The sequence below is a fragment of the Massilia scottii genome (genome assembly GCF_030846495.1).
In the GTDB taxonomy this organism is placed as follows: Bacteria; Pseudomonadota; Gammaproteobacteria; order Burkholderiales; family Burkholderiaceae_D; genus Telluria_A; species Telluria_A violaceinigra.
Window position 1 is genome coordinate 115042 of record NZ_JAVCWM010000003.1, and the last position, 228482, is coordinate 343523.

Consider the following 228482-nt stretch of genomic DNA (forward strand, 5'->3'; position numbering starts at 1 on the left):
AAGATGAACATCCGCACCGTCAGCTTGGACGGCGAGGTCGGCAGCACCGCCACCACCTTGCCCGCCATTCCCACCATCTTCCTGCCGCAGCAGGCGAACTTGCTCAGCAACGGCAGCGGCACGCTGTATGTCATCCACGCCAGCGCGATCAGCCGCCTTGGCGCCGATGGCACGCTGACGCCGTTCGCGGGCCGGGACGACCTGTCCGCCAGATCGGTCGACGGGGTCGGCGCCGCAGCCCGCCTGCGCATGCCGGCATTCCTGGCGGCCGACCCGGCCGGCAACCTGTACGCCGTGGAACGCCCTGGCATCGGTGTCGCGGACTTTCCGTACACGCAGGCCGGGGTCGCACTGCGCAAGATCGCGCCGGACGGCACGGTGACCAGTACCTTTCATCCCGGCGGCCTGGCCACCGGCATGGCGGCCGACAAGTCAGGCAATGTATTTGTTTCCACCGACCACTTCGGTGATGGCGGCCTGACCGGTGTTGCCGGCGGCCGCGTCATTCTCAAACTGGCGGCGGATGGCCGGTGGAGCGTGTTCGCCGGCCGCGATGGCGGCCCCGACAGCAAGATCGACGGCAGCGGCGCCCAGGCCAGCTTCGGCCGCCCGCGCATCCTCGGCTTCGACAACAGCGGCAACCTGTACGTGGAGGACGGCGCGGTGTACCGCCGCATCACGCCCGACGCGCTCGTCACCACGGTGAACGGCGTGCCGGGCATCGTGGGAGAGGTGTACGACGACGCCGGTAACTCCTACGACGTCGACACCGCGCACAGCACGATCGTGAAATACACCCCGGACGATATAGCGAGCATCGTCGCCGGCAAGCGCGACCACCCCGTGACCGTGCTCGGCGCCCTGCCCGGCAAGGTGGAACACCCGAGGAGCCTGGTGCGGATCGGCATCAACAGCTTCGCATTTATCTCCGGCAACGCCATCCTCAGGCTGGCGCTGCCCTGATCGAGCCCTGCGGCGCGCCCGCGCGCCCCGTGTGAAGACCGGCCCGGCGCCGGTCTTTTTGCTTGTGACTAGGGTAAAATGACGCCACAACCGGCACTCGCCGGCATCGCCCTATATATTAGTCAGGTCTGCCATGCTAGATAACTTAACCCAACGCCTTGCCAAGGTCGTCAAGACCATGCGCGGTGAGGCGCGTCTGACCGAATCGAATACCGCCGAGATGCTGCGCGAAGTGCGCCTGGCCCTGCTCGAAGCCGACGTGGCCCTGCCCGCCGTGCGCGAGTTCATCAGCCGCGTCAAGGAAAAAGCCCTCGGCGAAGAAGTCATGGCCTCGCTCAGCCCGGGCCAGGCCCTGGTCGGCGTGGTCCAGCGCGAGCTCGGCGCGCTGATGGGCGCGGACCTCGGTCCCGAAGCGTCGCAGCTGAGCTTTGCGCAGCAGCCGCCGGCGATCATCCTGATGGCCGGCCTGCAGGGTGTGGGCAAGACCACCACCGTCGGCAAGCTCGCCAAGTACCTCAAGGAAGAGAAAAAGAAGAAGGTCCTGACCGTCTCGGCCGACGTGTACCGTCCGGCCGCGATCGCCCAGCTCGAATCGGTGACCAGGCAGGTCGGCGCCGACTTCTTCCCGTCCGCCGCCACCGACAAGCCGGTCGACATCGCCCTGGCCGCGCTGGACTGGGCGCGCAAGCACTACCACGACGTCCTGATCATCGATACCGCCGGCCGCCTGGGTATCGACGAAGCGATGATGCAGGAAATCTCCGCCGTGCACGCGGCGGTCAACCCGATCGAAACGCTGTTCGTGGTCGACGCCATGCTGGGTCAGGATGCGATCAACACGGCCAAGGCCTTCAACGACGCGCTGCCGCTGACCGGCATCGTGCTCACCAAGCTCGACGGCGACTCGCGCGGCGGTGCGGCGCTGTCGGTGCGTCACATTACCGGCAAGCCGATCAAGTTTGCCGGCGTATCCGAAAAACTCGACGGCCTGGAAGCGTTCGACGCCCAGCGCATGGCCAACCGTATTCTGGGCATGGGCGACATCCTGGCGCTGGTGGAAGAAGCGCGCAAGGGCGTCGACAGCAAGGCCGCGGCCGACCTGGCCAACAAGATCAAGGTCGGCGGACGCTTCGACATGAACGACTTCAAGTCGCAGCTGGGGCAGATGAAGAAGATGGGCGGCATGTCGAGCCTGATCGACAAGCTGCCGGCGCAGTTCCAGCAGGCGGCGGGCGGCGCCAACATGGACCAGGCCGACAAGCAGGTGCGGCGCATGGTCGGCATCATCGATTCGATGACGCCGCAGGAACGCGCCAAGCCGGAACTGATCAAGGCCACGCGCAAGCGCCGCATCGCCGCCGGTGCCGGCGTGCAGGTGCAGGAAGTGAACCGCATGCTGGCCCAGTACGACCAGATGCAGGCCATGATGAAGAAATTCAAAGGCGGCGGCATGATGAAAATGATGCGCTCGATGAAGGGCATGATGCCGGGCGGGATGCGCTAGAAACCGCAGTCGGTACAGCTTAAGCCGTCGTTCCCGCCACAGGCAGAAACGACTCCCCGCGCCAAGGCGGCTCTCGGCGAGAACGACGGCAACATCAAAAACCGCCTTCCGGGCCTTAGTTCTGGCTTTTCCCTATGAAAACGCCGAAAAATTCTTGAAAAACACTTGCGTCATCGGTAAATCCCCACCAATATAAGCCGTGCGATGAATTGCGCAATTTCCCATGTGTTCGTTAAGGAGGCTTGAAGATGGCAACAGCCAAAAAAACCCCAGCAGCAGCGCCAGCAAAAAAGGCCGCCGCAGCTAAGCCAGCCGCAGCGGCAAAGCCGGCAGCAGCGAAGAAAGCCGCTCCAGCAAAAGCTGCGGCAGCACCAAAAGCAGCAGCCGCAAAAAAACCTGCAGCAGCCCCACGCAAGCCGAACGCCGCCTTCATGAAGGCGATGACTCCGTCCGCCGTCCTGGCAGCCGTGGTTGGCGCGACTCCGCTGCCACGCACCGAAGTCACCAAAAAAGTCTGGGATTACATCAAGAAGCTCGATCTGCAAGACGCGGCCAACCGCCGCATGATCAATGCCGACGACAAGCTCAAAGCAGTCTTCGGCGGCAAAGAACAGGTATCGATGTTTGAAATGACCAAACTCATTTCCGACCATCTGAAATAAAAAACAGATTGCTCGTCCAAGCCTGATTACAAAAAGCCCCGGTTTCACAACCGGGGCTTTTTGTTTTTCCAGCCAGTGCAATGAAGCGGGCGCCGGACGCAATGTCCGGCGCCCGTCACGCTATGCCAGACGCGGGGTCAGATCCTGCAAGGCGCTACCTGCCTGCAAGTTCTGGACCGCCGCACCGAACGGCGCCGCCGCCAGCAAGGCGTCCGCTGGCGCCAGCGACAAGGCCGACAGATTGCCATTCCTGGCGTACTGGTAAGCCAGGTCGCCGCCGATGGCGGCCGTATCGCTGCCGCCCAGGTGGAAGCCCAGCAGCGAGGACGACAAGCCCCAGCTGGTCAAGGCCGGATTGGCGGTGCGCGCCTGGTCGAAGGCCGTTGCCAGCCCATCGAAATTGAAGCGCTCGACCTTCTTGTTGTTGATCGCACTGGCCGATGCCGCGTTGTAGTCGCTGCCGCCTTCGATCACCACTTGCAGGTTGGCCACGCTGCGGTTGTTGGCGCTGAGGTACCAATCCTTGAAGGTCAGCTGCTCGCTGGCCCCGGTGACCAGCACCAGATCGTTGCCGGCCTTCTTGAACAGCAAGTCCGCATACGTGACGCCCTTGCCCAGCGACACCGTGTTGTCCTTGCCGATGCTGGCCGCGACCGTATCCTGGCCATCGCCGCGGTTAAACGCAATGATGTCGGCCCCGGTGGACGTAACAATGCTGTCGTTGCCCGTGCCGCCGATGAACAGCTCGTTGCCGCTGCCGCCGGTCAGGGTATCGATGCCCGCGCCGCCATCGAAGACATTTTTCCCGGCCGTGTCGTTCAAGGTATCGGCGCCGGCCCCGCCCTGCAGGATATCGTTGCCATCGGCGCCAGCGAGCACATTGTTGGCGCCATTTCCGATGAGCAGGTTATCGAGCGGGTTGCCGCTGCCATTGATGAGCAGGGTGCCCGTCAGGGTCAGCGCTTCGACGTTGGCGCCGAGCGTATGGGTCACGCCGGAGAGCACCTGGTCGATGCCTTCGGCCGCGTTCTCGGCCACCGTGTCGGCACTGTTGTCGAGTACGTATACATCATTGCCCTGGCCGCCGGTCAGCTTGTCCGCACCCGCGCCGCCGTCGAGCAGGTCGTTGCCGGCCGCGCCATTGAGGGTGTCGTTGCCGCCCATGCCACTCAAGGTATCGTTACCGGCGCCGCCGTTGAGGAGGTCCGCATTGGCCGTGCCGTTCAACACCAGGTTGGCCACGCCGACCACCACGTCGAAGACATCCGAGACAGCCAGATTGCCGCTGTCGGTGGCCGTCACGCGCACGCTGGTGGTGCCGGTCGCCGTCGGCGTGCCGCCGAAGGCGCGCGTGGCCGGATTGAACGTCAGCCAGGCCGGCAAGGGCGCGCCATCGGCCAGCGTGGCCTTGTAGCTGAGCTTGTCGCCGGTGTCCGGATCGGTGAAGGCCGCCGCCGCCACCGTGTAGGCGAACGGGGTACCCGGCGCCGCTTTCTGGTCGGGCAGCGCCGTGGCCAGCACCGGCGCGCGGTTGGCCGCGCCGACCACCAGGTTGACGCCTTGGCCGGCGCCGTTGCCGCCGCTGTCGGTGCCCCACAGCTGGAACTGGAGCGTGCCGATATTGCCGGCCGCCGGCGTGCCGGACAGCACCCGGGTGACCGGGTCGAACGTCAGCCAGGCCGGCAGCGCCGCGCCGCCCGCCATCTTGACGCTGTAGGTGACCGTATCCCACACATCCGGGTCGGTCACGGTATCGACCGGTACCGTGTAGCTGAACAGGGTGTTGGCCTTGGCCTGCAGGGTCGGCAGATAGCTTTTGACCGTCGGCGGGCTGTTGTGGTTGGCGCGGTCGATCACCGTCTGCAATGTGGCCTGGTCCCACACCGCGCCGCTGGCGAACTCGATCCTGTCGATCTTGCCGTCCGTTGCCACTCCTTCTTCCGTCTGGCCGCCGGCGAAATAGTCCTTGAAGGCGATCTGGTCGGTCCCACCCCTGAGCATCAGGAACACGTCGGTGCCCTGCTGCATTGCCGAGACATCGCTCTCGAGGATGCCGGCGCCGAAGCGCAGGATATCGATGGCGCCGGCGATATCGGTATTGTCGATGGTGTCCTTGCCGTCGCCCTTCTCGAAGACATACACATCGTCGCCGGCGCCGCCCTCGATGTAATCGCTACCCTTGCCGCCGGTGAGCACGTTGTTGCCGGCGTTGCCCCACAGGCCGTTGGCGAGCGCATTGCCGGTGGCGTCAAGTGCTTCGTCGCCGTTCAGTGCCAGGCGCTCGAGATTGTCGCCCAGGGTCCAGCTGATATTGGCGCGCACCATCTCGTTGCCCTCGTTGGCCGCTTCCTCGATGCGGTCGCCCGCGTCGTCGATTTCGTAGTAATCGTCGCCGGCGCCGCCGATCATCAAGTCCAGCCCTTCGCGCCCGAACATGGCATCCTCGCCCAGGCCGCCGATCAGGGTATCGTTGCCTTCCAGTCCCAGCAGGTTGTTGTCGGCGTCGTTGCCGGTGATGAGGTTATCGAGTTCATTGCCGTTGCCGCGCACGGCCTCGCCCACCAGCGTGAGGTTCTCGACGCTGTCGGCCAGGATATAGGTCGTGTCGTAGCTGCGGATGATGGTGTCGCTGCCCTCGCCGGCCATTTCGCTGACCTCGTCGCTCTCGCTGTCGGTGAGGTAGATATCGTCGCCGCGCCCGCCGCTCAAGGTATCGGCGCCGGCGCCGCCGTCGAGCCGGTTATTGCCCTCGTTGCCGCTCAGTGCATTGTTGGCATCGTTGCCGGTGCCGTCGACATCGGCGCTGCCGGTCAGGATCAGGCCTTCGAGTTCGCTGGCCAGGGTGTACGTCAGGCCTGTTTCAACGGTATCGAAGCCAGCCTCGCCCGCCTCGACGATCTGGTCGGCCAGGGTATCGACCACGTAATAGTCGTTGCCCTCTCCACCATCGAGCGTGTCGGCGCCGGCGCCGCCATCAAGGGTGTCGGAACCGGCACCGCCATCGAGCGTATCGGCGCCGGCGCCGCCGTCAAGACGGTTGTCGTAGTTGTTGCCGGTGAGCCGGTTGGCGAGCGCATTGCCGCTGCCATCGAAGGCACCGGTGTTTTCCAGCACCAGCGTTTCGATGTTGTCCGACAGCGCATACGTGGCGCTGGCCCTGACCGTGTCGTGGCCCTCGTCCGCGCCTTCGACCACCTGGTCGCTACTGGCGTCGACAATGAAGACATCGTTGCCCAAACCGCCAAGCAGGGTATCGTTGCCGGCCCCGCCGTCGAGCCAGTCGTCGCCGGCGCCGCCACCCAAGCCGTTGGCCGAGGCATTGCCGATCAGGCGGTTGGCCAGCGCGTTGCCGAAGCCGTTGGCGGCCTCGGCAAGCGGGTCGAGCTCGAGGTTCTCGACGTTCGCCGACAAGGTCGTGCTGGCCATGGCGTGCACCGTGTCCACCCCTTCACCGGCCAGTTCGACCACCACATCGGCCACGCTTTGCACCAGGTACAGATCGTCGCCGGCGCCGCCGCTGGCGCTGTCGTCGCCCAGGCCGCCGTCGAGCGTGTCGTTGCCGGCGTCGCCGCGCAGCTGGTCGTCGCCCTCTTTGCCCAGCAGCAGATCGTGGCCGGCGCCGCCGTCCAGCGTATCGGCACCGTCGCCGCCATCGATGCGGTCGTCGCCACCGGCGCCATTGATGCTGTCGGCCTTGGTGTAGCCGGCAATGACGTCATTGCCCTCGGTCGGCAGCAAGGCTTGTTCGAGTATCGCGGCCAAGTCCCACAAGGTGCCGTCGTGGAAGGCAATCTGCTCGACCCGCTGCCCCGTGCTGGCCTCGTTCTTGAAAAATCCCGGCACGCGCAGGCTGTCGGCGCTGCCTTTCAACTGCAGCTGCAAGTCGTCGTTGTCGCGGGCGATGCGCACGCCGGCGGGGGTAACCCCGGCGCCAAGGCGGATCGTATCGGTCTTGCCGGGCGTGCCATCGTACCCCTGGATCACGTCCTGGCCGCCGCCGGCCCCGAACAGGAACACGTCGTCGCCCGCGCCGCCGGTCAGAATGTCGTTGCCGGCGCCGCCGTCGAGGGTGTCGTCGCCATCGCTGCCGTACAGCTGATCGTCGCCGCTGCCGCCGTCGAGCGCATCGGCGCCGCCATAGCCGCTCAGCGTATCGTTGCCGCCCTCGCCAGCGAGGCGGTCGGCCGTCTCGTAGCCCGCCAGGTTATCGCTGCCGGCGCCACCGAGCAGCACGCGGCGCTTGACCTCGGCCACGTCCCACACCTCGCCTGCGGCAAATTCGATCCGCTCGACCTGGTAGCGCCGGTCGGAGAAAAAGTCCTCGATCGTCACCGTGTCGGCGCCGCCGGCGACGCTGAGCACCAGCGCGCTGCCGACCCGCTGCGCAGTGGTATTGGCCACCGTCACGTTGGCGCCGAAACGCAGCACATCGACCTCGCCCTCCTTGCCTTCGAACTCGCGCAGCACATCCTTGCCGTCGCTGCCTGCGAACTGGTACAGATCGGCGCCGCCGGCACCGTCGAGAAGGTCGTCGCCGGCGCCGCCGGCCAAGACATCGTCGTCGGCCCCGCCCTTCAGGGTGTCGTTGCCGGCGCCGCCGTTGAGGCTGTCGCGGCCTGCGCCACCGAGCAAGGTATCGTTGCCCCCGGCGCCAGCAATACTGTCGTCGCCGGCAAAACCGGCCAGCAGATCGGCTTGTTCGGTCGGCGCCAGGACCAGCTGCCTGATCCGGGCCAGGTCCCACACCACCCCGTCGCTAAATTCGATCCGTTCGAGCTGGGTCACCAACGGTGTGTCGTAGGTAAAGAAGCCGTTGACCGTGACGCTGTCGCCGCTGCCGAAATCGAGCACCAGATTGTCGTCGACGTGGCGCGCGAGCGTCGTGGAGGCGCTGATGCCGCTGCCCAGGCGCAGCACATCGACCATGCCTTCGCCATACCAGCCATTGTTATCGGTGATGGTATCGCGCCCATCGCCGCGCTTGAAGAGATACACGTCGCTGCCAATACTGCCGTCGAGCACATCGTCACCGCGGCCGCCTTCGAGGGTATCGTCGCCGCCGTAACCGAAGATGGTGTCGTTGCCGGCCAGGCCGGCGATGGCGTCGTTGACCCCGTAGCCATAGATGGCATCGGCCTGTTCGGTGGCGATGCCGACCAGGGTCTTGACCTTGGCCACCGACCACACGGTCTGATCGGCGAAAACGATCTGGTCGACCTCGTTGCCGCCCGCGCCATCGCTGTAGAAGTAATCCTTGATCATCACCTTGTCGGCGCCGCCGAAGGACAGCACCAGGCTGGCGCCATCGCGCCGCGCCGTGGTGCCCGCCGGGGTCAGGCCGGCGCCCAGGCGCAGCGTGACCAGCTTGCCTGGGTCGCGTTCGTAGGTGTGGATCGCATCGCTGCCGTCGCCGCGGTTGAACAGGAACACATCGTTGCCGCCGCCGCCTTCGAGCATGTCGTCGCCCGTCCCGCCGTGCAAGGTATCGTTGCCGCCGCGGCCATCAAGCGTATCGTTGCCGGCCAGCCCGCTCAGGACGTCGTTGCTGGCGGCATAGCCATACAAGGCCTCGTCGCCTGCGGTAGCCACCTGCACCATGGCCTTGATCTTGTCGATCTCCCACAGCGTGCCATCGCGGAACTCGATGCGCTCGATTTGCAGGTAGCCCAGGGCATCGTTATGGAAGTACTGGCGCACGGTGACCGACTCGCCCTCGCCGAAGCGCAGCACCAGATCGCTGCCGACCCGGCGCGCCTGGGTGGCGCCCGGCGTAAAACCGGCACCGAGGCGCAGCGTGTCGATGGTCTGCTCGCCAGCGTCATGGTCATGAATGATGTCATGGCCGTCGCCTTTTTCGTACAGATACACATCGGCGCCTGCGCCGCCTTCGAGCAGATCGTCGCCGGCGCCGCCGTGCAGCACGTCCTTGCCACCGAGGCCGATCAAGGTATCGTTGCCGGCGCCGCCATCGATCCAGTCGGCGCGCAGGGCTTCACCCTGCAGCACATTATCGCCGCGGTTGCCCAGAATCATGCCACCGTCGAGCGCATGGCCCACCGGGGCCGGATACGGCAGTTGCGCGCCGATCGTGCGCAGGCGGTCGAGTTCGAGCGGCACGCCATCGGCTTTCAGGCGCGCCAGCAGGCGCGCCATCGCCACGGTGTCGTCGTAGCTGGTGCTTTGCCCCAGTTTCGTTGCCAGGCTGTTGTTGATGCGCGCCGGATCGAAGGCGTCGAAACGGTCCTGGTCGACCGAGTAGAACACGCCGTCGAGCCAGCCTTTGTCGAAGGCCTGGGTGGACAGGCTGAGCGCCGCGCGGTCGGCGATAAAGCCGAAGCGTTCGGCGATATACCTTTCGTCGAAGGTGGTGCGGGACATCGAATAGAAGCCATTGTTTTCGATGAGTTTCTTGCTGATATCGACGCCCGCCAGCGATTCGAGCATCCACACCTTGTCCATCGTGCTCAGTTCGCCGCTGCGCACGCGCCCTTGCCTGACATAGGCCGCGTCCAGGCCGGTCCACTTGGCCATGAACTGGTCGATCTCGTCGCTGACGGCGCTCTTGCCGCGCCCGATCAGCCCGCTGACATAGGCGCGCAACTCCAGGTTGTCCTGGATTGCGTACGACAGGTCGCGCACGGTGCCGAAACCGCGCAGGCGCGGCAACATCGCGACGTCGCTGTCGAGTTCGAGCTGCTCGTCCAGATGGCGGGCCGGATTCGAATCGGTCAGCGCAAAGTTGACGGCCAACTCGATATCGGCCACCAGCCGGGTCTGGCCATCCTGCACGAATTGGCCCAGGGCGATGATGCGGTTGTCGTTGCTGGCGATGCTCACCTTGGCCGACTCCGTGCCGATCGCTGTGATGCCCAGCTGGTCGAGCGTTTTCAGCTCTGCCGCTTGCGAAATGCCATCCTGGTTGGCGTCCTGCCAGACCAGCAGCTCCCTGAACTTGGCATCGCGGCGGTCGATCACGCCATCGAGGTTGCCGTCGAAACGCCGCTTCAGGCTGCTGAAGCCATCTTCCTCGGCATTGCCGAACAGCTCGGACAGATTGTCGACGAAGCGATTCTTGTTCTCGTCGGACACCAGAATGCCGTCGGCGGGATTGATCCAGCCGGTGCGTTCGGCGATGGCATCGCCGTTGAAGTCGAAGTACACGCTCGACTGGTCGGAGCCGACCGAATTGATGAGGCCATCGTGGTTCAGGTCCAGCACCAGCGGATCGATGCGGGCGCGGGTGCGGTTCGGATCGAACGGCGGCTTGGTCGGCACTTCCTTGTCGGTTTCCGACAGATGGATGTCGAGCTGGCCGTTGCTCCAGTTCTCGATGGTCAGCAAGCCATCGGGGCCGTTGACCAGCAGGGTCGAGCCCGAGACCGTGTACGAAATTTTCTTGTCCCAGGAATAGTAGACGGTCTCGCCCTTCTTGCGCCAGGCGCCATCGATATAGCGTTGCAGGTAGCGCACCGTACCCTGGCCATCGCTGTCCTTGATGGTGTCGCCCCCGGCCGCCTTGTAGAAGTCGAAGCCCTCGCCGCCTTCGAGCCGGTCGGCATCCTTGCCGCCGGCCAGATAGTCCTGGCCCGCCTCGCCGATCAAATGATCCTGGCCATCGCCCCCGATAAGGGTGTCGTGGCCCTCGCCGCCGGTGAGTACGTCGTTGCCCTGGTCGCCATAGATGCGGTCATTTCCGCCGTCGCCAAACAGCTTGTCGGTGCCGTAGCCGCCGAAGATGCTGTCGTTTCCTTTGCCGCCATGCGCCTCATCGTTGCCGTCCATGCCGTAGAGGTGATCGGCCTGCTCGCCGCCGGTTAACTCGTCGGCGCTGTTGCCTCCGAAAGCGACGCGCGCCACCGCGGACGTCATGGGGTTGATGCTGTCGACACGCAGTTTCAGATCGAGAGCGGTATCGGTGTAGAGGATGCTGTTGGGGGCGCCCGCGTCCAGGAATTTGCGCGACCCGATGACTTTCAAGAGCGCGGCACGGTCATCCAGCCACAATTGAGGATACGCGAGGTTACCGTTGTCGGCCGCATCGGTGACCGTTGCGTCCTTGGTCCAGCGCTGATGAATGAGCGGGTGGGCCGACGTGAGCTTGTTTTCGCCGTCGGCACCGACAACCTTGAAAATACTCAGGCTCTCCAGCGCCATGAGCGCGCCAAAAGAGGCACGCGCGGATGACTTCAAGCCGGGAATATTGTCGACCATTTCAATACCGATGGCGTTTTCGTCGATGGCGTTGAACAGGGCCACGCTATTGAGCACAAAAGCGTCGTTATCTTCCGTCTCGGTAATCTGGTTTCCGAGAAAGGTTCGGCGCAACATATCCAGGGAAATGAATTTTCCCTGCTTTTCGATTTCGATGATGTACGGCGCGACTGCGGTTCCCCCGGCCACGGCGGTGATGAACGGCGAGAGCGTTTCGCTACTGATGGAGATCGCCAACTGGGCCATCAGGTCCGGCACGTCATCGCTGATTCCGGCAGCAAGCTTCAGATACGACAGGGCGCCCGCAACGAGACCGGCTTTTAATGCGGCGTCGTACGCGTCCACTGCAAAAAGGAGATTTTTCAGGTCGTCCAGTCGATTGAATTGGGCTGTCGCATCGGGAGCATCTCCCGCCGTGAGCAAGCGCCACGTCTCAAACGGTTTGGCGCCGCCCAGCAGGTTAAATCCGATCGCGCCCGCCCAGCCGGCGTTGGCGATGAACGCGCTATCGTTCGGCAGATTTCCATATAGCTGGACGCCGATGGCCGACGCATCGGCCCGGGCGAGTTCCGAAATCGACGGTATGGACCAGTTTTTTTCCGCGTTGGTATTGGCAGTGAGATTGATCCAGAAATTCACCGCGACCGCATTGGACGCGCGCTGCATTTCCGCCTCGGTGAATTTACGCCCGAGTCGTGCCTCACCCTGGCGCGAAGTGTAGGTGCGGATGAATGCGGCGTGCATGCCGGTATTCCCGTTCGCCCCGACCGCGACGTCCAGCCACAGCTTGAGCGATTTGATGTGTGTTGTGTCGGCGCTGACCGGGTCATTGTGATGCGTTTTCAGAATATCGGAGATGGTCTGATAGAGCACAACGAAATTGCCCGGGTCCGTGACCGTCTTTGGACAGAGAGCACGTGCTGCTTCAATTTTTGCTCGTTCTGCAGCGCTGAAATAAAAAGTCATATTATTTGAGTATGTAAGAAGTTATTTTGGAATTGAATTCTTTAATTATTTGCTCGCCATGCACGAAAAAATTCGGGTCGTTTATCCGAATGTGCCCGGAAAACCGGTCTGAAACTGAAAAATAAGAGTGGCAAACGTAGGTTGGAAGGGGCGGCGGATTTTGCAGGGACACACCGGTTCTGCCCTTCTTCAATCCCGCGCTGTCGCAGGTGAAAATGATCGGCTTCCCCAGCCCGTCCTGAAGGTGACGGAATTCGAATGCCGGCCACCAGCTGCCTACCTCGCTGATGTCAGGCGGAATGAATCGCTCGGCGGGGATCGCTCCGACGGGCAAGACATTGATTGAGGGATGGTCGGCCAATTGCACCACCCCTTTTCTCTTCCACGCTTCGGGGACCACCGGCAGAAAAGGGCGCTCCGCAAAATTACCGAAGAATTCGAGCATCCTGAATTTGCTGTTCTTCCTGTCCGGGCCAAGTAATTTCGCCTGTGCGTCGCTGATACCTTCGTAAAACCCGGCGCCGTCCCACCAAAGCCTGAGGTGAATCTGCCTGGCCCGGCACCGGACGTCAGGATCCGATGGTGTGCCGATATATTTCGGCAACCGCAATGTATTTCCCGACACGGTTTTGAACTGGATAAATCCGGTGGAATGTACCACTTCAGACCCTGCCGGGGATGGCGCTGCGTAGCACTTCAGTTGAGGGTTTTCCGCCGCAAAACCTGGTGTGTTCAATCCCGGAAGCGCGAACATTATCAGAAGAGTTTTTCGCCAGTGGCGCCCAAGCGGATTTAAAAATGATTTCATTTGAACCGGCAATGATGAGAGAACGGGAGGGTAGCGATACGCGCCGGGTCGCCTCCGCCGGCGGCCGGCGTTCGTCGTACGGATAGCGCTGCCAGGATAGGGAGGTGCCGGTTCTGCCAGGAGGATCGTGCGCGGCGCCGCGTCATCGCCCCGACGATGAGAACATTGGCCTCAGGGTCCTCTGGCGGGACAACACCAGAGGTGTGCGCAGCATGGGCGAAGCAAGCCAGCGCCCATGACGCTGCCGGCTGATGTCGTGCAAATTTGGAAGAAAAGAACTGTCGATGAAGTGCGCGAATGTGTTGCAACAGCGCGAAAAGCGATGGCCTGGCGATTGCTGGATGATTCATGAATGCCGGGGCCTCGGTCGGTTATAAATATCAACTGATATTCGACCGTAAATATAGTGCAAAAGTTAAATTGCCGCCAGTACATTATTGCAATTTACCAATTTTTTCGAACCCCCACAATTCCGAACTGCTCCAAACGCATCAGCCCCGCTGTGGCCAACGGGGCTGTACTGCAAAATCGCACTACCGCAAACATGAAACTCAGAAACCGAAGGCTGCTTTCATCAGATGGAACACCTTGGTATTTTCCATCGTCCCCTTGAACACGCCCGCCCCCGCGCCGGTGGCGAACAGCTTCACGTCGCCCCCGCCATGGGTCTCGCCGGTCAGGCGCACGCCGGTTTCCTGATGGTAGCCGTCGGCCAGCGCTTGCGCGCTGTCGACGTCGGCCCGCTGATGGGAACGGTTCGGGCCATTGCCGAACACCAGCGCCGTGTAGGTCTTGCCATCGGCATCGCGCGCCGCTGCGCCATCGCCCACATTGCGCACGATATCGAGGATCGGGTTACCGCGCCTGGCGTAGCCGTTCATCACGATCGTGTGGTCGTGGTCCGCGGTGACCACCAGCAGCGTATTGCGCAGGCCCGGATCGAGCGCCTCCATCTTGTCGAGCGCGGTCTTGATGGCGTCGTCGAAGTCGATCGTCTCGGCCAGCGCATTCTTCACGTTGGTGTCGTGCAGCGCGTGATCGATCTTGCCGCCTTCGACCATCAGGAAAAACCCCTTGGGGTTGGCGGCAAGCAGGTCGATCGCCTTGGACGTCATCTGCGCCAGCGCCGGCTGGCCGGCGCGCCGGGCCAGGGCGTAATCGAGGTGGCTTACATCGCTGTAGATGCCGACGAATTTCCTCCCCTTTGGCGCGGCCTGCATCTGGCTTGCATTGGCCGCCACCGTATAGCCGCGCGCCGCGAATTCGGCCATCATGTCGCGCCCGTCGGCGCGGCCCGCCGGATTGCGCGCCGCGTCGAACGGCGTGAAGTGATTGCGTCCGCCGCCCATCAGCACATCGACGCCATCCTTCAACGCCGGGTTGTAGCCGGCGCCGCCCGGCACCACCTGCGCCGCGATCTGATAGGCCATGTCGCGGTCGCACACATGCGAAAAGGTCGATGCCGGCGTGGCGTGGGTCAGCTCCGTGGTCGTGATCGCGCCCACCGACTTGCCGCCGGCCTTGGCCAATTCGAGGATGGTGGCGGCCGCGCGCCCGTTGCCAGGCGGGCAGGCATCGATGCTGGCATTGCCGTTGGCGTCCTTCCTGGGGCCGAACGGCTTGGCGTCGGCCATCGAGATCACATCGTTGTTGATCTTGATGCCGGTCATGTACGCCCCCATCGACGGTGCGCTGTCGGTGGTCTGGGCATCGTTCGAGTACGTCTTGATGCGCGCCGAGCGCTCCATCCGCTCGAAATGCAGCAAGCCCTCTTCCTTGTAGCGGTGGATGCGCGCGGCGGTGATGGTGGTCGGGCCCATGCCGTCGCCGAGGAAGAAGATGATATTTTTCGCGGCCGGCGCGGCATCGGGCGATGCCGCGGCAGCGACGGAAGGCGCCAGCGCGCACGAAGCGGCCAGCAGAAGCACGGGAAAGCGGGATGGCGTCATGGTAGGTCTCATAAATGGGGCGCGGCTTACCAGCCGGCGGCCGCCTTGATCAGTTCAAACACGCGGGTGTTATCGATGGTGCCGCCGAAGCGCCCGGCACCGGCGCCGATGGCGCCCAGGTACACGTCGGTGCCGCTGTGGGTCTCGTAACCGGGCTCGGTGCGCACCACCGCCTCCTGGCGGTAATCGTCGGCGCTCACCTGGGCGCTGGTCAGGTGCGGGACCGCGCCGCGGCTGCCCTGCACCCGTTTTTCGCCGCTGCCGAAACCGATGATGGTAAACGGCGCGCCATCGGCATCGAGCTTGACCTCGTTGTTATCGACGCGGCGCATCAGTCCCAGCACGCCCGGCTCGGACGGCGTGGTCTTGCCGGTGCGGCGCGCGTAGCCGTTCAGGAGCAGCGAATGATCGTGGTCGGCGGTGGCCACGATCAGCGTGTTTTTCAGGTCCGGATCGATGGTGCGCATCTGCGCGATGGCCGCCTTGAGGGTATTGTCGAAAACGACCGTCTCCTGCAGGGCGCGACGCGCGTTCGAATTATGCAGGGCCAGGTCGATCATGCCGCCCTCGACGACCAGGAAGAAGCCTTTCGGATTATTCGCCAGGATGCCGATGGCCTTGCCGGCCATCTCGGGCAGGCCTGGTTCCCTGGCCGCATCGCGCATCGAATCGAAGCTCATGTCGTGCGGGGCGAACAGGCCGACCAGCGGCGCGCTGGAAGTGGTGTCGACCGCCTTGAGCTGGGCGCTGTCGCCGACCGAGCGAACACCCTGCGCGGCCAGTTCGGCCAGCAGATCGCGCCCGTCGCTGCGCTTGCCGCCCTTGGCCGTGGTGGTGAAATGGGCGCTGCCGCCGCCGAGCAGTACATCGAGCCCGCGCGCGCCGAGGGCCGCGTTGTAGCCGGCGCCGCCGGGAACGAGGGCGGCGGCGATATCGTTCTCCATGCCGCGATGGCACACGTGCGAGAAGACCGCGCCCGGCGTGGCATCGGTGACGCGGGTGGTGGTGACGACGCCGACCGACATGCCGCGCTGTTTGGCCAGTTCGGCCAGGGTGGCGACGGGGCGGCCGCTGTTGCAGCGGCCGGCCAGCTTGTTGCCGGCGGCGTCAGTGGCGGGAGCGGCGGCAAGCGTATCGGTGCTCATCGACAGCACATTGTTATTGACCTTCACGCCGGTCATATAGGCCGACATGGACGCGGCACTGTCGGTGACCTGGGCGTCGTTGGAAAAGGTCTTGATGAACGCCGATTCGGGCAGGGTGTCGAGGGTCAGGTCGCCCTCTTCGCCAACGGCATAAATACGGGCGGCGGTCAGGGTATTGATGCCCATGCCATCGCCGAGCAAGAAGATGATGTTTTTGGCTGGCGCGTGGGTGGTGGCCTGGGACGGCGGCTGGACGCTGGCGCATCCCGACAAGACCGCCAGCGCGGACGCTGCGGCAAGAAGAGTCAATCGCATGTGCACTTTCGTGAGCTCTGAGAAAAAAAGCAGTCTACACCGCCAGCAGTTGGCGTGGTGCCGGACTTCAGCAGCTATTCACCTGCACAATTCGATAGTTGCCTAAGCAAATAGTTTCCTAACCGGGGTCAGACCTCTGATTCGAAATAGTTCCGGAGCTTCAATAGTTTCCTAACCGGGGTCAGACCTCCGATTCGAAATATTTCCCGTGCGACGGCTGCTGCGATTCAAGATAGGCAGTCCTTTACGAATTGCGGACAGGCATACCGGGGCTCGCAGCGATACGCCAGCCGCCGGTGTGCAATGAATTTCGAATCAGAGGTCTGACCCCGGTTGTGGGGGTCTGCCGCATTTTTAGATAGGAAATTTCCACTTTTCCCAGGCGGCGAGCACCGCGTTGGGGTAGGCGGGCTTGCCGCGGCTGCCGTTGTAGCGGCCCAGCGCCAGATACAGATTGCCATTTTCGATGTCGATGTACATGCGCAAGATCGAGCAGCCGTAGCGCAGGTTCGTTTGCATGTGGAACAGCTTGCTGCGGTCGCTGTCGCCGATCGCATTGGTCCAGAATGGCATCACCTGCATGTACCCGCGCGCGCCCACCATCGACACGGCGTACTTGCGGTACGCCGATTCGACTTGGATCAGCCCCAGCACCAAGCCCGTATCGAGCCCGGCACGGTTCGATTCGTACCAGACCGATTGCAGGAATTCGAGCCGCACCTGGTCGTCCGGCAGCTTGCGCTTGAGCCGGTCCGACATCGCCGCGAGCCATTGCTGGTAACGCGCCCGCCCCGCCTCGTCGCGAAACACCGGCTGCGGCGGACGCGTGTCCTTGATCGCGTTCGACAGCGCCAGCCGCACCGAGTCGGCCATCGCTTCCTCTTTCTGGTTGCCCGCCCACGCAGCCCAGGAACACAGCAGCCCGGCCGCCAGCACCATCTGTGCCAGCGTATTCACCATGACCGAAGCGCTCACTGGCTCAATTTGCCTTTGATGAATTCGACCATGCCGGCCACCGGCACGGCGGTCGCCTCGGCATCGCGCCGTCCCTGGTATTCGAGGTTGCCTTCCTTCAGGCCACGCTCGCCGATCACCACGCGGTGCGGCACGCCGATCAGTTCCCAGTCGGCGAACATGGCGCCCGGACGCAGCCCGCGGTCGTCGACGATCACGTCCACGCCCGCCGCCTGCAGCGCCGCATACAGGCTCTCGACTTCGGCCTTGACCATTTCGCTGCGGTCCATCCCCATCGGGCACAGAACCACTTCGAACGGCGCGATCGCGGCCGGCCAGATGATGCCCTTGTCGTCGAAATTCTGCTCGATCGCCGCGCCCAGGATGCGCGTCACGCCAATCCCGTAGCAGCCCATCTGCAGCGGCGCAGGTTTGCCGTTTTCGTCCAGAAAAGTAGCTTTCATGCTCTCGGAGTAGCTGGTCCCGAGCTGGAACACGTGGCCGACTTCGATGCCGCGCTCGATCGCCAGCACGCCCTTGCCGTCCGGCGAAGCGTCGCCTTCGACGACGTTGCGCAGGTCGGCGACAAGCGCTTCCGGCAGGTCGCGCACCCAGTTGGCGCCCGTGTAGTGGAAGCCTTCTTCGTTGGCGCCGCAGACGAAATCGGCCATGTTGGCGACCGTGCGGTCGGCCACGATGGTGACCGGCTGCCTGGTGCCGATCGGGCCCAGGTAGCCGGGAATGCTGCCGTAGCAGGCCAGGATTTCGGCTTCGGTGGCGAAGCGGTGCGCGGCCAGGCCAGCAACCTTGCCGACCTTGATTTCGTTCAGTTCATGGTCGCCGCGCAGCAGCAGCATCCAGTTTTCCAGCACCAGCTTGCCGGCGACTTCCTTTTCCACCGTCAGGGCGATGGTCTTGACGGTCTGCGACAGCGGCAGCTTGAGCAGCTCGGCCACGGTTTCGCATTTGGTGGCGCCTGGCGTGGCGGTCCTGGTCAGGGGCGCACTGGCGGCGGCGCGTGCGGCGGCCAGCGGCAGCGCTTCGGCCGCTTCCATGTTGGCCGCGTAGTCGGACGTCGGGCAGTAGACGATGGCGTCTTCGCCGGTGCTGGCGATGACGTGGAATTCGTGCGAGCCGGAGCCGCCGATGGCGCCGTTGTCGGCCGCCACCGCGCGGAATTTCAAGCCGAAGCGGTTGAAAATCGCCGTGTAGGCGTCGTACATGATCTTGTACGAGACCTTCATGCTCGCTTCGTCGCGGTCGAACGAGTAGGCGTCCTTCATCGTGAATTCACGCCCGCGCATGAGGCCAAAACGCGGACGGCGCTCGTCGCGGAACTTGGTCTGGATGTGATAAAAATTGAGCGGCAGCTGGCGGTAGGACTTGATTTCGGAGCGCACCACGTCGGTGATGACTTCTTCCGAGGTCGGCTGGATCGCGTACTCGCGGCCGTGACGGTCTTTCACGCGCATCAGTTCCGGCCCCATCTTTTCCCAGCGGCCGGTTTCCTGCCACAGCTCGGCTGGCTGCACGAGCGGCATCAGCATTTCGATGCCGCCCGCCTTGTTCATTTCTTCACGGATAATCGCTTCGACCTTGCGGATCACGCGCAAGCCGGTCGGCATGTAAGTGTAGATGCCGGAGCCGAGGCGCTTGATCATTCCTGCGCGCATCATCAGCTGGTGACTGACGATTTCAGCGTCGGACGGTGCTTCTTTTAAAGTTGAAATAAAAAAACGGGAGGCACGCATATCGGTGAATTCTTTTTAAAAAGAGAGGGTTATAATCAACCTAATTTTAAAGGATTAGCTGGCTGATGCGTCCAATCTTTATACAAATGGGCCCGTTTGACGCGGTTCCCGCCGTTTTCGTACCCCGAAAGCCTGGCGGGGGCCAGAATTTGTGGGTAAATATGTAAGAAGGCGCGCGCTGGCAGAAAGTTTCGAGGTGCACTATGCTCGACCGTGAAGGGTTCCGGCCCAACGTCGGCATCATCCTGCTGAACGCCCATAACGAGGTGTGGTGGGGCAAGCGGGTGCGCGAGCACTCGTGGCAGTTCCCGCAAGGGGGCATTAAATACGGTGAGACACCGGAACAGGCAATGTATCGCGAACTGGAGGAAGAAATTGGGTTGCGCCAGGAGCATGTGAAGATTGTGGGACGCACCCGCGACTGGCTGCGCTATGAAGTGCCCGACCATTTTATCAAGCGCGAGATTCGCGGCCACTACCGGGGGCAAAAGCAGATCTGGTTCCTGTTGCGCATGTGTGCGCGCGATAACGACGTCAACCTGCGCCTGACCGACCATCCGGAGTTCGACGCCTGGCGCTGGCACGATTACTGGGTGCCGCTCGATGTGGTCATCGAGTTCAAGCGCGATGTCTACCAGCGCGCCCTGCAGGAGTTATCGCGTTTCCTGACCTGGCCGGCCAACGGCGGCCATACGCACGAACGGCGCCACACGGCCCGTTACCTGCGCCAGCCGCACGCGCCGCGCCAGCCGGCACCGGAACAGCCCTGCGCTCCGGAACCGCAGCTGGTATTGGTGCCGAGCAAGGAATAGCAGAAGGACCCGACACACCCGACGGCGCTTCACGGCGCCGTTTTTTCGCCCTCGAAGTTGCACATCAGGCAAGTTGACGCGTTAGTATCCCAGCCCTGCCCGTCGCCGGCGCCCTGGCCGTCCGGGACGGCGGCGCGGCGATGGCGGTACAATGCGGCCTACCTCATTTGACTGCCCCGCCAACCATGTTCACCCCTTCTTCCGACGATGTGCGCCGTTTTTTCTGCGAAGCCTACCGCAAGCAGCGCAGCGGCGAGATTCTCAGCCCGATGGACGCCATCGCCGCCGACTGGATCGTCCAGCACCCCGAATACGCCGATGTGCTGTCCGACGCCGAGGCGGCCCTGGCGCGCGACTACTCGGTCGAGGGCGGCCAGGCCAATCCCTTCCTGCACCTGTCGATGCACCTGTCGATCGCCGAGCAGGTGTCGATCGACCAGCCGCCAGGCATCCGCGCCGCCTGCAATGCGCTGACCCTGCGCCTCGGCGCGCACGACGCCCATCACGAAATCATGGAGTGCCTGGGCCAGATGATCTGGACCTCGCAGCGCAACGGCGTGCCGCCCGACAGCGTCGCCTACGTCGAGTGCGTCCGCGCGCGCTGCGCGTGATTCAGCCCAAAACCGTCATTCCCGCGCCAAGGCGGCACTCGGCGGGAATGACGGTTTCACGGTTACTTCGCTGAGCGAATAACGCGGCCCGACTGATCCTATTTATAGTCGGCCGCCAGCGCCTCCCTCGCCGTCTGCTGTCCGCGCACCCACACCGTCACCACGCTGTCATACGCGCTCACGTCGTCCAGCGGCGAGGTTTTCATCAGCAGCAGGTTGGCCGCCTTGCCCACTTCAATCGACCCAAGTTCGGCATCGAGCCTGAAGGTGCGCGCATTGTTGATGGTGGCCGCCTTGAAGATCTGCACCAGCGACATGCCGGCCGCGTGCAGCTGCTGCATCTCGCGGTAGCCGTTCAGGCCGGGCAGGTTGCCGTACGTCGGCGACGATGGCGTGTCCGAGCCGAACACGAAATTGGCGTCGCGGCTGGCCAGGTAGGCCACCACGGCGCGCTGGCGCCGCAGCGGTCCTTCCATGCCCTGCATGACGGCCGCGTCATCCTCCCCATCGGTCACTTCGGGCTTGAACCACTGCCCTTCAGGCGTGGAAAACCAGGCCAGCAGCGAAGCCGGGACCACCTTGCGCAGCGCCGGATCGTTCAGGTAGCCCGGCTCCACATAGGCGCGCAGTCCGTACAGCACCTGCATGGTCGGCTGAAAACCGGTGCGCTGGTCGGCGATCCTGTCGAGCAGCGCCTTGATGTCGTTCGGCAGGCCGGCCTGGCCGTTCAGCGCACCCCAGTGCCACATGCCGTGCGCCAGCACGTCGGCACGGCCGGCCACCGCGAACGACTGCGCCTCGAACGAATTGGCATGCGTGACCAGCACCTTGCCCGCCTGCGTCACGGCGGCGCGCACTTCGGCAAATTTGGCGCCGCTCATCACCGGCAGGTTGCGATCCTTGCCGAAACCGCGCTCGAAGTGGGTCTTCACGCAGATGCCGCCGGCCTTGTCCACGCGCGCCACGCCCGCCGCCACGGTGTGGGCCGATGGCGCGAATTGGGCCGGCACCGCGGTCGGCATGGCCGGATCGAACAGATAGTTACCGAAGCTCCGGAAGCGCGTTTCGGGGGTAAAGAACGACATCGGATAGCCGTTGGCCAGCACCAGCGCTTCGCCGCAGTGGAATACGTCCGGATGCAGCGGCTCCTTGCGGAAGCGGTCGATCACGCCGTAATCCGACACCGCCAGGTCGATCACGGTGGTAAAGCCGTGATACAGGAAGGAACGCGGCATCTGGCGGAAGTAGTTTTGCGCCAGGCTGTCGCCGGACGCGCCCTGCTCCATGCTCATTCCCGGCACGACGTGCAGGTGCACATGGGAGTCGATCAGGCCCGGCGTGAGGTAGTAACCCTTGCCGTCGACGACCTTGGCGCCGCCCGGCGCGGCCGTCGATGGCCCGCGGTCAACCCGGGCGATGCGCCCGCCGTCGATCAGCACACTGCCCGTTTCGATGCGGTCGAGCTTTTCGGGAGAGACCAGTTTGACGTTGGAAATCCAGATCCGGTCGGCGCCGAGGGCCGGGCTGCACAACATCAGGGTGGCCAGGCAGGCCGACAACAGGGTACGTTTCATGAAAACTCCGAGGCTGTGAGTGAAGGGGCGAATGGACCCATTTTCACGATTTAGCCCGGGGGAGTCGTCCCAGATGATGATTCGGCACCTGTTTCCAGGCCCGCGCCAGCCGCGCCGCGACGAAATTCGGACGGGGTCAGGCCGGTCTGCTTCTTGAACGCGCGGTTCAGGGTGGTCTTGCTGTTAAAGCCACACGCGAGCGCCAGGTCGAGGATGCTGACGCTGGCCTGGTCGGGCGCATGCAGCGCCAGTTTGAGCGCGTCGACCCGGTAGCGGTTCAGGTATTCCTGCAGGTTGACGCCGCAGGCATCGTTAATCAGCTGTGACAGTTCGTGCGGCGTCATGGCCAGCAGCGCGGCCAGTTCGTCCAGGGTCAGCTCGCCATTGCGGTAAACCTGGTCGACTTCCATGCACCGTTTCAGTGCGTCGAGAAAGCTGGCGCGGTCCGGCTCCGACAGGCGCTTGTTGGCATAGCGCGGCGCCGGCTCAGGCAAGGTGGCGGGCGCCGGTAAGTGCGCGCGGTAGCCGAGCGGCAGGCGGATCGCCAGGAACGCGGTCGCATACACAAAACAGGCCAGCGCGATGGCGCCCAGCGCATCCGACGACAGCGGCAGCGCCATGTCGAGAAATTCAATGCCGAAGGCGGCCACGCTGCCGGCCGCGCCAAGCACCCAGATCTTGGTCAGGCGTGCCAGGCCGGCCGCCAGCGGGCCGTTTGCCGCGCCGCGCATCAGGCGGTAGCAGGCCACGACATACCAGATGAACAGCAGCGTTTTCACGAGCACGGACAGGCCGACATACCACGGCAGCACCGGGCGGCTCTGCATCCACGCCAGCTTGGCCGCCGCGCTTTGCAGGTAAAACGGCAGCATGGCGGCCGTCGCCAGCAAAAATGGTGCCCCATGGAGCCAGTCGCGCGCGCGCAGGCGCTGCCCGGTCAGGGCGCTGCGCAGATATAAATACAGCAGCGGCCCGCTCAGCAAGCCGATGGTGGCAATCGCCAGGGCGCTGTGCGGATACGTTGTATACAGGCGGTTGATGCCCAGCCAAGCATGGCCGATGACGGCCACGCTCCCCAGCAGCAGGGCGGCGAGCAGCCGGTTGGCCCCGCGCAGCTCGGCCTGGCGCGCCGCCAGCAGGGCAATCGCCAAAAACACGCCCTGCCCCATGGCCAGCAGCAGGAGTATGGAGAGCGCGCTCTGCGTCATGGACTCAGGCCAGTTTGTCGTCGGCGATGCGGTAGCGCGGATCCTCGGCCAGGTTCACCTCGATCATGTCGCGCGCGTTTTCCAGCAGTTCGCGGCAGTCGGGGCTCAGGTGGCGCAGGTGCAGGTGCTTGCCGGCCTCGCGGTAGCGCAGCGCCAGTGCGTCGATGGCCTGGATCGCCGAATGGTCGACCACGCGCGCGCGCTCAAAGTCGATCACCACGTCCTGCGGATCGTCCTTTGGCGCGAACAGCTGGTTAAATTGCGCAACCGAGGCAAAAAACAGGGTGCCTTCCAGTGCGTACACGCGCGCGCCCTGCGGGTTGACATGGATGCTGACGCGGATCCGCTTGGCGTGCTCCCACGCGAACGCCAGCGCCGAGACGATCACGCCGGCGACAACCGCAATGGCCAGGTCGAAGATCAAGGTGAGCACCGCCACCAGCAGGCCGACCGCGATATCGGCGCGCGGCACCTTGCCGAACAGGCGGAAACTGCCCCAGGCGAAGGTCTTCTGGCACACCACGAACATGACCCCGATCAGGGCGGCCAGCGGAATGCGCTCGATCCATTCGGACGCGAACAGGATGAACGAGAGCAGGAACACGGCGGTGGCGATGCCCGACAGGCGCCCGGTGGCACCGCTATTCACATTGATCATGCTCTGGCCGATCATGGCGCAGCCTCCCATGCCGCCAAACAGGCCCGTGACCACATTGGCCACGCCCTGGGCCATGCTTTCGCGATTGGGCTGGCCGCGCGTGTCGGTGATGTCGTCAATCAGCGTGAGCGTGAGCAGCGATTCGATCAATCCGACGGCGGCGAGCACCAGCGCATACGGGAAGATGATGCGCAGGGTCGCCCAATCAAGAGGCACATCGGGCAGGTGAAAGGCCGGCAGGCCGCCCTTGATCGAGGCCAGGTCGCCCACCGTCCTGGTATCGATGCCGAAGGCCGCCACCAGCACCGACACCAGCAAAATGCCGGCCAGGGTCGAGGGAATGGCGCGCGTCACGCGCGGCAGCAGGTAGATCACGGCCATGGTCAGCGCCGCCAGGGCGAGCATTGTATACAGTGGGGCACCCACCATCCAGTGCTGCACGCCGTCGGGCCCCGTCAGCCTGAAGTGGCCGAACTGCGCCATGAAGATCACCATCGCCAGGCCGTTGACGAAACCGAGCATCACCGGATACGGCACCATGCGGATGAATTTACCCAGCCGGGCGGCGGCGAACAGCAGCTGCAGCACCCCCATCAGCACCACCGTGGCGAACAGGTATTCGACGCCATGCGAGACCACCAGCGCCACCATCACCACGGCCAGCGCGCCGGTCGCGCCCGAAATCATGCCCGGGCGCCCGCCGATGGCCGACGTGATCAGCGACACCATGAAGGCGGCGTACAAACCGGTCAGCGGCGACACATGCGCCACCAGCGCGAACGCGATCGCCTCCGGCACCATGGCCAGGGCCACGGTCAGGCCGCTGAGCAGGTTGGTCTTGAGGTACTGGGGCGATAAAGTCGGCAAGGGGGCTCCGTGAACGAAAAAACAGGGGGACAAAAACAAGGCGCCTTCCACCTTCCCGGCGAGGAGAAGATGGAAGGCGCCTTATGACAGCGTCCGTATTGCCTGGAGCGGTTTAGCGCTTCAGCACCAGGTCCGAAGGAAGGCTGTGCAGGTAAGCGGCGATGTCGGCCATGTCCTGGTTGGACAGGTCCTTGACGAAGGCGCCCATGATCGGATTGTTACGGCCGTTCGGACCATCGCCACGCTTGTAGGCAACCAGCGCGTGCTTGAGGTAGTCGGCGTGCTGGCCAGCCAGGCGTGGGTAGCTCGGGTCGGTCGGCTTGTTGAAGTCGGCGCCATGGCAGGTTGCGCAAGTGCGCTTCTTGACCAGGGCTTCGCCGTTGGCGATGTTGCCGCCGGCGGTGGCGCTCAGGGAAACAGCGCCGCAGAACAGGGCGATAATCAGTTTTTTCATGGCTCTGTCCTTATTTTTTCTGCTGCGAATAGTAGGCAGCGGCGTCGGCGATGTCCTGGTCGGACATGCTGCCGGCGATACCACGCATCGACGGGTGCTTGCGCTCGCCCTTCTTGTAAGCGATCAGCGCGTTTTCGATGTACTTGGCCGACTGGCCGCCAATCATCGGCACCGAATAGACTTCAGGGAAAGTCGCTTTGTAACCGGGGATGCCGTGGCAGCCGATACATTGTTCAACTTTTGCAGCCTTGGCGTTTCCAACGATGTCCGCTGCGGCGGACACGTTCGCGACGCAGGCGAGCACGAGGAGTGCGATGAATTTTTTCATGGTGGCGAGGGTAAGTGATAATCGGGTATCGCACGTGCAAAATTATTATGTTTTGCACTATCAACCTGAGATTTTAACCGAAGTGAAGTGCCCCGTCCACTTTCACTGTGTTGCAGTGCCACCCTTCCGGTTCTGGCTTATACTCGAAATAATTCCACTTTTGACCATACACGCACATGCACGCATCGCATTCGCAGGCGCACCGCTTCCAGGGTTCGGACAGTTACGTCGCCACCGCCGACCTGAAACTGGCGGTCAACGCCGCCCTCACCTTGCAGCGTCCCCTGCTGATCAAGGGCGAGCCGGGTACCGGCAAAACCATGCTGGCCGAAGAAGTCGCCGCCGCGCTGAACATGCCGCTGATGCAGTGGCATATCAAGTCCACCACCAAGGCGCAGCAAGGCCTGTACGAGTACGACGCGGTGTCGCGCTTGCGCGACTCCCAGCTCGGCGACGAGCGTGTGCGCGACATCCACAACTACATCGTCAAGGGCGTGCTGTGGCAAGCCTTTACCGCGCCCGAGCCGGTGGTGCTGCTGATCGACGAAATCGACAAGGCCGACATCGAGTTCCCCAACGACCTGCTGCGCGAACTTGACCGCATGGAATTCTACGTCTACGAGACGCGCGAAATGGTCGTGGCCAGGCACCGCCCCCTGGTCATCATCACCTCGAACAATGAAAAGGAGCTGCCGGACGCGTTTTTGCGGCGCTGCTTCTTCCATTACATCAAATTCCCCGACAAGGACACGATGGAGCAGATCGTCAAGGTGCACTACCCGACCTTGAAACAGGACCTGCTGGCGCAGGCGCTGCAAAGCTTCTATGAAGTGCGCGACGTGCCGGGCCTGAAGAAAAAGCCCTCGACCTCCGAATTTCTCGACTGGCTCAAGCTGCTGCTGGCCGAAGACATCCCGGCCGAAGCGCTGCGCAGCCAGGACGCCAAGGCCATCGTGCCGCCGCTGCACGGCGCCCTGCTCAAGAACGAGCAGGACGTGCACCTGTTCGAGCGCCTGGTGTATATGTCGCGGACCAACCGCTGATGATCCAGGTCGACGCCCTCACCCTCGAATTCAACGGTGTGCGCCTCGAGCCGCTGTCGCTCGCGCACGCCGACGGCCTGCGTGCGGCCGCCAGCGACGGCGAACTGTGGAACATCCGCGTCACTTCGGTGCCGGAACCGCAGGACGTGGAGCAGTACATCCGCCATGCGCTCGACATGTCCGACCGGCTGGCGTTCGCCGTGATCGACGCCTCCAGCGGCGCCGTGATGGGCACCACCAGCTACCACGACATCGTGCCCAAGATCGACCGCGTGGAAATCGGCTGGACCTGGTACGCCAAAAGCCGCCAGCGCAGCCACGTCAACACCAGCTGCAAATTGCTGCTGCTCTCGCACGCCTTCGATACGCTGGGCTGCGCGGTGGTGGGCCTGCGCACCGATAACTTCAATCACGCCTCGCAGGCCGCCATCGAGCGCCTCGGCGCCAGGAAGGATGGCGTGATCCGCCACAGCGCCCCGCGGCGCGACGGCACCGTGCGCGACACGGTCATGTACAGCATCCTGCGCGGCGAATGGCCCGAAATCAAATCGCAGCTGCACTACCAGCTGCAGCGGGCGGGGGCGAGGGGGGAGAGCATAAGGTGCTGATCGACTTCTTCTTTTCGCTCAAGGACGCCAAGATCCCGGTCACGATCAAGGAATTCCTCACGCTGCTCGAAGCGATGGAGAGCAACGTCGTCGGCGCCTCGATGGACGACTTCTATTATGTATCGCGCCTCACGCTGGTCAAGGACGAAGCGCACTACGACAAGTTCGACCGCGCCTTTGCCCAGTACTTCAAGGGCATCAACGCCGCTTTCGAGACGAATGCCGCCATTCCGCTCGACTGGCTGGTCAAGCGCATGGAGCGCGAACTGTCGGACGAACAGAAACGCCAGCTCGAAAAATTCGGCTACGACAAGCTGATGGACCGCCTGAACGAACTGCTCAAGGAACAGAAGGAGCGCCACGAAGGCGGCAGCAAGTGGATCGGCACCGGCGGCACCTCGCCGTTCGGGAACGGCGGCACCAATCCGGAGGGCGTGCGCATCGGCGGCACGGGCGGCAAGCGCACCGCGGTCAAGGTGTGGGAGCAGCGCGCCTACCGCGACTATGACGCCGAACGCGAACTGGGCACGCGCAACATCAAGGTCGCGCTGCGGCGCCTGCGCAAGTTCGCGCGCGAAGGCGCCGAAGACGAACTGGCGCTCGACGCCACCATCCACGCCACCGCCAACAACGCCGGCTACCTCGATATCAGGATGCGGCCGGAGCGCCGCAACAAGGTCAAGGTGCTGATGCTGCTCGATGTGGGCGGCTCGATGGACGATCATATCGAACGCACCGAAGAGCTGTTCTCGGCGGCGAAGACCGAATTCAAGAACATGGAATTCTTCTACTTCCATAACTGCGTCTACGACTACCTGTGGAAGAACAACCGGCGCCGCAACGCCGAGCGCTTTCCGACCTGGGACATCCTGCGCAAGTACCCGGCCGACACCAAGCTCATTTTCGTCGGCGACGCCACCATGAGCCCCTATGAAGTGCTGAATCCGGGCGGCTCGGTCGAATACAACAACGAAGAAGCCGGCGCCGCCTGGCTGGCGCGCTTTTGCAATGCGTTCCCCAAATTCGCCTGGCTCAATCCGGAGCCGGAAGGCGTGTGGCAGTACCGCCAGTCGATCTCCGTGATCCGCCAGATTGTGAGCCACCGCATGTTCCCGCTGACGATCGAAGGCCTCGAGCGCGCCATGCGCACCCTGAGTAAATAAGGCGCGCGCCAGTCTTTGCGGCGCTACCCAAGTCGCATGATTGTGATTTGGCTAACATTTTTCGTTATACGGAATCGTGCGCGCGGCACGGTCTTGTAGAATCTTGGCGCACCCATCGACCCGATGGAACGAAAGGAATACATGCCCGATCTGCTGACGATTCTCACCAATCTCGCCTGGCCCGTTGCGATCTGTCTCGCATGGCTGGCCGGCGAATTCGGCAAGCGCTGGACCGGCCTGCCGCGCATCAGTTTCTACGGCATCGTCGGCTTCGCCCTGGCCAGCACCCAGATCGGCGTGCTGCCGCCGTCGGGCGCCGGCCCTGTGCTGGTGATGGCCGATATCGCCTTCGGCCTGATTCTGTTCGAACTGGGCTACCGCATCAACCTGCGCTGGCTGCGCACCAATCCCTGGTTCGGCATGGCCGCGCTGGTCGAAGCGCTGGGCACCTTTGTCGCCGTCTACTTCGTCGCCATGTGGTTCGGCGTCACCACCATGACCGCGCTGATGCTCGCCTCGCTGGCCATGTCCACCTCGCCCGCCACGGTGGTGCGCATCATCAATGAACAGCGCAGCTCCGGCCAGGTTACCGAACGGGTACTGCACCTGTCCGCGATCAACTGCGTGCTGTCGGTGTTTACGTTTAACGTCATCGTCGGCTTCTGGATCTTTCACAGTTCGTCCGACATCGGCGACGCCACGATCAACAGCCTGGTCGCGCTGCTGATGTCGGGCGTGGTCGGCGCCGTGTTCGGCGTGGCGGTGCCGGCGCTGCTGCGCCACCTGGGCAACCTGGCGCAGGACGCCACGGTCGGTTTTGCGCTGGCCGTCATCCTGCTCGTCTCGATCACCTACACCACGCACCTCTCGCCAGTGGTGGCCACGCTCGCCTTCGGCCTGACGGCGCGGCACCGGCGCGTGGCCTTCAGCCAGGCGCAGCGCAACTTCGGCGCGCTCGGCGAGCTGCTCACCGTGCTGCTGTTCGTGTATGCCGCATCGACCCTGGAATGGCGCGAAGTGATCGCCGGCGGCACGCTGGCCGTGACGGTGGTGATCGTACGCCTGGCCACCAAGACGCTGGGCGTGACGATATTCTCGCAGCTGTCCGGCATCTCCTGGCGCAAGGGCGCGCTGACGGGCCTCGCGCTCGCGCCCGTATCGGTGTTCGTGATTTTGCTGCTTGAGCATGCGCGCTTGCGCGGGATCGACATACAGGAACTGCGCTCGATGGCCGCGGTGACCATGCTGCTCGAAGTATTTGGCCCCATCATCATCCAGCGCGCCCTGATCTGGGCCCGCGAAACCACGGAGGCCTGAGATGGCGCTTGAACCGTTTGCCACTTCCAAGGCACTGACCTTTGGCGTCGAACTGGAGCTGCAATTAGTCAGCCTGTCGGACTTCGACCTGACCGCCGCCAGCCCCGACCTGCTGCACCTGCTGGCGCAAAAGCCGTTCCCGGGCAATGTCACGCCCGAAATCGCAGAGAGCATGATCGAGATTAATTCGAGCGTGCATTCGAGCCACCTGCCGCTGCTGGCCGAACTGCTGGAGATCCGCGACATCCTGGTGGCGGCGGGCGACCGCCTCAATATCGGTTTGTGCGGGGGCGGCACGCATCCGTTCCAGCACTGGTCGGAGCAGAAAATCTACGCCAAGCAGCGCTTCCAGGAACTGTCGTCGCTGTACGGCTACCTGGCCAAGCAGTTCACGGTGTTCGGCCAGCACGTGCACATCGGCTGCGCCTCGGGCGACGATGCGATGTTCTTGCTGCACTCGCTGAACCGGTACATTCCGCACTTTATTGCGCTGTCGGCGTCGTCGCCGTTCGTGCAGGGGCACGACAGCCTGTTCGATTCGGCGCGTCTCAATTCCGTGTTTGCGTTTCCGATGAGCGGACGCGCGCCGTTCACATTGAGCTGGGACGAATTTGCGAATGTGTATTTCGCGAAGATGGAAGGCACCGGCATCATCAAGAGCATGAAGGATTTTTACTGGGACGTGCGGCCCAAGCCGGAGTACGGGACCATCGAGCTGCGCGTGTGCGACACGCCGCTGACGGTGGAACGGGCGGCGGCGCTGGCCGGGTATCTGCAGGCCTTGTGCCGGCATCTGCTGGAGCGGCGCGAGGAGCCGCCGGTGGAGGATGACTACCTGGTGTACAACTTCAACCGCTTCCAGGCGTGCCGTTTCGGGCTCGATGGGGCGATTACGCACCCCAAGACCTACGAAACCATGTCGCTGCGCGAGGATATCCTGACGACGCTACGCAAGATGGAGCCGCATGGCGAGGCGCTCGGGAGCCTGGGCGCGCTGCGGCATTTGTCGACGGCGGCGCAGGAGGCCAGCGACGCGACGTATTTACGCCGGCAGTATGAGGAACAGGGGAGCGCGGAGGGGATGGTGAATGCGGCGATCCGGCGGTTCAGGGGGAAGCGCTAACTGTCGTCGTTCCCGCGCCAAGGCGCGGGGGCGACGATAGGGACCGGCCCGCAGTCAGAGCCGCGTCTCGCGCGCCGCCCGCAAGAATTCATCGAGAATCGGCGTGCAATCCAAAAGATCCACCCCGCCGGCCCGGTGAAACTCCGGGTGCCACTGCAATCCCATGACAAAATTGGCGCGCTGATAGCGAATCGCTTCGATGATGCCATCCGGGTCCGACATCGCCTCGACCAGGACATCGCGCCCCAGGTCCTTGACCGCCTGGTGGTGAATCGAATTGACCACCGGCCGGCGCACATCCGGGAACATGCGCCCGAGCGAGGACCCGGACGGGAAAATCACCTTGTGCCGGTGCGCGTCGTAATCGCTGTGCACGTGCGCGTGCGCCGCCGGCACATTGGTCGCCACGTCCTGGTACAAGGTGCCCCCGAACGCCACGTTGATCAACTGGCAGCCGCGGCAAATGCCCAGCACCGGCTTGCCGGCGTCGACGAATTCATGCAGCAGTTCGAGCTCGTACACGTCGCGCGCGCGGTCGCCGCTCCACTCGGGCCGGGTCGGCGTTTCCGAATACGTCTGCGGCGACACGTCGGCCCCGCCCTGCAGCACCAGCCCGTCCAGATGGCGCGCATAGTGGCGCAAGGTGATGTTACTCGGATGAAGAAGCCCGTTGGTATTGACCGTCGGGATCATAAACACCAGCACATCGCGCGACATGACCCACTGCGCGATCGACTCCTCCAGATACTGCAGGTTCTTGCTGCGCAGTCCCGTCGACCCGGGCTCCGGATGAAAAATCCGCGCCGATACGCCAATGCGCAGGGTGCGGCGCATGAAATCGCGCCCGATCCGTTCGCGCAGGTTGCGCCAGCGCGAGGCCAGCACGCGGCGCGCCAGCGCCAGCGGCGTGTCGCTGTCTTTCTGGTAGCGCGGCAGCGCATCGGCGCGGCGGTCGGGGACGCGCGGGGCATGAGCGCCGCCATCCTTCTCCTGGTCGGACTCCGGAACAGGAACAGGATCGGGAACAGCAATGGGTGGCAAGAGCTTGTCGGTATCGGGCATGCCTTAAATATAGCGCTCCCATGCAAGCGCACGATTCAAAGTTGTAACAAAATTGTGACCGCCGCGTCATCAGGGCGGCAGCGACAGCAGCTTTTTGAGTGCCGCCACCAGGTGGCGGTCGGCCATCGGCTTGTCGAGCAGCCCGCGTACGCCGGCCGTGCGCGCACGCGCCGTGTCGTAGCCGGAGGCCTGGTTCACCAGCAGCACCACGGCGATGCGATCGGCACGTTCCTGCTGTTTGATCTCGCTGCACAGCGCATACGGATCGATGCCGGGGGTCGAGGTATTGATCATCACCACCGATACCGGCGTCTCCGCGCACAGGCGCACGGCCGCCGCCGCGCTCTCGGTCCACTCCACCGACACCTGGTGCGCCGACAGCAGCCGCGCCACATGGTCGCGCAGCGCCCCGCGCTTGTCGACGATCAGCACCGCGCCGTTGGGCGCGTGGCGCCGCATCTTCACGAACTCGGCCGGATCGGTGGTGTCGAGATCGAGGCGAATGCGGCGCCGCCGCTCGTGCACGGGCGGCGCCTCGGGCGCCAGCATGCCGGTGAGCGCGTCGACGCGTTTGCGCGCCATGTCGGTGAGCAGCTTGAACATCTGGAACATGTCGAGCGGACGTGCCAGCTGTGCGCAGGGAAACTCCATCCCGGCCGAGCCGATCACCAGGGCGGGACGGGTCAGGTCCGGCTGCCACGCCAGCAAGGCGGCCAGCGCGCTTAGATCGTCGCCATTGGCAATAACCAGGTCCGGTTCTTGCAAACTATCGCCCAGCAAGCAAGAATACGACGGCCCGTCGCGCGGGGGATGCGCCAGCGCTGTTCCCAGCTCGGCTCCCTCGCCGGAAGGAAAGCCCAACAGGCGAACACTGAGTAACTGCCTCTTTGATTGCATTTTTTCTAACTTATGGAATGTTTTTATACACACTTCTTGGTGTGCGTACAAATCTAACCACAATCGCCCGGGCTGGCAAGCACATTCATCCAAGTCAATTTATCTCCTTTTCCGTCCGACAAGATAGAATGCGCAGGCATCCGCATAAAGAACTTAGACATGGCCACCAAAAAACCTGCATCCGACTACAGCGAATCCTCCATCCGGGTCCTCAAGGGACTCGAACCCGTCAAACAGCGTCCGGGCATGTACACCCGCACGGAAAATCCGCTGCACATCATCCAGGAAGTGATCGACAACGCCTCCGATGAAGCGCTGGGCGGGCATTGCAGGAACATCGGCGTGACGGTCAATGTGGACGGCTCGATCACGGTCGAAGACGACGGCCGCGGCATTCCGGTCGGCCTGCATCCCGAAGAAAACGTGCCGACGGTGGAAATCGTCTTTACGCGCCTGCACGCGGGCGGCAAGTTCGACAAGGGGTCGGGCGGCGCCTATGCCTTCTCGGGCGGCCTGCACGGGGTCGGCGTATCGGTCACCAATGCGCTCTCCTCGCGCCTGGAAATCACGGTCTGGCGCAAGGAAGACAACGGCAACGGCCTGCACAAGATGACGTTTGCCGACGGCGAAGTGATCGAGCCGCTGGCGTCGATCCCGGCCCCGCGCGACGGCAAGAAGAGCGGCACCCGCGTGACCGCCTGGCCGAACCCCAAGTATTTCGACTCGCCCGCGATCTCGCAGGTCGAGCTGCAACGCCTGCTGCGCTCCAAGGCCGTGCTGCTGCCCGGCGTGACGGTCACCCTCACCCTCGCCAAAACCGGCGACGTGACGACCTGGAAGTACGACGAAGGCCTGCGCGGCTACCTCAATGAAATGCTGGCGCAAGGCACCAGCGGCGAGACCCTGATTCCCGTCTTCGAAGGCGCCCAGTACTCGAACGGCGAAACCGACGGCTTTGCCGAAGGCGAAGGCGCGGCCTGGGTGGTGGCATGGACCGAAGAAGGCGCGGTCGTGCGCGAATCGTACGTCAACCTGATTCCCACCTCGAACGGCGGCACCCACGAATCGGGCCTGCGCGACGGCCTGTATGGCGCGGTCAAAAGCTTCGTCGAAATGCACTCGCTGCTGCCGAAAGGCGTGAAGCTGCTGCCGGAAGACGTGTTCGCGCGCGTGTCCTTCGTGCTGTCGGCCAAAGTGCTCGACCCGCAGTTCCAGGGCCAGATCAAGGAACGCCTCAACTCGCGCGATGCGGTGCGGCTGGTATCGACCTTCGCCAAGCCGCCGCTCGAACTGTGGCTCAACCAGCACGTCGAATACGGCCGCAAGCTGGCCGAACTGGTGATCCGCCAGGCCCAGTCGCGCCTGCGTTCGCTGCAAAAAGTCGAAAAGAAAAAATCGTCCGGCGTGGCAGTGCTGCCAGGCAAGCTGACCGATTGCGAATCGAGCGACATCGCCCGCAACGAACTGTTCCTGGTCGAGGGCGACTCGGCGGGCGGCTCGGCCAAGATGGGGCGCGACAAGGAATTCCAGGCCATCCTGCCGCTGCGCGGCAAGGTGCTCAACTCCTGGGAAACCGACCGCGACCGCCTGTTCGCCAACAATGAAATCCACGACATCGCGGTGGCGATCGGGGTCGACCCGCACAGCGTCGGCGACACGCCCGACCTGTCGGGCCTGCGCTACGGCAAGATCTGCATCCTCTCGGATGCGGACGTGGACGGCTCGCACATCCAGGTACTGCTGCTCACTTTGTTCTTCAAGCACTTCCCGGCCCTGTTCGCGCCCGGCCACATTTGCGTGGCGCGCCCGCCGCTGTACCGGGTCGACGCCCCGGCGCGCGGCAAGAAGCCGATCCAGAAGCTGTACGCGCTCGACGATGGCGAACTGGTGGCGATCCAGGACAAGCTGCTCAAGGAAGGCTTGAAGGAAGGCAGCTGGAGCATTTCGCGCTTCAAGGGCCTCGGCGAGATGAACGCGGAACAACTGTGGGAAACCACGATGAACCCGGACACGCGGCGTTTGCTGCCGGTATCGCTGGGCGACTTCAGCCACGTCGACGCGTCGGCGCGCTTCAACATGCTGATGGGCAAAGGCGAAGCCGCCGCCCGCCGCGCCTGGATCGAAGAGCACGGCAACGAAACCGAAGCCGACATCTGATTCAATTTTTTGCGTGTTGAACAACAGTTAGCGGACACTGAACCATGATTATCGGAATCGACCTCGGCACCACCAACAGTCTCGCGGCGGTGTGGCGCGACGGCAAGGCGCATCTCATCCCGAACGCACTGGGCAGCTTTCTCACGCCGTCCTGCGTCGGCATGGATGATGACGGCACCGTGCTGACCGGCGAAGCGGCGCGCGCGCGCCTGCAGACCCATCCCCACATGACGGCGGCCATGTTCAAGCGCTACATGGGCAGCGAGCGCGAAACCCAGCTCGGGGCGCGCAAGTTCCGCCCCGAGGAGCTGTCGTCGATGGTGCTGCGCGCGCTCAAGGAAGACGCCGAAGTCTGGCTCGGCGAAAAGGTCGAGGAAGCCATCATCACCGTGCCGGCCTACTTCAGCGACGCCCAGCGCAAGGCGACCCGGGTGGCCGGCCAGCTGGCCGGGCTGCGCGTCGAGCGCCTGCTCAACGAACCGACCGCCGCGGCGCTGGCCTACGGCATCCAGGACACCAGGCGCGAAACCAAATTCCTCGTCTTCGACCTGGGCGGCGGCACCTTCGACGTCTCCATCCTCGAACTGTTCGAGGGCGTGATGGAGGTGCGCGCGACCGCCGGCGACAACTTCCTCGGCGGCGAAGATTTTGTGACCGTACTGGTGGACGCCTTCCTCTCGCGCAGCGGCATGGCCAAGGCCCTGGACGGCACCGAGCTGACCGGCACCCAGCGCCAGCGCCTGCGCGCGGAAGCCGAACGCGCCAAGCGCGCCCTGTCCGACAGCCTGAGCACGCGCATGGCCTACCAGTTGGGCGGCCAGGAATACAGCTGGGAGCTGACCGAGGACTTGTTCGTGCTGCTGTGCGACCACCTGATCGCCCGCCTGCGCACCCCGGTCGAACGCGCGCTGCGCGACGCCACCATCAAGGCATCCGAACTCGATACGGTGGTGCTGGCCGGCGGCGCCACCCGCATGCCGCTGGTGCGCAAGCTGGCCGCGCGCATGTTCGGGCGCTTCCCGTCGATCAGCCTCGATCCCGATCAGGCGATCGCCCTCGGCGCCGCGGTGCAGGCGGGCCTGATGGCGCGCGACGCCGCTCTCTCTGAAGTGGTGATGACCGACGTGGCGCCCTACTCGCTCGGCATTTCGGTGGCGCGCGAAGTCGGCCCGAACAAATACGAAGGCGGCCACTACCTGCCGATCATCGAGCGCAATTCGACGGTGCCGGTCTCGCGCGTGGAAAATATCACCACCATCAACGACTACCAGAAGGAACTGGTGGTGCACGTGTACCAGGGCGAGTCGCGCCGGGTGTCGGACAACGTCTTCCTCGGCAAGCTCAATTTCCCGATCGAGTCGAAACGGGCCGGCGAAATAAGCGCCGACGTGCGCTTCACCTACGATATCAGCGGCGTGCTCGAAGCGGAGATCACGGTGCTGCCGACCCAGGAAAAGCATACCCTGGTCATCACCGAGAACGCCGGCGTGATGACCCAGGCCGAAGTGGCAAAGCGCCTGGCCGAACTGAGCGAACTGAAAATCCACCCGCGCGACAAGATCGAAAACCGCACCCTGGTGGCGCAGGCCGACCGCCTCTACGAACAGTTGCTGGGCCACGAGCGCGAATACCTGGCGCAGCATATCGCGGCCTTCACGGCGGTACTGAACTCGCAGCAGCCATCGGCCATGCGGCGCGCGCACGAGACGCTGACGCAGGTCATGCGTGAGCTGGGCGGGAGTTCCTTCCTATGAATGTCTGGAGCGTGCTGGGAATGAAGGCCAGCCGCGACGAGCGCGCCATCAAGCGCGCCTACGCGGCCAAGCTGAAGGTGACCCGTCCGGAAGACGATCCGGCCGCCTTCCAGATCCTCAACGACGCCTACCAGGCCGCGCTGCAGCTGGCGCGCCAGGCGCATGACATGGACTGGCCGGACCAGGAACCGGCACCGCGCGAGCCGGAGCCGGAGCCGGAGTATGAGCCGCAGGTCTATATGGCGGCCTACGAATTCGACCCGGATGCGGCGCCGGCGCGCGAGGAAGCGCCGCAGGACGTCCCCGTCTACACCGCCTTTTATGAATTCGATCCGTCGCTGCCGCAGCCCGAACCCGAGCAATATCGCCTGCCGCCGCCCTTGCCAGTGCCCATTCCCGGGACCGGAACCGGGGCCGGACCCGAGTCGCCCGTGATGGAAGCGCGCCGCATCTGGGCCGCATTCCTGACGCGCGCGCACCGCAACACGCGCGAGCGGCTCGAACAGCTGTTCGCCGGCGAGGAGCTGCTCAATATCGAGGTGCGCGACTGCTTCGAGGAATGCGCGGTCCAGTACTGCGCCGGCGAAGGCTGCGAGGACGACTTCCGCGAAGCGATGGCCGTGCACTTCGGCTGGGCCGACGATGCCAGCTTCATGGGCCGCCAGATGCCCGACGAAACAGGCATGATGCTGGCACGCCTGCGCGCCCAGCGCTCGTACGCGCACTTTTGCCAGCTGGCCCTGCAGGACGAGGTGGTACGGGCGCTGCTCGACGGCGACCCGCGCGGCGTCATCGGCAGGTATCCCGATGCCGCGTTCACGGAGCGCATGCGCGAACTGCTTGAACATGTCCACTGCTACCATGGCGAGATGCTCGACCTCAGGCTCGATGCCGATATCGTCGAACGGTGGGAAGCCATCGTCCACGGCAGGGGATGGTCGCGCTGAGCGCCGCCCTTGCAGCGCGCCGGATCGACCATCGCGCCCCAAACAAACACACTCAATTTTCATAAGCACCTACGTACATGTCCTCACAATCGAATCTGTTTGATCCACCTCCACCGCCGCCACCGGAAGACACTGAAACGCTGACGCTGTCGACCTTCGCCGAGCGCGCCTATCTCGATTACGCCGTGTCGGTCGTCAAGGGCCGCGCCCTGCCCGACGTGTGCGATGGCCAGAAGCCGGTGCAGCGCCGCATTTTGTACCGCATGAATGAACTGGGACTGAGCGCGACCGCCAAGCCAAGCAAGTCGGCCGCCGTGGTCGGCGACGTCATGGGAAAACTGCACCCGCACGGCGACCAGTCGATCTACGACGCGCTGGTGCGCATGGCGCAGGACTTCTCGCTGCGCTATCCGCTGATCGACGGCCAGGGCAACTTCGGCTCGCGCGACGGCGACGGCGCTGCGGCGATGCGCTACACGGAAGCGCGCCTGACGCCCATCGGCAAGCTGCTGCTCGAAGAAATCGACGAAGGCACGGTCGATTTCCAGCCCAACTACGATGGCGAACACGCCGAACCGAAAGCCCTGCCGGCGCGCCTGCCGATGGTGCTGTTAAATGGCGCCTCCGGCATCGCGGTCGGCCTGGCCACCGAAATCGCCTCGCACAACCTGTCCGAAGTGGCGCGCGCCACCGTGGCCATGATCCGCAATCCCAAGATCACCCACGCCGAACTGATGACGCTCATTCCGGGTCCGGATTTCCCGGGCGGCGGCCAGATCATCACGCCGCCGGCGCAGATTTCCGACATGTACGCCAGCGGACGCGGATCGATGAAGGTGCGCGCGCGCTGGAAGATCGAGGAACTGGCGCGCGGCCAGTGGCAGGCGGTGGTGTCGGAACTGCCGCCGGGCGTGTCGTCGCAGAAGGTGCTCGAAGAGATCGAGGAGCTGACCAATCCCAAGATCAAGCTGGGAAAAAAGGCGCTCTCGCCCGAGCAGCTGGCCCTCAAGCAGACCATTCTGGGCTCGCTCGATACGATTCGCGACGAATCGGGCCGCATCGCCCCGGTACGCCTGGTATTCGAGCCGAAATCGAAGAACCAGGACCAGACCGAATTCATGCTGATGCTGCTGGCGCATACCTCGCTCGAGTCGTCCAGTTCGATCAACCTGGTGATGATCGGCGGCGACGGCAGGCCGCGCCAGAAGGGGCTGACCGAAATCCTGCAGGAATGGATCGATTTCCGCTTCGTGACGGTGCGCCGCCGTACCGATTACAGGCTGGGCAAGGTCAACGACCGCATTCACATTCTCGAAGGACGGGAAGCGGTCCTGCTCAATATCGACAAGGTGATCCAGATCATCCGCAATTCGGACGAGCCGAAGGCCGCGCTGATCGCCGAATTCCGCCTCTCCGACATCCAGGCCGAGGACATCCTGGAACTGCGCCTGCGCCAGCTGGCGCGCCTGGAGACGATCAAGATCCAGCAGGCGTTGGCCGAACTGCGCAAGGAAGAAGGCAGCCTGCGCGACATCCTCGACAATCCGTCGACGATGAAGCGCCTGATCATCCGCGAGATCGAAGGGGACGCCAAGCAGTTCGGCGACGCGCGCCGCACGCTGATCGAAGAAGCGCAACGCGCCACCGCCGAGCAAAAGATCGTCGACGAGCCGGTCACGGTGATCGTGTCCGAAAAAGGCTGGGTGCGCGCGCGTACCGGCGTGGGCCACGACGTGGCGCAGTTCACCTTCAAGGCGGGCGACTCGCTGTATGCGGCGTTCGAGTGCCGCACCACCGACACCCTGCTCGGCTTCGGCGACAACGGCAAGGTGTATTCGGTGCCGGTGGCGGCCCTGCCGGGCGCGCGCGGAGATGGCGTGCCGATTACCACGCTGGTCGACCTGTCGGGCGGCGCGCGCATCCTGCACTATTTCGCGGGCAGTGGACAGACCGTGCTCTTGATGGCGTCGAACGCAGGATACGGTTTTGCGGCCAAGGCGGGCGACATGGTCAGCCGCCTCAAGGGCGGCAAGTCCTTCATCACGCTTGACGACGGCGCGCGGCCGCTGCCGCCGCGCGTGATCGCGGCCAATGCCAGCGCGGTGGCCTGCCTGACCGAAAAGGGCAAGCTGCTGGTGTTCGGCATGGATGAACTCAAGACGCTGACCAACGGCGGACGTGGCGTGACCCTGATCGAGCTGGAAGAGAAGGAAAAGCTGCTGGCGGTGCAGCCGATTTCGCAAAAAGGCGTCACCGTGCACGGGACCTGGGCGGGCGAGAAGCCGCGCGCGGTCGATTTGTCGGCGTCGGGCCTGGCGGTCCACTTCGGCAAGCGCGCACGCAAGGGCAAGGCGCTGGTGGCCAGGATCAAGGTGATTACGCTCACGCCGATCGGCTGAGCCATCGGCGTTACCGCGGGGGACCAGGCGTTCCTGCGGTAACGACGATTGGCCGTCGGACGAACAAAAACGGGGTAAGTGTTGCTTAACCGGGGTCTGACCCCGATTGAGCAACACTTACCCCGTTTTCACATCCATCACCCTGCAGGCAGGGCGAATAGATTAGTGCTTGGCAGCAGCTTTTTTCACGTCCGAAGCAGCTTCAACTTTAGCTTCGTGGGTTTTAGCGGCAGCGGTCGCTTTGTCGGCGCCAGCTTCTACAGCAGCTTTTTCAGCTTTTTCGTCGGCCTTGATCATTTTTTTCTCGGCTTTCAGATTGGCTTTACCGACTTTTTTCTCGGCCTTGGCTTCGGCTTTCATTTTGTCTTCCGGATCAGCCTTGGCAACGTCGGTGCTCGCTTCAGCGTGCTCTTTCACTGCTTTCGAATGCGCTTTGGTTTTTTTCTCGGTAGCGTCGGCAGCTGCCTTGGTGGCTTTTTCGTCGGCTTTGGCGACTGCTTTGGCTTCCTTGGCTTCGGCTTTGGCGATGTCCTTGTTGGCGCTGGCTTCAGCTTTGACAACCGCTGGGGTAGCAGCTGGCGTTTGTGCGTAAACCGAAGTAGCGAACAGGCCGGCGATCAGGGTAACGAGTAATTTGTTCATGGTGTGTGCCTTTAGAAGAATGGTTGGGGTTTCTTATCCGTGGACGTTTTGGACCGGAGTCCGTTCGCCATCTATCGTTCTCAACTTTATATTTCGTCAAGGAACGGTATCCAGAATATGTCTTACGGGACACGTGGTCTGTTCGTTAGCGCACGCAGTCTGAAGCTAACCAAAAGCAACTTACAAATAGGCGGTCTGAATACCAAATCGTCCGGATCGCCCGCCGTTGCAGGCGCTACGCCTATTTCCCCGCCCTCTTCTTCGCATACAAATCGATGATGGTGCTGATGCCGTCGTTACAGACGTTACAGAATCTTTCACTTCGATCGAACATCAAACACTGCATTTCCGACCGGTAATAGCCGCTCGCCTCGTAATTGGCCCCCTCGAAGGCGCCCACGTCGTGCCGGTGCGCGGCCTTGGCGAACAGGGTATTGGTGTGCGTCAAGTCTTCGCGGAACAGCGCGCTCATCTCGGATTCGGGCCGGTTGGCGGCGCGCAGGGCGGCGCGCCGCTTCTGGTAGGCGCGCGCATAGTCCTCGTACTGGGCCTTGGGCCAGGCAGTCGGCAGCGGCGTGCCGGCCTTGACGTGGCGCTGCCATTTCAGCTTGGCCGGGTCGCGCAGCGCGGTCACATTCGGCTCCCACGGTTCCATCCGCCCCGCGCTCGACTGGTACGCCACGGGCGAGGTGTAGTACTCGTCGGCCAGGCCGGCAAAGTGGTGGCCGAATTCGTGCACGAACAGGTAATTGGCCCAGTCGTTGCCGGCCGCCGCGGTGCTGAACTGGCCGAAGATGCCCCCGCCGCCGTAGGTGTCGTTATTGACCAGGATTTCGATGAACTCGTACGGCGCATGCTGGGCGATGTCGCGCAGCGCGCGGTTATCCAGCGTGAGCACATAACGCTCGCTGCCGAAAATATCGTAGCGCGTGCCCAGCGCCGATGCGTGGTGCACGCCGGTCGACGGGCGCGACACCCCGCTCTCACCGGTCGGCACCGCGATGGCCCATACATTGAAGTCGCCCGCGCGCTCCTTGAATGGCGAGACGGTGAACAGGTGATCGGCCAGGCGGCGCGCGTCGGCCTCGAATTTTTTCATCTCGCCGGCGGTGTAGCCGTCGCCCATGACCAGCAGGTCGACCTTGGCCGGCGACGCTCCGCTGACGCGGATCGGGATCGGCTTGGCCGGCGCCGGCGCCTGTTTGCGCACCACGTCCGGCGCGTCCGGGTCGACCTCGACGCTCCATGCGACCGAAAACTGGTTGCGCTCGTCGCGCTTGAGCACCCGCACCCGCACCGGTTTGCCGAAGGCGGGAAAGCGCACCGATTCCTGGAAGCCGCGGCTGATGCGGTTGGCTTCCTCGGTGGTGCGCCATTCGCCGAAAATGGTCGAGAAGCCGCGCGAATAGAGCAGGTCGCCGGTCTTGGCGTCGACCACTTCGACCATGTTCTGGCCGCGGTTGGTGGTATCGACGTTTTGCGACAGGTCCCCGGGCCACGGCAGCGGTTCGATCACCACCCGTTCCAGCGCATACTGGTCCGACAGGGCATTGCCGCTGTGCTGATAGTCGACGCGGACGGTGGCGGGCGGCTGGGCGTGGGCCTGGGCGGCGGCGGCCAGCGCCAGCAGGCCGGCAACGCGGCGCATGAAACGGACGGGGGACAGCGGCATGGCGGTTTCCTTGCAAGCGTGGATCGTGCTGCATTGTAAACCCGCACTGTTGGGCGTTAAAGAGCTTAATCGGCATAGCGTTTCTGGCGCTCGCGGCGCCGTGGTAGCATGTCGCTTCCTTTGGAATCCCAGCGACGATGTACACAACGATTGAAAGCCAGGCTGAATCACTGATCCGCGACACCGGCGCGCGCCTCACCAAGCCGCGCTCGCGCGTGCTGGCGTATCTGCTGGCGCAGAACAAGCCCCTGACCCACCACGAGATCCAGGAAGGCCTGGCCGGCGCGGCGCTCGATTCCGTGACCTTGTACCGGGTGCTCGAATGGTTGACCGAGCACGAACTGGTGCACCGCATCGCCGGCGCCGACCAGGTCTGGCGCTTCAACGCGGGCGCGGGCCAGCACGGACACCAGCACGCGCACTTCCAGTGCACCCGCTGCGAAATGGTGACCTGCTTCACCGACATCGCCCTGCCCGCCCAGATCACCCTTCCGGACGGCTTCACCAGCGCCCAGGTCGACTTCCTGATCAAGGGCATTTGCCAGGTCTGTAACGCCAAAAAGTAAGGACCGGTGCCGGATCGGCCACGCGGTTAACGCAACCCTATTGCATTAATGAGGCATTCGACCTATTATAGCAACTCAGTTGCATTAAACCCTCCGCCTTGTCCGGCCTTCCCACGCCTGAAGAAATCCCACGCATGCACATCAAAACCGCCACCGCCGCCCTCCTCGCCAGTCTTTCGCCGCTGGCCGCCATCGCCGCGCCGGCGCCCACCGACACGGTGGTCATTGGCGGCCAGCGCGAACACTATCGCAGCCTGTCGGCGACCGGTGCGACCAAGACCGATGCGCAGCTCAAGGACCTGCCGCAAAGCGTGCGCGTGCTCACCAGCGAAGTGCTGCGCGACGCCGGCGTGAGCACGCTGGCCGGTGCGCTCGACCTGGCCAGCGGCATTGCGCGCCAGAGTGACCTGGGCGGTCTGTGGGACAGCTACGCCATGCGCGGCTTCACGGGCGACCCCAATTTCGGCTCCGACTTCCTGGTCAACGGCTTCAGTTCGAGCCGTGGCTACAACGGCCTGCGCGACACCGCCAGCACGCAGTCGATCGAAGTGCTCAAAGGCCCGTCCGCCGCCCTGTACGGGCGCGGCGAGCCGGGAGGCACGGTCAACATCGTCACCAAAAAGCCGCGTTTCGTCCAGGAGCGCAGCATCAGCGCGGCGCTCGGCAGCTTCCACACCTACCGCACCGCGCTCGACGTCACCGGCCCCGTGAGCGACACGCTGGCCTACCGCGTCAACGCCGCCTGGCAGCAAGGCGAGAGTTTCCGCGACACCGCCCGGCGCGACACGCTGCTGCTGTCGCCATCGTTCGTCTGGCTCGCGGGCGAGCACACCACGCTCTCCTACGAGATCGAAGCGACCCGGCAAAAAGCTCCGTTCGACCGCGGCGTGCCGGCGGTGAACGGCAAGCTCGGTGCGGTTCCCGTATCGCGCTTTCTGGGCGAGCCTGGCGATGGCCAGGTCACCGTCAAGTCGCTGGGGCACCAGCTGTTCGTGCAGCACGTCCTGAACGACGACTGGTCGCTGCAATCGGGCCTGTCGTACCGCGACAGCGAACTGGCCGGTTTTTCGACGGAGGCCAACAACCTGCTGGCCGACGGGCGCACCCTGCGCCGCCAGCGCCGTCACCGCGATTTTTCGGCCACCGACACCTCCGGCCGGGTCGAACTGCTCGGAAAACTGAGCACCGGCGGCTTGCGCCACAGTGTGCTGTTCGGCGTCGACGCCTACCGCTTCGACGACCGCCGCGTGCAGCTGCGCCGCAATCCGTCAGCCGCCAATCCATACGCGATCGATATCTTCCAGCCGGTCTACGGCGGCGTGGCCGATCCGCTGACGCTGTCGATCGACACGCTGGAACGCCAGCGCGCGCACGGCTTCTACGCGCAGGACCAGATTGACCTGGGCAGCCAGTGGAAAGCCCTGCTGGGCATTCGCTACGACAGCGCCGATCAAACCGTCACCAACAACCGCCTCAAGACGAGCAGCGCGCAAAGCCTGCACGCCAGCAGTCCGCGCGCGGGCCTGGTGTACCAGCCGGCCAAAACGCTGTCTCTGTATGCGACCGCGGCGCGCGCCTATCGCCCGAACAGCGGCATCAGCATCGACAACCGCTCTTTTGAAGCGGAAAAGAGCCTGTCGTATGAAGTGGGCGCGAAATTCGACGCCCTGGACGGAAAACTGAGCAGCACCGTGGCGCTGTACAAGATCGACAAGAAGAACGTCCTCACAACCAACCCCGCCAATGCCGACTTTGCGATCCCCGCAGGGGAAGTCGGCAGCCGCGGCCTGGAACTGGACGTGGCCGGCGCCGTGGCGCGCAACCTGCAGCTCTCGGCCGCCTACGCCTACACCGACGCCACCGTCACCAAGGGCGACAAGACCATCCGCGCCGGCAGCCGCTTTCCGAATGTGGCACGGCACAGCGCCAACCTGCTGCTGGTGTCGAGCTTCAAACTGGGCGAGGCCAAGGCCAGCCTGGGGGGCGGCGCCAGCTACGTGGGCAAGCGCATGGGCGACGTGGCCGCGTCGAGCAGCTTCGAGCTGCCCGCCTACAGCACCGTCAAGCTGGTGGCGGCCTATGCGCCGCACCGCAAGCTGCGCATCGCGCTCAATATCGACAACCTGTTCAACAAGACCTGGTATGCCAGTTCGTACAGCCAGATGTGGGTAGCGCCGGGCACCGAACGCGCCGCCACGCTGACGGCCAGCTACAGCTTCTGAGGCCCAGCATGACCACCATGACCGCCAGCGCAGCCGCGCCGTCCAGGCGGATCGCCGCCATCGATGCGATGCGCGGTTTGATCATCCTGATCATGACGCTCGACCACGCGCGCGAAACCTTCTTTTTGCACCGCCAGGTCAGCGACCCGATGGATTTGGCGGCCACCGAGCCGTCGCTGTTTTTCAGCCGCCTGGCGGCGCATTTCTGCGCGCCGATGTTCGTGTTCCTCACCGGCCTGTCGGCCTGGCTGTACGCCAATCCGCCCTCCGGACCGCGCAGCCCGCGCGGCTTCTTGCTCAAGCGCGGCCTGTTCCTGATCGTGCTGGAACTGGTGTTCGTCAGTTTTGCGTGGTCGGGCCGCTTTCCCCCGCCAGTGCTGTACTTGCAGGTGATCTGGGTGATCGGCCTGTCGATGATCGCGCTGGCCCTGCTGCACAAGCTGCCGCTGCGCTGGCTGGCACTGCTCGGCGCCGTCATCGTGGCCGGCCACAATGCCTTGTCCTTCCCCGGACTGGAACCGGGCAGCCTGGCGCACGCCGCATGGACGGTGCTCGAGCAGCGCGGCTTCCTGGTGACCGAGGGCGCCACCCGCGTCAAGATCAGCTATCCGCTGCTGGCGTGGATCGGCGTGATCTTGCTCGGCTACGCGGCCGGTCCGCTGTTTTCAATGCAGGTGCAGCCGCCGGCGCGGCGCCGCATCCTGCTGCTTGCGGGAGCGGCCTGCCTGCTGCTGCTTGCGCTGCTGCGCGGCTTTAACATCTACAGCGAGGCGCTGCCGTGGACCGTGCAGGCAGACCTGCTGCACACAAGCATGTCGTTCCTGAACCTGACCAAGTATCCGCCTTCGTTCAACTTCCTGTTGATGACGCTCGGCGTGGGGATGCTGGCACTGGCATGGATGGAAGTGGCCAATGAGCGCGTGGCGGCCTTCTGCGCCACCTTCGGCGCAGCGCCGCTGTTCTATTACCTGGCGCACCTGTACCTGCTGCTCGCGCTGCGCGGCCTGATGGCAGCCTTGTCGAACGGCGAGGCGCACCAGGCGGGCGGGATCGGGGAAGTATGGCTTTGGTCGGTGGCCGTGATCGCGGCGCTGTACTACCCGTGCCGCTGGTTCGGGCACTACAAGCGCACCAGCGGCCGGGCGTGGGTGCGCTACCTGTAGCGCCTTACTTGTACTGGTACAGCGGCTGGCGAATCAGGATCGGCAGCACGTCGAGGCGGATGTTGAAGACCGAATAGGTATCCGAAATGGCCGACATGTAGCCGATGCTGTCCTTGGTGCGGCTGAAGCGGAACTCGAAGCCCAGTTCCGGCTGCAGGTCGCGCGGGCTGCCGAGGGTCAGGCCGATGGCGTCGGTCTGGTCGCTGTCGATCAGGCGGTGCATCAGGTCCACCACCGTCGTGTTACCGAGAATATCGGCAAAGAACAGCGGGCCGCGATAGTAAGGCCTGGCCGAATCGAGCTTGTTGGCCAGCTTCTCGCGCGAGGGCGTAAATACTCCGCTCAACAGGTTGAAGCGGTCGCCGTTATCGAGGTAACTCAGTTTGGCGTTACTCACGTTGAAGTCGCCCGGCGTGAAGGTGGCGCCGTTCAAATCGATCAGCAGCGCGCCCTTGTAGCCGAGGACTTCGACATCGCGGTTGCCGTGAATGATCATCGAGGTATTCTCGTCGATCCCCAGCCCCATCTTGTAGCCCTTGGCCAGCATGGCCGGCAGCATGCGCCCGAAGCGGCCGCGCACCAGCAAGTGCTGGTCCACGAAAACGTCCTTGCCGATGAAGCCCAGGCCCGGCGACAGTTCCATGCCGTCGGCCACGCCGCGCTTGAGGGTCGAGAGCACCGAACTGGCATCGTAGAACATGGTCTCGCTCATGATCGCCGCGCCCGCGCTGGTGCCGGCGATGACGCCGCCGTTGCGGTACATGGCCCACAGCGCGTCGAGCATGCGGGTGCTGCTGCCATCCTTCTTGCGCAGCGCTTCGGTGATGCGGGCCTGGTTGCCGCCGACGAAATAGGCGCCATCCGCATGGCGCACCGCAGCGGCCAGCACCGGGTCGTTGGCCGCGACCCGGTAGTCGACGCCTTCGAGCTTGACGGCGACCGGGACGAAAAAGGCGTCGGCGCCGTAGGAATTGAGTACTTCGACGTTGTTCTTGCCGGCGACATCCGGGCTGGCCGAGGCCGAGCCGAAGACGGCGATGCGCGCACCCGGACCGCCCGCCAGTTCGACGATGCGTTTCCAGACCGCCGCGTTCTCGCCGCGCAGCGCGCCGCCGATGATCACGAGCGAGCCTTTCGGTCCGCCCGGCGGCACGCCGGGCGCCGGCGCGGCCACTGTCGCTGCCTGCACCTGGCCTGCCGCCAGCAGAATGAGGAACAGCATCTGGATATAACGGCGGGCCAGGGTCGACATCGGTATTTCTTCCTTTATTTGAATGAGTAGTTCACGCTCGCGAAAGCACTTCGGCCGCGCGGATCGGTGTAGGTTGGATCATACCCCGCGAGAAAGAAATACGCTTGATTCGAGAACGGCGGTGCACTGTCGAGCAGGTTGAGCACACCGGCGCGCAGCTTGAGCTGTTTGCTCATGTTCCAGCTGGCCGTCATGTCCCACAAGGAGTACGCCTTCACCCGGCGCGACGGCAGCAGGGTATTGGTCGACGGATCGTAGGTCGTATTCTGGTCGGTGTACGACGACGAGTACTGATTGGCCAGGGTGACCCCGACCGGCCCGCGGTCGAATCCGAAGCTGATCCTGTGGCGCCACTTCTGAATCACCTGGTCGTTCAGGAACAGGCCCAGATTGCTGCGGTCCGGCTCCAGCGGGCCAAACTGGCGGTCGTATTTCAGCACCAGGGTACCGCTCATATTGATGCTCAAGCGCCCCATCTCCGCCGCCGCACTGCGGTAGTCGACGCCAAGGTCGATGCCCGAGGTCCGCAGGCGGCCCTGGTTTTCCTTCTGCAGCAGTATATTACTGATGTAGCCGTCGCTGTCGCGCTGAATGTATTTGCCGTTGTACTTGTCCGGATTGTCGACGATGATTTGCTCGCCCAGGGTGCTGATCACATCGTTTTTCCCGATACTCCAGTAGTCGAGCGTCACATTGAGCTGTTTGCCGATATCGAAGGCGCCGCCGAGCGAGAACTGCTTCGACGTTTCGGGCTGCAGCGCAGGGTTCGAGCGGCGCTCCACCGACCATTGATCGGTGCAGTTATTGAGCGTGTCGAGTCCCGTCCTGACGCACTGCTGGTCGGTCAGGAAGCTCGCCGCGCTGCCGAAGGTGGTCGGGCGTTTCAGGTCCGCCAGCGACGGCGCGCGAAAGCCCGTGCCGGCCGAGGCCCGCAGCAGCACGCTCGCCAGCGGCTGCCAGCGCACGCCGATCTTCGGATTCGTGGTCGAACCGACTTCGCTGTAGTCGTCGTGGCGCAGGGCCAGCTGCAGTTCGAGCTGTTTGGTGAAAGGCGCGTTCATTTCGGCGAAGACCGAATACACCTTGCGGCTGTCGCTGGTGGCGGTCAGCGCGGCCGACCCGGTGCCGCGGTCGCCCGCGATGTTATTCGACAGCAGCAGGGCCGACGGGGTGAAACCGGTCGTCTCGCGGCGCGCCTCGGCGCCCACGGCCAGCGCCAGGTCGCCGCCACCGAGCGTCATCAGACTGCGCGACATCTTGCCGTCGACCGCAGTCGAGACGCCCTTCGACTTGCGCGCTTCATCATTGACCATGATGCTGTCGATCAGTTCACGCCCGGCCTGGCCCGATGGTCCGAAAGGGTTGATCGTGCCGGCCCTGACGCCCGCCTCGAAACGGTCGAACAAGACGTAGCCGTCGACGTATTTGTCGACCGCGCGGTTCTCGGCGCGGCTCAGGCCAGCATCGTAATCCCAGGCCCCAACGGTCCCGCTGGCGCCAACCACGATGCGCTGGGCGCTGCTGGTGACTTCATTGGTGCGGTTGCCGGCCTCCGTCATGCGGTAGCGGATGCCGCTGAAGGTCGCCGGCAGGCCGGCCCCGGCCAGGGCGCTGGCGTATGGCGCCGGCAGCAGGCCGACCGGCAGATTGCGGATGCGCTGCGGATTCGGACTGAGGACATAGCGGCTCTCGGCCCTGGACTGCACCAGTTCCGCGAACACCTGGTGGCCATCGGCGACCTGGAAGCTGGCGCGCCCGATGAAGCCGATCTTGCTCGCCTCCGGATACAGCTCGGTGTCCTGCATGTAGTCGTAGCTGCAGGCCAGCGGGCCACCCGGGCCCTGGGGCGCGTACACGGTGGCCGGGCCGTTGCAGGTCGGCGAACCCGGATTGATGCGGGTCGCGCTGCTCCCGGCCGGCAGCAAGCCCTTGGCGATCAGCGCATTGCGCTGGGCGGCGGAGATATCGATATTGGCCGGATAGGTATTACTGGACATCAGCGCCGGCAGGCTTCCCGCCAGTGGGCGCTCCTGGATGAAGTCGCGCTGGGTGGAGCGCAGCGGCTTGAGCTTTTGCACATCGAGGACGCCGAACACGTTGTAGCGGTCTTTTTCCAGGCTGCCGATGCCGCCGCTCAGGCTCGCGGTGCGCTTGCCGGCGCCGCCCTCCTGGGTGGCCGCGATCGAGGAATTGAGATCGATACCCTGATAGTCCTTGCGGGTGATGAAGTTGATGACGCCGCCGATGGCATCGGTGCCGTAGATGGCCGAGGCGCCGTCTTTCAGGATCTCGACCCGCTGGATCGCCCCGGCCGGGATATTGTTCAGGTCCACCCCGGCGTTGTCGCCCGGCGAAGCGAAGTTGGCGAGGCGCCGGCCATTGAGCAGCACCAGCGTCGACGACACGCCGATCCCGCGCAGATTGGCGCCGTTGAAGCCGCGCTGGCCCGAGGTGCCGTCGGTGATGCTGGCGCCGTCGGACAAGGGCGCCGTGTTGGCGCTGATATTCTTGAGCAGCTCGGCGGCGGTGGTTACGCCACTCTTGTCGATGTCTTCGCGCCGGATCAGCTGTACCGGCAGCGCCGTCTCGTTAGCGAGGCGCTTGATGGAAGAACCCGTGATCTCGACCCGCTGCAGCTTGGCCGGATCGGCGTCCTGGGCCCAGGCGGCGTGACCGATCATGCCGAATGCTGCCGTCAACGCCACGCCAAGTGCGCTGCGGCGCGGCTGCTTTTTGCCTTGCTGTCTCATATTCCCTGCTCCTGTTGGTTATAGCTTGTTTTTATGGGTGGTACGCTGCCTGGTCTTGCCGGCAGCCGGCGTGCCGCCGTCCAGCCAGGCCGAAATGGCGTCGGTCAGGCGCGCGGCCTTGGCGACGTTGTCCTTGTTCGATACCATCAGCGAGGCCACCAGCGCTTCGATGACGGCCAGCGCCGCGCTGGAACTGCTCGGCAGGATCGGATGGGTGGCCTGTGCGTACAGCACATGGCTGGCCAGTTCCGCCAGCGCGGAGGCCGGCGAATCGGTGATCGACACGATGCAGGCGCCGCGCTCGCGCGCGAAACTGGCCAGGCGGATCGCGTCGATCGAATAGCGCGGGAAGGAGATCACCACCACCACGTCCTTGTCGGTCACGTGCGCCAGGTTGCCGGCGGCGACCTCGGTGCCGCCATGGGTCACCACGTCGATCACGTGCGGACAAAACGGCTGCAGGTGCAGCGACAGCATGGCCGCCAGATGGGCGGACAGGCCGAAACCCATGACGTAGACGGCGCGCGCGGCGGTCAGGCGCTTGACGATCTTTGCCAGCTCGCCCGTATCGAGCGCCTGGCTGCTGGCCAGGACGTTGGCGGCGGCGTGTTCCAGGCTGTCGATGGCCGGGGCGGCGGCCCCGCTGGCGCGCACCATATTGCTACGCAGTTTGTCGACCGGCTGCAGCACCGATTGCAGGGTCGCGGCCACTTCGGCGCGCATGGCGGCATAATTCTTGAAGCCGATGTCGCGCACGAAGCGGCTGATGGTGGCGGTCGACACATCGCAGCTGTCGGCCAGTTCCTCGATGCCGATGGCGGTCACCCGCACATGGTTGCGCAGCAGGTAGTCGGCGATGGCGCGGTGCGAAGCGGAGCCCTCGGCCAGCACCTTGAGCAGCGCCTGGCCCAGCGACGATTGTGCAAAGACGATGGCTGGCGACGCGAAATCGCGGCTGCTGTCGGGAGAAGATTTTTTCATGGAGGACCTGGAAATGATATGTAAGGCGAGTATGTAAATTTTTTTACGTTTTTTAGCAAGCTGCAAATTTTCGTTCTGAATGGACTCTAACCAGATCGCATTCAAAACTCAACAAATTTCTGAAAATTTATTTACACCGATTTACCGCATGAAAAAAATAATACATAATCAATGTGTGCCACACTGCTGTTTTCTGTAACCTCACTGCCGCCGCGGCACCCCGACCATGCAAGCAAAAACCCATCGCATTTCCCTTGAGGACAGCAGCATGTCCTCGCAATTGGCCAGTTTCCATTTCGGTGCGCCCGGCGCCGGAAAGAAGGTGTATATCCAGGCCGCCCTGCACGCCGATGAAGTGCCCGGCATGCTGGTGTCCCAGTTCCTGCGCACCGAGCTGCTGGCGCTGGAGGCGGCCGGCAAGATCCGGGGCGAGATCGTCCTGGTCCCGGCGGCCAATCCGATCGGGCTGGCCCAGGCCATCCACGGCGCGCCCTTCGGCCGCTTCGACCTGTCGACCGGCACCAATTTCAACCGCGCCTACAAGCATGTGGCCGAGGACCTGAAAACCTCGCTCGAGGGCCTGCTGGGCCCCGACGCCGATGCCAACGTGGCCCTGATCCGCGCCCATGCGCGCGATTCGGTCGGCGCCTGGCAGCCGAAAACCGACGCCGACGCGCTCAAGAAGATCCTGCTGGGGATGGCCATCGATGCCGACATCGTGCTCGATCTGCACTGCGATAACGAGGCGGTGCTGCATATATATGCAGGCACGCCGCTGGCCGAGGCGGTGGCGCCGCTGGCGGCGCTGATGCAGGCGCACTGCGTGCTGCTGGCGCTCGAAGCGGGCGAGGAGCCGTTCGACGAGGCTTGCAGCCGCCTGTGGTGGGACCTGGCGGCGCACTTCGGACCATGCTTTCCGATTCCCGCGGCCTGCCTGTCGACCACCGTGGAGCTGCGCGGCGAGATGGAAGTGAGCTACGAACTGGCCGAGCGCGACGCGCGCGCCCTGCTGCAGTTCCTGGCGCATGCCGGCGTGCTGGCCGTGGCGCCGCCCGAGCTGCCCGAACCCCTGTGCGCACCGACTCCGCTCGAAGGGGTGGAGCCGATCGCCGCGCCGCATGCCGGCGTGGTGGTGTTCCTCAAGCAGCTGGGCGATAAGGTCCTGGCCGGCGACGCCATCGCCGACCTGGTCGAACCGGTGAGCGGACGCACCACCACCCTGCGCTGCAGCGTCGATGGTGTGTTCTTTGCCCGCACCGCGCACCGCCATCTGCTGCGCGGCATGGCGGTCGGTAAAATCGCAGGACCTGTGGCTTTCCGCGCCGGAAAGCTGCTGAGCCAATGAAACTGCGCATCCCCAATACCTTCGTCCTGCTGTTCCTGATCCTGGCGATGATCGCCGTGGCCACCTGGCTGGTGCCGGGCGGCCAGTACGAGACCGTTCTGGTCGATGGCAAGCCGCGCATCGATCCCGGTTCATTCCACTACGTGCAGAGTAATCCGCAGGGCTTCGTGGCGCTGATGATGGCGCCGATCAAAGGCTTCAAGGAAGCGGCCCAGATCATCGGCTTCGTGCTGATCGTCGGCGGCGCCTTCGCGGTGCTGCAAAAGACCGAGGCGCTCGATGCGATGATCCGCAGCGTGGCGCGCGCGCATACGCATTCGGCCTTCGTGCGGGCGATGCTCATTCCGGTGTTCGTGACCATCTTCTCGCTGGGCGGGGCCACGTTCGGCATGAGCGAGGAGTCGATTCCGTTCGTGCTCATTTTCGTGCCGCTGGCGCTCGCCCTGGGCTACGACTCGATCATCGGCGTGTCGATTCCCTTCCTCAGCGCCCAGGTGGGCTTCGCGGCCGCCTTCCTCAATCCCTTCAATGTGGGTGTGGCGCAGAATATCGCCGGGATCGAGATGTTTTCGGGCGTGGGCTACCGCCTGATCGTCTGGTTCGTGGCGACCGCGATCACCATCGCATTCCTGATGTGGTACGCGGCGCGCATCAAGCAGGACCCGACCCGCAGCCCGACCTACGCGCTCGATATCGACAAGCGCAAGGAAAGCAGCGACGCCCTCAGTAACCTCACCGGCATGACGCGCACCCACGGCACGGTGCTGCTGCTGTTCGTCGGCTTCATGGCCGCCATGGTGGTCGGCGTGATTCGCTACGGCTGGTACATCAACGAGATCGCCGCGCTGTTCCTGGTGATGGCGATCGTGGTCGGCGTCATCGGGCGGCTCGACAGCGACGCCTTCGTGGCCGCTTTTCTGCACGGTGCGCGCGACCTGGTCGGCACCGCGCTGGTCATCGCCCTCGCGCGCGGCACCATGATCCTGGCGCAGGATGCCAAGATCATCGACACTATGCTGCATTCGCTGGTGCCGCTGGTGCAATCGTCCAATCCGGTGTTCGCCGCGCAGAAGATGTTCATTATCCAGACGGTGATTAACTTCTTTATTCACTCGGGGACGGGACAGGCCGCGCTGACCATGCCGATCATGGCGCCGCTGGCGGACCTGGTGGGCATCACGCGCCAGACCGCGGTGCTGGCGTTCCAGCTCGGGGAACTGACCTTGCCGATGATTCCGACGTCGGGCGTGACGGTGGGGGTGCTGGCACTGGCGCGCATTCCGTGGCTGACCTGGGCCAAGTGGATGGTGCCGCTGCAGCTGGGGTATTTCGTGATGGCGCTGCTGTTGCTGATTCCGCCGTGTTTGATGAACTGGAGTTGACTCCCGTCGTTCCGGCCACCACATTCAAAACCGTCGTTTCTGCCATTGGCAGAAACGACTTCCCGCGCCAAGGCGGCACTCGGCGGGAACGACGGGCGCGTTTAACTGACGTAGATATTCGGAAAATACCGCTCCATCAGCGACTCCGGCCGCTGCGGGGGCGTAAATCCGAACTGCGCGTACAGCGCATGCGCGTCGCCCGTGGCCAGCATCAGCCTGCGCAGCCCCTTCAGACTCGGATGCGCCAGCACCGTCTTCATCAGCTCCTTGCTGTAGCCGCGCCCCCGGTACTCGGGAATCACAAACACATCCACCAAGTTACCAAAAGTCGCAAAATCGGTGATCACCCGCGCAAACGCCACCTGGCGCCCGTCCACGTACCCCCCGAAACACAGGGAGTTTTCGATCGCGCGCTCCACTACCGGTCGCGAAATGCCGATGGCCCACGTCGACTGCTCGCTGAGGAAGCGATAAATCAACGGAACGTCGAGCTGCGAGCGGTCGGTACTGATCTGTAAATTGGACATGGCTGGACGCATCCCTTTAAAAGAAACAATTCTACCTTCGTTCGCCGCGAGCGCAAGGGCCGCGCGTGAATTCGGAACACCTGTGCAACCCCCAACAGGAATTGCCCGCAGCCCGCTTTCCTTGTTTATAATCAGGTAACGCAAAGGAACTCTTCACATGACCGCACAACTTTCAAAGAAGGGCGAAGCCTGGTCGGCGCGCTTTTCCGAACCTGTCTCCGACCTCGTCAAACGCTACACCGCTTCCGTCTTTTTCGATAAACGCCTGGCCCTGTTCGACATCGCCGGTTCGCTCGCGCACGCCGAAATGCTGGCCGCCCAAAACATCATCAGCGCCGGCGACCGCGCCGACATCGAGCGCGGCATGGCCCAGATCAAGGGCGAAATCGAAGCCGGCAGCTTCGAATGGCTGCTCGACCTGGAAGACGTCCACCTGAATATCGAAAAGCGCCTGACCGAGCTGGTTGGCGACGCCGGCAAGCGCCTGCACACCGGGCGCTCGCGCAACGACCAGGTGGCGACCGACATCCGCCTGTACGTACGCGCCGCCATCGACGACATCGTGGTGCTGCTTAACGCCCTGCGCCTGGCGCTGACGGACCTGGCCGAACAGAATGCCGACACCATCATGCCCGGTTTCACCCACATGCAGGTGGCCCAGCCGATCACCTTCGGCCACCACATGCTGGCCTACGTCGAAATGTTCGGCCGCGATGTCGAACGCATGCAGGACACCCGCAAGCGCGTCAACCGCCTGCCGCTGGGCGCCGCCGCGCTGGCCGGCACCACCTTCCCGATCGACCGCGAACGGGTGGCGCGCACGCTCGGCTTCGACGACGTGTGCCACAACTCGCTCGACGCCGTCTCGGACCGCGATTTCGCGATCGAGTTCTGCGCCGCCGGCGCCCTGATCATGACGCACATCTCGCGCATGTCCGAAGAACTGGTGATCTGGATGAGTCCACGGATCGGCTTCATCGACATCGCCGACCGCTTCTGCACCGGGTCGTCGATCATGCCGCAAAAGAAAAACCCGGACGTGCCGGAACTGGCGCGCGGTAAAACCGGCCGTGTGTACGGCCACCTGACCGGTCTCCTGACCCTGATGAAGGGCCAGCCGCTGGCCTACAACAAGGACAACCAGGAAGATAAAGAGCCGCTGTTCGACACCGTCGACACGCTGGTCGACACCCTGCGCATTTTTGCCGACATGGCCGGCGGGATCACGGTCAAGCCGGACGCGATGCGCGCCGCCGCCCTGCAGGGCTACGCCACCGCGACCGACCTGGCCGACTACCTGGTCAAGAAAGGCCTGCCGTTCCGCGATGCCCACGAAGCCGTGGCGCGCGCCGTGCGTGCCTGCGACGACCTCAAATGCGATTTGTCCGACATGTCGCTCGATAAGCTGCGCGAGTTTTCGCCGCTGATCGGCGACGACGTGTTCGCGGTGCTGACGCTGGAAGGCTCGGTGGCGGCGCGCGACCATGTGGGCGGCACGGCGCCGCGCCAGGTGCGCGCGGCGATTGCCCGTGTGCGCGCCCAGCTGGCCGGGTAGACGCAGTACCATCAGTGACCTGCGTTCCGGGTGGGACGCGAGCGAGCATCCCACCCTGGTCGACTGGCGCACGAGACGCCGGCGACTGTGCTTGTTTTTGAACATATTGTTTGAAACTACTGGAGATACCAGCACCATGCTCATGTCACTTTTCATCCCGCTGTCGCGCGCGATCGATGCTCTCAACGAGAAGATCGCCAGCGTCGTCAGCTGGGCCCTGCTGGCCGCGGTCGTCATTTGCGCCGGCAATGCCCTGATCCGCTATACCTTCCATACCAGTTCCAATGCCTGGCTCGAAATCCAGTGGTACCTGTACGGCGCCATGTTCATGTTCGCTTCCGCCTACACGCTCAAGCGCGACGAGCATGTGCGCATCGACGTCATTGTCGGCCGCTTCTCGAAGCGCACCCAGGTCTGGATCGACCTGTTCGGCTTTTTGCTGTTCCTGCTGCCCGTGTCGCTGCTGATTCTCTGGTACGGCATTCCCTTTGCGCGCATTTCCATTGAAAGCGGCGAAATGTCGAGCAATGCCGGTGGCCTGATCGTGTGGCCCGCCAAGCTGATGGTGCCGGTCGCCTTTGCGCTGATCATCCTGCAGGGCGTCTCCGAAATCATCAAGCGCGTCGCCTTCCTGGCCGGACGCATCGACGCCAGCTCGTTCAGCAAGCAGGTCACCACGCCGCAGGACGAGATCGAGGCGATCAAAGCCGCCAACAAGATCAGTTAGCGCAGTCAAGCAAACAGCCACTTCGGTCAGGGACACATGGAACAATTCATCATCGCCAATATAGCGCCCATCATGTTTGGGGCGCTGGTCATCTTCTTGCTATCCGGTTTTCCGGTCGCATTCTCACTGGCCGCCAACGGCCTGTTTTTCGGCCTGGTCGGCATTGAACTGGGTTTGCTCAAACCCGAACTGCTGCAGGCCCTGCCCAACCGGATCTTCGGCATCATGGGCAGCGAAAACCTGCTGGCGATCCCCTTCTTTACCTTCATGGGCCTGATCCTGGAAAGGTCGGGGATGGCGGAGGACCTGCTCGACACCATCGGCCAGCTATTCGGTCCGGTGCGCGGCGGCGTGGCGTACGCGGTCATTTTCGTCGGTGCGCTGCTCGCTGCAACGACCGGCGTGGTGGCCGCGTCGGTGATCTCGATGGGGCTCATTTCGCTGCCGGTGATGCTGCGCTACGGGTACGACAAGCGCATCGCGTCCGGGGTGATCGCGGCATCGGGCACGCTGGCCCAGATCATCCCGCCCTCGCTGGTGCTGATCGTGATGGCCGACCAGCTGGGCCAATCGGTCGGCGACATGTACAAGGCCGCTTTCATTCCGGGCCTGCTGCTCACCGCCATGTACACGGGCTATGTGCTGGCCCTGTCGATCTTCAAGCCCCATCATGTGCCGGCGCTGCCGCTCGAAGCGCGCAACCTGAGTGAGCCGAACGGCGACAGCGGCGTGCGCTCGCTGCTGGTCATGGTCGCCGGCACCGTGGCGATCGCGTTCGCCGCGGCCGCCGTCCTGGCTGCGAGCCAGCCGCAACTGGCCCGGGACGAAGCGGGGATTTACTCCACCGCCGTCGGTATCATGGCCGCTTTTACGCTCGCGCTGGCTAACCGCCGCCTGAAACTCGGCCTGCTCTCGCGCATGGCCGAACGCGTGGTGTTCGTGCTGGTGCCGCCATTGGCGCTGATCTTCCTGGTGCTGGGGACGATTTTCGTCGGCATCGCCACGCCGACCGAAGGCGGCGGCATGGGCGCGATGGGCGCCATCCTGCTGGCCTTGCTCAACGGCCGCCTGTCCTGGGGCCTGCTCAAGCAAGCCATGAATTCGACCACGCGCCTGTCATGCTTCGTCATGTTCATCCTGATCGGATCGACCGTGTTTGCACTGGTGTTCCGCGGCGTGAACGGCGACCTGTGGGTCGAACACCTGTTGACCAGCCTTCCGGGCGGCGTGAACGGCTTTCTGCTGGTCGTCAATATCATGTTCTTCGTGCTTGCCTTCTTCCTCGATTTCTTCGAGCTGGCCTTCATCCTGGTGCCGCTGGTCGGGCCGGTAGCCCACAAGCTGGGCATCGACCTGGTCTGGTTCGGCGTGCTGCTGGGCGTAAACATGCAGACCTCCTTCATGCATCCGCCGTTCGGCTTTGCGCTGTTCTATCTGCGCTCGGTGGCGCCGAAAGAGGTCAAGACGTCCGATATTTACTGGGGCGCCATTCCGTTCGTGGTGATCCAGGTGATCATGGTCACCCTGATCATCGCCTTCCCGCACCTGGTCTCGGTCGAGAAAAAGGTCGACATGGAAGAGCAGCTTGAATTGAAACTCGATGCCCCGGCCGGCGAAGCGGAATCACTGACGCTGCCCGCCGCCGACGCCGACCAGAAGGATGAAGACAGCACCCCGGAGCTGAACTTCTCGACCGATACCGAAACCGACCCGAAAAAGAAATGAGCGCAATGAACATTGGTGGCAAAAGCATGGACGAGGCGCTGGCCGCCCTGTCCGACATGAGCGGCGGCCTTGAGCCGATCGGCAAGGAAGAACACGAGCAGCGCATCGGCAAGGCCCAGGCCTTCATGCGCGCGCAGGGCATCAGCGCGGTGTTCCTGAACGCGGGCACCAACATGCGCTACTTCACGGGCACCAAGTGGTACGCCAGCGAACGCATGGTCGGCGCCATCCTGCCCGCCACAGGCAGCCTCGAATACATTGCGCCGGTGTTCGAGGAAGGCTCGCTGACCGACTTCATGCTGGTCAAGGGCAAGGTCAATTGCTGGGAGGAGCACGAGAGCCCCTACCAGCTGTTCGTCGACGTGTTGGGCCGCATGGGCATCGCGCCCGATGCGGCCGCGCCGCCGCGCATCGGCATCTGCGAGAGCGCCGCTTTCTTCATCGCCGACGGCATTGCCCCGCTGGCGGCGGGCTACGCGCTGGAAAACGCGAAAACGGTCACGGCGTTCTGCCGCGCGCGCAAGTCGCCAGCCGAAATCGCCCTGATGCAGCGCGTGAAGGACATGACGCTCGAAGTGCACAAGGCCGCCGCCAGCATCCTGCACGAGGGGATCACCACCGTGGAAGTGAGCGACTTTATCGCGCGCGCGCACCGCAAGGTGGGTGCGCCGGGATCGTACTTTTGCATCGTGCTGTTCGGCGAGGCGACCGCCTATCCGCACGGCGTCAGTTATGCGCAGACCCTGAAGCCGGGCGAGGTGGTGCTGATCGATACCGGCTGCCAGCTGCATGGCTATATCTCGGACATCACGCGCACCTACGTCTTTGGCCAGATCAGCGAGCGCCAGCGCTTTGTGTGGAATGCGGAGAAGGCGGCGCAGCTGGCCGCGTTCGCGGCCGCGCAACTGGGCGTGCCATGCCGCGAGGTCGATGCGGCGGCGCGCGCCTCGCTCGAAGCGAACGGCTTCGGTCCCGGCTACAAGCTGCCCGGCCTGCCGCACCGCACCGGCCACGGCATCGGCATGGATATCCACGAATGGCCTTACCTGGTCGGCAGCGACAGCACGCCGCTCGACGTCGGCATGTGCTTCTCGAATGAGCCGATGATCTGCATTCCGGGCGAATTCGGCGTGCGCCATGAAGACCACTTCTATATGACCGAGACGGGACCGAAGTGGTTTACGGAACCGGCGCACACGATCGACGATCCGTTCGGCATGGGCCGCTGAAGTCGCCCTGCCGGCGCGCCGGACGCCACGATGGCGGTCCGGCGCCACATGAAATAGTGCATTGCGGACAATACAATATCCTTTGCCGGCTGTTCAGACTTCATCGCTTTCGACCCGCCCTGCATGAAACAGTGTTGCAAAGAAGTATAAAAACGCTGGGTTGTTACAAAATAAACAAACCTCCACGTTTATTTGTTTCCGCTAATCATCTACTATCTCTGGTTGTGGACACACCGGGATAATTTCATGCAAGAGCAACAAGTACTCGACGCAGACGTCGCGACCGACGCTGCCGTCGATCTGGACGAAAACATGTCAACCATCCAGCTTGATGTTGCTGGCGATGAAGGAAGATCGGGCGTCTCCGTGGCCACGGCCAGCACCGCGCTGTTGTCGAGCGCGGTCCTGGCGGCCTGCGGCGGTGGCGGCAGCTCGCCCGCGCCGGCTGCGCCGCCGATGATCCTGCCCGGATCGACCATGCCGGCGCCGAACGTGCCGATCCCGGCGCCGACGCCCGTTCCGACCCCGGTAGTGCCAACGCCGGCCGGTCCTGCGCCAACTGTTCCGACGCCGACTGTCCCGACACCGGCTGTTCCGACGCCGGGACCGGCCGTTCCGACGCCGACACCGACTGCGCCGACACCAACGCCGGCCGTTCCGACACCGACCCCGACCGTCCCGACGCCGACCGCGCCAGGCCCGACCGCTCCGACACCCACGCCAACCCCGACGCCGGCTCCCACCCCGACGCCAACGGCGAACCCACCCCCCACCCCAACGCCGACCCCGACGCCGACGCCGACGCCGACGCCAACCCCTACCCCCACGCCGGTGGAAAAAATTGGCGCCGCCGAAGCCTCGCGCTTCCTGGCACAGGCGTCGATGGGCGCCACGCGCGAACAGATCGCCCGGGTGCAGCAACTGGGCTACGCCGGCTGGATCAACGAACAGATGGCCATGCCGCGGTCCCAGTCGCGCTGGGATTACCTGGTCGCCAAGAAATTGAACGGCGTCGAATCCAAGAACTCCGAAGCCGGCCACGATGCCGCTTTCTGGCGCAAGATGGTGGTCTCGCCCGATACCCTGCGCCAGCGCGTCACCCTGGCACTGTCCGAAATCCTGGTCGCGTCCCTGAGCGGTTTCAACGCAAGCTGGAGTAATTTTTCCAGCGCCGCCCACATGGACTTGCTGGAAACGCATGCCTTCGGCAACTACCGTACCCTGCTGCAGCAAGTATCGCTGAGCGCACCGATGGGCGAATATCTGACCTATCGCGGCAACCTCAAGTTCAACCCGGCCACCGGCGCCCTGCCCGATGAAAACTATGCGCGCGAAGTCATGCAGCTGTTTACCATCGGCCTGGTGCAGCTGAACAACGACGGCACGCCCAAGCTCAACGGCGGCGTGCAGCAGGAAACCTATACCCTGGAAGACATCACCGGCCTGGCCCGCGTGTTCACCGGCTGGAACTACGACATGGCCGGCGCCGACAACAATTCGCCGGAATACAAGCGCCGCCCGATGATCGTGGCGGCCAACCGCCATGAAACGGGCGCCAAGAACTTCCTGGGAAGCAGCATTGCCGCCGGCACCGACGGCCTGACCAGCCTCACCCGTGCGCTCGACACCATCTTCGCCCATCCGAACGTGGGCCCGTTCATCAGCCGCCAGTTGATCCAGCGCCTGGTGTGCAGCAATCCTTCGCCCGCCTACGTGGCCAGGGTCAGCGCCATGTTCAATAGCGACAATAACGGCGTCAAGGGCAACCTGGCCAAGGTCGTGTCCGCCATTCTGCTCGATACCGAAGCGCGCAGCGCCAGCCGGGTGAGCGATCCCACCTTCGGCAAGCTGCGCGAACCGATGCTGCGCTTTACGGCATGGGCACGCGCGTTCAAGGCCAACTCGGCGACGGACGCCTGGGCGATCGGCAACACATCCGACCCCGGCACGCGCCTGGGACAAAGCCCCGGCCGCTCGGGCACGGTGTTCAATTTCTTCCGTCCCGGCTACGTGCCGCCCAACAGTGCCATCGCCAATGCGCGCATGGTCGCGCCGGAGTTTCAGATCACCAATGAATCGACCGTGGTCGGCTATATCAACTATATGCAGACCGTGGTCAGCAAAGGCGTGGGCGACGTCAAGGCCGACTACAGCGCCCTGCTGCCGATGGCCGACGTGGCCGATACCCTCGTGGACGAGCTGAACGTGGTGCTGGTGGCGGGACAACTGGCGCCGGCGACGACCAACCTGATCAGGGGCGGGATCGATTCCATGCCCAAAGGAACCAACGCCGCCCGCCTGAACCGCATCTACGCCGCCCTGGTGCTGGTGCTCGCATCCCCCGAATTCATCGTCCAGAAATAGGAGCAGCCATGCAAAATAAAAATGGAACCAACGCATCGCGCCGCGCCTTTCTACAACGCGCTTCCGCGCTGTCGGTCGCCGGCGTTGCCGCGCCGTGGGCAATCAACGTCGCCGCCATGGCCGAGGCCAGTGCGGCCACGGCCACCGACTACAAGGCGCTGGTCTGCGTGTTTCTGTACGGCGGCAACGACTATGCCAACACCGTCACGCCCTACGATCCCGACAGCCACGCGAAATACCAGTCGTTCCGCCCCAGCTTCGCGCACAGCCGCGCCGCGCTGGCCGCGACCGCGCTGAACCCGACCGTGGTGCCGGTGGACTCGGCCGGCTTCCAGCACCAGTACGCCCTGGCGCCCACGCTGGCGCCACTGATGCCGCTGTTTAACGACGGGAAACTGGCGGTGATGCTGAACGTGGGCAATCTGGTACAGCCCACCACCAAGCTCCAGTTCACCAACAAGTCCGGCCGCCTGCCGCCGAAACTGTTTTCGCACAACGACCAGCAATCGGTGTTCCAGTCGTCGTCGCCGGAAGGCGCCACCTCCGGCTGGGGCGGTCGCATCGGTGACCTGTTCCAGGCGAGCAATACACACTCGACCTTTACCTGTATCAACGTTTCGAACAATGCGGTGTTCTTGTCGGGTAATACGGCGGTGCAATACCAGGTGTCGCCTAATGGCTCGGTGCCGCTGGCGGGACTCAAGAATGCGTTGTTCGGCTCGCCAAGTTCCTCGGCGGCGCTGCGCACCTTGATGACGCAGCAGCGCAGCCACATGCTGGAAAACGAATACAACCGCATCGGCAAGCGTTCGATCGAAGCCAACGAAGTGCTGACCGGGGCCCTGAGCTCGACGCCGGCGCCGAAAACGGCGTTCCCGGCCGCGAACAACCTGGGCGACCAGCTCAAACTGGTCGCGCGCATGATCGCCGCCGGCCCGACCCTGGGCGCGAAGCGGCAGGTGTTTTTCGTTTCCATGGGCGGCTTCGACACGCACGACGGCATGCTGACCAATCACCCGGCGCTGATGACCAGACTGGGCGACGCGATGGCGGCGTTTTACGCGGCGACGGTGGAATTGGGCGTGGCCGACAAGGTGACCACGTTCACCGCGTCCGACTTCGGACGCACGATGGCGGGCAATGCGGACGGCTCCGATCATGGCTGGGGCAGCATGCACTTCGTGATGGGTGGCGCGGTCAAGGGCAAGCGCTTTTACGGCACCGCGCCGGTGGTGGCCAATGGCGGACCGGATGATGTCGGCCAGGGGCGATTGCTGCCGACCACGTCGGTCGACCAGTTCGCCGCCACGATGGGCGCGTGGCTGGGGGTGTCGAACAGCGAATTGCTGGCGCTGTTGCCGAATCTGGGGAACTACAACGCCAGTACGCGCAATCTCGGGTTCGTGTAAGGCCACAAACCGCAAGTCCGTCGTTCCCGCGCAGGCGGGAAGTCGTTTCTGGCAATGCCAGGAACGACAGCTAGAGCCAATCACCCCTTCTTCATCACCAGCGTCAGAATGTCATAACTGGCCACCAGTTCATCGTTCTGATTGGTGACCTGCACATCCCACGCCACCACGCCCTGCCCCACGCCCTTGTCGTCGGTGCGGTTGCGGTCCACCTTGCGCTTGCACGTCAGGCGCGCGCGAATCGTGTCGCCGATGGCCACCGGCGTGATGAACCGCAGATTATCCAGCCCGTAGTTGGCCAGCACCGGCCCCGGTGCCGGCGACACAAACAGCCCCGCCGCCGCCGACAGCACAAAGTAGCCGTGCGCGATGCGCTTGCCGAACTGCGAATCCTTGGCCGCGATCTCGTCGAAGTGCATGTAAAAATAGTCGCCCGAAATCCCGCCGAAGTTGACGATATCGGCCTCGCTCACCGTGCGCCGGTGCGTGAGCAGCGAGTCGCCCATCTGCAGTTCCTCGAAATACTTGCGGAACGGGTGCAGGGCTTCCTCGCGCACGGCCGCGCCGCGCACATACTCGCCCGTGATCGCCGCCAGCATGGTCGGCGACCCCTGCACCGCGGCGCGCTGCAGGAAGTGGCGCACCGCGCGGATGCCGCCCAGCTCCTCGCCGCCGCCGGCGCGTCCCGGGCCGCCGTGCTTCAACTGCGGCAGGGGCGAACCGTGACCGGTCGAATCGACAGCCGCTTCACGCTCCAGCACCAGCACGCGGCCGTGCGTGGCCGCCGCCGCCGGCACCGCGCGCGCCGCAATGGCCGTGTCCTTGGTCACCAAGGTGCTGACCAGGCTTCCCTTGCCGCGCGCGGCCAGCACCAGGGCTTCATCCAGGTCCGAATAGGTCATCATCGTGCTGACCGGGCCGAAGGCTTCGATATCGTGCACGGCGTCGTTGCTCATGCCGTCGCGGCACAGCAGCAAGGTCGGCGAGAAGAAGGCGCCGTTCGCCGCGCCCTCGCCCACCGGATTGAAACCATCCCTGGCGCCGAACAGGATCTCGTTGCCGCGCGCGAGCATCGCGACCCGCTCGCTGACGTCGCGGTGCTGGTCCATCGAGGCCAGTGCGCCCATGCGCACCTCTTTCACCGACGGGTCGCCCACGACGATCTTCGCCAGGCGCTCGCGCAGGCGTTCGCCGACCGCTTCCACATGCTGCCTGGGCACGATGATGCGGCGGATCGCGGTGCACTTCTGGCCGGCCTTGCCGGTCATTTCGCGCGCGACTTCCTTGACGAACAGGTCGAACTCCACATCGTCGGGCGTCACGTCCGGCCCCAGGATGGCGCAATTGAGCGAATCGGCCTCGGCGGTGAATGGTACCGAGTGGGCGATCAGGTTCTTGTTCACGCGCAGCTTGGCGGCGGTGTCGGCCGAACCGGTGAAGGTCACCACATCGGCGCCAGTCAGGCGGTCGAGCAGGTCGCCGGTGCTGCCGATGACCAGTTGCAGCGCGCCTTTCGGCAGCAGGCCGGAATCGTCCATCATGCGCACCACCGCTTCGGTCAGGTAGCTCGTAGCGGTGGCCGGCTTGCCGATGCACGGCATCGCCGCCAGGAAGCTCGGTGCGAATTTTTCGAGCAGGCCCCAGATCGGGAAGTTGAAGGCATTGATGTGCACCGCCAGACCGCCGCGCGGCACCAGGATGTGGGTGCCGGCGAAGCCGCCGTTCTTGCCGAGGGCGAGCGCCGGACCTTCGTGCAGCACATTGCTCGACGGCAGCTCACGGCTGCCCATGCTGGCGTAGGCGAACAGGGTGCCGATGCCGCCTTCAATATCGACCCAGCTGTCCGGGCGGGTGGCGCCGGTCAGGTGCGAGATGGCGTACAACTCTTCCTTGCGCTCCATCAGATACAGCGCCAGCGATTTAAGGCAGGCGGCGCGCTTCTGGAAGTCGAGCGACATCAGGGCCGGCACGCCGGTCCTGCGCGCGTAGGTCACTGCCTCGTCGAAGTCGATTTTTTCGGCGTGGGTGTGGTAAATCAGGCTGTTATTCAGCGCGCTGTGCAGCGGCACCGATGCTTCGGCGCCAAGCCAGCGGCCGCCGATCAGGCTTTGCAGGGTAGATATGGTTTGCATTGTGTCTTCTCCAAATTCTCTGTTTTATTCTTTAGGGGCGTGCATGTCAGGACCCAGGTCGATGCGCGCGCGGTCCGGTTCGACTTCGCTCAAAGCCTCGACTTCGCGCATCGTCTCCATCGAGCGGACCGCCAGGTCGTGGTACTGCTTCGTGCCGAAGCTTTTCCAGCTGATGTCCTTGTCCGTCAGTTCGCGCATGATACGCGCCGGCGCGCCCATCACCATGCTGCGCGGCGGAATCACCATGCCGGCCTTCACAAAACTCATCGCGGCGACGACCGATTCCTCGCCCACCACGGCGCGGTCCATCACGACCGCATTCATGCCGACCATGGCGTTGCGCTTGATGCGGCAGCCGTGCAGCACGGCGCCGTGGCCGATGTGGCCATCGATTTCGACTACCGTGTCTTCGCCGGGAAAGCCGTGCATCACGCAGGTATCCTGCAGGTTCGCGCCTTCTTCCAGAATCAGCCGGCCAAAGTCGCCACGCATCGATGCCAGCGGCCCGACGTAGCAGCGCGGGCCGACGATCACGTCGCCGATCAGCACCGCGCTCGGATGCACGTAGGCGCTGGGATGGACCACCGGCGTGACGCCATTGATTGCGTAGACCTTGACCATGGCGCGCACCTTATACTTTTTCGATGACGAGAGCAATGCCCTGCCCGACGCCGATGCACATCGTGCACAGCGCATAGCGCCCGCCCGTGCGGTGCAGCTGGTTCACGGCGGCCAGCACCAGGCGCGCGCCCGAGGCGCCCAGCGGGTGGCCGATGGCGATCGCGCCGCCGTTCGGGTTCACATGCGCGGCGTCGTCGGCCAGGCCCAGGTCGCGCGTGACCGCCAGGCCCTGCGCCGCGAAGGCTTCATTGAGTTCGATCACGTCCATCTGGCCGATGGACAGGCCGGTCATCGCCAGCACCTTTTTGGTGGCCGGCGAGGGCCCGAAGCCCATGATGCGCGGCGCCAGGCCGGCCATGGCCATGCCGACGATACGCGCACGCGGGCTCAAGCCGAAGCGTTCGGCGGCGCTGCCGGAGGCGATCAGGATGGCGCAGGCGCCATCGTTGATGCCCGATGCGTTACCGGCGGTGACGGTGCCGTCCGGCGTAACAACGCCTTTCAGCTTGGCCAGCATCTCGATGCCGGTATCGGGACGCGGATGCTCGTCGGTGTCGAACACGCGCGCGTCGCCCTTTTTCTGGGGGATCGTGACGGGAACGATTTCATCCTTGAAGACGCCGGCGGCGTGGGCGGCGGCCCAGCGCTGCTGGCTGCGCAGGGCAAACGCATCCTGGTCGGCGCGGCTGATGTTAAATTCCTTCGCCACGTTTTCGGCCGTTTCGGGCATCGAATCGATGCCGTATTTTGCTTTCATGAGCGGGTTGATGAAGCGCCAGCCCATGGTCGTGTCTTCGATCCTGGCCGCGCGCGAAAACGCGCTGTCGGCCTTGCCCATGACGAAAGGCGCGCGCGTCATGCTTTCAACGCCGCCGGCAATGATCAGGTTCGCTTCGCCGGCCTTGATGGCGCGCGCCGCAATGCCCACGGCGTCCAGGCTGGAGCCGCACAGGCGGTTGATGGTGCTGGCCGGGACTTCCGGCGGCAGCCCGGCCAGCAAAGCGGCCATGCGGGCCACGTTGCGGTTGTCTTCGCCGGCCTGGTTGGCGCAGCCGAAATACAAGTCGTCCACGGCCGTCCAGTCCACGCCGGGGTTGCGCGCGATCAGGGCGGCAATCGGCAGCGCGGCCAGGTCGTCGGCGCGCACGCCGGACAAGGAACCGCCGTAGCGGCCGAACGGGGTACGGATGGCGTCGCAGATAAAGGCGTCGGTCAGTTTGCTCACAGGTGCTCCTTGATTCAGTTCGATTTCGGGCGCTGGTCGATCACGCGCCGGGCCTTGCCGGTCAGGGTGCGCTCGATGCCGTTGGCCGGCAGCAGGTTCACCCGCGTGGTCACGCCCACATAGGTCTTGATGCGGTGTTCAAGCTCGCGCGCCAGGGCCGCGATGGCGTCCTGCGACTGCGCGGGGTTGTGTGCCCCATCGCGCAGTTCCGCCACCACCTCGAGCTTGTCCAGATGGCCGTCGCGCGAGACCACCAGCTGGTAGTGGGGCGCCAACAGCGGCATCTGGAGGATCAATTCTTCGATCTGGCTGGGAAATACATTCACCCCGCGGATGATCAGCATGTCGTCCGAGCGGCCGCCGATTTTGCCCATGCGGCGCATCGCGCGCGAGGTCGGCGGCAGCAGGCGCGTGAGGTCGCGCGTGCGGTAGCGGATGATCGGCAGCGCTTCCTTGGTGAGCGAGGTGAACACCAGTTCGCCCTCGGCGCCGTCGGGCAGCACTTCGCCGGTATCCGGATCGATCACCTCGGGGTAGAAATGGTCTTCCCAGATCACCGGACCGTCCTTGCTCTCGATGCACTCGCTGGCCACGCCCGGCCCCATCACTTCGGACAGGCCATAGATATCGACCGCGTCGATGCCGGCGCGCCGTTCGATTTCGCCGCGCATGGCGTCGGTCCACGGCTCGGCGCCGAAAATGCCGACCTTCAGCGACGACGCCGCCGGATCGAGCCCCTGGCGCGTGAATTCCTCGATGATGTTCAACATGTACGACGGCGTGACCATGATGATGTCGGGCTTGAAGTCGCAGATCAGCTGCACCTGCTTTTCGGTCTGCCCGCCCGACATCGGGATCACGGTGCAGCCCAGCCGCTCGGCGCCGTAATGCGCACCCAGCCCGCCGGTGAACAGGCCATAGCCGTACGAGACATGCACCATGTCGCCGGCGCGCCCGCCGGCCGCGCGGATCGAGCGCGCCACCACGTTGGCCCAGGTGTCGATGTCCTTCTGCGTGTAACCCACCACGGTCGCCTTGCCGGTGGTGCCGGACGAGGCGTGAATGCGCACCACCTTCTCGCGCGGGACCGCGAACAGGCCGAAGGGATAATTATCGCGCAGGGTCTTCTTGTCGGTGAAGGGGAACCTGGCCAGGTCCGCCAGGGTGCGCAGGTCGTCCGGATGCACGCCGGCGGCGTCGAACGCGGCGCGGTAGTGCGGCACGTTGTCGTAGGCGTGCCTGAGCGACCATTTCATGCGTTCGAGCTGCACGGCTTGCAGTTCGTCGCGGCTGGCGCGTTCGATCGGCTCCAGGTCGCCGGGAGCGGGCGTGCGTTGGACCATGCTGTTCTCCTTATTGAGGAAGTTCGGCCACGTTGCCGGCCACGCGGTGCGATTTGCCGCGGAACAGGGCGACCGTGCGGCCGTCCTGGTTGGTGACCTTGATGTCATACACGCCGGTTTTACCGGCCAGCGCCTGCTCGATCGCTTCCGCCGTCAGCAAGTCGCCTTCGCGGCCCGGGGCCAGGTAATCGATGGTGCAGCCCGCGCCCACGGTGTTCAGGTTGTGCGAATTGGAGGCGAAGGCAAAGGCGCTGTCGGCCAGCATGAAGATGTAGCCGCCGTGGCAGCTCTGGTGCCCATTGAGCATGTCGAAGCGCACCGGCATCGTCATGCGCGCGTAGCCGGGACGGATTTCAGCGAGCAGCATGCCGAGCGCCTGGCTGGCGGGATCGCGCCCGAACATGGTTTTGCCGGCCAGTTCGGCCAGCGCCTGAGGATCAATGTGCATGGGTCAGAAGCCGCTTCCATTGGCGAGTTTGCGGCGCAGCAGCGGCGAGACGCGGTAGCGGTCTTCGCCATACGCGGCCGCCAGGTTGGCCAGCACGCTCACGATATGCGCGATGCCGACCGCATTGGCCCATGCCAGCGGCCCGCGCGGATAGTTGACGCCCTTTTGCATCGCGATGTCGACCGCCTCGGCGGTGCACACGCCCTGGTTGACCGCGTCGGCCGCTTCGTTGGCGAGCATGGCGACGGTGCGCATGACCGCCATGCCGGGCACGTCGTCCAGGCGCGTGACCGCGAAGCCGGCCGCCTGGAACAGGCCGACCGCCGCGTTCCAGGCGGCGTCGCTGCACTGGTCGGCGCGCGCCAGGGCGATGCGGGTCGCCTTGCCGTAATCGAGCGCGAGGTCGAACAGCACCGTGTCCGGATGGCGGTTGGCGCTGGCGCGCTCGGTGGCGCTGCGGCCGTCGGTGAGGAAGATGGCGGCGCCATTGCAGTGGAAAGCCGGCGCCTCGTTTTCGCCCGCATTCGGCAGCGGCTTGCGGTGGCCGACCGTGAAGCCGGCACCGGCCAGGCGCTGTTCCAGCGGATGGGTCACGGTGTCCGGCACGTCGGCATCGATGCTGATGCTGACCACTTCCGGACGCGCATGCGCCGCCTCCTGGCTGGCCGCTGCCTTGGCCGCGCTCTCGCCGTAGTGGTAAAAGCCGCGCCCCGATTTGCGACCGAAGAAGCCGGCGTTGACCATTTCCTGCTGCAGCACCGACGGCGTATAGCGCGGGTCGCCGAAGTAGGCGTTGAACACCGACTGCGTGACCGAAAAATTGACGTCATGCCCGATCAGGTCCATCAGCTCGAATGGCCCCATGCGAAAAGCGCCGCAGTCGCGCATGACAGCATCCAGGGTGGGGGCATCGGCGGCCTGCTCCTGCAACAGGCGCAGGCCTTCGGCATAAAACGGGCGCGCCACGCGGTTGACGATGAAGCCCGGCGTGGACTTGGCGTGCACCGGGTTCTTGCCCCAGGCGGTGGCGGTGGCGTACACCGTCGCGGCGACGGCCGGATCGGTGGCCAGGCCGCTGATCACTTCCACCAGCGCCATCAGCGGCACCGGGTTAAAGAAGTGCATGCCGACCAGGCGTTGCGGGCGGCGCAGCGGCGCGGCAATCGCCGTGACCGAAATCGACGAGGTATTGGTCGCCAGAATGCAGTCCTCGCCGACCACGTTCTCAAGGTCGGCGAACAGCATGCGCTTCACATCCAGGTTTTCGACGATGGCTTCGACCACCAGGACCGCGTCATCGACTTCTTTCAGGGTCGCCACGCTGTGCAGGCGCGCACGCGCCGCAATCGCCGCCTCGCCGCTCATGCGGCCTTTTTCCACCAGCGTTGTGTACACCTTGCCGATATCGGCAATCGCCTTCTCGACCGCGCCGGGGCGCGTGTCGAACAGCTTGACCGGGTAGCCGGCGGCGGCCGCCACCTGCGCGATGCCTGCGCCCATGGCGCCACTGCCGATGACGGCGACGATGCTGCCTTGTTCCAGTGCTGCCATGCTCATTCCCCCATGAAGTGCGGCGTGCGCTTCTCGATGAAGGCGGTCACGCCTTCGCGGTAATCGTGGCTGTAACCGAGTTCGCGCATCATCTCGCCTTCCAGCTTGAGCTGCTCGGGCAAGCTGTTGGCGTAGCTGGCCTGGATGGCGCGCTTGGTGAAGGCCAGGCCCTTGGTCGGGGCCACGGCGAAGTGTTCGGCCATGGCCATCGCATCGTCCATCAGGGCGGTGTCGGCCACGGCCTTCCAGATCAGGCCCCATTGCTCGGCCAGTTCGGCCGGGATTTTTTCACCCAGCATGGCCATGCCCATGGCGCGCGCGTGGCCGACCAGGCGCGGAAGGTGCCAGGTGCCGCCGGTGTCGGGAATGAGGCCCAGCTTGCAGAACACTTCGACGAAGCTGGCCGATTTGGCGGCGATGACGATGTCGCAGGCCAGCGCCAGGTTGGCGCCCGCGCCGGCGGCCACGCCGTTGACGGCGCAGATGACCGGCATCGGCAGCGAGCGCAGGGTCATCACCAGCGGTGCGTAATAGGTTTCGACCGAGTGGCCCAGGTCCACGCCTTCGGCGCCCGGTTCGACCGCGCGGTCCGACAAATCCTGGCCGGCGCAAAAACCGCGCCCGGCGCCGGTGAGCAGCAGCACGCGCACCGTGGGATCGGCCTGCACCGCGGCCAGCGCGGAACGCACCTCCAGGTGCATCGCCTGCGTGAAGCTATTGAGCTTGTCGGGGCGGTTCAGGGTCAGGGTGGCGATGCCGTGCTCGATCTGGAACTTGATGTTTTCGTAGTTCATGGCGCGTCCTGTGGGAGTGGAAGTTGGGGTTGGATTATTCGTGCTGGTCGAAATCGACGACCACTTTGTCGGTCACCGGGAAGCTCTGGCAGCTCAACACGAAACCGCGCGCGATTTCGTAGTCTTCCAGCGCGTAGTTCACGTCCATGTCGACCTTACCGTCGAGCAGCTTGCAGCGGCAGGTCGAACACACGCCGCCCTTGCACGAGTAGCGCATGTCGATGCCGGCGCGCAGGCCGGCGTCGAGGATCGATTCCTTGTCCTTGTCCATCGTGAAGCTGGTGTGGTTGCCGTCCAAAATGACGGTGACCTCGGTCTCGTTGCGCACCAGCGCGTCGAACTGGCGCGGCTTGTGCTGGTGCTTCGGAATGCTGGCGGCGAACAGCTCCACCTTGATATTCTGCTTCGGCATGCCGGCTTCCTGCAGCGCCGCCGAGACGCCGTGCATCATGTCTTCCGGCCCGCAGATGAAGGCGATGTCGATATCCTCGATGCGAATCCAGTGCTTGATGAACTGCTCGCACTTCTCCTTGGTGATGCGGCCGTTGAACAGTTCGATGTCCTGCTGCTCGCGGCTCATCACGTAGGCCAGGTTGAGGCGCTCCATGTAGCTGTCTTTGAGGTCGGTCAGTTCTTCCTTGAAGATCACCGACGACGAGGCGCGGTTCCCGTAGAACAGCGTGAAACGGCTTTTCGGTTCGGCCAGGAGCGTGGTCTTGATGATCGACAGGATCGGCGTGATGCCGCTGCCGGCCGCAAAGGCGACGTAATGGCGCGCGTTATCGGCTGCCAGCGGCACGTTGAAGTGCCCCATCGGCGGCATCACGTCGAGCACCGCGCCGGCCTTCAGGTGTTCATTGGCCCAACTCGAAAACAGCCCGCCCTGGGTGCGCTTGATGGCCACGCGCAGCGCGCCGTCCTGCACCGCCGAACAGATGGAATAGGAGCGGCGCACGTCTTCGTCGCCGATCTGCGCGCGCAGGGTCAGGTGCTGGCCCTGCTGGTAGGCGAAGCTGGCGGCCAGTTCGTCCGGCACGGCGAAGGTGACGGCGATGGTGTCGCGCGTTTCGTTGCGCACCTTGGCGACGGTCAGTGGATAGAATTTGCTCATAACAGCCTTAGTGGCATTTGAAATAGTCGAACGGTTCGCGGCAGTCCAGGCACTTGTAGAGCGCCTTGCACGGCGTCGAGCCGAATTGGCTGGTCAGCTCCGTATGGCTTGAACCGCAATTGGGGCAGGTGACGGCCAGCTTCGGCGCCGCCACGCGCTTGACGCCCGAGCGCAGGCCGCTGATGTCGATCGCCTGCTGCGCCGGCGGGGCAATGCCGTAGCCTTTCAGCGCGGCCTTGCCGGTGTCGCTCATCCAGTCGGTGGTCCAGGCGGGCGAGAGCTGGTTCACCAGCCGCACCTCGGGCACGCCGTGGCTGTGCAGCGCATCGCGCACCGAATCGGCGATCACCGTCATGGCCGGGCAGCCGGAGTACGTGGGCGTGATGGTGACCACGCAGGTGGCCTCTTCCCACGCGACCGCGCGCACGATGCCCAGGTCGACCACCGAAATGACCGGGATCTCCGGGTCGCTGACCTCGCCCAGCCAGGCCCAGACCTGTTCCGTGCTGGCCGGCTGCGTGCTCATTACCACTGGGCCCCGGGGTACGACCGTTGCAGGAACTGCATTTCGGCCAGGATGTAGCCCAGGTGCTCGCTGTGGCGGCCGGTTTTGCCGCCGCGCTGCATCCACGCTGCCGGATCGGGCATGGTCAATGTGGCTTCGGCGAAGATCTCGGACACGTGTTCGATGAAGGCCGCACGCAAGCCGTCGGCGGCGGGCGCGACGCCCTCTTCCACCATGGCGTCGTCGATGGCGTCGTAGAGGAACATCTCGCCGCTGTACATCCACAGTTCGTTGACGGCGGCCTGGGTCCTGGCGTGGCTCTCAAGCGTGCCGTCGCCCAAGCGCACGATCAGGTCACCGCTGCGGCGCAGGTGGTAGGTGATTTCCTTGATCGATTTTTCGGCAATCTCCGCGATGCGCGCATCGACCGACTTGGCCAGCCCCTGCATCAGGAAGTAGTGCCAGGTGTCGAAGTAGAACTGGCGCACCATGGTGTCGGCGTAATTGCCGTTGGGCTGTTCGACGATCAGGCAGCAGCGCATGTCTTGCGCGTCGCGCAGGAAGGCCAGCTGGTCTTCGGTGCGGCCGCGCCCTTCGAGTTCGCCGGCGTAGGTCAGCCACATGCGGGTCTGGCCGAGCAGGTCGAGGGCGACATTGGTCAGCGCCATGTCTTCTTCGAGCGCCGGACCTTTGCCGCACAGTTTGGACAGCTGCTGCGACAGGATCAGGGCGTTGTCGCCCTGGCGCAGCAGGTATTCGATTTTCTGATCCACAGGCACGCTCACAGGTTCTTGACTTCTTCCGGCATCGGGAAGAAGGTCGGGTGGCGATAGACTTTGTTGTTGGACGGCTCGAACAGGGCCGACTTGTCGCCCGGGCTGCTGGCGACGATGTCGGCGGCGCGCACGACCCAGATCGACACGCCTTCGTTGCGGCGCGTGTAGACGTCGCGCGCGTTATTGACCGCCATTTCGGCGTCGGACGCGTGCAGGCTGCCCACGTGCTTGTGGGCCAGGCCGTGCTGGCTGCGGATGAAGACTTCCCACAGGGGCCATTCTTTACTCATTTGATTCTCCGGTGCGGTTCTGTGGATGCTGTGGATCAGGCTGCGGCGCGCGCGGACTTCTTGTCGGCGTAGGCGACCAGCGCATCGCGGAACCAGGCGCCGTCGTCGTACGCCTTCACGCGCGTGCGCAGGCGCTCGCGGTTGCACGGGCCGTTGCCCTTCAAAACGTTCTGGAACTCGCTCCAGTCGATCTCGCCGAATTCGTAGTGGCCCGTCCCGGCGTTGAATTTGAGGTCGGGATCGGGCACCGTCAGGCCCAGGTACTCGGCCTGGGGCACGGTCTGGTCGACCATGCGCTGGCGCAGTTCGTCGTTCGAGAACAATTTGATGCGCCACTGCGCCGACTGCGCGCTGTTGACCGATTCGGCGTCGGACGGGCCGAACATCATCAAGGAAGGCCACCACCAGCGGTTCAGCGCATCCTGCGCCATCGCCTTTTGTTCGGGCGTGCCCCTGGCGAGGCTCATCATGATGTCGTAGCCCTGGCGCGCATGGAACGATTCTTCCTTGCAGACGCGGATCATGGCGCGCGCGTACGGCCCGTACGAGCAGCGGCACAGCGGGATCTGGTTGATGATGGCCGAGCCGTCGACCAGCCAGCCCACGGCGCCCATGTCGGCCCACGACAGGGTCGGGTAATTGAAGATGCTCGAATACTTGGCCTTGCCCGAATGGAGGGCGGCCAGCAGTTCGTCGCGCGAGACGCCCAGCGTTTCGGCGGCGCTGTACAGATACAGCCCGTGCCCCGCCTCGTCCTGGATCTTGGCCAGCAGGATCGACTTGCGCTTGAGCGTGGGGGCGCGCGTGACCCAGTTGCCTTCAGGCAGCTGGCCAACGATTTCGGAGTGCGCGTGCTGGGAAATCTGGCGGATCAGGGTCTTGCGGTAAGCCTCGGGCATCCAGTCCTTGGCTTCGATCTTCACGCCGGCATCGATGCGCGCCTGGAACTCGCGCTCCTGCTCATCCATGTCCTCGGCGCTCTGGACTTTCTTGAGGCCGGTTTCTACGAGTTGTGCGTACATGGTGCTACTCCCATTGCAAAGACGATCAGGCGATATTACGATACGTAAAATCAGAAGTACACAGTTTAATTGAGTCGTATTGTATATGTGTATCCGATCAAGATGGAGCCGATGGCAAAAAACCATGCTGCGCCGATCAGGCGCCAAAGTAAATGGCTGCTTTGCTTGACAATCACCCCACCGCGCCAGACCATGCACCCATGAAACAACTTACCAGCACAGCATGGATCGCCGATTTTCTCGCCAGCGATCCGCCCCGTTCCAAGTCCCTTGTGATGACGATCTTCGGCGACGCCATCGCCCCGCACGGCGGCACCATCTGGCTCGGCAGCCTGATCGAGTTGCTGGCGCCCTTCGGCGTGAACGACCGCCTGCTGCGCACCAGCGTGTTCCGGCTGGCGCAGGAAGGCTGGCTGGTGGCCAACCGGGATGGGCGCCGCAGTTCCTACGCCATCCTGCCGCAAGCCCTTCCTCGCTTCGAGCGCGCCAACCGGCGTATTTACGCGCCGCTGGCCGCGCACTGGGATGGCAACTGGACCCTGGTGCTCTCCGGCGCCGGCAGCATCGACGCGCCCGAGCGCGCGCTGCTGCGCAAGGAAATGCTGTGGGAGGGCTACGCCATGATCGCGCCCGGCATGTTCGGCCACCCGGCCAGCAATGGCGCCATTCTCGAAGAACTGCTCGCGCGCGTGGGCGTGAAGGACAAGCTGTTCGTGTGCCGGGCCAGCGCGCTGCCCGGCGTATCGAGCAGGCCGCTGCAGGACCTGGTGCAGGATGGCTGGGATTTGTCCGGCGTGGTCGACGGCTACCGCCACTTCATCGCGCGCTTCGCGCCCTTGCTGGACTTGCTCGACACCGATGCCGCGCCCGCGCCCGAGCAGGCGTTCGTGATCCGCACCCTGCTGGTCCATGCATACCGGCGCGTGCAGCTGCACGACCCGATGCTGCCGATCGAACTGCTGCCCGATCCATGGCCAGGCAGCAGCGCCTACGAACTGGCGCGCGCCGTGTATGCGCGTACATACGCGGGCGCCGAAGCGCACATCATGGCCACCCTGCGGCGCGAGGACGATGGCGCGCCGCACGCCGACGCCGGCTTCTTCCAGCGCTTCGGCGGGCTGACCGATGGCGACGCGCCAGGCGACGCGCTAAGCGACGCGCCAGGCGACGCGCAAACTGCGTCGGCGGCGGCGCGATAGCGACGCTACAATTACACGCAACTTTTGCGCGTACAAGCGGCTACAATTGGGCACACGTCCCTCAGCCACATTACAAAAAACTCGGAGACTGTCATGCAACGTCGTTCCTTCCTCACCAAAAGCGCGATCGGCGCCACGGCCGGCGTCGTCGCCGCGCCGGCGCTGGCGCTGGCGCAGATCAATCCTGAAGTCAAATGGCGCATGACGTCGAGCTTTCCCAAGTCGCTCGATACCATCTTCGGCTCGGCCGAGGCATTCACCCGGCGCGTGGCGGAACTGACCGGCGGGCGCTTCCAGATCCGCCAGTTCGCCGCCGGCGATATCGTGCCGGGCCTGCAGGTGATGGATGCGGTGCAGGCGGGCACGGTCGAAATGGGCCACACGCCGTCGTACTACTACTTCGGCAAGGACGCCACGTTTGCTTTCGATTGCGCGGTGCCGTTCGGCCTCACCTCGCGCCAGCAGAGCGCCTGGTTCGACCAGGGCGGCGGGCGTGAACTGATGCGCGATTTTTTCAAGGGCTACGGCATCGTCAACTTCATGGCCGGGAACACGGGCACGCAGATGGGCGGCTGGTACCGCAAGGAGATCAAGTCGCTGGCCGACGTCAAGGGCATGAAGATCCGCATCGCCGGTTTCGCCGGCCGCGTGATGGAGCGCATGGGCGCGGTGCCGCAGCAGATTCCGGCCGGCGACGTGTATGCGGCGCTGGAAAAAGGCACGATCGACGCGGCCGAGTGGGTCGGCCCGTACGACGATGAAAAGCTCGGCCTGGCCAAGGTGGCGCCGCACTACTACGCGCCGGGCTGGTGGGAAGCCGGGCCGCAGCTGTCGTTCTACATCAATATCAAGGAATGGGAAAAGCTGCCCGCGCAATACAAGGCGGCGGTGGAAGCGGCCAGTTTCGAGTGCCACGTGACGATGCAGGCCGAGTACGACACCAAGAATCCGCAGGCACTGGCGCGCCTGATCAAGAACGGGGCCAAGCTGCACACCTTCTCCAGGGCGATCATGGACGAGGCGTACAAGATCTCGACCCAGGTCATGGAAGAGGAAGCGTCGAGGAACGCCAAGTTCAAAAAAGTGTACGATCCGTGGAAGCGGTTCCGCAACGACCAGAACATGTGGGCCTCGGTGTCGGAGCAGGTGATGCAGAACTATATGATTTCGATAGGAAGAAAATAGCTTTAGGCTCATTTGCGCCAGGTCAAACGAATCGGCCGGCGCATTTGATACCTTCGATGCGGGCGACCCTGCCTGGGTGCGTCGCTTACCGGGGATTGACTTATGGATGGCATCTATTTTTCCTGCGCCGACGTGACGAGCCTGAGCCCGCACGGCTTCTGGCTGCAGTGTGGCGAGGAAGAGCTGTACTTGCCGTTTGTGGAGTTTCCGGTCTTCGAGCACGCGACCATTGCGCAGATTTGCCGGGTCAGGTGCGTGAGCGCCGGACGGGTGTACTGGCCGGAGCTCGATGTCGACCTGACGCTGGAGGCGATCCGCAATCCGATGGCCTATCCGCGCGATAGCATGAATTACGATTGCTGAGCTGCATTGGCCACTGCCATTTCTGCCAGTGGCAGGAACGACGATGGTGATCGAACGCTACCGTACTTGGCCCATGCCTGCTCACAGCCGATATTACAAATGCCGCGTCTGCGCCGGCGTATTCCCCCAGTTATCGTTCAACCCATCCATATAATTCACCGGCGCCGCGATCAGCTCTTCCGGCGTCGCGTCGTCCAGCGCGGCCACACTGATCGCCACCAATGCCCCGCCCAGCTGCTCCACGTAACCGCGCCCGAACGAGTGCACGCCGCACTGCTTGCAAAACAGATGATGCCCGCTCATGGTGCCGAACTGGTAATCGCTCAGCTGCTCCTCTCCCGACAGCAAGCGGAAGGCGTCCGGCTTGATCACCGCTTCCCAGTTCCGCGCCTTGCGGCAGATCGAGCAATTGCACTTGCTGGTGCCCTCGCTCAGGTCGATATCGGCTTCGTAGCGCACCGCGCCGCAATGGCAGCTGCCGTGATAGGTCTTTTTCATCGCCGTTCTCCTTCTCGTTGAATTCAACACTCAGGGTAAATCCAAAACAGGACAAATTCAGCCCTGTTAACGTCGATGTAAGCTGAAGGCGTATCATGGCGCCTCGCGCAGGAGCAGGAACACAAGCAGCACCGCGCCTCTCATTCACCAGCCAGGGACACACCATGTCTATCAAAATCAGCAGCCAGTTCGACGCCGGCGCCATCGATATCGTGAGCGCCACCAGCGCCTCCTCGATCGACCTGAACATCCGCAGCGACTCGCACGCGGACATCACCCAGTGGTTTTATTTCCGCCTGCAAGGCGCGCAGGGCGAGGCGTGCACGATCCGCTTCCTCAACGCCGGCAAGAGCGCCTATCCGGCCGGCTGGGAAGGCTACCAGGCCATGGCCAGCTACGACCGCGTGGAGTGGTTCCGCGTGCCCACCAGCTTCGACGGCGAGGTCATGACGATCTGCCACACGCCGGAGATGGACAGCGTCTACTACGCCTACTTCGAGCCCTACTCGTGGGAACGCCACCTCGAACTGCTCGACCGCGCCCAGCTCTCCGAACAGGTACGCATGCTCGACCTGGGCAGCAGCGTCGAAGGACGCGACATGAACGTGCTGGTCATCGGCGACCCGGCCGCAAAGAAAAAGGTTTGGGTCATCGCGCGCCAGCATCCGGGCGAAACCATGGCCGAGTGGTTCGTCGAAGGCATGCTCGACGCCCTGCTCGACCCGGCCGACGCGTTCGGCCGCCAGCTGCTCAAGGAAGCCGTGTTCTACGTGGTGCCGAACATGAACCCGGACGGCTCGGTGCACGGCAACCTGCGCACCAACGCGGCCGGCGCCAACCTCAATCGCGAGTGGAATACGCCGACCATGGAACGCAGCCCGGAAGTGTTTGTGGTCAAGAACAAGATGAAGGAAACCGGCTGCGACCTGTTCCTCGACGTGCATGGCGATGAGGGCTTGCCTTACGTGTTCGCGGCCGGAAGCGACTCGCTGCCGACCTTCACGCCGGAGCAGGCGGCGCAGGAAAAGCGCTTCGCCGACGACTTCAGGATCGCCAGCCCGGATTTCCAGGACGTGCACGGTTACGGCGACTCGCCTTACACCGACGAAACCCTCACCATGGGTTCGCCGCACATCACGCACGCCTTCGGCTGCCTGTCGCTGACACTGGAGTTGCCGTTCAAGGATAACGCCAACGATCCCGATCCGATTTGCGGCTGGGACGGCGCGCGCAGCGCACGCCTGGGCGCCGCGGTGCTGCAACCGATCCTGCGCTCGCTGCGCCATCCGGCCTGATGCGATACGGCTTTTCATCATTGCGTCGGCTTTTTGATTCACATCAACGATTTTGTTGAGGCCAATCAATAAACTTCTTCCATACCCAATGACAAACGAAGAAGGAAGTTGTGATGAAGAGCAAATTGTTAGCAGTGGCAGTGAGCATGCTGGGCCTGGTTGCCGTTGAAGCGCATGCCCAGGATGGACAATGGCTGGTGCGCGCACGCGCCGCGCACCTGAACCCGGCCGATAAAGCGACGCCGGTCGGCGGCGTCGGTGCATCGGACCGCATTTCGGTATCCGACAAGACCATTCCGGAAGTCGACGTCAGCTATTTTTTCACGCCCAACTTTGCGGCCGAACTGGTGCTGACCTATCCGCAAAAACACGATGTGATGCTCGACGGCGCCAAGATCGGCACCTTCAAGCACCTGCCGCCAAGCTTGCTGGGCCAGTACCACTTCAACCCGATCGCCCAGTTCAAGCCTTACCTGGGCGCCGGTATCAACTACACGCGCATCTCCAAGGTCAGGCTGCTGAACGGCGCCGGCGACCTGGAAAACGATAGCGTGGGACTGGCCCTGCAGGCCGGCGTGGATTACAGGATCGATAAAAACTGGTCGCTCAACCTGGACATCAAGCGCCTCAATATCCGCAGCGATGTGATGATCTCCGGCGCCAGGGTCAGCACCGTGAAGGTCGACCCGGTCCTGATCGCCGTGGGCGCCGGTTACCGCTTCTGATGTAACAGGGCGTGCCTGCCGCGGCGGGGCGCCCTTCCTGTCAGCGCAGATTGGCCTGCGGCTGTTTCGTCAGTTCGTCGACGGCCGCCAGGATCTCCGCTTCCTTGTACCCGCCGAAACGGCGGTATCCCACATACGTGAGCGGATAGCCGCTGCCTTCGAGCGCGTTGTAGGCGATGGCGCCGGCTTCCGATGCCTCGACATCGACATCCTCGAAGGGGATCTTCTTTTCCTCGAACAGTTCGCGCTGCGCCTTGCAGTAGCCGCACCATTTGGTCCCGTACAGCACCACCTTGGGCTTGTCCTGCGCATCGAAATGGTTGGCCATGACGATGCGTTCGCGCCGGGTCAGCGCATCCTTGCCCAGCACTTCGCCGAGCATGCCGGCCAGGGCGTGCACATCGTCGCCGACGGCGCGCTGCTTGCCCACGATGACCGTGGGCAGTGCGTTCACGCGGTACTTGTTATCCGGCTCGGTAAGGACCACTTCCTCGAATGTCGGCACGCGCGTTTTCAGTTCATTGCGGATCTTCTCGCAGGGGTCGCCGCACTCGGCGCTGGTGAACAGCATCACGGTCGGCTTGCCGTCCTTGTCGAACGCGCCGCTGCCGCCGCCGGACAGGCGCCCGGTTTTGTAGGCATAGAAGGCGCCGCCGGCGATCAGGGCAAGGAAGAGTATTTTTTTCATGAGGAATCTGATGGATAACAGTGCCGCGTGAAGCGCTTCGCTTCACACGCAGCCCTGCCGCCGCTCGCGCGCAGGACGCGCGAGCGGTTGGAACGTCACGTTACTTGCGCCCGGCCTTGATCATGTAGTCGAGCATGGCTGCTTCGGACACCGACGCCCACATGTTCTGATCCTGGCGGAATCGCTTCCATGGCTCGTAGATGGCCTTGAACTTGGCGTTCTTGGCCGCTTCCTCGTTCATCACGTCCTGCGCCGCCTTGTAGCAGCCATCCATGATGTCTTTCGAGAAGGTGCGCAGCTTGACCCCGTTCTTGATCAGCCGTGCCAGCGCCGCCGGGTTCTTGGCGTCGTACTCGGCCTGCATGCCCACGTGCGCCTCATACGTGGCGCATTCCAGCGCCGCCTGGTATTCCTTGGGCAGCTTTTCCCATTCCTTGATGTTCACGTAGAAGGAGAAGCTCGCGCCCGCTTCCCACCAGCCCGGCGCGTAGTAATACGGCGCGACCTTGTAGAAGCCCAGTTTTTCGTCATCGTAAGGACCGACCCATTCGGCCGCGTCGATCGTGCCTTTTTCCAGCGCAGGATAAATGTCGCCGCCAGCGAGCTGCTGCGGCACCAGGCCGAGGCGCTCGAGCACCTTGCCGGCGAAGCCGCCGACGCGCATCTTGGTACCCTTCAGGTCTGCCACCGACTTGATTTCCTTGCGGAACCAGCCACCCATCTGGGTGCCGGAATTACCGCCCAGGAAGTTGACGATGCCGTAGCCCTTGAAGAAGTTGCGGGTCAGTTCGCGCCCGCCCCCTTCCTGGTACCAGGCCGTGTGCTGGCGCGAGGTGAGGCCGAACGGGACCGCGCAGTCGAAGGCGAAGGTGGCGTCCTTGCCGAAGTAATAGTAGGACGCGCTGTGGCCGATTTCCACAGTGCCGGCCTGGACCGCGTCGAGCACTTGCAGGCCCGGCACGATTTCGCCGGCCGCGAACGAGCGGATGTTGAACTTGCCGCCGGTAAGCTCGGAGACACGCTTGGTGAGGATATCGGCCGCGCCGAAAATGGTGTCCAGGGATTTGGGAAAGCTGCTGGCAAGGCGCCAGGTGATGGTTGGTTGCGACTGTGCCAGCGCCGGTGCGGCGACTGCGCCCGCTGCAGCGCCAACTGCCGCTTTTTTAATAAAGGAACGACGTTCCATATGTCTGTGTCTCCTGAAGTGTTTACGTCACGGAAAAACCACCAGTGCCATGGTGCTGGAGCTAGTGTATTTGCGTCTAGGCAAGCATGCAATGTAATTTATCTTACAGGAGTCTTACAGAGCGGAGGGGAGAATCGGGAGGGGTGTTTCGCGTGGGCACAAGGTACCCACGCGCAAGGGCATCGGCAGCGATCAGCCGCCGGCGACAACCATCTTTTCAATCAGGATCGAACCGGTCTGCTTGTTGCCACGGATGAGCACGTCATTGCCGATGGCGACGATCTGCTGGAAGATATCCTTCATGTTGCCGGCGATGGTGATTTCCTCGACCGGATACTGGATCACGCCATTCTCGACCCAGAAACCGGAGGCGCCGCGCGAATAGTCGCCGGTCACGTAGTTGGTGCCCTGGCCCATCAGTTCGGTGACCAGCAGGCCGCGGCCCATCTTCCTGATCATGCCGGCGAAGTCGTCGCCGCGTTTGGTCTGGGTCGAGCTCATGGTGAGGTTGTGCGAACCGCCCGCATTGCCCGTGGTTTTCATGCCCAGCTTGCGCGCCGAGTACGACGACAGGAAGTAACCCTGCACCACGCCATCCTTGACCACATTGCGGCGCACGGTGCGCACGCCTTCCTCATCGAACGGGGCCGAGCCGACCGCGCCGACCACGTGCGGGTCTTCCAGGATCTGGATATGCGAAGGGAATACCGACTGGCCCAGCGAATCGAGCAGGAAGGTCGACTTGCGGTACAGCGCGCCGCCCGAAGTGGCCTGCACGAAGGCGCCGAGCAGCCCTGCCGCCAGCGGCGCCTCGAACAGCACCGGGCAGGTGCGCGTATCGAGCTTGCGCGCGTTCAGGCGCGCCAGGGCGCGTTCGGCGGCGTAGCGGCCGACTGCCTCGGGCTGGGCCATCTTTTTCGGGTCGCGCACCGAGGTGTACCAGTCGTCGCGCTGCATCCTGGCGCCCTTGCCGGCGATCGGCGCCACCGACAGGGTGTGGCGCGAGAACGGATAGCCGCCCGCGAAACCGCGCGAATTGGCCGACACGAAGTGCGACTGCTGCACGTGCACGCTGGCGCCCTCGCTGTTGGTGATGCGCGCATCGACGTCGAAGGCGGCCGCTTCGGCGCGCTGCGCCAGGACCACCGCTTCTTCGGTGGAGATCATCCACGGGTAGCACAGGCGCAGGTCGCGCGGCTTCATTTCGAGCATGTCGGCGTCGGCCAGGCCGGCGCAGTCGTCGTCGGCCGTGAAACGGGCGATGTTGTAGGCCGCATCCACCGTGGCGCGCAGCGCCGCCGGGGAAAAATCGGACGTGCTGGCATTGCCCCGTTTTTGACCGATATACACGGTCACGCCCATGCCCTTGTCTTTATTCTGCTCGATCGTCTCGATTTTGCCACGCCGGACCGACACTGACAGGCCGCTGCCCTCGCTGATGTCGACGGCAGCATCGGTGCCGCCCATCTCCCTGGCAAAGGCCAAAACGTCGCGCGCCAGCTGCTGCAGCTGATCCTGGGTGTGGATAAAGACGGAGTCGTTCATGTGGTGTTTTCTTCGGCTGTCCGGTTAAACGGGTATGATAGCAGTCGTTTACAGTTTTTACTGATCGGCTTTACGCCTATCGGAACCATATCATGCCAAATCCAAACCGGGGCGCCTGCGGCTTCCAATCGTCCGAGTTCGAGCAAGAATACGAACGCCCGTCCAAGTCCGAACTCAAGCGCCAGATGAGCGAGCTGCAAAAGCTCGGCGAAGAACTGGTCGCCGAAGCGCGCGACCGCGTCAAGCGCGTTCCCATGCCCGAAGACGTGCGCGATGCGATCCTGGCTTGCCAGCTGATCACCAACCACGAGGGACGGCGTCGCCAGATGCAGTTCGTCGGCAAGAAGATGCGCACCCTCGACGAGGAAGAAGTGGCCGTCATCCAGCGCACCATCGATAGCTGGAAAGGCATGTCCAAGGCCGATACCGCGGCCCTGCACGCGCTCGAACGGCGCCGCGAAAAGCTGCTGGCCGACGACAAGGCCCTGACCGTGCTGCTCGAAGAAAATCCGGAACTCGATGTGCAGCACCTGCGCACCCTGATCCGCAACGCGCGCAAGGAACAGGCCGAGAACAAGCCGCCCAAGGCCTACCGCGAGATCTTCCAGATCCTCAAGGATATCAACAAGAAGGGCAAGGCCGCGGCCAAGCCGGTGGACGAGGACGAGGACGGCGAGCCGATCGATGACGAGTCCGACGACGAGTAATCCCACCGAGCTGGTGATCGGGCTGGTGTCGGTCTCCGACCGCGCCAGCGGCGGCGTGTACGAAGACAAGGGCCTGCCGGCGCTGGCCGACTGGCTCGCCAGCGCCATCACCACCGGCTACCGCATCGAAACGCGCCTCATTCCCGACGAACGGGCGCGCATCGAAGCGACCCTGGTCGAACTGGTCGACCTGGCGCGCTGCCACCTGGTACTGACCACGGGCGGCACCGGCCCCGCGCGGCGCGACGTCACGCCCGAGGCCACGGTCGCCATCGGCACCCGGGAAATGCCCGGCTTCGGCGAACAGATGCGCCAGATCAGCCTGCAGTTCGTGCCGACCGCGATTCTGTCGCGCCAGACGGCCGTCCTGCGCGAGATCGACGGCCACGCCGCGCTGGTGATGAACCTGCCCGGCCAGCCGAAGGCGATCAAGGAAACCCTCGAAGGTCTGAAAGATGCTGACGGCAAGCAACTGGTCGGCGGTATTTTCGCGGCCGTGCCCTACTGCGTCGACCTGATCGGCGGACCGTATATGGAAACCAACCCGGCCGTGTGCAAGGCATTCCGGCCGAAATCGGCGCTGCGTCCCGCGCCGTCCACCGAGACACAACCCATGACCCAACTGTTAGAAAACATCGAAATCGACACCGCCCCGAACCCGACGGTGGCGATCATCTGGATGCACGGCCTGGGCGCGGACGGCAACGACTTCGTGCCGCTGGTAAGCGAACTGGACTTGAAAGGCTTGCCCGGCATCCGTTTCGTCTTCCCGCATGCCAACACGATGCCGGTGACGGTCAACGGCGGCTACGTGATGCGCTCGTGGTACGACATCGTCAACGCCGACCTCGGCCGGCGCGAAGACGAAGCCGGCCTGCGCGCCTCGCAGTTGCAGGTCGAGGCCCTGATCGCGCGCGAAAAGGCGCGTGGCATTCCAGCCTCGCGCATCATCCTGGCGGGCTTCTCGCAGGGCTGCGCGATGACCTTGCAGACCGGCCTGCGCCATCCGGAAAAGCTGGCCGGGCTGATGTGCCTGTCCGGTTACGTGCCGCTGGCCGACAAGATCGCCGCCGAGCGTTCCGAAGCCAGTCTGGGCACGCCGATTTTCATGGTGCACGGGCAACACGACGGCGTGATCCCGATCGCCCGCGCCACCGCCTCGCGCGACCTGCTCAAGTCGCTGGGCTACCAGCTTGAATGGCACGACTACACGATGCAGCACTCGCTGTGCCAGGAAGAGATCGACCATATCGGCGTCTGGCTCAAGAAAGTCCTGGCCTGATGCAAACGCCGGGGGGCGGCCCCCGGCGGCCAATCGTGCAACTTCAGTCCGTGTCCGCCCGGAGAGCGTAGAATGCGTTCTTTGATAGCAAAGGCAGACAATGAAAAAAACCGGCATGGCGAAGAGTGACGCCAAAAAATTGATGGGCAAGATGGTCGCCCCGGGCGCAGCCGGATTCGGCAACGCCGACAACGCCGCCGTCGACCGCCGCGAACAGCGCAAGCGCGACCAGGCGCTCGGCCTGGTTCCCTTCGCCGTCAAGCTCAACAGCGACCTGGTGCTGCAACTGCAAACCCTGGCCAAGGAACGCGACACCGACCTCAACGAAGTCGTCGCCGAACTGCTGGCCAAGGGCCTCGCGGCCTGATCCACTCAAGGTGAAAACGGTCGTTCTCGGCGGATACGGCAACTTCGGCGCCCGCATCTGCCGTGCCCTGGCGCCCAGCCCGGGCATCGAACTGATCGTCGCCGGGCGCGACCTGAACAAGGCCAGCGCCCTGGCCAGCGCCTGCGGGCACGGCGCCGCCGCGGCGCGCATCGACCTCCACGATCCCCAACTGACGCAAGCGCTGCGCGCCCTCGGCGCCGAACTCGTCATCCACACGGCAGGCCCTTTCCAGCAACAGGATTACGGCACCGCGCTGGCCACGGCCGCCGCGGGTGCCCACTATATCGACCTGGCGGACGGGCGCCGCTTCGTGTGCGACTTTCCGGGCGCGCTCGATGATGCCTTCCGCCGGCAAAATCGCCTCGCCATCACGGGTGCGAGCAGCGTGCCGGCCATGTCGTCGGCCGTGGTCGACCATCTGACGGCGGGCTGGCGCAGCATTGCATCGATCGACATGTGCATCGCCCCGGCCCAGACCGCCCCGCGCGGGGTGGCCACCATGGAAGCGGTGCTGAGCTACTGCGGCGCCCCGATCCAGGTGTGGCAGGATGGCCGCTGGACCACCCAGCTGGGCTGGGCGGCGCCCAAAACGGTCGCGTACGCGCGCCTGCGCCCGCGCCTGGCGTCGCTGTGCGACATTCCCGACCTCGAACTGTTCCCGGCCCATTACGCGGGTGTGCAGTCGGTGATGTTCCGCGCCGCGCTCGAAATCGGCATCAGCCAGCGCGGCATGGCGGCGCTGGCGGGCCTGCGCCGCATGGGGCTGGTGCCGCGTCCCGAACGCTTCGCCGCCCTGCTCAACCGCGCCGCCGATGGCTTCAATTTCCTCGGCTCCTCGCTGGGCGGGATGGTGGTGCGCGTGCGCGGCCTCGACGCCGGCGGCACGCCTGTGCAGCGCGCCTGGCACATCGCGGCCGATCATGATCACGGCCCGGAAATCCCGTGCATGGCCGCGGTCCTGCTGGCGCGCCGGCTGGCGGCGGGCACCCTGGACAAGATCGGCGCCTTCACCAGCGTCGGCCAGCTGAGCCTGGCGGAGTTTGAACCGGAGTTTGGCAAGTGGGGGATGGTGACCGACCTCGGCGAGTGATCGGTTATGATCCGTACTCGGACAACAACGCTTGAAGAGGTAAAACCATGGCCAAGAAAGAAGAACTCGACGAAGAAACCCTGGCGCTGATTCACTGGTGCATCGAGGTGGAAGGTTTCCTGGTGGCCGGCGGCGCAACCCAGAAGCAGGCGCAGGACCATATCGAGGAACAGGTCGAGTGGTTTACCGACCAGTTCTATGATGGCTTGACGCCGGAAGAAGCCGCGAAGGAAGCGCTCGCTTAAAGCGGCGCTGCTGTATCGGGCGCATCCAGGGCGTCCGGGTCAGGCGGCGACGCCGACGACCAGAATGGCGCCGTGACGCGCTAACAGGCTTGACGGTCAGGACGCGACCAGGCGCCATTCATCTCTTTCTTACCGGCCATGCCGGTGTCTGTTGCCGCCGCCCCAGGCGTGCCGGCTGAAGCGCCAGTGGTGTTGCTCACCGACGACAACGATGTTGCCGCCAACCCGGTGGCCAGGCGAACGATCCAGAAGACAGCGCTCTGCGCTTCGGGCCTTGCATGCCCCGACAGCGATGGCGACGTGAAGCCGAGTGGAAACATTTTCCTGTTGAAACTTCTGCAATCGGTGAGAATACGTCATACCAACTCTTCAGCGAAAAAATGGACATTCTCATCCTCTTCATCGGACTTGCGGCAGGATTTTTCGCATGGCGCTACGTGTCGAATTCGTCGCAGCGGCGAGGTAAGGGCAAAGGACACCTCAAGGCGGCGGTTGCCGGTTTTTTCGCTGCCCTTATCTCCATTTCCATCCTTCTGGCGGTACTCGAACCGGAATCGTACGTGAAGTCGCGGGCGGACACGGAAGCGAAAGCCAAGCTCAAGGCAGAGGCGGATGCCCTTGAGGCTGCGAAGACAAAAGAAATGCAGGCCGCCGAAAAGGCCGCCGCCGCCGCCGCGGAGTTCGAAAACAAGGACCGGAAAACGATGGCGTATCTCATGTGCCAACGCTACGTTAAAGCGAGCCTGAAGGCACCCGCCAGCGCAGTCTTTCCGTCGTCGGACTACACAACGTTAAAACAGCCCGGACAAACCTACGTCATTCGGTCCTATGTCGACGCGCATAACAGCTTCGCCGCCATGCTTCGGAGTCACTGGCACTGCTCAGTCCGTTACAACGGTGGCGAGGAGTCGAGTGGCGACAGCTGGACCTTGATCGATATCAAGCTCGTAGCGCAGTAGCAACGAATCGGGCGCAGATGCGGCGCGCGGCGCGGCCGTCGGGCTATCACCGCCGTCGCCAGAAACGCTCGCTTAAAGCGGCGCTGCGTCATCCGGGCGCCGCTGGGGTGTCGCAAGGCGTCCACTGGACGCGCTGGCCGTCCCACAGGGCCTGCGGGTCGGGCAGCGAGGCCGGTGGCCAGAACGCGGCCTTGAAGCGCTTTCGGTTGCCGGGGTCGGTCGCCAGCCTGTCGCCGATGGCCAGTTCCAACGCGTCATGCCGTGCGCGATCGCGTGCCAGCGCCGGATGCCTGGCATCGGCCGCGTCCGGCGTTCCGCCGGCGGCGAGATAGCGGCGCCAGATGGCCCAGTCTTCCATCACCAGGGCCAGCAGCCCGGGTGCGATCGGCGACAGGTAATAGATCTCATCGTCACGCTCTTCCATGCCATACATGTACCCGTTCGCATAAATATGCGGAACGCCGTCCAGCTCGGCGATGCCGAGCAAATTGCCGTCGTAAAAAACATGAACGGTTAATACACGATCGAATGTCATCTATCTCGTCCTAGCGGCCAAAAGCGCTAAAGAAGTTCACTATTCTGGAAACATCGTTGAGCCATTTACAGTTGCCGTCGCGTAGCTCGGAGCGGCCTGTTCGCGTCGCCCGTCAATTGCGCGCGGCAAGCACTCCCGGTGATGAATCGCTGATCTGCTGCAGGCGGCCGCCTCCAATACCGCGCGCGCGCATCCGCAAGCAAATGAGATGCCCGTCGAGCCTGAATGATAGCCCCACTGGCCATCGAACCGCGAAAGTTCAATATGTTGGGGCAATCGTTGAGCCGGATACAGTCCCCGCGGGTTTCCCTTAAAGCGACCTGTGCGCGCGAGATGATGTCGCGTACGCTGACAGGACTCATCCCTGCAGTCCGCGCTATCACTGACGCTTTCTCATCCTGGAAATCGTATGCAGCGTCACGGCACCGCGCTATTGAATTGAGCCATATACGAGAGGTCCTATCATGATCATTGAGCCAAGGTTCGACGAGCACAATGTAAGAAAAGTCGAGGCAATCCTGCTCGACCACCCCATCGCACGCGACTACTTCCAAGGCGAACTCTATGACACGCTGGGACACAGGCTGAACACCATCGCGCTTGACCTGCAGGATGGCGGGACAAGCGAGCTCAATGAAAAACAGAGCGCGCGCCTTTTTATGATGCCGGACGGGTCGATCGCACGGTCACTCCATTTGAACGAACATGGCAACGCGCCATCCGGCATAAACATTCAATCCACCAATTCGCTCGTCATGGAGGGTGAGCAAAATAGTGTGATTGCTTTTCGTTCGGAAACGACTCCTGGCGTCTGGAGCAAGGCTCTGCACATTGATCAAATGATGCTTCGCTCCGAAGCCCCAAGCAGATTTGGCACTGTCGCGTTCGGCCTGATGGTGGTCACGGCCTATCGGCTCGGTTTTTCCCATATCCAGCTATTTGCAGCCGGACGCGGGCCTTTGCAACCAGACGATCCCGATGCACTCGTCGGCTACTGGGTGTGGCCCAAACTGGGCTTCGATGCCGCCGTCAACGCCGCGGAAATAAGCCGGCATCCGTCTGCGGCAATGCATGGTTTGCGTACAGTGCAAGAAGTCACCGCACGCACGCCCGAATGGTGGAAAGCATGTGGCAGCGCGCGGCCAATGCTATTCGATTTGCGCTCGAACAGTCCATCATGGTCAATTCTGCTAAACTATCTTTGCACGACAGTGGCAGCATTTTAGCCGCTTTTGCGATCACGAAAGCAACTATTCCTGCAACGACACTTAAAGTGAAAAGCCATGAGCACACTCAATCAAGAGCAAGCAAACGAGCTTGCTACGTACAAGCGCGCCTCGGCCGCGCTGCGAAAGAAAATCGCCGCCGCTGCGGTCCCCGATGACCGGGAAATCCTTCCGGTGAACGGAAAAATCCATGTGAGTCTGACTGGAAAGCCATTGAACTCCGAACAGCAGAAAGCCCTGTTCGGCGAGTCAGCGTTTTCCGTCGCAGTGCTGCGGGAGCTTGCCGACGACGGCACGTGAGTGCGGCACTTGCCGACGTTCGACAGAACCTTTATTCCGGCAACGGCACCGCCGTCGATGCCGGCGCTGGCGTTTGCGCCGCATTCATCACCATCGCCAGAAACGTGTAGTACCCGTTGATCCCCATCAAATCGACCACGCCTTTTTCGCCGAACAGGGCCAGTGCGTTGGCATAGGTCGCATCGCTGACCCGCTTGTTCCTGTGCAGCTCCACGCAAAAATCGTACACCAGCGCTTCATCGACCAGCATCGCCGGCGACTTGCGGCGCTGGGCAATGGCCGTGACGATGCCCGGCTCGATGCCGCTGCGCTCGGCAATGGGCGCGTGGATCGCCCATTCGACCTGCTGGTCCCATTCGCGCGCCGTCACCAGGATGGCAATCTCCGACAGGCGCGTGCCGATCGCGCTGCGGTAGCGCAGGTATTCGCCCATGCGCTGCGCGCTTTCCATCAGCTCGGGACTGCGCAGCAGTGGCACGAAGGGCCCGTACAGCGCCCCGCGCGGGCCGTCGATGATGGCTTGGGCGACGGCCTTCTGCTGCGGCGCGAGCTGCTCGAAGGGGATGGGGCCTAGTCTTTCTCTCATCAAAGAATGTTCCCAACGGCGGAAATATTTCGCAAATGCATAGCAAAATTAATTATAAATTCATCGTACTTTGTTTTGCTTTTTCGAGGTGTGCAGATTCATGAAAAAATTCCATGGCCCCCGAAAATGTGTGTTCATGGCGACGCTATACTGGACTCAGTGGCTCCGGCCGAACACCTCGCTGCCGGACCACCAGCTTCCAAGTGCAATGGATCTCGATGACAAAAATACTGAGGAGATATTGAGATGTCGAAAACGGCAACGGCGGTATGGGGCGGTATTCTGATGTTGGCGGCAGGCGGGGCATCTGCCCAGTCGTCGGTAACAATCGGTGGATTGGTCGATCAGTATGTTGGATCGTTGCAGTATAGCGGTGAACCTGCACGCCGCACGGTGGTGCAAAATGGCGGCATGTCGACCTCGTGGTTTGGCTTTCGCGGCGTCGAGGATCTGGGCGGCGGCCTGAAAGCCGAGTTTATGCTCAACGGCTTCTTCCTTGCCGACACCGGCGCCTCGGGGCGCTTCGGCGGCGACAACCTGTTCTCGCGCGACGCCTTCGTCGCACTGTCGGGCAGTTTCGGAAAAATCACGGTGGGGCGCACCAGCGCGCCGAGTTTCCTGCCTGCCGTGCTATTTAACCCCTTCGGCGATTCCTTCCAGTTTTCCCCGCTGATCCTGCACACCTACGTGCCGACCGGAACTGTCGGTGCGCGCAAATGGGTCGCCACCACGGCTGGCGATAGCGGCTGGAGCAACCAGATCCAGTATTCCACGCCGGTGGTGAATAACTTCCAGTTCAATTTCTATTATGCGCCGGGCGAGCAAGCCGGCAAGAGCAGCAACAAGAACGTCGCAGTCAACGCTTACTACAATAATGGTCCGCTCGGCTTGACCGCAGTCTACCATACCGTGCGGGTGAGTAATCCGAATGGCGGCCTGCCGATCCTCGACGCCACCAAAGCGCCAAACGATTACAGCAGCATCGAAAAGCAAACCGGCTTCTACCTGGGTGCACGCTACGATTTTTCGGTGCTTAAGGCATTCGTCACTTACCGAAAAAACAATGACGATGCCGCCGCCGCCCGCGAGATGGACGACAAGACATTTACCTTGGGGGCAAGCGTGCCGACCGCCAGCGGCGCCATCCTGGTCGGCTATGCCAATACCGAACGTGGCGGCAACTTGCTCGCGGCAGACCTCAAACGCGATACGGTCAGTGTCGGGTACGACCACAACCTGTCCAAGCGCACCGACTTATACACGATCTTCATGTCCGACAAGATCACCGCATCGTCCCGTGCCCGCAGCTTCGCAGCCGGGGTACGCCACCGGTTCTGAGTTGGGTTTGGAGCACGGCGGGGGACCGCCGTGCTGGGATTGTCTTACTTGTAGATGCCGCAAGCGATCAGGATATCGTCGACCTTTTCAATATACGCCGACTTCGGTTGCAGCGCTCCCGTTTGCGGATGGGGCCAGACGAAATCGACCCAGCCGCTGCCTTTCTGTTGTGCCACGTCGATGTAGCTCTTGACGGTGCGCACACCATTCTGGTCTTTCACTTCATACATATTGCGGCCAATAATTCTTGGATTGGGGCTGGCCAGGTTGATGCCCTTCATGTCGTAGGCAAAGATATACAGGCTGCCGTCGACGAACTTCCCTTTGGGGTCATTGAATGCGGCTATAGCTTTTTCACGGCCCACTTCCTTGTAATACGCAACCCCTTTTTTTACCATGGCGATTGCTTCCTCTGGCGTGCGTTTCTCTTCCGCGGCGGCGCCGGCTTGCATGCCGATGGCGAGAACAAACATCGCTAACGCTTTGAAAAAAATCTTCATAATGCCCCCTCCGGTTTGCGTCATGGAGCCCGATTCTGGCCCGGTGAACCTTGCAGGTTCTCATTAATATTAGCAGCTTTTTTTACTAGAAACGATGGGCAACAGCGATTTGTCCGTCCGGCGCGACAGCAATCCCTTACCCAATGACAGCAGCGCCGCCGCGACCAAGCCCTGGGCCTGGTGCCTTTCGCCGTCACGCTCAATAGCGACCTGTTGGAGCACCTGTTTGGCGGCGCTGAAACGCGTCGGCGGGCAGGGCGTCATTGACCTGGCAGGCATCAACGGCTACTACACCTTTCTGGCGACGACGATGAATGCAGCGCGGACGGCTGTCCCAGTGTCGCCTGCCAAGCCGTTACCTGAGTAGACCTCCTTGCGCTTGGACTGGGAGCGATGGTCGCCAAGTAAATCATGTATTGATGGCCCGTCTATTATCAGCTCCGGGCTGTGTAGCAGCGGCACGAACGGCCCGTACAGCGCCCCGCGCGGGCCGTCGATGATGGCCTGCGCCGCCTGCTGCGCGGCCGTGAATTGTTCCGGAGCCAAGGGCCCGAGTCGGTCGATCATGGTGCTTGCCTTTCCTCTGTTGCGTTTATTGCCGCAAGTAAAAATATTCGCACAGCCCCGGGGATAAATCAAAAGAATCGGGACGTTCTCCGTTTATTGTCAAGCATCAACAATTTCAGCGATGAGGAAGCCATGAGTCACATGATGCACCGCAATCTCCGGCAAACCCCGCCGGTTGCCGTCAGCGCCCAGGGAATGCTGGTGCGCGACAGCGAGGGGAAAACCTATATCGATGCCTGCGGCGGCGCGGCGGTGTCCTCGCTCGGGCACGGCCACCCGGACATTCTGAGCGCGATGCACCGCCAGATCGACCGCAACGCCTACGCCCACACCGCCTTCTTCACCACCGACGTGGCCGAGGAACTGGCCGACCGCCTGATCGCCGGCGCGCCCGACGGCTTGAGCCAAGTGTACCTCGTCTCGGGCGGCTCGGAAGCGATGGAAACGGCGATGAAGCTGGCGCGCCAGTATTTCGTCGAGACCGGCCAGACCCAGCGCACCAAATTCATCGGGCGCCGCCAGAGCTACCACGGCAACACGCTCGGCGCGCTGGCCGTGGGCGGCAACGAGTGGCGGCGCCGCCCTTTCGCGCCCCTGCTGATCGACGTGGCGCGCGTGGCGCCCTGCTACGAATACCGCGACCGCCTGCCCGACCAGACCCAGGACCAGTACACCAGCGCCCTGCTGCGCGAACTCGACGAGCAGATCCACGCGAGCGGGCCGCAGAACATCATCGCCTTCGTGGCCGAACCGGTGGTGGGCGCGACCGGCGGCGCGATTCCGCCCACGCCCGGCTACTTTCGCGGCGTGCGCAGCCTGTGCGACCGCTACGGCATCCTGTTCATCGCCGATGAAGTCATGTGCGGCATGGGCCGCACCGGCACCATGTACTCGATCGAGCAGGATGGCGTCTCGCCCGACATCGTCACCATCGCCAAGGGACTCGGGGCCGGCTACCAGCCGATCGGCGCGGTGCTGGCCCAGCGCGCGCTGGTCGACCAGCTGCGCAAGGGCAGCGGCGCGTTCCAGCACGGGCACACCTACATCGGCCATCCGGTGGCCGCCGCCGCCGCGCTGGCGGTGCAAAAGGTGATCGAGCGCGACGACCTGCTGGCCGCCGTGCGGCTGCGCGGCGAATCGCTGCGCCGCATGCTGCAGGCCGAATTCGGCTCGCACCCGAACGTGGGCGACATCCGCGGGCGCGGGCTGCTGATGGCGCTCGAACTGGTGAAGGACCGCGACAGCAAGCAGCCGTTCGACCCGGCGCGCAAGCTGCACGCGTCGGTCAAGACCAAGGCCATGGCCAATGGCCTGATGGTGTACCCGATGGGCGGCACCATCGATGGCGTGCACGGCGACCATATCCTGCTGGCGCCGCCGTTCATCGCGACCGAAGCGGACCTGTCGGAAATCGTGTCGCGCCTGTCCGATTCCATCGCCGCCGCGCTCGACTGAGCCGAGCGGGCGGCCGGCCGGCGCCCGCTACGGCGCCGGCCGCTTTACCGGCCAGCCTAGTCGGCCGGCGTCTTGACGATCATGTCGACGATGGTCCACGAAAAGTCGGAGCGCAGCGTGCCGTCGAAGATCGGATCGGTGATGCTCATGTAAAAGTCGCTGGCGTACGGCATCACGGGTTTCGGCTCCGGCGCGTACGCCGCCATGTTGTGGCACGTCATGCAGTTCGACTGGATCCCCGTGTTGGCGTTGATCGACCCATTGATCGGGCGGCTGATGTCGGCAAACACCTCCGGTCCGAAACCGGCCTCCAGATACGGATTGTAGCCATACACCGGCGCGCCGACATTCTTGCCGCCGGTAATCGGCTGCGCGGGCGAGACCGTGGAATACGCCAGCGCCATCGCATAGTGCCGCGATGCGCTGTCCAGATACGCCATCGGCCGCGCAGCGGCGATGGTGGCGGAACTGGGCGCGAACGGACGCTCGGCGTTGGCGGACCACCAGTAGGTTTGCCAGGTCCACATCCTGTTTTCACGCGAGGTGACGTGCATGCCGATCAGGATCGCGATGTCGCCGGCGGCGACCGGCCGGTTGAGCTGGGCCGACAGGAAGGCCGCATTGTCGTGGGTGACCCGGCTATGGATGAAGTCGCTCAGGTAGAAGGTGCTGGCGGGCGTGCGGCCTTTGCATCCGATATCGTTGCTGTTGCCGCTGATGCCCAGGGGACGGCTGATGTCCACGTACACGCAGCTGTTCCAGTCCGCTTCGCCAAAGCCCGTGTCCGGCTTGGCGGCGCCCGGCCCGGGCCAGCCCGGGAAAGTGTAAATACCGCGCGGTACGTGCTTGGGAATGATCTTGTACACCGGCTTGATGGCGATCGCGTTGGTCGGGAAGTTCGGCAGCTCCGTGTAGCCTTGTGCCATCAGCTGCTTGAGCGTGCTTTCATAGAACAGGCGGTGGCTGATCGCATGCTGCGCGGCCGGCGGGTTGTAGGCCACCGACACCAGGATGGCCGTGTCCGGCGCGGCGGAAGGGGGCGCAGCAGGTGCGGCCGCCGGCGCCGGCGGGGCGTTCTTGACCGGCGGCCGGTGGCCATGCTGGAACTGGCGCGGCCGGTGCAGCTCGAGCGTGGGACGCGGAATCGGACCGCGCTTGCCATCTTCACGCGGACGCTGGGGCGCGCTGCGGAAAATGATGTTCGACGGCGAGGTCCAGGTCTCGAAGGCGCGCACCCCCGCCCCGTCGACCGTGCCGACGGGTTGGGTCAGTCCGGCCCACAGCCCCCATGCGTGCTGGTGGATCCGGCTCTCCTGGCCGCCGAAGATCCATTGATTCAGCTCAGTCTCGGGCTTGGGAAAGACAAACGCCGGGTTGGGTCGCGGCAGGTCCGGCAGGCACACCAGGTTGCCGTCGATATTGCCGATGTCGCCGTACTGGCGGATCGCGTTCAGGCAGGCATCGACCTTGTCGAGGGTGCTCATCTGCTGGGCGCCGCTGAGTTTCCTGCAACTGGCCTTGAGCGAATCGCCGTGGACCATAATATGATTGCAAGAAAGTTGATAGCTGCCGTGGGGAATGACCTGGGCGACGCCGGGCAATGGAATCGCCCAGCTCGCCAGGGCGAACAGGATGGGGGTGCGATAGCTGGTCATAGTCTCTTTCTTCTGTCAGTTGAAAGGAGAAAGACCGGCATGGCTGGAAAAATGTCATGCAGGCCGCGCACGCCGCTTTTCGGGCGTGCTGGTCTGCATGGTGTGCCCTAATTCGCAATTGAATATAACGAAAAGTCACGCTTGCGCGATGCTATGTCCTTACGCAATAGAAGCGTCGCCCGGGCGCGCGGCTGGCGACGGTCAGCCTGCCTGCTTCAGGTGCTGGCGTAGGCGATGACATCCTGCTGCTGTTCGCCGAGGCCGGCAATGCCCAGGCGCAAGGTGTCGCCTTTTTTCAGGAAGCGCTGCGGGCTGCGTGCGATGCCCACGCCCGGCGGGGTGCCGGTGGCGATGATGTCGCCCGGTTCGAGCGTCATGAAGCGCGACAGGTAGCTGACGATCTGCGCCACGGTGAAGATCATGGTCTCGGTGCAGCCGGTCTGCATGCGCTTGCCGTTCAGTTCCAGGTACAGGTCGAGGCGCTGCACGTCGATCACCTCATCGCGCGTGACCAGCCACGGGCCCACCGGACCGAAGGTGTCGCAGCCCTTGCCCTTGTCCCACTGCGGACCGCGTTCGAGCTGGAACGAGCGCTCCGAAACGTCGTTGACGACGCAGTAGCCGGCCACGTAATTGAGCGCGTCTTCTTCCGTCACGTACTGCGCGCGGGTGCCGATCACCACCCCCAGTTCGACTTCCCAGTCGGTCTTTCTGGACCCCTGCGGCAGCATCACCGGGTCGTCCGGGCCGGACAGGCAGGTCACCGCCTTCATGAACACGATGGGTTCAAGGGGCGGCGTGGCCCCGGTTTCGGCGGCGTGGTCGGCGTAATTGAGGCCGATGCCGATGAATTTGCCCACGCCCTTGAGCGGCACGCCCAGGCGCGGCGTGCCGCGCACCAGCGGCAGGGTTTTGTAATCGAGCTTGGCCAGCTTGCGCAGCGCCTTGTCCGACAGGAGCGAGGCATCGATGTCGGCCACCACGCCGGACAGGTCGCGCAGGCGGCCTTCTTCATCGAACAAGCCGGGTTTTTCCTTGCCGGGACGGCCGTAACGGACCAGTTTCATGTGTATTCCTTCAGATGGGGGACAGCGCAAAGTCGCCCGCGATTGTAGCGCAGGCCGCCAATGCGTATCAGCGCAGGGTCAGGAGATAGGCGCTGATGTCGACCGCGTCGGCCTCGCTCACGTCCTGCACCGGCATGGCGGTGAGCGGATCGATGGCATGCGGATCGCGGATCCAGCGCACCAGGTTTTCCTGCGTGTTGGGCAGGTGGCCGGCGATGAAGCGGCGCTTGCCAAGGCCGCCCAGGGGCCGCCCGACATAGGTCTCGGGACCGGTCACGCCGGGCACCACGTGGCAGGCGTTGCAGGCGTACTGGGTCAGCGCGATGCGTCCGCGCGCCGGGTTGCCCGGCCAGCGCGCCGGCGCCGGGCTCGCCGCCGGCGCCGGCGCGGACGACGCGGTCATGGCGGCATACGCGGGCGGCGCCAGTTCCGGCAGCTTGACCATGAAGGCCACCACCGACCAGATATCGTCATCGGCCAGATGAAATTCCCAGGCCGGCATGCCGCTCATCTTGATGCCGTTTTTGGTGATCCAGTACAGTTCCGCCGCCTGCCAGCGGCGCGCCGCATCGACCAGCGGCCCGGGCACCGGCTGCATGCTCTTGCCGAAGTCCTGTTGCGCCACGCCCGGCGCGCCGTGGCACTGCACGCAGTGGTCGCGGTACAGCAGCGCGCCCCGGGCGATGCGCGCGCCGGCGTCCAGCTTCGGCACCGCCACGCCGCGCGCGTGAAAGCGCACCGAGTCGCGCATGCCCTGCTCCAGCAGCGTGTGGACGAACTGGAAGTGCTGGTCGGTCGAGGCCACGTTGTACCAGCCGCTCTTGAGCACCAGCGCCGTCCCGGCGGCAGCGGCCAGCGCGGCGCAGGCCAGGGTCGCGGCAGCGGTCTTGAGGATGAGGCGGACGCGGTCGGAAGGCATGGTCGGGCACCGCCAGGGGTGCGTTCTGTTGAAAAAAAACCATCAATGATTTCTTGTATTATATCGATCCAAGTCGCTTTCGCAGGATCGTAACGTGCGCGTGTTTCCCTTCCCGCTCGCCCTGGCGGCCGTGCTGTGCGCGGCGCTGGCCGGCTGCGACAACCGCGCCGAACCGGTGCCCGTGACCGGCGGCAACGCGACCCTCGGCAAGCGCCTGATGGAGCAATACCAGTGCGGTTCCTGCCACGTCATCCCCGGCGTGGGCGCCGCCACCGGCACGGCCGGTCCGCCGCTCGACAAATTCGGCCGGCGCAGCTACATCGCCGGGCGCATTCCCAATTTGCCAGGGCCGCTGGCCGACTGGCTGGTCGATCCTCCCGCCATGAAGCCCGGCACCATGATGCCCAACATCGGCGTGTCCAAAGCCGAGGCGCGCCACATGGCGGCCTACCTGGCCACCTTGCGATGAACGGCGTCTTGCTGCAACCGTTGCTGCCATCGACGCTGCCAGCGCCGCTGCAATCCGTGCTGCACCCGGCCGGCCCGGACGCGGCCATCATCAGCCAGTTCGCCTGGGTCCTGTTCGGCGGCGGCGCGCTGGTGTTCGCGCTGGTGATGGTGCTGGCCGCCCTGGGACTCGGGCGGCGCGCGCGCACGGTGCGGCCGATGTTCTGGATCGCCGGCGCCGGCGTGGCCTTTCCGGTAACGGTGCTGACCGTGCTGCTGACATGGAGCACCTGGCGCAGCGGCCAGATGGCGGCCCAGACCTCGCAGCACGCAACGCGGGTGGCGGTCAGCGCCAACATGTGGTGGTGGGAAGTGCGCTACCCCGACCCCGGCGGCGGGCCGGATATCGTCAGCGCCAATGAAATCCATATTCCGGCCGGGCGCCCGGTGTACCTGGGCTTGACCGCCAGCGACGTCATTCACAGCCTGTGGGTGCCCGCGCTGGGCGGCAAGATGGACATGGTGCCCGGGCGCGTCACCGGCCTGACCCTGCAGGCGGACAAACCCGGCGTGTACCGCGGCCAGTGCGCCGAATACTGCGGCGAGCAGCACGCGCGCATGGCGCTGCACGTCGTCGCCCACACCCCGGCCGATTACGCCGCCTGGCTGGCGCGCCAGGCCAGGCCGGCCGCCGCACCGGCCGATGCCGCGGGCGAGACGATCCTTGCGCGCGGACGGCAAGCCTTCATCGAGCAGCGCTGCGCGGCCTGCCACACGATCCGCGGCGTGAGCGAGGTAACGCGCCTGGGACCGGACCTGACCCATGTCGGCGCTCGCCTGCACATCGCCGCCGGCACCCTGCGCACCCATCGCGGCACCCTGGCCGGCTGGATCGCCGACCCGCAGAGCATCAAGCCGGGCGCGCGCATGCCGCCGGCCAGCATGGACGGCGACACCCTGAGCGCGCTGGCCGCCTACCTTGAGCAGCTCAAATGACCAGTACCGCGCTTCCCAACACGCTGCCGCGCCCTCCCGGCGAACTCGAACGCCTTGAAGCGGCGTGGACGACGCCGCGCGGCTGGCGCTATCTGACCACCGTCAACAACACCAATATCGGGCTGCTGTACATCGGCACCTCGCTGCTGTTTTTCCTGCTGGCCGGCGTGCTTGGCCTGCTGATGCGCATGCAGCTCGCGGTCCCCGAAAACACGTTTCTGAGCGCCTCGACCTACAACCAGGTGTTCACCATGCACGGTACGGTGATGATGTTCCTGTTCGCCATTCCCGTGGTCGAAGCCATCGCCGTCTACCTGCTGCCCAACATGCTCGGCGCGCGCGACCTGCCCTTCCCGCGCCTGTCGGCCTACGCCTTCTGGGCTTACGCCATCGGCGGCCTGGCGTTCTTCTGCACCCTGTTCGTGGGCCTGGCGCCCGACGGCGGCTGGTTCATGTATCCGCCGCTGACGGGCAAGGCGTATTCGCCCGGGCTGAACGCCGACTTCTGGCTGCTCGGGATCGGCTTCATCGAAATTTCGGCCATCGCCGGCGCGATCGAACTGATCGTCGGTATTTTGTTTACGCGCGCACCCGGCATGACGCTGGGCCGCATGCCGGTGTACGCCTGGGCCATGCTGGTGGTGGGCGTGATGATCGTGTTCGCCTTCCCGGCGATCATCGCCGGCACCGCGCTGCTCGAACTCGAACGCGCCTACGACTGGCCATTCTTCATCGCCGACCGTGGCGGCGACCCGATCCTGTGGCAGCACCTGTTCTGGTTCTTCGGCCATCCCGAGGTGTACATCATCTTCCTGCCGGCCGCCGGCATGGTCTCGACCATGATCCCGACGATTGCCGGCGTACCGCTGGTGGGACGGCGCACGATCATCGTGGCGCTGGTGGCGGTGGGCTTTTTCAGCTTTGCGCTGTGGGCCCACCACATGTTCACGGCGGGGCTGGGCGTGCTGAAAATGAGCTTCGTGTCGGCCGCCAGCATGGCCGTCGCGGTGCCGACCGCGATCCAGGTATTCGCCTGGATCGCCACCATGTGGCGCGGGCGCGTGAGCATGTCGGCGCCGGCGCTGTTCCTGCTCGGCTTCATGTTCATTTTTGTCCTCGGCGGGCTGACCGGCGTGATGGTCGCCGTGCTGCCTTTCGACTGGCAGGTGCACGACACCTATTTCATCGTCGCCCACCTGCACTACGTGCTCATTGGCGGCATGCTGTTTCCGGTGTTCGCGGGACTGTATTACTGGATCCCGCTTATCAACGGCAACCAGCTCTCGGAGCGCCTGGCGCGCTGGGTGTTCGGCTTGATGTTCGGCGGCTTCAACGTGGCCTTCTTCCCGATGCATATCACCGGCCTGCTCGGCATGCCGCGCCGCGTCTACACCTACAGCAGCGAGATGGGCTGGGATGGGCTGAACCTGCTCTCTTCGGTGGGCGCCTTCGTGTTTGCCTTCGGGGTGCTGCTGTTCCTGTTCGACCTGGCGCGCACGCTGCGCCTGCCCGACAAAGACGTCGGCAACCCGTGGAACGCGGCCACGCTCGAATGGCTGCCGTCGGAAGACTATGGCAACCGCAGCATCGCGCGCATCAGCTGCGCCGATCCGCTGTGGGAGCAGCCAACGCTCGCGCGCGAGGTCGAGGCGGGCCGGCATTACCTGCCCGGCACCGTCAGCGGACGGCGCGAGACGATTGCCACCAGCGCGCTGGGCGCCGTGCCGCGCTACCTGATGATCCTGCCCGGCGACAGCTGGTGGCCGTTGATCGCCGCCGCCGGCACCGCGGGCTTCTTCCTGCTGCTGACAGTCAAGCTGACCTGGACCGCCTGGGCCTGCGGCATCGCGGCCATTGTCGGCATCATTGCGTGGCTGTGGCAGTCGGACCGCCCGCCGCCGCTGGCGCACGCCAAGGTCGCCGACGACCTGACACTGCCGGTGGGCGCGCGCGGCACGGCCTCGCACTCGTGGTGGGCTACCCTGATCATTCTGGTGGTCGATGCGACCATTTTCGCGTCCTTCGTGTTCGCCTACATCCACATCTCGATGCGCCTGACCGTGTGCCCGCCGCCGCAGGCCGCGCTGGCCGCGCCTCTCTGGCCGCTGCTGTCCATCGCCCTGCTGCTGGCCAGTTCGGCGCTGTTCTGGCTGGCCAGCCGCGCGGTGCAGCGGCGCCGTCTGACGCCGCTGGTGCTGGCGGCGCTGGCGTGCATGCTGGCCGCCTTTGCCTGCGACTTCAACGGCCAGCGCCTGGCCGGACTCGATCCGACCGCGCAAGCCTGGAGCGCGACGGTGGCGACCCTGCTCGCTTACCAGGGGCTGCATGTGATCGTGCTGGTATTGGCGTCGCTGTACCTGTGCGCGCGCGCCTGGCGCGGGATCCTGACCAGCGCCAGCCGGGCGACTTTGGATAACACGGCGCTGATGTGGCACTACACCAGCCTGCAGGGCATCGCGGCGGCGGCGGCGATCCACCTCGTGCCATGGCTGATGGACTGACATGCGCGAACACCTTTTCCGCAAACTCCTGCATGCCTGCGCACCGCTGCTGGTGTGGGCGCTGCATTTTTTCTTTTGCTATGTGTGGGTGGCGGCGCTGTGCGCGCCCGGCATGATTGACGGCGAAGCGCCGCGCCGCTGGGTGGTGGGCATGGCGTCGGCGCTAGCGCTGGGAGTGTGTTTGTGGCTGGCGTGGCGCGCGCGCCATGTGCTGGCAGGCGCCTCGGAGGCGACGCGCCTGTTGGACTGGGCCAGCGCCGGCAGTGCCGTGCTGGCAGTGGCCGGCGTGGCCTGGACTAGTTTGCCGGCGTTGATGCTCGATGGTTGCGGGTAAGGCTGCGCGGCCGAGGCACCGAGGGCGACTGCTAAGCCGCTAACCCCAAAACCGTCTTCCCCGCGGAGGCGGGGATCCATGGCATCTACGAGCAGCGGTGATATGGATCCCCGCCTGCGCGGGGAAGACGGAGGTAAAGGTTGCGGCTAATTGACCGCGACGGGCGCGCTTGCCACCGTCGGCGTCACCCGCCAGATCACATTACCCACATCATCGGCCACCAGCAGCGCGCCGGCCTTGTCGACCGCCACGCCGACCGGCCGTCCGTACGCGTCGCCCGCCTCGTTCACAAACCCCGTCAGGATCTCGATCGGCTTTCCTTTCGGCATACCTTTGTCGAACGGTACGAACACCACGTTGTAGCCGCTCAATGGCTCGCGGTTCCACGAGCCATGCTGGCCGATAAATGCGCCGCCCGCGTACTGCGCGGGGAACAGGCTGCCTTCATAGAACACCATGCCCAGCGGCGCCACGTGGCTGCCCAGCGCGTAGTCGGGCATGATGGCCTTGGCCACCAGCTCCGGCTTGGGCGGCTTGACCCGCTCGTCGACGTGCTTGCCGTAGTAGCTGTACGGCCAGCCGTAAAACCCGCCATCCTTCACCGAGGTCAGGTAATCGGGCACCAGGTCGCTGCCCAGCTCGTCGCGTTCATTGACCACCGTCCACAGGGCGCCGCTCTGCGGCTGCCAGCCGATGCCGTTCGGATTGCGCAGGCCGGAAGCGAACAGGCGCGTGGCCTTGCTGGCCAGGTCGACTTCCAGGATCGCGGCGCGGTTGACCTCGTTCTCCATGCCGTTCTCGGCCACATTGCTGTTGGAACCGACGGTGGCGTACAGCTTGCTGCCATCCTTGCTGGCGATGATGTTCTTGGTCCAGTGATGATTGATCGGCCCGCCCGGCAGGGCGGCCACCGTCTCGGGCGCGGCACTGATTGCCGTCTCGCCGCTGCGGTAAGGGAACTTCACGATGGCATCGGCATTGGCGATGTACAGCACATCGCCCACCAGCGCCATGCCGAACGGCGAATTGAGACCCTTGAGAAACTCGGTGCGTACTTCGGCCACGCCGTCGCCATCGGCATCGCGCAGCAGGGTGATGCGGTTGGCGCTGGGCACGCCGGCGCCGGCCTTGGCCATCACCTTCTTCATCACGAAGCCCTTGATGCCCTTGCCATCCTCGGGACGCGGCGGGGCGTTGGTTTCGGCCACCAGCACGTCGCCATTGGGCAGCACGTACAGCCAGCGTGGATGGTCCAGGCCGCTGGCCAGGGCCTTGACGGCCATGCCGGGCGCGGCGCGCGGGACCACGCCCGCGGGCCAGCCCTTGGCGGGCGCGATATTGACAGTCGGAATGAGGGTCTTGTTCGGCGCGGGAATGACTGGCGCCGGGCCGACGCCAGCGCTGGCCGGCAGGATGGCCTTTTCGCCGCAGGCCGCAAGGCCCAGCAGCATGCAGCCTGCGAGCAGGCGAACGGACGGATGGTCGCGCATGGAAAATCTCCTTGGATTGGACGGGAAGCGGTCCCGGGGATTCTAGACGAATCATCCAGGCTGGCTCGCCCGTTACGCCACCGCGCCCTCCGCGTGCGCCTGCACGGCTGCCGCGGCCGGCGCGCGCCCGCGCCGCCGCACGTACAGCACCAGCCCCGGCAACTGCAGCAGCACCAGAATGCCGAACGCAGCCTGGTAGGCGCTGACCGGATACTGGTGCAGCACATTGGCTTGCCACAAGCCCAGCACCTGGCCGAAGCCGGCCTGCACCAGGAAGGCGCCGATAAAAATCAGCAAGTTGAGGCAGGTAGCGGCGCGCCCGGTCAGGCTGGCGGGCATGCTCTGGGCCACGATCGCATACTCGATGCCGGTGATGGTGCCGATCAGGGTAAACAGCACCGAGAGCGTCTGGAAGCTCGGCTTGAAATTGAGCACCATGCCGATCTGCACCAGCAGGAACAGGCCGATGCCGATGGCCGCCACGTCGAGCGGTTTGACGCCGCGCCGCCCGGCCCACTCGGTCAGCATGCCGACCGCGATGGCGCCGAAAATGACGGCGGCCATGCTCAGGTACAGCAGGTACGCCACGGCGGCGTCGGAAAAATGCGCCACGTCGGACAGCCAGCGCCCTATCCACAAGCCCTGCAGGCCGAAAAACACGGCATGCGGAATGAGCATGAGCGAAATGGTCTTGCGAAACGCCGGATCGCGGTAGACATCGAGGATCGATTGCAAGGTCGGCGCCGGCGCCTTGGGCGCGCTGGCGGCGGCGCGCGGGGTCACCAGCCAGATCAGCAAGCCGACGCAGGCGGCCAGCGCGCCGAGCACGATGAACAGGCCGCGCCAGTCGGTGAACTGCAGCGCCAGGCGCACCGGCAGGGTGGCCGAGGCCGCGCCCAGCCCGCCCACCGCGATCAGGTAGCCGTGCACCGACGGCAAGCGGTCCGGTGCGATCCAGCCGGAGATCGACTTGACGGCCGACATGAAACAGCCGCCCAGCCCGAAGCCGATGACGGCGCGCGCCACCACCAGTTCCGCGAAGCTGTTGCCATGAGCGAACATGAGGGCGCCGCTGCCGGCCAGCAGCATCAGCACCAGTTGCACCTTGCGCGGTCCGTAGCGGTCGAGCGCGATGCCGACCGGCAGCTGCACCAGCGCGAAGGAAAAGAAAAAGGCACTGGTGAGCAACCCCAGCTGCCCGGAGGTGAGCGAGAGCGACTGCACCAGGTTAGGCGCCAGCACGGCGTTGACGGTGCGCAGCAGCGAGGACAGGTAATGTCCCAGCGCAAACGGCAGGAACACGGAGAAAAAAATGGCCAGACCGGACAATCCCTTGTGCTGCTGCGCGCCTCGCATCATGCTTCTCCCCGGCCTCAGGCGGCGTCGGTCTGCTTGCTGCAGCCGCCCGCGCCGGCCCGCTGCGCCGTCGTGATCGGAATCACCTTGCCGGCCGGCGCATGCACGGCGCCATCGTCCTCGCTTTCAAAGAAGAATTTGCTCTTGCCGAAGGCCGGCACCAGGTGGTCCATCCAGGTTGCCTTGTCGTCGAACTTGGCGAAGAAGGGCTTGCGCACCCAGTCCGGATTGCGCGCCTGCAAAAATTGCAGAGCGAACAGTTTTTCGCCATTGATGGTGACCACGCCATCGATCACGACCTTGCCGGGGAAGGCGCTCATGGAGGGCCCGCGCACCGTGCGCGACAGGCCCGACACCATCTGGTAGGCCGACTGGAAGATGTCGTGGGCGCGCGCCAGCGGCAGGGAAAAGTACTCGCTGGGGCCGGTGTCGCGTTCGACGAACATATAGTAGGGAATCGCGCCCAGGCGCACGCCGGTGGTCCACAGCTCGGCCCAACTGGCGGGGTCTTCGTTGATGTGGCGGATCAGCGGGCCTTGCATGCGCAGGGTGGCGCCGGTCGAGACGATGCGCTTGACCGCCTTTTGCGCCATCTCGTTGCGCAGTTCGACGGCGTGGCTGTAGTGGCCCATGATGGCCAGGTTCTTGCCGGAGGCAACCACCTTCTCGAACAGGCGCATCAGGTCGTCGGCATCGCGGTCGGTGACGAAACGCTGCGGCCAGTAAGCCACCGCCTTGGTGCCGATGCGGATGTTCTGGATGTGCGCCAGCTCGGGCACCAGCAGCGATTCGAGAAAGCCCGCCAGCGAACGGGTATTCATGATCATCGGGTCGCCCCCCGTGATCAGGACGTCGGTCACATCCGGATGGGTGGCCAGATAAGCCACCAGTTCGGTCGTTTCGCGCGCATCGAACTTCATGTCGTCCATGCCGACGAATTGCGGCCAGCGGAAGCAGAAGGTGCAGTAGGCGTGGCAGGTCTGGCCGGCGCTGGGGAAGAACAGCACCGTTTCCTTGTACTTGTGCTGCAGGCCGCGCAGCGGGGCGTCGTTCACGCGCGGCACGTTGTGGGTCATCTGGCCGGCCGGATGGGGATTCATGCGCATGCGGATCGTGTGCACCAGCTGGTTGATGGCCGTTTCATCCTTCTTGTACAGCACCAGCTCGCGCAGCCGGGCGTATTCCTGGGGCTGCAGCATGTCGCGGTGCGGAAACACCAGGCGGTAGATCGGATCGTCCGGAATATTGCTCCAGTCGATCAACTGGTCCATCACATATTCATTGGTGCGAAACGGCAGCACCCGCGAGACCACTTCCACCGCTTCCTGCAGCTCGGGCGACATGAATTGCCACTGACGCGCATTGGCGATCGACTGGCGGGTGTAGGGCTTGAATTTGGGGGGCGAAAGATCGGTCACGACGGGCTCCTGAACGGGGTGGGAAGGCAGAAAATCATCATATGCTTGCCCTGAAGAATCAAATTGCCTTAAATCAATATGACGAAGCAACGTTGTTCTTGTGCCCGCACAAGCGGCCTGGAGTGTGGCGTGCGCGCATCCTTCGCCTCGCCCTTGACATTGCGCAATCGGCTTCGGAAGCGGGGGCGTAGATTACGCAATGCACCCAAGCAACACCCCTCCATTCCTGAAAGGATCTGCCATGAAATTGCTGCTGACCGCCACCGCCCTGTGCTTCACCTTTGCCGCCGGCGCCGCCGGCGCCGCCGACCCCACCGAAAAAGACGCGATTGCCATGGTCGAGCGCGGCGTTGCGCTGATCAAATCCAAGGGCAAGGAAGAAATGGTCAAGCGCATCAACGCCAAGGACAAGGATTTCGTCCAGGGCGAGCTGTACATCGACATGCGCGACCTGCAGACCGGCATCGTGCTGGCCCACCCGATCAATCCCTCGATCGTGGGCAAGGACCTGACCGACGTGCCCGATGCGAACGGCAAGAAATATCGCCGTGAAATCATCAACCTGGGCCAGTCGAAGGGCAAGGGCTGGGTCGATTACCAGTACAAGAACCCCACCAACGGCAAGATCGAACCGAAAACCACCTATATCCAGCGGGTCGACGATGTGGTGCTGGAAGCGGGCATTTACAAGAAGTGATGCACCTGGAATGCGGGCGGCATCTGCCGTCCGCGCAACGTACTGTCGGGAGTAAGGCATGCTGAACAAACTGCGTATCGGGCCCAAGCTGCTGCTGGCCCCCGCTCTGGTGCTGATTTTGCTGATGCTGGTGGCCGCGGGCGCCTGGTACGGCATGGTGCGCCAGAATGCTTCACTGGAAAAAATGGTGCTGGTGCACGCCACGCGCCAGAAAGCCGCGGCCGACGTGGCCGGCGACGCCAAGCATGCGCACGCCAATATCTATCAATTGCTGGCCTGGATCAACGGCAGCTTCGCCCAGTCGCGCGTCGATGCGCTGACCGCCGACATCGGCAAGAAGCACCGCGCCATCGCCGACCAGCTGACTGCGCTGGGGCAGATGGCCGACCCGTCCGAGAAAAAGCTGATCGAAGCGGCCGGCGTCACGCTGGCGGCCTACCGCAAGGGGGTGCTGGAAACCATCGAAATGGCGCAGATGGACCAGTCGATCGCCACCAACTCGATGCAAAAGGCCGAGAAGGAATTCGTCACGCTCAGCGCCAGCCTGGGCCAGCTGGCGTCCCTGGAAAAGACCCTGGCCGAGCATGCCTACGCCGAGGCGCGCGAACAATTCCGCTCGCTGGTGGGGGCGATGGCGGCACTGGTGCTGCTCTCGATCGGCCTGTCGCTGCTGGCCACGATGCTGGTGCGGCGCGGCATGCTGGCCGACATCCGCGCCATTGCCGGGGTGGTGGGCGACCTGGCCGAGGGGCGCCTGACGGTGGGCACGCCGAACCGCGGCCGCGATGAAATCGCCGACACCTCGCGCGCGCTGGACCACACCATCGCCAACCTGAACCAGACCTTGCGCACGGTGCTGACCTCGGTGCACTCGATCGACACAGCCTCGAAGGAAATCGCCACCGGCAACCTGGACCTGTCGAGCCGCACCGAAATGCAGGCCGGCTCGCTGGAACAGACCGCCAGCGCGATGGAAACGCTGACCCTGGCGGTGAAGGAAAACGCCAGCAATGCGCGCCGCGCCAACGACCTGGCGTCCAGCGCCGCCACCCTGGCCGCGAGCGGCGGGCAGGCGGTCGAACGGGCGGTGACGACCATGGCCCAGATCAAGGCCAGCTCGGGCAAGATCGTCGACATCATCGGCGTGATCGACGGCATTTCGTTCCAGACCAATATATTGGCGCTGAACGCGGCGGTGGAAGCGGCGCGCGCCGGCGAGCAGGGCCGCGGCTTTGCCGTGGTGGCGGCCGAGGTACGCACCCTGGCGCAGCGCTCGGCGGCGGCGGCCAAGGAAATCAAGACCCTGATCGCGGCCTCGGTCGCCATCATCGACGGCGGCAGCGCCTCGGTCAATGAAGCGGGCAGCAGCATGGGCAATATCGTCGCCTCGGTCAAAGAGGTCAACGAGATCATCGAGCGCATCAGCCTGGCCAGTTCCGAGCAGGCCGAAGGCATTGCCGAAGTCAATATGGCGGTCGGCCAGATGGATTCCATGACCCAGCAGAACGCGGCACTGGTGGAGCAAGCCGCGGCCGCGGCCGAAAGCCTGCACGAGCAGACGGTGAACCTGTCGCGGGCGGTATCGATCTTCCAGATCGATGCCGGTCCGGAGGACGAGCAGCAAGACACCGGGCAGGCCGACCTGCACGGCGACCCGGATGCCGGCTACCGCGAACCGGCCGAGCGGCGCGCGGCGTCGAGCAGGATGCGGGCGGTAGGCGCGCGCGGACTGTCGGCGGCGGCGCGCGAGGCAGCCGGACGGCGCGCGCTCTGACGTTGCGCGGGCTCAGCGTGGCCCGGCCAGCGTGGCCCGGCTCAACGTGGCCCGGCTCAGCGTGGCCCGGCTCAACGTGGCCCGGCTCAACGTGGCCCGGCTCAGCGGAACGGCTTGCTCACGAAGCGCGAGCCGGCCAGGCCGAAGCGCCAGGGCACGTCCATGGCCCTGGAAATGCCGATCCGCGGTCCGGCCACCACCACGACCGGATCGCCTGGTGCGCTGAGGGCGAACGGCGGCGCATCGAGCGCCAGCGCGTTATGGGCGCGCGTCACGCCCAGCGCCTGGCACAGTTTGCCGGGTCCGGAGCACAGCAGGCGCACATCGTCCAGGGCGCGCCGCTCGCGCATCACGCCGATGCCCGCCAAAGGCTCGAGCGCGCGGATCAGCACCCCGGCGCCATGGCCATGGTCGCGGCAGACGAAGTTGAGGCACCAGTGAATCCCGTAGGAGCGGTACACATAGGCATGCCCGGGCGGGCCGAACATGGCCAGATTGCGCTCGCTCGGACCGGAAAAGCTGTGCGACGCCGGATCGTCGCGGTCGTAGGCCTCGGTTTCGACGATGCGCCCGCCCACGCCATCGACCAGCAGCACCACGCCGATGAGCTGGCGCGCCACCTCCTGCGACGGCGCATGAAAATCGATGCCCGCCAACTGTGTCTTTGTCTGCATTTTCATAAGAAACAATATTACCTTGCCAAATTGGCGCGCAATGTGCGGCCGGGCACCAAACAGATCCGTCCGGTGTGACGCTACCCCAACACTGAAGAAAGATTCTTTTCTGATGGCGACAAGATCAGCCACAGTCAGGCAGACTGGTTTATAGTGACCCATTGCAAGAGATTCCTCACGGAAACTAATCTTCGATATCATATGAGCAACCCAGCCGCCCTAGCCACCTCCTCCGACGACCCGGTCGACGCCCTGATCAGGTCGATCCGGATTCCGCCGCGTCCGAGCCTGCTGGCCGACCTGCAGCGCGAACTGATGTCGGAAGACCCGTCGCCGGCCACCATCGGGCGCATCATCGCCAGCGACGTGGGCATGTCCGGGGCGCTGCTCAAGCTGGCCAATTCCTCCTTCTACGGCGGCAAGCGCAAGGCCAAGTCGATCGAGCAAGCGATTTTGTTTCTAGGAATCAACCAGGTGGCCGCCCTGATGACCGGCCTGCTGGCGCGCCGCACCATCGGCGCCGACCACGCCTCGCTGGCCAGCTTCTGGGACCTGTCGACCCGGCGCGCCCAGGCCATGGTCTACCTGTCGCGCCGCCTGCGCATCGGCGAAGCCGACGTGGCCCACACCTTCGGCCTGTTTTGCGACACCGGCGTGCCGCTGCTGATGCAGCGCTTTCCCGGCTACGCCGCCACCTTCGCCGACGCGGCCAACGACCCGCTACGCCCCTTCACCGCGCTCGAAGATGAACGCCACAGCACCAACCACGCCGCCATCGGCTGCCTGCTGGCGCGCAACTGGGGCCTGTCGAGCGAGGTCGCCTGGGCCATCCTGCACCACCAGGACTACGCCGTGCTCGAAGACGAAGCCACCGACGACGCCGTGCGCGCCCTGGTGGCGCTGTCGCTGCTGGCCGAAAGCGCCATCCAGCAGTACCAGGGCCACGGCGGCTCGCTCGAATGGGACAAGGGCGGCGCGCGCGCCAGCGCCTACCTGGGCCTGTCGGACGACGACATCACCGACCTGCTCGACGAACTGCACGATTCCTTCCACGGCGAACACTAGACTTTCGCGCGCGCGGCGACGATACTGAAAGCCAGACTTCAGGAGGCGACGATGAGACGACTTGCCAGCTTGGTCATCTGTACCCTTTCCTTGCTGGGCAGCGGCTGCGCGGGCCTGCGCGTGCCGGCTCCGCTGCCGCTGCCGGCGGTCTTCAGCGATGCCTCGTTCGCGCCGCCGCCGGCGGCGGTCGGCCCGGAACAGCTGTTCGTGCTCAGTCCCGCCATGCGCGCCTATGTCGAGAGCCCCGAATTTGCCACCGTGATGCGCAAGCTGGGACCGGAGCGCGGCCTGGTCGAAGCGCTCTACACCAAGGGCGAACTGAAACTCGAATACGACGCCAGCGTCACCCGCAACGCCGCCGAAACGTTCGACGCGCGCATGGGCAACTGCCTGTCGCTGGTCGTGATGACGGCCGCTTTCGCCAAGCACCTGGGACTGGAGGTGCAGTACCAGGACGTGATGACCGACGACGTCTGGACCCGCAACGAAGGCCTGTATTTCGCCAGCACCCACGTCAACCTCTCCATGGGCAAGCGCCGCGCGGCGCAGGCGCGCGGCGTGACGGCCGACGAGCGCATGCTGACCATCGACTTTTTGCCGCCCGAAGACAGCGCGCGCTACAACACGCACACGATCGAGGAGCGCATGATCGAAGCGATGTTCATGAATAACCGCGCGGCCGAGGCGCTGGCCGGCACGCGCCTCGACGAAGCCTACTGGTGGGCGCGCGCGGCGGTAGCGCACCTGCCCACCTTCGCCACCCCATACAACACCCTGGGCGTGATCTACCAGCGCCACGGCGACAATCCGCTGGCCGAACGCGCGTTCAAGGCCGCCCTGACCCTGGAACCGGAAAGCACGATCGCCATGCACAACCTGGTGCCGGTACTGTCCAAACTGGGCAAGGCCGAGGAATCGAAGGCGCTGGCGGCGCGCCTGGCCGCGCTGGAACCGACCCCGCCCTACCACTGGTTCCACCTGGCGATGAAGGCGATGCAAGAAGCGCGCTATGGCCAGGCGCGCGACCTGCTGCACAAGGAAGTGCGGCGCGCGCCCTTCAACCACGAGTTCCACTTCTGGCTGGCGATCGCGCACTGGCGCCTGGGCGAGGGCACCGCGGCGCGCGACGCCCTGGCGCTGGCGCTCGACAACAGCACCACGCGCGCGGCCACCGAGCGCTATTCGGCCAAACTGGCCTTCCTGCGCTCCCAGATCGGCAACCGCCAGCGCGCTTACTGAGCGCCGCTTCCTGTACGTAGAAGTCGCAACTGGCGCGCCCGGCGAGCGCCGGCCTATAATCGATGCTCGTCCATTCTTAGCGAGCCTCCATGCGCAGCGACCTGCCCGCCCTGATCATCATCGACATGCAAAAAGCCATGGCCAATCCGGCCGCCGGCCAACGTAACAACCCCGATGCCGCGGAGCGCATCGCGCGCCTGCTGGCAGCCTGGCGCGCCGCTGACGCGCCGGTGGTCCACGTGCGCCACATCTCGCGCACGCCGGGCAGCCTGTTCTGGCCCGGCCAGGCCGGCGTGCAATTCCAGGATGCGCTCGCGCCCCTGCCATCCGAACACGTGGTCGAGAAAAACGTCCCCGACGCCTTTATCCATTCCACGCTCGAACGCTGGCTGCGGGTGCGCGGCGTCGAGCGCATCGTCATGGCGGGTGCAAGCACCAACAATTCGGTCGAGGGCAGCGCGCGCAGCGCCGGCAACCTGGGATTCGACACCACCGTGGTGGCCGACGCCTGCTTCGCCTTCGCCTGCACCGACTACGCCGGCCAGGCGCGCAGCGCCGACGAGGTGCACGCGATGGCGCTGGCCAACCTGAACGGCGAATACGCCACCATCAGCGACAGCGCCAGCGTGCTGCGCGAGCTGGCCGCCGTCTGACGATTCCCCGCCAATTCATCAATAGGTCATAAACAGGCTCTAGACTTCCAGCCATCGTTCACTGGAGCCTTCATGACCTCAACCCTTTCACGCCGCGGCTTTCTCACGCGCGGCGGCATCATTGCCGGCGGCACGGCGCTCAACGGTTCGCTGCTGCTCTCGGCCTGCGGCGGTTCGGACTCCCCCGCCCCTTCCGTGATCCCGAGCGAAGCCGAACGGCCCAAGCTGCCCTCCGGGATCCAGTTCGGCGACGTGACCGGCGAGCGCGCCGTCATCTGGAGCCGCAGCGACCGCAACGCGCAAATGATCGTCGAATACGATACGAGCGAACGCTTCACCAACGCCAGCCGGATCGTCGGCCCGTACGCCACCGAGGCCACCGACTTCACGTCGCGCGTCGACTTGTCTGGCCTGCCCGCCGGCCAGACCGTGTTCGTGCGCGTCAGGTACATCGACCCGGCCAATGGCCGCATCGAGAGCGAAGCGGTGTCGGGCCAGTTCCGCACCATGCCGCAGGCCGACGGCAAGCGCGCCATCCGCTTTCACTGGAGCGGCGACCAGGCCGGCCAGGGCTGGGGCATCAACACCGACTTCGGCGGCGTGCGCATGTACGAATCGATGCGCAGGCGCGATCCGGATTTCTTCATCCACAATGGCGATACCGTCTACGCGGACGGCCCGATCGCGGCCGAAACGAAGGCCGAAAACGGCCAGATCTGGAAAAGCCTGGTGACCGAGGAAGTGAGCAAGGTCGCCGAAACGCTCAAGGAATTCCGCGGGCGCCATGCATACAACATGCTGGACCTGAACTTTCGCAAATTTGCCGCGCAGGTGCCGCAGATCTGGCAGTGGGACGACCACGAGGTCACCAACAACTACAGCGGCGCCAAGAACCTCTCTGCCGACGCGCGCTACAAGGAAAAGAACGTCGCCCTCCTGGCCGAACGGGGCCGCCGCGCGTTCCTGGAATACGCGCCGATGCGCTATTACAAACAGGCCGAACCCCAGCGCATCTACCGCAGCATTGCGTACGGCCCGCTGCTGGACGTATTCGTGATCGACATGCGCAGCTACCGCGGTCCCAACAGCACCAACCTGCAGACCGAGGAAAACGCCAGCTCGGCGCTTCTGGGCTCGGCGCAGGTGGACTGGCTGATCGCCGAACTGACTGCCTCGAAGGCCACCTGGAAGGTCATTGCGTCGGACATGCCGATCGGGCTGGAAGTGGCCGACGGCAAGGACGCCAGGGGCGTGGCGATGTGGGAAGCCGTGGCCAATGGCGTCAGCGGCCCGGCCTCGGGGCGCGAGCTGGAAATGGCGCGCCTGCTCAAGGGTATCAAGGCGGTGCCCAACGTGGTCTGGATCACGACCGACGTGCATTACTGCGCGGCCCATTACTACGACCCGGCCAAGGCGCATTTCACCGACTTTGCGCCGTTCTGGGAATTCGTGGCCGGCCCGATGAATGCCGGCGCCTTCGGCCCGGGCAAACTGGATATGACGTTCGGCCCGACCGAAGTGTTTTCCAAGTCGCCTCCGGTCCAGAATGCGTCGCCGTTCGCCGGCTACCAGTTCTTCGGCGAAGTCAATATCGACCCGCAGTCGAAAGCGATGAAGGTCGAACTGCTGGACCTGAACGGGGTGACGCAGTTCAGCAAAACCCTGCCGGCGGCCGGCATTTAAGCCGCCACCGCCTGCGCTCCGGCGCGCGCAAGCTGGTGGCGCATCAGCTGGAAGTACAAGCCATCCTGCTGGGCCACCAGCTGCGCGTGCGTGCCCTGCTGCGCCAGCCGGCCCTGATCGAGCACCAGGATGCGGTCGGCCTTGACGATGGTGGAAAAGCGGTGCGCGATGATGATCGTGGTGCGCCCCTGCATCAAGGTGTCGAGGGCGCGCTGCACCTGCAGTTCGCTGGCCGAATCGAGGGCGCTGGTCGCTTCGTCGAGAATCAGGATGCGCGGATCGCGCAACAAGGCGCGCGCAATCGCGATGCGCTGTTTCTGCCCGCCCGACAGTTGCGCGCCGCGCTCGCCGACCACGGTATCGTAGCCGCCGGGGAAGCCGCTGATGAAATCGTGGGCGAAGGCCAACGTCGCCGCTGCCTTCACCTCGTCCAGCGTGACTTCGCGTTCGGCGACCGCGAACGCGATATTCTCGAAAATACTGCCTGAAAAAAGCGATGGCTCCTGCTCCACGATCGCCAGCTTGCTGCGGATGCCGGCCAGCGGCATGGCGCCCGCCTCGACGCCATCGAAGGCGATGCTGCCGCTGTCGGGCTGGTAAAAGCCCAGGATCAGGCTCGCGATGGTCGATTTGCCGGCGCCGGACGCGCCCACCAATGCAATGGTTTCGCCGGCGGCGATGGAAAAACCGATGCCTTTGAGCGCTTGCGCGTCGGGCCGCTCGGGATACGAGAACACCACATCGTTAAAGGCCAGATTGCCCTGCAAGCGCACCTCGCTGTTTGCTTCCTTTCCCGCCGCCGTCCGCGCTGCGCGGTCGGCGTTGACGACCTCGAAAATCCACTCGGTGGCGCCGATGGTGCGCATCCACGCGTTCCAGAATTCACCGATGGCGCCGGCCGCTTCCGTCACCATGCTGGCGTACAGGATAAAGGCGGTCAGGTCGCCCACCGACAGCACGCCCTGGCCGATCAGGCGCGCGCCGAACCACAAGGTGCCCAGCAGCGCCAGGTACACGAGGAAGGACGAGCCGCCCCGAAACAGCGCAAACAGCGCGCTGCTCGACACCGACAGCGACAGCGCGTGTTCGGTGGCGCCGGCATAACGGGCGCGCGCGGTGCGCTGCTGGCTGAAGGCGTGCACCAGGCGGATGTTGGAAAAATGTTCGTGCGCGACCTTGCCGCACTCGGCCTGGCCATCCTGCATCAGGCGCGCGCGCTTGCGGTACACCTTGCCCGTCATCTTGCCGATGATGAGGGTGGCCGGCAAGAAGAACACCAGCATCAGGCACAGCGCCGGCGAAATCGTCAGCAGCATCACCACCCCGCCGATGAACACGCACAGACAGCGCAGCGACACCGCCATCCCCATGGTCAGGGTGTCGTGCAGGACTTCGACATCGGCCGTGAGGCGGTTATTCAGTTCGCCGACGTGGTGCTTGTCGAAGAAGCGGATCGGCTGCCCGATCAGCGCCGCGTACAACTGGCGCCGGATGCGGGTGACGATCATGTAGCCGGTCGACTCGAAAATGTAATAGCGCGCGGTGGCCGCCACGGCCTGCACCGCGAGCACGGCCAGCATGATCAGCGCCAGTGAGCTGAACCAGGCCATGTCCTTCCGCACATTGATGTTATCGATGAAGTACGACAGCGCCTTGGGATAGGCCAGCTGGATCAGCACCGTGATGGCCATGCACACCAGCCCGGCGCACAGGCGCGCGGCAAAGGGGCGCAGCAGGCGCAGGCGATCGAGGTGGGGCGACGGCCGGCTCACGCGCTTGCCTCGCTGGCGATGCGTACCTCGTCCATCTGTCCGGAAAAACTGCGCCAGTCGTCGTCGCCGATCATGCCGCGCGCGTCCAGGGTGCCGGCCTGGCTGACGAACAGATACGACGGCGACGACATGACGGGATTGAGCATTTCGTAGTCGGCGGCGGCCACGCGCAGGGTGCTGCCGGCCAGCGAGGTCGCCTGCAGGAAGCGGCGCAGGCGCCATGCCGGTTCCAGGCTGACCAGCCAGATCGCCAGGCCGGCGTCGCGCGCCAGCGGCGCCAGGCGCTCGATCTCGGGCAGCTTCTGGCGGCATTTGGGGCAGGCGCTGGACAGGAACAGCAGGACCGCCGGCTGGCCGTCGCCGCCAACCGCGACCGGCGCGCCGCCGGCCAGCGGCTTGCCGGTGAAGGCGGGAACCGGTTCGCCAACCGGCAGCATCGACGCCGCCCTGGCGGCCGTGCTCAGGCTATTGACGACTTTCGACAGGCGCAACGACAGCGTCAGGTTCAGTGCCACGCTCAGTGCCAGCAGCAGCAGGATGAGGGCCAGGACGTCGCCGTCCATCATGCGCTCCGTTTCAGGGCGCGGGCCAGATCGTGGAAGCCGATAGCGCCGATCGTGCCGGTGAGCGCCAGCGCGGCGGCCAGCGCGCTCTCTTTCTTGCCGAAAGCCGCATCGCCGGAAAGGGCGAGGCAGGCGCCGATACTGGCGATGATCAAGCCATTGCGCAGCAAATCGTAGCCGGAGACCGGCCGTTCGCTCTCGCCGAAGCAGCTGCATTTGACGCTGCCTTCGACCACGTAGCGATAGCCTACCAGCGCCGTCACCAGCACGAACAGCAGCAGGGCGCCGGCCATGCCCGCGCGCCCGATGCCGCCGCCGGCGAGAATGAGGGCGGCAAGCAGCGCTTCGGCCGCGACCAGCGCGGGCGCCAGGATCGTCGCCGCCTGCCGCGGCAGGCCGAAGGAGCCGGCCAGGTTATTGGCGAAAGCGGCCAGCGTGCGTAATTTGCCAAGGGCGGCGCAGGCGAGCAAAAAGGCGGTGAAGAAGCGGATGATCTCCGCGAGGTAGGGCGCGGCGCTCATACGGCTCTCTGGCTCCAGCGCGGCAAAAAGCCGCCGCTGCGGTGTTCGCGCAGCATGCCGCCGTCGCGCGTGGCCAGCAGCACATCGTTCCACGGCGCCTCGGCCGATTCGCGCAGCCCGCCGCCCACCAGCGCTTGCAGCGCGCGCGAGATGGCCCAGGCGCGCTCCTCCACTTCCGGCTCGCGCCGGATCGTCAAGCCGAGTTTTGCAAGCTCCTCGCGGGTCAGCGCATAGTTATGCGAGTAGTAGCCGAACATCAGTTCCTTGACCACGTCCAGGCGGAACGTTTCGGTTTTACCGGGCATCTGGAAGCGCAGCAGCTCTTCGCCGATCTGCATGACTTCCTGCGTGGTGCGGTAGAACGCGGTGAGGGTCGGCGGAAAGATGCTGTTGCACAGAAGTCCCAGCGACTGCAGGCGCGCCTCGTCGGAACTGACGCCGAACCATTCCTCGCTCATGGCGCCGAACATCTTGATGTCCTGGCATGAGAACGAGGAGGCGGCGCTGTCGTCCCCGGTGCCGCCATGCAGGTGCGGATCGATCGGCGAGAACATGGCCAGGTCGCCGGCGATGATTTCGTCGGCCGCCAGCGCCAGGATGGTGGCCGAGGATTCGCAGTGATAGGGCACGATGAAACCCAGGTGGTCGGTGAACTGGCGCAGCAGCAGTGCAATACGGCGCGCCGCGTTGACGATGCCGCCGCGGCACTGCAGCACCACGTCCAGGCGCGGCACGCGGCCGATGCCGCGGCACTGTTCATACAAGGCAGGCAGGATCTCCAGGTCCAGATTCGACGCCGCGAACACCAGCACGCGGCTGGTGCGCAGCGATTCGATCTCCTTGATGTGATCACGCACGGGAAAGCGGGCCGGCTGGGTCATGCGCACTCCTCAATGAGTCGGTCGGCCAGCGCGTCGAGCATCGCGAATTCGGGAATCAACTGCTCGACATAGAGAAACTGGCCGACGGGATTATTTTCGAGAAAAACATAGTCCTGTTCCGGCGTGACGATCAGGTCCAGCGCGCTGTAAGGCAGGCCGTAGCTGCGCGCGAACGCCAGGCAGCGCTCGCGCACCGCGTCCGGCAAGATGGTCGCCTCGTACAGGATATCGGCCGACATATCGCGCGAATCGATGGCGGTGCGCTGGTCGTCCTGCGAATGGATTTTTGCCGCGAACACGCGCTCGCCGATGATCGTCACGCGCAGTTCGTATTGCTTGGGGATGTACTGCTGAAAATGACAGGCCAGTTCGCCGACCGATTCGAGCTGTTCAAGCATGGCGTCGTCGACGAGGGTGGTGCCGATGCCGGAAGCGACGCGCTCGCCGCCGGCCAGGTCTTCGCCACCGAGGTTGGGGCTGGACAGGGCCTTGAAAATCATGGGGCCGTCGAAACTGGCGCGGAAGGCTCTGACCTCGGCCGGCGAATTGGTCGTCAGCGAGGCGGGGATGCGAAACCCCATGCGCGCGGCGCGCTGCAATTGCTCGCCCTTCCACATGGCGCCGCGCAGGGCCAGCGGATGGCTCATCCAGAAGCAGTCGAGCGTGTAGAACATGCCGAACAGGGCCTGTTCGGTTTCCCCCTTCGCGTAGATGCGTTCCTGGATGCCGAGGTCGGGGCTGAGAAAGGAGAATTCGGCCGGCTTGCGGCTCCAGAGCGCGCCCACGTCGGCCAGATCGAGCGTCACGCCCGACGGCAGGTGGCGTATCGACTGGCGCAACGAGCCGGCGGCAAACCACTGGGACGTCTGGTAATCGCGCGGGAAGGCGTCGAGATCGAGGCGGAAGGCCGCAACTCCCTTGGCCTGCAGGATGGGAATGAGCAGGTCGACGTGCAGGTCCGAGCTGTTACTGACTATTAAAACCTTTTTCGCCATATGCACTTTGAAGAGGTCCGCAGAAACAGCCCTGCCCGCAAGGGGCAGGGCCGGGCACATTCAATCGCTTAGCACCACACGCCCAGATCGCGGCCCCAGTAACCGTCTGCGCGCTGATCTTCGCCGGAACAGCCGGCACTGGCGACGCCGTCGCGCAGTTTCCATTGCGGCGCAGGTTTGGCTTCCCTGGCTTTCTTTTCCGCCAGCGTTTCCGCGAGTTTGAATGCAAACAGTTTGGTGTTCTCGTGCTTTTCCATGGACCGGTCTTTCAAAGAATAGTGAAGTGGACGACAGGGCTGCGAATAAAAAAAGCCCTGCGATGAGCAAGGCTTTTTATCCGTCGGATCGGTCAGCAATAGATGCCGTTGTCGCGGCCCCACCGGCTGTCGCCGCGGGCATCCGGACCGGAGCAGCCGGCGCTGGACACGCCTTCGCGTGCCTGCCACTGTGGTGCGGGTTTTGTTTCTTTGTTTTTTTTCTCGGCCAGCTTGAACGCGAACGTTTTCATTCCATTTTGATTTTTCATTTTCGTATCTTTCTAAAAATAGCGAAATTCAATCCAACGGTGTACCACTTATAGTGGCAGAGAAATGCTAATCGTATGCAAACCTTGCGTCAAGATAAATATTATTCTTTGCTTAATGCACATTGCATAATTGGTTGAAGAATCGTGTATCGATAATGCGCGGGAAGATCGTGGCGGCTCGGTCGCGAGCGAACTATTTCAAGAGATCATCAGCCAACGTTTTCCACACCATTAATTTTTCCGGATACGGCGCGGTGTACGCCGGGCTGCTCGACGGCAAGGGCACGATACGGTAGCGCTGCGCGTGTTCGCCCAGCGCTTTCATGCCCAGCCGCGCCGCCGTGCCGCCATTGAATGCAATCGTCCTCAGTTGCGGCAAGCTGTCAAGCAGCCCCACCAGATCGTTACCGACATGGCCGCGAATCTGGCTGTCGAGACTGCCTTCACGCCTGGCTTGCGCCACCACATCCCACAGGCCGATCCCATGCGCCAGCAAGGCCTGCAGACGTGCCTCGTAGCCGAGCGCCACCAGATCGACGCCGGTGATCGCGGACATCAGCGTCCAGAAACGGTTCTGGCGGTTGCCGTAATATTGCTGCTGCGCGAGCGAGCGCTCTCCCGGCAGGCTGCCGAGCACCAGGATGCGGGTGTGCGCGTCGGCCACCGGCGCGAAACAGCGCTTGAGCGCCGCCGCGTCGGCGTCGTCCGTGGAAGGCAAGAAGTCGTTCATGGCAGCGATTCTAGCAGCCCGCCGGACAGGTGTAGAATCGACCGGCAAGCCAACCACAACAACAAAATCGGAGACTCCCATGGACCAAGCTGCCCAGCCGCGCGCCATCGATATCTTGCTCGCCAAATATAGCGAGAGCCACCTGAACCACACCAATGAACTGATTCACTTCGTCTGCGTGCCCGTGATCGTGTTCACCCTGCTCGGCATTGTCTGGTGGATACATCCATTCGCGGCCGTGGCCGTCACGCTGCTATCGCTGTGCTATTACTTCAAGCTCTCCAAGCCGTTCGCGGCCGGCATGCTGGCGATGTCGGCCGTGATGCTGGGCCTGCTCAGCCTGATGCCGCCGGCCGCCGTGCTGCCGCTGTCGCTGGCCATCTTCGTGCTGGCCTGGATCGGCCAGTTCATCGGCCACAAGATCGAGGGCAAAAAACCATCGTTCTTCGACGACCTGCGCTTCCTGCTGATCGGCCCGCTTTTCGTGCTGAGCTTCCTGTACCGGCGCCTGCACCTCGCGTGGTAAGCATGTCCGTGTACTGACCTTGTATGGCGATGACGGGCAGGAAGTTGCGAATGCACATATACTTTCCGCATGTCATCTCCACTCCTCTTCGCGATCGCGGCCCTGATCTGGGGCTCCACCTTTTTTGCCATCACCTTGCAGCTGGGCGAAGTCGCGCCGGCGGTGTCGGTGGTGTACCGCTTCGGCCTGGCGTCGGCCACCCTGTTCGCCTGGTGCCTGCTACGCGGCGACAAGCTGCATCTGCCCTGGCGCGCCCAGCGCTGGGTGCTGCTGCAGGGCTTCTTCACCTTTGCCCTGTCGTATGTGTGCACTTACGGTTCCGAGCAATACCTGGTGTCCGGACTGGTGGCGGTCCTGTTCGCGCTGATGGTGTTCTGGACCCCGATCTGCAGCCGCATCGCTTTCGGCACGCCGATTTCATGGCGCACCTGGGCCGCCGGCATGATTGCCATCGTCGGCGTGACGATGCTGTTCTACCACTCGATCGCCGGCGCCTGGAAAGAGATCGTGGGCGGCGGCACCGGCCACTTCCTGCTCGGGCTGGTGCTGGCCCTGGTCGCCACCATTGCCAGCTCGGCCGGCACGGTAGTGGTGGCCAAGGTGCGCGAGCAATCGTCGAACCTGTTGCTGACCATGGCCTGGTCGATGTTCTGGGGCACCTCGATGGTCATCGTCTGGGCGCTCGCGACCGGGCAGCCATTCGTGCTGCCGGGCGCGCCGCGCTACTGGATGGCGCTGCCGTTCCTGTCGCTGTTCGGCTCGGTCATCGCCTTCCACGCCTACTTCACCCTGATTAACCGCATCGGCTCGCAGAAGGCCGTCTACATCGGCGTGGTCACGCCCGTCATTTCGGTGCTGCTGTCGATCCAGCTTGAACATTACCGGCCCGGCCCGGTCGAATGGCTGGGCATGGCCGTCTGCCTTGCCAGTGTTGCCTGGGCGCTGCGCTCACCGAGCCCCGCTGCTGCATCTTCATCTTCCACCACCCCCGCGCCGGACGCCAGTCTGGCCGCCATTCCCGAGGTTCCATGAATACCGACAACACCTTCAGCATCCGCCCGGCGCAAGCGTCCGACGTGACCCATATTTACGGCATGATCGTCGAACTGGCCGTGTTCGAAAAACTGGAACACCTGGTCGTGGCCACCGAAGCGCAGCTGCATGACGCGCTGTTCGGCGCCCGTCCCTCCTGCGAAGCGCTGGTCGGCGTGGAAAACGGTGAGGTAGCCTGCTTCGCCTTGTTCTTCCACAATTTTTCCACCTTCCTCACGCGCAAGGGCCTGTATCTGGAAGACCTGTACGTCAAGCAAGTGCACCGTGGAAAAGGTTACGGCAAGCAAATGCTTGCCGCGCTGGCGCAACTGGCGGTGGAACGTCAGTGCGGCCGCTTCGAATGGTCGGTGCTGGACTGGAATGAAAACGCCATCAACTTTTACAAAAGCGTTGGCGCGCAAATCCTGCCGGACTGGCGTATCTGCCGCGTCGACGGCGATGCGCTGGGCAAGCTTGCCGGGTCCTGAAAAGAAAAAGCCCACGGGCTAAAATCACCGTGGGCAAACCCATTTTTTTAGAATGGGGAGGGGAGACTGGAGTCAATCTACGGCTTCACTATAGTTGGCGGCTGCCGTAATTTCCTATGCCTTTACAATTGCTTACCTCTGTTTAAAGCGGTAACTTGTTGTAAGCAATTATTATCCTCCTGAAAACGGCGCGTTTGACGCGGCGCAAACGATGGCGCGGGCGTCCGCGCCGCGCAAGGCTAGCGGCGGCGCGCGATCAAGCGTTCTCCTGCTTCAAACAGCCCCTGTGTCAGCAAAGCCAGCAGCGCTGCCGGAATTGCGCCGGCCAGCAACATATCGTTATCGTTGAGCGCGAGGCCAATCGTGATGCGCTCGCCGAAACCGCCGGCCCCGATAAAGGCCGCAATCGTGGCCGTTCCCACGCTCATCACCGCCGCTGTCTTGATGCCCGCCAGAATCACCGGTAGTGCCAGCGGCAGCTCGACATCGACCAGCGTCGCGCGCCGGCCCAGCCCCAGCGCCTGCGCCGCCGTGCGCAAGCCCTGCGGCACGCCCAGCAGGCCGGTGCAGGTATTGCGCACGATCGGCAGCAGCGCGTAGACGAACAGCGCCACCAGCGCCGGCACGGTGCCGATCATGCCCAGCAGCGCAATCAACATCGCCAGCAAGGCCAGCGCCGGCACCGTCTGCAGCACGCCGGCCAGCGCCAGCACCGTCTGCCGCAGGCGCGGCGCGAAAGCGGCGACGATCCCGAGCGGAATGCCCACCAGACAGGCCAGCACCACCGATACCACCACCAGCACCACGTGCTGGCGCGTCAGGGTCCACAGGCTGGCGTCGAACATCTTGCTCATCAGGCCAGTGCGCGCTGGCCCTTGCGCAGCCGCGGCCGGGGTCAGCCAGTTTTTGGCCACGGCCGCAAAACTCTTCCCTTCCAGTTCGACTTGCGCGTTCATGGCGATCATCTGTTCGGCCGTGATGCGCCCTTCCAGTTGCGCGATGGCCGCCCACGCCTTCGGGAAGCGCTGCGGCGCATCGAGCCGGTACAGCAGCATGGCGTCGTAGCGCGGAAAATATCCCAGGTCGTCCTTGAGCACGCGCAGGCCGTACTGGCCGATCTTGGCGTCGGTCGAGTAGATGTCGATCACGTCCACCTGGCGCTGCGCCAGGGCCTCGTAGGCGATGCCGTGATCGAGGCCGCGCGGCGTATGCGGCAGGCCGTAGCGCTGCTTCAAACCCGGCCAGCCATCGGCGCGGCCGATGAATTCGTGCGACAGGCCGAGCTTGAGTGCCGGCTGGCGCGCCAGGTCCGACAGGCTGTCGACGCCTTCGCTGTCGGCCCGCATGGCCAGCGCATAGGTATTGTTAAAGCCCAGCGGCACCGCCACGCCCAGCCCCATGGGTTTGAGGGCCGCGCGCATCTGTTCGAGCGAACTGGCGCTGGTGTTCTTGAGGATTTCGAGATCGATCGTGCCCCTATATTCGGGATACACGTCGATGCTGCCTGCCTGCAGCGCGGCCAGCACGATGGCCGTATTGCCCAGGCCCTGGCGGTGCTCGGCCTGGCCGTGGGCGGCCGCGGTCTGGGTCAGCACCTCGCCCAGGATATACGACTCGGTAAAGCGCTTGGAACCGACGCGCAGGGGTTCGCTGTCGGCCGCCGTGGCGGCGCCTCCGAGGACCAGCGTAAAGACAGATAGCCAGCGCAAGGCCGTGGCAAAAAAGGTGCGCACGGCACTCTCCCGAAAATTTAGTCGGGCAAGCTTACCACCGGTTTGCGCAGCACGCCCGCGTTGACCACCGCGCGGCAGGGATTGAAACCGATCGCGTACGACAGGTCGGCCGGACGGGCAATATCCCACAGCGCGAAGTCGGCGCGCTTGCCGACCGCCAGCGAGCCGATGTCGGCAGCGCGGCCGAGCGCGCGCGCGGCGTGGATGGTGGCGCCGGCCAGCGCCTCCTGCGGCGTCACGCGCCACAGGGTGCAGGCCATGTTCAGCGCCAGCAGGATCGACGTCATCGGCGAGGTGCCGGGATTGCAGTCGGTGGCCACCGCCATCGGCACGCCGGCCGCGCGCAGGGCCGCCACCGGCGGCGGCATGGTATCGCGCAGGAAGTAGTAAGCGCCCGGCAGCAGCACCGCCACCGTGCCGGCGGCCGCCATGGCCTCGATGCCGGCGAGGCTGAGGTGTTCCAGGTGATCGGCCGAGAGCCCTTCGAAGCGCGCCACCAGTTCGGCCCCGCCCTGGTCCGACAACTGCTCCGCGTGCAGCTTGACCGGCAGGCCGTGGCGCCGCGCCGCCTCGAAAATGCGCTCGGTCTGGGCGCTGGAAAAGCCGATGCGCTCGCAAAAGGCGTCGACCGCGTCGGCCAGGCCCAGCGCCGCCAGCTGCGGCAGCATGCGCTGGCAGATCTCGTCGACGTAGTCGTCGGCGCGGCCGGCGAATTCCGGCGGCAGCGCGTGCGCGCCGAGGAAGGTGGTCGACACGCTCACCGGCAGCACCTGCCCGACGCGGCGCGCCGCGCGCAGCATCTTGGCCTCGTCGTCCAGGCTCAAGCCGTAGCCGGACTTGATTTCGAGCGTGGTCACGCCTTCGGCCAGCAGGCTGGCCACGCGTGCAAGGCTCTGGCGCAGCAGTTCGTCTTCCGACGCGGCGCGGGTGGCGCGCACGGTGGACATGATGCCGCCGCCGGCCTTGGCGATGTCTTCATAGGTGGCGCCATTGAGGCGCGCCTCGAATTCGTCGCTGCGGTTGCCGGCGTGGACGATGTGGGTGTGGCAGTCGACCAGGCCAGGCGTGAGCCAGCAGCCGCCGCCATCGTGCACCGTGGACGCCGGCGGCGCCTCGCCGCGCGGCCCGAGCCAGGCGATGCGCCCGTCGGTCACCGCGATCGCGCCGTCACGCAGTTCGCCGTAGCCGTGCTCCATGGTGGCCAGGTGCACATTGGTAAAGAGGGCATCGCACATCGTCATCGGCTAGTCCCGGTCAAAGTAAATATCGACGATGAAGATCGTCGCCTGGCCCGCTTCCAGCGTCCAGATGGCGTCGCCCTCGAACAGCACCGCGTCGTAGCGCACCATGCCGATCCGTTCGTCGTCGCTGCTCACTTCCAGGCTGTCGCCTTCGGCCAGGAACAATACCGTCACGTCGGCGCGCGTGGCAAAGCCGGACATGCCCGACAGGCTGCGCCTGCCCAGCTGGTGATGGCAGCGCGCGCGCCGCGTCATGACATTGAAATCCGTGGTGGGCTGCGCCCCGACGGTGGCGATCACCTGCGATTCGCCGGCGAACTCCACTACCGGCTCGTCTTCGCCGAGCACGAAGCGGCCGTCGCCATCGATATCGAGCGTCACGCCCGGGCCGTCGACCAGCGCCAGGGTGCGGTCGATGCCGGGAAAGACCGAGAACGGTCCGCTGCCGGCGATGGTGGCGAGACTGATGCGCCAGTCAAACGTGTCGAGCCCCGCCTGCGGCGGCGAGACCGCGATTTCGGTGGTACTGCCGCCGCCGTTCTTCCACGGCGACGCTTCCAGGCTGGCAAAAGGAATCAGGACGGTCATGGTCGTAGCTTGCGCAGTTCGGCGATGGTCTGTTTGTAGCGCTGCGCAATCGCCGTTTGCGCAATGTGCTCGTGATTGCGCACGACCCAGCGGCCGCCCACCATCACATCCCGGACAAGATTGTCGTTACCGCAGAAAACCAGGCTACCCAGCACATCGTCCGCGCCGATGCCGGCCAGGTTCGCCGAATCGCTGTCGAGCACCAGCAGGTCGGCCCGTTTGCCTGCCGCCAGCGCGCCCACCGGGCGCCCGCTGGCCAGCGCGCCGCCCTGCAAGGCGCCCTGCCACAAAAAGTCGCCGACCCGGCGCTGGGCCGGCGACGACGCCACATTGCGCTTCTGGTGCAGCAGGCGCTGGCCGTATTCGAGCCAGCGCAGTTCCTCCACCGGCGACTGCGATACATGGCTGTCGCTGCCGATGCCGATATGCCCGCCGGCGGCCAGGAATGGCGCCAGCGGGAACAGGCCGTCGCCCAGGTTCGCCTCCGTGGTCGGGCACAGGCCCGCCACGGCGCCGCTGGCGGCCAGCGCGGCCACCTCGCCATCGTCCAGATGGGTGGCGTGCACCAGGCACCAGCGCGCGTCCAGCGCGACTTGTTCCATCAGGTGGCGCACCGGGCGCTGCCCGGTCAATCCCAGGCACTGCTCCACTTCGCCCTGCTGCTCGGCGATATGGATGTGCAGCGGACGGCCGGCCGGCAGCGCCGCCAGCACCTCGCGGATCTGCCCGAGCGAGGCCGCGCGCAGCGAATGCGGTGCCACGCCAACTTCGACCTGGCCGCTGCGCAGAGGTTCAAGCGCCTCGACGATGCGCAGCACGTCGGCGGCATCGGTACGGAAGCGCTGCTGCTCCGGCGCCAGCGGTTTTTCTCCAAAGCCGGCGTAGCTGTACAGCACCGGCAGCATGGTCACGCCGATGCCGGTCATTTGCGCGGCGGCGACGACGCGTTCGGCCGTTTCCGCCGGCCGCGCGTACATCGCGCCGCCCTGGTCGCGCTGCACGTAATGAAATTCGCACACCGAGGTATACCCGTGGCGCAGGCATTCGGAAAACAGCTGCGCGGCGATGGCCTCGATATGTTCTGGCGTGATATTGCGCGCAAAGCGGTACATCAGCTGGCGCCAGGTCCAGAAGCTGTCCGGCCCCTCCCCCGCGGTTTCGGTCAGGCCGCCAAGGGCACGCTGGAAGGCGTGCGAATGCAGGTTGACCATGCCCGGCAAGACCAGGCCGGCCAGCGGCTCGCCGTCGTGCTGCGCGCCGGGCGTGACGGACAGCAGCGTGCCGCCGGCATCCCACTCGAGGCGCACGTCCGCCTGCCAGCCCTGCGCCAGCAATGCCTGGCGCGCGAACAGGACGCGCGGCTCGCTCATGAGCGCACCCAGCCCACCGCGGCTTCGGTGAGCTTGCGCAGCAGCGGCTGGACCTCGGCCGCAATCTCGGAACGGTATGCGAACGGCGCGCTTTCATCCATGTACAGGACCTGGCACATCTCGAGCTGGATCGCATGCACGTTCACGTCCGGCTGGCCGTAGTGGCGCGTGATGTAGCCGCCCTTGAAGCGCCCGTTGACGGCGACCGAAAAACGGTCCTGCGCCTGCGCCACGCCCACCACCGCCTGCTCCAGCCCCGGCGCGCACGAAGTGCCCTGGGCGGTGCCGAAATTGAGGTCCGGCAGGCGTCCCTCGAAAAAGCGCGGCACCACCGAGGCGATCGAATGGGCGTCCCACAGCACCACCCTGCCGTGCAGCGCCAGCAGGCGATCGATTTCCGAACGCAGCTGGCGGTGATACGGTTGCCAATAGCGGATCAGGCGTCCGCGCACGTCGTTCTCGTCGGGCGCCTGGCCTTCCCGGTACAGCGCCGTGTTGGCGAAGGTGTCGACCGGACAAAGCCCGGTCGTATCCAGGCCCGGATACAGGTTGGTGTCTTCCGGCGGGCGATTGACGTCGATCACATAGCGCGACCAGCGCGCCGCCAGGGTCGACGCACCCATCTCGCCCAGGAAGCCGTACAGCTGCGCCAGGTGCCAGTCGGTGTCGGGACGGGCCAGCGCGTCGGGCGACAGGCGCGCCGCGATGTCGTCCGGGATGTCGGTACCCACGTGCGGCATCGACACCAGCAAAGGAATACTGCCCGCCTTGAAGTCAAAATCCATGATCACCCACCTTTACCTTTTTTACATTATGGCCCGATTATCAATGCGAGGGCACAGCGGTGTACAGCGCCGCGAACAGCGGCTTGCAGGACGCACTCAACTCACCGTCCAGCACCATCTGGCGCGCGGCCTCGATATCCGGGGCGAAAAAGCGGTCGGCGTCAAAAAACGGCACTTTCTGGCGCAACTGCTGATGCACGTGCTCCAGGTGCGGCGAGGAGGTGAGCGGACGGTGGAAATCGATCCCCTGCGCCGCGGCCAGCAGCTCGATGGCGACAATCACCGCCGTATTTTGCGCCATTTCGTCCAGACGGCGCGCCGCAAAGGTGGCCATGCTCACATGGTCTTCCTGGTTGGCGGACGTGGGCAGGCTGTCCACGCTGGCCGGATGGGCCAGCGACTTGTTTTCCGACGCCAGCGCGGCGGCGGTGACGTGGGCGATCATGAAGCCCGAATTGACGCCCGGCTCGCGCACCAGGAATGGCGGAAGACCCGACAAGGTGGCGTCGATCAGCAGCGCGATGCGGCGCTCGGCCAGGCCGCCGATTTCGGCGATCGCCAGCGCCAGCGTGTCGGCCGCAAAGGCGACCGGCTCGGCGTGGAAGTTCCCGCCCGAGATAATCTCGCCGGTGTCGGCAAAAATGAGCGGATTGTCGGTCACGGCATTGGCTTCGATCAGCAGGGTGCGCGACACGTTCGCGATCAGGTCCATGATCGCGCCCATGACTTGCGGCTGGCAGCGCAGGCTGTACGGGTCCTGCACGCGCTCGTCGCCGACCAGGTGCGAGGCGCGGATCGCGCTCGACGCCACCAGCTGGCGGTAGATCGCGGCGGCCGCGATCTGGCCCGGCTGGCCGCGCACTTCATGCACGCGCGCGTCGAACGGCGCGTCGCTGCCCTTGGCCGCGTCCAGCGACAGGGAACCGGCCACCATGGCCGCTTCCAGCAGGCGCTCGGTCATGAACAGGCCATGCAGCGCCAGCGCGGTCGAGACCTGGGTGCCGTTGATCAGCGCCAGCCCTTCCTTGGGGCCCAGCACCACCGGGGCGATGCCGGCCGCCTTGAGCGCGTCCGCCGCGTCGAGCAGTTCGCCGTTCACGCGCACCTGGCCCACGCCCAGCATGGCCAGCGTCATGTGCGCCAGCGGCGCCAGGTCGCCCGAGGCGCCGACCGAGCCCTTGGCCGGAATGGCGGGCATGATGCCGGCGTTGTACAGCGCGATCAGGGTGTCGATGATGAGCGGACGCACGCCCGAAAAGCCGCGCGCCAGGCTGCCGATTTTCATCAGCACGATCAGGCGCACCACCGCGTCCGACAGCAGCGCGCCGGTGCCGACCGAGTGCGACAGGATCAGGTTGCGCTGCAGTTCTTCCAGTTTTTCGTCCGGAATGCGGGTCTTGGCCAGGATGCCGAAACCGGTGTTGATGCCGTAGGCGGCATCGCCCTTGGCGACGATGGCGTCGACCGCCGCGGCCGAAGCCAAGATGGCCGGGTAAGCCGAAGGCGCCAGCGTCAGCGCGCCTGGAGCGGCCCACACGGCGCGCAGGTCGGCCATGGTCATCGCGCCGGGAGTGAGGGTCCAGCCCTTGTTCGAAGTCGTGTTCATGTTTGCTCTGGTTGGATTGTGCGTGGGGGTTACGGAAGCATCGGCAGGTTCAGGCCATTGCGCTTGGCGCAGGCGACCGCCGTCTCATAGCCGGCGTCGGCGTGGCGCATGACGCCCGACCCGCTGTCGTTGACCAGCACCCGTGCCAGCCGCTTGGCGGCGGCCTCGGTGCCGTCGGCCACGATGACCACGCCCGAATGCTGCGAGTAGCCCATGCCGACGCCGCCGCCGTGATGCAGCGATACCCAGGTGGCGCCGCCCGCGGTATTCAAGAGTGCGTTCAGGAGCGGCCAGTCGGACACCGCGTCGGTGCCGTCGCGCATGGCTTCCGTTTCGCGGTTCGGGCTGGCGACCGAGCCGGTATCGAGGTGGTCACGGCCGATGACGATGGGCGCTTTCAGTTCCCCCGTGCGCACCATTTCGTTGAAGGCCAGGCCGGCGATATGACGCTCGCCCAGGCCCAGCCAGCAGATGCGCGCCGGCAAGCCCTGGAAGGCGATCCGTTCGCGCGCCATGTCGAGCCAGTGGTGCACCTGCTTCTGCTCCGGGAACAGCTCCTTGATCTTGGCATCGGTCTTGTAGATATCTTCCGGGTCGCCCGACAGCGCCACCCAGCGGAACGGGCCACGGCCCTCGCAGAATTGCGGCCGGATATATGCCGGCACGAAGCCGGGGAAGGCGAAGGCATCGAGCACGCCCTGGTCCTTGGCCACCTGGCGGATGTTGTTGCCGTAATCGACGGCCTTCACGCCCATGGCGTGGAAGTCGAGGATGGCCTGCACATGCACCGCGCACGATGCCGCCGCCTCGGCGGTCAGGCGCGCGTGCTGGGACGGATCCTTCTGCGCCGCCTTCCACTGCTCCACCGTCCAGCCGCGCGGCAGGTAGCCGTTGATCAGGTCATGCGCCGAGGTCTGGTCGGTCACCATGTCCGGCACCAGGCCGCCGGCCTTGGCGCGCCGCACCAGCTCCGGCAGCACGTCGGCCGCGTTGCCCAGCAAGCCAATCGACACCGCTTCGCGCGCGGCCGTGTGCTGCTTGATCAGTGCGATGGCGTCGTCGATATCCCTGGCCTGCTTGTCCAGGTAGCGCGTGCGCAGGCGGAAGTCGATGCTGCTTTGCTGGCACTCGATATTGAGCGAGACCGCGCCGGCGAAGGTGGCCGCCAGCGGCTGCGCGCCGCCCATGCCGCCCAGGCCCGCGGTGAGAATCCAGCGTCCGCCCCAGTCGCCGCCGAAATGCTGGCGGCCTGCCTCGGCGAAGGTTTCGTACGTGCCCTGCACGATGCCCTGGGTGCCGATGTAGATCCAGCTGCCGGCCGTCATCTGGCCGTACATGAACAGGCCCTTGCGATCGAGTTCATTGAAGTGTTCCCAGTTGGCCCACTTGGGCACCAGGTTCGAGTTGGCGATCAGCACGCGCGGCGCGTCCGGGTGGGTCTGGAACACGCCGACCGGTTTGCCGGACTGGATCAGCAAGGTCTGGTCGTCTTCCAGTTCGCGCAGGGATGCGAGGATCTGGTCGTAGCAGGCCCAGTTGCGGGCCGCCCGGCCGATGCCGCCGTAGACCACCAGGTGCTTCGGGTTTTCCGCCACCTCCGCGTCCAGATTATTCTGGATCATGCGGTAGGCCGCCTCCGTCAGCCAGCTTTTGCAAGCCAGTTCGGTGCCGCGCGGGGCGCGGATCGTGCGGCTGGCGTCGAAGCGGGGATCGTCATCGAAACTGGTCGGATCGGTGGTCATGGCATCTCCTTCAATAGTTTAGGGGGCAGGCGCGTGCGCAGGCGGCACGCGCCCCGTGCAGCTTCAAAGTCTAAGTTGTATATACAACCAAGTCAAATCATTTATGCGCCCCTGTCGGGCTTACTCTTTTTTGAACACCTGGCGCCCTGCGACCCAGGTTTGCAGCACGCCGACCTTGTGGATATCGGCGGCCGGCATGGTGAACAGGTCCCGGTCGACGACGATGAAATCGGCCCATTTGCCCTTCTCCAGCGAGCCGGTGGTTTTTTCCTGATGGCCGGCCCAGGCCGCGTCGAGCGTGAAGCAGCGCAGCGCTTCCTTGAGCGTCATCGCCTCGTTGGCGTACCAGCCGGCGGCCGGCCGGCCTGCCGCATCCTGGCGCGTGACGGCCGCGTGGATGCCGAAGAAGGGGTTGGACGACTCCACCGGGAAGTCCGATCCGCAGGCGATGCGCGAGCCTTGCTTGAGAAACGTGCGCCAGGCGTAGGCGCCCTTGATGCGCTCCGGGCCGACGCGCTGTTCGGCCATGTTCATGTCGGACGTGGCGTGGGTCGGCTGCATCGACGGCACGATGCCGATGGTCTTGAAGCGCGCGATATCGGACAGCGCGACAACCTGCGCGTGCTCGACGCGGTGGCGCAGCGCGGCGCCGCCTTTGCTCTTATAGCGCGCGATCAGCTGCTCGTAGCCATCGAGGATCTGGCGGTTGCCGGCGTCGCCGATGGCGTGCACGTTGACCTGGTAGCCGCGCCGCATGGCCTTGTCCATCATTGCGTGGATGTCGGCGTTCTGGCGAAACAGCAGGCCGTGCGATGCGGGTTCGTCGCTGTAGGGCGCGATCAGCGCCGCGCCGCGGCTGCCCAGGGCGCCGTCCGCATACAGCTTGACCGCGCGCAGCGCGTACAGGTCGTTGGCGTAGGTCTTGAGCGGGCCCTTGGCCGAGAGCTGGTCGAAGTCGGCGCCGACGTCGCCGATCATGCCGTACACGCGCGCCGTCAATTTGCCCTGATCGGCGTAGCTGCGGTAGAGGGCATCCTGGCCGACGTTGACGCCCGCATCGTGCACGCTGGTCAGGCCCATTTGCGCGATCTGGCGCAGGGCGCGGTCGAGGACGACGCGAGCCTGGGCCTCGGACTGCCTGGGCAGGACCTTGGCGACCAGTTCCTGGGCGGCGTCGATCAGCACGCCGGTGGCGTTGCCGTCGGCGTCGCGCACGATCTTGCCGCCGGCCGGGTCGGGGGTGTCCCTGGTGATGCCGGCCAGTTGCATGGCGCGCGTGTTGGCCCAGCCGGCGTGGCCGTCGACCCGTTCGAGCCAGACGGGGCGGTCGGCGACGGCGCCATCGAGTTCGGCGGCGGTGGGGAAGCGGCCCAGTTTCCAGATTTCCTGGTTCCAGCCGCGTCCGCGCAGCCAGGCGTGCGAGGGATTGGCGCGCGCGTAGTCGGTGGCTGCTTTCAGGGCGTCGGCCAGGGTGGCGCTGCCGGCCAGGTCGAGCTGGGTGAGCATCTCGCCGAGGCCGAACACGTGGCCGTGGGCGTCGATCAGGCCGGGGAGGACGGTTTTTCCCTGCAGGTCGATATGGCGCGCCTTGGGCGCCTTGGCACGGGTCTGGGCGGCACTGCCGACGGCCAGGATGCGGCCCTTGTCATCGAACGCCAGGGACGTGAAGCGCAGCAGCTCGTTGCGGCTGTTGAGGGTATAGCCGTTGGCGTTATCGAGGACGATGTCCGCCTGCGCCGGCGCGGCCGCCCCGAGGGCGGCGAGGATGGCGAGGCAGCACTGCAAAGGGATCTGGCGCATCATTTCTCCATTCGGTGGGCAAGACCAAAGTGTAGCGCGCTTTGCCTCCTCGTCAACTTGTTGCCTAACCGGGGTCAGAGCTCCGAATCGGAACTTTTTTGTTGCCTAACCGGGGTCAGACCTCCGAATCGAAACATTGCAGCATGAGGTAGCGCTGCGGCTGCAACAGCGCGCTCAATTGATCCAACGCCACGGGCACCCGCTCCTACATGCTTAAGCTGTGCAGTTTGGTTGCACCCACCCGTTTATCGAGGTCCTATTTTTATGTCGCGCCGCCAACGCCTGGTCTTGCCTGAGGTCCCACTTCACATCATTCAAAGGGGAAACAATCGCTTGCCCTGTTTCTTCGCCGATACTGATTATCTGGTCTATCTCGATTTGCTCAAGAGCGCGGCCCAACTCGGCGGCTGCCGGATACATGCCTATGTACTGATGACGAATCACGTGCATTTGCTGGTCTCGCCGATATGCGACGCGTCGCCAGGGATCATGATGAAAGCGCTCGGGGAGCGCTACGTTCAATATGTCAATCGCCGTTACGACCGGATCGGCACGCTTTGGCAAGGCCGGTATCGCTCCTGTCTTGTGCAGGATGAGCGCTACTTGTTTGTATGCCAACGCTATATCGAACTTAATCCCGTGCGCGCACAGATGGTGAAGCATCCGGGAGACTATCGCTGGTCAAGCTACAGGAGGAACGCGAACGGCGAGCCGGACAGTCTCGTTGCGCCGCATTCCCTGTATGAAGGCCTTGGAGCCGAGCAGTCAGAACGGGAACTCCGGTACCGCGCCTTGTTCGAGGAAGACACGCCATCCGGCCTGACGGCGCAAATCCGGCGGGCAACTAACGGCAATACGGTGTTCGGCAGCGAAACGTTTATCGAACGGGTTGCCGTCGCCATCGGGAAAGACGTGATGCACCGACGTTCTGGCCGGCGCCATGAATAGCCAGGCTAAAAGATATTTCGATTCGGAGGTCTGACCCCGGTTAGGAAACAAAAAAGTTTCGATTCGGAGGTCTGACCCCGGTTAGGAAACTATTCGGCGTCGTGGAAGATGATGCCGAGGGTGTGGCGTTGCCCGGACAGCAACCGGCTCACGCCGTGCCGCATGCTGACGCGGTAGACGCTGCGGGTGCCGTTCAGCGGCCGCTGGTTCACCGGGAAGATCACGGCGTCGCCCTGCCCCAGCCCCACCACCTCGACCCGCGATTGCATCCGCGGGCGCTGTTCGGTCAGCACGAATTCGCCGCCCGTGAAATCCTCCCGCGGCTGCGACAGCAGTACCGCAACCTGCAAGGGGAACACGTGCTCTCCGTACAGGTCCTGGTGCAGGCAGTTGTAGTCGCCTTCGCGATAGCGCAGGATCAGGGGCGTGGGCCGCTGCTGCCCCGCCGCGTGGCAGCGCGCCAGAAACTCGCCGTGCCGCGCCGGGAAACGCGTCTCGATCCCCATCGCCTCATGCCAGCGGTTGGCAATGCGCGCCAGCGGTTCGTACAGCGCCGCGCGCAGCGCCGCCAGACCCTCGGGCAGCGGGTACCCGAAATAGCGGTACTCGCCGCGCCCGAAACCATGCCGCTCCATCACCACCCGGCTGCGGTAGCGCGCTTCGTCGTCGTAGGCGCCGGCATAGGCGCGGCATTCCCGCGCATCGATCAAGCCTTGCACCACGGCGCACCCGTGCGCATCGAGGTCGGCGCCGATGCGGTCCCAGCCGATCGCCACGCTCACGCCGCGCCGCCGTCGCCACGCTCGCGCTCGAGCAGGATGCGCTTGCGCTCGACGCCCCAGCGGTAGCCGGACAGCGCGCCGTCCGTGCGCACCACCCGGTGACAGGGAATCGCCACCGCGACCGGATTGGCGGCGCACGCCCCGGCAATCGCGCGCGCGCCGGCCGGCAAGCCAATGCGTGCGGCCAGTTCGGCGTAGCTGACGGTCTGCCCGGCCGGGATGTCGCGCAGCGCCTGCCATACGCGCTGCTGGAAGGCGGTGCCGCGCACGTCGAGCGGCAGGTCGAGCCCCACGCCGGGCGCTTCGACCAGGCCGACCACGCGCGCGACCGTGGCTTCGAAGCCGGCGTCGGCGCCGCGCAGGTCGGCCGCGGGGAAGCGGTCCTGCAGGTCGCGCGCCAGCAGGTCGGGGTCGTCGCCGATCAGGATGGCGCAGATGCCTTTGTCGGTGGACGCGACCAGGATCGCGCCGAGCGAGCAGGCGCCGATCGCGAAGCGGATCACGGTGCCGCTGCCGCCGGCGCGCCAGGCGGTGGGGGTCATGCCGAGCCGCGCGGGGGCGCTGGCGTAAAAGCGTGCGCTGGAGTTGTAGCCGGCCGCGTAAATGGCTTCGGTGACGCTGCCGGCCGTGGCCAGGCCGGCGTCGACCTTGCCGGCGCGGCGCGCGGCGGCGTAGGCCTTGGGCGTGATGCCGGTGTGGTGCTTGAAGACGCGGTGAAAATGGAAGCGGCTCATGCCGCACGCCTCGGCCAGGCTGTCGAGGTCCAGGCCGGCCTCGCTGGCGTCGATCAGGCGGCAGGCGCGCGCCACCATCTGGGCGTGGCGTTCGCCCAGCGGCGGCTGGTCCGGCTTGCAGCGCAGGCAGGGCCGAAAGCCGGCCTGCTCGGCCTCGGCGCCGCTGGGGTGGAAGGCGACGTTGGCGCGCAGGGCGGCGCGCGCGCCGCACGAGGGCCGGCAGTAGACGCCCGTGGTCCTGACCGAGTAATAAAAGACGCCGTCGGCGCCGGCGTCGCGCCGCTGCACCGCGGCCCAGCGCGCGTCGTCGTCGCCGTAGCCGGTGCTGCCGGTGCTGTTAGTGTTCGTGCTCATTGCTGTTTTCATGGCTGTGCTCCCGCTGCCGTTGCTGATCCGGTTCGCGATCGAATCTCATGCACCCATCGTAGGCGGCCCGGCGCCGGCGGTCATCCCGCTGCTTGCTTTTGAATCCGGCGCCGCAAGCACGGTGCTAAAATCAGGGTTTAAGCCGGCCTTCGGAGAGTAGTTTGGAACAGCAGATTGCGCAAGACACGACGCCGATTTTCCAGCGCATCAAGGATTATCTGCTGGGCGAAATCGCCGCCGGCCGCTGGAAGGAGGGCGATGTGGTGCCGTCCGAGCAGGCCCTGGTGCGCCAGTTCGGGGTCTCGCGCATGACCGTCAACCGCGCCGTGCGCGAGCTGACCGCCGAGCAGGTGCTGACGCGCCGCCAGGGCTCGGGCACCTATGTGGCGCCGCAGAAGTACCAGGCCACGCTGGTGGAAATCCGCAGCATCGCCGATGAAATCCGCGCCCGCGGCCACCGTCACCGCAGCAGCCTGCACCTGCTCGACAAGGCGCGCGCGAGCGAGCTGCTGGCGCTGCAGTTCGAGCTGGCGCCCGGCCAGCCGCTGTTTCATTCGGTCATCGTGCACTTCGAGAACGAGGTGCCGATCCAGGTCGAGGACCGCTGGGTCAATCCGGCTTGCGCGCCCGATTACCTGGCCCAGGATTTTTCGGCCATCACGCCCAACGAGCACCTGATGAAGGCCGCGCCCCTGCAAAGCGCCAGCTACAGCATCGAGGCCCTGCCCGCCCCGCGCGACATCGCCGCGATGCTGGCGATCGGACCGCGCCAGTGTTGTCTGGTGCTCAAGCGCAAGACGCACGCCCTCGGACAAATCGCGTCGGTCGTGACAATGTGGCATCCCGGCCAGCTGTATCAGTTCACCGGCAAGGTCGGCTGAGCAGGCCGATTCCCTCGGCAACAGCAGAAATACGACACTTTTGCGCGCACGATAGGCGAAGATTCCTTTTGGTAAATTCCCGGAGTCAAAAAATGGCTACTATGGAGGTAGCCTAACTCCACTTCCGATGGCCCCGCCATGCCCTTTCCGACCTTGTCCACCCGCCCCCGTGCCGCGTTGCGCTGGCTGCGCATCTGCGCACTGCTGGCGGCGGCGCTGGCGGGCGCGGACGCGCTGGCGCTGGAAAAAGTCGTGGTGCAGCTCAAGTGGCAGCACCAGTTCCAGTTCGCCGGCTATTACGCGGCCCAGGAACAGGGCTTTTACCGCGAGGCGGGGCTGGACGTGACGCTGCGCGAGGCCGAACGCGGCGACGACGCGGTGTCGGCAGTGACCTCGGGCGCGGCCGAGTATGGGGTGGCCAATTCGAATCTGCTGGTGGCGCGCGGGCGCGGCAAGCCGGTGGTGGTGCTGGCGTCGGTGTTCCAGCATTCGCCGGCGGTGCTGCTGGCGCGCGCCGGCGCCGACGGCCAGCCGCAGTTGCCGCCGACCGGCACGGTGATGATTTCGCCAAACAGCGTGGAGCTGCTGGTCTTTATGAAGAAGTTCGGGGCGCCGCTGGCCAACTATGCGCAGGTGCGGCACAGCTACAACGTGGGCGACCTGGCCAGCGGCCGGGTGGCGGCCATGTCGGCCTTCAGCACCGACCAGCCTTACCTGCTCGAACGCGAGCGCACCCGCGTGACGATGCTCACGCCGCGCTCGGCCGGCATCGATTTTTACGGCGACCTGTTGTTTACCAGCGAGACCGAACTGCGCGAGCATCCGGCGCGCGCGGCCGCCATGCGCGCGGCCACCCTGCGCGGCTGGCGCTATGCGCTGGCGCACCAGGCCGACATCGTGGACCTGATCCGGGCGCGCTATCCGCATCGCCTCAGCCGCGAGCACCTGCTGTACGAGGCGCGCGGCATCGTGCCGCTGATGGAAGCGGACATGCTGGAGCCGGGCTACAGCAATCCGGAACGCTGGCGCGCCATCGCGGCCGCCTACGCCAGTCTTGGCCTGCTGCCGGCCGGGTTTTCGCTCGATGGCTTCCTGTACCAGGCGCCGCGCACGCACGGGCTGCCCGCTTACCTGGCCGCGCTGGCGCTGGCGGCGCTGCTGCTGGTGGCCGGCGCGGCCCTGTGGCGCCTGCGGCGCATGGCGGCTACCCTGCGCACCGAACGCACCGTCCTCGCGGCCACGCGCGCGCAGCTGGCCAGCAGCGAGAACCTGCTGCGCTTTGCGCTCGACGGCTCCGGCCATGGCACCTGGGAGTGGGTCCAGCACAGCGGCGAGCTGGCTTTGTCGGCGCGCTTCAAGGAGCTGCTGGGCTATGGGCCGGACGAATTCGGAGTCGATTTCAACGCCTGGCTGCTGCATGTGCACCCGGAGGACGTGGCGCGCCTGAAGGCCGATCTTTCCGCCTGCCTCAGGTCGCCGGCGGCCGGCAGCAACGTGCTGGCGTGCGAATTTCGCATGCGCTGCAAGGATGGCCGCTGGAAGTGGATGCTCGGGCGCGGCATCGTGGTCGAACGCGATGCGAAGTCGCACGCCCGCTGCGTGAGCGGCACCATGGCCGATATCGGCGACCGCAAGCAAGCCGAGGAGGCGCGCGTGCGCGCGGTGCTCGAAGCGTCGCCGGAAGCGATGCTGGTGCTCGACGCCGACGGCCGCATCCGCCATGCCAACCATCTGTGCGCGAGCAGCTTCGGGTATGCGCTCGAGACCCTGATCGGCATGCCGGCCGAGCAGCTTGCGCCGGGCGTGCGCACGCCGGGCGCGCCCAACCAGGTGCTCACGGCGCAGCGGCGCGACGCCAGCCAGTTTCCGGCCGAAGTCAATCGCACCCCGATGCAGCTGCAGGGCCATACGCTGACCATCGTGTCGCTGCGCGACATCAGCGAGCGCCAGCGCGCCGAGCAGACGCTCAAGGCGCTGGCGGCGCGCCTGCACGAGATTTTGCAGATGATGCCGATCGGCCTGTACATCAAGGATACCGAGGGCCGCGTGACGCTCATGAACAGCGCCTGCGAGAGCCAGTTCGGCCTGACCCTGGCACAGTTGAGCGGGGACGAACAGGGCACCGGCGGCATGCTCAGCGCGCGCGAACGCGAAGCCTTCGCCGGCGGCGTGATGCTCGACGATGTCGAGACGGTGTCCAACGCGCGCCTGGGCCGCGAGCTGCATGTGCGCACCATCCGCAAGCCGGTCTGCAATGAGCAGGGCCAGAGCGAGTACCTGATCGCGATGATGGTCGATATGAGCGCGAGCATCGGCACCGAGCAGCAGCTGCGCGAACTGAACGAGCACCTGGAAGAGCGCGTGCAGCAGCGCACCGCGCAGCTGGACCAGGCCAAGAAGGTGGCCGAGGAAGCGAGCATGGCCAAGGGCCAGTTCCTGGCCAATATGAGCCACGAAATCCGCACGCCCATGAATGGGGTGATCGGCATGGCCTACCTGGCGCTCAAGACCGACCTCAATCCGCGCCAGCGCGACTACATCGAAAAAATCCGCTTCGCCGGCGAGCACCTGCTGGGCATCATCGACGATATCCTCGACTTTTCCAAGATCGAGGCGGGCAAGCTGGAGGTGGAAATGGTCGCCTTTACGCTCGACCATGTGATCCAGACCCTGTCGACGGTGGTCGCGCCCAAGGCCGCCACCAAGGACCTGGCGCTGGTGTTCGAGCTCGATCCGGCGCTGCCGCCGGCGCTGCAGGGCGACCCGCTGCGCCTGGGCCAGGTGCTGATCAACTATACCCACAATGCGATCAAGTTTTCCGACAGCGGCAGCATCACGATCCGGATCGACAATATCGACGACCGCGCCGACGACTGCCTGCTGCGCTTCCAGGTGTGCGACAACGGCATCGGCCTCACGCCGGAGCAGACGGCCAAGCTGTTCCAGTCGTTCCAGCAGGCCGACACCTCGACCACGCGCGAGTACGGCGGCACCGGCCTGGGACTGGCGATCTGCAAGCAGCTGGCGCAGCTGATGGGGGGCGACGTCGGCGTCGAGAGCCATCCGGGCAGCGGCAGCTGCTTCTGGTTCACGGCGCGCGTGGGCAAGCTCGATCCGGCCGCCGTCGGCGCCCACGCCGGTGCCGATGGCGCCACGGCCGGCGCGCGCGCGCCCGGCCAGGATGCGCTGCTGCGCGGCGCCCGCATCCTGCTGGTGGAGGACAATATCTTCAACCAGCAGATCGCCCTCGAAATGCTGGAGGAAGCCGGCTGCGTGGTGTGCCTGGCGCAGAACGGCCTGGAAGCGCTCGACCTGCTGGCCAAGGCCAGTTTCGACTGCGTGCTGATGGATGTGCAGATGCCGGTCATGGACGGCTTGCAGGCCACGCGCCTGATCCGCCTCGACCCGCGCCTGGCCGGACTGCGCGTGCTGGCCATGACGGCCAACGCCACCAGCGCGGACCGCGAGCGCTGCATGCAGGCCGGCATGGACGACTTCATCAGCAAGCCGATCCAGCCGACGGTGCTGTGCGACGCGGTGGCGCGCTGGCTGCCGCTGCGCCTGCCGGCGGCGGTGGCGGCGCCGGCCGCGCCGTCCCAGCCCGGCTTTCGCACGGTGGCGGGCGACCCGGAGGTGATCGACCTGACGGTGCTGGCCAAGCTGCTCAGCTACAACCAGGACAAGGTGCGCAAGTTCGCCTTCAAGTTCCTGCAGACCACCCAGGCCGGTTTCGACGAGATGGAAGCGGCGCTGGCGGCCGGCGACATCCAGCGCGTGCGCGAGCTGGGCCACCGCATCAAGTCGTCGGCGCGCACGGTGGGGGCGATGGGCATGGGCGAGCTGTGCCTGCGCCTGGAAAACCTGGCCCATGGCAGCCCGGCCACCGAACGGGCCGAGGCCAGAGCCCTGGTTGCCCAGCTCTGGCCGCTGCTGGCGCGGATCACCGAGCAGATCATGCAGAACACGACATTTGCCAACGACGCCTAAAAAAACGCGCGCGCACCTGCCGTTCGGGGGCGATCTCCGGGATAATAGCTGGGCATGCGCCAGTTCGCGTGACGCCAATAACGACAATAACAGCCGCCAAAGACAACCATGGACGACCCCGCCAACAAGGCCCCGGCCCCACGCATCCGCGTGCTGCTGCTGGACGACGATCATTTTATGCTGGAACTGCTGACCGACATGCTGGCCGATATCGGCACCGCGGCCGGCGCCGCCGTCAGCTTCGAGGTGCGCGCCGAATCGGACGCCAAGCGCGCCCTGGCCAGCCTGGCGTCGGATGCGCCGGGCCTGCTGATCTGCGACCTGTCGATGCCGGACATGGATGGCATCGAATTCATGCAGGCGGCAGCCGCGGCCGGTTTCGGCGGCGGCGTGATGCTGCTTTCCGGCATGGACAGCGGCGTGCGCAAGGCGGCCGAGCGGCTGGCCAAGGCGCACGGACTGAACGTGCTGGGCGCCTTCAAGAAGCCGATCAGCGCCCAGGAACTGCAGGCGGCGCTGGCCCCGCTGGTGGCGTCGAACAGCCCGGGACAAGAGAATTCGTACAATCTTTCTCCCCTTTCGGGAAAATAGGTTATTATTTCGGCTAAATCCCCGCCTGACACCCTCTGCCGCCCTTCCCTATATTGAATTTGCACACACCGTCACCACCATAGTGTTGCAAGATGAAAAAGGAAACTGGCTGGCGATACCGAAGGGGACTTCGAAAACCGTCGCGAGCGGCGCAAGATTTGTTCGAGAAGCGCAGCCGTACCAAGGTACGGCGAGCCTCGCAGGACGAATAGTGCGCCGCGCGGCAGGTGGTTCGAGGTTCCCCGAAGCAGGGTCGGCTTATCCCCCAGGCGTTATTGACCCCCTACCTCATTTAGAGGAAAACATGAGCGAAAATATTAAACACGTTAGCGATGCATCTTTTGAAGCGGATGTCCTCAAGTCGGACCGTCCGGTGCTGGTCGATTTCTGGGCCGAGTGGTGCGGTCCGTGCAAGGCCATCGCTCCGATCCTGGAAGAAGTCGCCAAGGAATACGAAGGCAAGCTGGTCATCGCCAAGATGGATGTGGACGCCAACCAGGGCATTCCGCCGAAGTTCGAGATCCGCGGCATTCCGACCCTGATTCTGTTCAAGAATGGCGTTGTAGCGGCCAAGAAAATCGGCATGGTGACGAAGGGTCAGTTGACCTCCTTCATCGACAGCAATATTTAAGACGTAGTACAACGTGACCGCAGCGCGCCCGCGCTGCCGTCTTGTCCGGCCGGGAAGCGTTTGGCCTCGACTGATTTCTTCCCAGATGATTAACCCACGCAGTTCCCTCCCCTACCTTTACTTCCCGTCACGGGACTCAACTCATGCACTTATCTGAACTGAAGGCCATGCACGTCTCCGCTCTGTTGGAGATGGCGATTGGCCTCGATATCGACAACGCAGCCCGCCTGCGCAAACAAGAACTGATGTTCGCCATTCTCAAGAAGCGCGCGAAATCGGGCGAACAGATTTTTGGCGACGGCGCTCTCGAAGTGCTGCCGGACGGCTTCGGCTTCCTGCGCTCGCCCGATGCCAGCTACATGGCCTCGACCGACGATATCTATATCTCGCCTTCGCAAATCCGCCGCTTCAACCTGCATACGGGCGATTCGATCGAAGGCGAAGTGCGCACCCCGAAAGATGGCGAGCGCTATTTCGCGCTGGTCAAGGTCGACAAGGTCAATGGCGAATCTCCGGAAGCGAGCAAGCACCGCATTCTGTTCGAGAACCTGACCCCGCTGCACCCGAACGAGCCGCTGCGCCTCGAGCGCGAAATGAATGGCCAGGAAAACATCACCGGCCGCATCATCGACCTGATCGCCCCGATCGGCAAGGGCCAGCGCGGCCTGCTGGTGGCGTCCCCGAAATCGGGCAAATCGGTCATTTTGCAGCACATCGCCCACGCGATCACCGCCAACCATCCGGACTGCACCCTGATCGTGCTGCTGATCGACGAACGTCCTGAAGAAGTGACCGAAATGCAGCGCTCGGTGCGCGGCGAAGTGGTTGCCTCGACCTTCGACGAACCAGCCACGCGCCACGTGCAAGTGGCCGAAATGGTGCTCGAAAAGGCCAAGCGCCTGGTCGAAATGAAAAAGGACGTGATCATCCTGCTCGACTCGATCACCCGCCTGGCGCGCGCCTACAACACCGTCATTCCTGCCTCGGGCAAGGTACTGACCGGTGGTGTGGATGCCAACGCGCTGCAGCGTCCGAAGCGTTTCTTCGGTGCGGCACGCAACATCGAGGAAGGCGGCTCGCTGACCATCATCGCCACCGCCCTGATCGAAACCGGTTCGCGCATGGATGACGTGATTTACGAGGAATTCAAGGGCACCGGCAACATGGAAGTGCACCTCGAGCGCCGCCTGGCCGAGAAGCGCGTCTACCCTGCGATCAACCTGAACAAATCCGGCACGCGCCGCGAAGAGTTGCTGATCAAGGCCGACCAGCTGCAGAAGATCTGGATCCTGCGCAAGCTGCTGTACTCGATGGACGAGATCGAAGCGATGGAGTTCATCCTCGACAAGATGAAGGCCACGAAGAACAACAATGAGTTCTTCGACATGATGCGCCGCGGCGGCTGATCCCCCCGACAGCATCGCGAAAGGACGGCTGCGGCCGTCCTTTTTTCGTTTTTGGCAACTTCGGTAACACCGGGGTCAGACCCCCAACAGAAAAACCGGGGTCTGACCCCTATGGCGCACGCCGGCAAAGCGCTGTATAATCGCCGGTTGCAGTATTTAACCCCTGGCAAGTGAGCGGCAATCGGGTCACGAGGCAAGACGACCGACGAAGTGCAGTTTGGCTACCAAACTAACCGAGGCAAGACCATGCGTAAAGATATCCATCCAGAATACCGCGACGTTGTATTCCACGACCTGTCGTGCGATTTCAAATTCGTTACCCGTTCGACCATCCAGACCCGCGAAAAAATCACCCACGAGGGCGCAGAATACCCACTGGTGAAGATCGAGGTATCGGCTGAATCGCACCCGTTCTACACCGGCAAGCACAAAATCGTCGACACCGCTGGCCGCGTCGAGAAGTTCCGTCAGAAATTTGGTGCCGTCGGCTCCAAAACCGCGGTTGCAAACGGCTAAGTTTTTGCCATGCAGTCCTAAAAAGCAGCCCCGGCTGCTTTTTTTTCGTTGATACTACGTCCTCTCCCCATTCCCGATGCCCCCGTTATCGATGAAACCCGTCCGTCTTTCCGCCGCCGCCACCCTCGCCCTCCCGCGCTGGGCCCTGTTTGCGCTGGGCCTGCTGTACATCCTGCCCGGCCTGATCGGGCGTGCTGACTGGAAAGATGATGCTGGCAGTTTCGGCATCATGTGGACCATGGCCCACGGTGGCGTGAGCGACTGGCTGGTGCCGAATATCGCCGGCATGCAGGTGGCGGACGACGGCCCCCTCGCCTTCTGGCTGGGCGCGCTGTGCATCAAGCTGTTCGGCTGGCTGATGGGCGACATGATGGCGGCGCGCATGTCGACCATCGGCATCTTTTTGGCCGGCACGGCCTCGGTCTGGTGGACCGCCTTCCACCTGGGGCGGCGCCAGGATGCGCAGCCGCTGCGGCTGGCCTTCGGCGGCCAGCCCGAGCCGGACGACTACGGCCGCACCCTGGCCGATACGGCCGCGCTGATCTACCTCGGCTGCCTGGGCCTGCTGATGTTCAGCCACGAAACCCTGGCCGTGACCCTGCAGGGCGGCCTGGTCGCCTATTTCCTGTACCGCGCGGTGCGCTACGTGGAAGCGCAGACGGTGCGCAACGCGGTCCTGATCGGTTTGTCGCTGGGCGCGCTGGTGCTCACGCGCGGCCTGCTCACGCCGCTGACCTTGCTGCTGGCCCTGTTCCTGTGCACGCGTTTCCTGTCGGTGCCTTTGGCGCCGACCCTGCGCCACCTCGGCCTGTCGGTGCTGACGGCGGTGCTGATCTCGACGATCTGGGTGCTGCCGGCGATCCTGATGCAGCCGTACGGCTTGAATCCCGTGGCGGCCTGGCTGGGCTGGACCGGACGCCAGATCGGGCTGCCGAGCTGGGTCTCGATCAAGACCTTTTTCCGCGTCGGCATCTGGTTCTTCTGGCCGGCCTGGCCGTTCGCCGGCTGGGCCATTTACGCCTGGCGCCGCCAGGACCATCTGCTGCACATCGTGCTGCCGCTGTTTTTCGTCGGCGCGCTCACCTTGCTGATCCTGTGCGATCCGCTGCCGGAAAACGGCGACCTGCTCAAGCTGCTGCCGCCGCTGGCCATCATGGCCGCGTTCGGACTGCCGACCATGAAACGCGGCGCCATCAATGCCATCGACTGGTTCTCGGTGATGGTGCTGACCATGCTGGGCGCGATCGTGTGGCTGTTCTGGATCGCCAAGCTGACCGGCTGGCCGGCGCAGCTGGCCAAGAATGTGCTCAAGCTGCTGCCGGGCTTCCGGCCCGAAGTCGATGTGCTGGCGTTCGTGGTCGCCGCCGGCGCCACCATCGGCTGGATCGCGCTGGTCCACTGGCGCATCTCGCGCCAGCCGGCGGTGCTGTGGCGTGCCGTGGTGCTGTCGTCGGGCGGGCTGATCTTGCTGTGGGTGCTGCTCATGACGCTGTTCCTGCCGGACTTCAATTACAGCAAGAGCTACGCCAGCGTGGCGCGCCAGATCGCCAGCTCGCTGCCGCCGGGTTCGGGCTGCATCAATTCCAACGTGGGCGCGCCGCAGCGCGCTTCGCTGGCGTTTTACGGCAAGCTGCCGTTCGATAAAATGGGCTCGGCCCAGTGCGATCTGATCCTGCTGCAGGACAGCGTGAAAGTGCACGACGAACGCGAACTGGCCAAGCCGCCGCCGGGTGCCGAGTGGCGCCTGCTGTGGGAAGGCCGGCGCGCGGCCGACCGCGACGAGCGCTTCCGCCTGTATCAGCGCGCGCCCTGAACCTCGCGCGGCGTTCGGCGGCCTGGCGTAGCGAGTACGCGCTTACCCGGTACAGCGCCGCATCAGCCACTCGACCGGGCCAAGCGCGAAGCGGCGGCGCCACAGGTGCGCGCACAGCACCGCGCCGGCCGAGAACAGCAGCGCGCTGGAGACCGCAAAGGCGAGCGTGCGGCCATTGAGCAGGCCAAGCGCTTCGAGCACGCCCATGCCGACGACGACGTGGGCGATGTAGAGCGTGAGCGCGAGCTGGCCGGCATGCACCAGGGGCGTCAGCAGCCACGCGCCAGGCCAGCGCTGGCCGATCCAGACGCAGGCGGCGATCACCGCCATGGCGTCGCCGGCGGCGGCGATCCAGTACAGCGGCATCGGCGGCAGCGGGCCGGATGACCACAGGTGCGACCAGATGCCCGTTCCCGGCGCGGCAAGCGATTCGCCAATCAACATGGCCGATTCGGCCGCGATGCCCATCACAAGGCCGGTCATGAAGACCCGGTAAAGCACGGCGGACGATTGCAGGTCGAGGCGGCCGGCGGCCATTCCCAGCAACAGGAAGCCGGCCCACGGGAACACCGGATGAAAGCCGTTGAAGAACAGGTTGCGAACGAAGCCGGCGGGCGTCCAGAAGCCGGTGTAGGCCAGTGTCTCCCAGTTCCAGCCGCTGCCGTAGTCGAGGTTCGTGGCCAGCAGAACAAAGCCGGCCACCATGGCGGCGGCGGCGGCGAGCACGGCGCCGGTGCGCCATGACAGCGCGGCCGCGCCGATGACCATGTAGGCGCCGTAGTAATGGAGGATGTCGGCGGGCCAGACCTGCACATACAGCAGGCCGGCGACGAACAGGAAGGCGGCGCGTTTGAGGATGCCGGCGCGGGCGGTGCGCAGCGCGCCAGCGTCGCCCGACTGGCGCGCGCGCTGCGAGACCAGCGCCAGGCCGACGCCTGCCAGCACCACGAAGATGGCGGAAGCGCGGCCATCGAGCGCATCGAAGAGCGCCAGCCACCACGAGGCATCGGCCGCGCTGGCGTGCATCACGACCTTGAAATTGACGACCACCATGCCGATGACGGCAAGGGCCCGGGCCAGGTCGAGACCGACGATACGCTGTTTCATGGATGGCTACATTGAAAAAATCACAATGTAGCATGCCGATCGGCGTTTGTTGAAAATGGGGTTTCGATCAGCAATGCTTATGCTTGACGACCTATTCAACAGGCGTAACGGGGCTGACGTGTCCGCCCAGGATCAACAGGGTTTCGTATTCCTGTTGCGAGAGAGGGCAATCCACCAGCATGTCGAACGTTTGCCGGGAGAGCTTGCACTGCTTGGCCACAAGCGATATCCCGCTGGCAGAAATTTCAGTGTGGCTGTGACTCGTCTTGGTGAATACCGCAGTTTTTTTACCCTGCGTATTGAAATAGTCATAGTAGTGATGATCGCCTTCGCGGCGACGAAAGCCTTTTTTCAACAAGCCTTTTTCAACGTCGACACGCCTACGCGGCATTTTCTGCCCCCAGGCGGCGCTGCACCGCCAGCGCGGCCTGCTTGTGCAGCAGGCGGGTGAACCAGTTATCGGTCGCAAAAATCAGTTTGCTGGTGAAGAAAATCGAACTCGGATACTCACGGTTGATCTCTTCGCACTGCCGGGTCACTTCATCCACGGCGTCGGTGCCGAAGCTGATATACGACGACGCGGCCATGCCATGGCTGTGGCAGAAATCGACGAAATATTCGAGCGTATCGACCGCCTCCTCGCGCATTTTTTCAAGCGCGCCGATGCCGCCGCAGGCATGCGAATCGACCGTGCGCGCGTTCACGAACAGGAAGTTCTTGAAGTGGCCGGGGAACATGCGCAGCACCCACAGCAAGGCATGCAAGCCGCCGCCGCGCGAGGAACCGACGATGAATACGGCGCTCCGGTCATCCGCCTTCGGCTCCACCGGTTCGGTCAGGGGACCGAAGGGCTGGTTGGCGAACACCTCGACCAGTAGCGGCACAAGCCGAACAGCGAAATGGCGAAGGTCAGGAACACGGAAATCGAATACAGCACCACCAGCAGGGTCACCTTCCCTTCGGTCCAGAACAGGATCGCCGGCGCGGCGATGCCCATCACGAGGATGCCGTTCTGCGTCACCAGGCGCGTCGGGAGGTAGCGGAATTTGTGCGGGACCCAGGAGTCGGCGGCCATGTTCGACAGCACCGACGGGCCGCCGGGAAAACCGGTATTGGCGGCCACGAACAGCAGACCGGCCTCGAACGCGAGCACGATCACCGGCAGGACCTGGTTGAGCAGCGGGCCGCCCAGGCCCATGCTGTCGATGATGGCCTTGAAGGTCGATGCGTTGAGGGTCCGGCCGGCCACCTGCCTGGCGTCCCACGGCAGGTACAGGAGGAGGATGCCGGAAGCGGTGAAGGCCAGCGACAGCGCCATGTACAGCATCGTCATCTTCCCGGTGCGCACGCGCGGTTCGGCCAGCAGGTTGACGTTGTTCGACACCGCTTCGAGGCCGGTGCAGGTGCCGCCGCCCTGCGAGCAGGCCAGCAGCAGCATGCCCGCCACGCCGGTCCAGCCGATGCTGCTGGCCAGTTCGCGCGTTTCGATCATGGTGGTGGGGATCAGCTGCGGCAGGTAGGACGCATGCGCGACGATACCGTACACGATCAGCACCAGGCGAGTGGCCACGAAGCCGAGGAAGATCGGCAGCAGGATCGGGATCGCTTCCTTCAGGCCGCGCAGATGATGAGCGCATAGTCGAGGATCAGCGCGCGGTGATGGCGGTGGCCAGCACCAGGTACAGGCCGAGGTGGGTATGGCCGCCGAGCGCACGGAAGGTTTCTTCCGGGCCGTAGGCGGAGGACGAGAGGCCGTCCGCGCCGAGTCCGACCCAGGCCAGGAAGGCGACCAGTGCCATCGAGCGGCGGGTTTCGCTTTTCATCGGGTCGAGCGCTTTGCCCGGTATGAGTTCGCGGATCTTCTTGTTATTCATCGGGCGCGCGGCCCGTGCGGACGGCGTGGTAGCCCAAGGTAGACGAGATCATGCGCCGTTCGCCGGGCTGGCGTCATGGCAGCCGGCCGCGCAAAACGCGAAAGAGTTGCCTGAACCGGGCAAATCAGCCATAATGCGGGTCGCGTTGCCGGGATGGCGGAATAGGTAGACGCACGGGACTCAAAATCCCGCGCTGGAAACAGCGTGCCGGTTCGATTCCGGCTCCCGGCACCAATGAATTCAAGCGCGTATGCGCATCAAGACTCCCCGGCCAGTTGCCTCGCACTGAGCTTGCATCAAATATCCCACACTTTTCATACGCCTGACGCTACGTCGCCGGTCTGTCGGATCGCGCATGGTGTTCACGTTCCGCACCTCAGCCCCATGCCAGCCAGTGACGCCGCACGATCGCGGCGCGGTTCGACGACCTGTCTTGCGCCGTGCGCACGCCATCCCGCATCCGGTATTTACAACACATTGCAGGGGAATATTGAAAATCGGCAATAAGTAAGAGGGCATCGCAACCGCGAAAAAAGTTATTCCTCCTGGTAATTCGTATTCGATCACATTTAAGGTAAGCGTCTTTTCCAAATTTATTAACACTGCTGCAGTTGCCACATTTTTCCTGTTGACCGGCTGCGCCACACAAACCAAGATGCCGTTCTCGGGTACTGCCAATGCTGCGCTCAACGCTGACAAATCGGTCTACCTGATGACTGCCACGATCAAGAATATCCACCGCACGCCCCCGACGAAGCGAGTTTCAAATCGCGCTTCCCGGTATTGAACGGCACCACGATTCAAAAGTCGATCTTGCCGGCGTTTGACCGCGAGTTCGCCCAACAGTGGTGGGGAGCGCATTCATTCACGCGCATGGGGCACGGTGGCCGATATTGCGGCGATCAGCGCGCCGTAGCCGGACGCCTCCGGTGCACATGCCAAAGCCGGATCCCTGAAGAGGGTTCCGGCTTTATTCTTGGGAGCGAGACAGGCGGCAATGCGATAGCGCTCGCCTCCTGCCTCTCACCAGCGCCAGCCCGGCGCAAGGCCAACCTGGCGTTCTCCGCCCACCATCGCCGGTGCCTGCCCAGCTTGAAGCCCGCGTACCGGCAGCATTCCATTCCCTTCCGGCTGCTCACCAGTTATTAAAAAATCAAGCTGAAATAATCCTTGCGATTAACAATAAGTTAAACATTTCTATTTGCAAATATTACTTACCTGTCGGAATTCTTTACACCTGATATGCAATATTTTTTATCCACTGAATAAAAACAAGCAGTTACGAAACTGGCACGTTCCATGCTCATCCTTACGATAAGAACAATCACATGGGGGATGGCCAAAATGAACTCGATCACACGTCGTTGCATTGCATTTGCGTTGCTGGGGATGGCTGGCATCGCTTCAAATGCGTCCTTGGCAGGACCGTTGCCAAGCTATTCCAGCACCTATCCCACACCCAACTCCGCATGCGCGACGTACGGCAATTTCGTTTCATGTTCGACGGGCGTACTTAACTATCTGTCCGCAGGCGGCAGCACCGGATTCACGGGCGATTACACCTTCAGCGCGGCGCAGGGCGCCCTGCACAATGCGATTGTGGTCGCATCGAACGGCGGCGCCACCCTGGCCAACGGCGATGCCGCGCTACCGTCGGAAGATGGATTCAAAACCATCAATGGCGGCACGAAGGACTATTTTTTCACAGGCGACCAGAACGACCCCACCAATCATGGCGCACTGGCCAACGACACGGCGTTCAGCTGGGACATGGGCCTGGCCACACTGAACAGCAAGCTGACCTTCGACGGCGACTACCACCAGATGATGATCGCCTTCGACTTCAATAATCCGCAGAACGCAACGGCCAGTCTGCCGATCTGGGCGCTGGTGACGATACGCGATACCGAGGGCAATCTGGCCAACAAATATTTTGAAACGCAACAGCTCGATCTGCTAGATATCTTCAAGGACCCGTCGCTGTTTCAGTCGACAAAAACCTTCAACGGCAGCGGCGTCACGACACCAGGTTCGACCGACTTTGCACTGACCGTCGGTGCGATCTGCGTGGTCAGCAGCACCACCTCCTACCCCTCGCCCGATGGCAGCCAATGCCCCTCGGGCGGCCAGCTGATCAACACCAACCAGGCATCGAACGCCGTGGAATTTATCAATTACATCCCCAGCCTCGATCTGAAAGGACTCGAAGGCGCAGGCTACGACACCATGTCGGTGCAGGTGTGGATGGGTTGCTTCGGCACCGGCGGCAAAACCTCCGGCCCAACACTGGCCGATGGCAAACCGCTCGGTCCATGTGACACGGGAGGCTATGGCGATATCTTCCTCATCGCGGGCGCGGCAGTACCGGACCGGAACGACGTGCCGGAACCGGGCACGCTCGCGCTGGTCACGTTGTCGCTGTTCGGCTTGTACTGCGTGCGCAGGCGCCGGCCTACACCCTGATGCACCCCGGATGCGCGCCGTGATCTGTGCGCCGAAGGGCGCATTGCGGCGCGTACCTGATCCCTGCCTTGACACTTGCATTGACGCTGCCTTGGCGCACCCGCCCAATCCGCGACCTGACGATGGCCTCGGTCACGCATGATCCGCCAGTGACCGGTACCCGATCCGCACAGACGTCTGCTGCCTGATCGACGTGTCGTCCGTGCTTCTCCTCCACTCTGCCTGTCCAGCGCGCTGACCTGAAAAGGCAGCGCTTTTTTTGGGGGAACCGCTCCCGCTCCTATCACCGTTCCGTCCACCCGCTTTGATCTTTAGCCAGCCGAAGCGCTTGAAATCCCGACCTTGAATTTTTTGACAACCATCAAAGACGGCCAGGTCGCCCTCGATAAACTCATCTCATCTGCTCATCTGTCACTGCGTTTCAGGCCACAACAATAACAACAAACCGCGAGGCCGTATGTCCCCGACCACCACCCTACTCGCCATCTGCGCGCTCTCGCTCGGATGCGGGCTCAGCGCAACCGCCAGCCAGACGAGCCCGCAAGACGCGCCGGACAAGCTCGGTAACGCAGGGCGCATGCTCGCCTTAGATACCGACAGCGGCGTCGTCACGAGCCAGGCTGTCACCGTTGCCGGCCACGATTTTTGCCAGTACTTCATCGCCGCGTGGCGCGAAAAAGAAGGCAGCGAACGCTACACCCTCGCCATCGTCGAACGTCCGTCGGCACGCCGCGGCAGCGAAGTGCGGATCGACTTCGCCCAGCGCCGCGTGTTCGAAACGCGCCTGCCGACCGCCCGGGGGGCGATCAAATCGCTCAGCGAAGACGCCGCCGAAAGAACGTACCAGGCGGTGTTGCAAGCCGATGCTGAGCGCCAGAGCATCATCGACGCCGACCTCGCGCCCGACGAATTCTGAGTTTGTTCAACGCTGCCTCTGTCAACTCCATCAAAGTAAGGAAATCAGCCATGCCACTCCATTCCATCACCCGCGCGGCAACGCTGTGCCTGGTCGTACTGGCGAACGCCGCCACCGCGACTGAACTCGTGTATTTGCCCGTCAACCCGTCGTTCGGCGGCTACCCGGCCAACGGCCCAGGGCTGCTGGCAAGCGCGACGGCCACCACCAAGCACAAGGAGGACAAGGGCCTCGGTGGCTCTTCTTTCTTCGACCAGTCGCCGCTCGCACAGTTCAATCAAACGCTCGAACGCACTGTGTTAAGTCAACTCGCCTCGGCCGCCACCTCCAAACTGCAGGGGCCGGACGGCAAGCTGGTGCCTGGGACCTTCTCCACCGCCAACTTCACCATCACCGTCGCCGACCTCGGTGGCGGCATGCTGCGCATCACGACGACCGACCGCAGCACCGGCACCACCACCACCTTCGAGGTGGCACAATGAACGCCCTGCGCTGGGCGATTGCCGCCACGGCCGGCGCCAGCCTGCTCGCGGGCTGCAGCTTCCGCCATCCGCCCTCGGCGGTCACGGCCGCTGCGCAACTGGCGCCCATCACGCCGGTCACGCGCGACCTGCTCAACCTGCCTCCTCCGAAAGGCAAGGTAGCCGTTGCCGTGTACGGCGTCCGCGACCAGACCGGGCAATACAAACCATCCCCGGACAGCTCGTTTTCCACCATCGTCACGCAGGGCGCCTCGTCGATGCTGGTCAAGGCGCTCAAGGAATCGGGCTGGTTCATCCCGGTCGAGCGCGAAAACCTGCAGAACCTGCTGACCGAACGCAAGATCATGCGGGCGCTGGAAATGCCGCAGCCGGCCGGCACGCCGCTGGTGCAGATTCCGTCGCTGGTGGCCGCGTCGGTGCTCATCGAGGGTGGCATCGTTGCGTACGAAAGCAATGTGCGCACCGGCGGCGCCGGCGCGCGCTTCCTCGGCATTGGCCTGAGCACGCAATACCGGGTCGACCAGGTCACGGTCAATCTGCGCACCATCGATATTCGCGGTGGACAGGTCCTGCATAGCGTCTCGACCACCAAGACGGTCTACTCGTACGAGATCCATCCCAGCGTGTTCAAGTTCGTGAACGTGAAGGATTTGCTCGAACTCGAAGGCGGCATGACGCGTAACGAACCGACCCAGCTGTGCGTCGGCGAAGCGATCGAGGCCGGCGTGGCCCACCTGATCGTACAGGGTTTGAAGGATGGCAGCTGGGCCTTGAAGGACGAGGCGCACTGGTCCAATCCGGTGCTCCAGCGTTACCTGGACGAGCGCGACGCCATGTATCGGCCCAAGCAGTCCGGCACCAGCACCATCACCGCTGGCCGGCGCGCTCCCGCCAAGGCCGGGAGTGAGCGATGAATCCCTTCCTGCCACCGATGCTGCGCGCCGGCGGCGGCCTGGGGCCGTCCGAACTGGCCGCTGGCCGGCAGCCTGAATACCGCCCGTATCGAACAATATGGCCGCGAAGGGAGCGCGCGGCTTAGCCAATATGGCAGCGGCAAGACTGCCACGCTGATTCGCCATGAAAGTCGCTGATCCACTTACTCGTTCACTCATCGGGGTCGCTCAATCGCGCCAGGCCCGGTCACGACAATCCACGGAGGCACTCCATGAAATCCCCTTTATCGGCGATGGCACTCGCCCTCACGGTTGCGTTCTCAGGCGCCGCAGCCCGGGCCGCAAACGATACCGCCGGCCCGGACCTGCACGCCGCGCTCGCCCAGCTCCACTCGGCTGTCGAAGGCGCGATCCTGCAGCAGGAAGGCGATGCGAATTGGCTTGCGCTCGTGCAGGAGAGCGTGCACCTTGCGCCGCTCGGCATCGACCAGACCGGCGCTGATGCGACGGCGGACGTGTCACAGACCGGCAGCGCCAACCAGGCCTGCATTTATCAACATTAACGCTGATCGGCGGCGCCGGCCCGCGCGGTGATGACCGCATGCCGGTATTCAGATATAGGGGTTGCTGAATCGAACTTGACCTGACCCCATTCATTTACGGAGGCTATCATGAAGTATCCTTTATCGGCACTGGCAAGCGCACTGGCATTGGCGTTTGCCACCATCTCGGCCCAGGCTGCGGACAATTCCGTCGCCACCGCGCAGAAAGGCGACGGCAACATCACCTATGCGGAACAGTTTGATGCAAAAGGAGCGAAGGCGGCGATTTCCCAAGTCGGCAACAACAACAAGGCGGGCGACGCCAAAAATCCAGGCATCTTCCAGAAGAAGAGCCAGGATGTCGATGCCCAGATTTCCCAAAAAGGAAATGAGAACAACGCCGCCATCCGCCAGGAAAATTCATCCCAGTCGACCGCCCTGGTATCGCAGAGCGGCGAGCAGAATGCCGGCACGATTCGGCAAGACAATGATAAGAAGAGCAAAGCCTCGCTGTCCCAGGAAGGCAAAAAGAACGCTGCCACGCTCGAGCAGCAAAACGTTTCCGATTCTCAGCTGACTGCGAAGCAGAGCGGGGCCGACAACAAGATTGCAGTCAAACAGCTCGATTCCGGCCACGGCATTGCCAATATCGACCAGAACGGCTCGCAGAACAATGCGGTTGCCACCCAGACCAAGGTGGATTTCAGCGACGTCAACATCAAGCAGAGCGGCAACTCGAATACTGCCAAGGCAACCCAGAAAGACGCTCAGCAGCTTGGCTCCACAATTGCCCAGAGTGGTTCGGACAACAATGCACTTACCGAGCAGTCGGGCAAGAAAAACATCAGTACCATCAACCAGAAAGGCAACAAGAACCTGACGACCCTGACGCAAGCCGGGGTCGGCAGCGAATCGCTGGTCGCGCAGAACGGCTACGACAACAAGGCGCAGGTCAATCAGTTCGGTACCGGCGGCAAGATCAATTACTCGTCGATCGCGCAGAGCGGCAACAGCTATAGCGCCAACGTCGCGCAACATGGCAGCGGTAATGTGGCCGGCATCGTCCAGCACTAGCCAATGATCCACCCGGCGGCGCAGGCAACTGCGCCGTTTTCATTCCAACATCCCGTCCGCCGCGCGTATGCAATAAAATAGCGCGATGCAACTTACATCCATCCGCCAGCGCCTGCGCGCCTTGGGCGCCCTGCCCTTGCACGAACAGCGCGTGCTGCGCGACTGGGTCCAGGGCCGCCCCTACGATCAGGGACGGCGCCGTCCCAACGATTTCCTGCCCCTTGGCGTACGCACCGCCCTGCCCGCGCTCGATGCCGAGCTGCAGGCCATGGCACGGCTGATTTCCTCGCATCCCGGTGAAGATGGCTCGGCCCGCTTGCTGGTCGGACTGGCCGATGGCCAGGCGGTCGAAAGCGTGCTGCTGCCGCGCGACGGCCTGTGCGTGTCCAGCCAGGTCGGCTGTGCGGTCGGCTGCCAGTTCTGCATGACCGGACGCGAAGGGCTGATCCGCCAGGTCAGCAGCGGCGAGATCATCGCCCAGGTGGTGCTGGCGCGCACCCAGCGGCCGGTGAAAAAAGTGGTGTTCATGGGCATGGGCGAGCCAGCCCATAATCTCGACAATGTGCTCGACGCCATCGAACTGCTGGGGACGGAAGGCAATATCGGGCACAAGAACCTGGTGTTTTCGACCGTGGGCGACCCGCGCGTGTTTGAACGTTTGGCGCAGGGCGTGGTCAAACCTGCATTGGCACTGTCGCTGCACACAAGCAAGCCCGCGCTGCGCGAGCAATTGCTGCCGCGCGCGCCGCGCATCACGCCCGAGCAACTGGTCGAGGCGGGCGAGCAGTATGCCCGGCTGACCGGCTATCCGGTGCAGTATCAGTGGACCCTGCTCGAAGGCATTAACGATGGGGAGGACGAGATCGACGGCATCGTGCGCCTGCTAAAAGGCAAATATGCCGTGCTGAACATGATTCCATACAATACGATTCCTGATCTGGCGTTCAAGCGGCCCAGTTGGGAGAGTGCGCGCGCCATTGCCGCCACGCTCCATCAGCGCGGGGTGCTGACCAAGCTGCGCGATTCGGCCGGGCAAGATGTCGACGGCGGCTGCGGACAACTGCGCGCACGCGCCGCCGCACCGGTGCGCAGGACGATTACGATCGGCCGGGCAGACGCGGCCTGAGACGCCCCTCCTGCCCGGCCCTTCAGCGAGCCGGAACGCCCTGCCCGGCCTCGGCCTCGGTCGGCTTGCGCGTCACCCAGTTGTCGTACTTGCGCTCCAGCCGGCGCGAGGTGCCGTCGCGGTTCATGGCGTCGAGCGCGGCATTCATCTTGTCGATCACGGGGTCGGGAATGGCGCGGTTGCAGGCGAGATAGACCTTGATCCGGTTAAACACCAGCACGGGGACAATCTTCCCCGCCCAGCCGTTTTGTTCGAGCACGCCGCTGCCAGGACGCAAACCGGCGGCCCACAGGTCGATCCGGTTCATCAGCAATTTTTGCGGATTGAGCATGTCGTTCGGCGCCGGATCGACCAGGAAACCACGCGAACGCAGATAGTCGTCGCGCGCGTCGCCGTTGTAGGTGCCGATGCGCAGCCCGCGCGCGTCTTCCAGGGTGGTGAGCTGATAAGCGCGGTCGGCCCGTCCCAGCAGCACCCACTCGCCCTCGTCGGTAGGCCCCACCCATTTGAACAGTTGCTCGCGTTCGGGCGTGCGCGTGGTCGCGTAGACGCAGCCGTTGGGCCGCTGCACGGCCGCGGTGTAGGCGCGCTTCCAGGGAAGCAGATCGATCGAATAGCTGATCGATGCGCGCGCCATGATGTCGCGGATCTTTTCGGTGGAATAGCCAATCACGCGCTCACCTTCGAGCATGCTGGCCGGCGGCGAATATTCGGTCGTGATGTAGAGCCGGGGAGAAGCCTGCGGCGAGGCGGCCTGGACATGCGCCCCGGCCAGCAATCCCGCAACAAGTAATAACAGCTTCACCATACCCGGCCTTTGCGATTCCCTCGTCAAAGCATACCAGTTCCCGCGTTGGGGCGGCAATCGTGCTGCTGAGTACGAATCAGCCGGAGGAAATGTAGTCCGGGAATGCAAAAAGGGAGAGGGCGGATAGCGTTGACCACATCATGTTGGCCGTGACATTCAACACCGCCATTCCTGCCACTGGCAGGCATGACGGTGTTGCGTTCGCAGCCAAAAGGCCGGGCAAGCCCTGCGCAGCGGGCATTGCCGCCGCGACGACTCAGGCCTGCACTTGCGCCAGCGCCACGGTGGCATGACGCGCCACCAGTTCGTGATACAGCGCGGTGTAGCTCTTGGCCATCTGCTCGGCGGTGAACAACTCCCAATAGCGTGCTTCCGCGCGCTCACCCATGGCTTGCGCCAGTTCCGGGTTGTCCCACAGCTTGCGCATGGCGTCGCCAAACGCTTGCGGATCGCTCGGCGGCACGACCAACCCGGTTTCCGCATCGATGTTGATGTAGGTCGTGCCGGTGCCGATCTCGCTCGAAATCATCGGCTTGCCGTACATTGCCCCTTCCAGCAGCGAAATACCGAACGCTTCCGAACGCAAATGCGACGGGAACACCAGCGCGTAGCACAGGGTCAGCAAGGCTACCTTGTCGGCCTCGTCGAGCGCGCCGACGAACAGCACGTGGGTCAGGCCGAGCCGTTCGGCGTGCGCCTTGAGCTCGCTCTCGATGGGACCGGCCCCGACGATCACCACCGGATAATCGGTATTGGCAACCGCGTCGAGCAAAATATGCAAGCCCTTGTAATAGCGCAGCACACCGACGAACAAAAAGAACCGCTCGCCGATCTGGGCGCGCCATTTGTCCATGCGCGCCTGGTCCGGTTCCGGGTAAATGGTCTTGTCCAGACCGTAGGTGATGACGCGCGTCTTGTCGCGATAACGGTCCAGCACGGCCGACGACGCCATGTAATTTGGCGAGGTGGCGACGATGGTGTCGACACTTTGCAGGAAACGGTGCTTGAGCGGCTGGTACAGGCGCAGCAACTGCTTCTGGCGCACGATGTCGGAGTGGTAGGTCACCAGGCTCGGCTTCTTGATGCGCGAAATAAAGTGCGCCAGGTCCATGAAGGGCCACGGGAAGTGGTAGTGCACCACGTCCGCTTCTTCGGCCATGCGCGCCAGTTCGCCAAAGGCGGCCAGCGAAAAACCGGTCGAGGAAATCTCGAAGTCGAGCGGCAGCAGGCGCACCTTGTGGCCTTCGAATTCGACGTCGCGCTTTTCCTTCTGGCGCGTGAGCGTCAGTACCTCATTGCGCACGCCCAGGCGGCCCGTGCCGACGCACATCTGCCGGATGACCTGCTCGACGCCGCCCACCGATTCCGGGAAATAGGTTTTATAGAAATGTAGGACACGCATAGTTTCGCAAGTGGCTCAGTACGACGGCAAATTATTGTGAAAGGACGGCACGATACACGGCGGCGGTCTGCAGCGCGGTGTCGTGCCAGGTCAACTGGGCTGCGCGAGCGCGGCCCGCCGCAATGCAACGCGAGCGCAGCGCATCGTCGCGCGCCAGCGCTTGCATCGCCGCGGCGATGTCACCAGTGTTGCCCGGATCGACGTCAAGCGCCGCGCCCCGGGTTACTTCCGGCAAGGAACTGCTATTCGAGGCCACGACCGGCACCCCCGATGCAAACGCCTCGACGACGGGAATACCGAAACCTTCATACAAGGACGGAAATACAAACACGCCCGCGCCCGCATACACATGGCGCAGTCCGTCGGCACCGGTCAGCTGGTTCAGCCAGACGACCTGCTCGCCATCCTGCTGCGCCGCCTTGACACGCGCGATCAGCTCTTCGCAGCGCCAGCCGGCGCTGCCGACAATCACCAGCTGGCGCTCGGCCCGCAGCGCGTCCGGCAAACTCAGGTAGGCACTGAGCAGGCGCTCGACGTTCTTGCGCGGCTGCAAAGTACCGACAAACAAAAAATAGCCTGCACGCAGGCCGTTCCGCAGCAAGGTAGCTGCCACGGCCGACGCATCGGGCGCCTGCAGCCACGCCGCGTCGACGCCGTTGGGCACCACGCTGATCCTGTTTTCATCGACCCCGAAGCATTCGACCAGTTCACCGATCGCAAAGTTCGACACCGCGATCACATGTTGTGCCTTGCGCGCGGCTTTTTGCTGCATCCAGTTCTTGGCGCGCCGCATGCCGGGGCTGCACCACTGCGGATACTTGATCGGCAGCGCATCGTGCAGGGTCGCCACCACCGGGCAATCCATGCGCACGATGCGGTAATCGGTCGCGTGAAAAATATCGGCCGGCATGTGCACCCGGTTCGCCCCCGGGGTGAGCAGGTCGGCCAGGCTGGCCGCCTCGAACGATTGCGGCATTGCCTGGCCCACGCTGATCGCCGTGGCGTCGCCGCGCAGGCGCGGATACGAATAAGCGGCCACATCGCAGCCGGCCTGCGGCAAGTGCTGCAGCAGCGCCTGGGTGTACACGCCGATCCCGTCCAGTCTTCCGCCGGTCAGGCCCGGTTCGATCATGGTCGTTCCCAGGCCGACGCGCAGGCGGCTCACGCCTGGTACATCCAGCGCAGCGTGTCGGCGAGCGGAATCGGGGACATGGCCCCGATCGCGCCGCGCAGTTTTTCATTGTTACCCATCAGGACCAGCACATCCTTGGCGCGCACGAAGGCCGGATTGACCTTCACCTCGATCCGGTAGCCGGCAATCGACTCCATCAGCGCGATGACCTCGCCCAGCGAATGCGCCTGGCCGGAACAGATATTGAAGGTCTGGCCGGCCACGTTGGCCGCCAACAGGCGGCGGTAGCTGTCGGCCACCATGCGCACGTCGGAAAAATCGCGCGCGATGGCTTGGTTGCCCAATTCGATCACCGGCGCCGCCTTGCGGAAATGCGAGACGATTTTGGGCAGCAGGAAGTTGTCGTCCTGGCCCACGCCGGTATAGTTGAATGGCCGCACGATGATGATCGGCAGCTTGTCGCTCCACAACTGCGCCATGTGTTCCATGGCCAGCTTGCTGACGGCGTAATCGTTGGCCGGCGCGGGCGCCAGGGACTCATCGATCTGGCCGACGCTGGCGTTGCCGTAGACGTTGGCGGACGATGCCAGCAGCACCGCCGACGGCTGGTGGGGCTGGGCCGCCAGCGCTTCGAGCAGGTTGCGGGTGCCGACGATGTTGACGCGGTAAATCAGTTCGGCGTTGGCATGCGCCACAAAAGCGATGCCGGCCAGGTGCACCACGACGTCCGGCTGCACCTGTTCGACCATGGCGGCCACGCCGGCGCGGTCCAGCAGGTCGACCGCGAACACATCGGGTTCAGGAGCATCGCTCCCATGGCCCGGCACCACGGTGCCGAACACGCGATAGCCGGCCGCAGCCAGTTCGCGCGCCACGTAGCGCCCCGTGAAGCCGTGCAGGCCGGTGATCAGGGCACGTTTGCCCTGCCCTTCGGCGCCGGGCGCGGGGGACGTTTCCGTGACCATGCCCGTCATATCAGAAGGAAAAACCCTGTTCGTTGCGGCGCATGTCGGCCTCGACCATCATCTGGCACAACTGCTCCAAGGTGGTTGTCGGCGCCCAGCCCAGTTCGCGCAGGGCCTTGGCCGGATCGCCGATCAGCAACTCGACTTCGGCGGGACGGTAGAACTTGGGACTGATGCGCACCAGCAGCTTGCCGGTGCGGGCGCAATGGCCTCGCTCGGCTTCGCCCGTGCCCGTGTAGTCGATATCGATGCCGGCGCCCTTGAACGCCATGGTGACGAAGTCGCGCACGGTTTCGGTACGGTTGGTGGCCAGGATGAAGGTGTCGGGCTGCGCGGCCTGCAGGATGCGCCACATGCCTTCGACGTATTCCTTGGCATAACCCCAGTCGCGCTTGGCGTCGAGATTGCCCAGTTCCAGCACGTCGAGCTTGTTGAGCACGATCTTGGCGACCGAATCGGTGATCTTGCGGGTAACGAATTCACGGCCGCGCAGGGGCGATTCGTGATTGAACAGGATGCCGCTGGAACCGAAGATGCCATACGACTCGCGGTAATTGACCGTCATCCAGTGGGCGTACAGCTTGGCCACACCGTACGGACTGCGCGGATAGAACGGGGTATCTTCGACTTGCGGGATGGCCTGGACCTTGCCGAACATTTCGGAGGTCGACGCCTGGTAGAAGCGCGCTTTCGGGTTGACGATGCGAATCGCTTCGAGCAGGTTAACTGCCCCCAGACCCGTTATGCTTGCGGTAGCAACCGGCTGCTCGAACGACACACCGACGAAACTCTGGGCCGCGAGGTTGTACACCTCGTCAGGCTCGGCGGTCTGGATCAGGCGTATGCTGGACGACAAATCGGTCAGGTCGTATTCGACCAGGCGCAGATTTGGGTGAGCCTGGATACCCAGCTCTTCGATACGCCAGAAATTGACCGAACTCGTGCGACGATACGTCCCGGTGACCTCGTAGCCCTTTTCAAGCAACAACTGCGCAAGGTAAGCGCCATCTTGCCCGGTGATCCCGGTAATCAGGGCTTTTTTTGTTGTTTTTTGCATATTCGTGATATTCGTGTGTAGTTGGAGAGCGGTAATCTGCACGTCCAACTCGCAGTTAACAACTCAGCATTGTAACAGAATCGGTTTGATCATTCTTTACGCAAAAGCGTTTCGTGCAATATGAACAACAAGCTGCGTGGATATTATGCCCCGATCACGAGGAAGGGCGGCGCCAGCTTACGCATTGTTACGCCTATCTTGAACTGTAATGAAATGTAGTAATGCACGTTTTTCCTCTGCGAAATTACTACAAAAAAAGGCCGGCATCGATGGCGATGCCGGCCCTTTTGTGGCGCGCAAAACACACGCGCCGTAGTACTTGCCGATCAGCGTTCCGAGACGGCGTCGACCACGCACAGGGCCGTCATGTTGACGATCCGGCGCACCGTGGCCGATGGGGTCAGGATGTGCACCGGCTTGGCGCAGCCTAGCAGCACCGGGCCGATCGCGATGCCGTTGCCGGCCGCGGTCTTGAGCAGGTTGTAGGCAATGTTGGCGCTGTCGATATTCGGCATCACCAGCAGGTTGGCCTCGCCCTGCAGGGTCGAGTGCGGCATCAGCTGCATGCGCAGCTTGGCGTCGAGCGCCACGTCGCCGTGCATCTCGCCATCGATTTCCAGCTGCGGCGCCTTTTGCTGCACCAGCGCCAGCGCGGCGCGCATCTTTTGCGCCGATGCACTGTTGGCCGAACCGAAGTTCGAGTGCGACAACAGCGCCGCGCGCGGAATCAGGCCGAAGCGGCTCATCTCGTCGGCCGCCATGATGGTGATCTCGGCCAGCTGCTCGGCGCTCGGGTTTTCGTTGACGTGGGTATCGACGATGGCCATCTGGCGTTCCGGCAGGATCAGGAAATTCATCGCCGCGTACACATTGGCGCCATCGCGCTTGCCCAATACCTGGTCGATATAGTGCAGGTGCAGGTTGGTGGTGCCGAAGGTGCCGCAGATCATGCCGTCGGCGTGGCCCTTGTGGATCATCATCGCGCCGATCAGGCTGTGGCGGCGGCGCATTTCCAGCTTGGCGTATTCCTGGGTCACGCCTTTACGCATGGTCATCGCGTAATAGGTCTGCCAGTAATCGCGGTAGCGGTCTTCGTGGTCCGGATTGATGACGTCGAAATGCTCGCCTTGCTTCAGGCGCAGGCCGAACTTCTCGATGCGCTGCTCCAGCACGCTCGGACGGCCGACCAGGATCGGGCGCGCCAGCTTCTCGTCGACCACCACCTGCACGGCGCGCAGCACGCGCTCTTCTTCGCCTTCGGCGTAGACGATGCGCTTGAGTTCCGGCGGGGCCGCCTTGGCCACCGCGAACAGCGGCTTCATGAAGGTGCCGCTGCGGTACACGAACTGCTGCAGGCTGTCGGCGTAGGCTTCCAGGTTGGCGATCGGACGCGTCGCCACGCCCGACTCGAACGCCGCCTTGGCCACGGCCGGGGCGATGTGGATCAAGAGGCGCGGATCGAACGGCATCGGGATCAGGTATTCCGGGCCGAACGAGAGGTTGCTGATGCCGTAGGTGGTGGCCACCACGTCCGACTGCTCGGCGTGGGCCAGGTCGGCAATCGCGTGCACGACCGCAATTTCCATTTCGCGCGTGATGGTGGTGGCGCCGCAATCGAGGGCGCCGCGGAAAATGTAGGGGAAGCACAGCACATTGTTCACCTGGTTCGGATAGTCCGAACGGCCGGTGGCGATGATGGCGTCGCCGCGCACGGCCTTGACTTCTTCCGGCAGGATTTCCGGGGTCGGATTGGCGAGCGCCAGGATCAGCGGATTGGCCGCCATTTCCTTGACCATATCCTGCTTGAGCACGCCGCCAGCGGACAGGCCCAGGAAAATGTCGGCGCCCGGCATGACTTCAGCCAGGGTGCGCAATGGCGTGTCTTGCGCGAAGCGCGCCTTGTCCGGGTCCATCAGTTCGACGCGGCCCTTGTAGACCACGCCGGCCAGGTCGGTCACATAGATGTTCTCGATCGGAAAGCCGAGGTCGACGATCAGTTCCAGGCAGGCCAGCGCCGCCGCGCCCGCGCCCGACACCACCAGCTTGCACTCGCGGATATCCTTGCCGACCACCTTGACGCCGTTCAGGATCGCGGCGCCGACGATGATCGCGGTACCGTGCTGGTCATCGTGGAACACCGGAATCTTCATGCGGTCGCGCAACTGGCGCTCGATATAGAAGCACTCGGGCGCCTTGATATCTTCCAGGTTGATGCCGCCGAACGTCGGTTCCAGCGAGGCGATGATGTTGACCAGCTTGTCCGGATCCTGCTCGTTGATCTCGATGTCGAACACATCGATGCCGGCGAACTTCTTGAACAGCACGCCCTTGCCTTCCATCACCGGCTTGGACGCCAGCGGACCGATATTGCCCAGACCCAGCACGGCGGTACCGTTGGTGATGACCGCCACCAGATTGCCGCGCGCCGTGTATTTATACGCGTTGCCCGGATCCTTGACGATTTCTTCGCAAGGAGCCGCCACGCCGGGCGAGTACGCCAGGGCCAGGTCGCGCTGGTTGAGCAGCTGCTTGGTGGGCGTGACGCTGATTTTTCCGGGACGGGGGCTCTCGTGATACTCGAGCGCGGCGAGGCGCAGTTGCTGGCGCAGTTCTTCCTTCTTCTCTGGTGACGAATCCATGCTGGTACGGCCTTCCTGTGTACTGTCGGGGACTGAGGATTTTATCAGACGTGATCTTTCAACAAGCTACGTATTTTCACCAACTTCGGGTCAATTGCCCCAAAACATGAAAATTTCATCACAACAAACAAAAAAGCGATCGCTCGCTCGGCGCTACAGCACGGTACAGATCGCTGACAGTTGCTACAAATCCTAGACAGAAACGCAATAGACCCATGCTGCGGGCTCGCAGGACAATGCACCGGCATCGCGGCGCTGCGGGCGGGAACCCTGACCCTGCGCGGCGCGAGCTTTCCGCCAACCCTGTCGAAAGAGCGTCCCATGAAACCACTCCAACACTGTCTTCCCGCCGGACTGATCGCCGCCACCCTGCTGACCGGGTGCGGCGGTGGCGGCGGCGACGGGGGCAAACCCTTGCCCCCTCCCGTGCCGGACCCGATCGCGCGCGTCGATGTGCTGATGAATCACGAGCGTGGCATGAACTCGATCACCATCGACGACAAGAATGCCTACGTCGCGCTGACCAATACCGAAACCGACGGCAGCGTCATCCTGGCCACCGCGCGCGGGGTCAGCACCAAGTCGGCCTGGCAAACGGTCGGCCTGGGCGAGTGCAGGCTGCCGGCCAGCGAGCAGGTCGAAACGCGGCGCGCCGCCGAACTGAAGCAGGTCGACGGCAAGACGCTCCTGATGCAGCCGGCCTGGGGCAGCGCCGACGAACATACCTTGTGCGAGCTGGACCAGGCGAAGATGAGCTTCGTTCCCAAGGACAAGGACTTCCGGATCTGCTACGCAAGCTATTGCGAGCGCATGTACGTGGGCGACGTCAAGGCGGTCGGCAAGCGCTGGTTCGCCAACGGCGGCGCCGGCCAGAATGTGCAGGTCTCGAACGACCAGGGCGCCACCTGGCGTCCGATCATGGGGACGATGGACAGCATGAGCTGCACCCACCAATCGTTCGAGGTGGTGGGCGGGCGCCTGCTGACGGGCGGCGAATGTCCGCTCGACATGGCCTACGTGCGCGCCTACACCATGAACGCCGACAATTCGGCGCTGGCCTCCACGGTTCCCGTGCCGTTGAGCGTGCCGGAACTGGAAAACCGCAACGTGCATCTGATTACCACGCTGGGCACGAGCGAGCGCGTGTTCATCGGCGTCGAGGGCGGGCTGCTGCGCAGCGATGACAGCGGCAAGAGCTACAAGTTCGTGCTCAAGCAACCGTTGACGGGCGGAGTCAACTATCCCTACATCACCCAGTTGCTCTCGCCGGCCGGTAAACCCAACGTGATCGTCGCCGCCGGGTTCGACAAGGCCAAGGGCTTGCCCTATTTAGCATGGTCGGAGGACAACGGCGACAAGTGGACCGACCTGTCGTCCCTGCTGCCGGGTTACAAGCGTACGTCGGCGGACGCCACCAGCCAGGTGACCTCGATCGCGGAAGATGCGCAGGGACGCATCCTGGTGACGGTCAACGAAGAGTTCCAGAAAAAAGGCCGCCTGGTGGAGGTCAAGCTGGGCCGCCTGTAAGCTGCCGCTGCGGAGTGGCATGGCTGTACAATCGCGCATGCTCTCCGAATTCGACCTCATCAAGCAGTACTTCAAACGTCAGCGCCCGGGCCGGGCAGCGCTCGGCATCGGCGACGATTGCGCGCTGCTCGCCCCCTCCCCCGGCATGCAGATGGCCATTTCATCCGACATGCTGGTCGAGGACCGCCATTTCTTCGCCGGCGCCGATGCGCGCATGCTGGGCCACAAGTGCCTGGCGGTGAACCTGTCGGACCTGGCCGCGATGGGCGCGCGGCCGGTAGCTTTCACCCTGGCGCTGGCGCTGCCGGCGGCCAATCCCGACTGGCTGTCCGGATTTGCCGCCGGCCTGTTCGCGCTGGCCGACCAGCATGGCTGTGAACTGATCGGCGGCGACACCACCAAAGGCCCGCTGAACATCTGCATCACCATTTTCGGCGAACTGGCGCCTGGCCACGCGTTGCGGCGCGATGCCGCCATCGCCGGCGACGACCTGTGGATTTCGGGCACGCTGGGCGACGCCCGCCTCGCCCTGGCGGGCTACCGCAAGGAATATCCGCTGGACGATGCCCCCCTGTTCGCGGCCGGTACCCGCATGCACACGCCGACCCCGCGCGTGGCGCTGGGCCTGGCGTTGGCCGGCGAGCGTCTGGCCCATGCCGCCATCGATATCTCGGACGGCCTGGTGGGCGACCTCGGTCACATCCTGGCCGCATCAAACGTCGGCGCCACGCTCGACGTCGATGCGCTGCCCGCAGGACCGGTACTGGCCGCGCAGCCGCAGGCGCTGCGGCGCCAGTTCTGCGCCGCCGGCGGCGACGATTACGAGTTGTGCTTCACGGCCCCGCGCGCGCAGCGCGAAGCGATCATCGCCGCGGGCGTTGCCTGCGGCACCGCGGTGACGCGCGTCGGGACAATCGACGCCGCACCGGGCCTGCGCCTGGTCGACGCCGCCGGCCAAGCCCTGGACCTGAAGCTGGCCGGTTTCGACCACTTTGCCAGCGCCTGACCGGCCCTATTCGGCCGGCACCTGCCCGGCCTCGGCAAAGTGCGCATTATGCGGATCGTCCTTGGGCCCATTCATCAGCCAGTAATGATGGAAGGCCAGCCGCACGTTATCGCGCAGTTGCGTCTCGTCCCACGGCTTGGTGTAGAAGCGGTAAATCGCGCCGCGGTTGATCGAGTCGAGCACCGCTTCAAGCCCCGTGTAGCCGGACAGGATGATCCGTATCGTGTCCGGATACAGCTCCTTGACCTTGCTCAGGAACTCGGTGCCGCTCATGCCCGGCATGCGCTGGTCGCACACGATCACCTGCACCGTGTGCAGCGCCAGCAGCTCGAAGCCTTCGGCGGGCGACACCGCCGTCAGAATCCGGTAGTTATCGCGCTTGAACAGCCGGTGCAGCGAGGACAGCACATTGACGTCGTCGTCCACGATCAGCAAGGTCTGGCGATGGCTGTCGGGCGACTCCGGCTCGGACGGCTGCGCCACATTGGCCAGCACCATCTCGCCGAACTCCGCGGCCGGCAGCGGGCGGCTGAAATGGAAACCCTGCACTTCGTCGCAGCGGTGGCGCCGCAGGTAGGCCATCTGGGCCGGCGTCTCCACCCCTTCGGCGATCACCTGCATGTGCAGCGAATGGGCCATGCCGATGATGGCCAGGGCGATGGCCGCATCGTCCGGATTGACCGTCACGTCGCGCACAAAGGCGATGTCGATCTTGAGCTTGTCGATCGGGAAGCGCTTCAGATACGCCAGGCTCGAATAGCCGGTGCCGAAATCGTCGATCGCAATCGTGATGCCAAGCTGCTTGAGATTGCCCAGCACCGCAATCGTGTGCTCGGCGTTGGACATCAGCGCGCTTTCGGTCAGTTCCAGTTCGAGCAGCGCCGGGTCGATCCCGTGCCTGCCGACCGCCGCGCGGATTTCGCCTTCCAGGTCGCCTTCGACGAACTGGCGGCTCGATACGTTGACCGCCACGCGCACGTCACCCACGTCGCTGGCCGACCACTGCGCTATCTGGCGGCAGGCTTCGTCGATCACCCACGCGCCGACCCGCACGATCAAGCCGGTTTCCTCCATCACCGGCACGAATTCGACCGGGAATACCAGGCCGTAGCCGGGCCGGTTCCAGCGCAGCAGCGCTTCGGCGCCGCTGATGCGGCCCGTGCGCAGGTTAACCTTGGGCTGGAAGTACAGCAGGAATTCGCCGTGCTCGAGCGCGTGGCGCAGCGCCAGCTCAAGATCGAGCCGCGCCAGCACCTGCACGTTCATGCCGGCGGTGAAAAAGCGGTAGCCGTCGCGCCCCGCTTCCTTGGCGCGGCCCATGGCCGTGTCGGCGTACTTGATCAGGGTTTCGGGATCGGTGGCGTCGTCCGGGTACATGGCGATGCCGATGCTGGCCGTCAGGCCGGCCTGCTTGCCCTGCAGGTCGAACGGCGCGCGCAGCGTGTCGCGCACTTCGTTGGCGACGTTGACGGCGTCCTGCTGGTTGCGCGTCATCGTCAGGATGAGGGCGAATTCGTCGCCGCCCAGGCGCCCGACCGTGTCGCGGATGCGCACGCACTGCACCAGGCGCGTGCTGAACTGGCGCAGCAATTCGTCGCCCAGGGCCGAGCCGAGCGAATCGTTGACGGTCTTGAAGCGGTCGAGCGCGATGAACAGCACCACGATGCGCCACTGCTTGTCCTGCGCCAGCTCGATCGCTTCGCGCAAGGTCTGGTAGAACAGGGTGCGGTTGGGCAGGCCGGTCAGGCTGTCGTAGCTGGCTAGGTGGGCCAGGCGCTGGCGCGCGGCCAGGCGCTCGCTGATGTCGCGCGCCACGGCGATCAGCATGCGCGTACTGCCCACGCTCTGGGTTTGCCAGTAGATTTCCACCGCCACTTCGCGCAGGTCGGCGCGCGTCAGGTGGTCTTCGACCAGGTCGGGGTAGCGTATCGCATCGCGCTCCGGGTCGGCCTGGCGCGCCAGCTGGCCCGGGCCGGCCAGGCCGTACACCGTGGGGTCCAGGCGCAGCAGCTCGTCGCGCTGGTAGCCGAGCATGCGGCAAGCGCCGTCGTTGACGTCGACTACCGTCATGGAGCCGGTGTCGATCAGGAAGATGGCGTCGTTGGTGGCGTCCATGGCGCTGCGAAAGCGCTGCAGTTCGGCGGTGCGCTCGCGCACCGTCTGTTCGAGCAGGGTGCCGTAGCTCTTCGATTCGCGGTGCAGCAGGCGCACTTCGAGCATGTTGCGGATGCGCGTGAGCACTTCGACCGGGTCGAACGGCTTGCCGACGAAGTCGCGCGCGCCGGCGTCGAGCGCGGCCAGCTTTTTATCCGGTTCGGCCGTCACCACCAGCACCGGCAGGTAGGCTTCGGTTTCCATGGGCGCCAGCGCCTCCATCACCTGGAAGCCGCTCATGCCCGGCATGTGCAGGTCGAGGATGATCAGGTCGTAGCGGTGCTTGAGGTGCCTGGCCGCTACTTCGCGCGGGTCGGTGGTGCTGCTCACATTGGTGTAGCCGGTGGTCGTGAGCAGGTATTCGAGCAGCTGCACGTTGACCAGCTGGTCGTCGACGATCAGGATGGCAGCGTCGTGGATGTCATCGAGGGATATCATGGGTTCCGCGCTTTCTGCGCAAGCTGCCGCGTGTCGGCGAATGCAAGGGTGCTGTCGATCGCCTCGTTGAATTCGTCAATGTTGATCGGTTTGGTGAGGTAACGGAAAAAGCCGCTGGCCAGCCCGCGCTCGACATCGCGCGGCATGGCGTTGGCGGTCAGCGCGATGACCGGAATATGCGCCGTGCGCGGATCGCTGCGCAGTTCCTTGAGCGCGTCCAGGCCGCTCACGCACGGCAGGTTGATATCCATCAGGATCACGTCCGGCAGGTGCGCCTTGGCCAGTTCGATGCCGAGGTGGCCGTCGGGCGCGGTCAGGAGGTGCAGGTCGGGCCGGAAGCGCACGATCTCCTGCACCAGCTTCAGGTTGGCCGGGTTGTCTTCGACGTACAGCAGGCTGTGGTCGGCCAGCGGCACGGGGGCCGGCTTGTGTTCCAGCGTCAGCACCACCGCTTCGCCCACGGCCGACGGCACCGGCTGGGTCAGGCCAAGTTCGATCCAGAACACGGTGCCCACGCCGACGCTGCTCGAGACGCCGATTTCGCCGCCCATCAGCTCCACCAGGCGGCGCGTGACGACCAGGCCGATGCCGGTGCCTTCCTCGCTGCCGTTTTCCTGGCCCAGGCGGTTAAACGGCTGGAACAGGGACGCGATCTGCTCCGGGCGCAGGCCCATGCCGGTATCCTGCACCGACAGGCGCACGCGGTTGGCGGTGACGACGCTGCAGTCGCACACCACCGCGCCCATCTCGCGGTTGTACTTGATGGCGTTCGAGAGCAAATTGAGCAGCACCTGTTTCAAGCGCGTGCGGTCGGCCTGCACCACGGCGCCCGGCGCGTCCGGGAACAGCATGCGGATCTTGCGCTGCTGCGCCAGCGGTTCGGTCATGTTGCGGCACTCGACCAGCATGTCGGCCAGCGCCACCGGCTCCATCGACAATGTGACGGTGCCCGATTCGACCTTGGCCAGGTCGAGGATTTCGTTGATCAAGGTGAGCAGGTGGCGGCCCGACTTGAGAATGTGGCCGGCGAACTCCTTCTTTTGCGGCAGCGTCGAGGGCAGCGATTCGGACGTCAATATCTGGGCGAAGCCGAGAATCGCGTTGAGCGGCGTGCGCAGCTCGTGGCTCATCGACGACAAGAAGGCCGACTTGGCCTGGTTGGCATTCTTGGCCGCCGCCATGGCCACTTCCAGTTCGGCGTTGGTCAGTTCCAGCTGCATGGTGCGCTCGTGCACGCGCACCTCAAGCTGCTCGTTGAGGTCCATGATTTCCTGCTGGGCGCGGGCGCGCTCCTCGGCTTCGCGCGCAATCGCATGGTGCGACGTTTCGAGCGCGCCGGTGCGCTGTTCGATCTCGCCGAGCATGGCGTTGAACGAGTCCACCAGTTCGCCCGCCTCGTCGTCGCTGATGCGCGGGGCGCGGCGCGAGTAGTCGCGCGTGCTGACCACTTCGCGCGCAGTTTCGGTGAGCGCGACGATCGGCGCGGTGACGATGCGCCCGAGCCGGCGCGTCATGAGCCAGGCGATCAGCATCGCCAGCGCGACCACGCCGGCGGCGATGCTCAGGTAATCGACCGCGCGCGCGACCAGCGTGTATTCGGCGCGCAGGTACACGGTGCCGAGCAGTTCGCCGTTTTCGACCACCCTGCGGTACAGCAGCAGGTCGTCGCCGCTCACGCGCAGGTCGTCGGTCTGGGGGCTGACCGGGAACGGATGGCGCTGGCCCGGCGCGCGGTAGGAGGCGAACAGGGCGCCCTTGGCGTCGTAGATGGCACCGGCCCGCACCGACGGGCGAATGCGCAGCAGCGCCAGGTTTTCGGTGGCCAGGCGGGCGTCGTCGAAGGTCAGCGCGGCCGACGTCATGTGGCCGAGCAGTTCGGCCTGGGTGGCCATGTCGCCCAGCAGGGCCTTGTGGTAGTTGCGCAGGTCGTAGGCGATCACGGTGCCGATCGACACCAGCAGCGCCGCCAGGGTGGTGAGCATCACCACCGTGACCAGTTTTTCACGGATCGAACGGACGATCATGTGGCCCCCTGCACACGGTTGGCGGCGGCCAGCATGCGCGCACTGATGCGCAGCCGGCTCGAGTTGACCTGGCCGAGGGCGACGTCGAAGCGCAGCCGGTCCCGGGCCACCACGAAAGCGATCATGCACCCCAAAGCAATGCTGTCGTCGGCGTCGGAAACGGTGAGTACCGACTGGCCGCGCGCGGCCGCCAGCATGTCGATCACGGCGGAACGTTCGCCGGCGCCGATGAACAGGATATGGACGCCGTGCAGGGCATCGCCGCGGCGCAGCTTGCGCACCGAAATGGCGTGCCCGCCGACGGTGCGGCCGGCCACCATTTGTTCGAGCTGGTCGGCCAGGGCGTCGTTGCCGGCCACGCCGATCTGGAGCGGGCTGTCGGTGCGCGTGAAGCTGCCTTCAGGCCACTCGACGAAGCCGGCGAATTTGAACAGGTAGGCGGCCTTGACCTGGTTTTCGACGCTGGGCTGGGCTGCGGCGACGCTGGTCCAGGCGAACATCGCCAGCAGCGCCGGCAACGCCAGCCAGCGTCCCGCACGCCTGCGCAGTGCGAACCGGCTCAGGCCCGCCATGGCAGTTCGGCAAGCAAAAGAATCGGGGACATGGGACTCCAATCCGGATCAGACAGAAAAGCAAACTCAGCGCTAAAGCCCAGCATAGCAGAGCAACAGGCTGGCGGCGCACGGCACAAACGCCGGGCGCGCGACGATTTCCCCGGATCCACTCTACGCTTTTTTAGTTCGCTTGGATATCCCTTTTGAAACATTGCAACAGGGTGGACGGACAGTGTTGCAGAGTGCATGGTAAAGTAGAATCGCAGGGCCGCGCCGTCGCCGGTGCGCCCTTCCCCGATCCGTATTTCGATGCGCAACCATGGTCCCCGCTGACCGTCCAAAAGGAGCAACACGTGACGAACGACATTCTCGATCTTTCCGCCAAAGTCGGCCGCGCGCTGCAAGCGAAAGGCTTGCTGCTGGTGACCGCCGAATCGTGCACCGGCGGCGGAGTAGCGCAAGCGGTCACCGAGGTGGCCGGCTCGACCGGCTGGTTCGACTGCGGCTTCGTGACCTATTCCAACGCGTCGAAAACCGAGCTGCTCGATGTGTCGGCGGCGCTGATGGCGCAGCTGGGCTCGGTCAGCGAGGAAGTGGCGTCCGCCATGGCCACCGGTGCGTTGGCAAACAGCAACGCGCACGTGGCCTTGTCGACCACCGGCATCGCCGGCCCGAGCGGCGCGGTGCCGGGCAAGCCGGTCGGCACCGTCTGCTTCGGCTGGGCCAGAGGGGACACCATTCTGACCGAGCGCCTGGTGTTCGCCGGCGACCGCCACGCCGTGCGCGAGCAGACCGTGGTGCACGCGCTGCAAGGGCTGCTGCGCATCATCGAATAGAAGCGCGACGGCGGATTGGCGCCATCGTCCTGTTCTCCCCCTGCGTTGACACCTGCCGGGCCGGCACGCGCACCGGCGCCGGTCATTTTCTGGAGCAATTCGATGCACAATACGGTACATTTCATCCTGCAGGGCAAGGGCGGCATCGGCAAGACCCTGGTCTCGACCATCCTGGCGCAATGGCTGGCCGGCAAGGACGAGCGGCCCCTGCGCTGCTACGATACCGACCAGGAAAACGCCACCTTTTCGCGCTACAAGGCGATGGACGTGAAACACGTGCCGGTCATGACCGACGCGCGCAACATCGACCCCAAGCGCTTCGACGCGCTGATGATCGACCTGCTGGAAGAAGAAGGCAACTGCGTGATCGATAACGGCGCCAATACCTTTTCGCCGCTGATGGGTTACCTGCTGGAAAACGATTGCTTCGACTTGCTCAAGGAATCGGGGCGCAAGGTGTACATCCACACCATCGTCGGCGGTGGCGACACCCTGCACGACACGGCCATGGGATTTGTCTCGACCGCCAAGTCGACCAGCGTGCCGCTGGTGCTGTGGGAAAACGAACACTTCGGCCCGCTGCAATCGGCCACCGGCAAGGTGTTTACCGAATCGCAAACCTATGCCGACAATGCCGCGCGCGTGTGCGGGCGGGTGGTGCTGTCGCAACGCAACGCCGACACCTTCGGCGCCGACATCAAGAAGATGAATATCGCGCGCCTGACCGCCAATGAAGTGCGCGAAAGCGACAAATTCAACGTCATGGAAAAGCAGCGCATCAAGGTGGTGTTCCGCGACCTGTTCGAGCAACTCGACAACGTCCAGTGGTAAGCCGGCATGGACCAGCAAAAACTGCGCACCCTCGTCTTTGAGAAAACCGGCGTGCGGATCGATATCGACGATCCGATCTTTGCGCTGGTGGCGCTCAACGAGGCGGTGCTGGCCGAAGCGGTCGAGCGCCACGTGGAGCTGCTCGACGACGCCACCGCCGACCTGGCCGACCAGGTGCAGGCGCTGCAGGAAAGCGGCAGCCTGTGCCACTTCAGCAACGCTGCGCTCGAGCGTCCGGCGGCACTGGTCGCGCCTGCGCCGCCAGCCGCCAACATCGCGCCACCGCAGGAAAAACGCATCATCGCGATTGCCGGCGGCGCGGCGCTGCTGTGCGCATTCGTGGTGCTGATCGGCCAGGCTGTGCTGTTGCGCCCGGCACCGGCCCCGGTGCTGGTGGCGAAGGAATTGACGCCCGAACAAAGCGCCGCCCTGCGCGAGGCCGACAAGCTGGCCGGCATCGTCGCCAGGCTGGATGCCAAAACGCGCGCGGCGATTGCCGCCGAGATGCAAAAACCCTGAATTGCGGCAAGGAATGCACCACGCGGCAGAATTGCGCTATCATATCTACATATCTTCACATGTTGACTATGAACCCCTCTCCCGATAACGACGCATCGATTGCCCAACTGGCCGACCTGTTCCATCTGCTGGGCGACCCGACGCGGCTGCGCATTGTATTGTCCTGCCTGGCGGGGCCGATTGCGGTGGGCGACATCGCCGCCGGGCTGCAACTGAGCAGCTCGCTGGTCAGCCACCACCTGCGCCTGCTGCGCGCCGCCCGCATCGTCAAGGCCGGGCGCCAGGGCAAGCAAGTGTTTTATTCGACGGCGGACGCCCACATCAGCGGCGTGCTGACCGACATGCTCGACCACATCGCCGAACCCACCAATGGAATCGACCCATGACCAGCGCCCACGACCACGATCACGACCACGCCGGACACAGCCACGCGCATGCGCCCGCCAGGACGCCTGAAGCGGCCCACAAGCACGGCCATGGCCACGATCACGACCATGGTCACGGTCACGGTCATCACCAGCTCGACCCGAACGGCAACGGGCGCGCGTTCGCGCTGGCGATCGGCCTGAACACGGTGTTTGTCGGCATCGAATTCTTTTACGGATTCCTGGCCAACTCGACGGCGCTGATGGCCGACGCCGGCCACAACCTGTCGGATGTGCTGGGCCTGATGCTGGCCTGGGGCGCGGCCATGCTGACCCGGCGCGCGCCGGACGGACGCTACACCTACGGCCTGCGCAGCTCGTCGATCCTGGCGGCCCTGCTCAACGCCCTGCTGCTGATGCTCGCCTGCGGCGCGATCGGCTGGGAAGCGGTGCACCGCTTCGCCAATCCGGCGCCGGTGCAGGGCATGACGATGTCGGTGGTGGCCGGTATCGGCGTGCTGGTCAACGGTTTTTCGGCCTGGCTGTTCATGGCCGGCAGCAAGGACGACCTGAACATCCGGGGCGCCTACCAGCACATGGCGGCCGACGCCGCCATTTCGCTGGGCGTGGTGGTGTCGGGCGTGGCGATCCTGTTCACCGGCTGGACCTGGCTCGACCCGGCGGCCAGTATCGTGATCGTGCTGCTGATCCTGGTCACGACCTGGGGCTTGCTGCGCGAGTCGCTCGACCTGGTGCTGGCGGCGGTGCCGGCCAATGTCGATGCCGCGGCGGTGGGCGACTATCTCAAGGCGCGGCCGGGGGTAAGCGATATTCACGACCTGCACATCTGGGCCATGAGCACGACCGAGACGGCGCTGACCGCGCATCTGGTGATGCCGGCCGGCTACCCGGGCGACGCGGCACTGGACGCCATCGTGGCCGCGCTCAAGGCCGATTATGCGATCCATCACTGCACCTTGCAGGTGGAGCTGGGGACGAGCGAGCACAGCTGCGCGCTGCATGGCGAGGCGGCCGGCTAAGGTCGCGCTGCTGTCACGAGGGAGCGTTACACGTCCGGATATTGTGCTTGCGCCTTCAGGCGCAGGTAGTCGAGGAAGTGGTCCGTATCCGGCTCCACGGTGGACAGGCTGAACGCGTCGTCATCCTCTTCCACGAGCGCGTATTCGCCGTTCTCGTACAAGCCGAGCAGACTTTCCAGGAATTGTTCCAGGCTCGCGCCCGCCTGCACGCGCGTGAATTCACGCCCGCCGAACGAGATCACCTGGCCCAGGCTACCGGCGGCATCAGGATCGAGGTCGATGCCGAGATAGGCGCCGCCAGCGTCGTCGGCCAGCGGGACCCACGCCTTGCTGGCGGCGCACTGGCGCACAGTGCCGCGTGGCAGGCAGCAATATTGACTGCTCGCAGCGGTGCGTTCCACGGCAGTCATGTCGTCGAGAAAATCAGTGCCGTCCTTCCAGTGCCGCAGGGACTCGCCAAGCGTCAGGAAGGGGAGACCGAAAAACAGGCCGATCACGTAGTGGCCGGTGTCACCGGCCTGGCCGTTATGCCAGCGGTACAGCGCCCGCACCGATGACGGCAGCGATGCGCCGATGGCGCGTTCGAAGGCATCGATGTCGGCGTCGCTGGCGCCCCGGTTCAGGCTCGCCGCCATCCCGGGGAAATGCGATTCGATGCAGGTTTGCAACCTGCCCAGCAACTCATTCATGCGCTCAGGCGCCGCGCGTTGCTTCCGCTCGCCACCTCAGCCCGCCAGGTTGGCAAACAGCGGCGTGGACAGATAGCGTTCGCCGAACGACGGGATGATCGTCACGATCACCTTGCCCGCGTTTTCGGGACGGCGCGCCACCTGGATCGCGGCCCACAGCGCCGCACCCGACGAAATGCCGACCAGCAGCCCTTCTTCGCGCGCGGCGGCACGCGCGGTTTCAAAAGCGGCCTCGTTGCTCACGCAGATGACTTCGTCGAACGCCGCGCGGTTGAGCACTTGCGGCACGAAGCCGGCGCCGATGCCCTGGATCGGGTGCGGCCCCTTGGTGCCCTTGGACAGCATGGGTGACGCTTCCGGCTCGACCGCAATGGCCTGGAAGCCCGGCTTGCGTGCCTTGAGCACTTCGCCCACGCCGGTAATGGTGCCGCCGGTGCCGACGCCAGCGACCAAAATATCGACCTTGCCGTCGGTGTCGCGCCAGATTTCCTCGGCCGTGGTGCGGCGGTGCACATCGGGGTTGGCGGCATTGTTGAATTGCTGCGGCATGAAGTAATTGGGATTGGCCGCGACCAGTTCCTCGGCCACGCGGATGGCGCCAAGCATGCCTTCCGGCCCCGGCGTGAGCACCAGTTCGGCCCCGTAGGCGCGCAGCAGCATGCGCCGCTCGCTGCTCATGGTTTCGGGCATGACCAGCTTGCAGCGGTAACCGCGCGCCGCACACACCATCGCCAGCGCGATGCCGGTGTTGCCGCTGGTCGGCTCGACGATGACGGTGTCGGGACCGATCTTGCCGGCCGCCTCGGCCGCTTCGACCATGGCCAGGCCGATCCGGTCCTTGACGCTGTGGGCCGGGTTGTAGAACTCCAGCTTGGCGAGGATGTCGGCGCCGGCGCCATGCGCCAGCTTGCGGATCCGTACCAGCGGGGTGTTACCGATTAACTCAGTGACGTCGTTTGCGATTCTCATGCTTGCTCTCCCGCTGTAATGGATTGGACTTATTTGACGTTCACGAGTTCCACGTCGAAGATCAGATCGGCGTCCGGCGGAATGCCGCCGCCCGGCGCGCCGCGCTTGCCGTAGGCCAGGTAGCTCGGAATGACCAGGGTGCGCTTGCCGCCCACTTTCATGCCCATCACGCCCTGGTCCCAGCCCTTGATCACGCGGCCGGTGCCGAGCACGAATTCGAGCGGGGCGCCACGCGTCAGCGAGGAATCGAACTGGCGGCCGCGCTGGCGCGTGGCCATCGGCTTGTACAGCCAGCCGGTGTAGTGCACGAATACCTTGCTGCCGGCGGTCGCTTCGGCGCCGGTGCCGACCTTGGTGTCGGTGGCCACGAGCGGATCGAGGACCGGCTCGGCCAGCACCACGGTGCCTGGCGGCGTGGCAGGCTGCGCCGGTGCGGGCGTCTGGGCCGCGGGAGCCGGCGCAGGCGGCGCGTCGGCCGCCGGTGGGGTCGCCGGCGTTGCCGGCACGGTCGCTGCCGGCGGCGTCTCGGGAGCGGGCGGCGTCTGGCCGGCGGCCTGGGCCAGCGATGCCGCCGCGGCGCACATCAGGAATACGGAAAAGGGACGGCGCATGATGGAATCTCTTTCAGTAAGAAATGGTCAAACTGGATACTTCTGCAACGCTATGATAGCAAGGCCTCGGGCGCCTGCACAGAAGGTGCGTGAATTGCCCCGTCGGCAAGGCGGCGCAGCACGTGTCCGGCGGCCACCATGCCGAAGGTGGCGGTGACGGCCATGCTCGATCCGAAGCCGGCGCAGTTCAGGCCGGTGACGCCGTCGCTGTCGCCCTGGCCATCGATGGCGCAGCTCTCGTCGCCAGCCGGCATGGCCAGCGGTTCCATCGAGAATACGGCATCCACGTTGAACCTGGTTTTCAGGCTGCGCGGAAAGCCGTACTCGTTGCGCAAGCGCTTGCGCACCATCTTGAGCAGCGGCTCCTGTTCGGTTTTGGACAGGTCGCGCAGTTCGATGCGGGTCGGGTCGGTCTTGCCGCCGGCGCTGCCGATGATCACCATCGGCAACTGGTGGTCGCGGCACCAGGCGATCAGCGCGGCCTTGGCCTTGACGCTGTCGATGGCGTCGACCACATAGTCGACCTGGTGGGCGCCGATCATCCGGTCGAGGTTGCCGGGATCGATGAAGTCTTCGATCAGGTTGACCTTGCAGAAAGGATTGATCTGGGCGATGCGTTCGGCCAGCGCACCGATCTTGGCCTGGCCGATGGTGCCGCTCAAGGCCTGGATCTGGCGATTGATGTTCGATTCGGCCACGTTGTCGAGGTCGATCAGGGTCAGCTGGCCGATGGCGCTGCGGGCCAGCGCCTCGACGATCCAGGAACCGACGCCGCCGACGCCGATCACGCACACGTGGGCGGCGCGGAACCGCGCCAGCGCGGCCGGGCCATACAAGCGGCCGATGCCGCCGAAACGGCGCTCGACGTCGACCTCGCCGGTATCGGGGGGAAGGGATGGGGTGGTGATGGTATTCATGCCGCCATTTTAACGGACGCGGCCGGACAGACTGCTCTAAAATGTCTTCCATGTTCCCACCAGCCACAAGCGAGAAATCCCAATGAGCAACGCCCTGCCCGACAGCGCCCCCGGCTTCGACCAGCCGATCGCGGTGCTGAAACACTGCCACGACCGCATCCGCAAACAGCTGGCGACCCTGGAAAAGCTGGTGCCGCACCTGGCCAGCCACGGCGCCGACGAACAGGCGCGCGAGGCCGCGCGCGCGGTGATGAAGTATTTCGACCAGGCCGCGCCCCTGCATCACGAGGATGAAGAACAGAACCTGGTACCGATGCTGCGCACCAGCGCCAGCGGGGCCGACGCCGACCTGCTGGCCGCTCTGGTGCCCGGCATCCTCGACGAGCACCGCCAGATGGATGGCATGTGGCAAGACCTGCACGAGCAGCTGAGCGCGGTCGCCAGCGGCAGCGCCGCCGTGCTGCGCGAGCACGATGTGCAGCGCTTCGCCGAGACGTACCGCGCCCACATGGAGCGCGAGGAAAGCCATATCGCGCCGATGGCCAAGCGCCTGTTCAGCGCCGACCAGATGGCCACCCTGGGCCTGGCGATGCAGCAGCGGCGCGGCATCGTTCCGGCAGCCGCCGTGGCAGCGCCCGCCAGCGCCAGCGCCACCGGCGACGCCGTGGCCAGCCTGCGCAAGGATTACGGCCAGGCCAGCCTGAACGAGAGCGACGTGGCGGACGATCCGTTCGTGCAGTTCACGACCTGGTTCGAGGAAGCGCTCAAGGCCCAGGTCAACGAGCCGAACGCGATGAGCGTGGCGACGGTGGACGAGCAGGGCCGGCCGACCTCGCGCATCGTGCTGATCAAGCAGTTCGATCCGCGCGGCTTTACCTGGTACACCAACTACGACAGCCAGAAGGGGCGCCAGCTGGCCGGCAACCCGCATGCGGCATTACTGTTCTTTTGGACGGAACTAGAACGCCAGATCCGGATCGAAGGAAGGGTGGAGCGCACTTCAGTGGAAGAAAGCGACAAGTATTTCCACAGCCGGCCGCTGAAAAGCCGGCTGGCGGCGATCGCGTCGGCGCAAAGCGAGCCGATCGCCAACCGTGGCGCGCTCGAACAGCATTACGAGGCAGTAGCCAAGCAATACGGCGAGCAGCCGCCACGTCCCGACAACTGGGGCGGCTTCCGCCTGGTACCTGAACGGATCGAGTTCTGGCAGGGACGCCGCTCGCGCTTTCACGACCGCATCGTGTACACGCTGCAAAGCGATGGCAGCTGGGCGCGCGAACGGTTGCAACCTTAGCAGGACGTGTGCGCGCACACGGGCCTGCTGCTATCGGCCGGAGGTGTGCGTGTTCAACCAGATCAGACTGAGGGCCTGGAGCGAAGGCTTGCGCAGCCAGCCTTCGCTTCCCTTGCGGGTGGAGCTGTGGAACGGGCAGCGCCTCGATTTTTCGCCCGATCCGCCGCGCGTGACGGTGCATGTGCCGCACGCGCGCTCGCTGCGCTGCCTGCTCTCGCCGTCGCTGTACAACCTCGGCCGCGCGTACGTGGAAGGGGCGATCGATGTCAGCGGGAGCGCGAACGACATGATTGCCGTTGTCAACGCGCTGGCCGGCAATGCCGTCGCCAACAACATGCGCACGGCGCTGCCCGCGCTCGGGCTGGGGCGCCTGCTCGGCGCGCTGGCGCGCAGCCACACGCGCCAGCGCGACGCCGCCGCCGTGCGCTATCACTACGACGTTTCCAACGAGTTCTACGCGGCCTGGCTCGATCCGGGCATGGTGTATTCGTGCGCCTATTTCGACAACGGCGACGAAACGCTGGCCGAGGCGCAGGTCAAGAAAATCGATCATATCCTCACCAAGATCGGCGTGCGGCCGGGCCATCGCCTGCTCGACATCGGCTGCGGCTGGGGCGCGCTGGCGATCCGGGCGGCCCAGCGCTACGGGGCGCGCTGCGTCGGCATCACCCTGTCCGACAACCAGGCCCGGCTGGCGCGCGAGCAGGTTGAACGCGCCGGGCTGGGCGGGCTGGTCGAGATCCGCCTGCAGGATTACCGCGATGTGGGCGGGCAGTTCGACCGCATCACCAGCGTGGGCATGTTCGAGCATGTGGGCGTGCGCCAGCTGCCTGCGTACTTCCGGCGCATGGCCACCCTGCTCGCGCCCGATGGCGTGGCCATGAACCACGGCTTGACCACCACCGATCCGGGCAGCCACGGCGCGCCGCACGGGGCCGGCGAATTCATCAGCCGGTATGTGTTTCCGCACGGGGAGCTGGCGCATCTGGGCACGGTGATCCAGGCAATGCAGGAAGGCGGGCTGGAAGTGCGCGATGTGGAAAACCTGCGCCGCCATTACGCGCGCACGTGCGCCATGTGGACCGACAATTTCGAGGCGAATGCGCAGCGCATCAAAGGCATGACCGATGCGCGCCGCTTTCGCATCTGGCAAGTGTATCTGGCCGGGTGCACGCATGCGTTCACGCACGACTGGATCAGCCTGTATCAGGTGGTATGCGGCAAGGCGGGACGCGATCCGGCGGCGCTACCGTGGTCGCGCCGCTATATGTACGCCCAGGCATGAGGCGCCCGGCGCCGCGGCACACGTGCGCCATGGACGCGGCGCGTTCGATCGATTGCCCGGGCCGGACGTTAACGACAGTGGGCCTGTGCCAGGCCCAGCTTGTCAGCTCGTCCGGGTCACTTGGGCTTGAGCTTCGCGTTCTTGGCGGCATCCTCTTCGCCAGGGCGCACCGGCACCCTGGCATCGGAGGAGAACTGCTGGTGCCCATGCAATTGCTGGGCGTCGCCCGGCAGCGCCCTCACCTGCTCGCCCTGCGCGTCCAGTTGCGGCTGCGTGCCTTCATGAACGACCAGGCAGGCCATCCCGGGTACCGTATTCAAAGGCTGGTAGCCGTTGTTGGCGCCGCATGCCACGACGTTATAGACCGGAACGGCCGTGACGTCCTTGCCGAGTACCGATTTGATGTGTGCCGACTGTTCGCTGCTCAGGGCCAGCCATCCGGCCGGCAGGAATAACTCTGATGTATTCACAATAAGCTCCCTTTTTATATGCTTTTAGTAGGTCGTGTTGAAGAAGAAAGTCTGGAAAAGCCGGCCGTTTTCCTTGGTATCGCCAAAATGGCCCCGGCTGCAGTGAAAACGCTGGCCGCGAAACAGGATCAGGCGGTTGAAGCGGTTGCCGATCTGGTCGGTGACCTGCCAGCGGTCCCACACGCCGGCGTCGGCGTCGCATTGCCGGCGCTGGGCCTCGTCGGCCGGATAGGTCTCGTTGCCGCTCTGGTGATGGCGGAAAAAAGCCGTGCCGGCTGACGCGGGAGCGTTCGGCGTCAGGTACAGCACGCCGGACCAGGTGGTGGTGTGGTCGGCATGCACCCAGGTGCGGTCGGTGGCGACGCTGAACTGAAAGGCACCGTTGTAGGTGTCGCGCGGCCAGTACGTGATGGGCAGCCCGACCACCGATTGAATGGCCGCCGCCAGTTCATCGTGCAGGAACGCCTGGGTGCGCGCCCCCGGGTAATTTCCCTTGACGGAAAAATCCTGGCGCAGGGCAAACGCGCGCACACCCAAGGGGTCCTGATAAAAATCGTCGGTGACAATGATGGTTTCGCGCATGGTTAACATCACAGTCTGTACGCAACTGCGGGGCTGTTCGCAGGGCTGTTCGGAGTCCGGGCTGACATGATCAATCCTTCCGTGCAAGTGTCGGTCAAGGAGCAAAAATGGCCTGGGCGATGCCGCATCACTCAGGCCAGCGAAAGCGCTTACCGGGCAAGCAGCACCCGCGCGGCGTCGCCTTTTAATACCCTTGATAGCCTGGATAGCCTTGCACGCCCTGGAAACCCGGGAAGCCCTGACCTTGCGCGCCCTGGAAACCCTGTACGCCCGGGAAGCCCGGGAAACCCTGGAAGCCCTGGCCTTGCACGCCCTGGAATCCCTGCGCACCCTGGAAGCCCTGGAACGCTTGCGGCCCCTGGAAGCCCTGCGAGCCCTGGAAACCGAGGACGCCCTGCGGGCCCTGGAAGCCCTGCTGTCCCACGGCGCCCTGGAACCCTAGCGGCCCGAAGAAGCCCTGCGGACCCTGGATGCCCACGAATGCTTGCGGACCCTGGCCCCCTTGCTGCCCTTGCATGCCCGGGAATCCGAATGGATTGAAGAAACCGACCGGCCCATGGAAGCCCGGAAAGCCGAACGGTCCCTGGACGCTGGGAAAACCAAACGGTCCCTGGACACCCTGCGCTCCCTGGAAGCCGAACACTGCCTGCGGTCCCTGGAAGCCCACCGGCCCGACCCCGCCCTGGAATCCGAACGGTCCCAGAAAGCCTTGCTGGCCCTGGTAGCCCACGAGCGATTGCGGTCCCTGGTATGCCTGCGGTCCCTGAGCGCCCTGGAATGCCTGCGGCCCCTGGTAGCCCTGGACGAACTGCGATCCCTGGGCGCCCTGGTAGCCCTGCACCCCCGGGAACGCTTGCGATCCCTGCAGGCCCTGCAGCGCCTGTGCGCCCTGCACGCCAGGGAAGTCGGGGACAATCCGGATCGATGTCATACGTTGGCCGCTGAGGGCTTGAATCTGACGAATCTGATCGTCATTAAGCGATAACACCATGCCTTGTTCATTCATGTCCGTGCACTCCTCTAGATTTGAAAAAAAACCAAAAATGACGCGTTGAGAAAAATTGGCCGTGACCCGAACCTCCTGCGGAGCCCCGGGTAACGATAACAACCTTGGCAAGCAGATCCGAGGCTGGAACAGCATCGTGCTCAATCCCGAGAGCAGTAGGCATGACTCAGAATAAGCTGGCTGCGATGCGGGGGAACCTGACGATTCGTATAGGGCCTTCCCTATCTGAATGAACAGGCGACAAAAGGCTGGCAGCGGCACTGCGCGCAGCATGGCGACCGCGAAAAAATAGCATGACGCGGCAAGCGGTCAGGAAAATTTTCCGGCTGGGCAGAACGTGTCAGATGGCAAGGTGGCTGCCCAGCGCCGCATACACATCGCCCAGCGCGGCGGCCAGGTCGTGCGCCAGCGCGCGTGCCGGCGGCGCCTGGGCGGCATCGCGCAGGTTCGCCGTGATCCGTTCGGTGCAGGCGATGGCGCGCCGGGCGCCGAAATTGACCAGCACGCCCCGCAGGCTGTGCGCGGCGCGCTGGGCGGCGCCGGTGTCGCCCGCGGCGAGCGCCTGGTCGAGCGCATCGAACAGCTGCGGGCCGTCGCTGATGAACAGGGCGGCCAGTTCGTGCAGCAGCTCACGGTCGCCGTCCAGGCGCAGCAAGGCGCCGCGCCAGTCCAGTACCGCGCCGGGCCGGCCGCCATGAAAGCGCGCGAGCACCTCGCGCAGGCGCGCGCTCTCGACCGGCTTGGACAGATAGTCGTCCATGCCGGCTTCCAGGCAGCGCTCGCGGTCGCCCTGCATCGCGCGCGCCGTCATGGCCACCACCGGCACATGGCCGCCGTGCGCCGCTTCCCAGCGGCGGATGGCGCGCGTGGCCGCCATGCCATCGAGGCCGGGCATCTGCACATCCATCAGCACCAGGTCGGCGCCGCCGTGCAGCGCGTGTTCGAGCGCATCGAGGCCGTTGTCGGCCACGGTCACGCGATGCCCCATTTTCTCCAGCAGGCGCAGCGCCAGGCGCTGGTTGACCGGATTGTCCTCCGCCAGCACGATGTGCAGGCGGCCGGCCTGCTCGCGCGCCAGCGTGGCGGCCCCTGGCACCGGCGCCACGCTGGCGCGGCCATGCGCCGGGGCAGCGGCGGGCGCGGCGGCCGTCTGCCCGAGCGGCACGCTGAAGCGGAACACGCTGCCGCGGCCCGGCTCGCTGCTGACGGATATATCGCCGTGCATCAGCATCACCAGGCGGCGGCAGATGGTCAGCCCCAGGCCGGTGCCGCCGTACTGGCGCGTGGGCGAGCCGTCGACCTGGGAAAAGGCGTCGAAGATCAGGGTTTGCTGGTCCGGCGCGATGCCGATGCCGGTGTCGCGCACTGCGAACTCGACGTCGCAGCGTTGCTCGGACGCGCGCCGCATCGTCACGCTGAGTGTCACCCCGCCTTCGCTGGTGAACTTGATCGCATTGCCCAGCAGGTTGATCAGCACCTGGCGCAGCCTGCCGGGGTCGCCCTTGAGCGCCGGCGGCAGGTGCGGCGGCAGCTCGCAGGCCAGCACCAGCCCTTTCTGGCGCGCCGGCAGGGCCAGCGAGCGCAGCGTTTCGCGCACCAGCTTGCCCAGGTCGAACGGCACGTCGTCGATATCGAGCTTGCCCGCTTCGATCTTGGAAAAATCGAGGATGTCGTCGATGATGGTCAAGAGCGCGTCGGCCGAGCCCTTGACCAGTTCGATGTCTTCGCGCTGCTGCGGCGCCAGCGCCGATTCGAGCACCAGTTCGGTCATGCCGAGGATGCCGTTCATCGGGGTGCGGATTTCGTGGCTCATGTTGGCCAGGAAATCGCTCTTGGCGCGGCTGGCCGCCTGCGCCGATTCGACCGCGCGCTGCATGGCGTCGCGCGCGGCGCGCTGTTCGCTGACATCGATCGAAAAGCCCAGCAGGTACGATTCGCCGCCGCTGTGGATCACGATGCGGCTGACCACCACGTCGACCGGCGGATCGAGATTGGCCAGGCGGCGCTCGCTGGTGACCATGCGCCCGCTGCGCCAGGCCTGCTCGTCTTCCTCGCGGGTCTGGCCGGCCCACCTGCGCGGGCCGACCTCGTCGATGGTGCGCCCTTCGATCTCGGCCCGGCTGCGCCGCGCGAACTCCTGGAACTGGCGGTTGAAGCGCACGAAGCGCCCCTGCCGGTCTTTCAGGAACACCGGGATGGGCAGCTGGTCGAGGATCTGTTCGGTCAGTTCGCGCGCGCTTTCGCGCTGCTGCAACAGCTGTTCGAGCGCGCGCGTCAGGCCCAGCAGGTCGTCGCCGCCGGCCTGGGGATCGGCCGGCGTGGCCAGGCGTCCCAGGCTCGCCTGGAGCGAGCGCAGCACTTCACCCTGGCGCGCCGCTTCCGCGCGCAGCTGGTCGTTGGCGCCGGTCAGTTCGTCGGAGCTGATCTCGAGCATGCGCGTGCGCACCTGCAGGTCGCGGTCCGCTTCCTCGTAGCTGCGCGAGACGGCGTCGAGCAAGGCGGCCAGGCCCTCGGCCAGGGCCGGGTCGCCCAGCGCGCGCAGGCCGCCCAGGCGCTCCTGCAAGGCCCGTTCGCTGCTCACGCCGAGCGTGCGCCGCAGCTGGCGCAGCAGTCGCTGGTGGCGCATGGCGTCAGGCCGCGTCCTGGCGGCCGGCGTCGCAGAAGCGGGCGCGGATCTCCAGCACCGCCGGCCAGCGCCGCATCAGCGCGTCCACGCAGCGCGGGTCGAAATGGCTGCCGCTGTTGTCAAGCAGGTAGGTGCGCGCCGCGTCCAGGGTCCAGGCCTGCTTGTACGGACGCACGCTGGTCAGGGCGTCGAACACGTCGGCCACGGCGACGATGCGCCCCGCCAGCGCAATGGCCTCGCCCGCCAGGCCGTTGGGATAGCCCTGGCCGTCGAAGCGCTCATGGTGGGTGTGGGCGATTACCGCGGCCAGCTGCAGCATGCCCGCTTCGCTGGCCTTGAGGATGTTGTAGCCGATCGCCGCGTGCTGGCGCATGATGTCCATCTCGTCGGGCGTGAGGCGGCCCGGCTTGAGCAGGATGTGGTCGGGCGTGCCGACCTTGCCGATATCGTGCATGGGCGCGGCGTTGAGGATGCATTCCTGCTCCTGGTTCGACAGCCCCAGTTCGGCCGCGATCAGGCAGGAGTAGTGCGCCATGCGCTGGATGTGGGCGCCCGTTTCGGGGTCGCGGTACTCCGAGGCGCGGCACAGCAGCAGGATGGTTTCCTGTTCGCGCGCGCGCAGTTCGGCGGTGGCCTTGCCCACCTCGCTGGCCAGCCAGCTGGCGCGGCTTTGCAGGGCCAGGGTGGCGCGCCGCAGTTCGAGCATGTTGCGGATGCGCGCCAGGAATTCGACCTTGTCGATCGGCTTGATCAGGAAATCGTTGGCGCCGTTTTCCAGCGCACGGTGGCGGATGTCGACATCCTGGCTGGCCGTGACCATCAGCACCGGCGGGCGCTCGCGCGCGTCGCCGCCGAGTGCGGCAATGAAGTCGAGCCCGTTCAGGTCCGGCATCAGGTAGTCGAGCACCAGCAGATCGCAGGGGTGCTCGCGGCACCACGCCAGCGCCTCGTGCGCCGACTGGAAGGCCACCGTCTCGACCCCGGGGAGTTTTTCCATCAGGCGCGACATCAGGACCAGATTGATGTGCGTGTCGTCGACGATCACTACCTTCATGGCAATTCCCGGTTTACGAGGTGGGGCTAGCGGGCGTCATGTGAGGCGCCCGCCAAAGGTGGTCAGGAACTTGGCGACCTTGGGCGCCACCACCAGCGCGCAATAGCCCTGCAGCGGATGGCGGCTGAAATAGTTCTGGTGCTCGTCATCGGCCTTGTGCCAGGTTGCGGCCGGCTGCACCTGGGTGACGATGGGCGCGTCCCAGACACAGGCCATTTCGGCGATCACCTGGCGCGCGGTCGCTTCCTGCTCGGGCGAATCGACGAAAATGACGGAGCGGTACTGGGTGCCGACATCGTTGCCCTGGCGGTTCAGGGTGGTCGGATCGTGGATCGTGAAGAAGATTTCGAGCAGGTCGTGGTACTCGATGGCGCCGGCATCGAACACGATGCGCACCACTTCGGCATGCCCGGTGGCGCCGGCGCACACCTGTTCGTAGGTCGGATTGTCTTCGTGGCCGCCCATGTAGCCCGACTCGACCTTGAGCACGCCGCGCGCTTCCAGAAAGACCGCTTCGAGGCACCAGAAGCAGCCGCCGCCCAGAATGGCGACTTGCATCCCAGATTGGTTCGTCATGGCGCACCCCGCTGACTTATTGATATGGGATAACTGTAACGCAAAGCGACCCGGCATGCACCTGCAATCGGGCCGGCCGGCGGCGCCGGAAAAGCCGGGGAGCGCCAAAATTTGGCATAATGGCATAAACCACAGGGCAATAATGAACACTAGCTCACCCCGCGCCGATACGCGCGCATTCGACACGGCGCAATTTCGCCAGGCACTGTCGCAGTTTGCCACCGGCGTCACCGTGATCACGACGCGCCTGGCCGACGGCAGCTTCCGCGGCCTGACGGCCAGCTCCTTCAATTCGGTCTCGCTCGACCCGCCACTGGTATTGTGGAGTCTAGGCAATGTTGCCAACAGCTTACCCATCTTCAGCGGCAACTCGCACTACGTCATCAATGTGCTGGGCGCCGACCAGGCGCACCTGGCGCAGCGCTTCGCCAAGCGCAGCGAAAACCCGTTCGGCGACATCGAATACGAGCTCTCGCGCACCGGCCAGCCCATCCTGAAGGGCGTGTCGGCGTGGTTCGAGTGCCACAACCGCAGCCGCTATCCCGAGGGCGACCACGTGATTTTCGTGGGCGAAGTCGAAGAGTGCGCGGTGCACCCGCAAGCCTCGCTCATTTTTCACGGCGGGCAATTCGGCAGCACCCAAACGCGGTAAAATCCGCATCACCCAAAAAGCAGTCTATACAAGTTTGGTTTATCCAGCCATTCCCACCATTCGCCACTATTAAAACAGAGACAGGAACCGCCATGACCCGATCCGATGCGCCCAGCAAAGCCAAATTCCACTGGGACGACCCGCTGCTGCTCAATCTTCAGCTCACCGATGACGAGCGCATGGTGCGCGACGCCGCCGCCGCGTACTGCCAGGACAAGCTGGCGCCGCGCATCCTCGAAGCGTTCCGCCACGAGCGCATGGACACGACCATCTTCCGCGAGATGGGCGAACTGGGCTTGCTGGGGCCGACCATCCCCGAGCAGTACGGCGGTCCGGGCATGAATTACGTGGCCTACGGCCTGATCGCGCGCGAAGTCGAGCGCATCGATTCGGGCTACCGCTCGATGATGAGCGTGCAATCGTCGCTGGTGATGGTGCCGATTTATGAATTCGGCACCGAAGAGCAGCGCCAGAAATACCTGCCGAAACTGGCGACCGGCGAATGGATCGGCTGCTTCGGCCTGACCGAGCCGAACCACGGCTCCGACCCGGGATCGATGATCACGCGCGCCAGGAAGGTTGCTGGCGGCTACTCGCTCTCCGGCTCGAAGATGTGGATCACCAATTCGCCGGTGGCCGATGTGTTCGTGGTCTGGGCCAAGGACGATGAAGGCGCGATCCGCGGCTTCGTGCTGGAAAAAGGCATGGCCGGCCTGTCGGCGCCTGCGATTCACGGCAAGTTCGGCCTGCGCGCCTCGGTCACCGGCGAGATCGTCATGGACAATGTGTTCTGCCCGGAAGAAAACGCTTTCCCGGACGTGCGCGGCCTGAAAGGTCCCTTCACCTGCCTCAATTCGGCCCGCTACGGCATCGCCTGGGGCGCGCTGGGCGCGGCCGAGGCATGCTGGCACACCGCGCGCCAGTACACCATGGACCGCGTGCAGTTCGGCCGTCCGCTGGCCGCCAACCAGCTGGTGCAAAAGAAACTGGCCGACATGCAGACCGAAATCACCCTCGGCCTGCAGGGCTGCCTGCAGCTGGGCCGCATGAAGGATGCCGGCACGGCGGCGGTGGAAATCACCTCGATGATGAAGCGCAATTCCTGCGGCAAGTCGCTGGACATCGCCCGCGTGGCGCGCGACATGCTGGGTGGTAACGGCATTTCGGACGAGTTCGGCGTGATCCGTCACATGGTCAACCTGGAAGTGGTCAACACCTACGAAGGCACGCACGATATCCATGCGCTGATCCTGGGCCGCGCGCAGACCGGCATCCAGGCTTTCCAGTAAGCACACGCCAGAATGCGAGAAAACCCGCCGCGGCGGGTTTTTTTATGTCCCTCATCCATGTCCAGGACGCCGCCGCGCCCGAGGCTGAGCGCCGGGATCGTGATCCAGATTAAGTGCCGAGGACGGCGCTCTTCCTATCATTCGCTAACGCCACGTCTCCAAGGCAAGGGAGACGAAGCTGCATGCCATGGCGACGCCGCGGGCGCACCGCTTCGCTTACTTGAGCATTCTTTCAATTGGAGAATAATATGGACACGTCGGTTTCGCGGAAAGAAGAACTGGAACGCTTGCACGGTATCAGGTTCGACGAGAAAAGCCTGACACTGTGGGTAAAATCCACCGGCTGCACGAAGAAAGAAGACTTCGAGGTGCGCATGCCGAAAGGTGCGCCGGGAAGATCCACGCTGGCGCTGGAAATTGTGCGCGTCAATCCGGATTTCTGCCGGACCACGCCGCACGTGGTCGAACTCAATTTTTCCTGGGACGAACTCGGTCTTGACCCGCAGTTGCTGAAAACCGCCTCGGTCAGGGTGGCGAACACCTTCGGCATTCTGAGATAACACCGTGCCCGCCATGAAAAAACCCGCCGAAGCGGGTTTTTTTACATCAGAACTTGTAGCCGACCCCGACACTGATCACTTGCGGATCGAGCGTGAGGTCCTGGGTCTGGCCCGACGAGAAATCGACCTTGGTCTTCAGGAAGCTCTTGATGTACGCCACGTCCGCGAACCAGCGCTCGTTGATGTTGTACACCAGGCCGAGCTGCAGGCTGGCGGCCAGCTTGTTCTTGACCTTGAAGGTGGTCGGCGGACCGCCGATGTCGCTGATCGCGGTCAGGCGCCCGGAACCGGTCTCCTTGGCGAAATAGGCGTAGGTGATGCCCGCGCCCAGGTACGGCCGCAGCATCGCTTCCGGCTTGAAGAAACGGTACTGGACCAGGAAGGTCGGCGGCAGTGCCTTGACCGTGCCCAGCTCGCCCGTGCCCTTGATGGCGCCGTCGCCGTACAAGGTGTGCTTGAACGGCATGCCCAGGTCCAGCTCGACCGACACATTGTCGGTCAGGCCGTAGGCAAACGAAAACACCGGCTTGGTATCGGAGCCGATGGCGGCCTTGGTGCCCGGCAGCGCGGGTGCGCTGACGTCGCCGCTCTTGACCTTCGGGGTGATCTCGGCAACACCGCCCTTGGCGGTCCACTGGCCGGCCGACTGCGCCGATGCGCCCGACGCGACTGCCATCACGGCCGCCGCGGCAATTGCCTTGCCGACGCTATTCATACGTAATTTCATTTTTTCTCCAGGTTCTTATTATGTGTGCGGCCGGCTTACAGCCAGCCTTTGACGATCATCTGCTCGGCCACGTATTTCGCGATCAGCGAATTTTCGAACGGGGTCGGATGGACGTCATCGGCGAACATGTAGCGGCTGACATCGCCTGCAATCGTGTTGCTGCCGTTGCAAGCCAGGGAGGTGTGTCCGAGGGCATTGTCGCCGCAGGCCGGTTTCTTGGTTTCGCTCAGGCCGTACGGCGCCGGATTGACGATCTGGTCGTTGCTGATGGCCCACAGGTCCACATACAGGATCTTGGATTCGCCCGCCACGCCCGCCTTGAGGTGGGCATTGAACTTGTCGACCATGGCGATGATCAGCGCCTGCGGGGCGCCTTTCGCCGTTGCCGCCGGGGCATGGCCCAGGTCAGGCAGGTTGTTGACGACGACGAAATTGGCGCCTTTGCCGACCACCTGGGTTTTCGCCAGTGCCGCCATTTCATCGCCTGCCACGCCCATCGCGGCAATCATCTTCGGTCCTTGCTCGGCGGCGTAGGCGGCACCGGCCTTGGCGCCTTCGGCTTCGGCGGCAGCCAGGGCCTTGGCGACCATCGGGCCGTACACCGATTCCTGGCCGACCATCTGGTTGCCCGGCTGGGTTGCAGCGGCCTGGACGGCAGCGCCAACGGTGCTTTGCTGGGTCGAACCGGCGCGCTGCGATTCGGCCATGATGGCGCCGCCGATGGCTTGCGCAGCCGCGGCCGGATCGGCCGCGCCGGCGGCGAGCTGGCCGGTCAGGTTGGCGGCGAAGGCCTGGTTGCCTGCGGCCTTGCCGGCTGCCGGGGCGTTGACCGCCAGTTCGCCCAGCATGGCCAGGGCGTCGTTGCCGCCGCCGATCATCAGCACCACTTCATCGCCCTTGAACTTGCCGCCGTTGCGCGACAGGTGGTTGGCAACCTGGGTGGCGATCGGCACGGTCAGCTGGCCGATGGCCGAACCGGTCAGCTTGTGGCCGGGCCCGACTGGATTGGTGACGCGCGCGCCGCCCTGGGCATAGCTCAGGCAAGCGTTGTTGTTGACCACGGGGACCGAAAAGCCCTTGCTGGCGTCGCCGTCCAGGCCGGTCTGGGCCGGGCACGGTGCGGGCAGGCCGAACTGGGCCGCCATGAATTCGGTCCAGTTCTTGCCGGTCAGTGCAGGGTTCTTGGCGGTGTTGTCGCCATTGATGGTGTACTTGCCGCCGCCGAGGTTCTTGACGGTGCCGACGTTGTACGTGCCCACGTCCGCCAGGCTGTCGCCGAACGAGACCTGGGACGAGAATTTGGTTTTGAGTTCCTGGTTGCCGGTTTCGCTGCCGCCGCAAGCGCTCAGTACCGCTGCGGTGAGCAAAGCCAGCGCAAAATTAGTGTGACGCATTGTGTCTCCTGGGTGAATTATCTATAATTTTTATAAACGAACGGCCGTGCTTTTCCCTACCCAACTAATATGCCAGTCTTCCCCCTACTTGTATAGGAAAACACCTTAGCAAAATGTCAGTTGAATGCAACAGAAAGCCGCTATAAAAAAGTTGCCGGATTATATCAATCGTTCCGGCAACCGTGCGGACATTTAAAGCGGGATCAAGGCGCGATAGCGGCGTTGAAGAAACCGCGCGCGGCGCTCAGGCAGAACGGGGCCACCAGGCCGGCGTGGTAGTTGTCGGCCACGGCACGCTCGCCCGATTCGCCGCTCTTGATGGCGTCGAGCTTGACGGCCAGCTTGGCGGTGGCGAAGTTGACCTTCACCGAGCGGTACGGATCGGTGCTGCCCGGGGTATCGTCGAGATCGACTTCGGTGACCATCGAGGCCGCGCTGCCGGCCCGGAAATAGTCGACCGCGGCGCGCGTGTTCAGGTACGAGACGGTACGGTCTTCATGGCCGCCGCACAGCAGCAGCGGCGCCGCCGGGGCGAAGGTGCGCAGGTCGTTCTTGACGAACAGCTTGCGCAGCGGATGCCCGGGCGCGCAGGCCAGCGGGGCGCCGGCCGTGACGCTGCACGGATGGGCTTTCAGATCGGCCAGGTAAGCGTTGCGGTAGCTGGTCTTGAACAGGTTGCCGCTGCCAAAAGAATCGGCATAGCCGTCGGCCTGGGGCAGCGAATCCTTGGCGAACAGGGCGTTGTCGGGCCAGCCCGGGGTCTTGAGCAATTCGTCCACGGTGATGGCGCCGCTGGCGAATTTGTCGACCGCGGCGGCGAACGGGGCTTCGTACAGGTCGCCGGCGGCGCCGTACACACCGGCGTTGGCGCGCTGGCCGGCATTGATCAGCACCGGCAGGAAACCGGTGCTGCCCTTGCCTGGCTTGCCGTTGAACATGTCGTCTCCGAACTGGACCAGCGCATACGGACCGGACATGCCGGCTGCGGCGGTGACCTTGAATTCGCCGGCCAGGTTCTGCATGGCGCGCTGGGTGGCGACGGCCACGTAGCCGCCCTGCGAGTAGCCGGTCACGAACAGCTTGCCGGAGTCGCTGGTCTTGACGGCGCCGAACACGCTGCGCGCGGCGCGCAAGCCGTCGATCATGTCGTTCGATTGTTGGGCGGCGTCGAGGTAAGGATGGTAAGCCAGGGTCGAGCTGTCGTAGCCCGCGTAGTTGGGCGCGACCACGATGAACCCGCGCGCGGCGAACATGGCGGCGACCAGGCGCGACTCGGTGCTGGTCAGGGTCGACATGTCGTATTTCCTGTCGGACGTGGTGCCGTGCGCGTACAGCAGCACCGGGCGCGCGCCGCTGCACTCGGCAGCGCTGCCGGACGGCACCATGATGGCGGTGCTGGCGTCGGTCGCCTCGCTGATGCCGCCGACGGTGTTGTAGCGCACCTTGTAGGTCGTCACGGAACACTTGAGGTCGCCCGTGAGGGCGGTGGTGCCGCCCTTGAGCGAGTCGAGCAGCTTGCTGAACACGGCCGGCTCCAGGGTCGTGATGTTGGCGCCGTTGGCGCTGACCGGCATCACGGCGGCGCCGCCGCCGATCACGCTGCCGCGTGCCGGCGCCGGGGTCGGCGTTGGCGTCGGTGTCGGGGTCGGGGTCGGGGTGGGAGTCGGTGTCGGGGCTGGCGCGTCGTCGCTGCCTCCACAAGCCGTTAATGATAGGGTGAGGAGGGCAGCGAAAGCGAGGCGCATGATTAGTCCGTCAGGAAAATGGTTCGTGGTTGAGCAGGCCGTGCACGATGCCGGTCGAGCCATGCGCGGCCCGGCGCAAACGGTCGTTTACGCCCAGCCAGGCATCGTCCTGCGGCGGTGCTTCGACCAGTATCAGGTCGGCCCCGGCCGTATCCATCGCGCGCAGCGCCGCATAAAGTGCGTGTGCGAAACCTTCCGGGCTTGTGGGTAACTGACTCTCAGCGAACACATCCGGGAAGTGCGAGTAGTGTATCAAAGCGACATTTTTTCCCGCCTTCTTCAATCGTGCGAGGGTGCCGGCAATCTCATGGCTGCCCTGCATGGCCACCGGGGTGTGCGGCGCGTAATGCGATTCCAGGGTGCCGGAAGCGCGCGGGGCGGCGGCGTCCGGGGCGGCCGGCAGCGCGTCGATGACGGCGGCGATCGCTTCGGCGCTGATGTGGCCGGGGCGCAGCAGCACCGGGCCGTGCGTTGCCAGGCGCGACAGGTCGACGATGGTCGACTCGATCCCGACCGCGCTCTGGCCACCGTCGAGCACGGCATCGACCGTGCCGTCAGCACCGAACTCGTCAATGACGTGCTGGGCGGTGGTCGGGCTGACATGGCCGAATTTGTTAGCCGAGGGCGCCGCCACCCCTCCCCTGCCGCCCTTGAACGCTTGTAAGAGCGCAATGGCGACCGGGTGCGAGGGGCAGCGCAGGCCGACCGTATCCTGGCCGCCCGAGACGGCGTCCGGAATGTTGGGGGCGCGCTTGAGGATCATGGTCAGGGGGCCGGGCCAGAAGGCGGCCGCCAGTTGCTCCGCTTCGGCGGGAATGGCGGTCGCCCAGTAGCCCAGGTCGGCGCCGGGCGCGACGTGGACGATGACCGGGTGGTCTTGCGGACGCCCCTTGGCCTGGTAAATGCGGGCCACCGCCTCCGGATTTTCCGCGTCGGCGCCCAGGCCGTAGACGGTCTCGGTCGGCAAGGCCACCAGGCGGCCCTGCTCCAGCAGGCGGGCGGCCGCCTCGATGGCGGCCAGGTCGAGCGCAGCGCCCGTCATGCCGGAATGCCGAGAATGGCGCAGGCGGCGGCCAGCTGGGCCTGGGCTTGGGCCAGGGTCGGCGCGATGAAGGTCACATGGCCCATCTTGCGTCCGCGCCGCGCCGCTTCCTTGCCGTACAGGTGCAGGCAGGCGCCGGGCAGCGCCAGCAGCTCGGCCCAGGCCGGCTCCGTAGGGGTTTCCGAACCGGATGCAAACCAGATGTCACCAAGCAGATTGAGCATGACGGCCGGCGAATGCTGGCGCACATCGCCCAGCGGCAGGCGCGCCATGGCGCGTACCTGTTGCGCGAACTGGCTGGTGACGCAGGCATCCATCGTGTAGTGGCCGCTGTTGTGGGGACGCGGCGCCATTTCGTTGACCACCAGCGAACCGTCGGTCAGCACGAAAAATTCGATGCACAGCACGCCCACATAGGCCAGCTCGTCGACGATGACCTTGGCGGCATGCTGCGCCTTGGCGGCGCTATCAAACGACACGTTCGGTCCGGGCACGGTGGTGGTGAACAAGATGCCGTCGCGGTGCACGTTTTCGGCGATCGGGTAGACCACCGACTCGCCATCGGCGCCGCGCGCGGTCAGGACCGACACTTCGTAGGCCAGCGGCAGCATTTTTTCGAGCAGGCAAGTGACACCGCCCATGGCGGCAAAGGCCGCGCGCACGTCGTCCCGGGTGCGGACCACGGCCTGGCCCTTGCCGTCATAGCCCATGCGCACCGTCTTGAGGATGCCCGGCAGCAGCAAGTCCTCGATGCTGTCGATATCGTCCGGCGTGGCAATCGTCTTGTGCGGCGCCGGGGGGACCCCGGAACGCGCCGCGCAGCCAGCCAGAAAACGCTTTTCGGCAATGCGGTCCTGGGCGATCGCCACACAGTCGGCGCCCGGTGCGACAAAGGCGTGCGTGGCCAGCAGCCGCAGGCTGTCGGCAGGCACGTTTTCGAATTCGGTGGTCACGGCCACGCAGGACTGGCCCAGCTGGGCCAGCGCCCGGGCATCGCTGTAATCGGCCGCGATCAGGCTGTCGGCGGCGTGCCCGGCAGGGCTGTCGGGCGCCGCTTCGAGTACGGCCACCTTGAAACCCATGGCCTGGGCGGCGTGCACGAACATGCGGCCGAGCTGGCCGCCGCCCATCACGCCAAGACGGGCCGGCGGCAAAAAGGGAGAGTGCTGCTTGCTCATACCGGCAATACCGAAGCCTTGGCAGCGGCCGTCTGGCGCGCGCGGAATTGCTCAAGTTGCGCGGCCAGCGCATCGTCGGTGCATGCCAGCATGGCCACGGCCGCCAGCGCCGCGTTGGCCGCGCCCGCTTCACCGATGGCGAAGGTGGCGACCGGAATGCCCTTGGGCATCTGCACGATGGACAGCAGGGAATCCTTGCCCGACAGATAGCGCGACGGCACCGGCACGCCGAGTACCGGCACGATGGTCTTGGCCGCGATCATGCCGGGCAAGTGGGCGGCGCCGCCGGCACCGGCGATGATGGCGCGCAAGCCGCGCGCACGGGCGCTTTCGGCATACGAGAACATGTCATCGGGCATGCGGTGGGCCGAGACGACCTGGGCTTCGAACGGCACGCCGAAGTCCTTGAGCATGTTGACGGCGTGCTGCATGACTTCCCAGTCCGACGAGGAACCCATGACGATGCCGACCAACGGTTTGATTTCTGGAGTGCTCATCATCAAGCCTTCAGCGTTTCGCCGGTCAGGCGCTCGAGCGCTTCGACGTATTTGGCGCGGGTATTGGCGATGACTTCGCTTGGTACGGCAGGGGCCGGCGCGGCCTTGTTCCAGTCGGTCAGCGTTTCCAGGTAGTCGCGCACGAACTGCTTGTCGTACGACGGTGGCGACATGCCGACCTGGTAGCTCGACATCGGCCAGAAGCGCGACGAATCCGGGGTGAGGATTTCATCGATCAGGTGCACGGTGCCGTGCTCGTCCAGGCCGAATTCGAACTTGGTGTCGGCGATGATGATGCCGCGCGTGGCCGCGTATTCGGCGGCGGCGGTGTAGAGCTTGATCGCGTAGTCGCGCACCTGGGTGGCGATGTCGGCGCCGACGATCTTCTGGGCTTCGTCGAACGAAATGTTTTCGTCATGGGCGCCGGCCGGGGCCTTGGTCGATGGCGTGAACAGCACGTTCGGCAATTTTTGCGCTTCCTGCAGGCCGGCCGGCAGGTCGATGCCGCAGACCTTGCCGGTTTTCTGGTAATCCTTCCAGCCGGAACCGATCAGGTAACCGCGCACGATGGCTTCGATGCCCAGCGGAGTCATTTTCCTGACCACGATGGCGCGTCCTTCGACCTGCTCGCGCTCTTCAGGCGAGACCAGCGAGACCGGATCGATGCCGGTATCGTGGTTGGGCATCAAGTCCTTGTACTTGGCGAACCAGAAATTGGACATGGCCGTCAGGATCTTGCCCTTTTCGGGGATCGGCTCATTCAAAATGACGTCGAAGGCGGACAGGCGGTCGGTCTGGATGACCAGCAATTTGTCGTCGCCAACGGCGTAAATGTCGCGGACTTTCCCACGGTGCAGGAAAGGCAGGGACTTCAGGTTTGTTTCGAGAACGCCAGACATGTGAATCCTTGAGGTGGTTAGGGCAGCCAGCCCGGCTTGCTATCGGTGTGCAATTCATCTGTCACCAAGCCTTCGTAGGGCGTGTCGAAGGTGCCGAGGGTGACGGCGATACGGCTGCTGTGCTCGGCCATCTGCCAGGTCAGGTTGGCGCCGCACACGCCGCAGAACGCGCGCTCCACGCCGGGCGAGGACGCGTAGCGCGTGATCGCATCAAGACCGGCGACGATGCGCAGTGCCGAGGAAGCCACGTTGGCATAGGGGCCGTTGGCCGCGCCATGCTGCTTCTGGCACATGGTGCACCAGCAGATGCCAGCGTATTCAACGTCGCCGTGGATTTCGTAGCGGACCGCGCCGCAGAGGCAGCTGCCTGTGTACATGATGAAAGATGGTCAAAAAAACAGCGATAATGACAGGACAAAAACACACGCGCCCAAAGGCGCGTGCGGTGTTACGGTTTATTCGTACTGCAAAACATCCTGCAGTTTACTTCACGATCTGGGCCAGCTCGCCCTTTTTGTAACGCTCAGCCATCTGGTCCATGGTCATGACCTTGATCTTGGCCGCCTGGCCTTCGCAGCCGAACGACAGGAAGCGCGCCTTGCAGATCTCGGTCGCCGCTTCGCGCGCCGGTTTCAGGAAGTCGCGCGGATCGAACTTGGATGGGTTCTCGAACATGTACTTGCGCACGGCCGCGGTCATCGCCAGGCGGATATCGGTGTCGATGTTGATCTTGCGAACGCCGTGACGGATGCCTTCCTGAATTTCTTCGATCGGCACGCCGTAGGTTTCCTTCATGTCGCCGCCGAATTCGCGGATGATGGCCAGCAGTTCTTGCGGCACCGACGAGGAACCGTGCATCACCAGGTGGGTGTTGGGGATGCGCGCGTGGATTTCCTTGATGCGGTCGATGGCGAGGATGTCGCCGGTCGGCTTGCGCGTGAACTTGTAGGCGCCGTGCGAGGTGCCGATGGCGATCGCCAGCGCGTCGCACTGGGTGCGCTGCACGAAGTCGGCCGCTTGCGCAACGTCGGTCAGCAGCTGTTCGCGGGTCATCAGGCCGTCGGCGCCGTGGCCGTCTTCCTTGTCGCCCTTCATGGTTTCGAGCGAACCGAGCACGCCCAGTTCGGCTTCGACGGTCACCCCGATCGAGTGCGCGAATTTCACCACTTCACGCGACACGTCGACGTTGTACTCGTACGAGGCAACGCTCTTGCCGTCGGCTTCGAGCGAACCGTCCATCATCACCGAGGTGAAGCCGGAGCGGATCGCGGTCATGCAGACCGCCGGCGACTGGCCGTGATCCTGGTGCATGACGACCGGAATGTGCGGATACGCTTCGACAGCGGCGTCGATCAGGTGGCGCAGGAAGGCTTCGCCGGCATACTTGCGCGCGCCAGCGGACGCTTGCATGATGACCGGGGAACCGACCGCGTCGGCGGCAGCCATGATGGCCTGCACCTGTTCGAGGTTGTTGACGTTGAACGCAGGCAGGCCATAACCGTTTTCGGCGGCATGGTCCAGCAGTTGACGCATGGATACGAGGGACATGGTAATACTCCAAACAATAGAAACCGGTTTGCTGCCACGGGAGCGCAGACCGCGCGGGTAGCGCGCAACGCTTGTGGCAACGGCGGCGGGGGCTGTGATTCAGCCGCGGCCGCACATTCGATGCATGCCGCGCCCGCCCGGGGCGCGGCGAAATTCAATTAGCCAAACTCGCCGACGCGCACGATCTTGAGTGCGTTGGTGCCGCCGACCTGCCCCATCGGTTCGCCCCAGGTGACGACGATCATGTCACCTTTTTTGACGATTCCTTTGGCGACCATCAAATCTTCCGCCTGCTTGAGCACCGCCGTGCTGTCGCCTTCCTGCATCAGGTTGTAGGCGCGCACATTGCGGTACAGCGCGGCCTTGCGGTGGGTGGTGGTGCTCGGCGTGAGCGCGTAGATCGGCGTATCGATGCTGTGACGGCTCATCCACAAGGCGGTCGAACCGGACTCGGTCAGGGCCACGATGGCTTTCACGCGCAGGTGGTGCGCGGTGAACAGGGCGCCGTAGGCGATCGACTGGTCGATGCGGGTAAAGGTCACGTTGAGGAAGTCGGCGTCGAGCTTGTTGTACTCGGACTGCTCGGCTTCCAGGCAGATCGCGGCCATCATTTCGACCGTTTCGATCGGGTAGCGGCCGGACGCGGTTTCGGCCGAGGTCATGACGGCATCGGTGCCGTCGAGCACGGCGTTGGCGACGTCCGACACTTCGGCGCGGGTCGGCACGGCGTTGACGATCATCGATTCCATCATCTGGGTGGCGGTGATGGCCAGCTTGTTCGATTCGCGCGCCATGCGGATCATGCGTTTTTGCAGCGCCGGCACGGCGGCGTTGCCCACTTCCACGGCCAGGTCGCCACGGGCGACCATGATGCCGTCGGAAGCGTCCAGGATTTCCTGCAGCACAGGAATCGCTTCGGCGCGCTCGATCTTGGCGATCATCATCGGCTTGTGGTGGAACGGTTCGCCGGCGATATTGGCCAGCTGGCGCGCCATTTCCATGTCGGTCGCGCTTTTCGGGAAGGAAATGGCAAGATAGTCGGCCTGGAAACTCATGGCCGTCTTGATGTCTTCCATGTCCTTGGCGGTCAGGGCCGGCGCGGTCAGGCCGCCGCCCTGGCGGTTGATGCCCTTGTTGTTGGACAGTTCGCCGCCGACTTTGACGACGGTGAAGATTTCGTGGCCGAGGATGCGCTCGACCACCAGCACGATCAAGCCATCGTTGAGCAAGAGCTTGTCGCCGGGACGCACGTCGCGCGGCAAGGCTTTGTAGTCGAGGCCGACGCGTTCCTGGTTGCCCAGTTCGCCGTTCTCGCCCCACTTGGCGTCGAGGATGAATTTCTCGCCGTTTTCCAGGAAAATCTTGCCCTGTTCAAATTTACCCACACGAATCTTGGGACCCTGCATGTCCGCCATGATCGCCACTTCGCGCCCGCACTGGGCGGCGGCGCGCCGCACCAGGTTGGCGCGGTCGATGTGGTCCTGCGCCTTGCCATGCGAAAAATTCAGCCGGACGACATCGACACCCGCTTCAATCATGCGGACGAGAATATCGAAATCGGTCGAAGCCGGGCCAATCGTTGCGACGATCTTGGTACCACGAAACATAGAGTGTCCTTGAAGTGAAAGCGCAGCCGGGAGGGCTGCGCTGTGGGCTTACTGGGAACTGCGTTGTAACAGGATTTCAACTGCCGGCAGGGTTTTTCCTTCGAGGAATTCAAGGAAGGCGCCACCGCCCGTGGAGATATAGCCAATTTTATCGCTGATCGCGTATTTTGCAATCGCGGCCAGGGTGTCGCCGCCGCCGGCGATGGAAAATGCGTTGGAATCGGCAATGGCCAGCGCCAAGGTTTTGGTGCCTTCGCCGAACTGGTCGAATTCGAACACGCCGACCGGGCCGTTCCAGACGATGGTGCCGGCCTTGGCGATCTGTTCGGCCAGCATGGCGGCCGTTTTCGGGCCGATGTCGAGGATCATGTCGTCGTCAGCCACATCGGCCACATCCTTGACGGTGGCCGCCGCCGTTGGCGAAAATTCCTTGGCGCACACGACGTCCACGGGAATCGGCACCTGGGCGCCGCGCGCGGCCATCATGTCGATGATGGCTTTCGCTTCGGCGACCAGATCGGCTTCGGCCAGCGACTTGCCGATGTTCAGGCCGACGGCCTTCATGAAGGTGTTGGCGATGCCGCCGCCGACGATCAAGTTGTCGACCTTGTCGGCCAGGGCCTTGAGGATCGACAGCTTGGACGAGACCTTGGAACCGGCCACGATGGCCAGCAGCGGACGGTTGGGGGCGCCCAGCGCCTTGCCCAGCGCATCGAGTTCGGCGGCCAGCAGCGGGCCGGCGCACACCACCTGGGCGAATTTCGCGATGCCGTGGGTGGTCGCTTCGGCGCGGTGGGCGGTGCCGAAGGCATCGTTGACATAGATATCGCACAGCTTGGCCATCTTCTGGGCCAGCTCGTCCGCATTCTTCTTTTCGCCCTTGTTGACGCGGCAGTTTTCCAGCAGCACGACCTGGCCGGCGGCCACGTCGACACCATCGACCCAGTTTTGCTTGAGTTCAACCGGCTGGCCCAGCAGTTCAGCCAGGCGCGCGGCGACCGGCGCCAGGCTGTCTTCCGGCTTGAATTCGCCTTCCGTCGGACGGCCCAGGTGCGAGGTGACCATGACGGCGGCGCCAGCCTTGAGGGCGGCGGCAATCGCCGGCACGGATGCGCGGATGCGGGTGTCTTCGGTGATCTTGCCGGCGTCATCCTGCGGCACGTTGAGGTCGGCGCGGATGAACACGCGCTTGCCCTGCAGGGCGTGTTGATCGATCAGGTCTTGCAAACGGGTGAAATTCAGAACAGCGTGCATTGGCGATCCACGAGTCAAATGATGAAAGAACGCTATTTTACCGCAAGCCCAGCCCGAAAACCCTACTGTAAGCAGATACGCAATGCTGTAAAGAACAGCATGCCGAAAATGATGGTTTCAAGCATATTTCTTCGCAGCAGGTAATAGCCGGTCGCGGCCAGTCCGGCGATCAGCTTGTAGTTGTCCAGGCCCAGGTGCAACTGTCCGGCGTTACCCAGAAACAAGTCGGGCGCGATGATGGCCGCCAGCGCGCAGGCCGGGGCAAAACGCAGCATTTCCTGGACCCGCTTGGGGATGGTGATGTGGTGGCCGATCAGCCAGAACGAGCTGCGCGTGGCGGCGGTGGCAAAGGCCAGGGCGACGATGGTGATCCAGATTTCGAGGTCAGACATGGGGCTCTCCCTTGGCGGCGAGGGCTTTCCGGGTCCGTTTTTCGTTCAGTTCCTGCACCGTCATGGCGGTCAGCATGCCGAGCAAGACGGCGGCCAGCAAGCCCAGCTTGTACGGCAATTCGTAGGCCAGCACGGCGGTGGCGCCGGCCACCAGCACGCCGCACAGGGCGGCCCGGTTGATGGTCAGGGGAATCATGATGCAGAGAATGGCCAGGGTGCCGGCAAAGCCCAGGCCCCACTCGGTCGGGACCGCGCTGCCTAAAAACACCCCGGCGATCGAGCCAACCTGCCACGAGACCCAGTTCGGATACAGCAAGCCCTTGAGGTAAGACACCTTGCCGTGGGCCGGTTCTTCGCTGGGGAAACGCTGGAGGAACAGGGCCACCGTCAGGTCGCCCGCCGTGTAGCCGAGCAAAAAGCGCTTTTGCCACGGCAGGTGGGCGAAATGGGGGGCCAGCAAGGCGGAAAAGATGACGAAACGCAAATTGACCACCAGCGCGGTGGCAAATACCACCCAGATGGGCGCATCGGCCGCGATCAGGGGGAGCGAGGCCAGCTGGGCCGAACCGCCGAAGACGATCAGGGTCATGCCCAGCGCTTGCGGCACCGTCAGGCCGCTCTTGACCATCGCAATGCCCACCACCAGGCCCCACGCGCCGATGCCGAACAGGGTCGGCAGGCCGGTCTTGAACGCTTCGCGCCAGATGGCCTGGTCTTCATCGGCGGGACGCAGCGCGGCCGGTGGCGGAGTCACGTCATTCATGTGGTTTTCTTGCCACAACAGGATCTGGCAACTGGTACAAATGAAACAATGCGGTCTGGCATGAAGCGCAATCAGTGTGAGCGCCGACACGCTTGTTTTCATAGGGAAACAAGCGAACACGGCCGTAATTTGGTCAGACTATTTTACCGATCATTTCGGCTAATTGCCCGAATCCGCTAAAATCGAGGTTTTGCATGCCTGACGGAGAATCCATGAACGCCACGAAAACGCCAGCGGTAGAACTCGGCGACAAAGACTTGCCGGCCCATTGCCCCAATCCGGCGATGACGCTGTGGTCGTCCCATCCGCGCGTCTTCCTCGATTTCGGTCATGATGGCCTGGCCAAGTGTCCGTACTGCGGCACCGAATACCGCCTGAAGCCGGGCACGGTGATGGCGCACCACTAAGCTGTCCCTCCCGGCCCCCTCCCCCACACATTGCCGAGGCCGCATGAAACGACGCAAACAACTCAACGGTAGCGCGGCCGAGGTCGAAGCCGCGTTCTATGATGCGCTCAACCGTGCCGACGTCGAGGCGCTGATGCTGCTGTGGGCCGATGACGAGGAAATCGTCTGCATCCACCCGGGCGGGCCGCGCCTGCTCGGGCATGCGGCGATCCAGGCATCGTGGGAAGCGATCCTGGAGCGGGGCGCGCTGCAGATCCGGCCGTCGCAGCTGCACGAGACACATAATTTGATGAGTTCGGTGCACACCGTCATCGAAGGCGTGACCTCGACCGGCAGCGAGCCGGCCCATCTGCTGGCCACCAACGTGTATATCAAAACGCCGCAGGGCTGGCGCATCGTGCTGCACCATGTGTCGGTCGCGCCGGGCGTGGCGCCGGCGCACGAGCATCCGACCTCCAGCCTGCACTGATTTCAGCGCTGCCGATGCCCTCGCCGATGCCCTACACATCGCCCCTGTGGCTGCCCGGCGGGCATCTGCAAACCATGTATCCGGCCGTGGCCATTGCACGCCCGGCGGTGGCGTTCCGGCGCGAACGCTGGGAGGCGCAGGACGGCGACTTCGTCGATGTCGATTTCGTCGATGGCGAGCCGGGACAACCCTTGGTGGTGCTGTTCCACGGGCTGGAAGGCTCGTCCGCCAGCCACTACGCGCGCGCCTTGATGGCGGCCATTGCCGCGCGCGGCTGGTCGGGCGCGGTGCCGCACTTTCGCGGCTGCTCGGGCGAGCCGAACCGGGCGCCGCGTTTTTATCATTCGGGCGACGCGGGCGAAGTCGACTGGATCGTGCGGCGTTTGCGCGCGCGCACGGAAGGCAAGCTGTACGCGGCCGGCGTCTCGCTGGGCGGCAACGCGCTGCTGCGCTGGCTGGGCGAGTCGCAGCATCAGGCCGGGATTGTCGATGCGGCGGTGGCGGTATCGGCGCCGCTCGATCTGGCGCGCGGGGGCGAGTCGCTCTCGTCCGGACTGAACATGGTATATACGCGCATGTTTCTAAAAACGCTCAAGCCCAAGTGCCTGGCCAAGCTGGAACAGTTTCCGGGACTGTTCGACCGCGACGCGCTCATGGCCGCGCGCGACCTGTACGCCTTCGACAACGTGGTCACCGCGCCGCTGCACGGCTACCGCGATACCGACGATTACTGGCACCGCGCCAGCGCCAGGCATGTGCTGGGCGACATCACGGTGCCGACCCTGGTGCTCAATGCGCGCAACGATCCGTTCCTGCCGGGGAGGTATCTGCCGAAGACAGCCTCGCGCGCGGTGACGCTGGAGTATCCGGAGCATGGCGGACATGTGGGTTTTGCGGTGGGCAATCTGCCGGGGCGGCTGGACTGGCTGCCGCGCCGCATCCTGCGTTTTTTCGACGCGGTACAGGCGTCGCGTAGCGGGTCGCGTAGCGTGACCAGCTACGCGACGCGCGCGCCAGGCGCGGACGAACTATGCGAAGCTGCCGCCCATGGATGATATTGTTAAAAAAGCGATGGCCAAATGGCCGGATGTGCCGCATTGCTACGGCTGGCTGGCACTCGATGCGCGCGGCGCCTGGCGCATGCGCGACGAACGGGCCCAGCATCTGAACCTGCCCGGCGACAAGGTGGTGCAGACGGCGCTGCTCGGTTTCATCAACCGCAACTACATGGCCGACGAGCGCGGCTGCTGGTATTTCCAGAACGGGCCGCAGCGCGTGTTCGTCAACCTGGAGGCGACGCCGTACATTGCGCGCACCGATCCGGCGCATGGGCTGGTGCTGCACACGGGCGAGGCGGTCGAGGCGATCGGGCGCGCGTGGATGACGGAGCATGGCGAGTTGATCGTCTCCTGCGCCGGCAAGATCGCGCAGGTCGATGACCGCGACGTGGCACAGCTGATGGCGGCGCTTGACATCGACGGCAACAGCGCGTCCGATGAGGCGCTGATGGGCTGGCTGGAAGGCGGCGCCGGCCAGTTGACGCTGCGTTACAAGGACCAGGCGGCGCCAGTCGAACGGATTGCGCACGAGCAGGTGGCGGCGCAGTTGCAGTTTGTGCGGATGCCGGCGCCATAAGGTATTGGCGGTATTGGCGTCGATTGAAGCACGATCACTCCTCACTGCCAGACAGGGCGCCGCTGCCGGCATGACGATGCGTTGGCGGCCCATCCAGCTGGCACGCAGGGCGTCGCGCACGCCTGAGGCAGCGCAAAGGCTGGGCAGGGACGCTCGCTACAATGCGCCATGCCCGCCTCTCACGCCCCTCACGACCTCGGATACCGTTCGCTGTTCGCCCACCCGGAACTGGTGCGCGAACTGATCACGGATTTCACTTCCTTCAAGCTGCTCGATGAGGTCGCGCTGTCGGCCTTCGAGCGCGTCAATCCAGCCTACGTGAGCGAGCGCTTGTCGGCGCGCCAGGACGACATCGTCTGGCGCGTGCGGATCGGCGAGCAGTTCTTGTACGTGTACATCCTGCTGGAATGCCAGTCCGGCGTGGACCGCTGGATGGCGCTGCGCATGCAAACCTACATCGGCTTGCTGTACCAGGATCTGGTCAAGCGCCACGAATTGTCGCCAGGCTTGCTGTTGCCGCCGGTGCTGCCGCTGGTGTTCTACAACGGTTCGCCGCACTGGAGCGCCAGCATGGACTTGGCCGGACTCCTCATGCAAGCGCCCGCCGAGCTGGCGGCGTTCCAGCCATCCCAGCGCTACGTGCTAATCGACCAGCAACGCCTCGACAGAACGGCGCTGGAAGCGAATGCCAGCTTGCTGGCGCTGCTGTTTCGGCTTGAACTTTCACTCGTTCCCGATGTCTTAAATAATGTCGCGCCTGCGCTGACGACATGGTTCAATAGCGCCCCGCAGGCCAGCCTGCGGCGCTCGGTAAAGGTGTGGGTAAACGGTTTGCTGGCACGCGGAACCGGCAAACCCGCATTGTTCACGTTCGATAGTATGGAGGAGGATGCTGACATGGGAGGCAAACTTGCAACCTGGGCCGAGCAGCTCGATGAGATCGGCTTTCGAAGAGGAAGTGCCGAAGGCAAGGCTGAAGGGGAACTAGCAGCACTGCGCGGGGTACTGGAAAGTCTGTTGCGCATCAAGTTCCGCGACGTTCCGGAACCGGTCATGAAACGTATTGAGCAAGCCTCGCAAGCAGAATTGCATCGATGGATCGAGCAGAGCGTCAACGCCCCCGGCCTGCAAGCGCTCTTTGGCGATGATGCAGCCAATACGCAAGGCCAGCCTGGCTGAGGGCAGACGAGCCATCATTTACGCCGCGTGAATGATCGGGCGGCACAGCGTTTCGCTTCTGGCCCGCGGCGCCGCATCGGTCAGCATCCGGTTACTTCTTCGCGTCCTTCATCTCTTCACGCCGGCGCGCCTGCAATTCGCGTTCGCGGGCGTCGATCACCGCCATATCGTAGAACGAGGCATCGCTGGCCTTGCGCGCAATGGTCAGCTGGTCGAGCGCGGCCAGCATGCCGCCGCTGAGCGCATACGATTCGGCCAGGGCCAGGTGCTGCAACGCGATCTTGCCCTGCGCCGCATAGGTCTTGGCCAGCAACTCATGCAATTTCGGCTCCTCGCGGTAGAGCTGCACCTGGTCGCGCAGGAAGCGCGCGGCATCGTCGAGCTTGCCGTTGACGATCATCGCGTCCGCATACTGGCGCGCAATGCCGCGCGAGAGCGGATAGCGCAGGTGCGCCTGATCGGCATCCTTGAGCGCCTGCTGCTTGACCAGCGCCGGCTGGCCGGACGCGAGCTTGATTTCCAGCGCCAGGCTGGCGAACATGGCGGCGCCGTCGGAACTGGCCTGTCCGGTTGAAAACACGGCGCCTTCGGCCGGACGCACGGTGCCGCGCGCCTTGTCGAGCCAGGTCTGGGCCCTGGCCAGGTCGCCTTTCTTGAGCGCCAGGAACGCCAGTCCGTATTGCGCGCCAGCCTGCTGCTGGCGGCTTTGCTGGGTCAGCTGCGCATCGAAAAACGCGGCCGCGTCCACCCTTCCCTGCGTGCTTTCATCCTGCAGCACGCGGGCGCGCGCGCGCACCAGGTGAAACTCCAGGCTGTCGACGCGCTGGCGGTACGGGGTTTCGCGGATGCGCGCCTGGATGTCGGAAATGCGCTCCGAGGTCAGCGGGTGGCTGCGCAGATAGGCCGGCATCAGGTCGCTGTAGACGCGGCTGGCCGCCTGCATGCGGCCGAAAAAGGCCACCATGCCGGAGGTATCGTAGCCGCCCGCGCCCATGATCTGGAAACCGATGCGGTCGGCCTCGCGCTCGGCGTCGCGGCTGAAGTTAAGCTGGCGCTGGATCTGCAAGCCCTGCCCGCCCATGAACACGCCGATCGCGGCATCGGCACCGCCCTTGGAGGCAAGCGCGGCCAGGATCATCGCCGCCAGGGGAATGAGCGCATCCTGCTTTTGCTGGCCCAGCATGCGCGCAATGTGGCGCTGGGCCACGTGGCCGATTTCGTGCGACATGACCGAAGCCAGTTCGGACTCGGTCTGGGCCGCCAGCAGCAGCGCCGAGTGCACGGCAATGAAGCCGCCGGGCAGCGCGAAGGCGTTGAGCATGGGGTCGCGCACGGCAAAGAAATAGTAGTCGGCATTGGTTTCGCCGCGCGCGCCCGGGTAGGAGGCAACCAGGCCGCCGCCGAATTCGTTGAGGTATTCGAGAATCGGATCGTCGTCGAGGAAATCGTGGTCGCGCTTAATGTCGCGCATGATTTCCTCGCCCAGCCGCCGTTCGAGCACGGGAGACAGGTCTTCGCGCGCGGTGTCGCCCAAGGTGGGCAAGCTGGCGGCGTTCAGCTTGTTTTGGGCGCCGGCGGGCTGCGCCAAGCCGCCCAGCGCCGACATCAGGGCGATGGACAGCAGCAGGCGCGCCTTGAAACGGCGCGGCAGGCTGATGGTGGCTGGAGCGGTTTTGGATTTCACGGTGCTATGATAACCGCAACTGCGCCGCAACTGCGCAGCCTCGCATCAGCACCCGCGACTTGACTCGATTTGTTTCCCTACTACCCTCTTTCGATCCGATGACAACCTCCCAGAACGACCAGCTTACCCACTTCGACGCCACCGGCCAGGCCCACATGGTCGACGTCGCCAACAAAAGCGATACCCACCGCATCGCGGTGGCTGCGGGCACCATCCGCATGAAGCCGGAAACGATGGCACTGGTGGTGTCGGGCAGCGCGAAAAAGGGCGACGTGCTCGGGATCGCGCGCATCGCCGCCATTATGGGCGCCAAGAAAACCAGCGAGCTGGTGCCGCTGTGCCATCCGCTGGCGATCACCCGGGTCGCCGTCGATTTCGAGGTCGACCAGGCGGCCAGCAGCGTGCATTGCCGCGCCCAGGTCGAAACGGTCGGCAAAACCGGGGTCGAGATGGAAGCGCTCACTGCCGTGCAAGTTGGTTTGCTGACGATTTACGACATGTGCAAGGCGGTCGACCGCGGCATGGTGATGACCAATGTGCGGGTGCTGGAAAAACAGGGCGGCAAGTCGGGCGACTGGCATGCCCCGATCGATGAGTAAGCGCTGCCATCCGCCGGACGGATGTAAGTGCTCACTGTAAGCGCGCAGTTCGCCGACATCACGCCCCAGCATGACACATAGCCGCCAAACATGACCTACGCGCCATGATCGGCGGCCGCTACGACGTCGGCTAGGTTTTAAGCGGACAAGCCGGGGTGGTGTACTCGGCCGCGATACCGTCCACTTCACATTTCCAGGCACCGTTGGACTCGCGCGACCAGGTGACTTTTTTGCTTGCCACGCCGGCCGGACCGCCTTTGATCGTGCACGTGATACCGGTTTTACCTTCATTAGCCGCCTCGACGCTGAGTGTGCAGTTCGCCGTTTCCGGTGTGCTGAACCGGGTAGCCTGCATGGTTTTGGCGGCATCCATGGTGGGCGTCATGACAATTTCGGCATCGATGCCGATTTTGCCGCCGCCCGCTTCGGCGACGGCCGCGCCTACTTTCGCCTTGGCGACATAGTCCTGGTACATCGGCAGGGCGATGGCCGCGAGGATGGCGAGAATGGCGACGACGATCATCAGCTCGATCAGGGTGAAGCCACGTTGCGAACGACAATGGGCCCATTTTATTGATTTCATGTTGCTGCTCCAATGAGATGACATGCATTGAGATACGGCGCGACCGTCGCCATGGGCGAACGGAAGCACCAGCAGTGAAACAAGGAATTGCGTTTGAGCGAGAACTTTGCTCAGGGAAAGCGACCGGCCGAAAATAAACCTCGACAGGCGAATCCGTTCGACCTGCGCCAGGCGCAGGCAGTTCAGCTTTAAGCAAGGGACGTTGATGTAGCTTGTGGTGGCGCGCCGAACGGGGAACTTATGCGGCGCGCACCGGTATGGCGGGGGGAATTACAACAACTTGCCGCAGCAAGCTTGTCGCATTACGGAGGGCAAGAGGCGCTGGTATGTTTGGGGTCGACGCCGGTGGCGCTGCACGTCCAGGCGCCGGTGCTGGCACGCGACCAGCTTATCTTTTTGCCCGTGACACTGGCGGGACCGCCCTTGATCACGCAGCTGACACCGACTACCCCGGCAACCGCGGCCGTGGTGCTGATCGTGCAATTAATCGACTCGGACTGGAGCTTGGTGGCAAGCATGGTGGTTGCGGCATCCAGATTGGGCGTGTTGACGATTTCGGTATCGATACCGGTGCGTGCTCCCGCTGATTCTTCGATCGCGACGGACACTTTGGACTTGGCCACGTAATCCAGGTAGAGCGGCATGGCAACCGCCGCCAGCACCCCGATGATGGCAACGACGATCATCAACTCAATCAGCGTAAAACCAGCCTGGCGACGGTCTGCGATGTGCTTGAAAGATGTCATCATGGCGCGATTGGTGGCAGGTGAGATGGGCGGGCTATCGATTACAGGATAGCAGCGTCATTAAATTTGGGGAAGAAAGACCTGGAGGTTCAAGGCACGACAGGATTTGCCGCATGTATCTTGAAGCGCGGTGGCTTGGTTTCACGTTGGAAGACTGTGCAACTGTACTGCTGCGCTGTGTCGTCGCCTTACTGCAGGGAAATCCGAAGCGGCTGTGAACAGGTTATTGACAATGTCGTGCGAACAAGCTGGGTGAATCTGCAACATACCCCCAAGCAATACTGCTCGGGGGTATGGAATACTAATTAATTAGTATTAAACCTTGCATTCTTTTGGTTTGAATTTGTCATTAACGCTCGAGGTGCAGGCCCATTTGCCGTCACCAGCAGTACGTTCCCACTTGATGGTTTGACCGGTGACGTCCGAATTGCCGATCATCGTGCACTCGATGCTACCAGCGCCATTGATCGTGACGGCTGCGGCGATGGCCGAGCAACGCTTGGTGTTCAGTGCCAGGCCGACTTCTTGAGGGGTAGAAGTAAGATCGCCAGCTGCCAGGCGGGTTTCTACCTGCACTTTACCTGGGGTGATTTCAGCCAGGGAAGCAGCAACTTGCGACTTAGCAACATAATCCTGATACGCTGGCAGTGCAACAGCAGCCAAGATACCGATAATTGCAACAACGATCATCAGTTCGATCAGGGTAAAACCAGCTTGCGCTTTTTTCATCATTTTCATCGATTTCATTTTAATACTCCTAGTTGTGAATTTTTCGGAACTACTGGACCGTACATGGATATAAGCAATTGCTGTGCCAGCTCGCTCCGGCGGCATTTTTCCCGCGAGCGGCCGAATTTTCACGAATCACGCGCGGTTTCGATTGCAGTAGTGACAGATTTTGGCAAATCTGGGTGTCACTTTTTGTCGTTTGACATATTTTGCCCCTAAGGCGCGTGTTGGCCGATGCTGCAGCCCCCGTTTTTGCCCGTCGGAAGGTCGGCAGCAGGCGGCACAGGACGTCGACCGGGCGCGACTGAACAGTAACGGGGGGATCCGGCGGGGAATGCGAGCCCGCGGCAACGCCGCAGCGCTGCGCGCCAGGAGAGGCAAGATCGCAACTATTCATCAGCGGGGCACCCGGCGCATATTGTCGGCAGCTCGCGGGAAGCAGTGAGCGGTGAGCGGTGCGGCGTACGCGCCAGCGCTCGTGCACAACGGCGGTCAGTATCGATACTGTCACCGACAAGGTTCGGCTGTACAGGGCTACCAACGGTCGTCTATTGCCGGCTATCACTAAGAACAGTGACGCCACTTCCCCCCGGCTGTCGCTGACGCTAGCGCAGGCTGTCGAAGGTCTGCTCAAGGGCATCATCGTTGGCGGCGGATTCGCCATGTCATCATATAGTGAAGCAGTGCCGTGCGGTAGCTGCGGCCCACCTTGCGAAAATGCGGCAGCACCGCGCGCTTCGTGCGTACGCCCGGCAGGCTGCTTCCCGGATCGCGCCGTCCTCGTACGGCGCGCTGAAGCCCGCGGTAAGCTTCGGCTTGCAGCACGCCTCGATAGCTGGCGAGGCGGCTTTGCCGATGGATGACCTTGCAGCCAGCCCCATGATGAGAAATTCACGACAGGGCACGGCCTACTCATCCGCGTCAGGTATAGCGTACGCTTCCCTCCCGCAGCACAAGGTTGGGCGGGGAAAGCAGCAGTTGATGGAGCGGGAGCCTTGTCGGCACCGTACGGATGATGCTGGAGAGATACAGGTCTGCTTGACGGGTGCCTGCCGCCCCTTGGCCAGGCCAGCCATTGCGGCCCCTTCCGGTGCTCTTACCGGGAAGCCGTGATAAAAAAAAGCCCCGGTCTCCGGGGCTTGTCTGGCAAGAAATCACATCAGCTACAATCTTTTGGCTTCACGTTAGCCGGTATCGTGGAGGTGCACGCCCAGCTGGCGGACACGCCTGGTACGCCGGCAGTGCGTTCCCATGCGATGACCAAACCATCCACGCTCGCGTTCCCCTTCAAGGTACATTGCAGCTTTGCCACACCGGAGGCATCTACCGCCACCGTGATCTCGCAGCGTTTGGTACTGCTCATCAGGCCGAGTTCATCAGGGAGCGAAATAGCGCTGTCAAGCCCTTCCGAGATTTTTGTTTCGACAATGACTTTGCCCGCGGCGATTTCCGCCAGGCCGGCTGTTGCTTGCGAACGTGACACGTAGGTCTGGTAAGCCGGCAACGCCACGCTAGCCAGAATGCCGATGATTGCCACAACAATCATCAGTTCAATCAGTGTAAAACCTCGCTGCTTGGCCGTCGGTGTCAGGTTTGTTTTCATTGTATTCCTCCGGGCAGTCAAAATTGCCAGTGATTAACTATTCCAGAGATGCAGCAATTGTCGTGCCAGTCCATTCTAGTGTTTTGTCGACCGTTACAGCTCGACTTGGGGGTAGAAGCGCCACTTTTCGCTGCTGCCCGGCAAAAATTTGTCACACGAGCGACAAATTTTGCCACATGACAACTTAAACAGCTGAGGCTGCGATCGCCTTGCCTACTCCGGCGCCAGGCAAAACACCATATCGGCACCGCCCAATTGAATGGCATCGCCATGCGCCAGGCGGCGCGGTGTTTTTCCGGGAGCGACGCCGTTCACCAGAGGGGCCAAGTCGCCGTCGACATGGGCCAGATAATAGGCGCCATGCTGGCGCGTGATGGCGACCACTTGCACACCGGGTTTGCCCAGGGTCGACAGCGGCTTGGTCAGGAGCAGGCGCTTGCCGGCATTGGGGCCGGTCTTGACTTCGATCGCGCCCACCATCGGGGCCGCATTGGCGTCCAGTTCCGGCTCCGCACGCCGCGGGCCGCCGATGAATTCGAGCTGGAAGCGCGCCACCACGATCGTGTCGTGGTCCTCCAGCATGTGCTTGGCCACGCGCCTGCCGTTGACATAGGTGCCATTGGTGCTGCCCAGGTCTTCCAGAAACACATCGTCCATGATGAACGTGAACGCCGCATGGGCGCCGCTCATGGCCGGGTGCGGGAGCACGATATCGCTGTCGGGCCTGCGCCCGAGCGTCATCCGGTCCTTGTCGAGTTCGACCTCTCGTATCACCGCGTGATCGCGCGATATGATAATTTTCGCCACTCTTGCCCTCCGTGGGGGTGACCCGCCAACGAGAACGGGGAGCCTGCGCTCCCCGTCATTATTCACTACCTTTGGCCTTGCTTACAAATTACAGCATGGCTTTCAGCAAACGCGCCATTTCCGACGGGTTTTTAGTGGCCTTGATGCCGCAGGCTTCCATGATGTCCAGCTTGGCTTGTGCCGTGTCGGCGCCACCGGAAATCAGCGCGCCCGCATGGCCCATGCGCTTGCCCGGAGGCGCGGTCACGCCGGCGATGAAGCACACCACCGGCTTTTTCATGTTGTCCTTGATCCAGTAAGCCGCGTTGGCTTCGTCCGGACCGCCGATTTCGCCGATCATGATGACCGCGTCGGTATCAGGATCGTCATTGAACATCTTCATGACGTCGATGTGCTTCAGACCGTTGATCGGGTCGCCACCGATGCCCACTGCCGACGATTGGCCCAGGCCCAGCGCGGTCAGCTGACCGACCGCTTCGTACGTCAACGTGCCCGAACGCGAGACCACGCCGATGCGGCCCTGGCGGTGGATGTGACCTGGCATGATGCCGATCTTGATTTCGTCAGGGGTGATCAAGCCTGGGCAGTTCGGGCCCAGCAGCAGGGTCTTGGAGCCGGCCTTGGCCATGCGGTCCTTGAGCGCCATCATGTCACGCACTGGAATGCCTTCGGTGATGCAGATTGCCAGGTCGAGTTCGGCTTCGACGGCTTCCCAGATCGCGGCGGCAGCGCCTGCCGGCGGCACGTAGATGACCGACACGTTGGCGCCGGTTTCTTTTTTCGCTTCAGTGACGTTGGCGAAAATAGGAATGCCTTCGAAATCTTCGCCGGCTTTCTTCGGGTTCACGCCGGCAACGAAGCATTCCTTGCCATTCGCGTAATCGCGGCACATGCGGGTGTGGAATTGACCGGTCTTGCCGGTAATCCCCTGGGTGACTACTTTTGTATCTTTATTGATCAGAATCGACATGTTTGTTCCTTCGAATTAGGCCGGATTAGGCTTTATGAGCAGCAGCAGCCGCTACCACGGCCTTGGCTGCGTCTTCCATCGTATCGGCGGCGATGATCGGCAGGCCGGAGTCGGCCAGCATCTTCTTGCCGATATCTTCGTTGGTGCCCTTCATGCGCACAACCAGCGGCACGGTCAGGGAAACGGCCTTCGATGCGGTGATCACGCCTTCGGCGATCACGTCGCAGCGCATGATGCCGCCGAAAATGTTGACCAGGATGGCTTTCAGGCCTGGATTCTTCAACATGATCTTGAACGCTTCGGTCACTTTTTCCGCCGTTGCGCCGCCGCCCACGTCGAGGAAGTTGGCAGGCTCGCCGCCGAACAGCTTGATGGTGTCCATGGTGGCCATGGCCAGGCCGGCGCCGTTCACCAGGCAGCCGATGTTGCCGTCGAGCGAGATGTAAGCCAGGTCGAACTTCGATGCTTCGACTTCGGCCGCGTCTTCTTCGTCCAGGTCGCGGTAAGCGACGATGTTCGGCTGGCGATACAGGGCGTTCGAATCGAAGTTGAATTTGGCGTCGAGGGCGATGACCTTGCCGGAACCGGTCAGGATCAGCGGGTTGATTTCAGCCAGCGATGCGTCGGTTTCCCAGTAGGCTTTGTACAGACCCTGCAGCTGAACGCGCGCGTCGGCGATCGATTCAGGCGGCACGCCGATCTTGGCCGAAATGTCGTCCGCTTCGGCGTCGGTCAGGCCGACCGATGGGTCGATCGCGATATGGTGGATTTTTTCAGGGTTCGAGTGGGCAACTTCCTCGATGTCCATGCCGCCTTCGGAGGATGCCATCAGCACCACGCGCTGGCTGACACGGTCGGTGACCATCGACACGTACAGTTCTTTCTTGATGTCCGCGCCTTCTTCGATCAGCAGGCGGCGCACTTTCTGGCCTTCCGGGCTGGTCTGATGCGTGATCAGCTGCATGCCCAGGATCTGTTCCGCGTATTCCTTGACTTGTTCCAGCGACTTGGCGACCTTCACGCCGCCGCCCTTGCCGCGACCGCCAGCATGGATCTGTGCCTTGACTACCCAGACCGGACCGCCGAGCGTCTCGGCTGCTTTTACAGCCTCTTCCACGGACAAGCACGGAATGCCGCGCGGTACCGTCACTCCATACTGCCGGAGGATTTCTTTGCCTTGATACTCATGGATTTTCATGCTGGCTTCCCTTCTTCTGATACTGATTTGTAGAAAATACGGTTTGAAATGCGAGAAAAAACGGGAAAGCGAGGCTAACCCGGTACAGCTTTCGCCACCCAGCGCGGATAGTACACCGCGACGGCAGGACCCTCGGCACGCAGGGCATGGCATTTATCGATCTGGAACGGCTTGTCCGGCAAGGGGTCGTGGCCGGCCCCGTCGCGGGTCTGGATCACGTCGTTGGCGTAGGCCTGGATCGCCGCGGTCGGCAGGATCTGCGCCAGTTCGCTCAGGTGCGTGCAGCCCAGCACGCCGGACAGCCGCTCTTTGACCCCAAGGCGAAAGCCCTTCATCAAGGACAGGCCGATCAATTTTTTGTAAGCCGGCGCTATGGTATCGCAATAGCCAGGGTACGGAACGGCATCGGACGCGGCTTCGGCATCGACAATGGTCAGTTCGCGGTTGATGGTGATGCGCAGGTGCAGGTTGTGCAGATAGGTGCCGCCGCTGCGTACGCCGGACGCCAGGGTCACGTCGCGTACTTTGACATCGCTGATGCGGGCGTCGAGATCCCACAGGCCATCGTCGCGCGCGAACGCTTCGACTTCGATGGCGCGCGTATGCCGTAGTGCGCGAGGGACGGGAGAAGACAGGGGCATGAAGACAAGACCAATGCCGAAATTGCGGCGTAAATAGTTGCAGCCGGTGTGCACTTCGTGCACGTTGCCGCAGCTTCTACGGCAACAACCGCTCATGCGGCGCTGCTTAAACCCCAAAAGTTTAGCACATGCGGGAGGCCAGTTGCGCTGCAACATGGTTTTTAGGGGAAAGATGCGCGAAATTTCATCGGTTGGCGCGATTTTGGTATCGGGCGGAGGGGAACTCGCTTGCGGGCGCAGGGGCGAGACGCAAGCGGGTAGACATAATCTCGGTGACGTACATTCGTACGGACCGCCCCTTCGCCTTCCTTGCATCACCCCGCCTCGTTGCCTATGTGGAGGAACTCGTGGAATCATATATCCACCCGTAGCTAGCCACTCTTCAAAGCCAAGCACGTCTTGCGTACACTGCTCAACAACAACTTCCGATTCATGACTCAAGCTCTGCACAGCCAAGCCCGTACTCAGTAGCTAACCTGGCGCACCGGAAAGCCTTGCTCGAGTACGTATGCCCGTTGCGACAGGCCGCTGGCCTGCCACTGCGCGATGCGCTCTTGCCATACCATCTCGCGTTCCGAATTCGATACTATCCCCCCAGAAAGAATGAGCAGATAGTGTGGCCCGGCCGATCAGAGACGCCTAGGTTGAGGGGTTGGACGCTTACAAATAACGCTGAGCAACTATGGCAAGAATCTACAGCCACAACAGTCCCCAGCGCGCCCTGAACCACCAGACACCGTCCAAGCACTCAAGAAATGGCAGGAAGAAAAGCCTGATCTATTTGTAAAGCGCGTATCTAACCAGGCGGGTCTGGACATGGAACCCGTGCCGTGTGCTTCACTACCGCTCCATAATTTCTACTTTTCCGCGAAAATATTTCGAAATTAATAAAAAACCTAGCAGCAAAAAGAAAGCAGCGCCAGTCCACGAAATAACATCAATGCATGTAGCGTCAAAATTGCACATTGTCTTTAGCGGTTGGGTTCGTGGCGCTACGCCCAGCAGAATCGCTACGCCCATTCCCCAAGTCACGCGAAGCGTCCGGCCGACACCGTTTGCAGTCCATTTCAATTCGGTCGAACATTTGCGACACACAAACTTTCTTTGAACTGAATAACGAGAAAAAAAATTTCCCCTGGGCACTAAAGTACAACAAACTGGACAGTATTCAGATTCCATCATCTTAACCTCACTTAACCTTACATACCTCTGTTGCTTTGCATTGATTGATACAAGCCGCATACCCAACGCCGCACGCTGCGTCTATGCGTTTCCCAGCAACGTAACCCGCCCCCCCGCCGATCACACCACCAAAACCGGAGCCGATCGGGCCGCCAACCCATCCTATGCCTGCTCCGAGAGCGGCCGTTGCGATCACCGCGCCGCCTCCTCCAGCTTGCTCACAGGTTTTCTTCGCGTCTTCACATTCCTGACAGTCTTTCGGTGCCGGCTTTGTGGGTGGCTCCACTGGCGGACAAGGTGTGGCGCGGCCCGGATTGCCTGGCGTTCCAATAGTCCCGCAAACCCGCGTACGTTCTTTCGGACGACATGGAGTAGCACCACCTGGCCTACCTGGATAACTGATAGTTCCACAATACTCCGTCGCCAAACCAAGTGGATCTACATATGACAACGGATTACCTTCAACATAGATGTAGGTGTTTATCCCGCCGTCCTGCCCGATTGGATCAGACTGAACGTAGCGTCCCGTCTGCGGATCGTAATCCCTGTAATAGTTGTAAAACAGGTTTGTAGCCCTGTCATAATACTGGCCTGGCATCCGCAAATTGAATGTAAAGGTACCTGATCCACTAAAAAATTCGATCGGCGGTGTCAGCCCGAACGGATCGCCATTGTCCCAGCGCCAGACGATCTTGTTGTCGAGCGTGCGCGTGATCATACGCGGCGTTCCCAGATGATCCGGATGAATATGGAACACGTTGATCGCCGTGCTTTGGGCAGGTGCCGTTCCCGTCACTGTCTGCGTCAGCACAGCCACCGGCAGGTTGCCCAAGTACACCGTCTCGCGCGTCGCCTTGCCGTTGACATAGCTGTACTCACCTACCAACTGCCCTTGTTCGTCATAGACGAATATACCACCACCGTAAGTCTGGAATACACGCTGATCCAAGCCGTTGAACAGCTGGTGGGCCGTGACAGCGCCATTCTGGAGACGGTACGGCCGACCCCGTCCGCTATAAGTGACGACGAGCGTGCCATCATTCGTCAGATCACCGGCGCCGTTATAGACATTTGTCTTTGCCGGCCCCGGGCCGGTGGTCGCACTCAGCTTGTTGCTGAGCGGGTCGATGGTGTTCGTGTAGATGTGCGCTCCGAACCCAGCCTTGATGCGATTACCGCTGGCATCGTACGCGTAGGTCTGAGTGGTGCCGTTGCCGCTATAGCTGGTCAGGCGATCCAGTTCATCGTAGCCAAAGGTCTGGTTCAGGCTGGCAGGGCTCGGCGCCGTGCCCGTACCAGTGTGGGTATATCCCTTGATGCGGTTGGCGGCATCGTAAATTACCGTGCGCGCCACGCCGTTCGCCGAAGGGTTGCCCAAGGTATAGCTGCTGATGCGCCCATCGAGGTCGTAGGTGCGGACATGCGTGTTTGCGGCTGCTTGCGTGCTGTTGCCCCATGTCCAGCCGGTGGTTCCGCCAAATGGTGCGTGGGTGATATTGCTTAGCAAAACAATACTGCCGGTGCCCGTGCCGGTGCCGCTGGCGTCCACCGGGTTCAGCGTGATGCTGGCGACCTGGCCTGCATCGTTGTAGCCATAGTTTACGCGGTTCCCGCTCGGGTAGGTGACGCTCGCCACCCGACCGGCCGCATCGTACCCGTAGACAAGCGTATGCGTGTTGGTGTAGCTGCCCAAGCCGGTCGTGGTTTGGGCTTTGGTCGCGAGCCGCCCGAATGCGTCATAGGTATACGTCGTATAACCCGATTCATCCGTCATCCGCGTCATTTTTCCGGCCGCATTCGGGGTCGGGGTAGCACCGCCGTCGTACTCGAACGTGGTGCCGACGGTGCCCGTATAGACGATCCGGGTCAGGCGGTTTAGCGCATCGTAAGAATACGTATTCAGCATTCCGCGACCGTCCGTGCTCGTCTTCAGGTTGCCGGCGGCATCGTAGGTCGATTTTGTGAGGCCCGTATCGGGGCTACCCAGTTCGCTCCGGTTACCCAGTCCGTCGACGGCGTAACGCGTTTCAAGATTGCGGGGATCGCTCACTGTTGCCACTTGGTCGATGCCGTCGTAGCCGTACTTGATGGTCGGACGGGCGCCGTTGGTCAACGGCTGCTCTACCTGCTTTACACGGTTGAGCGCATCGTAGGTCTGGTTCGTCGACCGGCCCAGCGGATCGGTTACCTGCTTCACGTTGCCGCCCAGGTCGTAATCGTAGCGGGTGGCAGCTCCCGGCACTGACTGCGCCGATGCGAGGGTTCCGGTATAGGCACCCAGCAGCGGGGTATACGTCATGACAACGATGAATGCGCCGGACGTCAAACGGCTAAAGGTACGGCGGGTCATTGTGCAGCTCCGGTTTGGCTCGTCAGACGGCCGGTAATGTCATAAGTACGGGTAATCTGGCGCGCAAGGTTGCCGTTGGGGTCGCGCACTTCTTCCTTGATCCTGTTGCCGGTCAGGTCGAGCGTATACACAATGCTCTCACTGCGGTTGTTGGCGACGGAAGTGAGCCGCTGGGCTGCATCATAGGTATACGTCGTCACGCTTTTGTCGGGGAACGTGACCGTCTCGACCTGACCTGAAGGCTTGTAGGTGTACGTGGTCGTCTGTGCGGTCGCTTGTGTGTTCGCGCCGTCCGTGACAATCTGCGACTCAACCCATCCGCGCTTGGAGTAGCTCAGCGTCGTCGTGACGCCGTTATGCGCGCGAATCGTGTGAACCTGGCCGTGAGCGTCATAGCCCCCGTAAGTCGTCTCATGCTTGGCGGCATTGGTTACCTTGACCAGATAGCCGGTGAGCGGATCATAGTCATACGTGGTGACGTCAACGATGTCGGTACGCGGACCGGTTACGGTTTTCACTTGACCCACACTGTTGTACGTGTATGTCCAGGTCCTGACGCTGCCCGTGACAGGCGCACTGACTCCCTGCGCACCGGTCAGGTCGGTCGTGGCCTGCTCGGTCTTGATGAGCAGGTTGCCGGACGCGTCGTATTTGTATTTCGTAATACGTTTGGGTTCGGCGATGGTTTCCGGCAGGCTGAACTTGGCGTGCCACGCGGTCGTGGTTTTGCGTAATGGCAACGCGAGCGTCTGCGCGGTGAGAAACGGGGCGCAAGCGTCTGTCGATGCTCCTTCAACGCGCTTCGTTTGAAGACTGCGTGAGGTTTCATAAGCGAAGCAGCTGTAATTGCTGTTGAAATCCTTCGTCATCGTGACGTTTCCGACGGTGTCATACGCACGTTCGGCGATCGTGCCGCATTCGACGCATGGCGCGTCAATCTTGGTTGGCTTGGCAATGCCCTGCACATATTGTTTGCTAAAAGTTCGTACCGTAGTTGCGACATTTTCGGCAGGGCCAACGTAGTGAGTGACTGCCGCTGATGCATCTACGCCGTCGGTATAGGCGAGCGTTACCTTTTCGATGCCATCACCAAGTTGCGACGAGGTCGCGCGGCCGGCGCAGTCGTACGTCCAGCTGTTGTGGCGTTCGTCGTTTTCATCAACCAGGCCGGTCATCAAATCGCTAAACACCTCATGGCCGAAACCGTTGCCGATGACCGTCCAGGTGTTTTCGCAGATTTTTCCATCATTGATTTTGCTTGCTTCGTTGTAGAAATAGGTCTGGCTTTTTCCGTCCGGGTAAGTCACCTTGGTAAGATTGTCCATTGCACACGCCCGTGTCTTTTCATTGCCCGGAACGCAGCCACCTGACGGCCCATCGTATTCGTAAAGATAGGATTGCTTGGCCGGATCGATCATTTCGATAATCCGTTCCTTTGCGTCGTACTTAAACTGAAGCTGGCGGCCCCAATGGTTTGTCACACACAGCAAGCGGCCTGCGGGCAGAACGTCGCCGGTATGCGCATTCGCGCATGCAGGCGCGCTCGCCGGAAAACGGCTTACTGTCGTATCGTTGCTCACGCCGTCGCTATACGTCAGCTTTTGCGTCAATCCATTGCGCTCGGTGATCGAGAGAAGCAGCCCGGTGCTGCTGTCGAAACTTTCGGTGCGGTCGTTCTTGGCACTGTAAAGCGTGAACCCAGTTACGGTCAGATTATCCGGCGACATCACTGCCGTGAGCTTGTCGTCGACGCTTGGAGGGCTAGTGTAGCCGCCGGCCGTGTTGCTGCGAAAATTAAACCGCTTCCCGTCTGAATGCATCACCGCTACTTGAGCCGGAATTCGACTAACGCTATCGACTATGTCACTGCAGTCCCACTCACCAGAATAATACCGCCAGCACTTGTTTTCCACCTCTGCCCTACGAGGGTATACTGCTCGGATCGATTTGTTATACGAATGGGTCCACCTGCCCCCAAAGCCGTTTTTTGCATAGACAGTCGTTAAGCCAGTAGAACTATTATAAATCCGACCTAGCGTCAAATCGTTGGCGGATTTTGGAGGCTGGTAGTCGGTAATGACGTGCCACATATTGCCAGTTGCAGGCGTGATGGGTCTTCCGACGTCGCAATCGGGGCACTGTGGACCGACATTGCTGCCATTCGGGTCTGGGTGGTCCTTATAGGACCCACCGCGACACTCTGCAGCCGGACTAAAATAGCGCTCGCCGTTCGCTTCCGCGCATACGGAACGCTTGCGGTAGAAATTGACTCCTGTGCGCTCGTCCCGGGACACACATTTATCCCCCGAAATTCCGTCCCATCCTGCCAACCAGCTACGATGTTGCAAATAGGGGATCCCGGCAGTACTTTCATCCGTCCTCCAATCGCCATCCGGTCGGTCCCAGAAAACCGCACATTCGGCGGTTTGGAGAAAAATATCCATCCAAGAAGCCTTAGCCGCACCCTCATTTTCGTACCAAACCGCCGAGTATCCCTGATATTTATAAGGACCGATAGTGTCTCTATCTCCAGCGTGAGCGATAACGGGTAAACAGGCCAGGAATGCGGCAATAGATACGCATAACGTTCGACAGAGGGAGATGATGCGTGCGCAGACACGCACTCCCGCAAGAGATAAAGACATTTCATTCCTAAGAGCGTATTGACAGGGACGATATTGTCTCATAAACAACAGGAGAAGAATTACTTTTGGTAACTATATTTTACTATGAGGCATATTGTTGTTTTATTGCTACAAGTTGCTACGAGCGAGCAAGAGGCCCCGGCACGGTCTGCGAGTCGGGCCGTGCGTGAATCCGCCAAGCAATCTCGCCCATGGCGAGCCTGGCTTAGTCGCGTAACGCTACGACAGCTACGGGCCTGCAAGTGTCCACGCTCTTCCCACTGCACTGCCGATCAACGAGCGGTGCTATAAGCATCATGCGATGAGCCGCCGCACGCCCCGCACCAATCGAATGCATGCTCGCGTCGAACCGTGCTTATTTGCGAAAAATGGGGCGCGGCCGCGAAGTTGTTTGGAGTTGCTGCGAGCCAAAACAATCGAATGGACGCATAGCAGCGTGGGAAGGGATAGCAAATAGGCTGACTGGGCACACCACCTCATTTTTACCCGCAGAAACTACGGTGTAAATTAGGCGGACGGAATACAGTCTTTGCTCCAGAGCGGAAAAGCGTAGCGCCTTCCACCGTTGAGGAGTATGCCGGTGTAACACCTCCGGCATACGGCGAAAGGCGCTCCGCTTTTCCGCCCAAGGCAGCGGCGCCAGCGTTGCGGCGCACTTGCTCACGCTCGGGCGCCGGGGAGGCGGCAAGCGGAACAGCAAATCAGAGAATTACCTAGTCATCATCGGGATCGCGCCCCTGCATCGCCGCCCTGACCGCGCGTTGGGAAAACCCGCGCTGCATCAAAAACCGCATCTGCTTGTTGCGCTCGGCGGGATCGCTCGCCACCGTACCGAATTTGCGCTGCCACACTTCGCAGGCGCGCGCCGTCTCGCTGTCGGCCATTCCGGCTTTCAACTCTTGCAAGGCTTCGCCCTTGACCCCATGACTTTGCAGCTCGGCCATGATGCGGCTGTTGCCGAAGCGCGCGGAGCGGCGGTGAATCAGCGATTCGGAAAAGCGTTCCTGCGACAGCCAGTTGTTCTTTTCGAGGAAATCGAGCAGGGCGTCGACGTCGTCGCCCTCCTCCGCATGGCGCGCCAGCTTGCGCCCCAGTTCAAGCCGGCTGTGCTCGCGCATCGAGAGATAGCGCAGGGCACGGCCTTTCAGGCTCAGTTGGGGTGCTGCCATCGTTGCCGCCGCCGATTACTCGGGGACTGCTTTCAGCTTGGCGACCTTGACAGGCTCCTCGCCACCGACCGGCGGCAGCTCGCGCACGCCCAGGGCCACGCGCACCTTGTTTTCGATCTCGCGCGCCAGCGCCGGACGCTCCTTGAGGAAGATGCGCGCATTATCCTTACCCTGGCCGATACGTTCGCCGTTATAGCTGTACCAGGAACCCGACTTCTCGACGATCTTGTTATCCGCACCCAGATCCAAGATCTCGCCTTCGCGCGACGTGCCTTCGCCATACAGAATGTCGAAGTGCGCTTCCTTGAACGGTGGCGCGATCTTGTTCTTGACGACCTTGACCTTGGTTTCATTACCGATGACTTCGTCGCCGGACTTGATGGAACCGGTGCGGCGGATATCCAGGCGCACGGAAGCGTAGAACTTGAGCGCGTTACCACCGGTGGTGGTTTCCGGGCTGCCGAACATGACGCCGATCTTCATGCGGATCTGGTTGATGAAGATAACCAGGGTGTTGGTGCGGTTGATCGAACCGGTCAGCTTGCGCAGTGCCTGGGACATCAAACGTGCCTGCAGACCTGGCAGGGAATCGCCCATGTCGCCTTCGATCTCGGCGCGCGGGGTCAGGGCCGCCACCGAGTCGATCACGACCAGGTCGACGCTGCCCGAACGCACCAGCGCATCGGTGATTTCCAGTGCCTGTTCACCCGTGTCCGGCTGCGAAATGAGCAGTTCGGACAGGTTGATGCCCAGTTTTTGGGCGTAACCGACGTCAAGCGCGTGCTCGGCATCGATAAAGGCGCAGGTGCCGCCCAGTTTTTGCATTTGTGCGATGGTCTGCAGGGTCAGGGTGGTTTTACCCGACGATTCAGGACCGTAGATCTCGACCACGCGGCCGCGCGGCAAACCGCCCACGCCCAGCGCGATGTCGAGGCCGAGCGAACCGGTCGAGACGACCTGCACGTCTTCGACGGGCGCGTTGGCGTCCATGCGCATGACGGAGCCCTTGCCGAACTGCTTTTCAATCTGCGCGAGGGCAGCGGCCAGCGCCTTGCCTTTCTCGCCAGCATTTAATACGGTTTTTTTATCATCCATAATTTTCTTTCAGTCCAGAGAGTGGTCCAGATCCAGGGCAGAAGTCACGTCACAGACAACACTGTACAAATAAACAGTGGTTTATGCAAGCGGCACGCGACCCCGATTCAAAAAAATTCCCGGCGTTGCGCCAAATGAAACACAATAGCCCTAATTAGACGTTCCGGTGCCCTCATGCGTATTTTACTTGCCGAAGATGATAGCGTGCTTGCCGATGGATTGACGCGCTCTTTGCGCCAGTCCGGCTACGCCATCGATTGTGTGAAGAACGGGCAGGAAGCCGATACGGCCCTGTCCACCCAGGAGTTCGACCTGCTGATCCTCGACCTCGGCCTGCCCCGGCTGTCCGGGCTGGAAGTGCTGCGCCGCCTGCGCGCGCGCGCCTCGCTCCTGCCGGTGCTGATCCTCACCGCGGCCGACTCGATCGAACAGCGCGTCAATGGCCTCGACCTGGGCGCCGACGATTACATGGCCAAGCCGTTCGCCCTGTCCGAACTGGAAGCGCGCGTGCGCGCCCTGACCCGGCGCGGCGCCGGCGGCGGCGCGGCCGTGGTGCGCCATGGCCCGCTGGCCTACGACCAGGTCGGGCGCAGCGCCTATATCAACGACCAGATGCTCGACCTGTCGGCGCGCGAACTGGGCCTGCTGGAAATCCTGCTGGCGCGCGCCGGGCGCCTGGTGTCCAAGGAGCAGCTGGTCGACCACCTGTGCGAATGGGGCGAGGAAGTGTCCAACAACGCCATCGAAGTCTATGTGCACCGCCTGCGCAAGAAGATCGAGGTGGGCGGGGTGCGCATCGCCACCGTGCGCGGCCTGGGCTATTGCCTGGAAAAATACGCCGACGCCCCCCGCGCCAGCCTCGAGGCGGGCGTGGCATCGAAGTGAGCCTGCGCGAGGCCGCCCCGGCCGTGCCGGATGCGCCCGACGCCCTTTACGTGCCGCCCGGCGCCGAGCCGGACGAAAACATCCAGCATTCCCTGTTCGGCGAAATCCTCGACTGGATGCTGGCCCCGCTGCTGCTGCTGTGGCCGATGAGCATCGCCATCACCTACCTGGTGGCCAAGTCGATCGCCAACCAGCCCTTCGACCATGCGCTGGAAGACAGCATCACCGTGCTGGCCCAGCAGGTGCGCGAAGTCGACGGCAAGGTGCTCTCGCGCCTGCCCGGCAGCGCGCGCGACATGCTGCGCGCCGACGACGTCGACCAGGTGTATATCCAGATCATCGGCCCGCGCCGCGAGCACATCGATGGCGACCGCGACCTGCCGCTGCCGCCCGACGAGGAACGCCTGCGCAACGGGCGCGTCCATTTCCGCAACGAGCTGATGCACGGCACGCCGGTGCGCATCGCCTTTTCCTACGTCAACCTGCGCCCGCTGGCCAGGCGCGGCGACGAGCCCTGGGCGGCCCTGGTGCAGGTGGCTGAAACACTGGATAAGCGCGCCCAGCTCGCCAACGAAATCATCAAGGGCGTGATCCTGCCCCAGTTCATCATCCTGCCGATCGTGCTGGCCCTGGTCTGGCTGGCCTTGACGCGCGGCCTCTCGCCCCTGGCCCAGCTGCAGGAACGCATCCGCGCGCGCCGTCCGGACGACCTCTCGCCGATCGATTCGCGCCAGGTGCCGGAAGAAATCTCGCCCCTGGTCGGCTCGCTCAACGACATGCTCGAACGCCTCTCGCAAACCATCGAAATGCAAAAGCGCTTCATCGCCGACGCCGCCCACCAGATGAAAACCCCGCTGGCCGGCATGCGCATGCAGTCCGAACTGGCGCTGCGCCAGCTCGACCCCGAGGAAATCCGGCGCTCGCTCGAACAGCTGGCCAAAAGCTCCGAATCGGCCACGCGCCTGGTCAATCAGCTGCTGGCCCTGGCGCGCGCCGAAAACCAGCCCAACGCCGGCCTGGCCTACGAGGAGCTCGACCTGTGCGAGAGCGCGCGCGATACCGTGCAGGACTGGGTGCAAGCCTCGTTCGCCCAGCGCATCGACCTCGGCTTCGAGGCGCCGGACCAGCCGGTGCTGATCGCGGCCAATCCGATGATGCTGCGCGAACTGCTCTCGAACCTGATCGACAACGCCCTGCGCTACACCCCGGCCGGCGGCAGCGTCACCGTGCGCGTGCGGCGCGAGGACGAGCTGGCCATCCTGGAAGTCGAGGATACCGGCCCCGGCATCGCCCCGGACGAACGGGCCCACGTGTTCGAGCGCTTTTACCGCATCCTCGGCAACAGCGCGCCCGGCAGCGGCCTGGGGCTGGCCATCGTGCGCGAGATCGCCCAGCAGCACGGCGCCGTCATCGACATCTTCAACAATCCGCGCAGCGGGCAGAAAAAGGCGCCCGGCTGCCAGTTCCGCCTGAGCTTCCCGCCGCCGCGCGTCACCGACGAGGAGGCCGGCTGATGGAAACGAACGCCGTGGCCGACCAGCGCCGCCGCCTAGTGGCCGCGCGCCGGGTACACTGGGCGCGCA

General features: G+C 64.1%; 206 protein-coding genes, 1 tRNA gene and 2 pseudogenes (2 of these 209 only partly in view). 92 read left to right on the forward strand and 117 right to left on the reverse strand.

Annotated features, from left to right (window positions below; translation table 11 throughout):
* The 3 genes from RBA41_RS04730 to RBA41_RS04740 all read left to right on the forward strand — a co-directional run.
* A protein-coding gene (locus tag RBA41_RS04730; protein ID WP_306621557.1) for an NHL repeat-containing protein crosses the window boundary here: on the forward strand, positions 1-963 show its 3' portion. 723 nt of this gene lie to the left of the window's left edge; 963 of the gene's 1686 nt are visible here — the last part of the coding sequence; the start codon falls outside the window, past its left edge; the stop codon is at positions 961-963.
* 133 nt (positions 964-1096) lie between these two features.
* Positions 1097-2467: a signal recognition particle protein gene (gene ffh / locus RBA41_RS04735; protein ID WP_306621559.1), complete on the forward strand. Its 1371-nt coding sequence runs from the start codon at positions 1097-1099 to the stop codon at positions 2465-2467.
* Positions 2468-2715: 248 nt separating this feature from the next.
* The gene (locus RBA41_RS04740) at positions 2716-3129 is read left to right on the forward strand and encodes an SWIB/MDM2 domain-containing protein (protein WP_306621561.1); all 414 of its coding nucleotides are present in this window, start codon (positions 2716-2718) and stop codon (positions 3127-3129) included.
* Between the two features lie 120 nt (positions 3130-3249).
* On the opposite strand, the gene RBA41_RS04745 is transcribed toward RBA41_RS04740, so the two are convergent.
* From RBA41_RS04745 to RBA41_RS04770, 6 genes are all read right to left on the reverse strand, one after another.
* On the reverse strand, positions 3250-12213 hold the full coding sequence (locus tag RBA41_RS04745) for a calcium-binding protein (RefSeq protein WP_306621563.1): 8964 nt from the start codon (positions 12211-12213) through the stop codon (positions 3250-3252).
* Positions 12214-12307: 94 nt separating this feature from the next.
* Positions 12308-13114, reverse strand: a complete 807-nt coding sequence (locus RBA41_RS04750; RefSeq protein WP_306621565.1) for a hypothetical protein — start codon at positions 13112-13114, stop codon at positions 12308-12310.
* A gap of 551 nt (positions 13115-13665) precedes the next feature.
* A complete protein-coding gene (locus RBA41_RS04755; RefSeq protein WP_306621567.1) occupies positions 13666-15063 on the reverse strand; it encodes an alkaline phosphatase in 1398 nt (465 codons plus the stop codon).
* A 26-nt stretch (positions 15064-15089) separates the two neighbouring features.
* Positions 15090-16523, reverse strand: coding sequence for an alkaline phosphatase (locus RBA41_RS04760; RefSeq protein WP_306621569.1), 1434 nt, complete (start codon positions 16521-16523; stop codon positions 15090-15092).
* A gap of 354 nt (positions 16524-16877) precedes the next feature.
* A complete protein-coding gene (locus RBA41_RS04765; RefSeq protein WP_374709492.1) occupies positions 16878-17483 on the reverse strand; it encodes a lytic transglycosylase domain-containing protein in 606 nt (201 codons plus the stop codon).
* 11 nt (positions 17484-17494) lie between these two features.
* A complete protein-coding gene (locus tag RBA41_RS04770) occupies positions 17495-19228 on the reverse strand; it encodes a proline--tRNA ligase (RefSeq protein ID WP_306621571.1) in 1734 nt (577 codons plus the stop codon).
* Between the two features lie 203 nt (positions 19229-19431).
* On the opposite strand from RBA41_RS04770, the gene RBA41_RS04775 reads away from it, so the two are divergent.
* Positions 19432-20040, forward strand: coding sequence for an RNA pyrophosphohydrolase (locus tag RBA41_RS04775; RefSeq protein WP_306621573.1), 609 nt, complete (start codon positions 19432-19434; stop codon positions 20038-20040).
* A 185-nt stretch (positions 20041-20225) separates the two neighbouring features.
* Complete coding sequence (locus RBA41_RS04780) at positions 20226-20651, forward strand: DUF1841 family protein (RefSeq protein WP_306621575.1); 426 nt, start codon at positions 20226-20228, stop codon at positions 20649-20651.
* A 98-nt stretch (positions 20652-20749) separates the two neighbouring features.
* On the opposite strand, the gene RBA41_RS04785 is transcribed toward RBA41_RS04780, so the two are convergent.
* The 5 genes from RBA41_RS04785 to RBA41_RS04805 form a co-directional block, all read right to left on the reverse strand.
* Positions 20750-22225 (reverse strand): amidohydrolase family protein, encoded by a 1476-nt coding sequence (locus RBA41_RS04785; RefSeq protein ID WP_306621577.1) that lies wholly within the window; start codon positions 22223-22225, stop codon positions 20750-20752.
* 50 nt (positions 22226-22275) lie between these two features.
* The gene (locus RBA41_RS04790) at positions 22276-23433 is read right to left on the reverse strand and encodes a helix-turn-helix domain-containing protein (protein WP_306621579.1); all 1158 of its coding nucleotides are present in this window, start codon (positions 23431-23433) and stop codon (positions 22276-22278) included.
* A 4-nt stretch (positions 23434-23437) separates the two neighbouring features.
* On the reverse strand, positions 23438-24958 hold the full coding sequence (locus tag RBA41_RS04795) for a SulP family inorganic anion transporter (RefSeq protein ID WP_306621580.1): 1521 nt from the start codon (positions 24956-24958) through the stop codon (positions 23438-23440).
* A gap of 112 nt (positions 24959-25070) precedes the next feature.
* Positions 25071-25412, reverse strand: coding sequence for a c-type cytochrome (locus RBA41_RS04800; protein ID WP_099875164.1), 342 nt, complete (start codon positions 25410-25412; stop codon positions 25071-25073).
* Between the two features lie 10 nt (positions 25413-25422).
* The gene (locus RBA41_RS04805; RefSeq protein ID WP_099875163.1) at positions 25423-25740 is read right to left on the reverse strand and encodes a c-type cytochrome; all 318 of its coding nucleotides are present in this window, start codon (positions 25738-25740) and stop codon (positions 25423-25425) included.
* Between the two features lie 176 nt (positions 25741-25916).
* On the opposite strand from RBA41_RS04805, the gene RBA41_RS04810 reads away from it, so the two are divergent.
* The 5 genes from RBA41_RS04810 to RBA41_RS04830 all read left to right on the forward strand — a co-directional run bounded on the left by RBA41_RS04810 (position 25917) and on the right by RBA41_RS04830 (position 30994).
* Positions 25917-26783, forward strand: a complete 867-nt coding sequence (locus RBA41_RS04810) for an AAA family ATPase (RefSeq protein ID WP_306621583.1) — start codon at positions 25917-25919, stop codon at positions 26781-26783.
* Positions 26783-27391: a GNAT family N-acetyltransferase gene (locus tag RBA41_RS04815; protein WP_306621585.1), complete on the forward strand. Its 609-nt coding sequence runs from the start codon at positions 26783-26785 to the stop codon at positions 27389-27391. The genes RBA41_RS04810 and RBA41_RS04815 overlap by 1 nt, the downstream gene beginning before the upstream one ends.
* The gene (locus RBA41_RS04820) at positions 27385-28554 is read left to right on the forward strand and encodes a vWA domain-containing protein (RefSeq protein ID WP_306621587.1); all 1170 of its coding nucleotides are present in this window, start codon (positions 27385-27387) and stop codon (positions 28552-28554) included. Before RBA41_RS04815 ends, RBA41_RS04820 begins: the two co-directional genes overlap by 7 nt.
* A gap of 141 nt (positions 28555-28695) precedes the next feature.
* Positions 28696-29871: a cation:proton antiporter gene (locus RBA41_RS04825; RefSeq protein WP_306621589.1), complete on the forward strand. Its 1176-nt coding sequence runs from the start codon at positions 28696-28698 to the stop codon at positions 29869-29871.
* A 1-nt stretch (position 29872) separates the two neighbouring features.
* A complete protein-coding gene (locus tag RBA41_RS04830; RefSeq protein WP_099875159.1) occupies positions 29873-30994 on the forward strand; it encodes a YbdK family carboxylate-amine ligase in 1122 nt (373 codons plus the stop codon).
* 54 nt (positions 30995-31048) lie between these two features.
* On the opposite strand, the gene RBA41_RS04835 is transcribed toward RBA41_RS04830, so the two are convergent.
* Positions 31049-32056, reverse strand: a complete 1008-nt coding sequence (locus tag RBA41_RS04835; RefSeq protein WP_306621592.1) for a gamma-glutamyl-gamma-aminobutyrate hydrolase family protein — start codon at positions 32054-32056, stop codon at positions 31049-31051.
* Positions 32057-32125: 69 nt separating this feature from the next.
* Positions 32126-32821, reverse strand: coding sequence for a response regulator (locus RBA41_RS04840; protein ID WP_306621594.1), 696 nt, complete (start codon positions 32819-32821; stop codon positions 32126-32128).
* A 291-nt stretch (positions 32822-33112) separates the two neighbouring features.
* On the opposite strand from RBA41_RS04840, the gene RBA41_RS04845 reads away from it, so the two are divergent.
* From RBA41_RS04845 to parC, 4 genes are all read left to right on the forward strand, one after another.
* Positions 33113-35110, forward strand: coding sequence for a DNA topoisomerase IV subunit B (locus RBA41_RS04845; RefSeq protein ID WP_306621596.1), 1998 nt, complete (start codon positions 33113-33115; stop codon positions 35108-35110).
* 44 nt (positions 35111-35154) lie between these two features.
* Positions 35155-36864, forward strand: coding sequence for a molecular chaperone HscC (locus tag RBA41_RS04850; protein ID WP_306621598.1), 1710 nt, complete (start codon positions 35155-35157; stop codon positions 36862-36864).
* Positions 36861-37811 (forward strand): hypothetical protein, encoded by a 951-nt coding sequence (locus RBA41_RS04855; RefSeq protein WP_306621600.1) that lies wholly within the window; start codon positions 36861-36863, stop codon positions 37809-37811. Before RBA41_RS04850 ends, RBA41_RS04855 begins: the two co-directional genes overlap by 4 nt.
* A 77-nt stretch (positions 37812-37888) precedes the next feature.
* A complete protein-coding gene (gene parC, locus RBA41_RS04860) occupies positions 37889-40210 on the forward strand; it encodes a DNA topoisomerase IV subunit A (RefSeq protein ID WP_306621602.1) in 2322 nt (773 codons plus the stop codon).
* A 162-nt stretch (positions 40211-40372) separates the two neighbouring features.
* Here parC and RBA41_RS04865 read toward each other — a convergent pair whose 3' ends face one another.
* Together RBA41_RS04865 and RBA41_RS04870 are read right to left on the reverse strand one after the other, a co-directional pair.
* A complete protein-coding gene (locus tag RBA41_RS04865) occupies positions 40373-40852 on the reverse strand; it encodes a hypothetical protein (protein ID WP_099875152.1) in 480 nt (159 codons plus the stop codon).
* Between the two features lie 241 nt (positions 40853-41093).
* Positions 41094-42524, reverse strand: coding sequence for an IgA Peptidase M64 (locus tag RBA41_RS04870; protein WP_374709482.1), 1431 nt, complete (start codon positions 42522-42524; stop codon positions 41094-41096).
* Positions 42525-42661: 137 nt separating this feature from the next.
* On the opposite strand from RBA41_RS04870, the gene RBA41_RS04875 reads away from it, so the two are divergent.
* The 3 genes from RBA41_RS04875 to RBA41_RS04885 all read left to right on the forward strand — a co-directional run bounded on the left by RBA41_RS04875 (position 42662) and on the right by RBA41_RS04885 (position 46475).
* Positions 42662-43090: a Fur family transcriptional regulator gene (locus RBA41_RS04875; protein ID WP_306621605.1), complete on the forward strand. Its 429-nt coding sequence runs from the start codon at positions 42662-42664 to the stop codon at positions 43088-43090.
* Positions 43091-43224: 134 nt separating this feature from the next.
* Complete coding sequence (locus RBA41_RS04880) at positions 43225-45312, forward strand: TonB-dependent siderophore receptor (RefSeq protein WP_306621607.1); 2088 nt, start codon at positions 43225-43227, stop codon at positions 45310-45312.
* Positions 45313-45320: 8 nt separating this feature from the next.
* Positions 45321-46475, forward strand: a complete 1155-nt coding sequence (locus RBA41_RS04885) for an acetyltransferase domain-containing protein (protein ID WP_306621609.1) — start codon at positions 45321-45323, stop codon at positions 46473-46475.
* Between the two features lie 4 nt (positions 46476-46479).
* Here the strand turns inward: RBA41_RS04885 and RBA41_RS04890 are convergent, their stop codons facing one another.
* From RBA41_RS04890 to RBA41_RS04900, 3 genes are read right to left on the reverse strand one after another with little or no spacing between them, the layout of a single operon-like run.
* Positions 46480-47727, reverse strand: coding sequence for a cyanophycinase (locus RBA41_RS04890; protein ID WP_306621611.1), 1248 nt, complete (start codon positions 47725-47727; stop codon positions 46480-46482).
* A 14-nt stretch (positions 47728-47741) separates the two neighbouring features.
* Positions 47742-50477, reverse strand: coding sequence for a TonB-dependent receptor (locus RBA41_RS04895; RefSeq protein ID WP_306621613.1), 2736 nt, complete (start codon positions 50475-50477; stop codon positions 47742-47744).
* Between the two features lie 18 nt (positions 50478-50495).
* Entirely contained in the window at positions 50496-51458 is a 963-nt protein-coding gene (locus RBA41_RS04900; protein WP_306621615.1) for a MurR/RpiR family transcriptional regulator, read from the reverse strand.
* Positions 51459-51684: 226 nt separating this feature from the next.
* Here RBA41_RS04900 and RBA41_RS04905 point away from each other — a divergent pair, with 226 nt between their 5' ends.
* Positions 51685-52803 carry a succinylglutamate desuccinylase/aspartoacylase family protein gene (locus RBA41_RS04905; protein ID WP_306621617.1) on the forward strand — a complete coding sequence of 373 codons (1119 nt, stop codon included), beginning with the start codon at positions 51685-51687 and terminating at the stop codon, positions 52801-52803.
* Positions 52800-54185: a YfcC family protein gene (locus RBA41_RS04910; protein ID WP_306621619.1), complete on the forward strand. Its 1386-nt coding sequence runs from the start codon at positions 52800-52802 to the stop codon at positions 54183-54185. The genes RBA41_RS04905 and RBA41_RS04910 overlap by 4 nt, the downstream gene beginning before the upstream one ends.
* A gap of 101 nt (positions 54186-54286) precedes the next feature.
* Here RBA41_RS04910 and RBA41_RS04915 read toward each other — a convergent pair whose 3' ends face one another.
* Complete coding sequence (locus tag RBA41_RS04915) at positions 54287-54724, reverse strand: GNAT family N-acetyltransferase (protein WP_099875146.1); 438 nt, start codon at positions 54722-54724, stop codon at positions 54287-54289.
* Positions 54725-54869: 145 nt separating this feature from the next.
* Between RBA41_RS04915 and argH the strand changes: the two genes are divergently transcribed.
* From argH to RBA41_RS04945, 6 genes are all read left to right on the forward strand, one after another.
* Complete coding sequence (gene argH / locus RBA41_RS04920) at positions 54870-56267, forward strand: argininosuccinate lyase (protein WP_306621621.1); 1398 nt, start codon at positions 54870-54872, stop codon at positions 56265-56267.
* Between the two features lie 142 nt (positions 56268-56409).
* Positions 56410-56994: a TRAP transporter small permease subunit gene (locus RBA41_RS04925; protein WP_374709493.1), complete on the forward strand. Its 585-nt coding sequence runs from the start codon at positions 56410-56412 to the stop codon at positions 56992-56994.
* Between the two features lie 36 nt (positions 56995-57030).
* Positions 57031-58719, forward strand: a complete 1689-nt coding sequence (locus RBA41_RS04930) for a TRAP transporter large permease (RefSeq protein ID WP_306621624.1) — start codon at positions 57031-57033, stop codon at positions 58717-58719.
* A gap of 5 nt (positions 58720-58724) precedes the next feature.
* Complete coding sequence (locus RBA41_RS04935) at positions 58725-59948, forward strand: M24 family metallopeptidase (protein ID WP_306622042.1); 1224 nt, start codon at positions 58725-58727, stop codon at positions 59946-59948.
* Between the two features lie 246 nt (positions 59949-60194).
* Positions 60195-62312 carry a DUF1800 domain-containing protein gene (locus tag RBA41_RS04940; RefSeq protein WP_306621626.1) on the forward strand — a complete coding sequence of 706 codons (2118 nt, stop codon included), beginning with the start codon at positions 60195-60197 and terminating at the stop codon, positions 62310-62312.
* Positions 62313-62320: 8 nt separating this feature from the next.
* On the forward strand, positions 62321-63721 hold the full coding sequence (locus RBA41_RS04945; protein WP_306621627.1) for a DUF1501 domain-containing protein: 1401 nt from the start codon (positions 62321-62323) through the stop codon (positions 63719-63721).
* A gap of 80 nt (positions 63722-63801) precedes the next feature.
* Here the strand turns inward: RBA41_RS04945 and paaZ are convergent, their stop codons facing one another.
* Genes paaZ through paaA form a run of 12 tightly spaced genes read right to left on the reverse strand, consistent with a single transcriptional unit; the run spans position 63802 to position 75539 of the window.
* Complete coding sequence (gene paaZ, locus RBA41_RS04950) at positions 63802-65853, reverse strand: phenylacetic acid degradation bifunctional protein PaaZ (RefSeq protein ID WP_306621629.1); 2052 nt, start codon at positions 65851-65853, stop codon at positions 63802-63804.
* A gap of 24 nt (positions 65854-65877) precedes the next feature.
* Positions 65878-66474 carry a phenylacetic acid degradation protein PaaY gene (paaY, locus tag RBA41_RS04955; RefSeq protein WP_306621631.1) on the reverse strand — a complete coding sequence of 199 codons (597 nt, stop codon included), beginning with the start codon at positions 66472-66474 and terminating at the stop codon, positions 65878-65880.
* 10 nt (positions 66475-66484) lie between these two features.
* A complete protein-coding gene (pcaF, locus tag RBA41_RS04960; RefSeq protein ID WP_306622044.1) occupies positions 66485-67690 on the reverse strand; it encodes a 3-oxoadipyl-CoA thiolase in 1206 nt (401 codons plus the stop codon).
* Between the two features lie 23 nt (positions 67691-67713).
* Entirely contained in the window at positions 67714-69042 is a 1329-nt protein-coding gene (gene paaK, locus RBA41_RS04965) for a phenylacetate--CoA ligase PaaK (protein ID WP_306621633.1), read from the reverse strand.
* 10 nt (positions 69043-69052) lie between these two features.
* Positions 69053-69490, reverse strand: a complete 438-nt coding sequence (gene paaI / locus RBA41_RS04970) for a hydroxyphenylacetyl-CoA thioesterase PaaI (protein WP_306621635.1) — start codon at positions 69488-69490, stop codon at positions 69053-69055.
* A 3-nt stretch (positions 69491-69493) separates the two neighbouring features.
* Positions 69494-71041: a 3-hydroxyacyl-CoA dehydrogenase PaaH gene (paaH, locus tag RBA41_RS04975; RefSeq protein WP_306621637.1), complete on the reverse strand. Its 1548-nt coding sequence runs from the start codon at positions 71039-71041 to the stop codon at positions 69494-69496.
* Positions 71042-71043: 2 nt separating this feature from the next.
* The gene (paaG, locus tag RBA41_RS04980; protein ID WP_306621639.1) at positions 71044-71835 is read right to left on the reverse strand and encodes a 2-(1,2-epoxy-1,2-dihydrophenyl)acetyl-CoA isomerase PaaG; all 792 of its coding nucleotides are present in this window, start codon (positions 71833-71835) and stop codon (positions 71044-71046) included.
* Between the two features lie 34 nt (positions 71836-71869).
* Positions 71870-72946 carry a 1,2-phenylacetyl-CoA epoxidase subunit PaaE gene (gene paaE, locus RBA41_RS04985; RefSeq protein ID WP_306621641.1) on the reverse strand — a complete coding sequence of 359 codons (1077 nt, stop codon included), beginning with the start codon at positions 72944-72946 and terminating at the stop codon, positions 71870-71872.
* 7 nt (positions 72947-72953) lie between these two features.
* A complete protein-coding gene (gene paaD, locus RBA41_RS04990; RefSeq protein WP_306621643.1) occupies positions 72954-73472 on the reverse strand; it encodes a 1,2-phenylacetyl-CoA epoxidase subunit PaaD in 519 nt (172 codons plus the stop codon).
* Positions 73472-74224, reverse strand: a complete 753-nt coding sequence (gene paaC / locus RBA41_RS04995; RefSeq protein WP_306621646.1) for a 1,2-phenylacetyl-CoA epoxidase subunit PaaC — start codon at positions 74222-74224, stop codon at positions 73472-73474. Before paaC ends, paaD begins: the two co-directional genes overlap by 1 nt.
* Positions 74225-74232: 8 nt before the next feature.
* Entirely contained in the window at positions 74233-74517 is a 285-nt protein-coding gene (paaB, locus tag RBA41_RS05000) for a 1,2-phenylacetyl-CoA epoxidase subunit PaaB (protein WP_099875134.1), read from the reverse strand.
* Between the two features lie 35 nt (positions 74518-74552).
* Positions 74553-75539 carry a 1,2-phenylacetyl-CoA epoxidase subunit PaaA gene (paaA, locus tag RBA41_RS05005; protein ID WP_306621650.1) on the reverse strand — a complete coding sequence of 329 codons (987 nt, stop codon included), beginning with the start codon at positions 75537-75539 and terminating at the stop codon, positions 74553-74555.
* A gap of 200 nt (positions 75540-75739) precedes the next feature.
* Between paaA and paaX the strand changes: the two genes are divergently transcribed.
* From paaX to RBA41_RS05020, 3 genes are all read left to right on the forward strand, one after another.
* Entirely contained in the window at positions 75740-76738 is a 999-nt protein-coding gene (gene paaX, locus RBA41_RS05010; RefSeq protein WP_306621652.1) for a phenylacetic acid degradation operon negative regulatory protein PaaX, read from the forward strand.
* 93 nt (positions 76739-76831) lie between these two features.
* Positions 76832-77923, forward strand: a complete 1092-nt coding sequence (locus RBA41_RS05015; protein WP_306621654.1) for a TRAP transporter substrate-binding protein — start codon at positions 76832-76834, stop codon at positions 77921-77923.
* 102 nt (positions 77924-78025) lie between these two features.
* Complete coding sequence (locus tag RBA41_RS05020) at positions 78026-78286, forward strand: DUF2442 domain-containing protein (protein ID WP_306621656.1); 261 nt, start codon at positions 78026-78028, stop codon at positions 78284-78286.
* Between the two features lie 93 nt (positions 78287-78379).
* On the opposite strand, the gene RBA41_RS05025 is transcribed toward RBA41_RS05020, so the two are convergent.
* Positions 78380-78784 carry a GFA family protein gene (locus tag RBA41_RS05025; protein WP_306621658.1) on the reverse strand — a complete coding sequence of 135 codons (405 nt, stop codon included), beginning with the start codon at positions 78782-78784 and terminating at the stop codon, positions 78380-78382.
* A gap of 164 nt (positions 78785-78948) precedes the next feature.
* Here RBA41_RS05025 and RBA41_RS05030 point away from each other — a divergent pair, with 164 nt between their 5' ends.
* Together RBA41_RS05030 and RBA41_RS05035 are read left to right on the forward strand one after the other, a co-directional pair.
* Positions 78949-80079 (forward strand): M14 family metallopeptidase, encoded by a 1131-nt coding sequence (locus tag RBA41_RS05030; protein ID WP_306621660.1) that lies wholly within the window; start codon positions 78949-78951, stop codon positions 80077-80079.
* Positions 80080-80192: 113 nt separating this feature from the next.
* Complete coding sequence (locus tag RBA41_RS05035; RefSeq protein WP_306621662.1) at positions 80193-80804, forward strand: OmpW/AlkL family protein; 612 nt, start codon at positions 80193-80195, stop codon at positions 80802-80804.
* 40 nt (positions 80805-80844) lie between these two features.
* Here RBA41_RS05035 and RBA41_RS05040 read toward each other — a convergent pair whose 3' ends face one another.
* The 3 genes from RBA41_RS05040 to pmbA form a co-directional block, all read right to left on the reverse strand.
* Complete coding sequence (locus RBA41_RS05040; RefSeq protein WP_306621663.1) at positions 80845-81492, reverse strand: glutaredoxin family protein; 648 nt, start codon at positions 81490-81492, stop codon at positions 80845-80847.
* Positions 81493-81592: 100 nt separating this feature from the next.
* The gene (locus RBA41_RS05045) at positions 81593-82678 is read right to left on the reverse strand and encodes a TRAP transporter substrate-binding protein (protein WP_306621666.1); all 1086 of its coding nucleotides are present in this window, start codon (positions 82676-82678) and stop codon (positions 81593-81595) included.
* A gap of 192 nt (positions 82679-82870) precedes the next feature.
* Positions 82871-84223 (reverse strand): metalloprotease PmbA, encoded by a 1353-nt coding sequence (pmbA, locus tag RBA41_RS05050; protein WP_306621668.1) that lies wholly within the window; start codon positions 84221-84223, stop codon positions 82871-82873.
* A 92-nt stretch (positions 84224-84315) separates the two neighbouring features.
* On the opposite strand from pmbA, the gene yjgA reads away from it, so the two are divergent.
* The 7 genes and pseudogenes from yjgA (at position 84316) to RBA41_RS05085 (ending at position 88894) form a co-directional block, all read left to right on the forward strand.
* Positions 84316-84930, forward strand: coding sequence for a ribosome biogenesis factor YjgA (yjgA, locus tag RBA41_RS05055; protein ID WP_099875119.1), 615 nt, complete (start codon positions 84316-84318; stop codon positions 84928-84930).
* A pseudogene (gene mog / locus RBA41_RS05060) lies at positions 84908-85525 on the forward strand (molybdopterin adenylyltransferase); the annotation flags it as partial. The gene yjgA and the pseudogene mog, both read left to right, overlap by 23 nt.
* Positions 85526-85543: 18 nt before the next feature.
* A complete protein-coding gene (locus RBA41_RS05065) occupies positions 85544-86212 on the forward strand; it encodes an alpha/beta hydrolase (protein ID WP_306622046.1) in 669 nt (222 codons plus the stop codon).
* A gap of 100 nt (positions 86213-86312) precedes the next feature.
* Positions 86313-86579: a hypothetical protein gene (locus RBA41_RS05070; RefSeq protein WP_167087523.1), complete on the forward strand. Its 267-nt coding sequence runs from the start codon at positions 86313-86315 to the stop codon at positions 86577-86579.
* A 10-nt stretch (positions 86580-86589) separates the two neighbouring features.
* Positions 86590-87690, forward strand: a complete 1101-nt coding sequence (locus RBA41_RS05075; protein ID WP_306621671.1) for a saccharopine dehydrogenase family protein — start codon at positions 86590-86592, stop codon at positions 87688-87690.
* A 47-nt stretch (positions 87691-87737) separates the two neighbouring features.
* On the forward strand, positions 87738-87935 hold the full coding sequence (locus RBA41_RS05080; protein WP_054268373.1) for a hypothetical protein: 198 nt from the start codon (positions 87738-87740) through the stop codon (positions 87933-87935).
* Between the two features lie 380 nt (positions 87936-88315).
* Positions 88316-88894 carry a hypothetical protein gene (locus tag RBA41_RS05085; protein ID WP_306621675.1) on the forward strand — a complete coding sequence of 193 codons (579 nt, stop codon included), beginning with the start codon at positions 88316-88318 and terminating at the stop codon, positions 88892-88894.
* Between the two features lie 88 nt (positions 88895-88982).
* Here the strand turns inward: RBA41_RS05085 and RBA41_RS05090 are convergent, their stop codons facing one another.
* Positions 88983-89429: a hypothetical protein gene (locus tag RBA41_RS05090; RefSeq protein ID WP_306621677.1), complete on the reverse strand. Its 447-nt coding sequence runs from the start codon at positions 89427-89429 to the stop codon at positions 88983-88985.
* A gap of 464 nt (positions 89430-89893) precedes the next feature.
* Here RBA41_RS05090 and RBA41_RS05095 point away from each other — a divergent pair, with 464 nt between their 5' ends.
* Positions 89894-90655: a hypothetical protein gene (locus RBA41_RS05095; RefSeq protein WP_306621679.1), complete on the forward strand. Its 762-nt coding sequence runs from the start codon at positions 89894-89896 to the stop codon at positions 90653-90655.
* A gap of 57 nt (positions 90656-90712) precedes the next feature.
* Positions 90713-90955 (forward strand): hypothetical protein, encoded by a 243-nt coding sequence (locus RBA41_RS05100; protein WP_306621681.1) that lies wholly within the window; start codon positions 90713-90715, stop codon positions 90953-90955.
* A gap of 31 nt (positions 90956-90986) precedes the next feature.
* Here RBA41_RS05100 and RBA41_RS05105 read toward each other — a convergent pair whose 3' ends face one another.
* Positions 90987-91541 (reverse strand): carboxymuconolactone decarboxylase family protein, encoded by a 555-nt coding sequence (locus RBA41_RS05105; RefSeq protein ID WP_306621683.1) that lies wholly within the window; start codon positions 91539-91541, stop codon positions 90987-90989.
* 285 nt (positions 91542-91826) lie between these two features.
* Here RBA41_RS05105 and RBA41_RS05110 point away from each other — a divergent pair, with 285 nt between their 5' ends.
* Positions 91827-92879, forward strand: coding sequence for a porin (locus tag RBA41_RS05110; protein ID WP_306622048.1), 1053 nt, complete (start codon positions 91827-91829; stop codon positions 92877-92879).
* A gap of 44 nt (positions 92880-92923) precedes the next feature.
* Here the strand turns inward: RBA41_RS05110 and RBA41_RS05115 are convergent, their stop codons facing one another.
* Together RBA41_RS05115 and RBA41_RS33415 are read right to left on the reverse strand one after the other, a co-directional pair.
* Positions 92924-93379, reverse strand: a complete 456-nt coding sequence (locus tag RBA41_RS05115) for a cache domain-containing protein (protein ID WP_306621685.1) — start codon at positions 93377-93379, stop codon at positions 92924-92926.
* A gap of 288 nt (positions 93380-93667) precedes the next feature.
* Entirely contained in the window at positions 93668-93946 is a 279-nt protein-coding gene (locus RBA41_RS33415) for a hypothetical protein (protein ID WP_374709484.1), read from the reverse strand.
* A 132-nt stretch (positions 93947-94078) separates the two neighbouring features.
* On the opposite strand from RBA41_RS33415, the gene RBA41_RS05125 reads away from it, so the two are divergent.
* Positions 94079-95401 carry an aspartate aminotransferase family protein gene (locus RBA41_RS05125; RefSeq protein ID WP_306621687.1) on the forward strand — a complete coding sequence of 441 codons (1323 nt, stop codon included), beginning with the start codon at positions 94079-94081 and terminating at the stop codon, positions 95399-95401.
* 56 nt (positions 95402-95457) lie between these two features.
* On the opposite strand, the gene RBA41_RS05130 is transcribed toward RBA41_RS05125, so the two are convergent.
* From RBA41_RS05130 to RBA41_RS05140, 3 genes are all read right to left on the reverse strand, one after another.
* On the reverse strand, positions 95458-97056 hold the full coding sequence (locus RBA41_RS05130; protein ID WP_306621689.1) for a hypothetical protein: 1599 nt from the start codon (positions 97054-97056) through the stop codon (positions 95458-95460).
* A gap of 215 nt (positions 97057-97271) precedes the next feature.
* The gene (locus RBA41_RS05135; RefSeq protein WP_306621691.1) at positions 97272-98123 is read right to left on the reverse strand and encodes a fumarylacetoacetate hydrolase family protein; all 852 of its coding nucleotides are present in this window, start codon (positions 98121-98123) and stop codon (positions 97272-97274) included.
* Positions 98124-98190: 67 nt separating this feature from the next.
* Complete coding sequence (locus tag RBA41_RS05140) at positions 98191-99042, reverse strand: c-type cytochrome (protein ID WP_306621693.1); 852 nt, start codon at positions 99040-99042, stop codon at positions 98191-98193.
* A 94-nt stretch (positions 99043-99136) separates the two neighbouring features.
* Here RBA41_RS05140 and RBA41_RS05145 point away from each other — a divergent pair, with 94 nt between their 5' ends.
* The 4 genes from RBA41_RS05145 to RBA41_RS05160 are packed head-to-tail and all read left to right on the forward strand — an operon-like array spanning position 99137 to position 103320.
* Positions 99137-99511, forward strand: a complete 375-nt coding sequence (locus RBA41_RS05145; RefSeq protein ID WP_306621695.1) for a c-type cytochrome — start codon at positions 99137-99139, stop codon at positions 99509-99511.
* An 8-nt stretch (positions 99512-99519) separates the two neighbouring features.
* Positions 99520-100485 carry a cytochrome c oxidase subunit II gene (locus RBA41_RS05150; RefSeq protein ID WP_306621697.1) on the forward strand — a complete coding sequence of 322 codons (966 nt, stop codon included), beginning with the start codon at positions 99520-99522 and terminating at the stop codon, positions 100483-100485.
* Entirely contained in the window at positions 100482-102986 is a 2505-nt protein-coding gene (gene ctaD / locus RBA41_RS05155) for a cytochrome c oxidase subunit I (RefSeq protein WP_306621699.1), read from the forward strand. Before RBA41_RS05150 ends, ctaD begins: the two co-directional genes overlap by 4 nt.
* 1 nt (position 102987) lies before the next feature.
* Positions 102988-103320: a hypothetical protein gene (locus tag RBA41_RS05160; RefSeq protein ID WP_306621701.1), complete on the forward strand. Its 333-nt coding sequence runs from the start codon at positions 102988-102990 to the stop codon at positions 103318-103320.
* A 146-nt stretch (positions 103321-103466) separates the two neighbouring features.
* On the opposite strand, the gene RBA41_RS05165 is transcribed toward RBA41_RS05160, so the two are convergent.
* From RBA41_RS05165 to RBA41_RS05175, 3 genes are all read right to left on the reverse strand, one after another.
* Positions 103467-104810, reverse strand: coding sequence for a PQQ-dependent sugar dehydrogenase (locus RBA41_RS05165; protein WP_306621703.1), 1344 nt, complete (start codon positions 104808-104810; stop codon positions 103467-103469).
* A 72-nt stretch (positions 104811-104882) separates the two neighbouring features.
* Entirely contained in the window at positions 104883-106169 is a 1287-nt protein-coding gene (locus tag RBA41_RS05170; RefSeq protein ID WP_306621706.1) for an MFS transporter, read from the reverse strand.
* 14 nt (positions 106170-106183) lie between these two features.
* On the reverse strand, positions 106184-107584 hold the full coding sequence (locus tag RBA41_RS05175) for a KamA family radical SAM protein (RefSeq protein ID WP_306621708.1): 1401 nt from the start codon (positions 107582-107584) through the stop codon (positions 106184-106186).
* A gap of 241 nt (positions 107585-107825) precedes the next feature.
* Between RBA41_RS05175 and RBA41_RS05180 the strand changes: the two genes are divergently transcribed.
* Both RBA41_RS05180 and RBA41_RS05185 read left to right on the forward strand, forming a co-directional pair.
* Positions 107826-108281, forward strand: a complete 456-nt coding sequence (locus RBA41_RS05180; RefSeq protein WP_306621710.1) for a cache domain-containing protein — start codon at positions 107826-107828, stop codon at positions 108279-108281.
* Between the two features lie 58 nt (positions 108282-108339).
* Positions 108340-110055, forward strand: a complete 1716-nt coding sequence (locus RBA41_RS05185) for a methyl-accepting chemotaxis protein (protein ID WP_306621712.1) — start codon at positions 108340-108342, stop codon at positions 110053-110055.
* A 12-nt stretch (positions 110056-110067) separates the two neighbouring features.
* On the opposite strand, the gene RBA41_RS33420 is transcribed toward RBA41_RS05185, so the two are convergent.
* Together RBA41_RS33420 and RBA41_RS05190 are read right to left on the reverse strand one after the other, a co-directional pair.
* Positions 110068-110145: a pentapeptide repeat-containing protein gene (locus tag RBA41_RS33420; RefSeq protein ID WP_374709494.1), complete on the reverse strand. Its 78-nt coding sequence runs from the start codon at positions 110143-110145 to the stop codon at positions 110068-110070.
* 11 nt (positions 110146-110156) lie between these two features.
* Positions 110157-110735, reverse strand: coding sequence for a DNA-3-methyladenine glycosylase (locus tag RBA41_RS05190; RefSeq protein WP_306621714.1), 579 nt, complete (start codon positions 110733-110735; stop codon positions 110157-110159).
* 195 nt (positions 110736-110930) lie between these two features.
* Here RBA41_RS05190 and RBA41_RS05195 point away from each other — a divergent pair, with 195 nt between their 5' ends.
* The 4 genes from RBA41_RS05195 to RBA41_RS05210 all read left to right on the forward strand — a co-directional run bounded on the left by RBA41_RS05195 (position 110931) and on the right by RBA41_RS05210 (position 115369).
* Complete coding sequence (locus tag RBA41_RS05195) at positions 110931-111794, forward strand: HDOD domain-containing protein (RefSeq protein ID WP_306621716.1); 864 nt, start codon at positions 110931-110933, stop codon at positions 111792-111794.
* Positions 111795-111845: 51 nt separating this feature from the next.
* On the forward strand, positions 111846-113033 hold the full coding sequence (locus RBA41_RS05200) for a tetratricopeptide repeat protein (protein ID WP_306621718.1): 1188 nt from the start codon (positions 111846-111848) through the stop codon (positions 113031-113033).
* A gap of 89 nt (positions 113034-113122) precedes the next feature.
* Positions 113123-113686, forward strand: coding sequence for a cysteine hydrolase family protein (locus RBA41_RS05205; RefSeq protein WP_306621720.1), 564 nt, complete (start codon positions 113123-113125; stop codon positions 113684-113686).
* Between the two features lie 72 nt (positions 113687-113758).
* Complete coding sequence (locus RBA41_RS05210; RefSeq protein WP_306621722.1) at positions 113759-115369, forward strand: alkaline phosphatase D family protein; 1611 nt, start codon at positions 113759-113761, stop codon at positions 115367-115369.
* Here RBA41_RS05210 and RBA41_RS05215 read toward each other — a convergent pair.
* From RBA41_RS05215 to RBA41_RS05250, 8 genes are all read right to left on the reverse strand, one after another.
* Positions 115366-117141, reverse strand: a complete 1776-nt coding sequence (locus RBA41_RS05215; RefSeq protein WP_306621724.1) for an ABC transporter ATP-binding protein — start codon at positions 117139-117141, stop codon at positions 115366-115368. The genes RBA41_RS05210 and RBA41_RS05215 overlap by 4 nt on opposite strands.
* The gene (locus RBA41_RS05220; RefSeq protein WP_306621726.1) at positions 117138-117704 is read right to left on the reverse strand and encodes a TlpA family protein disulfide reductase; all 567 of its coding nucleotides are present in this window, start codon (positions 117702-117704) and stop codon (positions 117138-117140) included. Before RBA41_RS05220 ends, RBA41_RS05215 begins: the two co-directional genes overlap by 4 nt.
* Positions 117704-118225 (reverse strand): MauE/DoxX family redox-associated membrane protein, encoded by a 522-nt coding sequence (locus RBA41_RS05225; RefSeq protein ID WP_306621728.1) that lies wholly within the window; start codon positions 118223-118225, stop codon positions 117704-117706. Before RBA41_RS05225 ends, RBA41_RS05220 begins: the two co-directional genes overlap by 1 nt.
* Positions 118222-119106 carry an SDH family Clp fold serine proteinase gene (locus RBA41_RS05230; RefSeq protein ID WP_306621730.1) on the reverse strand — a complete coding sequence of 295 codons (885 nt, stop codon included), beginning with the start codon at positions 119104-119106 and terminating at the stop codon, positions 118222-118224. Before RBA41_RS05230 ends, RBA41_RS05225 begins: the two co-directional genes overlap by 4 nt.
* Positions 119103-120101: an ATP-grasp domain-containing protein gene (locus RBA41_RS05235; RefSeq protein WP_306621731.1), complete on the reverse strand. Its 999-nt coding sequence runs from the start codon at positions 120099-120101 to the stop codon at positions 119103-119105. Before RBA41_RS05235 ends, RBA41_RS05230 begins: the two co-directional genes overlap by 4 nt.
* A gap of 68 nt (positions 120102-120169) precedes the next feature.
* Positions 120170-120457, reverse strand: coding sequence for a hypothetical protein (locus tag RBA41_RS05240; RefSeq protein WP_306621733.1), 288 nt, complete (start codon positions 120455-120457; stop codon positions 120170-120172).
* A complete protein-coding gene (locus tag RBA41_RS05245; protein WP_306621735.1) occupies positions 120451-120627 on the reverse strand; it encodes a hypothetical protein in 177 nt (58 codons plus the stop codon). The genes RBA41_RS05240 and RBA41_RS05245 overlap by 7 nt, the downstream gene beginning before the upstream one ends.
* A gap of 193 nt (positions 120628-120820) precedes the next feature.
* Positions 120821-121357 (reverse strand): DNA-deoxyinosine glycosylase, encoded by a 537-nt coding sequence (locus tag RBA41_RS05250; RefSeq protein ID WP_306621737.1) that lies wholly within the window; start codon positions 121355-121357, stop codon positions 120821-120823.
* A 79-nt stretch (positions 121358-121436) separates the two neighbouring features.
* Here RBA41_RS05250 and RBA41_RS05255 point away from each other — a divergent pair, with 79 nt between their 5' ends.
* The 3 genes from RBA41_RS05255 (at position 121437) to RBA41_RS05265 (ending at position 123403) form a co-directional block, all read left to right on the forward strand.
* On the forward strand, positions 121437-121883 hold the full coding sequence (locus tag RBA41_RS05255; RefSeq protein ID WP_306621739.1) for an Mpo1 family 2-hydroxy fatty acid dioxygenase: 447 nt from the start codon (positions 121437-121439) through the stop codon (positions 121881-121883).
* 69 nt (positions 121884-121952) lie between these two features.
* The gene (locus RBA41_RS05260) at positions 121953-122915 is read left to right on the forward strand and encodes a DMT family transporter (RefSeq protein ID WP_306621742.1); all 963 of its coding nucleotides are present in this window, start codon (positions 121953-121955) and stop codon (positions 122913-122915) included.
* On the forward strand, positions 122912-123403 hold the full coding sequence (locus tag RBA41_RS05265) for a GNAT family N-acetyltransferase (RefSeq protein ID WP_306621744.1): 492 nt from the start codon (positions 122912-122914) through the stop codon (positions 123401-123403). Before RBA41_RS05260 ends, RBA41_RS05265 begins: the two co-directional genes overlap by 4 nt.
* Positions 123404-123642: 239 nt before the next feature.
* On the opposite strand, the gene RBA41_RS05270 is transcribed toward RBA41_RS05265, so the two are convergent.
* The 8 genes from RBA41_RS05270 to RBA41_RS05305 all read right to left on the reverse strand — a co-directional run bounded on the left by RBA41_RS05270 (position 123643) and on the right by RBA41_RS05305 (position 134268).
* Positions 123643-125136 carry an ABC transporter permease/substrate-binding protein gene (locus RBA41_RS05270; protein WP_374709485.1) on the reverse strand — a complete coding sequence of 498 codons (1494 nt, stop codon included), beginning with the start codon at positions 125134-125136 and terminating at the stop codon, positions 123643-123645.
* A gap of 17 nt (positions 125137-125153) precedes the next feature.
* Positions 125154-126371: an imidazolonepropionase gene (gene hutI, locus RBA41_RS05275; RefSeq protein ID WP_306622052.1), complete on the reverse strand. Its 1218-nt coding sequence runs from the start codon at positions 126369-126371 to the stop codon at positions 125154-125156.
* A 9-nt stretch (positions 126372-126380) separates the two neighbouring features.
* Positions 126381-126965 carry a HutD/Ves family protein gene (locus tag RBA41_RS05280; RefSeq protein ID WP_306621746.1) on the reverse strand — a complete coding sequence of 195 codons (585 nt, stop codon included), beginning with the start codon at positions 126963-126965 and terminating at the stop codon, positions 126381-126383.
* Entirely contained in the window at positions 126962-128335 is a 1374-nt protein-coding gene (locus tag RBA41_RS05285) for a formimidoylglutamate deiminase (protein WP_306621747.1), read from the reverse strand. Before RBA41_RS05285 ends, RBA41_RS05280 begins: the two co-directional genes overlap by 4 nt.
* Positions 128332-129120, reverse strand: a complete 789-nt coding sequence (hutG, locus tag RBA41_RS05290; protein WP_306621749.1) for an N-formylglutamate deformylase — start codon at positions 129118-129120, stop codon at positions 128332-128334. The genes RBA41_RS05285 and hutG overlap by 4 nt, the downstream gene beginning before the upstream one ends.
* A gap of 40 nt (positions 129121-129160) precedes the next feature.
* Positions 129161-130726 (reverse strand): histidine ammonia-lyase, encoded by a 1566-nt coding sequence (hutH, locus tag RBA41_RS05295; RefSeq protein ID WP_306621751.1) that lies wholly within the window; start codon positions 130724-130726, stop codon positions 129161-129163.
* Positions 130727-130755: 29 nt separating this feature from the next.
* Positions 130756-132468 carry a urocanate hydratase gene (gene hutU, locus RBA41_RS05300; protein WP_306621753.1) on the reverse strand — a complete coding sequence of 571 codons (1713 nt, stop codon included), beginning with the start codon at positions 132466-132468 and terminating at the stop codon, positions 130756-130758.
* Positions 132469-132588: 120 nt separating this feature from the next.
* Positions 132589-134268 (reverse strand): amidohydrolase, encoded by a 1680-nt coding sequence (locus RBA41_RS05305; RefSeq protein WP_306621755.1) that lies wholly within the window; start codon positions 134266-134268, stop codon positions 132589-132591.
* A gap of 264 nt (positions 134269-134532) precedes the next feature.
* On the opposite strand from RBA41_RS05305, the gene RBA41_RS05310 reads away from it, so the two are divergent.
* Positions 134533-135216: a transposase gene (locus RBA41_RS05310; RefSeq protein WP_306621757.1), complete on the forward strand. Its 684-nt coding sequence runs from the start codon at positions 134533-134535 to the stop codon at positions 135214-135216.
* 89 nt (positions 135217-135305) lie between these two features.
* On the opposite strand, the gene RBA41_RS05315 is transcribed toward RBA41_RS05310, so the two are convergent.
* Both RBA41_RS05315 and ada read right to left on the reverse strand, forming a co-directional pair.
* Entirely contained in the window at positions 135306-136103 is a 798-nt protein-coding gene (locus tag RBA41_RS05315) for a 2OG-Fe(II) oxygenase (RefSeq protein ID WP_374709495.1), read from the reverse strand.
* Positions 135995-137086: a bifunctional DNA-binding transcriptional regulator/O6-methylguanine-DNA methyltransferase Ada gene (gene ada / locus RBA41_RS05320; protein WP_306621761.1), complete on the reverse strand. Its 1092-nt coding sequence runs from the start codon at positions 137084-137086 to the stop codon at positions 135995-135997. Before ada ends, RBA41_RS05315 begins: the two co-directional genes overlap by 109 nt.
* Positions 137087-137259: 173 nt before the next feature.
* Between ada and hutC the strand changes: the two genes are divergently transcribed.
* The 7 genes from hutC (at position 137260) to RBA41_RS05355 (ending at position 146923) form a co-directional block, all read left to right on the forward strand.
* On the forward strand, positions 137260-137979 hold the full coding sequence (hutC, locus tag RBA41_RS05325) for a histidine utilization transcriptional repressor HutC (protein WP_306621763.1): 720 nt from the start codon (positions 137260-137262) through the stop codon (positions 137977-137979).
* Positions 137980-138117: 138 nt separating this feature from the next.
* Complete coding sequence (locus RBA41_RS05330; protein ID WP_306621765.1) at positions 138118-141966, forward strand: ABC transporter substrate-binding protein; 3849 nt, start codon at positions 138118-138120, stop codon at positions 141964-141966.
* A gap of 108 nt (positions 141967-142074) precedes the next feature.
* On the forward strand, positions 142075-142557 hold the full coding sequence (locus RBA41_RS05335) for a response regulator (protein WP_306621767.1): 483 nt from the start codon (positions 142075-142077) through the stop codon (positions 142555-142557).
* Between the two features lie 304 nt (positions 142558-142861).
* Positions 142862-143188: a thioredoxin TrxA gene (gene trxA / locus RBA41_RS05340; protein WP_099875075.1), complete on the forward strand. Its 327-nt coding sequence runs from the start codon at positions 142862-142864 to the stop codon at positions 143186-143188.
* Positions 143189-143331: 143 nt separating this feature from the next.
* Positions 143332-144594, forward strand: coding sequence for a transcription termination factor Rho (gene rho, locus RBA41_RS05345; RefSeq protein WP_054268339.1), 1263 nt, complete (start codon positions 143332-143334; stop codon positions 144592-144594).
* Positions 144595-144840: 246 nt separating this feature from the next.
* Entirely contained in the window at positions 144841-145110 is a 270-nt protein-coding gene (locus RBA41_RS05350) for a type B 50S ribosomal protein L31 (RefSeq protein ID WP_054268338.1), read from the forward strand.
* A gap of 91 nt (positions 145111-145201) precedes the next feature.
* A complete protein-coding gene (locus RBA41_RS05355; protein WP_306621771.1) occupies positions 145202-146923 on the forward strand; it encodes an ArnT family glycosyltransferase in 1722 nt (573 codons plus the stop codon).
* A gap of 42 nt (positions 146924-146965) precedes the next feature.
* On the opposite strand, the gene RBA41_RS05360 is transcribed toward RBA41_RS05355, so the two are convergent.
* The 5 genes from RBA41_RS05360 to RBA41_RS05380 all read right to left on the reverse strand — a co-directional run bounded on the left by RBA41_RS05360 (position 146966) and on the right by RBA41_RS05380 (position 149904).
* Positions 146966-148030, reverse strand: coding sequence for a DUF418 domain-containing protein (locus tag RBA41_RS05360; RefSeq protein WP_306621774.1), 1065 nt, complete (start codon positions 148028-148030; stop codon positions 146966-146968).
* 91 nt (positions 148031-148121) lie between these two features.
* Positions 148122-148388: a hypothetical protein gene (locus RBA41_RS05365; protein WP_306621776.1), complete on the reverse strand. Its 267-nt coding sequence runs from the start codon at positions 148386-148388 to the stop codon at positions 148122-148124.
* 22 nt (positions 148389-148410) lie between these two features.
* A complete protein-coding gene (locus tag RBA41_RS05370) occupies positions 148411-148914 on the reverse strand; it encodes an adenine nucleotide alpha hydrolase family protein (protein ID WP_306621778.1) in 504 nt (167 codons plus the stop codon).
* A complete protein-coding gene (locus RBA41_RS05375) occupies positions 148866-149600 on the reverse strand; it encodes an APC family permease (protein WP_306621780.1) in 735 nt (244 codons plus the stop codon). Before RBA41_RS05375 ends, RBA41_RS05370 begins: the two co-directional genes overlap by 49 nt.
* A 76-nt stretch (positions 149601-149676) precedes the next feature.
* Complete coding sequence (locus RBA41_RS05380; protein ID WP_306621782.1) at positions 149677-149904, reverse strand: hypothetical protein; 228 nt, start codon at positions 149902-149904, stop codon at positions 149677-149679.
* 147 nt (positions 149905-150051) lie between these two features.
* Between RBA41_RS05380 and RBA41_RS05385 the strand changes: the two genes are divergently transcribed.
* The 9 genes from RBA41_RS05385 (at position 150052) to RBA41_RS05420 (ending at position 157400) form a co-directional block, all read left to right on the forward strand.
* Positions 150052-150138: transfer RNA gene (locus RBA41_RS05385), tRNA-Leu, on the forward strand.
* 1194 nt (positions 150139-151332) lie between these two features.
* On the forward strand, positions 151333-152367 hold the full coding sequence (locus tag RBA41_RS05390) for a PEP-CTERM sorting domain-containing protein (RefSeq protein WP_306621784.1): 1035 nt from the start codon (positions 151333-151335) through the stop codon (positions 152365-152367).
* A 457-nt stretch (positions 152368-152824) separates the two neighbouring features.
* Positions 152825-153283 carry a CsgE family curli-type amyloid fiber assembly protein gene (locus tag RBA41_RS05395; protein ID WP_306621786.1) on the forward strand — a complete coding sequence of 153 codons (459 nt, stop codon included), beginning with the start codon at positions 152825-152827 and terminating at the stop codon, positions 153281-153283.
* Between the two features lie 50 nt (positions 153284-153333).
* Positions 153334-153765 carry a curli assembly protein CsgF gene (locus RBA41_RS05400; protein ID WP_306621788.1) on the forward strand — a complete coding sequence of 144 codons (432 nt, stop codon included), beginning with the start codon at positions 153334-153336 and terminating at the stop codon, positions 153763-153765.
* On the forward strand, positions 153762-154679 hold the full coding sequence (locus tag RBA41_RS05405; RefSeq protein WP_306621790.1) for a CsgG/HfaB family protein: 918 nt from the start codon (positions 153762-153764) through the stop codon (positions 154677-154679). The genes RBA41_RS05400 and RBA41_RS05405 overlap by 4 nt, the downstream gene beginning before the upstream one ends.
* 72 nt (positions 154680-154751) lie before the next feature.
* Entirely contained in the window at positions 154752-154856 is a 105-nt protein-coding gene (locus RBA41_RS33425; protein WP_374709496.1) for a curlin repeat-containing protein, read from the forward strand.
* A 74-nt stretch (positions 154857-154930) separates the two neighbouring features.
* On the forward strand, positions 154931-155221 hold the full coding sequence (locus tag RBA41_RS05410) for a hypothetical protein (protein ID WP_306621792.1): 291 nt from the start codon (positions 154931-154933) through the stop codon (positions 155219-155221).
* Positions 155222-155329: 108 nt separating this feature from the next.
* Positions 155330-156274: a hypothetical protein gene (locus RBA41_RS05415; protein ID WP_306621794.1), complete on the forward strand. Its 945-nt coding sequence runs from the start codon at positions 155330-155332 to the stop codon at positions 156272-156274.
* Positions 156275-156359: 85 nt separating this feature from the next.
* Positions 156360-157400, forward strand: coding sequence for an RNA methyltransferase (locus RBA41_RS05420; protein ID WP_306621796.1), 1041 nt, complete (start codon positions 156360-156362; stop codon positions 157398-157400).
* Between the two features lie 22 nt (positions 157401-157422).
* Here the strand turns inward: RBA41_RS05420 and RBA41_RS05425 are convergent, their stop codons facing one another.
* The 6 genes from RBA41_RS05425 to RBA41_RS05450 form a co-directional block, all read right to left on the reverse strand.
* Entirely contained in the window at positions 157423-158205 is a 783-nt protein-coding gene (locus RBA41_RS05425) for a substrate-binding periplasmic protein (protein ID WP_306621798.1), read from the reverse strand.
* Positions 158206-158464: 259 nt separating this feature from the next.
* A complete protein-coding gene (locus RBA41_RS05430) occupies positions 158465-159610 on the reverse strand; it encodes a glycosyltransferase family 4 protein (RefSeq protein WP_306621800.1) in 1146 nt (381 codons plus the stop codon).
* 31 nt (positions 159611-159641) lie between these two features.
* Positions 159642-160775, reverse strand: coding sequence for a glycosyltransferase family 4 protein (locus RBA41_RS05435; RefSeq protein ID WP_306621802.1), 1134 nt, complete (start codon positions 160773-160775; stop codon positions 159642-159644).
* Entirely contained in the window at positions 160772-161707 is a 936-nt protein-coding gene (locus RBA41_RS05440) for an NAD-dependent epimerase/dehydratase family protein (RefSeq protein WP_374709486.1), read from the reverse strand. Before RBA41_RS05440 ends, RBA41_RS05435 begins: the two co-directional genes overlap by 4 nt.
* A 10-nt stretch (positions 161708-161717) precedes the next feature.
* On the reverse strand, positions 161718-162764 hold the full coding sequence (gene gmd, locus RBA41_RS05445; protein WP_306621806.1) for a GDP-mannose 4,6-dehydratase: 1047 nt from the start codon (positions 162762-162764) through the stop codon (positions 161718-161720).
* A 326-nt stretch (positions 162765-163090) separates the two neighbouring features.
* Positions 163091-165403 (reverse strand): NADP-dependent malic enzyme, encoded by a 2313-nt coding sequence (locus RBA41_RS05450; RefSeq protein ID WP_306621808.1) that lies wholly within the window; start codon positions 165401-165403, stop codon positions 163091-163093.
* Between the two features lie 321 nt (positions 165404-165724).
* Here RBA41_RS05450 and RBA41_RS05455 point away from each other — a divergent pair, with 321 nt between their 5' ends.
* Together RBA41_RS05455 and thiL are read left to right on the forward strand one after the other, a co-directional pair.
* A complete protein-coding gene (locus tag RBA41_RS05455; protein WP_306621810.1) occupies positions 165725-166930 on the forward strand; it encodes a hypothetical protein in 1206 nt (401 codons plus the stop codon).
* Between the two features lie 37 nt (positions 166931-166967).
* Positions 166968-167936, forward strand: a complete 969-nt coding sequence (gene thiL / locus RBA41_RS05460) for a thiamine-phosphate kinase (RefSeq protein ID WP_306622054.1) — start codon at positions 166968-166970, stop codon at positions 167934-167936.
* Positions 167937-167942: 6 nt separating this feature from the next.
* On the opposite strand, the gene RBA41_RS05465 is transcribed toward thiL, so the two are convergent.
* From RBA41_RS05465 to RBA41_RS05475, 3 genes are read right to left on the reverse strand one after another with little or no spacing between them, the layout of a single operon-like run.
* A complete protein-coding gene (locus RBA41_RS05465) occupies positions 167943-170528 on the reverse strand; it encodes an EAL domain-containing protein (RefSeq protein ID WP_306621812.1) in 2586 nt (861 codons plus the stop codon).
* Positions 170525-172552 carry a sensor histidine kinase, YfiR-like protein-associated gene (locus RBA41_RS05470; RefSeq protein WP_306621814.1) on the reverse strand — a complete coding sequence of 676 codons (2028 nt, stop codon included), beginning with the start codon at positions 172550-172552 and terminating at the stop codon, positions 170525-170527. The genes RBA41_RS05465 and RBA41_RS05470 overlap by 4 nt, the downstream gene beginning before the upstream one ends.
* A complete protein-coding gene (locus tag RBA41_RS05475) occupies positions 172549-173124 on the reverse strand; it encodes a TOL_0243 family YfiR-like periplasmic protein (RefSeq protein ID WP_306621815.1) in 576 nt (191 codons plus the stop codon). The genes RBA41_RS05470 and RBA41_RS05475 overlap by 4 nt, the downstream gene beginning before the upstream one ends.
* 335 nt (positions 173125-173459) lie before the next feature.
* On the opposite strand from RBA41_RS05475, the gene RBA41_RS05480 reads away from it, so the two are divergent.
* From RBA41_RS05480 to RBA41_RS05500, 5 genes are all read left to right on the forward strand, one after another.
* Positions 173460-173942, forward strand: a complete 483-nt coding sequence (locus tag RBA41_RS05480; protein WP_099875008.1) for a CinA family protein — start codon at positions 173460-173462, stop codon at positions 173940-173942.
* Positions 173943-174044: 102 nt separating this feature from the next.
* A complete protein-coding gene (locus tag RBA41_RS05485) occupies positions 174045-174773 on the forward strand; it encodes a nucleotide-binding protein (protein ID WP_167087676.1) in 729 nt (242 codons plus the stop codon).
* Positions 174774-174779: 6 nt separating this feature from the next.
* On the forward strand, positions 174780-175292 hold the full coding sequence (locus tag RBA41_RS05490; protein WP_306621818.1) for a hypothetical protein: 513 nt from the start codon (positions 174780-174782) through the stop codon (positions 175290-175292).
* 68 nt (positions 175293-175360) lie between these two features.
* Positions 175361-175678 carry an ArsR/SmtB family transcription factor gene (locus tag RBA41_RS05495; RefSeq protein ID WP_374709487.1) on the forward strand — a complete coding sequence of 106 codons (318 nt, stop codon included), beginning with the start codon at positions 175361-175363 and terminating at the stop codon, positions 175676-175678.
* A complete protein-coding gene (locus tag RBA41_RS05500) occupies positions 175675-176697 on the forward strand; it encodes a cation diffusion facilitator family transporter (protein ID WP_306621822.1) in 1023 nt (340 codons plus the stop codon). The genes RBA41_RS05495 and RBA41_RS05500 overlap by 4 nt, the downstream gene beginning before the upstream one ends.
* A 26-nt stretch (positions 176698-176723) precedes the next feature.
* On the opposite strand, the gene RBA41_RS05505 is transcribed toward RBA41_RS05500, so the two are convergent.
* The 4 genes from RBA41_RS05505 to RBA41_RS05520 are packed head-to-tail and all read right to left on the reverse strand — an operon-like array spanning position 176724 to position 179883.
* Positions 176724-177386, reverse strand: coding sequence for an SMI1/KNR4 family protein (locus RBA41_RS05505; RefSeq protein WP_306621824.1), 663 nt, complete (start codon positions 177384-177386; stop codon positions 176724-176726).
* 36 nt (positions 177387-177422) lie between these two features.
* Positions 177423-178355, reverse strand: a complete 933-nt coding sequence (gene cysK / locus RBA41_RS05510) for a cysteine synthase A (protein ID WP_306621826.1) — start codon at positions 178353-178355, stop codon at positions 177423-177425.
* A 29-nt stretch (positions 178356-178384) separates the two neighbouring features.
* Positions 178385-178966 carry an FKBP-type peptidyl-prolyl cis-trans isomerase gene (locus RBA41_RS05515; protein ID WP_306621828.1) on the reverse strand — a complete coding sequence of 194 codons (582 nt, stop codon included), beginning with the start codon at positions 178964-178966 and terminating at the stop codon, positions 178385-178387.
* Positions 178967-179016: 50 nt separating this feature from the next.
* Positions 179017-179883, reverse strand: coding sequence for a tRNA threonylcarbamoyladenosine dehydratase (locus RBA41_RS05520; protein WP_306621830.1), 867 nt, complete (start codon positions 179881-179883; stop codon positions 179017-179019).
* Between the two features lie 82 nt (positions 179884-179965).
* Between RBA41_RS05520 and pdxH the strand changes: the two genes are divergently transcribed.
* Positions 179966-181177: a pyridoxamine 5'-phosphate oxidase gene (gene pdxH, locus RBA41_RS05525; RefSeq protein WP_306621832.1), complete on the forward strand. Its 1212-nt coding sequence runs from the start codon at positions 179966-179968 to the stop codon at positions 181175-181177.
* 49 nt (positions 181178-181226) lie between these two features.
* The gene (locus tag RBA41_RS05530) at positions 181227-182462 is read left to right on the forward strand and encodes a class I SAM-dependent methyltransferase (protein ID WP_306621834.1); all 1236 of its coding nucleotides are present in this window, start codon (positions 181227-181229) and stop codon (positions 182460-182462) included.
* Positions 182463-182578: 116 nt separating this feature from the next.
* Here the strand turns inward: RBA41_RS05530 and RBA41_RS05535 are convergent, their stop codons facing one another.
* The 6 genes from RBA41_RS05535 to msrA all read right to left on the reverse strand — a co-directional run bounded on the left by RBA41_RS05535 (position 182579) and on the right by msrA (position 188776).
* On the reverse strand, positions 182579-182932 hold the full coding sequence (locus RBA41_RS05535) for a hypothetical protein (protein WP_306621836.1): 354 nt from the start codon (positions 182930-182932) through the stop codon (positions 182579-182581).
* Positions 182933-182956: 24 nt separating this feature from the next.
* Positions 182957-183619: a DUF6445 family protein gene (locus RBA41_RS05540; protein WP_306621838.1), complete on the reverse strand. Its 663-nt coding sequence runs from the start codon at positions 183617-183619 to the stop codon at positions 182957-182959.
* Between the two features lie 79 nt (positions 183620-183698).
* Positions 183699-184445, reverse strand: coding sequence for a collagen-like domain-containing protein (locus RBA41_RS05545; RefSeq protein WP_306621840.1), 747 nt, complete (start codon positions 184443-184445; stop codon positions 183699-183701).
* 415 nt (positions 184446-184860) lie between these two features.
* On the reverse strand, positions 184861-187146 hold the full coding sequence (locus RBA41_RS05550) for a hybrid sensor histidine kinase/response regulator (RefSeq protein ID WP_306621842.1): 2286 nt from the start codon (positions 187144-187146) through the stop codon (positions 184861-184863).
* A 4-nt stretch (positions 187147-187150) separates the two neighbouring features.
* Entirely contained in the window at positions 187151-188200 is a 1050-nt protein-coding gene (locus tag RBA41_RS05555; RefSeq protein WP_306621844.1) for an HD domain-containing phosphohydrolase, read from the reverse strand.
* A gap of 36 nt (positions 188201-188236) precedes the next feature.
* Positions 188237-188776 carry a peptide-methionine (S)-S-oxide reductase MsrA gene (gene msrA / locus RBA41_RS05560; protein WP_306621846.1) on the reverse strand — a complete coding sequence of 180 codons (540 nt, stop codon included), beginning with the start codon at positions 188774-188776 and terminating at the stop codon, positions 188237-188239.
* 142 nt (positions 188777-188918) lie between these two features.
* On the opposite strand from msrA, the gene RBA41_RS05565 reads away from it, so the two are divergent.
* The 3 genes from RBA41_RS05565 to RBA41_RS05575 all read left to right on the forward strand — a co-directional run bounded on the left by RBA41_RS05565 (position 188919) and on the right by RBA41_RS05575 (position 191277).
* The gene (locus RBA41_RS05565) at positions 188919-189428 is read left to right on the forward strand and encodes a flavin reductase family protein (RefSeq protein WP_306621848.1); all 510 of its coding nucleotides are present in this window, start codon (positions 188919-188921) and stop codon (positions 189426-189428) included.
* A 92-nt stretch (positions 189429-189520) separates the two neighbouring features.
* On the forward strand, positions 189521-190717 hold the full coding sequence (locus RBA41_RS05570) for an acyl-CoA dehydrogenase (RefSeq protein ID WP_306621850.1): 1197 nt from the start codon (positions 189521-189523) through the stop codon (positions 190715-190717).
* A gap of 248 nt (positions 190718-190965) precedes the next feature.
* Positions 190966-191277: a hypothetical protein gene (locus RBA41_RS05575; RefSeq protein WP_306621852.1), complete on the forward strand. Its 312-nt coding sequence runs from the start codon at positions 190966-190968 to the stop codon at positions 191275-191277.
* Between the two features lie 46 nt (positions 191278-191323).
* Here RBA41_RS05575 and RBA41_RS05580 read toward each other — a convergent pair whose 3' ends face one another.
* From RBA41_RS05580 to RBA41_RS05640, 13 genes are all read right to left on the reverse strand, one after another.
* Positions 191324-192004 (reverse strand): OmpW/AlkL family protein, encoded by a 681-nt coding sequence (locus RBA41_RS05580; protein WP_306621854.1) that lies wholly within the window; start codon positions 192002-192004, stop codon positions 191324-191326.
* A gap of 35 nt (positions 192005-192039) precedes the next feature.
* Positions 192040-193398, reverse strand: a complete 1359-nt coding sequence (locus RBA41_RS05585) for an SGNH/GDSL hydrolase family protein (RefSeq protein ID WP_306621856.1) — start codon at positions 193396-193398, stop codon at positions 192040-192042.
* A 203-nt stretch (positions 193399-193601) separates the two neighbouring features.
* Positions 193602-195143: an alpha/beta hydrolase family protein gene (locus tag RBA41_RS05590; protein WP_306621858.1), complete on the reverse strand. Its 1542-nt coding sequence runs from the start codon at positions 195141-195143 to the stop codon at positions 193602-193604.
* Positions 195144-195153: 10 nt separating this feature from the next.
* On the reverse strand, positions 195154-196185 hold the full coding sequence (locus RBA41_RS05595; protein WP_306621860.1) for an L-threonylcarbamoyladenylate synthase: 1032 nt from the start codon (positions 196183-196185) through the stop codon (positions 195154-195156).
* A complete protein-coding gene (locus RBA41_RS05600; protein WP_306621862.1) occupies positions 196182-197363 on the reverse strand; it encodes a 5-(carboxyamino)imidazole ribonucleotide synthase in 1182 nt (393 codons plus the stop codon). Before RBA41_RS05600 ends, RBA41_RS05595 begins: the two co-directional genes overlap by 4 nt.
* The gene (gene purE / locus RBA41_RS05605) at positions 197360-197860 is read right to left on the reverse strand and encodes a 5-(carboxyamino)imidazole ribonucleotide mutase (RefSeq protein WP_306621864.1); all 501 of its coding nucleotides are present in this window, start codon (positions 197858-197860) and stop codon (positions 197360-197362) included. The genes RBA41_RS05600 and purE overlap by 4 nt, the downstream gene beginning before the upstream one ends.
* Before the next feature lie 2 nt (positions 197861-197862).
* Complete coding sequence (locus RBA41_RS05610) at positions 197863-198759, reverse strand: phosphoribosylaminoimidazolesuccinocarboxamide synthase (RefSeq protein ID WP_306621866.1); 897 nt, start codon at positions 198757-198759, stop codon at positions 197863-197865.
* A gap of 17 nt (positions 198760-198776) precedes the next feature.
* Positions 198777-199136 (reverse strand): GFA family protein, encoded by a 360-nt coding sequence (locus RBA41_RS05615; protein ID WP_306621868.1) that lies wholly within the window; start codon positions 199134-199136, stop codon positions 198777-198779.
* A 106-nt stretch (positions 199137-199242) separates the two neighbouring features.
* Positions 199243-200307, reverse strand: coding sequence for a class II fructose-bisphosphate aldolase (fba, locus tag RBA41_RS05620; protein WP_166877905.1), 1065 nt, complete (start codon positions 200305-200307; stop codon positions 199243-199245).
* 158 nt (positions 200308-200465) lie between these two features.
* Positions 200466-201914 (reverse strand): pyruvate kinase, encoded by a 1449-nt coding sequence (gene pyk / locus RBA41_RS05625; protein WP_306621871.1) that lies wholly within the window; start codon positions 201912-201914, stop codon positions 200466-200468.
* A gap of 48 nt (positions 201915-201962) precedes the next feature.
* Entirely contained in the window at positions 201963-203168 is a 1206-nt protein-coding gene (locus RBA41_RS05630; RefSeq protein ID WP_306621873.1) for a phosphoglycerate kinase, read from the reverse strand.
* Between the two features lie 62 nt (positions 203169-203230).
* Entirely contained in the window at positions 203231-203560 is a 330-nt protein-coding gene (locus RBA41_RS05635) for a branched-chain amino acid transport AzlD family protein (RefSeq protein ID WP_306621875.1), read from the reverse strand.
* Positions 203553-204323, reverse strand: a complete 771-nt coding sequence (locus RBA41_RS05640; RefSeq protein WP_099874978.1) for an AzlC family ABC transporter permease — start codon at positions 204321-204323, stop codon at positions 203553-203555. Before RBA41_RS05640 ends, RBA41_RS05635 begins: the two co-directional genes overlap by 8 nt.
* Positions 204324-204535: 212 nt before the next feature.
* Here RBA41_RS05640 and RBA41_RS05645 point away from each other — a divergent pair, with 212 nt between their 5' ends.
* The 5 genes from RBA41_RS05645 to RBA41_RS05665 all read left to right on the forward strand — a co-directional run bounded on the left by RBA41_RS05645 (position 204536) and on the right by RBA41_RS05665 (position 208013).
* Complete coding sequence (locus tag RBA41_RS05645; RefSeq protein WP_099874977.1) at positions 204536-204730, forward strand: zinc-finger domain-containing protein; 195 nt, start codon at positions 204536-204538, stop codon at positions 204728-204730.
* A 43-nt stretch (positions 204731-204773) separates the two neighbouring features.
* The gene (locus RBA41_RS05650) at positions 204774-205199 is read left to right on the forward strand and encodes a YybH family protein (RefSeq protein ID WP_306621878.1); all 426 of its coding nucleotides are present in this window, start codon (positions 204774-204776) and stop codon (positions 205197-205199) included.
* Between the two features lie 26 nt (positions 205200-205225).
* A complete protein-coding gene (locus RBA41_RS05655) occupies positions 205226-206254 on the forward strand; it encodes a YheT family hydrolase (protein WP_306621880.1) in 1029 nt (342 codons plus the stop codon).
* Entirely contained in the window at positions 206247-206834 is a 588-nt protein-coding gene (locus tag RBA41_RS05660; RefSeq protein WP_306621882.1) for a DUF2946 family protein, read from the forward strand. The genes RBA41_RS05655 and RBA41_RS05660 overlap by 8 nt, the downstream gene beginning before the upstream one ends.
* Positions 206835-207002: 168 nt before the next feature.
* Positions 207003-208013: an Rpn family recombination-promoting nuclease/putative transposase gene (locus RBA41_RS05665; RefSeq protein ID WP_306621884.1), complete on the forward strand. Its 1011-nt coding sequence runs from the start codon at positions 207003-207005 to the stop codon at positions 208011-208013.
* 91 nt (positions 208014-208104) lie between these two features.
* Here RBA41_RS05665 and RBA41_RS05670 read toward each other — a convergent pair whose 3' ends face one another.
* Positions 208105-209619 (reverse strand): M48 family metalloprotease, encoded by a 1515-nt coding sequence (locus RBA41_RS05670; RefSeq protein WP_306622056.1) that lies wholly within the window; start codon positions 209617-209619, stop codon positions 208105-208107.
* Positions 209620-209795: 176 nt separating this feature from the next.
* On the opposite strand from RBA41_RS05670, the gene moaC reads away from it, so the two are divergent.
* Positions 209796-210296, forward strand: a complete 501-nt coding sequence (gene moaC, locus RBA41_RS05675) for a cyclic pyranopterin monophosphate synthase MoaC (RefSeq protein ID WP_306621886.1) — start codon at positions 209796-209798, stop codon at positions 210294-210296.
* Between the two features lie 130 nt (positions 210297-210426).
* On the opposite strand, the gene RBA41_RS05680 is transcribed toward moaC, so the two are convergent.
* From RBA41_RS05680 to recA, 14 genes and pseudogenes are all read right to left on the reverse strand, one after another.
* Positions 210427-210819: a pilin gene (locus RBA41_RS05680; protein WP_374709488.1), complete on the reverse strand. Its 393-nt coding sequence runs from the start codon at positions 210817-210819 to the stop codon at positions 210427-210429.
* 362 nt (positions 210820-211181) lie between these two features.
* Positions 211182-211628, reverse strand: a complete 447-nt coding sequence (locus RBA41_RS05685; protein WP_306621888.1) for a pilin — start codon at positions 211626-211628, stop codon at positions 211182-211184.
* A gap of 312 nt (positions 211629-211940) precedes the next feature.
* On the reverse strand, positions 211941-212372 hold the full coding sequence (locus RBA41_RS05690; protein ID WP_306621890.1) for a pilin: 432 nt from the start codon (positions 212370-212372) through the stop codon (positions 211941-211943).
* 1141 nt (positions 212373-213513) lie between these two features.
* Positions 213514-213957, reverse strand: a complete 444-nt coding sequence (locus RBA41_RS05695; RefSeq protein WP_306621892.1) for a pilin — start codon at positions 213955-213957, stop codon at positions 213514-213516.
* A 213-nt stretch (positions 213958-214170) separates the two neighbouring features.
* Positions 214171-214764, reverse strand: a complete 594-nt coding sequence (locus RBA41_RS05700; protein WP_306621894.1) for an FHA domain-containing protein — start codon at positions 214762-214764, stop codon at positions 214171-214173.
* Positions 214765-214852: 88 nt separating this feature from the next.
* A complete protein-coding gene (gene sucD / locus RBA41_RS05705; RefSeq protein WP_306621895.1) occupies positions 214853-215734 on the reverse strand; it encodes a succinate--CoA ligase subunit alpha in 882 nt (293 codons plus the stop codon).
* A gap of 25 nt (positions 215735-215759) precedes the next feature.
* On the reverse strand, positions 215760-216932 hold the full coding sequence (gene sucC, locus RBA41_RS05710) for an ADP-forming succinate--CoA ligase subunit beta (protein WP_306621897.1): 1173 nt from the start codon (positions 216930-216932) through the stop codon (positions 215760-215762).
* A gap of 74 nt (positions 216933-217006) precedes the next feature.
* Positions 217007-217573: a DUF2889 domain-containing protein gene (locus tag RBA41_RS05715; protein WP_306622059.1), complete on the reverse strand. Its 567-nt coding sequence runs from the start codon at positions 217571-217573 to the stop codon at positions 217007-217009.
* Between the two features lie 464 nt (positions 217574-218037).
* A complete protein-coding gene (tnpA, locus tag RBA41_RS33580; RefSeq protein ID WP_445352066.1) occupies positions 218038-218139 on the reverse strand; it encodes an IS66 family insertion sequence element accessory protein TnpA in 102 nt (33 codons plus the stop codon).
* Between the two features lie 623 nt (positions 218140-218762).
* Positions 218763-221105, reverse strand: a complete 2343-nt coding sequence (locus RBA41_RS05725; RefSeq protein ID WP_306621899.1) for an RHS repeat-associated core domain-containing protein — start codon at positions 221103-221105, stop codon at positions 218763-218765.
* Complete coding sequence (locus tag RBA41_RS05730) at positions 221102-222928, reverse strand: hypothetical protein (protein WP_445352067.1); 1827 nt, start codon at positions 222926-222928, stop codon at positions 221102-221104. Before RBA41_RS05730 ends, RBA41_RS05725 begins: the two co-directional genes overlap by 4 nt.
* 126 nt (positions 222929-223054) lie before the next feature.
* A pseudogene (locus tag RBA41_RS33430) lies at positions 223055-223792 on the reverse strand (DUF6531 domain-containing protein); the annotation flags it as partial.
* 671 nt (positions 223793-224463) lie between these two features.
* Complete coding sequence (recX, locus tag RBA41_RS05735) at positions 224464-224919, reverse strand: recombination regulator RecX (RefSeq protein WP_306621900.1); 456 nt, start codon at positions 224917-224919, stop codon at positions 224464-224466.
* Between the two features lie 15 nt (positions 224920-224934).
* Positions 224935-226014: a recombinase RecA gene (recA, locus tag RBA41_RS05740; protein WP_099874959.1), complete on the reverse strand. Its 1080-nt coding sequence runs from the start codon at positions 226012-226014 to the stop codon at positions 224935-224937.
* A gap of 174 nt (positions 226015-226188) precedes the next feature.
* On the opposite strand from recA, the gene RBA41_RS05745 reads away from it, so the two are divergent.
* The 3 genes in view from RBA41_RS05745 to RBA41_RS05755 are tightly spaced (each overlapping or abutting the next) and all read left to right on the forward strand, a layout consistent with a single transcriptional unit that may run on beyond the window.
* A complete protein-coding gene (locus RBA41_RS05745; RefSeq protein ID WP_306621902.1) occupies positions 226189-226899 on the forward strand; it encodes a response regulator in 711 nt (236 codons plus the stop codon).
* On the forward strand, positions 226896-228413 hold the full coding sequence (locus tag RBA41_RS05750; RefSeq protein ID WP_306621904.1) for a sensor histidine kinase: 1518 nt from the start codon (positions 226896-226898) through the stop codon (positions 228411-228413). The genes RBA41_RS05745 and RBA41_RS05750 overlap by 4 nt, the downstream gene beginning before the upstream one ends.
* Positions 228413-228482 carry the 5' portion of a DUF4212 domain-containing protein gene (locus tag RBA41_RS05755; RefSeq protein ID WP_306621906.1) on the forward strand. Its footprint extends 227 nt past the window's final position, so 70 of the gene's 297 nt are visible here — the first part of the coding sequence; its start codon is at positions 228413-228415; its stop codon lies beyond the right edge, outside the window. Before RBA41_RS05750 ends, RBA41_RS05755 begins: the two co-directional genes overlap by 1 nt.

Excerpts from the sequence above, each read along its gene's own strand:
- ffh (WP_306621559.1), top strand. The coding sequence starts at position 1,097 with ATGCTAGATAACTTAACCCAACGCCTTGCCAAGGTCGTCAAGACCATG.
- RBA41_RS04740 (WP_306621561.1), top strand. The coding sequence starts at position 2,716 with ATGGCAACAGCCAAAAAAACCCCAGCAGCAGCGCCAGCAAAAAAGGCC.
- RBA41_RS04750 (WP_306621565.1), bottom strand. The coding sequence starts at position 13,114 with ATGAAATCATTTTTAAATCCGCTTGGGCGCCACTGGCGAAAAACTCTT.
- RBA41_RS04755 (WP_306621567.1), bottom strand. The coding sequence starts at position 15,063 with ATGACGCCATCCCGCTTTCCCGTGCTTCTGCTGGCCGCTTCGTGCGCG.
- RBA41_RS04760 (WP_306621569.1), bottom strand. The coding sequence starts at position 16,523 with ATGCGATTGACTCTTCTTGCCGCAGCGTCCGCGCTGGCGGTCTTGTCG.
- RBA41_RS04765 (WP_374709492.1), bottom strand. The coding sequence starts at position 17,483 with ATGGTGAATACGCTGGCACAGATGGTGCTGGCGGCCGGGCTGCTGTGT.
- RBA41_RS04770 (WP_306621571.1), bottom strand. The coding sequence starts at position 19,228 with ATGCGTGCCTCCCGTTTTTTTATTTCAACTTTAAAAGAAGCACCGTCC.
- RBA41_RS04775 (WP_306621573.1), top strand. The coding sequence starts at position 19,432 with ATGCTCGACCGTGAAGGGTTCCGGCCCAACGTCGGCATCATCCTGCTG.
- RBA41_RS04780 (WP_306621575.1), top strand. The coding sequence starts at position 20,226 with ATGTTCACCCCTTCTTCCGACGATGTGCGCCGTTTTTTCTGCGAAGCC.
- RBA41_RS04785 (WP_306621577.1), bottom strand. The coding sequence starts at position 22,225 with ATGAAACGTACCCTGTTGTCGGCCTGCCTGGCCACCCTGATGTTGTGC.
- RBA41_RS04790 (WP_306621579.1), bottom strand. The coding sequence starts at position 23,433 with ATGACGCAGAGCGCGCTCTCCATACTCCTGCTGCTGGCCATGGGGCAG.
- RBA41_RS04800 (WP_099875164.1), bottom strand. The coding sequence starts at position 25,412 with ATGAAAAAACTGATTATCGCCCTGTTCTGCGGCGCTGTTTCCCTGAGC.
- RBA41_RS04805 (WP_099875163.1), bottom strand. The coding sequence starts at position 25,740 with ATGAAAAAATTCATCGCACTCCTCGTGCTCGCCTGCGTCGCGAACGTG.
- RBA41_RS04810 (WP_306621583.1), top strand. The coding sequence starts at position 25,917 with ATGCACGCATCGCATTCGCAGGCGCACCGCTTCCAGGGTTCGGACAGT.
- RBA41_RS04815 (WP_306621585.1), top strand. The coding sequence starts at position 26,783 with ATGATCCAGGTCGACGCCCTCACCCTCGAATTCAACGGTGTGCGCCTC.
- RBA41_RS04825 (WP_306621589.1), top strand. The coding sequence starts at position 28,696 with ATGCCCGATCTGCTGACGATTCTCACCAATCTCGCCTGGCCCGTTGCG.
- RBA41_RS04830 (WP_099875159.1), top strand. The coding sequence starts at position 29,873 with ATGGCGCTTGAACCGTTTGCCACTTCCAAGGCACTGACCTTTGGCGTC.
- RBA41_RS04835 (WP_306621592.1), bottom strand. The coding sequence starts at position 32,056 with ATGCCCGATACCGACAAGCTCTTGCCACCCATTGCTGTTCCCGATCCT.
- RBA41_RS04845 (WP_306621596.1), top strand. The coding sequence starts at position 33,113 with ATGGCCACCAAAAAACCTGCATCCGACTACAGCGAATCCTCCATCCGG.
- RBA41_RS04850 (WP_306621598.1), top strand. The coding sequence starts at position 35,155 with ATGATTATCGGAATCGACCTCGGCACCACCAACAGTCTCGCGGCGGTG.
- RBA41_RS04855 (WP_306621600.1), top strand. The coding sequence starts at position 36,861 with ATGAATGTCTGGAGCGTGCTGGGAATGAAGGCCAGCCGCGACGAGCGC.
- parC (WP_306621602.1), top strand. The coding sequence starts at position 37,889 with ATGTCCTCACAATCGAATCTGTTTGATCCACCTCCACCGCCGCCACCG.
- RBA41_RS04865 (WP_099875152.1), bottom strand. The coding sequence starts at position 40,852 with ATGAACAAATTACTCGTTACCCTGATCGCCGGCCTGTTCGCTACTTCG.
- RBA41_RS04870 (WP_374709482.1), bottom strand. The coding sequence starts at position 42,524 with ATGCCGCTGTCCCCCGTCCGTTTCATGCGCCGCGTTGCCGGCCTGCTG.
- RBA41_RS04875 (WP_306621605.1), top strand. The coding sequence starts at position 42,662 with ATGTACACAACGATTGAAAGCCAGGCTGAATCACTGATCCGCGACACC.
- RBA41_RS04880 (WP_306621607.1), top strand. The coding sequence starts at position 43,225 with ATGCACATCAAAACCGCCACCGCCGCCCTCCTCGCCAGTCTTTCGCCG.
- RBA41_RS04885 (WP_306621609.1), top strand. The coding sequence starts at position 45,321 with ATGACCACCATGACCGCCAGCGCAGCCGCGCCGTCCAGGCGGATCGCC.
- RBA41_RS04890 (WP_306621611.1), bottom strand. The coding sequence starts at position 47,727 with ATGTCGACCCTGGCCCGCCGTTATATCCAGATGCTGTTCCTCATTCTG.
- RBA41_RS04895 (WP_306621613.1), bottom strand. The coding sequence starts at position 50,477 with ATGAGACAGCAAGGCAAAAAGCAGCCGCGCCGCAGCGCACTTGGCGTG.
- RBA41_RS04900 (WP_306621615.1), bottom strand. The coding sequence starts at position 51,458 with ATGAAAAAATCTTCTCCCGACAGCAGCCGCGATTTCGCGTCGCCAGCC.
- RBA41_RS04905 (WP_306621617.1), top strand. The coding sequence starts at position 51,685 with ATGCAAGCAAAAACCCATCGCATTTCCCTTGAGGACAGCAGCATGTCC.
- RBA41_RS04910 (WP_306621619.1), top strand. The coding sequence starts at position 52,800 with ATGAAACTGCGCATCCCCAATACCTTCGTCCTGCTGTTCCTGATCCTG.
- RBA41_RS04915 (WP_099875146.1), bottom strand. The coding sequence starts at position 54,724 with ATGCGTCCAGCCATGTCCAATTTACAGATCAGTACCGACCGCTCGCAG.
- argH (WP_306621621.1), top strand. The coding sequence starts at position 54,870 with ATGACCGCACAACTTTCAAAGAAGGGCGAAGCCTGGTCGGCGCGCTTT.
- RBA41_RS04925 (WP_374709493.1), top strand. The coding sequence starts at position 56,410 with ATGTCACTTTTCATCCCGCTGTCGCGCGCGATCGATGCTCTCAACGAG.
- RBA41_RS04930 (WP_306621624.1), top strand. The coding sequence starts at position 57,031 with ATGGAACAATTCATCATCGCCAATATAGCGCCCATCATGTTTGGGGCG.
- RBA41_RS04935 (WP_306622042.1), top strand. The coding sequence starts at position 58,725 with ATGAACATTGGTGGCAAAAGCATGGACGAGGCGCTGGCCGCCCTGTCC.
- RBA41_RS04940 (WP_306621626.1), top strand. The coding sequence starts at position 60,195 with ATGCAAGAGCAACAAGTACTCGACGCAGACGTCGCGACCGACGCTGCC.
- RBA41_RS04945 (WP_306621627.1), top strand. The coding sequence starts at position 62,321 with ATGCAAAATAAAAATGGAACCAACGCATCGCGCCGCGCCTTTCTACAA.
- paaZ (WP_306621629.1), bottom strand. The coding sequence starts at position 65,853 with ATGCAAACCATATCTACCCTGCAAAGCCTGATCGGCGGCCGCTGGCTT.
- paaY (WP_306621631.1), bottom strand. The coding sequence starts at position 66,474 with ATGGTCAAGGTCTACGCAATCAATGGCGTCACGCCGGTGGTCCATCCC.
- paaK (WP_306621633.1), bottom strand. The coding sequence starts at position 69,042 with ATGGTCCAACGCACGCCCGCTCCCGGCGACCTGGAGCCGATCGAACGC.
- paaI (WP_306621635.1), bottom strand. The coding sequence starts at position 69,490 with ATGCACATTGATCCTCAGGCGCTGGCCGAACTGGCCGGCAAAACCATG.
- paaH (WP_306621637.1), bottom strand. The coding sequence starts at position 71,041 with ATGGCAGCACTGGAACAAGGCAGCATCGTCGCCGTCATCGGCAGTGGC.
- paaG (WP_306621639.1), bottom strand. The coding sequence starts at position 71,835 with ATGAACTACGAAAACATCAAGTTCCAGATCGAGCACGGCATCGCCACC.
- paaE (WP_306621641.1), bottom strand. The coding sequence starts at position 72,946 with ATGAGCAAATTCTATCCACTGACCGTCGCCAAGGTGCGCAACGAAACG.
- paaD (WP_306621643.1), bottom strand. The coding sequence starts at position 73,472 with ATGAGCACGCAGCCGGCCAGCACGGAACAGGTCTGGGCCTGGCTGGGC.
- paaB (WP_099875134.1), bottom strand. The coding sequence starts at position 74,517 with ATGAGTAAAGAATGGCCCCTGTGGGAAGTCTTCATCCGCAGCCAGCAC.
- paaA (WP_306621650.1), bottom strand. The coding sequence starts at position 75,539 with ATGTACGCACAACTCGTAGAAACCGGCCTCAAGAAAGTCCAGAGCGCC.
- paaX (WP_306621652.1), top strand. The coding sequence starts at position 75,740 with ATGAAACAACTTACCAGCACAGCATGGATCGCCGATTTTCTCGCCAGC.
- RBA41_RS05015 (WP_306621654.1), top strand. The coding sequence starts at position 76,832 with ATGCAACGTCGTTCCTTCCTCACCAAAAGCGCGATCGGCGCCACGGCC.
- RBA41_RS05020 (WP_306621656.1), top strand. The coding sequence starts at position 78,026 with ATGGATGGCATCTATTTTTCCTGCGCCGACGTGACGAGCCTGAGCCCG.
- RBA41_RS05025 (WP_306621658.1), bottom strand. The coding sequence starts at position 78,784 with ATGAAAAAGACCTATCACGGCAGCTGCCATTGCGGCGCGGTGCGCTAC.
- RBA41_RS05030 (WP_306621660.1), top strand. The coding sequence starts at position 78,949 with ATGTCTATCAAAATCAGCAGCCAGTTCGACGCCGGCGCCATCGATATC.
- RBA41_RS05035 (WP_306621662.1), top strand. The coding sequence starts at position 80,193 with ATGAAGAGCAAATTGTTAGCAGTGGCAGTGAGCATGCTGGGCCTGGTT.
- RBA41_RS05040 (WP_306621663.1), bottom strand. The coding sequence starts at position 81,492 with ATGAAAAAAATACTCTTCCTTGCCCTGATCGCCGGCGGCGCCTTCTAT.
- RBA41_RS05045 (WP_306621666.1), bottom strand. The coding sequence starts at position 82,678 with ATGGAACGTCGTTCCTTTATTAAAAAAGCGGCAGTTGGCGCTGCAGCG.
- pmbA (WP_306621668.1), bottom strand. The coding sequence starts at position 84,223 with ATGAACGACTCCGTCTTTATCCACACCCAGGATCAGCTGCAGCAGCTG.
- yjgA (WP_099875119.1), top strand. The coding sequence starts at position 84,316 with ATGCCAAATCCAAACCGGGGCGCCTGCGGCTTCCAATCGTCCGAGTTC.
- RBA41_RS05065 (WP_306622046.1), top strand. The coding sequence starts at position 85,544 with ATGACCCAACTGTTAGAAAACATCGAAATCGACACCGCCCCGAACCCG.
- RBA41_RS05070 (WP_167087523.1), top strand. The coding sequence starts at position 86,313 with ATGAAAAAAACCGGCATGGCGAAGAGTGACGCCAAAAAATTGATGGGC.
- RBA41_RS05080 (WP_054268373.1), top strand. The coding sequence starts at position 87,738 with ATGGCCAAGAAAGAAGAACTCGACGAAGAAACCCTGGCGCTGATTCAC.
- RBA41_RS05085 (WP_306621675.1), top strand. The coding sequence starts at position 88,316 with ATGGACATTCTCATCCTCTTCATCGGACTTGCGGCAGGATTTTTCGCA.
- RBA41_RS05090 (WP_306621677.1), bottom strand. The coding sequence starts at position 89,429 with ATGACATTCGATCGTGTATTAACCGTTCATGTTTTTTACGACGGCAAT.
- RBA41_RS05095 (WP_306621679.1), top strand. The coding sequence starts at position 89,894 with ATGATCATTGAGCCAAGGTTCGACGAGCACAATGTAAGAAAAGTCGAG.
- RBA41_RS05100 (WP_306621681.1), top strand. The coding sequence starts at position 90,713 with ATGAGCACACTCAATCAAGAGCAAGCAAACGAGCTTGCTACGTACAAG.
- RBA41_RS05105 (WP_306621683.1), bottom strand. The coding sequence starts at position 91,541 with ATGAGAGAAAGACTAGGCCCCATCCCCTTCGAGCAGCTCGCGCCGCAG.
- RBA41_RS05110 (WP_306622048.1), top strand. The coding sequence starts at position 91,827 with ATGTTGGCGGCAGGCGGGGCATCTGCCCAGTCGTCGGTAACAATCGGT.
- RBA41_RS05115 (WP_306621685.1), bottom strand. The coding sequence starts at position 93,379 with ATGAAGATTTTTTTCAAAGCGTTAGCGATGTTTGTTCTCGCCATCGGC.
- RBA41_RS33415 (WP_374709484.1), bottom strand. The coding sequence starts at position 93,946 with ATGATCGACCGACTCGGGCCCTTGGCTCCGGAACAATTCACGGCCGCG.
- RBA41_RS05125 (WP_306621687.1), top strand. The coding sequence starts at position 94,079 with ATGAGTCACATGATGCACCGCAATCTCCGGCAAACCCCGCCGGTTGCC.
- RBA41_RS05130 (WP_306621689.1), bottom strand. The coding sequence starts at position 97,056 with ATGACCAGCTATCGCACCCCCATCCTGTTCGCCCTGGCGAGCTGGGCG.
- RBA41_RS05135 (WP_306621691.1), bottom strand. The coding sequence starts at position 98,123 with ATGAAACTGGTCCGTTACGGCCGTCCCGGCAAGGAAAAACCCGGCTTG.
- RBA41_RS05140 (WP_306621693.1), bottom strand. The coding sequence starts at position 99,042 with ATGCCTTCCGACCGCGTCCGCCTCATCCTCAAGACCGCTGCCGCGACC.
- ctaD (WP_306621699.1), top strand. The coding sequence starts at position 100,482 with ATGACCAGTACCGCGCTTCCCAACACGCTGCCGCGCCCTCCCGGCGAA.
- RBA41_RS05160 (WP_306621701.1), top strand. The coding sequence starts at position 102,988 with ATGCGCGAACACCTTTTCCGCAAACTCCTGCATGCCTGCGCACCGCTG.
- RBA41_RS05165 (WP_306621703.1), bottom strand. The coding sequence starts at position 104,810 with ATGCGCGACCATCCGTCCGTTCGCCTGCTCGCAGGCTGCATGCTGCTG.
- RBA41_RS05170 (WP_306621706.1), bottom strand. The coding sequence starts at position 106,169 with ATGATGCGAGGCGCGCAGCAGCACAAGGGATTGTCCGGTCTGGCCATT.
- RBA41_RS05180 (WP_306621710.1), top strand. The coding sequence starts at position 107,826 with ATGAAATTGCTGCTGACCGCCACCGCCCTGTGCTTCACCTTTGCCGCC.
- RBA41_RS05185 (WP_306621712.1), top strand. The coding sequence starts at position 108,340 with ATGCTGAACAAACTGCGTATCGGGCCCAAGCTGCTGCTGGCCCCCGCT.
- RBA41_RS05190 (WP_306621714.1), bottom strand. The coding sequence starts at position 110,735 with ATGAAAATGCAGACAAAGACACAGTTGGCGGGCATCGATTTTCATGCG.
- RBA41_RS05195 (WP_306621716.1), top strand. The coding sequence starts at position 110,931 with ATGAGCAACCCAGCCGCCCTAGCCACCTCCTCCGACGACCCGGTCGAC.
- RBA41_RS05200 (WP_306621718.1), top strand. The coding sequence starts at position 111,846 with ATGAGACGACTTGCCAGCTTGGTCATCTGTACCCTTTCCTTGCTGGGC.
- RBA41_RS05205 (WP_306621720.1), top strand. The coding sequence starts at position 113,123 with ATGCGCAGCGACCTGCCCGCCCTGATCATCATCGACATGCAAAAAGCC.
- RBA41_RS05210 (WP_306621722.1), top strand. The coding sequence starts at position 113,759 with ATGACCTCAACCCTTTCACGCCGCGGCTTTCTCACGCGCGGCGGCATC.
- RBA41_RS05220 (WP_306621726.1), bottom strand. The coding sequence starts at position 117,704 with ATGGACGGCGACGTCCTGGCCCTCATCCTGCTGCTGCTGGCACTGAGC.
- RBA41_RS05225 (WP_306621728.1), bottom strand. The coding sequence starts at position 118,225 with ATGAGCGCCGCGCCCTACCTCGCGGAGATCATCCGCTTCTTCACCGCC.
- RBA41_RS05230 (WP_306621730.1), bottom strand. The coding sequence starts at position 119,106 with ATGACCCAGCCGGCCCGCTTTCCCGTGCGTGATCACATCAAGGAGATC.
- RBA41_RS05235 (WP_306621731.1), bottom strand. The coding sequence starts at position 120,101 with ATGGCGAAAAAGGTTTTAATAGTCAGTAACAGCTCGGACCTGCACGTC.
- RBA41_RS05245 (WP_306621735.1), bottom strand. The coding sequence starts at position 120,627 with ATGAAAAATCAAAATGGAATGAAAACGTTCGCGTTCAAGCTGGCCGAG.
- RBA41_RS05250 (WP_306621737.1), bottom strand. The coding sequence starts at position 121,357 with ATGAACGACTTCTTGCCTTCCACGGACGACGCCGACGCGGCGGCGCTC.
- RBA41_RS05255 (WP_306621739.1), top strand. The coding sequence starts at position 121,437 with ATGGACCAAGCTGCCCAGCCGCGCGCCATCGATATCTTGCTCGCCAAA.
- RBA41_RS05260 (WP_306621742.1), top strand. The coding sequence starts at position 121,953 with ATGTCATCTCCACTCCTCTTCGCGATCGCGGCCCTGATCTGGGGCTCC.
- RBA41_RS05265 (WP_306621744.1), top strand. The coding sequence starts at position 122,912 with ATGAATACCGACAACACCTTCAGCATCCGCCCGGCGCAAGCGTCCGAC.
- hutI (WP_306622052.1), bottom strand. The coding sequence starts at position 126,371 with ATGTGCGATGCCCTCTTTACCAATGTGCACCTGGCCACCATGGAGCAC.
- RBA41_RS05280 (WP_306621746.1), bottom strand. The coding sequence starts at position 126,965 with ATGACCGTCCTGATTCCTTTTGCCAGCCTGGAAGCGTCGCCGTGGAAG.
- RBA41_RS05285 (WP_306621747.1), bottom strand. The coding sequence starts at position 128,335 with ATGAGCGAGCCGCGCGTCCTGTTCGCGCGCCAGGCATTGCTGGCGCAG.
- hutG (WP_306621749.1), bottom strand. The coding sequence starts at position 129,120 with ATGGATTTTGACTTCAAGGCGGGCAGTATTCCTTTGCTGGTGTCGATG.
- hutH (WP_306621751.1), bottom strand. The coding sequence starts at position 130,726 with ATGAACACGACTTCGAACAAGGGCTGGACCCTCACTCCCGGCGCGATG.
- hutU (WP_306621753.1), bottom strand. The coding sequence starts at position 132,468 with ATGACCACCGATCCGACCAGTTTCGATGACGATCCCCGCTTCGACGCC.
- RBA41_RS05305 (WP_306621755.1), bottom strand. The coding sequence starts at position 134,268 with ATGCGCCAGATCCCTTTGCAGTGCTGCCTCGCCATCCTCGCCGCCCTC.
- RBA41_RS05310 (WP_306621757.1), top strand. The coding sequence starts at position 134,533 with ATGTCGCGCCGCCAACGCCTGGTCTTGCCTGAGGTCCCACTTCACATC.
- ada (WP_306621761.1), bottom strand. The coding sequence starts at position 137,086 with ATGAGCACGAACACTAACAGCACCGGCAGCACCGGCTACGGCGACGAC.
- RBA41_RS05330 (WP_306621765.1), top strand. The coding sequence starts at position 138,118 with ATGCCCTTTCCGACCTTGTCCACCCGCCCCCGTGCCGCGTTGCGCTGG.
- RBA41_RS05335 (WP_306621767.1), top strand. The coding sequence starts at position 142,075 with ATGGACGACCCCGCCAACAAGGCCCCGGCCCCACGCATCCGCGTGCTG.
- trxA (WP_099875075.1), top strand. The coding sequence starts at position 142,862 with ATGAGCGAAAATATTAAACACGTTAGCGATGCATCTTTTGAAGCGGAT.
- rho (WP_054268339.1), top strand. The coding sequence starts at position 143,332 with ATGCACTTATCTGAACTGAAGGCCATGCACGTCTCCGCTCTGTTGGAG.
- RBA41_RS05350 (WP_054268338.1), top strand. The coding sequence starts at position 144,841 with ATGCGTAAAGATATCCATCCAGAATACCGCGACGTTGTATTCCACGAC.
- RBA41_RS05355 (WP_306621771.1), top strand. The coding sequence starts at position 145,202 with ATGAAACCCGTCCGTCTTTCCGCCGCCGCCACCCTCGCCCTCCCGCGC.
- RBA41_RS05360 (WP_306621774.1), bottom strand. The coding sequence starts at position 148,030 with ATGAAACAGCGTATCGTCGGTCTCGACCTGGCCCGGGCCCTTGCCGTC.
- RBA41_RS05380 (WP_306621782.1), bottom strand. The coding sequence starts at position 149,904 with ATGAATAACAAGAAGATCCGCGAACTCATACCGGGCAAAGCGCTCGAC.
- RBA41_RS05395 (WP_306621786.1), top strand. The coding sequence starts at position 152,825 with ATGTCCCCGACCACCACCCTACTCGCCATCTGCGCGCTCTCGCTCGGA.
- RBA41_RS05400 (WP_306621788.1), top strand. The coding sequence starts at position 153,334 with ATGCCACTCCATTCCATCACCCGCGCGGCAACGCTGTGCCTGGTCGTA.
- RBA41_RS05405 (WP_306621790.1), top strand. The coding sequence starts at position 153,762 with ATGAACGCCCTGCGCTGGGCGATTGCCGCCACGGCCGGCGCCAGCCTG.
- RBA41_RS05410 (WP_306621792.1), top strand. The coding sequence starts at position 154,931 with ATGAAATCCCCTTTATCGGCGATGGCACTCGCCCTCACGGTTGCGTTC.
- RBA41_RS05415 (WP_306621794.1), top strand. The coding sequence starts at position 155,330 with ATGAAGTATCCTTTATCGGCACTGGCAAGCGCACTGGCATTGGCGTTT.
- RBA41_RS05420 (WP_306621796.1), top strand. The coding sequence starts at position 156,360 with ATGCAACTTACATCCATCCGCCAGCGCCTGCGCGCCTTGGGCGCCCTG.
- RBA41_RS05430 (WP_306621800.1), bottom strand. The coding sequence starts at position 159,610 with ATGCGTGTCCTACATTTCTATAAAACCTATTTCCCGGAATCGGTGGGC.
- RBA41_RS05440 (WP_374709486.1), bottom strand. The coding sequence starts at position 161,707 with ATGGTCACGGAAACGTCCCCCGCGCCCGGCGCCGAAGGGCAGGGCAAA.
- gmd (WP_306621806.1), bottom strand. The coding sequence starts at position 162,764 with ATGCAAAAAACAACAAAAAAAGCCCTGATTACCGGGATCACCGGGCAA.
- RBA41_RS05450 (WP_306621808.1), bottom strand. The coding sequence starts at position 165,403 with ATGGATTCGTCACCAGAGAAGAAGGAAGAACTGCGCCAGCAACTGCGC.
- RBA41_RS05455 (WP_306621810.1), top strand. The coding sequence starts at position 165,725 with ATGAAACCACTCCAACACTGTCTTCCCGCCGGACTGATCGCCGCCACC.
- thiL (WP_306622054.1), top strand. The coding sequence starts at position 166,968 with ATGCTCTCCGAATTCGACCTCATCAAGCAGTACTTCAAACGTCAGCGC.
- RBA41_RS05465 (WP_306621812.1), bottom strand. The coding sequence starts at position 170,528 with ATGATATCCCTCGATGACATCCACGACGCTGCCATCCTGATCGTCGAC.
- RBA41_RS05470 (WP_306621814.1), bottom strand. The coding sequence starts at position 172,552 with ATGATCGTCCGTTCGATCCGTGAAAAACTGGTCACGGTGGTGATGCTC.
- RBA41_RS05475 (WP_306621815.1), bottom strand. The coding sequence starts at position 173,124 with ATGGCGGGCCTGAGCCGGTTCGCACTGCGCAGGCGTGCGGGACGCTGG.
- RBA41_RS05485 (WP_167087676.1), top strand. The coding sequence starts at position 174,045 with ATGCACAATACGGTACATTTCATCCTGCAGGGCAAGGGCGGCATCGGC.
- RBA41_RS05490 (WP_306621818.1), top strand. The coding sequence starts at position 174,780 with ATGGACCAGCAAAAACTGCGCACCCTCGTCTTTGAGAAAACCGGCGTG.
- RBA41_RS05495 (WP_374709487.1), top strand. The coding sequence starts at position 175,361 with ATGAACCCCTCTCCCGATAACGACGCATCGATTGCCCAACTGGCCGAC.
- RBA41_RS05500 (WP_306621822.1), top strand. The coding sequence starts at position 175,675 with ATGACCAGCGCCCACGACCACGATCACGACCACGCCGGACACAGCCAC.
- RBA41_RS05505 (WP_306621824.1), bottom strand. The coding sequence starts at position 177,386 with ATGAATGAGTTGCTGGGCAGGTTGCAAACCTGCATCGAATCGCATTTC.
- cysK (WP_306621826.1), bottom strand. The coding sequence starts at position 178,355 with ATGAGAATCGCAAACGACGTCACTGAGTTAATCGGTAACACCCCGCTG.
- RBA41_RS05515 (WP_306621828.1), bottom strand. The coding sequence starts at position 178,966 with ATGCGCCGTCCCTTTTCCGTATTCCTGATGTGCGCCGCGGCGGCATCG.
- RBA41_RS05520 (WP_306621830.1), bottom strand. The coding sequence starts at position 179,883 with ATGAATACCATCACCACCCCATCCCTTCCCCCCGATACCGGCGAGGTC.
- pdxH (WP_306621832.1), top strand. The coding sequence starts at position 179,966 with ATGAGCAACGCCCTGCCCGACAGCGCCCCCGGCTTCGACCAGCCGATC.
- RBA41_RS05545 (WP_306621840.1), bottom strand. The coding sequence starts at position 184,445 with ATGACATCGATCCGGATTGTCCCCGACTTCCCTGGCGTGCAGGGCGCA.
- RBA41_RS05550 (WP_306621842.1), bottom strand. The coding sequence starts at position 187,146 with ATGCGCCACCAGCGACTGCTGCGCCAGCTGCGGCGCACGCTCGGCGTG.
- RBA41_RS05555 (WP_306621844.1), bottom strand. The coding sequence starts at position 188,200 with ATGAAGGTAGTGATCGTCGACGACACGCACATCAATCTGGTCCTGATG.
- msrA (WP_306621846.1), bottom strand. The coding sequence starts at position 188,776 with ATGACGAACCAATCTGGGATGCAAGTCGCCATTCTGGGCGGCGGCTGC.
- RBA41_RS05565 (WP_306621848.1), top strand. The coding sequence starts at position 188,919 with ATGAACACTAGCTCACCCCGCGCCGATACGCGCGCATTCGACACGGCG.
- RBA41_RS05570 (WP_306621850.1), top strand. The coding sequence starts at position 189,521 with ATGACCCGATCCGATGCGCCCAGCAAAGCCAAATTCCACTGGGACGAC.
- RBA41_RS05575 (WP_306621852.1), top strand. The coding sequence starts at position 190,966 with ATGGACACGTCGGTTTCGCGGAAAGAAGAACTGGAACGCTTGCACGGT.
- RBA41_RS05580 (WP_306621854.1), bottom strand. The coding sequence starts at position 192,004 with ATGAAATTACGTATGAATAGCGTCGGCAAGGCAATTGCCGCGGCGGCC.
- RBA41_RS05585 (WP_306621856.1), bottom strand. The coding sequence starts at position 193,398 with ATGCGTCACACTAATTTTGCGCTGGCTTTGCTCACCGCAGCGGTACTG.
- RBA41_RS05590 (WP_306621858.1), bottom strand. The coding sequence starts at position 195,143 with ATGCGCCTCGCTTTCGCTGCCCTCCTCACCCTATCATTAACGGCTTGT.
- RBA41_RS05595 (WP_306621860.1), bottom strand. The coding sequence starts at position 196,185 with ATGACGGGCGCTGCGCTCGACCTGGCCGCCATCGAGGCGGCCGCCCGC.
- RBA41_RS05600 (WP_306621862.1), bottom strand. The coding sequence starts at position 197,363 with ATGAGCAAGCAGCACTCTCCCTTTTTGCCGCCGGCCCGTCTTGGCGTG.
- purE (WP_306621864.1), bottom strand. The coding sequence starts at position 197,860 with ATGAGCACTCCAGAAATCAAACCGTTGGTCGGCATCGTCATGGGTTCC.
- RBA41_RS05610 (WP_306621866.1), bottom strand. The coding sequence starts at position 198,759 with ATGTCTGGCGTTCTCGAAACAAACCTGAAGTCCCTGCCTTTCCTGCAC.
- RBA41_RS05615 (WP_306621868.1), bottom strand. The coding sequence starts at position 199,136 with ATGTACACAGGCAGCTGCCTCTGCGGCGCGGTCCGCTACGAAATCCAC.
- fba (WP_166877905.1), bottom strand. The coding sequence starts at position 200,307 with ATGTCCCTCGTATCCATGCGTCAACTGCTGGACCATGCCGCCGAAAAC.
- pyk (WP_306621871.1), bottom strand. The coding sequence starts at position 201,914 with ATGTTTCGTGGTACCAAGATCGTCGCAACGATTGGCCCGGCTTCGACC.
- RBA41_RS05630 (WP_306621873.1), bottom strand. The coding sequence starts at position 203,168 with ATGCACGCTGTTCTGAATTTCACCCGTTTGCAAGACCTGATCGATCAA.
- RBA41_RS05635 (WP_306621875.1), bottom strand. The coding sequence starts at position 203,560 with ATGTCTGACCTCGAAATCTGGATCACCATCGTCGCCCTGGCCTTTGCC.
- RBA41_RS05640 (WP_099874978.1), bottom strand. The coding sequence starts at position 204,323 with ATGAATGACGTGACTCCGCCACCGGCCGCGCTGCGTCCCGCCGATGAA.
- RBA41_RS05645 (WP_099874977.1), top strand. The coding sequence starts at position 204,536 with ATGAACGCCACGAAAACGCCAGCGGTAGAACTCGGCGACAAAGACTTG.
- RBA41_RS05650 (WP_306621878.1), top strand. The coding sequence starts at position 204,774 with ATGAAACGACGCAAACAACTCAACGGTAGCGCGGCCGAGGTCGAAGCC.
- RBA41_RS05655 (WP_306621880.1), top strand. The coding sequence starts at position 205,226 with ATGCCCTACACATCGCCCCTGTGGCTGCCCGGCGGGCATCTGCAAACC.
- RBA41_RS05660 (WP_306621882.1), top strand. The coding sequence starts at position 206,247 with ATGGATGATATTGTTAAAAAAGCGATGGCCAAATGGCCGGATGTGCCG.
- RBA41_RS05665 (WP_306621884.1), top strand. The coding sequence starts at position 207,003 with ATGCCCGCCTCTCACGCCCCTCACGACCTCGGATACCGTTCGCTGTTC.
- RBA41_RS05670 (WP_306622056.1), bottom strand. The coding sequence starts at position 209,619 with ATGTCGGCGCTGGGCGGCTTGGCGCAGCCCGCCGGCGCCCAAAACAAG.
- moaC (WP_306621886.1), top strand. The coding sequence starts at position 209,796 with ATGACAACCTCCCAGAACGACCAGCTTACCCACTTCGACGCCACCGGC.
- RBA41_RS05680 (WP_374709488.1), bottom strand. The coding sequence starts at position 210,819 with ATGATCGTCGTCGCCATTCTCGCCATCCTCGCGGCCATCGCCCTGCCG.
- RBA41_RS05685 (WP_306621888.1), bottom strand. The coding sequence starts at position 211,628 with ATGATGACATCTTTCAAGCACATCGCAGACCGTCGCCAGGCTGGTTTT.
- RBA41_RS05690 (WP_306621890.1), bottom strand. The coding sequence starts at position 212,372 with ATGAAATCGATGAAAATGATGAAAAAAGCGCAAGCTGGTTTTACCCTG.
- RBA41_RS05695 (WP_306621892.1), bottom strand. The coding sequence starts at position 213,957 with ATGAAAACAAACCTGACACCGACGGCCAAGCAGCGAGGTTTTACACTG.
- sucD (WP_306621895.1), bottom strand. The coding sequence starts at position 215,734 with ATGTCGATTCTGATCAATAAAGATACAAAAGTAGTCACCCAGGGGATT.
- sucC (WP_306621897.1), bottom strand. The coding sequence starts at position 216,932 with ATGAAAATCCATGAGTATCAAGGCAAAGAAATCCTCCGGCAGTATGGA.
- RBA41_RS05715 (WP_306622059.1), bottom strand. The coding sequence starts at position 217,573 with ATGCCCCTGTCTTCTCCCGTCCCTCGCGCACTACGGCATACGCGCGCC.
- tnpA (WP_445352066.1), bottom strand. The coding sequence starts at position 218,139 with ATGGTATGGCAAGAGCGCATCGCGCAGTGGCAGGCCAGCGGCCTGTCG.
- RBA41_RS05725 (WP_306621899.1), bottom strand. The coding sequence starts at position 221,105 with ATGACCCGCCGTACCTTTAGCCGTTTGACGTCCGGCGCATTCATCGTT.
- recX (WP_306621900.1), bottom strand. The coding sequence starts at position 224,919 with ATGGCAGCACCCCAACTGAGCCTGAAAGGCCGTGCCCTGCGCTATCTC.
- recA (WP_099874959.1), bottom strand. The coding sequence starts at position 226,014 with ATGGATGATAAAAAAACCGTATTAAATGCTGGCGAGAAAGGCAAGGCG.
- RBA41_RS05745 (WP_306621902.1), top strand. The coding sequence starts at position 226,189 with ATGCGTATTTTACTTGCCGAAGATGATAGCGTGCTTGCCGATGGATTG.